At 39.6% G+C, this 227,965-nt stretch carries 239 protein-coding genes, 16 tRNA genes, 3 rRNA genes, 1 pseudogene, 1 riboswitch and 1 other annotated feature (2 of these 261 running past the window's edge); of the genes and pseudogenes, 179 read left to right on the forward strand and 80 right to left on the reverse strand.

Going from position 1 to position 227,965, the window contains the following annotated elements; genetic code table 11:
- Positions 1-195, reverse strand: partial view of an FUSC family protein gene (locus AC0VYO_RS02525; RefSeq protein ID WP_226616546.1) — the start only. 888 nt of this gene lie to the left of the window's left edge; the window shows 195 of its 1,083 coding nt (coding positions 1-195); the start codon lies at positions 193-195; the stop codon falls past the left edge of the window.
- 178 nt (positions 196-373) lie between these two features.
- Complete coding sequence (locus AC0VYO_RS02530; RefSeq protein WP_194220081.1) at positions 374-1,663, reverse strand: glutamate-1-semialdehyde 2,1-aminomutase; 1,290 nt, start codon at positions 1,661-1,663, stop codon at positions 374-376.
- A gap of 152 nt (positions 1,664-1,815) precedes the next feature.
- Between AC0VYO_RS02530 and AC0VYO_RS02535 the strand changes: the two genes are divergently transcribed.
- The 3 genes from AC0VYO_RS02535 to AC0VYO_RS02545 are packed head-to-tail and all read left to right on the forward strand — an operon-like array spanning position 1,816 to position 4,402.
- Complete coding sequence (locus AC0VYO_RS02535; protein ID WP_194220080.1) at positions 1,816-2,829, forward strand: ABC transporter ATP-binding protein; 1,014 nt, start codon at positions 1,816-1,818, stop codon at positions 2,827-2,829.
- Entirely contained in the window at positions 2,822-3,613 is a 792-nt protein-coding gene (locus AC0VYO_RS02540; RefSeq protein ID WP_194220079.1) for an ABC transporter permease, read from the forward strand. The genes AC0VYO_RS02535 and AC0VYO_RS02540 overlap by 8 nt, the downstream gene beginning before the upstream one ends.
- A 3-nt stretch (positions 3,614-3,616) precedes the next feature.
- Positions 3,617-4,402, forward strand: coding sequence for an ABC transporter permease (locus AC0VYO_RS02545; protein ID WP_194220078.1), 786 nt, complete (start codon positions 3,617-3,619; stop codon positions 4,400-4,402).
- A gap of 40 nt (positions 4,403-4,442) precedes the next feature.
- Here AC0VYO_RS02545 and AC0VYO_RS02550 read toward each other — a convergent pair whose 3' ends face one another.
- On the reverse strand, positions 4,443-4,988 hold the full coding sequence (locus tag AC0VYO_RS02550) for an RNA polymerase sigma factor (RefSeq protein WP_475368365.1): 546 nt from the start codon (positions 4,986-4,988) through the stop codon (positions 4,443-4,445).
- Between the two features lie 168 nt (positions 4,989-5,156).
- Between AC0VYO_RS02550 and AC0VYO_RS02555 the strand changes: the two genes are divergently transcribed.
- From AC0VYO_RS02555 to perR, 7 genes are all read left to right on the forward strand, one after another.
- Positions 5,157-5,963, forward strand: a complete 807-nt coding sequence (locus AC0VYO_RS02555) for a DUF4397 domain-containing protein (RefSeq protein ID WP_430241496.1) — start codon at positions 5,157-5,159, stop codon at positions 5,961-5,963.
- 24 nt (positions 5,964-5,987) lie between these two features.
- Positions 5,988-6,626: a class F sortase gene (locus AC0VYO_RS02560; RefSeq protein WP_475366470.1), complete on the forward strand. Its 639-nt coding sequence runs from the start codon at positions 5,988-5,990 to the stop codon at positions 6,624-6,626.
- 52 nt (positions 6,627-6,678) lie between these two features.
- A complete protein-coding gene (locus AC0VYO_RS02565; RefSeq protein WP_430241492.1) occupies positions 6,679-7,110 on the forward strand; it encodes an ion channel in 432 nt (143 codons plus the stop codon).
- Between the two features lie 53 nt (positions 7,111-7,163).
- Complete coding sequence (bcp, locus tag AC0VYO_RS02570) at positions 7,164-7,634, forward strand: thioredoxin-dependent thiol peroxidase (RefSeq protein ID WP_226616553.1); 471 nt, start codon at positions 7,164-7,166, stop codon at positions 7,632-7,634.
- Positions 7,635-7,837: 203 nt separating this feature from the next.
- Positions 7,838-8,788 (forward strand): D-2-hydroxyacid dehydrogenase, encoded by a 951-nt coding sequence (locus tag AC0VYO_RS02575; RefSeq protein WP_475368366.1) that lies wholly within the window; start codon positions 7,838-7,840, stop codon positions 8,786-8,788.
- A gap of 2 nt (positions 8,789-8,790) precedes the next feature.
- Positions 8,791-9,345, forward strand: coding sequence for a cob(I)yrinic acid a,c-diamide adenosyltransferase (locus AC0VYO_RS02580; RefSeq protein ID WP_283153066.1), 555 nt, complete (start codon positions 8,791-8,793; stop codon positions 9,343-9,345).
- 109 nt (positions 9,346-9,454) lie between these two features.
- A complete protein-coding gene (gene perR / locus AC0VYO_RS02585) occupies positions 9,455-9,889 on the forward strand; it encodes a peroxide-responsive transcriptional repressor PerR (RefSeq protein WP_194220070.1) in 435 nt (144 codons plus the stop codon).
- 45 nt (positions 9,890-9,934) lie between these two features.
- Here perR and AC0VYO_RS02590 read toward each other — a convergent pair whose 3' ends face one another.
- A complete protein-coding gene (locus AC0VYO_RS02590; protein ID WP_224598799.1) occupies positions 9,935-10,300 on the reverse strand; it encodes a YgzB family protein in 366 nt (121 codons plus the stop codon).
- Between the two features lie 253 nt (positions 10,301-10,553).
- Between AC0VYO_RS02590 and AC0VYO_RS02595 the strand changes: the two genes are divergently transcribed.
- The 22 genes from AC0VYO_RS02595 to AC0VYO_RS02700 all read left to right on the forward strand — a co-directional run bounded on the left by AC0VYO_RS02595 (position 10,554) and on the right by AC0VYO_RS02700 (position 19,340).
- Complete coding sequence (locus tag AC0VYO_RS02595; RefSeq protein ID WP_194220068.1) at positions 10,554-11,420, forward strand: nucleotidyltransferase-like protein; 867 nt, start codon at positions 10,554-10,556, stop codon at positions 11,418-11,420.
- A gap of 273 nt (positions 11,421-11,693) precedes the next feature.
- Positions 11,694-13,246: ribosomal RNA gene (locus AC0VYO_RS02600) — 16S ribosomal RNA — on the forward strand.
- A 2-nt stretch (positions 13,247-13,248) separates the two neighbouring features.
- The gene (locus AC0VYO_RS02605) at positions 13,249-13,392 is read left to right on the forward strand and encodes a hypothetical protein (protein WP_475368367.1); all 144 of its coding nucleotides are present in this window, start codon (positions 13,249-13,251) and stop codon (positions 13,390-13,392) included.
- 91 nt (positions 13,393-13,483) lie between these two features.
- Positions 13,484-16,413: ribosomal RNA gene (locus AC0VYO_RS02610) — 23S ribosomal RNA — on the forward strand.
- Positions 16,414-16,659: 246 nt separating this feature from the next.
- A 5S ribosomal RNA gene (gene rrf, locus AC0VYO_RS02615) occupies positions 16,660-16,776 on the forward strand.
- Together the 16S, 23S and 5S rRNA genes with 16 tRNA genes alongside form the textbook arrangement of a ribosomal RNA operon.
- A 9-nt stretch (positions 16,777-16,785) precedes the next feature.
- Positions 16,786-16,860 (forward strand) — tRNA-Asn (locus AC0VYO_RS02620).
- 1 nt (position 16,861) lies between these two features.
- Positions 16,862-16,953: transfer RNA gene (locus tag AC0VYO_RS02625), tRNA-Ser, on the forward strand.
- A gap of 23 nt (positions 16,954-16,976) precedes the next feature.
- Positions 16,977-17,051, forward strand: a tRNA-Glu gene (locus AC0VYO_RS02630).
- A gap of 22 nt (positions 17,052-17,073) precedes the next feature.
- Positions 17,074-17,149: transfer RNA gene (locus AC0VYO_RS02635), tRNA-Val, on the forward strand.
- Positions 17,150-17,157: 8 nt separating this feature from the next.
- Positions 17,158-17,233: transfer RNA gene (locus AC0VYO_RS02640), tRNA-Asp, on the forward strand.
- A 158-nt stretch (positions 17,234-17,391) separates the two neighbouring features.
- Positions 17,392-17,468: transfer RNA gene (locus tag AC0VYO_RS02645), tRNA-Met, on the forward strand.
- 16 nt (positions 17,469-17,484) lie between these two features.
- Positions 17,485-17,560: transfer RNA gene (locus AC0VYO_RS02650), tRNA-Phe, on the forward strand.
- Between the two features lie 4 nt (positions 17,561-17,564).
- Positions 17,565-17,640: transfer RNA gene (locus AC0VYO_RS02655), tRNA-Thr, on the forward strand.
- Positions 17,641-17,710: 70 nt separating this feature from the next.
- Positions 17,711-17,795 (forward strand) — tRNA-Tyr (locus AC0VYO_RS02660).
- Between the two features lie 7 nt (positions 17,796-17,802).
- Positions 17,803-17,876, forward strand: a tRNA-Trp gene (locus AC0VYO_RS02665).
- A gap of 16 nt (positions 17,877-17,892) precedes the next feature.
- Positions 17,893-17,968, forward strand: a tRNA-His gene (locus tag AC0VYO_RS02670).
- A 4-nt stretch (positions 17,969-17,972) separates the two neighbouring features.
- A tRNA-Gln gene (locus tag AC0VYO_RS02675) sits at positions 17,973-18,047 on the forward strand.
- Positions 18,048-18,056: 9 nt separating this feature from the next.
- A tRNA-Gly gene (locus tag AC0VYO_RS02680) sits at positions 18,057-18,131 on the forward strand.
- A 9-nt stretch (positions 18,132-18,140) separates the two neighbouring features.
- Positions 18,141-18,215: transfer RNA gene (locus tag AC0VYO_RS02685), tRNA-Cys, on the forward strand.
- A 27-nt stretch (positions 18,216-18,242) separates the two neighbouring features.
- A tRNA-Leu gene (locus AC0VYO_RS02690) sits at positions 18,243-18,332 on the forward strand.
- A 34-nt stretch (positions 18,333-18,366) separates the two neighbouring features.
- Positions 18,367-18,451 (forward strand) — tRNA-Leu (locus AC0VYO_RS02695).
- A gap of 187 nt (positions 18,452-18,638) precedes the next feature.
- Positions 18,639-19,340, forward strand: coding sequence for a DsbA family oxidoreductase (locus AC0VYO_RS02700; protein WP_475368368.1), 702 nt, complete (start codon positions 18,639-18,641; stop codon positions 19,338-19,340).
- A gap of 39 nt (positions 19,341-19,379) precedes the next feature.
- Here AC0VYO_RS02700 and yvfG read toward each other — a convergent pair whose 3' ends face one another.
- The gene (yvfG, locus tag AC0VYO_RS02705) at positions 19,380-19,601 is read right to left on the reverse strand and encodes a protein YvfG (protein WP_098446367.1); all 222 of its coding nucleotides are present in this window, start codon (positions 19,599-19,601) and stop codon (positions 19,380-19,382) included.
- A gap of 271 nt (positions 19,602-19,872) precedes the next feature.
- On the reverse strand, positions 19,873-20,541 hold the full coding sequence (locus AC0VYO_RS02710; RefSeq protein WP_475366491.1) for a B3/B4 domain-containing protein: 669 nt from the start codon (positions 20,539-20,541) through the stop codon (positions 19,873-19,875).
- Between the two features lie 83 nt (positions 20,542-20,624).
- Between AC0VYO_RS02710 and AC0VYO_RS02715 the strand changes: the two genes are divergently transcribed.
- The 15 genes from AC0VYO_RS02715 (at position 20,625) to AC0VYO_RS02785 (ending at position 37,141) form a co-directional block, all read left to right on the forward strand.
- Positions 20,625-22,319 (forward strand): ABC-ATPase domain-containing protein, encoded by a 1,695-nt coding sequence (locus tag AC0VYO_RS02715; protein ID WP_430243139.1) that lies wholly within the window; start codon positions 20,625-20,627, stop codon positions 22,317-22,319.
- A gap of 29 nt (positions 22,320-22,348) precedes the next feature.
- Positions 22,349-23,488, forward strand: coding sequence for a tRNA epoxyqueuosine(34) reductase QueG (gene queG, locus AC0VYO_RS02720; protein ID WP_475368369.1), 1,140 nt, complete (start codon positions 22,349-22,351; stop codon positions 23,486-23,488).
- Between the two features lie 66 nt (positions 23,489-23,554).
- Complete coding sequence (locus AC0VYO_RS02725; protein WP_430243141.1) at positions 23,555-24,091, forward strand: methylated-DNA--[protein]-cysteine S-methyltransferase; 537 nt, start codon at positions 23,555-23,557, stop codon at positions 24,089-24,091.
- A gap of 205 nt (positions 24,092-24,296) precedes the next feature.
- Entirely contained in the window at positions 24,297-24,926 is a 630-nt protein-coding gene (locus AC0VYO_RS02730; protein WP_430243143.1) for a YczE/YyaS/YitT family protein, read from the forward strand.
- A 55-nt stretch (positions 24,927-24,981) separates the two neighbouring features.
- Positions 24,982-25,869 (forward strand): amidase domain-containing protein, encoded by an 888-nt coding sequence (locus tag AC0VYO_RS02735; protein ID WP_430243145.1) that lies wholly within the window; start codon positions 24,982-24,984, stop codon positions 25,867-25,869.
- A 65-nt stretch (positions 25,870-25,934) separates the two neighbouring features.
- Positions 25,935-26,408 carry a tRNA (uridine(34)/cytosine(34)/5-carboxymethylaminomethyluridine(34)-2'-O)-methyltransferase TrmL gene (trmL, locus tag AC0VYO_RS02740; protein WP_194220053.1) on the forward strand — a complete coding sequence of 158 codons (474 nt, stop codon included), beginning with the start codon at positions 25,935-25,937 and terminating at the stop codon, positions 26,406-26,408.
- A 746-nt stretch (positions 26,409-27,154) separates the two neighbouring features.
- On the forward strand, positions 27,155-27,460 hold the full coding sequence (locus tag AC0VYO_RS02745) for an antibiotic biosynthesis monooxygenase family protein (RefSeq protein WP_194220052.1): 306 nt from the start codon (positions 27,155-27,157) through the stop codon (positions 27,458-27,460).
- 165 nt (positions 27,461-27,625) lie between these two features.
- On the forward strand, positions 27,626-29,521 hold the full coding sequence (locus AC0VYO_RS02750; RefSeq protein WP_226616162.1) for a PrkA family serine protein kinase: 1,896 nt from the start codon (positions 27,626-27,628) through the stop codon (positions 29,519-29,521).
- A 244-nt stretch (positions 29,522-29,765) separates the two neighbouring features.
- Positions 29,766-30,323 carry a signal peptidase I gene (lepB, locus tag AC0VYO_RS02755; RefSeq protein ID WP_194220050.1) on the forward strand — a complete coding sequence of 186 codons (558 nt, stop codon included), beginning with the start codon at positions 29,766-29,768 and terminating at the stop codon, positions 30,321-30,323.
- Between the two features lie 59 nt (positions 30,324-30,382).
- Entirely contained in the window at positions 30,383-30,550 is a 168-nt protein-coding gene (locus AC0VYO_RS02760; protein ID WP_194220049.1) for a hypothetical protein, read from the forward strand.
- A 285-nt stretch (positions 30,551-30,835) separates the two neighbouring features.
- Positions 30,836-32,002 carry a sporulation protein YhbH gene (gene yhbH / locus AC0VYO_RS02765; RefSeq protein ID WP_194220048.1) on the forward strand — a complete coding sequence of 389 codons (1,167 nt, stop codon included), beginning with the start codon at positions 30,836-30,838 and terminating at the stop codon, positions 32,000-32,002.
- Between the two features lie 167 nt (positions 32,003-32,169).
- Positions 32,170-33,039 carry a ComEC/Rec2 family competence protein gene (locus tag AC0VYO_RS02770; protein WP_475366496.1) on the forward strand — a complete coding sequence of 290 codons (870 nt, stop codon included), beginning with the start codon at positions 32,170-32,172 and terminating at the stop codon, positions 33,037-33,039.
- A gap of 107 nt (positions 33,040-33,146) precedes the next feature.
- Positions 33,147-33,554: a CBS domain-containing protein gene (locus tag AC0VYO_RS02775; protein ID WP_475368370.1), complete on the forward strand. Its 408-nt coding sequence runs from the start codon at positions 33,147-33,149 to the stop codon at positions 33,552-33,554.
- 120 nt (positions 33,555-33,674) lie between these two features.
- Positions 33,675-35,210, forward strand: a complete 1,536-nt coding sequence (locus tag AC0VYO_RS02780) for a bifunctional GNAT family N-acetyltransferase/carbon-nitrogen hydrolase family protein (RefSeq protein WP_194220046.1) — start codon at positions 33,675-33,677, stop codon at positions 35,208-35,210.
- Between the two features lie 191 nt (positions 35,211-35,401).
- Positions 35,402-37,141 (forward strand): phospho-sugar mutase, encoded by a 1,740-nt coding sequence (locus AC0VYO_RS02785; RefSeq protein WP_475368371.1) that lies wholly within the window; start codon positions 35,402-35,404, stop codon positions 37,139-37,141.
- Between the two features lie 137 nt (positions 37,142-37,278).
- On the opposite strand, the gene AC0VYO_RS02790 is transcribed toward AC0VYO_RS02785, so the two are convergent.
- Positions 37,279-37,467: a hypothetical protein gene (locus AC0VYO_RS02790; protein WP_194220044.1), complete on the reverse strand. Its 189-nt coding sequence runs from the start codon at positions 37,465-37,467 to the stop codon at positions 37,279-37,281.
- Positions 37,468-37,624: 157 nt separating this feature from the next.
- Between AC0VYO_RS02790 and AC0VYO_RS02795 the strand changes: the two genes are divergently transcribed.
- The 5 genes from AC0VYO_RS02795 to AC0VYO_RS02815 all read left to right on the forward strand — a co-directional run bounded on the left by AC0VYO_RS02795 (position 37,625) and on the right by AC0VYO_RS02815 (position 41,365).
- Positions 37,625-37,885 carry a metal-sensitive transcriptional regulator gene (locus tag AC0VYO_RS02795; RefSeq protein ID WP_194220043.1) on the forward strand — a complete coding sequence of 87 codons (261 nt, stop codon included), beginning with the start codon at positions 37,625-37,627 and terminating at the stop codon, positions 37,883-37,885.
- Between the two features lie 273 nt (positions 37,886-38,158).
- Positions 38,159-38,728, forward strand: a complete 570-nt coding sequence (locus AC0VYO_RS02800) for a TlpA family protein disulfide reductase (RefSeq protein WP_475368372.1) — start codon at positions 38,159-38,161, stop codon at positions 38,726-38,728.
- Between the two features lie 113 nt (positions 38,729-38,841).
- Positions 38,842-39,030: a hypothetical protein gene (locus tag AC0VYO_RS02805; RefSeq protein ID WP_194220041.1), complete on the forward strand. Its 189-nt coding sequence runs from the start codon at positions 38,842-38,844 to the stop codon at positions 39,028-39,030.
- Positions 39,031-39,316: 286 nt separating this feature from the next.
- A complete protein-coding gene (locus AC0VYO_RS02810; protein ID WP_475368373.1) occupies positions 39,317-40,204 on the forward strand; it encodes an EamA family transporter in 888 nt (295 codons plus the stop codon).
- Positions 40,205-40,285: 81 nt separating this feature from the next.
- Complete coding sequence (locus AC0VYO_RS02815) at positions 40,286-41,365, forward strand: mechanosensitive ion channel family protein (RefSeq protein ID WP_475366501.1); 1,080 nt, start codon at positions 40,286-40,288, stop codon at positions 41,363-41,365.
- Between the two features lie 38 nt (positions 41,366-41,403).
- Here the strand turns inward: AC0VYO_RS02815 and AC0VYO_RS02820 are convergent, their stop codons facing one another.
- The gene (locus AC0VYO_RS02820) at positions 41,404-42,369 is read right to left on the reverse strand and encodes a bile acid:sodium symporter family protein (RefSeq protein WP_475366502.1); all 966 of its coding nucleotides are present in this window, start codon (positions 42,367-42,369) and stop codon (positions 41,404-41,406) included.
- A 171-nt stretch (positions 42,370-42,540) separates the two neighbouring features.
- Here AC0VYO_RS02820 and AC0VYO_RS02825 point away from each other — a divergent pair, with 171 nt between their 5' ends.
- The 6 genes from AC0VYO_RS02825 (at position 42,541) to AC0VYO_RS02850 (ending at position 47,998) form a co-directional block, all read left to right on the forward strand.
- A complete protein-coding gene (locus tag AC0VYO_RS02825; RefSeq protein WP_475366503.1) occupies positions 42,541-43,944 on the forward strand; it encodes a SpoVR family protein in 1,404 nt (467 codons plus the stop codon).
- Positions 43,945-43,947: 3 nt separating this feature from the next.
- Entirely contained in the window at positions 43,948-44,520 is a 573-nt protein-coding gene (locus AC0VYO_RS02830; RefSeq protein WP_194220036.1) for a hypothetical protein, read from the forward strand.
- A gap of 75 nt (positions 44,521-44,595) precedes the next feature.
- The gene (locus tag AC0VYO_RS02835) at positions 44,596-45,300 is read left to right on the forward strand and encodes an alpha/beta fold hydrolase (protein WP_475366504.1); all 705 of its coding nucleotides are present in this window, start codon (positions 44,596-44,598) and stop codon (positions 45,298-45,300) included.
- 254 nt (positions 45,301-45,554) lie between these two features.
- Positions 45,555-46,916, forward strand: a complete 1,362-nt coding sequence (locus tag AC0VYO_RS02840; protein WP_430243169.1) for a TrkH family potassium uptake protein — start codon at positions 45,555-45,557, stop codon at positions 46,914-46,916.
- 541 nt (positions 46,917-47,457) lie between these two features.
- Positions 47,458-47,673 carry an alpha/beta-type small acid-soluble spore protein gene (locus AC0VYO_RS02845; protein ID WP_194220033.1) on the forward strand — a complete coding sequence of 72 codons (216 nt, stop codon included), beginning with the start codon at positions 47,458-47,460 and terminating at the stop codon, positions 47,671-47,673.
- Positions 47,674-47,749: 76 nt separating this feature from the next.
- Positions 47,750-47,998: a hypothetical protein gene (locus AC0VYO_RS02850; protein WP_194220032.1), complete on the forward strand. Its 249-nt coding sequence runs from the start codon at positions 47,750-47,752 to the stop codon at positions 47,996-47,998.
- 37 nt (positions 47,999-48,035) lie between these two features.
- Here the strand turns inward: AC0VYO_RS02850 and AC0VYO_RS02855 are convergent, their stop codons facing one another.
- From AC0VYO_RS02855 to AC0VYO_RS02905, 11 genes and pseudogenes are all read right to left on the reverse strand, one after another.
- A complete protein-coding gene (locus AC0VYO_RS02855; protein WP_194220031.1) occupies positions 48,036-48,695 on the reverse strand; it encodes an amino acid ABC transporter permease in 660 nt (219 codons plus the stop codon).
- Complete coding sequence (locus tag AC0VYO_RS02860; protein WP_430243172.1) at positions 48,688-49,479, reverse strand: transporter substrate-binding domain-containing protein; 792 nt, start codon at positions 49,477-49,479, stop codon at positions 48,688-48,690. Before AC0VYO_RS02860 ends, AC0VYO_RS02855 begins: the two co-directional genes overlap by 8 nt.
- A 175-nt stretch (positions 49,480-49,654) precedes the next feature.
- Positions 49,655-50,752 (reverse strand): ABC transporter ATP-binding protein, encoded by a 1,098-nt coding sequence (locus AC0VYO_RS02865; protein WP_430243174.1) that lies wholly within the window; start codon positions 50,750-50,752, stop codon positions 49,655-49,657.
- Positions 50,753-50,958: 206 nt separating this feature from the next.
- A pseudogene (locus AC0VYO_RS02870) lies at positions 50,959-52,184 on the reverse strand (ISL3 family transposase).
- 126 nt (positions 52,185-52,310) lie between these two features.
- Positions 52,311-53,201, reverse strand: a complete 891-nt coding sequence (locus AC0VYO_RS02875) for a PucR family transcriptional regulator (RefSeq protein ID WP_475368374.1) — start codon at positions 53,199-53,201, stop codon at positions 52,311-52,313.
- A 173-nt stretch (positions 53,202-53,374) separates the two neighbouring features.
- A complete protein-coding gene (locus AC0VYO_RS02880; protein ID WP_283153046.1) occupies positions 53,375-53,590 on the reverse strand; it encodes a hypothetical protein in 216 nt (71 codons plus the stop codon).
- A 57-nt stretch (positions 53,591-53,647) separates the two neighbouring features.
- Positions 53,648-53,869, reverse strand: coding sequence for a DUF5342 family protein (locus AC0VYO_RS02885; protein ID WP_194220027.1), 222 nt, complete (start codon positions 53,867-53,869; stop codon positions 53,648-53,650).
- 44 nt (positions 53,870-53,913) lie between these two features.
- On the reverse strand, positions 53,914-55,077 hold the full coding sequence (locus AC0VYO_RS02890; protein ID WP_475368375.1) for a YheC/YheD family endospore coat-associated protein: 1,164 nt from the start codon (positions 55,075-55,077) through the stop codon (positions 53,914-53,916).
- Positions 55,074-56,447, reverse strand: coding sequence for a YheC/YheD family endospore coat-associated protein (locus tag AC0VYO_RS02895; protein ID WP_430243179.1), 1,374 nt, complete (start codon positions 56,445-56,447; stop codon positions 55,074-55,076). The genes AC0VYO_RS02890 and AC0VYO_RS02895 overlap by 4 nt, the downstream gene beginning before the upstream one ends.
- Positions 56,444-57,505: a YheC/YheD family endospore coat-associated protein gene (locus AC0VYO_RS02900; RefSeq protein ID WP_430243180.1), complete on the reverse strand. Its 1,062-nt coding sequence runs from the start codon at positions 57,503-57,505 to the stop codon at positions 56,444-56,446. The genes AC0VYO_RS02895 and AC0VYO_RS02900 overlap by 4 nt, the downstream gene beginning before the upstream one ends.
- 12 nt (positions 57,506-57,517) lie before the next feature.
- Positions 57,518-58,876, reverse strand: a complete 1,359-nt coding sequence (locus AC0VYO_RS02905) for a YheC/YheD family endospore coat-associated protein (protein ID WP_475366506.1) — start codon at positions 58,874-58,876, stop codon at positions 57,518-57,520.
- Between the two features lie 127 nt (positions 58,877-59,003).
- On the opposite strand from AC0VYO_RS02905, the gene AC0VYO_RS02910 reads away from it, so the two are divergent.
- Together AC0VYO_RS02910 and AC0VYO_RS02915 are read left to right on the forward strand one after the other, a co-directional pair.
- Positions 59,004-60,146, forward strand: coding sequence for a DUF445 domain-containing protein (locus AC0VYO_RS02910; protein WP_475366507.1), 1,143 nt, complete (start codon positions 59,004-59,006; stop codon positions 60,144-60,146).
- Positions 60,147-60,229: 83 nt separating this feature from the next.
- Positions 60,230-60,598 (forward strand): YlbF/YmcA family competence regulator, encoded by a 369-nt coding sequence (locus tag AC0VYO_RS02915; protein ID WP_194220021.1) that lies wholly within the window; start codon positions 60,230-60,232, stop codon positions 60,596-60,598.
- A 191-nt stretch (positions 60,599-60,789) separates the two neighbouring features.
- Here the strand turns inward: AC0VYO_RS02915 and AC0VYO_RS02920 are convergent, their stop codons facing one another.
- A complete protein-coding gene (locus tag AC0VYO_RS02920) occupies positions 60,790-61,011 on the reverse strand; it encodes a hypothetical protein (protein WP_194220020.1) in 222 nt (73 codons plus the stop codon).
- Positions 61,012-61,206: 195 nt separating this feature from the next.
- Here AC0VYO_RS02920 and AC0VYO_RS02925 point away from each other — a divergent pair, with 195 nt between their 5' ends.
- On the forward strand, positions 61,207-62,058 hold the full coding sequence (locus AC0VYO_RS02925; RefSeq protein ID WP_404684046.1) for a Cof-type HAD-IIB family hydrolase: 852 nt from the start codon (positions 61,207-61,209) through the stop codon (positions 62,056-62,058).
- Positions 62,059-62,222: 164 nt separating this feature from the next.
- Positions 62,223-63,704, forward strand: a complete 1,482-nt coding sequence (locus tag AC0VYO_RS02930; RefSeq protein WP_475368376.1) for an aldehyde dehydrogenase family protein — start codon at positions 62,223-62,225, stop codon at positions 63,702-63,704.
- A gap of 122 nt (positions 63,705-63,826) precedes the next feature.
- On the opposite strand, the gene AC0VYO_RS02935 is transcribed toward AC0VYO_RS02930, so the two are convergent.
- Positions 63,827-64,012, reverse strand: a complete 186-nt coding sequence (locus AC0VYO_RS02935; protein ID WP_194220017.1) for a YhzD family protein — start codon at positions 64,010-64,012, stop codon at positions 63,827-63,829.
- Positions 64,013-64,158: 146 nt separating this feature from the next.
- Here AC0VYO_RS02935 and AC0VYO_RS02940 point away from each other — a divergent pair, with 146 nt between their 5' ends.
- The 9 genes from AC0VYO_RS02940 (at position 64,159) to AC0VYO_RS02980 (ending at position 75,363) form a co-directional block, all read left to right on the forward strand.
- Positions 64,159-65,055: an ABC transporter ATP-binding protein gene (locus AC0VYO_RS02940; RefSeq protein ID WP_475366508.1), complete on the forward strand. Its 897-nt coding sequence runs from the start codon at positions 64,159-64,161 to the stop codon at positions 65,053-65,055.
- Entirely contained in the window at positions 65,048-66,298 is a 1,251-nt protein-coding gene (locus tag AC0VYO_RS02945) for an ABC transporter permease (RefSeq protein ID WP_475366509.1), read from the forward strand. Before AC0VYO_RS02940 ends, AC0VYO_RS02945 begins: the two co-directional genes overlap by 8 nt.
- 179 nt (positions 66,299-66,477) lie before the next feature.
- Positions 66,478-67,719: a metallophosphoesterase family protein gene (locus AC0VYO_RS02950; protein WP_475368377.1), complete on the forward strand. Its 1,242-nt coding sequence runs from the start codon at positions 66,478-66,480 to the stop codon at positions 67,717-67,719.
- Positions 67,719-70,502, forward strand: a complete 2,784-nt coding sequence (locus AC0VYO_RS02955; protein WP_475368378.1) for an ATP-binding protein — start codon at positions 67,719-67,721, stop codon at positions 70,500-70,502. The genes AC0VYO_RS02950 and AC0VYO_RS02955 overlap by 1 nt, the downstream gene beginning before the upstream one ends.
- Positions 70,503-70,514: 12 nt before the next feature.
- Entirely contained in the window at positions 70,515-71,180 is a 666-nt protein-coding gene (locus AC0VYO_RS02960) for a response regulator transcription factor (RefSeq protein ID WP_430243196.1), read from the forward strand.
- Positions 71,177-72,544 carry a sensor histidine kinase gene (locus AC0VYO_RS02965; protein ID WP_194220011.1) on the forward strand — a complete coding sequence of 456 codons (1,368 nt, stop codon included), beginning with the start codon at positions 71,177-71,179 and terminating at the stop codon, positions 72,542-72,544. The genes AC0VYO_RS02960 and AC0VYO_RS02965 overlap by 4 nt, the downstream gene beginning before the upstream one ends.
- Before the next feature lie 57 nt (positions 72,545-72,601).
- Positions 72,602-73,570, forward strand: a complete 969-nt coding sequence (gene yhaM / locus AC0VYO_RS02970; RefSeq protein WP_430243198.1) for a 3'-5' exoribonuclease YhaM — start codon at positions 72,602-72,604, stop codon at positions 73,568-73,570.
- 147 nt (positions 73,571-73,717) lie between these two features.
- Positions 73,718-74,995, forward strand: a complete 1,278-nt coding sequence (locus AC0VYO_RS02975) for an MDR family MFS transporter (RefSeq protein ID WP_430243200.1) — start codon at positions 73,718-73,720, stop codon at positions 74,993-74,995.
- Between the two features lie 89 nt (positions 74,996-75,084).
- Complete coding sequence (locus AC0VYO_RS02980) at positions 75,085-75,363, forward strand: sporulation YhaL family protein (protein WP_283153030.1); 279 nt, start codon at positions 75,085-75,087, stop codon at positions 75,361-75,363.
- 45 nt (positions 75,364-75,408) lie between these two features.
- Here the strand turns inward: AC0VYO_RS02980 and AC0VYO_RS02985 are convergent, their stop codons facing one another.
- On the reverse strand, positions 75,409-76,335 hold the full coding sequence (locus tag AC0VYO_RS02985; protein ID WP_475366512.1) for a peptidylprolyl isomerase: 927 nt from the start codon (positions 76,333-76,335) through the stop codon (positions 75,409-75,411).
- A gap of 262 nt (positions 76,336-76,597) precedes the next feature.
- A complete protein-coding gene (locus AC0VYO_RS02990) occupies positions 76,598-76,780 on the reverse strand; it encodes a hypothetical protein (protein WP_194220063.1) in 183 nt (60 codons plus the stop codon).
- Between the two features lie 123 nt (positions 76,781-76,903).
- On the opposite strand from AC0VYO_RS02990, the gene AC0VYO_RS02995 reads away from it, so the two are divergent.
- A complete protein-coding gene (locus AC0VYO_RS02995) occupies positions 76,904-77,500 on the forward strand; it encodes a YpmS family protein (RefSeq protein WP_475366513.1) in 597 nt (198 codons plus the stop codon).
- A gap of 233 nt (positions 77,501-77,733) precedes the next feature.
- Here AC0VYO_RS02995 and AC0VYO_RS03000 read toward each other — a convergent pair whose 3' ends face one another.
- On the reverse strand, positions 77,734-78,279 hold the full coding sequence (locus tag AC0VYO_RS03000) for a DUF3267 domain-containing protein (protein ID WP_475366514.1): 546 nt from the start codon (positions 78,277-78,279) through the stop codon (positions 77,734-77,736).
- A gap of 235 nt (positions 78,280-78,514) precedes the next feature.
- Here AC0VYO_RS03000 and AC0VYO_RS03005 point away from each other — a divergent pair, with 235 nt between their 5' ends.
- A complete protein-coding gene (locus AC0VYO_RS03005; protein WP_430246908.1) occupies positions 78,515-78,856 on the forward strand; it encodes a DUF1878 family protein in 342 nt (113 codons plus the stop codon).
- Here AC0VYO_RS03005 and AC0VYO_RS03010 read toward each other — a convergent pair.
- Both AC0VYO_RS03010 and AC0VYO_RS03015 read right to left on the reverse strand, forming a co-directional pair.
- The gene (locus AC0VYO_RS03010; protein WP_430246907.1) at positions 78,853-79,425 is read right to left on the reverse strand and encodes an HTH-type transcriptional regulator Hpr; all 573 of its coding nucleotides are present in this window, start codon (positions 79,423-79,425) and stop codon (positions 78,853-78,855) included. The two genes, AC0VYO_RS03005 and AC0VYO_RS03010, sit on opposite strands and share 4 nt — an antisense overlap.
- A 71-nt stretch (positions 79,426-79,496) precedes the next feature.
- Positions 79,497-79,865 (reverse strand): YtxH domain-containing protein, encoded by a 369-nt coding sequence (locus AC0VYO_RS03015; RefSeq protein WP_430246905.1) that lies wholly within the window; start codon positions 79,863-79,865, stop codon positions 79,497-79,499.
- Positions 79,866-80,034: 169 nt separating this feature from the next.
- On the opposite strand from AC0VYO_RS03015, the gene AC0VYO_RS03020 reads away from it, so the two are divergent.
- Positions 80,035-80,232, forward strand: a complete 198-nt coding sequence (locus AC0VYO_RS03020) for a hypothetical protein (RefSeq protein WP_194220001.1) — start codon at positions 80,035-80,037, stop codon at positions 80,230-80,232.
- Positions 80,233-80,352: 120 nt separating this feature from the next.
- Entirely contained in the window at positions 80,353-80,751 is a 399-nt protein-coding gene (locus AC0VYO_RS03025) for a YkvA family protein (protein WP_475366515.1), read from the forward strand.
- A gap of 36 nt (positions 80,752-80,787) precedes the next feature.
- On the opposite strand, the gene AC0VYO_RS03030 is transcribed toward AC0VYO_RS03025, so the two are convergent.
- Positions 80,788-81,306 (reverse strand): tryptophan transporter, encoded by a 519-nt coding sequence (locus tag AC0VYO_RS03030; protein ID WP_430246902.1) that lies wholly within the window; start codon positions 81,304-81,306, stop codon positions 80,788-80,790.
- A gap of 130 nt (positions 81,307-81,436) precedes the next feature.
- The gene (gene serC / locus AC0VYO_RS03035) at positions 81,437-82,525 is read right to left on the reverse strand and encodes a 3-phosphoserine/phosphohydroxythreonine transaminase (protein ID WP_430246901.1); all 1,089 of its coding nucleotides are present in this window, start codon (positions 82,523-82,525) and stop codon (positions 81,437-81,439) included.
- A gap of 197 nt (positions 82,526-82,722) precedes the next feature.
- Between serC and AC0VYO_RS03040 the strand changes: the two genes are divergently transcribed.
- The gene (locus AC0VYO_RS03040; RefSeq protein ID WP_475366516.1) at positions 82,723-83,622 is read left to right on the forward strand and encodes a hypothetical protein; all 900 of its coding nucleotides are present in this window, start codon (positions 82,723-82,725) and stop codon (positions 83,620-83,622) included.
- A gap of 32 nt (positions 83,623-83,654) precedes the next feature.
- Here AC0VYO_RS03040 and AC0VYO_RS03045 read toward each other — a convergent pair whose 3' ends face one another.
- The gene (locus AC0VYO_RS03045) at positions 83,655-84,089 is read right to left on the reverse strand and encodes an HIT family protein (protein WP_475369035.1); all 435 of its coding nucleotides are present in this window, start codon (positions 84,087-84,089) and stop codon (positions 83,655-83,657) included.
- Between the two features lie 537 nt (positions 84,090-84,626).
- On the opposite strand from AC0VYO_RS03045, the gene AC0VYO_RS03050 reads away from it, so the two are divergent.
- From AC0VYO_RS03050 to AC0VYO_RS03060, 3 genes are read left to right on the forward strand one after another with little or no spacing between them, the layout of a single operon-like run.
- Positions 84,627-85,367 carry an ABC transporter ATP-binding protein gene (locus AC0VYO_RS03050; protein WP_226616110.1) on the forward strand — a complete coding sequence of 247 codons (741 nt, stop codon included), beginning with the start codon at positions 84,627-84,629 and terminating at the stop codon, positions 85,365-85,367.
- Positions 85,367-86,578 (forward strand): ABC transporter permease, encoded by a 1,212-nt coding sequence (locus AC0VYO_RS03055; protein WP_475368379.1) that lies wholly within the window; start codon positions 85,367-85,369, stop codon positions 86,576-86,578. The genes AC0VYO_RS03050 and AC0VYO_RS03055 overlap by 1 nt, the downstream gene beginning before the upstream one ends.
- Before the next feature lie 47 nt (positions 86,579-86,625).
- Entirely contained in the window at positions 86,626-87,366 is a 741-nt protein-coding gene (locus AC0VYO_RS03060) for an EcsC family protein (protein WP_475366518.1), read from the forward strand.
- A gap of 52 nt (positions 87,367-87,418) precedes the next feature.
- Here AC0VYO_RS03060 and AC0VYO_RS03065 read toward each other — a convergent pair whose 3' ends face one another.
- Positions 87,419-87,853, reverse strand: a complete 435-nt coding sequence (locus AC0VYO_RS03065) for a ferritin-like domain-containing protein (RefSeq protein ID WP_098446445.1) — start codon at positions 87,851-87,853, stop codon at positions 87,419-87,421.
- 182 nt (positions 87,854-88,035) lie between these two features.
- Between AC0VYO_RS03065 and AC0VYO_RS03070 the strand changes: the two genes are divergently transcribed.
- The 3 genes from AC0VYO_RS03070 (at position 88,036) to AC0VYO_RS03080 (ending at position 89,767) form a co-directional block, all read left to right on the forward strand.
- Positions 88,036-88,551, forward strand: coding sequence for a type 1 glutamine amidotransferase domain-containing protein (locus AC0VYO_RS03070; protein WP_475366519.1), 516 nt, complete (start codon positions 88,036-88,038; stop codon positions 88,549-88,551).
- A gap of 18 nt (positions 88,552-88,569) precedes the next feature.
- Complete coding sequence (locus AC0VYO_RS03075) at positions 88,570-88,917, forward strand: DUF3243 domain-containing protein (RefSeq protein WP_194219992.1); 348 nt, start codon at positions 88,570-88,572, stop codon at positions 88,915-88,917.
- A 103-nt stretch (positions 88,918-89,020) separates the two neighbouring features.
- Positions 89,021-89,767, forward strand: a complete 747-nt coding sequence (locus AC0VYO_RS03080) for a phosphatase PAP2 family protein (RefSeq protein WP_475366520.1) — start codon at positions 89,021-89,023, stop codon at positions 89,765-89,767.
- Here AC0VYO_RS03080 and AC0VYO_RS03085 read toward each other — a convergent pair.
- Positions 89,732-90,625 (reverse strand): diacylglycerol/lipid kinase family protein, encoded by an 894-nt coding sequence (locus AC0VYO_RS03085; RefSeq protein WP_430246892.1) that lies wholly within the window; start codon positions 90,623-90,625, stop codon positions 89,732-89,734. The genes AC0VYO_RS03080 and AC0VYO_RS03085 overlap by 36 nt on opposite strands.
- Before the next feature lie 245 nt (positions 90,626-90,870).
- On the opposite strand from AC0VYO_RS03085, the gene AC0VYO_RS03090 reads away from it, so the two are divergent.
- Positions 90,871-93,102, forward strand: coding sequence for a YhgE/Pip domain-containing protein (locus tag AC0VYO_RS03090; protein WP_475368380.1), 2,232 nt, complete (start codon positions 90,871-90,873; stop codon positions 93,100-93,102).
- A gap of 49 nt (positions 93,103-93,151) precedes the next feature.
- Here the strand turns inward: AC0VYO_RS03090 and AC0VYO_RS03095 are convergent, their stop codons facing one another.
- The 3 genes from AC0VYO_RS03095 to AC0VYO_RS03105 all read right to left on the reverse strand — a co-directional run bounded on the left by AC0VYO_RS03095 (position 93,152) and on the right by AC0VYO_RS03105 (position 95,532).
- Positions 93,152-94,015 carry a formate/nitrite transporter family protein gene (locus tag AC0VYO_RS03095; RefSeq protein ID WP_322098214.1) on the reverse strand — a complete coding sequence of 288 codons (864 nt, stop codon included), beginning with the start codon at positions 94,013-94,015 and terminating at the stop codon, positions 93,152-93,154.
- 188 nt (positions 94,016-94,203) lie between these two features.
- A complete protein-coding gene (locus tag AC0VYO_RS03100; protein ID WP_430246890.1) occupies positions 94,204-94,962 on the reverse strand; it encodes a PRC-barrel domain-containing protein in 759 nt (252 codons plus the stop codon).
- Between the two features lie 60 nt (positions 94,963-95,022).
- A complete protein-coding gene (locus AC0VYO_RS03105; RefSeq protein WP_430246889.1) occupies positions 95,023-95,532 on the reverse strand; it encodes an antibiotic biosynthesis monooxygenase family protein in 510 nt (169 codons plus the stop codon).
- Positions 95,533-95,691: 159 nt separating this feature from the next.
- On the opposite strand from AC0VYO_RS03105, the gene AC0VYO_RS03110 reads away from it, so the two are divergent.
- The 10 genes from AC0VYO_RS03110 (at position 95,692) to AC0VYO_RS03155 (ending at position 108,920) form a co-directional block, all read left to right on the forward strand.
- Positions 95,692-97,881: a transglycosylase domain-containing protein gene (locus tag AC0VYO_RS03110; RefSeq protein ID WP_475366521.1), complete on the forward strand. Its 2,190-nt coding sequence runs from the start codon at positions 95,692-95,694 to the stop codon at positions 97,879-97,881.
- A 180-nt stretch (positions 97,882-98,061) separates the two neighbouring features.
- On the forward strand, positions 98,062-99,105 hold the full coding sequence (gene hemE / locus AC0VYO_RS03115) for a uroporphyrinogen decarboxylase (protein WP_475366522.1): 1,044 nt from the start codon (positions 98,062-98,064) through the stop codon (positions 99,103-99,105).
- 21 nt (positions 99,106-99,126) lie between these two features.
- Positions 99,127-100,080 carry a ferrochelatase gene (gene hemH, locus AC0VYO_RS03120; RefSeq protein ID WP_194219984.1) on the forward strand — a complete coding sequence of 318 codons (954 nt, stop codon included), beginning with the start codon at positions 99,127-99,129 and terminating at the stop codon, positions 100,078-100,080.
- A complete protein-coding gene (hemY, locus tag AC0VYO_RS03125; protein WP_475366523.1) occupies positions 100,073-101,485 on the forward strand; it encodes a protoporphyrinogen oxidase in 1,413 nt (470 codons plus the stop codon). The genes hemH and hemY overlap by 8 nt, the downstream gene beginning before the upstream one ends.
- 153 nt (positions 101,486-101,638) lie before the next feature.
- Positions 101,639-102,922: an ATP-binding protein gene (locus tag AC0VYO_RS03130; RefSeq protein WP_475368381.1), complete on the forward strand. Its 1,284-nt coding sequence runs from the start codon at positions 101,639-101,641 to the stop codon at positions 102,920-102,922.
- Between the two features lie 10 nt (positions 102,923-102,932).
- Positions 102,933-103,508, forward strand: a complete 576-nt coding sequence (locus tag AC0VYO_RS03135; RefSeq protein WP_194219981.1) for a TetR/AcrR family transcriptional regulator — start codon at positions 102,933-102,935, stop codon at positions 103,506-103,508.
- Positions 103,509-103,696: 188 nt separating this feature from the next.
- Entirely contained in the window at positions 103,697-106,024 is a 2,328-nt protein-coding gene (locus AC0VYO_RS03140; protein WP_430246884.1) for a YhgE/Pip family protein, read from the forward strand.
- Between the two features lie 187 nt (positions 106,025-106,211).
- Complete coding sequence (locus tag AC0VYO_RS03145; RefSeq protein WP_475366526.1) at positions 106,212-107,351, forward strand: ABC transporter ATP-binding protein; 1,140 nt, start codon at positions 106,212-106,214, stop codon at positions 107,349-107,351.
- Positions 107,344-108,006 (forward strand): ABC transporter permease, encoded by a 663-nt coding sequence (locus AC0VYO_RS03150; RefSeq protein ID WP_194219978.1) that lies wholly within the window; start codon positions 107,344-107,346, stop codon positions 108,004-108,006. Before AC0VYO_RS03145 ends, AC0VYO_RS03150 begins: the two co-directional genes overlap by 8 nt.
- A 14-nt stretch (positions 108,007-108,020) precedes the next feature.
- Complete coding sequence (locus AC0VYO_RS03155) at positions 108,021-108,920, forward strand: glycine betaine ABC transporter substrate-binding protein (RefSeq protein ID WP_475366527.1); 900 nt, start codon at positions 108,021-108,023, stop codon at positions 108,918-108,920.
- Between the two features lie 47 nt (positions 108,921-108,967).
- On the opposite strand, the gene AC0VYO_RS03160 is transcribed toward AC0VYO_RS03155, so the two are convergent.
- From AC0VYO_RS03160 to AC0VYO_RS03170, 3 genes are read right to left on the reverse strand one after another with little or no spacing between them, the layout of a single operon-like run.
- A complete protein-coding gene (locus AC0VYO_RS03160) occupies positions 108,968-109,891 on the reverse strand; it encodes a glycine betaine ABC transporter substrate-binding protein (protein ID WP_475366528.1) in 924 nt (307 codons plus the stop codon).
- An 11-nt stretch (positions 109,892-109,902) separates the two neighbouring features.
- Positions 109,903-110,736: a choline ABC transporter permease subunit gene (gene choW / locus AC0VYO_RS03165; protein ID WP_194220255.1), complete on the reverse strand. Its 834-nt coding sequence runs from the start codon at positions 110,734-110,736 to the stop codon at positions 109,903-109,905.
- Complete coding sequence (locus AC0VYO_RS03170; protein ID WP_475366529.1) at positions 110,737-111,945, reverse strand: quaternary amine ABC transporter ATP-binding protein; 1,209 nt, start codon at positions 111,943-111,945, stop codon at positions 110,737-110,739.
- A 334-nt stretch (positions 111,946-112,279) separates the two neighbouring features.
- Here AC0VYO_RS03170 and AC0VYO_RS03175 point away from each other — a divergent pair, with 334 nt between their 5' ends.
- Positions 112,280-112,810 carry a GbsR/MarR family transcriptional regulator gene (locus AC0VYO_RS03175; RefSeq protein ID WP_430246878.1) on the forward strand — a complete coding sequence of 177 codons (531 nt, stop codon included), beginning with the start codon at positions 112,280-112,282 and terminating at the stop codon, positions 112,808-112,810.
- An 87-nt stretch (positions 112,811-112,897) separates the two neighbouring features.
- Here the strand turns inward: AC0VYO_RS03175 and AC0VYO_RS03180 are convergent, their stop codons facing one another.
- On the reverse strand, positions 112,898-113,626 hold the full coding sequence (locus tag AC0VYO_RS03180) for an amino acid ABC transporter ATP-binding protein (protein WP_475366530.1): 729 nt from the start codon (positions 113,624-113,626) through the stop codon (positions 112,898-112,900).
- A gap of 222 nt (positions 113,627-113,848) precedes the next feature.
- Here AC0VYO_RS03180 and AC0VYO_RS03185 point away from each other — a divergent pair, with 222 nt between their 5' ends.
- The 4 genes from AC0VYO_RS03185 to AC0VYO_RS03200 all read left to right on the forward strand — a co-directional run bounded on the left by AC0VYO_RS03185 (position 113,849) and on the right by AC0VYO_RS03200 (position 119,578).
- Complete coding sequence (locus tag AC0VYO_RS03185) at positions 113,849-115,522, forward strand: alpha-glucosidase (protein ID WP_475368382.1); 1,674 nt, start codon at positions 113,849-113,851, stop codon at positions 115,520-115,522.
- 249 nt (positions 115,523-115,771) lie between these two features.
- The gene (tkt, locus tag AC0VYO_RS03190) at positions 115,772-117,772 is read left to right on the forward strand and encodes a transketolase (RefSeq protein ID WP_430246876.1); all 2,001 of its coding nucleotides are present in this window, start codon (positions 115,772-115,774) and stop codon (positions 117,770-117,772) included.
- Positions 117,773-117,881: 109 nt separating this feature from the next.
- Positions 117,882-118,832 (forward strand): sugar-binding transcriptional regulator, encoded by a 951-nt coding sequence (locus tag AC0VYO_RS03195; RefSeq protein ID WP_430246875.1) that lies wholly within the window; start codon positions 117,882-117,884, stop codon positions 118,830-118,832.
- A 5-nt stretch (positions 118,833-118,837) separates the two neighbouring features.
- Positions 118,838-119,578 carry an MBL fold metallo-hydrolase gene (locus AC0VYO_RS03200; protein WP_475368383.1) on the forward strand — a complete coding sequence of 247 codons (741 nt, stop codon included), beginning with the start codon at positions 118,838-118,840 and terminating at the stop codon, positions 119,576-119,578.
- Between the two features lie 359 nt (positions 119,579-119,937).
- On the opposite strand, the gene AC0VYO_RS03205 is transcribed toward AC0VYO_RS03200, so the two are convergent.
- Complete coding sequence (locus tag AC0VYO_RS03205; protein WP_048313175.1) at positions 119,938-120,132, reverse strand: hypothetical protein; 195 nt, start codon at positions 120,130-120,132, stop codon at positions 119,938-119,940.
- 170 nt (positions 120,133-120,302) lie between these two features.
- On the opposite strand from AC0VYO_RS03205, the gene AC0VYO_RS03210 reads away from it, so the two are divergent.
- From AC0VYO_RS03210 to paaX, 10 genes are all read left to right on the forward strand, one after another.
- Complete coding sequence (locus AC0VYO_RS03210; RefSeq protein ID WP_475368384.1) at positions 120,303-121,292, forward strand: lipoate--protein ligase; 990 nt, start codon at positions 120,303-120,305, stop codon at positions 121,290-121,292.
- A 244-nt stretch (positions 121,293-121,536) separates the two neighbouring features.
- A complete protein-coding gene (locus AC0VYO_RS03215) occupies positions 121,537-123,063 on the forward strand; it encodes a fatty acid--CoA ligase family protein (protein ID WP_430246871.1) in 1,527 nt (508 codons plus the stop codon).
- A gap of 144 nt (positions 123,064-123,207) precedes the next feature.
- Positions 123,208-124,140: a 1,2-phenylacetyl-CoA epoxidase subunit PaaA gene (gene paaA, locus AC0VYO_RS03220; RefSeq protein WP_475367448.1), complete on the forward strand. Its 933-nt coding sequence runs from the start codon at positions 123,208-123,210 to the stop codon at positions 124,138-124,140.
- A 6-nt stretch (positions 124,141-124,146) separates the two neighbouring features.
- The gene (gene paaB, locus AC0VYO_RS03225; RefSeq protein ID WP_430246869.1) at positions 124,147-124,488 is read left to right on the forward strand and encodes a 1,2-phenylacetyl-CoA epoxidase subunit PaaB; all 342 of its coding nucleotides are present in this window, start codon (positions 124,147-124,149) and stop codon (positions 124,486-124,488) included.
- Positions 124,488-125,264, forward strand: coding sequence for a 1,2-phenylacetyl-CoA epoxidase subunit PaaC (gene paaC, locus AC0VYO_RS03230; protein ID WP_430246867.1), 777 nt, complete (start codon positions 124,488-124,490; stop codon positions 125,262-125,264). Before paaB ends, paaC begins: the two co-directional genes overlap by 1 nt.
- A 19-nt stretch (positions 125,265-125,283) precedes the next feature.
- Entirely contained in the window at positions 125,284-125,757 is a 474-nt protein-coding gene (gene paaD / locus AC0VYO_RS03235) for a 1,2-phenylacetyl-CoA epoxidase subunit PaaD (protein ID WP_194220244.1), read from the forward strand.
- Between the two features lie 25 nt (positions 125,758-125,782).
- Positions 125,783-126,103: an EthD family reductase gene (locus tag AC0VYO_RS03240; protein WP_194220243.1), complete on the forward strand. Its 321-nt coding sequence runs from the start codon at positions 125,783-125,785 to the stop codon at positions 126,101-126,103.
- 19 nt (positions 126,104-126,122) lie between these two features.
- Positions 126,123-126,896: an enoyl-CoA hydratase/isomerase family protein gene (locus AC0VYO_RS03245; RefSeq protein ID WP_430246864.1), complete on the forward strand. Its 774-nt coding sequence runs from the start codon at positions 126,123-126,125 to the stop codon at positions 126,894-126,896.
- Positions 126,897-127,034: 138 nt separating this feature from the next.
- Entirely contained in the window at positions 127,035-127,811 is a 777-nt protein-coding gene (locus AC0VYO_RS03250) for an enoyl-CoA hydratase-related protein (protein WP_430246862.1), read from the forward strand.
- A gap of 94 nt (positions 127,812-127,905) precedes the next feature.
- A complete protein-coding gene (gene paaX, locus AC0VYO_RS03255) occupies positions 127,906-128,799 on the forward strand; it encodes a phenylacetic acid degradation operon negative regulatory protein PaaX (RefSeq protein WP_475366536.1) in 894 nt (297 codons plus the stop codon).
- Positions 128,800-128,841: 42 nt separating this feature from the next.
- On the opposite strand, the gene AC0VYO_RS03260 is transcribed toward paaX, so the two are convergent.
- Entirely contained in the window at positions 128,842-129,366 is a 525-nt protein-coding gene (locus AC0VYO_RS03260; protein WP_430246858.1) for a gamma carbonic anhydrase family protein, read from the reverse strand.
- A gap of 170 nt (positions 129,367-129,536) precedes the next feature.
- On the opposite strand from AC0VYO_RS03260, the gene AC0VYO_RS03265 reads away from it, so the two are divergent.
- The 10 genes from AC0VYO_RS03265 to AC0VYO_RS03310 all read left to right on the forward strand — a co-directional run bounded on the left by AC0VYO_RS03265 (position 129,537) and on the right by AC0VYO_RS03310 (position 139,980).
- Complete coding sequence (locus AC0VYO_RS03265; protein WP_194220239.1) at positions 129,537-130,505, forward strand: NAD(P)H-dependent flavin oxidoreductase; 969 nt, start codon at positions 129,537-129,539, stop codon at positions 130,503-130,505.
- Between the two features lie 228 nt (positions 130,506-130,733).
- Positions 130,734-131,705, forward strand: coding sequence for an ABC transporter substrate-binding protein (locus tag AC0VYO_RS03270; protein ID WP_475367449.1), 972 nt, complete (start codon positions 130,734-130,736; stop codon positions 131,703-131,705).
- 102 nt (positions 131,706-131,807) lie between these two features.
- Positions 131,808-132,842, forward strand: a complete 1,035-nt coding sequence (locus tag AC0VYO_RS03275) for an ABC transporter permease (protein ID WP_475368385.1) — start codon at positions 131,808-131,810, stop codon at positions 132,840-132,842.
- Entirely contained in the window at positions 132,808-133,602 is a 795-nt protein-coding gene (locus AC0VYO_RS03280) for an ABC transporter ATP-binding protein (RefSeq protein ID WP_194220237.1), read from the forward strand. Before AC0VYO_RS03275 ends, AC0VYO_RS03280 begins: the two co-directional genes overlap by 35 nt.
- Positions 133,603-133,815: 213 nt before the next feature.
- Positions 133,816-134,211, forward strand: a complete 396-nt coding sequence (locus AC0VYO_RS03285) for a thioesterase family protein (RefSeq protein WP_475368386.1) — start codon at positions 133,816-133,818, stop codon at positions 134,209-134,211.
- Positions 134,212-134,230: 19 nt separating this feature from the next.
- Positions 134,231-135,337 (forward strand): Glu/Leu/Phe/Val dehydrogenase, encoded by a 1,107-nt coding sequence (locus AC0VYO_RS03290; RefSeq protein ID WP_194220260.1) that lies wholly within the window; start codon positions 134,231-134,233, stop codon positions 135,335-135,337.
- A 23-nt stretch (positions 135,338-135,360) separates the two neighbouring features.
- Positions 135,361-136,425, forward strand: a complete 1,065-nt coding sequence (gene pdhA / locus AC0VYO_RS03295; RefSeq protein ID WP_475368387.1) for a pyruvate dehydrogenase (acetyl-transferring) E1 component subunit alpha — start codon at positions 135,361-135,363, stop codon at positions 136,423-136,425.
- A complete protein-coding gene (locus tag AC0VYO_RS03300) occupies positions 136,422-137,417 on the forward strand; it encodes an alpha-ketoacid dehydrogenase subunit beta (RefSeq protein WP_475366541.1) in 996 nt (331 codons plus the stop codon). The genes pdhA and AC0VYO_RS03300 overlap by 4 nt, the downstream gene beginning before the upstream one ends.
- A 14-nt stretch (positions 137,418-137,431) precedes the next feature.
- Positions 137,432-138,583: a dihydrolipoamide acetyltransferase family protein gene (locus tag AC0VYO_RS03305; RefSeq protein WP_475368388.1), complete on the forward strand. Its 1,152-nt coding sequence runs from the start codon at positions 137,432-137,434 to the stop codon at positions 138,581-138,583.
- Positions 138,583-139,980, forward strand: coding sequence for a dihydrolipoyl dehydrogenase family protein (locus tag AC0VYO_RS03310; RefSeq protein ID WP_475368389.1), 1,398 nt, complete (start codon positions 138,583-138,585; stop codon positions 139,978-139,980). The genes AC0VYO_RS03305 and AC0VYO_RS03310 overlap by 1 nt, the downstream gene beginning before the upstream one ends.
- Positions 139,981-140,035: 55 nt before the next feature.
- Here the strand turns inward: AC0VYO_RS03310 and AC0VYO_RS03315 are convergent, their stop codons facing one another.
- Positions 140,036-140,209, reverse strand: a complete 174-nt coding sequence (locus tag AC0VYO_RS03315) for a hypothetical protein (protein WP_430246841.1) — start codon at positions 140,207-140,209, stop codon at positions 140,036-140,038.
- 69 nt (positions 140,210-140,278) lie between these two features.
- Entirely contained in the window at positions 140,279-140,848 is a 570-nt protein-coding gene (locus AC0VYO_RS03320) for a helix-turn-helix domain-containing protein (protein ID WP_475368390.1), read from the reverse strand.
- Positions 140,849-140,959: 111 nt separating this feature from the next.
- Here AC0VYO_RS03320 and AC0VYO_RS03325 point away from each other — a divergent pair, with 111 nt between their 5' ends.
- From AC0VYO_RS03325 to AC0VYO_RS03360, 8 genes are all read left to right on the forward strand, one after another.
- Entirely contained in the window at positions 140,960-141,664 is a 705-nt protein-coding gene (locus AC0VYO_RS03325; RefSeq protein WP_475368391.1) for an AzlC family ABC transporter permease, read from the forward strand.
- On the forward strand, positions 141,657-141,962 hold the full coding sequence (locus AC0VYO_RS03330) for an AzlD domain-containing protein (RefSeq protein ID WP_194220230.1): 306 nt from the start codon (positions 141,657-141,659) through the stop codon (positions 141,960-141,962). Before AC0VYO_RS03325 ends, AC0VYO_RS03330 begins: the two co-directional genes overlap by 8 nt.
- Positions 141,963-142,053: 91 nt before the next feature.
- Positions 142,054-142,176, forward strand: a complete 123-nt coding sequence (locus AC0VYO_RS03335) for a hypothetical protein (RefSeq protein ID WP_255622949.1) — start codon at positions 142,054-142,056, stop codon at positions 142,174-142,176.
- 203 nt (positions 142,177-142,379) lie between these two features.
- Complete coding sequence (locus AC0VYO_RS03340; protein WP_475368392.1) at positions 142,380-143,252, forward strand: Cof-type HAD-IIB family hydrolase; 873 nt, start codon at positions 142,380-142,382, stop codon at positions 143,250-143,252.
- A 132-nt stretch (positions 143,253-143,384) separates the two neighbouring features.
- Positions 143,385-143,636, forward strand: coding sequence for a hypothetical protein (locus AC0VYO_RS03345; RefSeq protein WP_194220228.1), 252 nt, complete (start codon positions 143,385-143,387; stop codon positions 143,634-143,636).
- A gap of 211 nt (positions 143,637-143,847) precedes the next feature.
- Positions 143,848-145,116 (forward strand): M48 family metallopeptidase, encoded by a 1,269-nt coding sequence (locus AC0VYO_RS03350; protein WP_475368393.1) that lies wholly within the window; start codon positions 143,848-143,850, stop codon positions 145,114-145,116.
- Between the two features lie 131 nt (positions 145,117-145,247).
- Positions 145,248-145,670 (forward strand): YueI family protein, encoded by a 423-nt coding sequence (locus AC0VYO_RS03355; RefSeq protein WP_404683982.1) that lies wholly within the window; start codon positions 145,248-145,250, stop codon positions 145,668-145,670.
- A gap of 3 nt (positions 145,671-145,673) precedes the next feature.
- On the forward strand, positions 145,674-146,210 hold the full coding sequence (locus AC0VYO_RS03360) for a redoxin domain-containing protein (protein ID WP_430246831.1): 537 nt from the start codon (positions 145,674-145,676) through the stop codon (positions 146,208-146,210).
- Between the two features lie 57 nt (positions 146,211-146,267).
- Here AC0VYO_RS03360 and AC0VYO_RS03365 read toward each other — a convergent pair whose 3' ends face one another.
- The gene (locus AC0VYO_RS03365; RefSeq protein ID WP_475368394.1) at positions 146,268-147,605 is read right to left on the reverse strand and encodes a DUF2254 domain-containing protein; all 1,338 of its coding nucleotides are present in this window, start codon (positions 147,603-147,605) and stop codon (positions 146,268-146,270) included.
- Between the two features lie 158 nt (positions 147,606-147,763).
- Here AC0VYO_RS03365 and AC0VYO_RS03370 point away from each other — a divergent pair, with 158 nt between their 5' ends.
- Positions 147,764-147,937 (forward strand): hypothetical protein, encoded by a 174-nt coding sequence (locus tag AC0VYO_RS03370; RefSeq protein WP_430246825.1) that lies wholly within the window; start codon positions 147,764-147,766, stop codon positions 147,935-147,937.
- Between the two features lie 97 nt (positions 147,938-148,034).
- Here the strand turns inward: AC0VYO_RS03370 and AC0VYO_RS03375 are convergent, their stop codons facing one another.
- Both AC0VYO_RS03375 and AC0VYO_RS03380 read right to left on the reverse strand, forming a co-directional pair.
- The gene (locus AC0VYO_RS03375; RefSeq protein ID WP_430246823.1) at positions 148,035-148,256 is read right to left on the reverse strand and encodes a hypothetical protein; all 222 of its coding nucleotides are present in this window, start codon (positions 148,254-148,256) and stop codon (positions 148,035-148,037) included.
- Positions 148,256-148,816 (reverse strand): histidine phosphatase family protein, encoded by a 561-nt coding sequence (locus AC0VYO_RS03380; protein WP_475366547.1) that lies wholly within the window; start codon positions 148,814-148,816, stop codon positions 148,256-148,258. Before AC0VYO_RS03380 ends, AC0VYO_RS03375 begins: the two co-directional genes overlap by 1 nt.
- Positions 148,817-149,061: 245 nt before the next feature.
- On the opposite strand from AC0VYO_RS03380, the gene AC0VYO_RS03385 reads away from it, so the two are divergent.
- Positions 149,062-149,622, forward strand: a complete 561-nt coding sequence (locus AC0VYO_RS03385; protein WP_430246821.1) for a GNAT family N-acetyltransferase — start codon at positions 149,062-149,064, stop codon at positions 149,620-149,622.
- A 63-nt stretch (positions 149,623-149,685) separates the two neighbouring features.
- Here the strand turns inward: AC0VYO_RS03385 and cls are convergent, their stop codons facing one another.
- Both cls and AC0VYO_RS03395 read right to left on the reverse strand, forming a co-directional pair.
- Positions 149,686-151,185, reverse strand: coding sequence for a cardiolipin synthase (gene cls / locus AC0VYO_RS03390; RefSeq protein ID WP_475366548.1), 1,500 nt, complete (start codon positions 151,183-151,185; stop codon positions 149,686-149,688).
- Between the two features lie 51 nt (positions 151,186-151,236).
- Entirely contained in the window at positions 151,237-151,644 is a 408-nt protein-coding gene (locus AC0VYO_RS03395; RefSeq protein WP_283152996.1) for a DUF948 domain-containing protein, read from the reverse strand.
- 217 nt (positions 151,645-151,861) lie between these two features.
- On the opposite strand from AC0VYO_RS03395, the gene AC0VYO_RS03400 reads away from it, so the two are divergent.
- From AC0VYO_RS03400 to AC0VYO_RS03415, 4 genes are all read left to right on the forward strand, one after another.
- Complete coding sequence (locus tag AC0VYO_RS03400; protein WP_283152995.1) at positions 151,862-152,560, forward strand: AIM24 family protein; 699 nt, start codon at positions 151,862-151,864, stop codon at positions 152,558-152,560.
- A 15-nt stretch (positions 152,561-152,575) separates the two neighbouring features.
- Positions 152,576-153,334: a GNAT family N-acetyltransferase gene (locus tag AC0VYO_RS03405; RefSeq protein ID WP_475368395.1), complete on the forward strand. Its 759-nt coding sequence runs from the start codon at positions 152,576-152,578 to the stop codon at positions 153,332-153,334.
- Between the two features lie 91 nt (positions 153,335-153,425).
- Positions 153,426-153,866 carry a macro domain-containing protein gene (locus tag AC0VYO_RS03410; RefSeq protein ID WP_194220215.1) on the forward strand — a complete coding sequence of 147 codons (441 nt, stop codon included), beginning with the start codon at positions 153,426-153,428 and terminating at the stop codon, positions 153,864-153,866.
- Between the two features lie 169 nt (positions 153,867-154,035).
- The gene (locus AC0VYO_RS03415) at positions 154,036-154,416 is read left to right on the forward strand and encodes a KGG domain-containing protein (protein WP_194220214.1); all 381 of its coding nucleotides are present in this window, start codon (positions 154,036-154,038) and stop codon (positions 154,414-154,416) included.
- Positions 154,417-154,523: 107 nt separating this feature from the next.
- On the opposite strand, the gene AC0VYO_RS03420 is transcribed toward AC0VYO_RS03415, so the two are convergent.
- The 3 genes from AC0VYO_RS03420 to ymzB form a co-directional block, all read right to left on the reverse strand.
- On the reverse strand, positions 154,524-154,721 hold the full coding sequence (locus tag AC0VYO_RS03420) for a DUF2188 domain-containing protein (RefSeq protein WP_194220213.1): 198 nt from the start codon (positions 154,719-154,721) through the stop codon (positions 154,524-154,526).
- A 308-nt stretch (positions 154,722-155,029) separates the two neighbouring features.
- Entirely contained in the window at positions 155,030-155,395 is a 366-nt protein-coding gene (locus AC0VYO_RS03425) for a DUF4870 domain-containing protein (protein ID WP_475368396.1), read from the reverse strand.
- Positions 155,396-155,502: 107 nt separating this feature from the next.
- Entirely contained in the window at positions 155,503-155,850 is a 348-nt protein-coding gene (gene ymzB, locus AC0VYO_RS03430) for a protein YmzB (protein WP_194220211.1), read from the reverse strand.
- 115 nt (positions 155,851-155,965) lie between these two features.
- Here ymzB and mnmH point away from each other — a divergent pair, with 115 nt between their 5' ends.
- Positions 155,966-157,027: a tRNA 2-selenouridine(34) synthase MnmH gene (mnmH, locus tag AC0VYO_RS03435; RefSeq protein WP_475368397.1), complete on the forward strand. Its 1,062-nt coding sequence runs from the start codon at positions 155,966-155,968 to the stop codon at positions 157,025-157,027.
- Here the strand turns inward: mnmH and AC0VYO_RS03440 are convergent.
- Positions 156,990-157,454, reverse strand: coding sequence for a hypothetical protein (locus tag AC0VYO_RS03440; RefSeq protein ID WP_194220209.1), 465 nt, complete (start codon positions 157,452-157,454; stop codon positions 156,990-156,992). The genes mnmH and AC0VYO_RS03440 overlap by 38 nt on opposite strands.
- Positions 157,455-157,802: 348 nt before the next feature.
- On the opposite strand from AC0VYO_RS03440, the gene AC0VYO_RS03445 reads away from it, so the two are divergent.
- The 5 genes from AC0VYO_RS03445 to AC0VYO_RS03465 all read left to right on the forward strand — a co-directional run bounded on the left by AC0VYO_RS03445 (position 157,803) and on the right by AC0VYO_RS03465 (position 165,018).
- Positions 157,803-159,935 carry an ATP-dependent Clp protease ATP-binding subunit gene (locus AC0VYO_RS03445; RefSeq protein ID WP_475366552.1) on the forward strand — a complete coding sequence of 711 codons (2,133 nt, stop codon included), beginning with the start codon at positions 157,803-157,805 and terminating at the stop codon, positions 159,933-159,935.
- Between the two features lie 359 nt (positions 159,936-160,294).
- Complete coding sequence (locus tag AC0VYO_RS03450; RefSeq protein ID WP_475366553.1) at positions 160,295-161,563, forward strand: ATP-grasp domain-containing protein; 1,269 nt, start codon at positions 160,295-160,297, stop codon at positions 161,561-161,563.
- Between the two features lie 32 nt (positions 161,564-161,595).
- Positions 161,596-163,566: a hypothetical protein gene (locus AC0VYO_RS03455; protein ID WP_430246802.1), complete on the forward strand. Its 1,971-nt coding sequence runs from the start codon at positions 161,596-161,598 to the stop codon at positions 163,564-163,566.
- 137 nt (positions 163,567-163,703) lie between these two features.
- Entirely contained in the window at positions 163,704-164,000 is a 297-nt protein-coding gene (locus AC0VYO_RS03460) for a Dabb family protein (RefSeq protein WP_303533015.1), read from the forward strand.
- A gap of 22 nt (positions 164,001-164,022) precedes the next feature.
- On the forward strand, positions 164,023-165,018 hold the full coding sequence (locus tag AC0VYO_RS03465) for a zinc-binding dehydrogenase (RefSeq protein ID WP_475366554.1): 996 nt from the start codon (positions 164,023-164,025) through the stop codon (positions 165,016-165,018).
- 52 nt (positions 165,019-165,070) lie between these two features.
- Here the strand turns inward: AC0VYO_RS03465 and AC0VYO_RS03470 are convergent, their stop codons facing one another.
- Positions 165,071-165,559: a hypothetical protein gene (locus AC0VYO_RS03470; protein WP_475366555.1), complete on the reverse strand. Its 489-nt coding sequence runs from the start codon at positions 165,557-165,559 to the stop codon at positions 165,071-165,073.
- 197 nt (positions 165,560-165,756) lie between these two features.
- Here AC0VYO_RS03470 and AC0VYO_RS03475 point away from each other — a divergent pair, with 197 nt between their 5' ends.
- A complete protein-coding gene (locus tag AC0VYO_RS03475; protein WP_475368398.1) occupies positions 165,757-166,395 on the forward strand; it encodes a DUF1836 domain-containing protein in 639 nt (212 codons plus the stop codon).
- Between the two features lie 64 nt (positions 166,396-166,459).
- Here the strand turns inward: AC0VYO_RS03475 and AC0VYO_RS03480 are convergent, their stop codons facing one another.
- Complete coding sequence (locus AC0VYO_RS03480) at positions 166,460-166,861, reverse strand: BsuPI-related putative proteinase inhibitor (protein ID WP_430246796.1); 402 nt, start codon at positions 166,859-166,861, stop codon at positions 166,460-166,462.
- A 237-nt stretch (positions 166,862-167,098) separates the two neighbouring features.
- Between AC0VYO_RS03480 and AC0VYO_RS03485 the strand changes: the two genes are divergently transcribed.
- The 3 genes from AC0VYO_RS03485 (at position 167,099) to AC0VYO_RS03495 (ending at position 168,704) form a co-directional block, all read left to right on the forward strand.
- On the forward strand, positions 167,099-167,725 hold the full coding sequence (locus tag AC0VYO_RS03485; RefSeq protein ID WP_430246794.1) for an NUDIX hydrolase: 627 nt from the start codon (positions 167,099-167,101) through the stop codon (positions 167,723-167,725).
- Between the two features lie 300 nt (positions 167,726-168,025).
- Positions 168,026-168,229 carry a hypothetical protein gene (locus AC0VYO_RS03490; protein WP_194220200.1) on the forward strand — a complete coding sequence of 68 codons (204 nt, stop codon included), beginning with the start codon at positions 168,026-168,028 and terminating at the stop codon, positions 168,227-168,229.
- Positions 168,222-168,704, forward strand: coding sequence for an endolytic transglycosylase MltG (locus AC0VYO_RS03495; RefSeq protein WP_430246792.1), 483 nt, complete (start codon positions 168,222-168,224; stop codon positions 168,702-168,704). The genes AC0VYO_RS03490 and AC0VYO_RS03495 overlap by 8 nt, the downstream gene beginning before the upstream one ends.
- Before the next feature lie 41 nt (positions 168,705-168,745).
- Here AC0VYO_RS03495 and AC0VYO_RS03500 read toward each other — a convergent pair whose 3' ends face one another.
- Together AC0VYO_RS03500 and AC0VYO_RS03505 are read right to left on the reverse strand one after the other, a co-directional pair.
- Positions 168,746-169,966 (reverse strand): hypothetical protein, encoded by a 1,221-nt coding sequence (locus tag AC0VYO_RS03500; protein ID WP_475366556.1) that lies wholly within the window; start codon positions 169,964-169,966, stop codon positions 168,746-168,748.
- Positions 169,966-170,499: an RNA polymerase sigma factor SigX gene (locus tag AC0VYO_RS03505; protein ID WP_475366557.1), complete on the reverse strand. Its 534-nt coding sequence runs from the start codon at positions 170,497-170,499 to the stop codon at positions 169,966-169,968. Before AC0VYO_RS03505 ends, AC0VYO_RS03500 begins: the two co-directional genes overlap by 1 nt.
- A 206-nt stretch (positions 170,500-170,705) precedes the next feature.
- Here AC0VYO_RS03505 and AC0VYO_RS03510 point away from each other — a divergent pair, with 206 nt between their 5' ends.
- A complete protein-coding gene (locus AC0VYO_RS03510) occupies positions 170,706-171,986 on the forward strand; it encodes an MFS transporter (RefSeq protein WP_430246786.1) in 1,281 nt (426 codons plus the stop codon).
- A gap of 91 nt (positions 171,987-172,077) precedes the next feature.
- On the opposite strand, the gene AC0VYO_RS03515 is transcribed toward AC0VYO_RS03510, so the two are convergent.
- The 3 genes from AC0VYO_RS03515 to AC0VYO_RS03525 form a co-directional block, all read right to left on the reverse strand.
- The gene (locus tag AC0VYO_RS03515) at positions 172,078-172,614 is read right to left on the reverse strand and encodes a GNAT family N-acetyltransferase (RefSeq protein WP_430246784.1); all 537 of its coding nucleotides are present in this window, start codon (positions 172,612-172,614) and stop codon (positions 172,078-172,080) included.
- Between the two features lie 84 nt (positions 172,615-172,698).
- On the reverse strand, positions 172,699-173,580 hold the full coding sequence (locus AC0VYO_RS03520) for a protein-glutamine gamma-glutamyltransferase (protein ID WP_430246782.1): 882 nt from the start codon (positions 173,578-173,580) through the stop codon (positions 172,699-172,701).
- Positions 173,561-174,502, reverse strand: coding sequence for a hypothetical protein (locus AC0VYO_RS03525; RefSeq protein WP_430246780.1), 942 nt, complete (start codon positions 174,500-174,502; stop codon positions 173,561-173,563). Before AC0VYO_RS03525 ends, AC0VYO_RS03520 begins: the two co-directional genes overlap by 20 nt.
- 205 nt (positions 174,503-174,707) lie before the next feature.
- Here AC0VYO_RS03525 and AC0VYO_RS03530 point away from each other — a divergent pair, with 205 nt between their 5' ends.
- Together AC0VYO_RS03530 and AC0VYO_RS03535 are read left to right on the forward strand one after the other, a co-directional pair.
- A complete protein-coding gene (locus tag AC0VYO_RS03530) occupies positions 174,708-175,565 on the forward strand; it encodes an ABC transporter permease subunit (protein ID WP_475366559.1) in 858 nt (285 codons plus the stop codon).
- Positions 175,566-175,586: 21 nt separating this feature from the next.
- Entirely contained in the window at positions 175,587-176,633 is a 1,047-nt protein-coding gene (locus AC0VYO_RS03535; protein WP_475366560.1) for an ABC transporter permease, read from the forward strand.
- Positions 176,634-176,728: 95 nt separating this feature from the next.
- Here the strand turns inward: AC0VYO_RS03535 and AC0VYO_RS03540 are convergent, their stop codons facing one another.
- Together AC0VYO_RS03540 and AC0VYO_RS03545 are read right to left on the reverse strand one after the other, a co-directional pair.
- Positions 176,729-177,358, reverse strand: a complete 630-nt coding sequence (locus AC0VYO_RS03540) for a hypothetical protein (protein ID WP_475366561.1) — start codon at positions 177,356-177,358, stop codon at positions 176,729-176,731.
- Between the two features lie 7 nt (positions 177,359-177,365).
- Positions 177,366-177,929, reverse strand: coding sequence for a sigma-70 family RNA polymerase sigma factor (locus AC0VYO_RS03545; RefSeq protein WP_430246772.1), 564 nt, complete (start codon positions 177,927-177,929; stop codon positions 177,366-177,368).
- 219 nt (positions 177,930-178,148) lie between these two features.
- Here AC0VYO_RS03545 and AC0VYO_RS03550 point away from each other — a divergent pair, with 219 nt between their 5' ends.
- A complete protein-coding gene (locus AC0VYO_RS03550; protein ID WP_430246770.1) occupies positions 178,149-178,799 on the forward strand; it encodes an N-acetylmuramoyl-L-alanine amidase in 651 nt (216 codons plus the stop codon).
- 59 nt (positions 178,800-178,858) lie between these two features.
- Here the strand turns inward: AC0VYO_RS03550 and AC0VYO_RS03555 are convergent, their stop codons facing one another.
- Positions 178,859-179,026, reverse strand: coding sequence for a YfhE family protein (locus AC0VYO_RS03555; protein WP_084006653.1), 168 nt, complete (start codon positions 179,024-179,026; stop codon positions 178,859-178,861).
- A 137-nt stretch (positions 179,027-179,163) separates the two neighbouring features.
- Here AC0VYO_RS03555 and AC0VYO_RS03560 point away from each other — a divergent pair, with 137 nt between their 5' ends.
- Positions 179,164-179,478, forward strand: a complete 315-nt coding sequence (locus AC0VYO_RS03560) for a hypothetical protein (RefSeq protein ID WP_283152975.1) — start codon at positions 179,164-179,166, stop codon at positions 179,476-179,478.
- 22 nt (positions 179,479-179,500) lie between these two features.
- Here AC0VYO_RS03560 and AC0VYO_RS03565 read toward each other — a convergent pair whose 3' ends face one another.
- The 3 genes from AC0VYO_RS03565 to AC0VYO_RS03575 are packed head-to-tail and all read right to left on the reverse strand — an operon-like array spanning position 179,501 to position 183,229.
- Positions 179,501-180,634, reverse strand: coding sequence for a Ger(x)C family spore germination protein (locus AC0VYO_RS03565; protein ID WP_475366562.1), 1,134 nt, complete (start codon positions 180,632-180,634; stop codon positions 179,501-179,503).
- Positions 180,631-181,719 (reverse strand): GerAB/ArcD/ProY family transporter, encoded by a 1,089-nt coding sequence (locus AC0VYO_RS03570; protein WP_475366563.1) that lies wholly within the window; start codon positions 181,717-181,719, stop codon positions 180,631-180,633. The genes AC0VYO_RS03565 and AC0VYO_RS03570 overlap by 4 nt, the downstream gene beginning before the upstream one ends.
- Positions 181,706-183,229, reverse strand: coding sequence for a spore germination protein (locus tag AC0VYO_RS03575; protein ID WP_475366564.1), 1,524 nt, complete (start codon positions 183,227-183,229; stop codon positions 181,706-181,708). The genes AC0VYO_RS03570 and AC0VYO_RS03575 overlap by 14 nt, the downstream gene beginning before the upstream one ends.
- 278 nt (positions 183,230-183,507) lie before the next feature.
- On the opposite strand from AC0VYO_RS03575, the gene AC0VYO_RS03580 reads away from it, so the two are divergent.
- Complete coding sequence (locus AC0VYO_RS03580; protein ID WP_430246761.1) at positions 183,508-183,708, forward strand: hypothetical protein; 201 nt, start codon at positions 183,508-183,510, stop codon at positions 183,706-183,708.
- Positions 183,709-183,752: 44 nt separating this feature from the next.
- Positions 183,753-183,967, forward strand: a binding site (T-box leader).
- A 54-nt stretch (positions 183,968-184,021) separates the two neighbouring features.
- Complete coding sequence (gene argS / locus AC0VYO_RS03585) at positions 184,022-185,707, forward strand: arginine--tRNA ligase (protein ID WP_475366565.1); 1,686 nt, start codon at positions 184,022-184,024, stop codon at positions 185,705-185,707.
- 30 nt (positions 185,708-185,737) lie between these two features.
- Here the strand turns inward: argS and AC0VYO_RS03590 are convergent, their stop codons facing one another.
- Positions 185,738-186,469, reverse strand: a complete 732-nt coding sequence (locus tag AC0VYO_RS03590) for a TraR/DksA C4-type zinc finger protein (RefSeq protein ID WP_475368399.1) — start codon at positions 186,467-186,469, stop codon at positions 185,738-185,740.
- Positions 186,470-186,619: 150 nt separating this feature from the next.
- Between AC0VYO_RS03590 and AC0VYO_RS03595 the strand changes: the two genes are divergently transcribed.
- Complete coding sequence (locus AC0VYO_RS03595) at positions 186,620-187,096, forward strand: hypothetical protein (RefSeq protein WP_283152968.1); 477 nt, start codon at positions 186,620-186,622, stop codon at positions 187,094-187,096.
- 108 nt (positions 187,097-187,204) lie between these two features.
- On the opposite strand, the gene ctaG is transcribed toward AC0VYO_RS03595, so the two are convergent.
- Positions 187,205-188,110, reverse strand: coding sequence for a cytochrome c oxidase assembly factor CtaG (gene ctaG / locus AC0VYO_RS03600; RefSeq protein WP_430246754.1), 906 nt, complete (start codon positions 188,108-188,110; stop codon positions 187,205-187,207).
- Between the two features lie 289 nt (positions 188,111-188,399).
- Between ctaG and AC0VYO_RS03605 the strand changes: the two genes are divergently transcribed.
- The 10 genes from AC0VYO_RS03605 to AC0VYO_RS03650 all read left to right on the forward strand — a co-directional run bounded on the left by AC0VYO_RS03605 (position 188,400) and on the right by AC0VYO_RS03650 (position 196,427).
- The gene (locus tag AC0VYO_RS03605) at positions 188,400-188,726 is read left to right on the forward strand and encodes an ArsR/SmtB family transcription factor (RefSeq protein WP_303532963.1); all 327 of its coding nucleotides are present in this window, start codon (positions 188,400-188,402) and stop codon (positions 188,724-188,726) included.
- A gap of 114 nt (positions 188,727-188,840) precedes the next feature.
- A complete protein-coding gene (locus tag AC0VYO_RS03610; protein WP_276511829.1) occupies positions 188,841-188,963 on the forward strand; it encodes a hypothetical protein in 123 nt (40 codons plus the stop codon).
- Between the two features lie 26 nt (positions 188,964-188,989).
- Positions 188,990-189,130, forward strand: a complete 141-nt coding sequence (locus tag AC0VYO_RS03615; protein WP_430246751.1) for a hypothetical protein — start codon at positions 188,990-188,992, stop codon at positions 189,128-189,130.
- 144 nt (positions 189,131-189,274) lie between these two features.
- Positions 189,275-189,724 carry an NUDIX hydrolase gene (locus tag AC0VYO_RS03620; RefSeq protein ID WP_475368400.1) on the forward strand — a complete coding sequence of 150 codons (450 nt, stop codon included), beginning with the start codon at positions 189,275-189,277 and terminating at the stop codon, positions 189,722-189,724.
- 92 nt (positions 189,725-189,816) lie between these two features.
- Positions 189,817-190,134, forward strand: coding sequence for an ArsR/SmtB family transcription factor (locus AC0VYO_RS03625; RefSeq protein WP_475368401.1), 318 nt, complete (start codon positions 189,817-189,819; stop codon positions 190,132-190,134).
- 193 nt (positions 190,135-190,327) lie between these two features.
- Positions 190,328-190,900, forward strand: a complete 573-nt coding sequence (locus AC0VYO_RS03630) for an SCO family protein (RefSeq protein WP_475368402.1) — start codon at positions 190,328-190,330, stop codon at positions 190,898-190,900.
- 267 nt (positions 190,901-191,167) lie between these two features.
- Positions 191,168-192,610, forward strand: a complete 1,443-nt coding sequence (locus AC0VYO_RS03635) for an NADP-dependent isocitrate dehydrogenase (RefSeq protein ID WP_430246745.1) — start codon at positions 191,168-191,170, stop codon at positions 192,608-192,610.
- A 129-nt stretch (positions 192,611-192,739) separates the two neighbouring features.
- Positions 192,740-194,230, forward strand: coding sequence for a spore germination protein (locus AC0VYO_RS03640; protein WP_475368403.1), 1,491 nt, complete (start codon positions 192,740-192,742; stop codon positions 194,228-194,230).
- Between the two features lie 23 nt (positions 194,231-194,253).
- Positions 194,254-195,348, forward strand: coding sequence for a GerAB/ArcD/ProY family transporter (locus AC0VYO_RS03645; RefSeq protein ID WP_475368404.1), 1,095 nt, complete (start codon positions 194,254-194,256; stop codon positions 195,346-195,348).
- On the forward strand, positions 195,345-196,427 hold the full coding sequence (locus tag AC0VYO_RS03650) for a Ger(x)C family spore germination protein (protein WP_475368405.1): 1,083 nt from the start codon (positions 195,345-195,347) through the stop codon (positions 196,425-196,427). The genes AC0VYO_RS03645 and AC0VYO_RS03650 overlap by 4 nt, the downstream gene beginning before the upstream one ends.
- Before the next feature lie 40 nt (positions 196,428-196,467).
- Here AC0VYO_RS03650 and AC0VYO_RS03655 read toward each other — a convergent pair whose 3' ends face one another.
- The 3 genes from AC0VYO_RS03655 to AC0VYO_RS03665 all read right to left on the reverse strand — a co-directional run bounded on the left by AC0VYO_RS03655 (position 196,468) and on the right by AC0VYO_RS03665 (position 199,404).
- On the reverse strand, positions 196,468-197,016 hold the full coding sequence (locus AC0VYO_RS03655) for an NADPH-dependent FMN reductase (RefSeq protein WP_194220170.1): 549 nt from the start codon (positions 197,014-197,016) through the stop codon (positions 196,468-196,470).
- Positions 197,017-197,151: 135 nt separating this feature from the next.
- Positions 197,152-197,799, reverse strand: a complete 648-nt coding sequence (locus AC0VYO_RS03660; RefSeq protein ID WP_475368406.1) for a response regulator — start codon at positions 197,797-197,799, stop codon at positions 197,152-197,154.
- Between the two features lie 12 nt (positions 197,800-197,811).
- A complete protein-coding gene (locus tag AC0VYO_RS03665; protein WP_475368407.1) occupies positions 197,812-199,404 on the reverse strand; it encodes a GAF domain-containing sensor histidine kinase in 1,593 nt (530 codons plus the stop codon).
- A gap of 138 nt (positions 199,405-199,542) precedes the next feature.
- Between AC0VYO_RS03665 and AC0VYO_RS03670 the strand changes: the two genes are divergently transcribed.
- The 4 genes from AC0VYO_RS03670 (at position 199,543) to AC0VYO_RS03685 (ending at position 202,295) form a co-directional block, all read left to right on the forward strand.
- Positions 199,543-200,892: a TrkH family potassium uptake protein gene (locus AC0VYO_RS03670; RefSeq protein ID WP_475368408.1), complete on the forward strand. Its 1,350-nt coding sequence runs from the start codon at positions 199,543-199,545 to the stop codon at positions 200,890-200,892.
- Between the two features lie 111 nt (positions 200,893-201,003).
- Positions 201,004-201,495: a universal stress protein gene (locus AC0VYO_RS03675; protein ID WP_430246737.1), complete on the forward strand. Its 492-nt coding sequence runs from the start codon at positions 201,004-201,006 to the stop codon at positions 201,493-201,495.
- Between the two features lie 126 nt (positions 201,496-201,621).
- Positions 201,622-201,831: a helix-turn-helix transcriptional regulator gene (locus AC0VYO_RS03680; RefSeq protein WP_430246735.1), complete on the forward strand. Its 210-nt coding sequence runs from the start codon at positions 201,622-201,624 to the stop codon at positions 201,829-201,831.
- Positions 201,828-202,295, forward strand: a complete 468-nt coding sequence (locus AC0VYO_RS03685) for a hypothetical protein (RefSeq protein ID WP_475368409.1) — start codon at positions 201,828-201,830, stop codon at positions 202,293-202,295. Before AC0VYO_RS03680 ends, AC0VYO_RS03685 begins: the two co-directional genes overlap by 4 nt.
- A 3-nt stretch (positions 202,296-202,298) precedes the next feature.
- On the opposite strand, the gene AC0VYO_RS03690 is transcribed toward AC0VYO_RS03685, so the two are convergent.
- On the reverse strand, positions 202,299-202,661 hold the full coding sequence (locus tag AC0VYO_RS03690) for a YuzC family spore coat inner layer protein (RefSeq protein WP_430246731.1): 363 nt from the start codon (positions 202,659-202,661) through the stop codon (positions 202,299-202,301).
- A gap of 136 nt (positions 202,662-202,797) precedes the next feature.
- Here AC0VYO_RS03690 and AC0VYO_RS03695 point away from each other — a divergent pair, with 136 nt between their 5' ends.
- The 6 genes from AC0VYO_RS03695 (at position 202,798) to AC0VYO_RS03720 (ending at position 207,289) form a co-directional block, all read left to right on the forward strand.
- Entirely contained in the window at positions 202,798-203,037 is a 240-nt protein-coding gene (locus AC0VYO_RS03695; protein ID WP_194219929.1) for a hypothetical protein, read from the forward strand.
- 126 nt (positions 203,038-203,163) lie between these two features.
- Positions 203,164-203,610 carry a GNAT family N-acetyltransferase gene (locus AC0VYO_RS03700; protein ID WP_475368410.1) on the forward strand — a complete coding sequence of 149 codons (447 nt, stop codon included), beginning with the start codon at positions 203,164-203,166 and terminating at the stop codon, positions 203,608-203,610.
- Positions 203,611-204,032: 422 nt separating this feature from the next.
- A complete protein-coding gene (locus AC0VYO_RS03705; RefSeq protein ID WP_475368411.1) occupies positions 204,033-205,211 on the forward strand; it encodes a thiolase family protein in 1,179 nt (392 codons plus the stop codon).
- 366 nt (positions 205,212-205,577) lie between these two features.
- On the forward strand, positions 205,578-206,576 hold the full coding sequence (rsgA, locus tag AC0VYO_RS03710) for a ribosome small subunit-dependent GTPase A (RefSeq protein ID WP_475369036.1): 999 nt from the start codon (positions 205,578-205,580) through the stop codon (positions 206,574-206,576).
- A gap of 29 nt (positions 206,577-206,605) precedes the next feature.
- Positions 206,606-207,103 carry a DinB family protein gene (locus AC0VYO_RS03715; RefSeq protein ID WP_430246725.1) on the forward strand — a complete coding sequence of 166 codons (498 nt, stop codon included), beginning with the start codon at positions 206,606-206,608 and terminating at the stop codon, positions 207,101-207,103.
- Between the two features lie 63 nt (positions 207,104-207,166).
- On the forward strand, positions 207,167-207,289 hold the full coding sequence (locus AC0VYO_RS03720) for a YuzL family protein (protein WP_194219936.1): 123 nt from the start codon (positions 207,167-207,169) through the stop codon (positions 207,287-207,289).
- Positions 207,290-207,409: 120 nt separating this feature from the next.
- Here the strand turns inward: AC0VYO_RS03720 and AC0VYO_RS03725 are convergent, their stop codons facing one another.
- Positions 207,410-208,828, reverse strand: coding sequence for an aminotransferase-like domain-containing protein (locus AC0VYO_RS03725; RefSeq protein ID WP_475368412.1), 1,419 nt, complete (start codon positions 208,826-208,828; stop codon positions 207,410-207,412).
- 394 nt (positions 208,829-209,222) lie between these two features.
- On the opposite strand from AC0VYO_RS03725, the gene AC0VYO_RS03730 reads away from it, so the two are divergent.
- The gene (locus AC0VYO_RS03730) at positions 209,223-210,923 is read left to right on the forward strand and encodes a peptide ABC transporter substrate-binding protein (RefSeq protein ID WP_194219938.1); all 1,701 of its coding nucleotides are present in this window, start codon (positions 209,223-209,225) and stop codon (positions 210,921-210,923) included.
- An 86-nt stretch (positions 210,924-211,009) separates the two neighbouring features.
- Here the strand turns inward: AC0VYO_RS03730 and AC0VYO_RS03735 are convergent, their stop codons facing one another.
- The 3 genes from AC0VYO_RS03735 to AC0VYO_RS03745 form a co-directional block, all read right to left on the reverse strand.
- On the reverse strand, positions 211,010-212,485 hold the full coding sequence (locus AC0VYO_RS03735) for an amidase family protein (protein WP_475368413.1): 1,476 nt from the start codon (positions 212,483-212,485) through the stop codon (positions 211,010-211,012).
- A gap of 141 nt (positions 212,486-212,626) precedes the next feature.
- The gene (locus tag AC0VYO_RS03740; protein ID WP_242057313.1) at positions 212,627-213,208 is read right to left on the reverse strand and encodes an ECF transporter S component; all 582 of its coding nucleotides are present in this window, start codon (positions 213,206-213,208) and stop codon (positions 212,627-212,629) included.
- Between the two features lie 144 nt (positions 213,209-213,352).
- Positions 213,353-213,490: riboswitch (FMN riboswitch) on the reverse strand.
- 170 nt (positions 213,491-213,660) lie between these two features.
- Positions 213,661-213,987: a c-type cytochrome gene (locus AC0VYO_RS03745; RefSeq protein ID WP_430246915.1), complete on the reverse strand. Its 327-nt coding sequence runs from the start codon at positions 213,985-213,987 to the stop codon at positions 213,661-213,663.
- A 232-nt stretch (positions 213,988-214,219) separates the two neighbouring features.
- Here AC0VYO_RS03745 and spoIIP point away from each other — a divergent pair, with 232 nt between their 5' ends.
- Complete coding sequence (spoIIP, locus tag AC0VYO_RS03750) at positions 214,220-215,392, forward strand: stage II sporulation protein P (protein WP_475368414.1); 1,173 nt, start codon at positions 214,220-214,222, stop codon at positions 215,390-215,392.
- 33 nt (positions 215,393-215,425) lie between these two features.
- Here the strand turns inward: spoIIP and AC0VYO_RS03755 are convergent, their stop codons facing one another.
- Positions 215,426-215,998, reverse strand: a complete 573-nt coding sequence (locus AC0VYO_RS03755) for a YitT family protein (protein ID WP_475368415.1) — start codon at positions 215,996-215,998, stop codon at positions 215,426-215,428.
- Between the two features lie 815 nt (positions 215,999-216,813).
- Between AC0VYO_RS03755 and AC0VYO_RS03760 the strand changes: the two genes are divergently transcribed.
- From AC0VYO_RS03760 to AC0VYO_RS03780, 5 genes are all read left to right on the forward strand, one after another.
- Positions 216,814-218,448, forward strand: coding sequence for a M4 family metallopeptidase (locus tag AC0VYO_RS03760; RefSeq protein ID WP_475366583.1), 1,635 nt, complete (start codon positions 216,814-216,816; stop codon positions 218,446-218,448).
- Between the two features lie 258 nt (positions 218,449-218,706).
- Positions 218,707-220,311 carry a cation:proton antiporter gene (locus AC0VYO_RS03765; RefSeq protein ID WP_475368416.1) on the forward strand — a complete coding sequence of 535 codons (1,605 nt, stop codon included), beginning with the start codon at positions 218,707-218,709 and terminating at the stop codon, positions 220,309-220,311.
- Between the two features lie 202 nt (positions 220,312-220,513).
- Positions 220,514-221,023, forward strand: a complete 510-nt coding sequence (locus AC0VYO_RS03770; RefSeq protein WP_430246709.1) for a GNAT family N-acetyltransferase — start codon at positions 220,514-220,516, stop codon at positions 221,021-221,023.
- Between the two features lie 181 nt (positions 221,024-221,204).
- On the forward strand, positions 221,205-222,512 hold the full coding sequence (locus AC0VYO_RS03775; RefSeq protein ID WP_475368417.1) for an ATP-binding protein: 1,308 nt from the start codon (positions 221,205-221,207) through the stop codon (positions 222,510-222,512).
- Positions 222,513-222,635: 123 nt separating this feature from the next.
- A complete protein-coding gene (locus AC0VYO_RS03780; protein WP_475366585.1) occupies positions 222,636-223,850 on the forward strand; it encodes a S1C family serine protease in 1,215 nt (404 codons plus the stop codon).
- A 20-nt stretch (positions 223,851-223,870) separates the two neighbouring features.
- On the opposite strand, the gene AC0VYO_RS03785 is transcribed toward AC0VYO_RS03780, so the two are convergent.
- Both AC0VYO_RS03785 and queF read right to left on the reverse strand, forming a co-directional pair.
- Positions 223,871-224,545 carry a queuosine precursor transporter gene (locus AC0VYO_RS03785; RefSeq protein ID WP_475368418.1) on the reverse strand — a complete coding sequence of 225 codons (675 nt, stop codon included), beginning with the start codon at positions 224,543-224,545 and terminating at the stop codon, positions 223,871-223,873.
- Positions 224,526-224,942, reverse strand: a complete 417-nt coding sequence (queF, locus tag AC0VYO_RS03790; protein ID WP_475368419.1) for a preQ(1) synthase — start codon at positions 224,940-224,942, stop codon at positions 224,526-224,528. The genes AC0VYO_RS03785 and queF overlap by 20 nt, the downstream gene beginning before the upstream one ends.
- A 192-nt stretch (positions 224,943-225,134) precedes the next feature.
- Here queF and AC0VYO_RS03795 point away from each other — a divergent pair, with 192 nt between their 5' ends.
- Positions 225,135-225,644, forward strand: a complete 510-nt coding sequence (locus AC0VYO_RS03795) for a YtxH domain-containing protein (protein ID WP_194219949.1) — start codon at positions 225,135-225,137, stop codon at positions 225,642-225,644.
- A gap of 90 nt (positions 225,645-225,734) precedes the next feature.
- Here AC0VYO_RS03795 and AC0VYO_RS03800 read toward each other — a convergent pair whose 3' ends face one another.
- Both AC0VYO_RS03800 and AC0VYO_RS03805 read right to left on the reverse strand, forming a co-directional pair.
- Positions 225,735-225,818, reverse strand: a complete 84-nt coding sequence (locus AC0VYO_RS03800) for a YjcZ family sporulation protein (protein WP_136948306.1) — start codon at positions 225,816-225,818, stop codon at positions 225,735-225,737.
- A gap of 96 nt (positions 225,819-225,914) precedes the next feature.
- Complete coding sequence (locus tag AC0VYO_RS03805; RefSeq protein ID WP_475366586.1) at positions 225,915-226,640, reverse strand: glycerophosphodiester phosphodiesterase; 726 nt, start codon at positions 226,638-226,640, stop codon at positions 225,915-225,917.
- A gap of 175 nt (positions 226,641-226,815) precedes the next feature.
- Here AC0VYO_RS03805 and AC0VYO_RS03810 point away from each other — a divergent pair, with 175 nt between their 5' ends.
- A complete protein-coding gene (locus AC0VYO_RS03810; protein WP_430246698.1) occupies positions 226,816-227,151 on the forward strand; it encodes a YmaF family protein in 336 nt (111 codons plus the stop codon).
- A gap of 95 nt (positions 227,152-227,246) precedes the next feature.
- Here AC0VYO_RS03810 and AC0VYO_RS03815 read toward each other — a convergent pair whose 3' ends face one another.
- On the reverse strand, positions 227,247-227,965 hold the 3' portion of the coding sequence (locus AC0VYO_RS03815) for an ABC transporter permease (protein ID WP_475369037.1). Its footprint extends 256 nt past the window's final position; the window shows 719 of its 975 coding nt (coding positions 257-975); the start codon falls outside the window, past its right edge — the gene reads right to left on this strand; the stop codon is at positions 227,247-227,249.

The raw sequence follows: 227,965 nt of genomic DNA on the forward strand, positions 1-227,965 counted from the left end.
TGCAAGCACGGCTCCAATAATATTGGATTGAAATTGATCAATAACGGTTTGATAAGATCTGTAAATCGACGGCTGAATGGCAAATAATGCAGCTACGCCAGCAAAGGTCGGAGGCTCGAGTCCAAGCCATGTTGCAATATAAAGTGCGAGAGTAATCGCTAGCCCTGTTTTAAAAATACGGGCACCAAACTTCATTCTATTGTAAGTCCTTTCGTCGAGTACTTTTAGTATAGAGAGTATCCTCTATTTCCTCTTTTAAACATATGAGACGTTCTAGTTATACATCGGAATGGTCAGGATAGCAAGCCCTATTTTCAATAATAACAAAGATAGTAGAAAAGACAGAATGAAGGAACTTCATTCTGTCTTTTCGCTAAGCCATTTGATGAAAGACGCGCTTTACTGCTTCAAGCGTATCATCGATATCTTTTTCTGTGTGTTCTGTTGTTAAGAACCATGCTTCATATTTAGAAGGGGCAAGGTTGATACCTTCATTGAGCATTAGTTTAAAGAAGCGGGCGAATTTCTCTCCATCGGAGTCTTCAGCTTGTTTGTAATTAATAACCTTCTCGTTATTAAAGTAGACAGTTAAAGCTCCTCGGAGACGATTGATTGTAATTTGGATACCAGCTTCCTGTGCATGAAGGAGGATTCCCTTCTCAAGACGTTCTCCAAGTTTGTCTAAATGATCATAGACGCCCTCTTCTTGAAGAACTTCAAGACACGCAATACCGGCTGAGATAGAGGCTGGATTACCTGCCATTGTCCCAGCTTGATAAGCTGGACCAAGTGGTGCAACGTGTTCCATAATCTCGCGTTTCCCACCGTATGCGCCGATTGGAAGGCCACCACCAATGATTTTTCCTAGTGCCGTCATATCCGGTTCAACATTAAGTAAGTTTTGGGCACCACCATACATAAAGCGGAATGCAGTGATAACTTCATCATAAATAACGAGCGCCCCATATTGATGTGTGATCTCATTTACTTTTTCAAGGAAACCTTCCTCAGGTTCAACAATTCCGAAATTCCCAACAATCGGTTCAACGAGAACTCCGGCTACTTCATCTCCCCATTTCTCCATTGCTTCTTTATAAGCTTCAATGTCATTAAATGGTACGGTGATAACTTCTCTAGCGATGCTTTTTGGGACACCCGCTGAGTCAGGACTTCCAAGGGTAGCGGGACCAGAACCGGCGGCAACTAGCACAAGATCAGAGTGTCCATGATAGCAGCCAGCAAATTTCACAATCTTGTTGCGACCTGTGTAGGCTCTAGCTACGCGTATCGTTGTCATTACTGCTTCCGTACCAGAGTTCACAAATCGAACGCGCTCTAGAGAAGGGATGGCTTCTTGAAGCATCGAACCGAATCGATTTTCTAAGACGGTTGGTGTACCGTATAACACGCCGTTCTCAGCTGCTGTTGTGATGGCCTTAGTAATATGTGGATGCGCATGACCAGTGATGATAGGGCCGTATGCTGCAAGGTAGTCTATGTATTTGTTACCATCGACATCCCAGAAATAAGGACCTTTAGCTGTTTCCATAAAGACAGGAGTGCCTCCTCCAACGCCTTTGTATGAGCGAGATGGACTGTTGACGCCACCTAGCATAATATCGAGTGATTCTTTATGATGTTGTTCTGATTTCGTGAAATTCATGTTGACCTCCTTGTAATGCTTGTTCATCAAACTCCATTGTAGCATGACTAGAGTGTAACGAAACACTCTTGCCGCTTAAGTGAAAGCTCAAATATTGTTTATTACAAGCTGCTCTTGTAAACTAAGTTGGTGTGTTAAAAGGAGGAAGACGTATGGAAAAAGTGATTGATGTACAGGAACTGCGTAAAGATTTTAAATCTCACTCGAGTCGTTCTGGTTTAAAAGGAGCATTTCGAGATCTTTTTACGCGTAATTATAAGGTTATCTCGGCTGTTAAAGATATTTCTTTTACCATTAATGAAGGTGAAATGGTAGGTTATATTGGAGAAAATGGAGCCGGGAAGTCGACGAGTATCAAAATGCTAACGGGTATTCTAACGCCCACTTCTGGAACTGTTCGTGTAAATGGAATGGATCCACATAAAGAACGAGAGAAGTTTGTTCGATCCATTGGAGTTGTATTTGGGCAACGATCTCAATTGTGGTGGGACATTGCCGTACAAGAATCATTTCGTTTGCTTAAAAAAGTCTATAACGTACCAGATGATGTTTATAACGAGCATATGAATCATGTAATTGAGTCTCTAGATATTGGTCCTTTACTTGATAAACCGGTTCGGAAATTATCGCTTGGCCAGCGTATGAGGTGTGAGTTAGCCGCAGCTCTTCTTCATAACCCTAAGCTTCTATTTCTAGATGAACCGACAATTGGACTTGATGTGCTAGTTAAATTAAAGATCCGTAATTTCTTAAAAGAGATTAATGAGAAGTATAAGACAACGATTTTACTTACGACTCATGATCTTACGGATATTGAAGCGTTATGTGATCGGGTTGTTATGCTAGATGAAGGCCAGATTATATATGATGGCAAGCTTGCAAAGCTTCGTTCTAATTGGGGAGAAGGGAAGCAAATTGAATTTCAATTTGGTGAACAGGTTAGTGGTGAACAACTTCAACCTTTATTGAAGGAACTTGAAGCAGAATGGACAAAAGGTGATCGCGAGAATGTGTGGATCGCGAATGTAGTGAATGAAGAGCATGTCATTTCCGAAGTAATTGGGAGAGTCGTAGCAGCAAACAGGATTACGGATATTAAGATTCATGAAATTTCGACTGAAGAGATTATTCGAAATATCTATGAAGAGGGCATGCGTAATGGGTAAGTACATTGAGATGATTCGCGTCCGCTTCTTAATGATGCTTGCCTATCGGACGAACTATTATAGCGGAATTTTAATTTACAGCATTAACATTGGCGCTTACTACTTTCTATGGAATGCGATTTACGGTGGAAAAGGGGAAATTGAAGGATTATCTGTTATTCAAATGACAACATATGTTGCTGTTGCATGGATGGCAAGAGCTTTCTATTTTAATAATATTGATCGAGAAATCGCTCAGGAGATTAAAGAGGGTAAGGTGGCAGTTGAATTTATACGCCCCTATCATTATTTAATAATGAAGACGATGCAGGGGCTTGGAGAAGGGATTTTTAGATTAAGCTTCTTCTCAATTCCAGGGATGATTATTGTTAGCCTCATTTTCCCGATTGAATTTTCGGCTGCTCTGTCGACATGGTTGTTCTTTATGGTAGCAATTATTCTAAGTTTTATTGTTAATACTCAAATTAATCTGCTGACAGGCGTTATGACCTTTTTCTTCTTTAACAACGATGGACTGATTCGAGCAAAGCGCGTTGTGATTGATTTGTTCTCAGGGTTATTACTTCCAATTAGTTTCTATCCAGGTTGGGCACAGAATGTCATGGACTTTCTACCGTTCCAAGCCATTAGCTATATTCCAAGTATGATTTTCACAGAAGGTTTTACTGGAAGTGCGGTTTGGGAAGCGATTCTTTTCCAGCTTGTCTGGGCGGTTATTTTGATTCTTCCAATTCAAGCGCTATGGGTAATTGCCAAAAAACGCTTGATTGTGCAGGGAGGGTGACAAATGAAGCATGCTAGTATTTTCTTTCTATATGTCTCGCAATATATGAAAACGAGATTAACTTATCGTGTAGATATGCTAATGGAAATTATGTCTGACTTATTGTTTCAGGCAGTTAATTTGATTTTTATACTTGTCGTGTTTGGGCATACAAATATGCTTAGCGGCTGGTCGAAGGATGAAATCATCTTTATCTATGGATTTTTCCTCGTTCCTTTTGCTATCTTCGGAGCATTTTTTAACATTTGGGACTTTAACGAGCGGTATATTGTTAAGGGTGAAATGGATCGGATTCTAACAAGACCCGTTCATAGTTTATTTCAGATTATTTTAGAACGAATGGAGCTTGAATCTTTATTTGGGGTTATCACAGGAATCGCTGTTATGGTTTATGCGGGGAGTCGACTTGATCTAAGTATGTCCTGGTACGATCCTATTGTATTTCTCTTTATGGTTTTAGGTGGGGCATTTGTGTATGCAGGTATTTTTATTCTACTAGCAAGCATTAGCTTTTGGTCTGATAGCAGAACAAGTATTATGCCAATGATGTACAATATCGGGAACTATGGGAGATACCCAGTGGATATTTATAATAAAGTGATTCGCTTTGTATTAACGTGGATCTTACCATTTGCTTTTGTAGGAGTGTATCCATCAGCTTATTTCTTAGGTCGTGAAGAATGGTATGGTTATGCCTTTCTTACACCTGTTATGGGAGTTGCGTTTTTTGGGTTCGCCATCTTTATGTGGAATATTGGCGTCACGAAATACAGGGGCGCAGGTAACTAAAAAGTCCAGAGGGATCTCCCTCTGGACTTTTTGTTTATGATTAGACAGGTTCTAATAATGATAAATCGATCGTTTCTTTTAATTTTTTCATACCAAGCCTAACGCGACTTTTCACTGTTCCAAGGGGAATCTTCTTTTTGGAAGCTACTTCTGCTTGACTATAACCCTCTAAGTAGATGAGTTTAAGAATTTCTTTTTGTTCTGTATTCAAAGTATTTAAGGCTCCATCTATCATATCTCTGTTTCCAAAGTCATCTTGAATATAAAGTTCTTTATCGACCAACTGGTGATCTTCAACGACTGTTTCTTTAAAATTACGCTGCTCTTTCTTAATCCGATCAATAGCTCGGTTTCGTGTGATCTGGTTAACCCATGAGGAGAGTTTGCCTTTATCAGGCTCGAATTGACTTCGCTTATTCCAAACTTCCAAATAAACATCCTGAACGATCTCTTCGGCAATTTGCTGGTCATTTACAATGCGACGGGCGATTCGTAAAAGAGTCTGGTGGTTTTCTACACAAAAAATTTTGAAATGATCTTCATTTCCACTTTCCCAGTAAGCAATCGCATAATTGCCTTTACTCATTAATAAGTTCCTCCTCCGAGCTTTGCTAGTAGCTTTATTCCCTTGAATTCGAAATAAAAACAATGAAAGTGTAAAAAAGTGATCCGATTGCAAATATTTTGTCGTATTAGTTAATGAACAAAGGTTATACAAAAGTATAACAAAAATTAAATAAAGGGAGCGGATTGAATGCTTAGGAAGTTTATGGCAGCCGCAGTTGCGATGGTTATGATGTTTGGGATTATTGGTGGTACGGCATTCGCAGATAATCATGAAGCAATGGTACGAGTGATTCATGCGTCTCCAGATGCACCTGCAGTTGATGTTTATGTAGATGGTGAGGCAGTTGTAGAAGGTGCTGAATATAAACAGGCGACAGAATACATGGCTCTTCCTGCAGGAGATCACGAAATTGAAGTATTCCCAGCTGGTGAGAATGGAGAAGGCGAGCCGGTTATCAGTCAGTCAGTGACGCTTGAAGAAGGCATGAAGTATTCTGCTGCTGCAGTAGGTACGCTAGATAGCATCTCCCTTTGGGCGCTAAGCGATGATATGGAAGCTTCTAAAGGAAAAGCAAAAGTAAGGGTTGTACATGCGTCTCCAGATGCACCTAATGTAGATGTAGCCGTTAAAGACGGAGACGTTCTATTCTCAGATGTAGCATTTAAATCAACGTCAGACTACGCTGAAGTTGATCCTATGACTGTTGATCTTGAAGTTCGACCAGCAGGTTCTGAAGACGTTGTTCTTGAGATTCCTGGTGTTGAATTAAAAGAAGGCTATGTTTACTCTGTTTATGCGGTAGGTCTTGTAGAAGGTGAACCAACTCTTGAAGCATGGCCGATGGTTGATGCGACAAATATGCCTTCAGACATGCCCCAAACAGGTATGGGTGGTACAGCTGATCAGTCTCATACAGTTGCATGGGCACTTCTTGGAGGAGCTATTCTAGCAGCAGGAACTGGAATTTATCTTCGTAAGAAGCAAACAGCTTAAATCAAGGTAGAAGGAGGAGCGCATATGCCGTTTAAAAAGCTTTTATTAAGTATGTTACTTTTAGGAGCAGCGGCAGGCTGCTCCTCTTCTTCTAATCAATCAGATGAAATGAAAGAAGTTTTACCTAATAATGAGGAAACACATCTGATCTCTGCTCCAGATTTAACAGCATCTTCTTCATCTAAGAGTAACGAATCCGTTGAACCTGCTTTAGTAGGAATCATTCCAGCCCAATTATCCATTCCAGCTATTAATGTAGACGCAAAAGTGGAGCATGTGGGCCAATTAACAGATGGGCAAATGGATGTGCCCAAAGATGAACGTAACGTTGGATGGTATCAGCCTGGAGCGAAACCTGGTGAAAGAGGAAATGCCGTCCTTGCCGGTCACGTTGATAACAAAACTGGACCATCGGTGTTCTTTCACCTTGGAGATTTAGAAGCTGGAGATCTCGTTACAGTTACGGATGAACATGGATTGGCGTATGATTTTGAGGTGCATGCTGTTGAGTCTTATCCTAGAAATAAAGCGCCACTCGAGAAAGTATTTGGAACAAGTTCTAAATCAAGCCTCAATTTAATTACTTGTACAGGGACATTTGATCGAGATGCAGGAACACACGAGGAGCGGATGGTTGTCTACACGACACTTGTTTCAGAATAGTTCGTCCTAAATTCAACGAACACCTCATAAACCTATTATGAGGTGTTTACTAATGCTCTTATTGATTACTTGTGCTATTATTCTTGCCCTTATTAGTGTTGGGAGAAGTATGGTAGCTCTTATGAAAAGAACGAGAGTGCCTGGTAGTCTCCTGTCTGTTTATAAGATGTTTCTACTGTTCCTTGTTTATTTAACGATGATTATCGCTTTTGGGAGTATGTATTTAAGCCTCATTATCCTTGATATTCCTGTACTTCAAGAAGGTCAAATGGATCTTGCGGATATGACATTAACACCGTTTACAAGAGTTCAATCTGTCCTTTATTTCAGTGCGGTTACGCTTCTATCGGTTGGCTATGGAGATCTTACTCCAATTGGAGTTGGAAGATGGATTGCGATTTTTGAGGCGTTAATCGGTTACTTAATGCCAGCCGCATTTTTTGTCACGACCATCGTTGACTATCGTGAAAGCCCCAAGTTGTAAGTTCGAATGAATTTCGTTACGCTTATCTTAAGAAGATTTAAGGAGGCGTAAAAATGAGTGTTGAAATTGGTCAAAAAGCTCCAGATTTTAAGTTAGAAGCAAGCACTGGTGAGACTGTGTCTCTTTCAGACTATAAAGGAAAAAATGTTGTGCTTTATTTTTATCCAAAAGATATGACGCCTGGCTGTACGACAGAGGCATGTGATTTTCGAGATCATATTGAAGGATTCGAAGAACTGGATACGGTTATCTTGGGAGTAAGTCCAGACCCAGTCGAGAAACACAAAAAATTTATTGATAAGTATGACCTTCCGTTCCTTCTCCTAGCAGATGAAGATCATTCTGCTGCAGAAGCATATGATGTATGGCAGTTAAAGAAGAACTTCGGCAAAGAATACATGGGGATTGTTCGTTCTACCTTTGTTATAGACAAAGAAGGAACCCTTGTAAAAGAGTGGCGGAAAGTTCGCGTTAAAGAGCATGTGGAATCTGCACTAGGTTACATTAAAGAAAACTTATCATAAGCCTTTGTCTGCGGGACAAAAGACTATACCATTAGATGTTTGCAACATAGAGTATAGTAGATCATATCTTCAGTTGAGAGCGCATTATGCGCTCTTTTTTTGTTAGCGATGTTTCGAAGAGGTTGTTTTGTTTAAGTCATATTGGTCATTCAGCTATACTTAATACATGAAGAAAGGTTAAATAAATGGAGAGTGGTGAAATAATGCAGGTACTATCAACGGGGAAACTGAAGACAAATATTAAAGAGCGCCTTAGAGAAACATATCCAGACGTAACGTTTCATTTTTATCAATCAATGCAAGAAGCGGAGCCTAAACTTGCTGATGCAGAAATTCTTCTTACATATGGAGAGGACCTGAACGCAGAGTTAATTCAGAAAGCTTCTCACCTTAAATGGATAATGGTCCTATCTGCTGGACTTGAAAGAATGCCATTTCAGGCTATTAAAGAAAGAGGTATTCTCGTAACAAATGCACGGGGCATCCATAGCATTCCGATGGCTGAATATACATTATCTGTTATGCTTCAAGTAGCGAGGGATACAAAACAAGTGCTAGCAAATGAATCCTCAAAGATCTGGAAGAAAAAAACGCCTATACGAGAAATTACTGGTAGCTCGATAGGGGTTGTTGGTACTGGTGCCATTGGCAGTGAGATTGCAAGAGTGGCGAAAGCATTTCGAATGAAAACGCTAGGAGTCAATCGATCTGGACATGAAGTAGACCATTTTGATGTGATATATAATAATGAAGAACTTTTATCAATGCTACCGAAATGTGACTACGTGGTAAGTGTGCTGCCTAGTACGAGTGAAACGGCAAATTATTTTACGAAAGAACAATTTGCAGCCATGAAAGAATCTGGGGTATTTATTAATATTGGCAGAGGAGATACTGTAGATGAGCAGTGTTTGATTGACGCACTAAATGAACATCAAATTGCCCATGCTGTATTGGATGTGTTTAAAGATGAACCACTTGATTCGTCACACCCATTTTGGGAGATGGAAAATGTAACGGTTACGCCGCACCATTCAGCTATCTCTGACAATTATCAACCTAGAGCGATTGAAATATTTGAGCATAACTTAATTCAATATCAAAAAGGAACGAATGACTTGAAGAATGTCATTGATCCGGATAGGGGGTATTAATAGTGAAAATTTATACGAAGACAGGCGATAAAGGAGAAACCTCTCTCGTTTATGGGCAACGGGTGTCTAAAAACGATATTCGAGTCGAGGCATACGGAACTTGTGATGAAGCCAATTCCCAGATCGGACTTGCTCTAAGTTATATTGGGGCTACGAACTTCGATGGTAAAGAAGAATGGGGGTCCATTTTTCATAAAATACAAACGTGGCTTTTCCATGTGGGAGCAGAGCTTGCTACACCTAAAGGGAAAAAAGTAGGATGGACTATTGAAGAATCGCATATTAATGAAATGGAAAACCAAATCGACAGCTGGGAGCAGCAGCTTGAACCTCTCAGGAACTTTGTATTGCCAGGTGGACACTCAGCAGGAGCTTGCTTACATGTGGCGCGTACGATTGTCCGTCGCGCGGAGCGTCTTACGACAATGGTAGAAGACGCAAATCCTCTTGTCCTTTCTTTCTTAAACCGTCTCTCTGACTTTTTATTTGTAGCAGCTCGTTTCATTAACTACCATATGGGGGAGAATGAGTCGATCCTTCATCAAGAGCACAAATAAGAAAGAGGCCTATAAGCTTGTCATTATTGACAAAACCCTCTTTCTCCATGTACACTAATTATAAACATTACAAAGTAAGAATGCTTGTTGAAAGCGAGGTGCATGACGAATGGCTGAAGAAAAACTGCATGAAGCAATTGATGCTATGAAAAATTCAGGAGTGCGTATTACCCCGCAGCGTCATGCCATTCTGGAGCATTTAATCCAGTCCATGTCACATCCTACAGCAGATGAGATCTATAAGTCTCTTGAAGGAAAATTTCCTAATATGAGTGTAGCTACAGTTTATAATAACTTGAGAGTATTTAAGGAAATTGGATTGGTGAAAGAATTAACGTACGGAGATGCTTCCAGCCGATTTGATTGTGTCACAACAGATCATTATCATATTATCTGTGATGATTGTGGTAAGATTGTAGACTTTCATTATCCGGGATTGGACGAAGTAGAAACGCTTGCGGAACAGGTAACAGGCTTCCGAGTCGGTGATCACAGAATGGAGATTTACGGAAAATGTCCAGATTGCCAGCAAAGCAAACACTAATTTAAAGAAGGCTTCCACCATTAATGGTGGAAGCCTTCTTATCTTTTACTGCGTTCTTTTTTGGGCTCTTTTCACATTGTATTTCTCATCAAATTCTTTGCCGTCCAAATTAGGGTCCATCGTTAGTGGTTGTTTGCAATGCATACAAGCATCTACACGTCCAAGAACTTTCGTTGGCTTTTCACAGTTTGGACAAACTACCTGGATTGCTCTTGTGGAGAGCATTCCGATCCAGAAGTACACAACCGCACTTGCGATCGTTGCAAGAAATCCAATCAGCATAAAGATGGTCATAAGCAAGACAGATGTCTTGAAGAATATTCCTATATACATAATCGCGATTCCAATAAACACTAGACTCAGTGCGAACGTACGAATTTTATTAATCTTATTAGTATACTTTAGTTGCATTGCAAGTCCCTCCTGCACACAATTATAGCATAACCATGAGGTGTAAGCACTTTCCTTATAAGGTGAATAACGTAATCTGCATTTCATATAGTTGGATATTTTCAAGTAGATAGTGGAAACTTCAAATTCAGGGATTGCTTATTTCATTACAGGATTTATAATATGGACTGTTGAATACTTAAGTTAACGTAGGAAAAGGGAAATTGAATATCGTAAGGAAACAAAAGTATAAGTACTTCTGGAGGATCGAATTATGGAAAACCTTTTAAGACCGATTTATCAAGAGAGAGCTAGTCATCCTGATACACTGGGTGTACTAGTTATTGAAAAGACAAAGCCATTTCACCCGCTTACTGATAATTTTGATGTTGTCCTACTAATCATCGTTCAAAATAACGAGAAACCATGGTTCGTCAAACATTATGATTTTGAAGGAAAGAAAGCTGCTATGCACGTTATAACAGAGCAGCAGGTTAACGAATGGCTAATCTCTGGTAGCCACCGTCGTCTTGTGGCATGGCTTGTTAATGGAAAGATCATTTTTGATCGGAACGAGTACATAGCGGGATTGAAAGAGAGAATTAGAGATTTTCCATATGAAGAGCGCACTCAAAAAATTGGAGTGGAGTTTGCAAGACTTATTCGAAGATATACAGATGGGAAAGAACTTTTCGCTTCTAAGCAATATATGGATGCGTATAACTTTATTCTTCATGCTTTGCACCATCTTGCTCGCTTATCTGTTATTGAGCATGGGTTCCATCCTGAAATTACTGTGTGGAATCAGGTTAAACATATTGAACCTGAAATTTTCAAGTTGTATACCGAGCTTTTATCTGGAGAAGATCCTCTTGATAAACGACTGGAGTTATTGCTATTGGCTAATGACTTTTCTTTATCTTCAAAATCAAAAAACGCAACCGTTCATATAAGGAACATCATGAATGAACGTGAAAGTTTATGGACATATCAAGAATTAATGGAAGAAGAACAGCTAAAGGAATACGGGATAGACCTTGGTGCGCTTCTAGAATATATGATTGAAAAAGGGCTTATCGAAGTTCACCGAAGCGAGACTAAAGGTTCTGGTATTTTCATTCGAGAATATAGCGCTGTATAGGTGATTTATAAAACGGAGAAAAAATATCAAGAAAAGGGTTGACCGTATTTTTTCTCCGTGGTATATTATTACTTGTCGCCGCGAGAGATTAACGCGACAACGAAAAAAACTTTTAAAAGTTGTTGACGTCGACCGAGTTAATGTGGTACATTAATAAAGTCGCTGAAAACGACGTTGAAAGAAACGAATTGATCTTTGAAAACTGAACGAAACGCCATGTAAGTAGTTGTTTCTACGGAAACAAAACATTGTTTTAAAGCTAGATTAAGCTTTCTATCGGAGAGTTTGATCCTGGCTCAGGACGAACGCTGGCGGCGTGCCTAATACATGCAAGTCGAGCGAAGAGATGGGAGCTTGCTCCCTGATCTTAGCGGCGGACGGGTGAGTAACACGTGGGCAACCTGCCCTGCAGACTGGGATAACTCCGGGAAACCGGAGCTAATACCGGGTAATACATCGCACCGCATGGTGCAATGTTGAAAGTTGGCTTTCTGAGCTAACACTGCAGGATGGGCCCGCGGCGCATTAGCTAGTTGGTAAGGTAATGGCTTACCAAGGCGACGATGCGTAGCCGACCTGAGAGGGTGATCGGCCACACTGGGACTGAGACACGGCCCAGACTCCTACGGGAGGCAGCAGTAGGGAATCTTCCGCAATGGACGAAAGTCTGACGGAGCAACGCCGCGTGAGTGACGAAGGCCTTCGGGTCGTAAAGCTCTGTTGTTAGGGAAGAACAAGTACCGTTCGAATAGGGCGGTACCTTGACGGTACCTAACCAGAAAGCCACGGCTAACTACGTGCCAGCAGCCGCGGTAATACGTAGGTGGCAAGCGTTGTCCGGAATTATTGGGCGTAAAGCGCGCGCAGGCGGTCTTTTAAGTCTGATGTGAAAGCCCACGGCTCAACCGTGGAGGGTCATTGGAAACTGGAGGACTTGAGTGCAGAAGAGGAGAGTGGAATTCCACGTGTAGCGGTGAAATGCGTAGATATGTGGAGGAACACCAGTGGCGAAGGCGGCTCTCTGGTCTGTAACTGACGCTGAGGCGCGAAAGCGTGGGGAGCAAACAGGATTAGATACCCTGGTAGTCCACGCCGTAAACGATGAGTGCTAGGTGTTGGGGGGTTCCACCCTCAGTGCTGAAGTTAACACATTAAGCACTCCGCCTGGGGAGTACGACCGCAAGGTTGAAACTCAAAGGAATTGACGGGGGCCCGCACAAGCAGTGGAGCATGTGGTTTAATTCGAAGCAACGCGAAGAACCTTACCAGGTCTTGACATCCTCTGACAATCCTGGAGACAGGACGTTCCCCTTCGGGGGACAGAGTGACAGGTGGTGCATGGTTGTCGTCAGCTCGTGTCGTGAGATGTTGGGTTAAGTCCCGCAACGAGCGCAACCCTTGATCTTAGTTGCCAGCATTTAGTTGGGCACTCTAAGGTGACTGCCGGTGACAAACCGGAGGAAGGTGGGGATGACGTCAAATCATCATGCCCCTTATGACCTGGGCTACACACGTGCTACAATGGACGGTACAAAGGGCAGCAACACCGCGAGGTGAAGCGAATCCCATAAAGCCGTTCTCAGTTCGGATTGCAGGCTGCAACTCGCCTGCATGAAGCCGGAATTGCTAGTAATCGCGGATCAGCATGCCGCGGTGAATACGTTCCCGGGCCTTGTACACACCGCCCGTCACACCACGAGAGTTTGTAACACCCGAAGTCGGTGGGGTAACCTTTATGGAGCCAGCCGCCGAAGGTGGGACAAATGATTGGGGTGAAGTCGTAACAAGGTAGCCGTATCGGAAGGTGCGGCTGGATCACCTCCTTTCTATGGAGAATTACGAAGGTAACTTACGTTACCAACCTTACATGAGCGTTTCGTTTAGTTTTGAAAGAATGATTTATTCTTTCAAACCAGGTGAAGTGATGAAGCTTAGGCGGATTCAAACAGTAGCCTTGTTCCTTGAAAACTAGATAGCACAAACAACGACATCCAATAATTATTTTTTATGCAATAACTTAGTAATAACTGATGCGTTATGGCAGCAATGCCTAACAAATCGAAGGTTAAGCTACTAAGGGCGCACGGTGGATGCCTTGGCACTAGAAGCCTAAGAAGGACGGGACGAACACCGATATGCTTCGGGGAGCTGTAAGTACGCTTTGATCCGGAGATTTCCGAATGGGGGAACCCACCATCTTTAATAGGATGGTATCCATTTCTGAATACATAGGGAATGGAAGGCAGACCCGGGGAACTGAAACATCTCATTACCCGGAGGAAGAGAAAGCAAACGCGATTTCCTGAGTAGCGGCGAGCGAAACGGAATCAGCCCAAACCAGAGGGCTTGCCCTCTGGGGTTGTAGGACGTCTCTTTGGAGTTACAAAGGCACGGATAGACGAAGCGACCTGGAAAGGTCCATCAGAGAAGGTAACAATCCTGTAGTCAAAATCCGATGCCCTCCGAGACGGATCCTGAGTACGGCGGGACACGTGAAACCCCGTCGGAATCCGGGAGGACCATCTCCCAAGGCTAAATACTCTCTAGTGACCGATAGTGAACCAGTACCGTGAGGGAAAGGTGAAAAGCACCCCGGAAGGGGAGTGAAAAAGAACCTGAAACCGTGTGCCTACAACTAGTTGGAGCCCGTTAATGGGTGACAGCGTGCCTTTTGTAGAATGAACCGGCGAGTTACGATCCCGTGCAAGGTTAAGCTGAGAAGGCGGAGCCGCAGCGAAAGCGAGTCTGAATAGGGCGAAATAGTACGTGGTCGTAGACCCGAAACCAGGTGATCTACCCATGTCCAGGGTGAAGTTCAGGTAACACTGAATGGAGGCCCGAACCCACGCATGTTGAAAAATGCGGGGATGAGGTGTGGGTAGCGGTGAAATGCCAATCGAACCTGGAGATAGCTGGTTCTCTCCGAAATAGCTTTAGGGCTAGCCTCGCGGCAAGAATCTTGGAGGTAGAGCACTGATTGGACTAGGGGTCCTTACCGGATTACCGAATCCAGTCAAACTCCGAATGCCAACGATTTATCCGCGGGAGTCAGACTGCGAGTGATAAGATCCGTAGTCGAGAGGGAAACAGCCCAGACCACCAGCTAAGGTCCCAAAGTATACGTTAAGTGGAAAAGGATGTGGCGTTGCTTAGACAACCAGGATGTTGGCTTAGAAGCAGCCATCATTTAAAGAGTGCGTAATAGCTCACTGGTCGAGTGACGCTGCGCCGAAAATGTACCGGGGCTAAACGTATCACCGAAGCTGTGGATTGTCTTACGACAATGGTAGGAGAGCGTTCTAAGGGCTGTGAAGTCAGACCGAAAGGACTGGTGGAGCGCTTAGAAGTGAGAATGCCGGTATGAGTAGCGAAAGACAAGTGAGAATCTTGTCCGTCGAAAGCCCAAGGTTTCCTGAGGAAGGCTCGTCCGCTCAGGGTTAGTCGGGACCTAAGCCGAGGCCGAAAGGCGTAGGCGATGGATAACAGGTTGATATTCCTGTACCACCTCCTTTCCGTTTGAACGACGGGGGGACGCAGAAAGATAGGGAGAGCGCGCTGCTGGAAATGCGCGTCCAAGCGATTAGGCTGGTGAATAGGCAAATCCGTTCACCGCGCAAGCTGAGTCGTGATGGCGAGGGAAATTTAGTACCGAAGTCCTTGATTCTACGCTGCCAAGAAAAGCCTCTAGTGAGGAAAAAGGTGCCCGTACCGCAAACCGACACAGGTAGGCGAGGAGAGAATCCTAAGACGATCGGGAGAACTCTCGTTAAGGAACTCGGCAAAATGACCCCGTAACTTCGGGAGAAGGGGTGCTTCCTCGGGTTTATAGCCCAGGGGAGCCGCAGTGAAAAGATCCAAGCGACTGTTTAGCAAAAACACAGGTCTCTGCAAAGCCGTAAGGCGAAGTATAGGGGCTGACACCTGCCCGGTGCTGGAAGGTTAAGAGGAGGGGTTATCCCTTACGGGAGAAGCTCTGAATCGAAGCCCCAGTAAACGGCGGCCGTAACTATAACGGTCCTAAGGTAGCGAAATTCCTTGTCGGGTAAGTTCCGACCCGCACGAAAGGTGCAACGACTTGGATACTGTCTCAACGAGAGACCCGGTGAAATTATAGTACCTGTGAAGATGCAGGTTACCCGCGACAGGACGGAAAGACCCCATGGAGCTTTACTGTAGCCTGATATTGGATTTTGGTACAGCTTGTACAGGATAGGTAGGAGCCATAGAAGTCGGACCGCCAGGTTCGATGGAGGCGTCGGTGGGATACTACCCTGGCTGTACTGACATTCTAACCCAGCACCGTGATCCGGTGCGGAGACAGTGTCAGGTGGGCAGTTTGACTGGGGCGGTCGCCTCCTAAAGTGTAACGGAGGCGCCCAAAGGTTCCCTCAGAATGGTTGGAAATCATTCGCAGAGTGTAAAGGCACAAGGGAGCTTGACTGCGAGACCTACAAGTCGAGCAGGGACGAAAGTCGGGCTTAGTGATCCGGTGGTTCCGCATGGAAGGGCCATCGCTCAACGGATAAAAGCTACCCTGGGGATAACAGGCTTATCTCCCCCAAGAGTCCACATCGACGGGGAGGTTTGGCACCTCGATGTCGGCTCATCGCATCCTGGGGCTGAAGTAGGTCCCAAGGGTTGGGCTGTTCGCCCATTAAAGCGGTACGCGAGCTGGGTTCAGAACGTCGTGAGACAGTTCGGTCCCTATCCGTCGCGGGCGCAGGAAATTTGAGAGGAGCTGTCCTTAGTACGAGAGGACCGGGATGGACACACCGCTGGTGTACCAGTTGTTCCGCCAGGAGCATAGCTGGGTAGCTACGTGTGGAAGGGATAAGTGCTGAAAGCATCTAAGCATGAAGCCCCCCTCGAGATGAGATTTCCCACAGCATGAAGCTGGTAAGATCCCTTAGAGATGATGAGGTAGATAGGTTCGGGGTGGAAGCGTGGCAACACGTGGAGCTGACGAATACTAATCGATCGAGGGCTTAACCTAAAAACGAAAAGCGAAGTAAGCCGTTTAAATCCGACAAGCGTTGGAGGCTTTTGAGTCAGACGCGCTTTATGCGTCAGAATTAAAAGGTGAAACGATCGAGGATTTGGCTTACGTAGCTGGACATATTGGAAAGTTGTGCGTGCTATCTAGTTTTCAGGGAATAAAATTTTCCTTGAAAAACATGATGGAATATAGTATGATATATTTTGTCGCTGGTAAATCACGAAAGTGAAATCCAGTCCTTAGTCTGGTAATGATGGCGAAGAGGTCACACCCGTTCCCATGCCGAACACGGAAGTTAAGCTCTTCAGCGCCGATGGTAGTTGGGGGATCTCCCCCTGCAAGAGTAGGACGTTGCCAGGCTGATATTATTCCACAGTAGCTCAGTGGTAGAGCTATCGGCTGTTAACCGATCGGTCGTAGGTTCGAATCCTACCTGTGGAGCCATGGAGAGCTGTCCGAGTGGCCGAAGGAGCACGATTGGAAATCGTGTAGACGGTCAAAGCCGTCTCGAGGGTTCGAATCCCTCGCTCTCCGCCACTAGCATACATAATAGCAGCAAGGGCCCGTTGGTCAAGCGGTTAAGACACCGCCCTTTCACGGCGGTAACACGGGTTCGAATCCCGTACGGGTCACCATTATATATCATTTCTACTTTGTGGAGGATTAGCTCAGCTGGGAGAGCATCTGCCTTACAAGCAGAGGGTCGGCGGTTCGAGCCCGTCATCCTCCACCATTATCTAAGGTCCCGTGGTGTAGCGGTTAACATGCCTGCCTGTCACGCAGGAGATCGCGAGTTCGATTCTCGTCGGGACCGCCATTTATATTTTAACATTATCGTGGGGTGGAGCAACAAGCGATACTTCCTTGAAACAGCAACGAGTTGTTTCTACGGATACGCTTCGAAGCATAACCTTGTAGAGAAAGAAACAGTGCACAGCGTAATGAGCAGGTGCAGCATAATTACATTCACATTATCGCGGGGTGGAGCAGTTCGGTAGCTCGTTGGGCTCATAACCCAAAGGTCGCAGGTTCAAATCCTGCCCCCGCAACCAATTATATTTTAAACATGGCTCTGTAGCTCAGTCGGTAGAGCAGTGGACTGAAAATCCACGTGTCGGCGGTTCGATTCCGTCCGGAGCCACCATGTTGCCGGTCTAGCTCAATTGGTAGAGCAACTGACTTGTAATCAGTAGGTTGGGGGTTCAAGTCCTCTGGCCGGCACCATTTTCTCGAAATGAGATCAAATTCCATTGCACTTTCATAAAATGTGTATTACAATGGTAATTGTCAATTTGGAGGGGTAGCGAAGTGGCTAAACGCGGCGGACTGTAAATCCGCTCCCTCAGGGTTCGGCGGTTCGAATCCGTCCCCCTCCACCATCTTGATAGGGGTATAGTTTAAAGGTAGAACAGAGGTCTCCAAAACCTCCGGTGTGGGTTCGAGTCCTACTACCCCTGCCAATTTTAAATCTTTATGGCGGTTGTGGCGAAGTGGTTAACGCACCGGATTGTGATTCCGGCATTCGTGGGTTCAATTCCCATCAGCCGCCCCATTTTTGGGCTATAGCCAAGCGGTAAGGCAACGGATTTTGATTCCGTCATGCGCTGGTTCGAATCCAGCTAGCCCAGCCATTTTTTGTTGCGGAAGTAGTTCAGTGGTAGAACATCACCTTGCCAAGGTGGGGGTCGCGGGTTCGAATCCCGTCTTCCGCTCCATTTTAAAAAGGCGGCATAGCCAAGTGGTAAGGCACGGGTCTGCAAAACCCTTACGCCCCGGTTCAAATCCGGGTGCCGCCTCCAATCTTAATATTTTTTCTTAAAAGTCCTGCCGGAGTGGCGGAATTGGCAGACGCACAGGACTTAAAATCCTGCGGAGGGTGTACCTCCGTGCCGGTTCGAGCCCGGCCTCCGGCACCACTTATTTTTCTGCCTGAATTGAATATGGTATTTTGCCGGTGTGGCGGAATTGGCAGACGCGCACGACTCAAAATCGTGTTCCGAGAGGAGTGTCGGTTCGAACCCGACCACCGGTACCATTACATACGTTATTACAAGACTTCAACGTTCTCGTTGAAGTCTTTTTTGTATTCTTTTTAATTCCTTCTCTTATTTGATATCACTAGTTTTCAATGACTCACTGAGCAAATTCCTGCTCATTTAAAAGTAGAGGTGATAAAATACAAGTATAAGATAGATAAAACAATTTACTGAAAGAGTGATTCGATGAGAATTGAAGTATGGTCCGATTTCGTTTGTCCATTTTGTTATATAGGAAAAAGACGTCTTGAAAGTGCGCTTCAGGCTTTTCCACAGCGTGATCAAGTAGAAGTTGTCTTTAAAAGCTTTGAACTTGATCCTAATGCGAAAGAATCGGATGGGGAAAGCATGGCTGAGCTTCTAGCAGGGAAATACAATGTCAGTCTAGAACAAGCTCAGGGTATGTGTGAGAATATGAGGCAGCAAGCTGCTGGAGAAAACCTAACGTATGATTTCGATAAAATGATTCCAACGAATTCATTTGATGCTCATCGTCTTGTTCACTATGCGACAGAGCATGGTAAAAGTAATGAAATGTCAGAACGTCTCTTTTATGCCTTCTTTACCGAATCGAAAAATATTGGTGATCATGAAACGCTTGCATCACTTGGTGAAGAACTTGGGCTAGACGCTGCGGATATAAAACGTATGCTAGGGACTGAAGAATTTACGAAAGAAGTTCGCAACGATGAAGCTATGGGAAGTCAGCTTGGCATTCAGGGCGTACCGTTCTTTGTATTTGACGGTAAATATGCCGTGTCAGGTGCTCAGCCTGTTGAAATGTTTGAACAGGCCGTTGAGAAGGCCTGGGGAGAAGGAAATAAGCTTGAAGTAGTTGGTGGCAATGCAGAAGCGTGTTCTGCTGACTCTTGTGATCTTCCTAAATAAAACGTAAGAAAGCTCTCTTATTGTAAAGAGAGCTTTTTCTTATGCGTCTGTATTTTCTTGTTTAATCGTTTTGTAAGCTGAATCAAGGTTGCGAATGCGACGAACTATTTCTGAGTTTTTGTTAAGGTTGTCATAGATCATTGATGAAACAACTGATCGATAATAGCTATTCATTGCTTCTAATTTTGAAAATACATCACGATTCTTTTGTATGTATTGGCGAAAATTTTCTTCGAAAAATGGTGTTGAGAATGGTTCCATATGATTTCTCCTTTCTGTCTGTCATTCTGATTATAGGGTGATCGTCATCAGGACGTCAAACGGATTATGAAGAGTAAAATTCTATTAGCTCTGTCGTGATGAGAGACGTTTGTAAAGAAAATATGAAAAATGTGTTGTTTCTTTCATATGTTCTGTGGTATTCTATCTACATCAGCGAGGATTGTAGAAATTCCTCGAATTTTCACCATTTACCCAACGCAGTGTTTCGTTAAAATTAACGAAGCGTTGCGTTTTTTTATGTTTGCTTTCTTTAACTTGAAACCCCGCTTAAGAAGTCTCCTCCGTGAATTTGATTAAACATTTCTGCTGAGGCAGTTACAAGCTTTTCACCTTCTGAAACAGGGAGCGAAGGTTGAAGATAGAAAAGTTGAATGGCATGCTTGGTTTCTTCCGTTATAGCTGTTCGCTTAGAATCAACGATAGGACTTCCGAACGCTCCTTTGTGATCAAGTGAGAGGATTTTGTTGTTGAAGCTTACCTCACGTCCATTTAAGCCCTCATATGCAGTCGTCTCACTACCAATGTCGATTGTAATATCTCCTTCAACTTGATCAAGATCATAGATACCAATTGGAATTTTGTATTGAAGCGACAGAAGATTGTTGATGTCTGCAGCAGAGTGAACGAGAGGTAGCGAAGACCCTTTCTTTAACCGGCGTAATAGGGCTTCTGAGGACGGTCGATATTTGGCGGGATCCGTCCCGAACTTTTTGAAAATGGAACGCCACTCTGAGATAGCAGGAAAAGTGAGCAGGTCTGTCTGCTCAAGATCCATCATCAATGTTTCCTGATAGAACTGAAAGCGACCGCGCACCATTTGCGGCGACTTTTCAACAACGATATTATGGTAAATAGCATAACCAATTTTAAAATCAGGATATGTCTTTTTAATAGATGGAGCGAGAATTATACTTGTCATCACACTTTTCTCCTAACATATAATTTTTCGTTCATTTTATCATATACCTAAATTTGAAGCTTATAAGGAGGCTTGCCTCATTTATGAATAAACTTAGAAAACAATTAGAGCGTATTGATGGAAAAGGATATAAAGCATATAAAGACATTAGTGGGCACTATGATTTTGCGGATTACACCCTTTACATCGATTATGTCCAGGGAGACCCTTTTGCTAGTCCTTCTCGGATAAGAATCATCATCCCACGTAAGAAAACGATCGTAGAGCCTGAGTGGTTCGATTCGGCTGTAAGAAGAGTTCGAACAGAAGATATGATTGCTAGAAAAGTAGGAGAGGCCATTAGAAGGACTGAGAGGCATGCGAAAGGCACTGGGAAAAGTGGATTGGTCTCAATCGATATACCTGGTCAAAAGGTTATTGAGAGGGCAGCAGTGAGCGTGACAGAGGAATCTATTACGATTTGTCTATCAATAGGATTACCTGCACAAGGCAGAAAAGTTCTTGGCAGACAGGCTATAAACTTGCTTCTGCATCAGCTGCCAGACATTGTGAAGAATTCTGTTTTTGCATTAAACAAACGAATAATCTTAGAGGCATTGCATTTAGCAGACCAACAAGAGGCCATTCGTGAACAACTTACCCAAAACGGATATGTCGGATTTGTAGCGAATGGATCTATATTACCCCGCGAGAGCGGGATAAGCGATCGTCCTATGAAAAATGAGGCAGTGCAATTCCAATCACCTAAAAGCATGGAAGTGTCTTTAACAATCCCACACCGTACTGAGCCATTACAAGGAATGGCTGTTAAGGAAGGTATTACATTAATTGTTGGCGGTGGTTATCATGGAAAGAGTACCCTCTTGCATGCAATGGAGCATGGCGTATATGATCATATTTTAGGGGATGGTAGAGAGTATGTTATTACAAACCACCAGGCAATGAAAATTCGCTCTGAAGATGGTCGAAAGGTAACTGGAGTAGACATCTCGCCATTTATAAACAATCTCCCATATGGAAAAGATACGCGGTCTTTCACATCTGAGAATGCCAGTGGAAGTACGTCCCAGGCAGCCAATATCATTGAGGCGATCGAAGCGGGTTCAGATACGTTATTAATTGATGAAGATACAAGCGCGACTAATTTTATGATTCGAGACTATCGAATGCAGCAGTTAGTTGCGAAAGAGAAAGAACCCATTACACCATTCATTGATCGTGTGAAGCAACTACGTACAGAACATCATATATCAACCGTACTTGTTATGGGCGGATCTGGAGACTACTTTGATGTAGCTGATCAGGTGATTTTAATGGAGAACTACCTTCCATACGACGTAACGGATCAAGCTCGATCAATCGTACAAGAATCGGCACGCAGACAAGAAGGTGGAGAAAAAATCGGAGAGGCAAGAAAGAGAGTACCTGAGCAGAATAGCTTAAACAGCCAAAAGGGAAAGAAATCGAAAGTGACTGCCCGCGGAGTGCATCATATTCAATTTGGTCATACAGATATTTCACTACTTCAAGTAGAACAGCTTGTAGATCCAAGTCAAACGCGTTTTGCCGCTGACGTCCTTCATTTTCTGGAAAGAAATCATAAGCTAGGAGATAAGTCGATTCCAGAACTTCTTGATTTCATTGATCAGAAAATAAACACAGAGGGACTTGGTTCTTTTTCACTATATAAGAATCAGCATCCAGGAGATATTGCTCGAATTAGGAGAACAGAAATGGCGGCCGTTTTAAATCGAATTCGAACGCTAAAAATTAAATAATACACTCCCAAATAGGAAGGGGGAAACTAATGACAAACGCACAATTAAAAGCTGATATTGTGGCATACAGTAAAACGATTGGGATTGATAAGATAGGCTTCGCGGCAGCAGATCCTTTTAAAACCCTTAAGCAACGCTTAAAGCGTCAGCAGGAGCTAGGTTATCAGTCAGGCTTCGAGGAATCTGATATAGAAAAGAGAACAGAACCTGAGCTATTGCTAAGCGGTGCAACAACGATTATATCAATTGCCATTGCGTATCCTTCGAGAATGAAAGATAGCCCTAGGAGTAAGAAGGGCGAACGAAGAGGACTTTTCTGTCGTGCTTCATGGGGAGTTGATTATCATCACCTCCTTAGAGAGAAACTCTTCCTTTTAGATGCATATATTAAATCAAAGGTTCCAGAGGCTAGAACGAGCTCGATGGTCGATACTGGCGAACTTTCTGATCGAGCTGTAGCTGAAAGAGCCGGCATTGGTTTTAGCGGTAAAAACACAATGACCATAACAGAAGAATTTGGTTCTTGGGTTTACCTTGGTGAAATGATCACCGATCTAAATATAGAACCTGATGAGCCTGTTGAGGAAGGGTGTGGTGACTGTAATATTTGTGTAGACGCGTGTCCGACTGGTGCCTTAATTGAAGGGGGGCAGCTAAACGCGAATAAATGCATCGCTTTTCTTACGCAAACGAAAGGTTTTTTACCTGATGAATACCGTACTAAATTAGGAAACCGATTATATGGGTGTGACACCTGCCAGCTCGTTTGCCCCAAAAACAAAGGAAAAGATTTTCATCATCATCCTGAACTCGAACCAGATCCAGAAATGGTAAAACCAAAACTCATACCACTTCTAACAATGTCCAATCGTGAATTTAAGTCTCAGTTTGGTCAAGCGGCTGGTTCGTGGAGAGGAAAGAAGCCTATTCAACGAAATGCTATTCTTGCTCTTGCTCATTATAAAGATGAAACAGCTATTGATACACTGGTTGAAGTGATGGAAAAAGATCCTCGTCCGGTGATCCGCGGCACTTCGGCCTGGGCGCTTGGGAAAATAGGTGGCGAGAAGGCCTTTAATGCCCTTATAAAGGAGCAATTGAGAGAAAATGACAAGGATGTGGCAGATGAGATCGCTAAAGGCTTGTCTATGCTTGAAAATAAGACTTAATGCTGATGGTCAAACGATTGAATGCGTTGTAAGATAGTGAAAAATGTATAATAAAGAAGGGATAGAATGGATAAACAAGTGATTCATTATGGGGAGTTTCTATCGCCTATAGGTGCAATAACATTGTTTGCTAGTCCTAATGGAGTTAGTAGGCTCGATTTTGGTTGCCCTGAGGATGTGCTGCCTGCTGCTGAAACATGGTATAAAAAACATCATGTCAAAGCGGACCTTGTTTTCAATTCTGATATAATCGAACCCATCGTCATGCAACTGGAAGAATACTTCAGTGGAAAAAGAAGGTTCTTTGATCTAAAGCTTGATAAGATAGGAACGATTTTTCAACAGAAAGTATGGAACAACCTTTCGGAAATTCCATATGGTGAAACCCGGTCTTATCGAGATGTAGCTGTTGGTATTTCGGCACCAAAGGCTGTTAGAGCCATAGGCTCAGCTAACAATCGAAATCCACTTCCAATCATTGTACCGTGTCACAGAGTAATAGGAAGCAATGGTGCTTTAGTTGGATATGGTGGCGGTGTAGATAAAAAAGAATATTTATTATCACTTGAACAGCAGCATTCGATGCATGCCGTTCTACCGTAACAATATATAGTGCCAGTTCGCTATCTTGATAGCGAACTGGCTTTTTTGATTTGTTAGACTTAGGCATAAAGTTATAAAAAGAACTTCGTTTCTTGTAAAATAGCAAATGCATTCAAAAAAAGAGATACTAAAATATCTAGGGCGAAGAATGAGAGCAATTTGATACAGCTTTTAGTTTCAAGCCCTCATATGAGGAGTGAACATTATGAACAGCTTTTTATCCAAAAGTTTGATCTACGTAGCGGGATTATTTACATTAGCCTTTGGTGTTGTCCTATTAATTAATGCCGATGTTGGAATTGCCCCATGGGATGCTCTCTACGTTGCGCTTTCTGACCAACTAGGGTTTACTGTTGGAACATGGGTGTTTATTGTTGGTGGTATTTTAATTTTTATCAATAGTCTTATTATGATGAGGAAACCAAACCTAGCTGGTTTTATTCCAATTATTCTTCTAGGATTGTTTGTTGACCTCTTGAATTTACAAATTCTCACTTTCATTGATGTTGATGGAATCGTTACCAGGTGGATCTTATTTCTGGTTGGATTAGTTATCATGGGTCTTGGAATTGCAGTATACTTATTTGCATCTCTTGCATCTATTCCAAACGATGAACTCATGCTTGCCCTAACAGAAAGAACGGGTTGGAGTATTGGTATTACTAAGACATTAACAGAAGCACTTGCGTTTGTTCTGGCATTCTTGTTAGGCGGGCCAATTGGTGCTGGTACCTTTGTAGAAGTGCTTCTGCTTGGTATTCTTGTTGGTTGGTTTGATAAATTACTCAAGAAAATAACACACCCTTCAGCAGAGCCAGCTGTAAACCATTCCTGATTCCAAGTCATGTGTTTGATTCCCCTGTCATAAAGTGCGATGAGGGGGGACGCATATGGTGTGGGGAGACCAGTTGAAATCTTTCTGGAAAGAACAAGCAACTTGCTTACTAAATGGAACGGATCACTCAAGAATAGGAACCAGGCCTTCAGAGGAAGAAGAAGCAGTCAACCGTTATCGTAAACAGAGCCAAAATAGAGGAGCATCTGTTATTCGTATAAAAAATAAAGGGATCCTCCTGGGAAAAAAGACAGTCTCGACGAGCCAACTTTATGAATATCTTCTTCATCAGCAGTTTCTTATTAAACAGGGAGAGAAACTATATCAGGAAGAACGACTTGAAAAGAGATTGGCAAAAATGGTGGAGGGTGAACTTATTCTTGATCGATCAGCTGAGATAGAGGGAGGAACACTTCAAGTAGCAGAAGGTAAAGACAGCGGTGATGCTCGTCTGAAAGGTTCCTATTATGATCGGTTATCAGCCCTGAAATATGCTGAGAGATGGTGGGATGATGCGAATCCGTCTTATCAGTCGTTTGATGTAGATTGTACAAATTATATTTCTCAGTGTCTTCATGCAGGAAAAGCCCCTATGCGTGGTTACCCAGATCGCACTAAGGGATGGTGGATGAAAGGAAATAACTGGAGCTATTCATGGACTGTAGCTCATGCGCTTAGGTGGCATTTAAGTAGCTCGAAGAGTGGTCTTCGAGCTCGTGAAGTAGCGAATCCTGATGATCTCATTCCTGGAGATATTATTTGTTATGACTTTGATGGAGATGGCCACTGGCAACATACTACTTTCGTCGTAGATAATGATGAGAAGGGGTATCCTCTTGTCAATGCTCATACAACAAATAGCAGGATGCGCTATTGGGCCTATGAAGATTCTACGGCATGGACGCCTGAAATTAAGTATAAGTTTTTTCATATTGAGGATTAGAGAATGATATCTCCCAATCTAAAACATGCTATAATAGTATTGTTTTGAAGTGGAGGTGAATGAATATGTCTTTAAATATTGTACTGTTTCAGCCTGAAATACCAGCGAATACAGGGAATATAGCTAGAACATGTGCAGCAACAAATACAAGTCTACATCTAATTCGCCCACTAGGGTTTTCGACAGACGATAAAATGTTGAAACGTGCGGGCTTGGATTACTGGCAATATGCTGATGTACATTATTATGATTCTCTAGAGGAGTTCTTTGAAAAGAACCAGGGTGGAGAATATTATTATATTACGAAATACGGTACCAATACACATACTGACTTTGATTACTCAGATGTGAATGAGAATACGTATTTTGTTTTTGGAAGAGAAACGAATGGTTTACCAGACGAGTTGATTGAAAATAACAAAGAGCGTTGTCTTCGTCTCCCGATGACAGATCATGTTCGTGCTCTCAACCTTTCAAATACTGCTGCTATTATGGTATATGAAGCACTAAGACAGCAAAGTTATCCAGGAATGAAATAAAAAAGAACGACTTTCAGCAAAGAGCTGAAAGTCGTTCTTTTTTTGATAGAAGTTTAAGCGCGTTTCAGAGTTCAAAAACTTTGTTTCTGAATGCTCGCCTTCGCTTTTCGTGTCTAGCTGCAGCGCCCAGCCTCTCGATCGCTTCACCCTTTAAACTGAACACAAAGACCGTGTTCTTTTTAAAGGGCTCCAGCGCTTGTCGAGGCTAAACGGGCGCTTTCGCTTTTCGTGTCTAGCTACGACTCGCAGAAACTGCGATATTTCACTCTTTCACCAGAACACAAAAGGCGTGTTCTGGTGAAAGAGTTCCAATATCTCCGTTTCTAAACGCTCGTCTTCGCTTTTCATGTCTAGCTGCAGTGGGCAGACACTCGGTCACTTCACCTTTTCAACTGAACACAAAAAACGTGTTCAAATGAAAAGGCTCCAGTGCCTGCCGTGTCTAACCGCCCACTTTCGCTTTTCGTGTTACCTACTACCTTTTTTGGTTTTGCTTGGTCGGTCGTTGTAGCCAGCTGTAAAGATGGCTGCTAGGAAAGCTAGGATTACTACTAAAATACCCAGGAAACTCATGGTCTCATCCTCCTCAGGTAAAATTGTGTCCAAATCTAACTCTCATTATAAACCATGTGCGGGAAGGTGTGAATGTTTTGAGGGGAATTCTTGTAGTGAGGAGTTGTTTGAATTGGAAAAAAACGTCGTTATTCGATAGGATAGAGAGAGAAACCTAAAGGAGGATTTATTTTATGTATGTTGTGATGAATGAATTGAAGGTCCCTGATGAAGCAAAAGACATGATGAAGCAGCGTTTTGGGAAAAGTGCTGATAGTATGAAGAACGTTGATGGTTGCTTAGAGTTTCTATTTCTTGAACAGTCGGCTGAAAACGGAAAGCTTATTGTATTTACGAAATGGGAAAGTGAAGAGGCTTATCAGAATTGGGTGCACTCCGATTCATTTAAGAACGCTCATAAAGAAAAGCGCGAATCCAAAGAGAAATCTCCAGCCACAGGAAATGAACTAAGCGAATTTACAGTAGTTTATCATACGTAAGGATGAGAGCCGGGCAACCGGTTCTTTTATTTTGTGCTTTTTCCATAACTGAGTAGAAACCCCCTAAATACTCGATTGAATCATTGGAAAGAAAGCCGAATGTTATTGGACATCCCCGCATAACATGTATTAAATCCGATGAACCAAACTTGGAGGGGGCTCTTAATGGATATCTTACGTAAAATCCAGCAGCATCGAGAAGAAGAGAGGCGGCTGAAGTGGGAAGGAACCTTCAGCGAGTATTTAGACATTATCCGGGAACGACCTGAAGTAGCGCAGTCAGCTCATTCACGTGTTTATAATATGATAAGAGATGCAGGGATTGATGAGGTTGATGGGAAAAGAAGTTATTCTTTCTTCTCTGAAGAGCTTTATGGACTTGAGGAAGCAATCGAACGTCTGGTAGAGGAATACTTTCACCCTGCTGCCAAAAGGTTAGATGTCAGAAAACGTATTCTCTTGTTGATGGGTCCAGTAAGTGGAGGTAAATCAACTCTTGTTACGGTGCTGAAAAGAGGATTGGAGAAATATTCTCATGAAGATTCTGGTGCTGTTTATGCAATTAAAGGTTGTCCTATGCATGAAGATCCACTGCACCTTATACCACATCATTTGAGAGATGAATTCCACGATGAATACGGGATCCGAATTGAAGGAAGTCTCTCCCCACTAAACGTAATGCGCCTTGAGCAAGAATATGGTGGTCGTATTGAAGATGTGATGGTAGAGCGTATCTTCTTTAACGAGGATAAGCGGACAGGTATTGGTACATTTAGTCCTTCAGATCCCAAGTCTCAAGATATTGCAGATTTAACAGGAAGTATTGATTTCTCAACGATAGCGGAATTTGGATCAGAGTCTGATCCGAGAGCTTATCGATTCGATGGAGAATTAAATAAAGCCAATCGTGGAATGATGGAATTTCAGGAGATGCTGAAATGTGATGAGAAATTTTTGTGGCACTTGCTTTCACTGACTCAAGAAGGAAACTTTAAGGCTGGGCGCTTTGCGCTAATTTCTGCTGATGAACTTGTTGTAGCGCATACGAACGAAGCAGAGTATCGCTCTTTTATATCAAATAAAAAGAATGAGGCTTTACACTCTCGTATTATCGTTATGCCGGTTCCATATAATTTAAAGGTGAGTCAGGAAGAGCGTATTTATGAGAAGATGATTCGTGAAAGTGATGTAGCCGATGTGCACATTGCCCCACATGCTCTTAGAGTAGCTGCTATTTTCTCTATCTTGACGAGGTTAAAAGATACGAATCGTCAGGGAGTGGACCTTGTTAAGAAAATGCGACTCTACGATGGAGAAATTGTAGAAGGCTTTAATCAGGTAGATGTGGATGAACTTCATAAAGAGCATTCGGATGAGGGAATGAGCGGGATTGATCCGCGTTATGTTATTAACCGAATTTCCTCTACGATTATTAGAAAAGAAGTACCGTCAATTAATGCCCTGGATGTTCTTCGTTCATTGAAAGATGGACTTGATCAACATGCTTCTATCTCAAAAGAAGATAAAGAGCGGTATATGAATTTCATCTCCATTGCGCGCAAAGAGTATGATGAAATTGCAAAGAAAGAAGTACAAAAAGCTTTTGTTTACTCTTATGAAGAGAGTGCAAAGACGCTAATGGATAATTATCTTGATAATGTTGAAGCGTATTGTAATAAAAATAAGCTCCGCGACCCTCTTACTGGAGAGGAAATGAGTCCGGATGATAAGCTTATGCGTTCAATTGAAGAACAGATTGGCATTTCAGAAAATGCGAAGAAAGCATTTAGAGAAGAAATTCTTATTCGTATCTCTGCTTATGCTAGAAAGGGTAAGAAGTTCGATTATAATTCCCATGAACGTTTAAGAGAAGCGATTCAGAAAAAATTGTTTGCTGATTTAAAAGATGTAGTCAAAATAACGACATCTTCCAAAACACCAAATGAAAATCAGCTCAAGAAAATCAATGAGGTTATCGCACGTCTCATCGATGAACATGGATATAATTCAATTTCAGCCAATGAACTCCTACGTTATGTAGGTAGTCTCCTAAATCGATAATTAGAAGAAGCATGCCTCTTTAGGTATGCTTCTTTTTATGCTGCTAAAAGGAGCGTTATTTATGAAATGGGTGAATATACTTAAAATAAGAAATTTTCTTGGTTCGTGGAATGGAAAGCTACTATAACGATGGAAGTGAATGGTGAGAATATGCAATGTAATCGCTGTCATATACGTGTGCGCTTGTGCCAGCTTATTATGAGTGATAGATTAGACGTAAAGACGTATTGAAAAGAGGTTTGAGATGAAGAAGGAACGCAATCCGCTTTGGGAGTGGATCAAGGCTTTTTCAATAGCTGTAGTCCTGGCGATTGTTATTCGTGAATTTCTCATAACGAACTATGTCGTTCATGGTGAATCAATGATGCCAACGATCCAAGATGGGAATCGTTTAATTATTAATAAAATTGGTTATGAAGTCTCAGAGCCTGATCGATTTGATCTTGTTGTATTTCATGCGAATGAAGAAGAAGACTATATTAAGAGAGTTATTGGTCTTCCAGGAGATACGATCGAATATAAAAATGATGTTTTATATGTGAATGGTGAGAAAATAAAAGAACCTTATCTTGAGCGTTATAAGAAAGATATTTTTAACGGGAACCTCACTGAGAATTTCCATCTTGAAGATAAAACTGGAAAATCAGAGGTGCCCGAGGGATATTTATTTCTCATGGGGGATAACCGAAGACATAGCTATGATAGCAGGCATATTGGTTTCGTACCAATGAATCAAGTAGTAGGGGAAGTAAATCTACGCTACTGGCCACTTGAGAAAATTGATTTCACTTTCCAAAAATAAACTAAATATGGTTATTAAGGAAGAGAATCGGGGTACTATTACTATTGAGGTGATTCAAGATGGCGGATCATAAAGAAAAACCTGAGAACAGTTCAATGGCGATGAATGAAAAAGAAATGGCCGAACTCGGTAAAGAGATGGAAGAGCTAGACACAAATGATGAGATTAAGAAAAAGGGTAAACGTCCAGATCCGATTCAACACAAAAAGGAAAATGAAACAGAGTAACTCCCAATAAGGGAGTTTTTTTTTTGAATATAAACTGAGAAGGATAAAACATAAGTATAAATGGATGAAAGTCGTCCAATTCGAGTAGTTAGAGCAATAAAAGCTGTATTTGTCAGAATTAATTGTCAATTATCGCTTGTATTTGCATAGGATAAAGTATACTATTCAACGCAGCCGAAGGAAGTCCACATTAGGGTTAAGTTTCTGAACTAACATCATGAGCGATCATCGATCATTGAATAAATTTTCGCTAGAAATTTAATTTTTTTAGGAGGGAAATAAGGCATGAAAGACAAGGACTCCAACAATTTCGTCGTCTCTCAGGAGAATTGGTCCCTCCACCGAAAAGGCTATCAGGATCAACAACGCCATGCCGAAAAAGTTCAAGATGCTATCCAAAACAATCTCCCGGATCTCATCAGTGAAGAGAACATTATTTTATCTAACGGTCGAGATGTCATTAAAATACCAATACGTTCACTTGATGAGTATAAAATTCGTTATAACTATGATAAGTCTAAGCATGTTGGGCAAGGTGAAGGCGATAGCCAGGTGGGAGACGTTGTGGCAAGAGATGGTTCAGGGGAAAAACAGCCTGGGGCCGGTAAAGGTGAAGGGGCTGGAGATCAGCCAGGAGAAGATTATTATGAAGCAGAAGTTTCTCTGGTAGAACTGCAGGATATTTTATTTAAAGAACTGGAACTGCCGAATTTACGTGAAAAAGAAACAGCCGACGTAGTGAAAAAGAAAGTAGAATTTAATGATATTCGAAAAACTGGACTTATGGGTAATATTGATAAGAAAAGAACAATTCTATCAGCGTATAAGAGAAATGCAATTAGTGGAACACCATCAATTGCACCGATTTATCAAGATGATCTACGCTTCAAAACATGGAATGAAGAAATTAAGCGCGAATCTAAAGCCGTCGTTTTAGCCATGATGGATACAAGTGGTTCGATGGGAAAATGGGAGAAATATATGGCAAGAAGCTTTTTCTTCTGGATGTCACGTTTCCTACGATCGAAATATGAAACAGTGGAGATTGAGTTTATTGCTCATCATACAGAAGCAAAAGTCGTCACTGAAGACGATTTTTTTTCAAAAGGAGAAAGCGGAGGAACAATTTGCTCATCAGCATATCGCAAAGCGCTTGAACTCATTGATGAGAAGTATTCTCCAGCACGTTACAACATTTACCCATTCCATTTCTCAGATGGCGATAACCTGACGTCAGACAATACAAGATGTGTGAAACTGGTCAATCAAATTATGAAGGTCTCGAACATGTTTGGATATGGAGAAGTTAATGCTTATAATCGCCATTCCACCCTGATGAGTGCCTACAAAAATATACATGATCCTAAATTTAGGCATTATATTCTGAAAGAAAAGAAAGACGTCTATCACGCAATGAAAAGTTTCTTCCGAAAAGAAGAAATTCATTCATAAGCTTCCCAAAATGGGGAGCTTTTTTCTTTCAGTTAGGCTATGCGATTAAACGCTGTTATTTTCACTCAGAAGATCCACAAATTGAGAAGTCATAATAAGTTAACATTGCTTTTAGATCAGATAGGAAGGTACATACTAATAACAAGTAAAGCGTTGGAGGAATCATTATGAAATTCATTAGGTTTCTTTTTCTTTCCCTTCTTATCTTATTATTGATGCCTTATGATGTGACAGCTCAATCAAATGTGGTTGAAGTTCACTTTATTGATGTGGGACAGGCTGATAGCATTTTAATCACGTATGGAGAAAAAGCTGTGCTAGTCGACGCAGGAGATAATGGTGATGGAGAAGCGGTTTCAAATTATATAAAGAAGCTAGGCATTAGCCAATTAGATTATATTGTGGCGACGCATCCCCATCACGATCATATTGGTGGGATGGATGATGTGATAGAAAATTTCGATGTAAAAAATGTGATGATGCCCGATGTTTCTTATCCAACAGTTCATTATAAGTCCCTCATAAAGGTATTGAAGAAAAAAGACATTACCTTAGAAAAGGCACGAAAAGGTATGAAAATAAAACTAGGACATCAGGTGAATATACAGGTCATTTCACCTTCCAAAGAAGCAGAGTACGAGGATTTTAATGATTATAGTGCCGTATTACGGCTGAGTCATAAAGAGAATAGCTTCCTGTTGATGGGTGACGCTGGGATAGAAGTAGAGAAGCAAATGCTAGAAAACGTTAAAAGGAAACAGCTTAAATCTGATGTTCTAAAAATGGGGCACCATGGTGCTAGTTCGGCTACATCAGAGACATTTCTTAAAGCTGTCACCCCAGAGACTGCTGTTATTTCAGTAGGTAAAAATAATCGTTATGATTTTCCAGATAAAAATGTGATTCAGAGATTAAATGAACATCATATTTCTGTTTTAAGAACAGATGAAATAGGGACGATTATTGCTACAAGTGATGGTGAGAACATTGTATTTCATACTGATAACAACCTAATTTCACATAAAAAGGATAAATAATAACTGGCGAAGGAGCTTACACTACATGTTGAAAGGCACCGCCTTTCTTGTCTGAACGATCATACACCTTGGGAGGAATGCTTGTGCATAACAATCTGCAAAACCTCATGTCTAAGAACATCGTATCCGTTACACCAGAGCAATCGATCCAGGAAGCAGCGGCTCTAATGAATCAGTATAATATTGGTTCATTACCTGTCATGAAAAATGGTCAGCTTTGCGGGATGGTCACAGATCGTGATATTACGACTCGTGCCACTGCAACTGGTGGAAATGCGGATTGTCAGGTGAGCCAATGTATGTCTAATAACATTGTCTCAGCTACATCTAACATGAGTGCAGAAGAAGCAGCGGCATTAATGGCTCAGAATCAGATCCGACGATTGCCTATTGTTGAAAACAATCAGGTAGTGGGAATGGTTTCGCTTGGAGATTTTGCGACGAAAACACCTGATCATCAAGAGGCCGCCACCGCACTATCAAGCATTTCTCAGAATGGAACAACACGAGGTTAAGAACAAAGAGACTGACAAATGTCAGTCTCTTCTATTTCGTTCATCCTATGATAAAATCAGGATAGAATCATGTGGAAATAGGGTACATAGTAATATAGATGGAATGTGGAGGGAAAGCATATGTCAGAATTAGATGTATCGAAATTCGAAAAAAAGATTGAGATTAGGCAAATTCATCACGAAGATATAGATGAAATCCTTTCATTACAGAAAAAATGTTTTCCTGGAATGGATCCCTGGAAAAGAGAGCATCTTGAGAGTCACCTGGAAATTTTCCCAGAAGGGCAATTTTGTGTAGAACTCGAAGGAGAAATCATAGGCTCCTGTTCAAGCTTAATGGTGAACTTTGATGAATATGATGATCAGCATACGTGGGATGACATTACGGATGAAGGATATATTACAAATCATAACCCCGATGGCTATAACCTTTATGGTATTGAAGTGATGGTGCATCCGGAATATAGAAGGATGAAAATCGGTAAGCGTCTTTATGAGGCACGAAAAGATCTTGCGCGAGAATTAAACGTCAAGAGTATTATCATCGGAGGGCGAATTCCGAATTACCATAAACACGCGAATGAAATGAAAGCATCAGAATACGTAGAAGAAGTGAAGTTCCAGAACATATATGATCCTGTTTTAACGTTCCAGCTCATGAATGGATTTAATGTAATGAGAATAAATCCGAACTATTTACCAGATGATAAAGCTTCAAAGCAATTCGCTACTTTAATGGAGTGGAATAACGTTGAATACAAAGCCGTGACAAGAAGACACTTTAGATCGTCATTCCCCGTTCGAATTTGTGCGATACAATATGCGATGAAGAAAATCTCTTCCTTTGAAGAATTTGCAAACCAAGTGGAATATTATGTTGATGTGGCAGCAGATTTTGGTTCTGATTTTGCTGTGTTTCCTGAGATTTTTACGACACAACTAATGTCGTTCATGGATGAAAAAATACCAAGTAAAGCTGTTCGTCGTTTAACAGAATATACAGAGCCGTATATCGAGCTTTTTACAGAATTAGCTGTAAAGTATAACGTTAATATTATTGGTGGTTCTCATTTCGTTTTAGAGGATGAAAAGATCTATAATATTGCTTATTTGTTTAGAAGAGACGGAACGATTGAAAAGCAATATAAAATTCATGTTACCCCAAATGAACGTCGCTGGTGGGGAATTCATGGTTCAGATGGTATTGAAGTTTTTGATACAGATTGTGGTAAAATTGCGATCCAAATCTGTTATGATATCGAATTCCCTGAGCTTGGAAGAATTGCGACGGATAAGGGCGCTAACATTCTATTTACACCTTTCTGTACCGATGATCGTCAAGGGTATTTACGCGTACGTTATTGTGCGCAGGCTAGAGCGGTTGAGAACCAAATCTATACAGTCATTGCCGGTACGATTGGTAACTTATCTCAAGTAGAGAATATGGATGTTCAGTATGCACAATCAGGGATTTTTACCCCTTCAGATTTTGCTTTTTCAAGAGATGGAATTGCTGGTGAATGTCACCCGAATATTGAAACTGTCGTGGTAGGCGATGTAGATCTTGAGATTCTTAGAAGACAACGTCAATCTGGTACGGTTCGCCAGTTGCGAGATCGCCGAAAAGATTTATATGAGATACATTACAAAAAGTAAGCAGCTTTGCGGCTTGCTTTTTTTGTCGAATTTAAGCGAATGGTGTTTTTTTCCTATATAGCATTGGCGTACGATTCAATTCATATTATGATAATTAGAGAAAAGGAGAAAATCTAGCCAAAATGCAGGATTTTAACAGGTTTTCTCGAATTGATAAAAATTAAAGAAGATTTACATAATAGGAGGCAATAATGGACTGGAAAAATGAATATAAAAGATGGGTATCAGCAACTTCCCTTGACGAAGAATTGAAAAAGGATCTTGAAGCATTAAAAGGACAAGACCAATCACTTGAAGATGCATTTTATAAAAATCTTGAATTTGGCACGGGTGGCATGAGGGGAGAAATAGGCCCTGGTACGAATCGAATGAATTTATATACGATTCGAAAAGCCTCTGAAGGTCTTGCGCAATACATAGATGCACATGGTGAAGCTTACAAGAAAAGAGGAGTAGCAATTGCTTACGATTCGCGTCACAAGTCTCCTGAGTTCGCTATGGAAGCTGCGAAGACCCTTTCGAGCCATGGCATTCAAACGTATGTTTTCGAAGAACTCCGCCCCACTCCAGAGCTCTCGTTCGCGGTTCGAACTTTAAATGCTTGCGCTGGAATCGTTATCACAGCGAGTCATAACCCACCAGAGTATAACGGTTATAAAGTTTACGGAGAAGATGGAGGTCAGCTACCACCTAAGGTTGCTTCAGAAGTGATTTCTTATGTAGACGGTGTTGAGAATGAGTTAGAAGTGAAGGTTACGTCCGAACAAGAACTGAAAGAAAAAGGACTTATTCAAATGGTTGGCGCAGAAATTGATCGCCAATATGTAGAACAATTAAAAACGCTTCGCGTAAATCAAGAATTACTTTCTAAAATGGGCGAGCAATTAAAAATCGTCTTCACGCCTTTGCACGGAACAGCGAATATTCCTGTTAGGGAAGGTTTGAAAGCTTATGGATTTTCAAATGTAACTGTTGTAAAAGAACAGGAGTTACCAGATCCTAATTTCTCTACAGTGTCTTCTCCAAACCCAGAAGAACATGCTGCGTTTGAATTAGCCATTCAATATGGGGAGCAGGAGGATGCTGATATACTTTTGGCTACAGATCCGGATGCAGACCGTGTTGGTGTAGCTGTGAAAAACAAAGAGGGTAAGTATGTGGTCCTGACTGGAAATCAAACAGGTGCACTATTGTTGAACTACATCATTACTCAGAAAAAAGAAAATGGAGAGCTGCCGGAAAATGGCGCAGTTCTTAAAACAATTGTTACTTCTGAAATTGGTCGTAAGATTGCGGAGGATAACGGTCTTACTTCATATGATACGCTTACAGGATTTAAATTTATTGGAGAAAAGATTAAAGAATTCGAAACAACTGGGGAGCATACTTTCCTATTTGGCTATGAAGAAAGCTATGGCTATCTTGTTGGTGACTTTGTTCGAGACAAAGATGCTGTTCAAGCATGCCTCGTAGCAGCTGAAGTTGCTGCTTTCTACAAGTCTAAAGGAATGACGCTTTATGAAGGTTTGCTCGAAGTATTTGAACAGTATGGATTTTATCAGGAAGGTCTTGAATCGTTAACACTGAAAGGAAAAGAAGGGGCAGAGAAGATCGTTTCTTTACTTGCGAAATTCCGTGAAGAGCCGCCTACTGAAGCAGCTGGATTACGAGTGCAAAGCGTAGAGGATTATGAGACAAGCAAAAGAACGTTTTTAGGTAGTGGTGAAAGTGAGCAAATTGAATTGCCTACTTCAAATGTATTGAAATATATTTTAGAAGATGGATCATGGTTCTGCCTTCGTCCTTCAGGGACTGAGCCGAAAGTGAAATTTTATTTTGGCGTAAATAGCGATAATCTTGAAAACAGTCAAAGCAAATTGGCTGAACTTAGATCGTCCGTTATGGGTAAGGTTCAAGAACGTTTGGGATAAAATAAAATAATGAAAAAGAAAACCAGGACAAATCTCTCGTCCTGGTTTTCTTGATGAGTTTCCTCTAAAAGCACAACATGTGTCTTATGCTAAACTAAGGCACGAAAAAAAATCGGCTAGTTTCGCCGATTTTTCTACTATTGGTGAAGTTGTTGTTTATTCAATTGATGTTCGTATTCAGCTTTGTTCATACGAATGAGATGAAATACTTTGTCTTTCGTTTCGCTATCTAGTTTCTCGAGAATTTTACCTGCTTTATACTCGTTTGAGGTAACAATCTTTCGATAAATTTTAGATAACCGTTTATCATCTTCGGATAAATCCAAAAGGCACTGCCTCCTTATAATGAACTAAACCTTTTTCCTATCCTTAAATTACGATTTATTTTACAATATATGAAGAGAAGTAGCAAGAAATTAATTTATTTATGACAGAATATTCTTATTCATAGAAACATAAATGAACACGAAAGGGAGTTATATCATGGAATATACAAATGAAATGAAAAACCGTTTAAAAAGAGTTGAAGGTCAAATTCGTGGTGTTCTTCGTATGCTTGAAGAAGAGAAAGATTGCAAAGATGTAATCACTCAGCTATCTGCTAGCAGAACGGCGATTGACCGTACGATAGGTTTAATAGTTGGTTCTAATCTAGAGGAGTGTATTCGTGAACAGCTTGATAAAGGCGAGTCTACAGAAGATGTTGTAAAGGAAGCTGTTCAACTTCTCGTTAAGAGCCGTTAAGGATTATTAGGATATTGAATAAAATATCATGAGAATTCTAGTACCTTTTTAAAATGGATACACGACTCAATAAATCATAACCCTCCTTCGTTTTCAAAAGTAAGATGGGAAATGTTCTGTGACAATAGCTGTCTTAAGTATTTGGTATAGTTCCACCTAAAATCGGTATGATAGTGAATAATGGATAAACTCTGCTATTTACAACTTTTGTACTTACGAAGCTATGTGTTAATTAGGCATTTAGTCAATGTTCTTTGGTAAAAGGAGGAGCTAATGAGAAATTTGATAATCGGGATCGTCGTCCTTAGTGGTTTTTTAGCTTTTGGTTTGCAAGTTTTTACGGATAATAAGAATGTTAACGTTATAAATCAAGCAGAACCAGCGAAGCAAGTGTCAGGAGCTGTTGAAGTAGGATTGCAAAAAGGAGATAAGGCACCTGATTTTACATTATATTCACTAGAAGGGGAAGAAGTGAGCCTCTCTGATTACAAAGGGAAGGTAACTTTTATTAATTTCTGGACGACCTGGTGCCCTCCTTGTAAAAAAGAAATGCCGGATATGCAGGAGTTTTATGAAGAAAAGGCAGAGGAATACGATGCAGAAATTCTTTCTATAAATATTACGACCAACGAATCTTCTTCTCAAGTTGTGGAAGATTTTGTGAAAGAATATGCTCTTACCTTTCCAGTATTATTGGATGAAAATGGTGATCAAACAAATACTTTCGCTACTATAACAATTCCAACGACGTATTTAGTTGACAAAAATGGTATAATAATGAAGAGGGTAATAGGTCCTATGAGTAAAGAACAAATGGTTGAGTTGGCCTCTTCAGTGGAATAAAAGAGGTATTGTTAGGAGAGGTATGAGCTTCCGTTCGCTCAATCGTTCTTTAAAAGAAACGATGTTTTAAAATTGCGAAGGACAAACAGTTGACGCATAAGGGGGAGTGAACTGTGACTAATTTAGGATTTGGTGTCATGTTGTTTTTGATGTTGGGATTTGTCCAGTATAGCTGGATTTATGAGCCAGTGAATGGGGTTGGGATTGAATTTAAATCAAAATGGTCCTACATTTCGATGTCGGTTTTTCTTGGTTTACTTGTGGGTTATCTCATTACGACGGGGATCTATCAGATTTATTAGAAGAATACGATTGATATAAATTATTTTCGCATCTCGTTCCTATGGTTCATTTGTAGTTTTACAGCTCTTATTGACGAGACGGGGATTAGGGCTTATGATTTAAATATACTAAAACTAGCCTCAGACAGGTTAGACGGCGATTTTTCTGAAAGAAAAACCTTTCATTTTCATCGCCCTTTGTCGATTGTTCGACAGGGGGCGATTTTTTTATTGTCTTATTTTTATACCATTTATTGAATTCCTTTAAAAAAGGTAAACATGAGATAAATGATGGGAGGATCATTGAATGTGGAAATATGTATTACTTGTTTTATTTGCAGGATGTAGTTTAGGTTCATTGTCTACAATTACGAAAATAGGGATTTCTAAAGGATTTTCAGTAGGAGAATTATTAGCTGGTCAATTCTTTATTGGATGGCTCGTTCTAATAGTTCTCGTTGTTCTTTCTAAGAAAAAACTAAAATTACAAGGCTTAAAATTTATTCTAATCGGTGGAGTGGCTATCGGTTGTGTTTCTATTTTCTATACGCTTGCTGTATCCAAACTGCCAGCTTCTATTGCGGTGCTTCTTCTCTTTCAATTCACTTGGATCGGCCTCCTACTTGATTCTCTCAGTCAAAAAAGATGGCCAGAACCTAAAACGTTCGTATCAGTTATTATTCTCCTCATAGGGACATTTCTAGCGAGTGGAGTAGTAGGAGCTAAGGAATTCATTTATGATCCGATCGGTATTTTACTGGGTCTTCTTGCAGCAATCTGTTTTGCCATCTATATTTTTATTATGAGTAAAACATCAGCAGAAGTTCCTGCTGTTCAAAAAAGCTTTTATATGGTTACAATAGCTGGTATTCTCGTCTTAACTATGTTCTCCCCTGAGTCACTTTTCCAAGGGGATATATCAGGTGAATGGTGGATGTTTGGTTTGTTTTTAGCGCTTCTCGGAAATATATTTCCGGTCTTATTTATGGCCATTGGTGTACCTAAAGTAGGTTCAAGTGTTGGAACGATTTTAAGTTCCTCAGAGCTTCCAGCGGCAGTGCTTTTATCGGCGATTTTTCTTCACGAAGCGGTTCATCTTGTTCAATGGGGAGGCGTTTTGTTGATTTTGATTGGCATTGTCATCTCCCAGTGGAATGTAAGCTATGACCAACAGTCAGAAAAAAAAGCAGCATAATTCTCTGTAACTGACAAATACAAGTTCTAGAAAACGAATGTATATCCTTATAACCTATTTTTGTAAAGGGGAAGTTGCGTAATGGAATTGTTACGTATTCAAGACACATGGATTGAACTTGGTATTGCACTCGGTATTTTCCTTCTTTTTCTAGTAATGAGGAAAATTTTCGCGAAATATATATTTAATGTTTTTCTTAAATTAAGTAGAAAGTCTTCTACAGAATTTTTCACACACCTCTTCCTTGCTTTTGAGAGGCCGTTACGAATGTTATTCGTAATAATTGGTTTGTATATTTCTGTACGTTATGTGTCATTCCTAGATCATCATAATGAATTTTATAAAGAGATTATGAGATCGTCGTTAATTTTTCTTACTGCATGGGGATTATATAACCTTTCCTCATCGTCATCACTGTTTTTCCAAACAGTTAACAGCAAATATAATCTAAAAATTGATCAGCTTCTTATTCCATTTCTATCAAAAACACTTCGTCTTTTAATTGTTGCTATGACGTTTAGTGTTATCGCAGGAGAATTCGGCTATGACGTTAACGGCTTCATTACTGGGCTTGGACTTGGAGGTTTAGCGTTTGCTCTTGCTGCAAAAGAGACGATTGAAAACTTCTTCGGTGGAATAGTGATCATTACTGAGAAGCCATTTTCGATCGGTGAATGGATTAAAACACCGAGTGTAGAAGGCGTGGTTGAGGATATTACGTTTAGAAGTACTAAAATTCGTACTTTTGCCCAGGCGCTGGTGACAGTTCCGAACGCGCGATTAGCGAATGAGAATATTACGAACTGGTCCAAAATGGGTAAGCGGCAAATTACCTTTCATTTAGGAGTAACGTATAATACACCATCAGAAAGACTTGAAACGTGTATTAATCGAATTGAGAAAATGCTTCGCGATCATGAAGAAATTCATCCCGAGACTATATTTGTGTCATTTGATGAGTTTAATCATAGCAGCCTTGATGTTTTTCTTTATTTCTTTACCAACACAACCACGTGGGGGGACTTTTTGAATGTAAAACAAGATGTGAATTTTAAAATTATGAAAATAATGGAAGAAGAACATGTTGCTTTTGCATTTCCTACACAAACTCTCCATGTGGAAACTACTCCATCACATGAAGAAGAGAAAATGTATAACTAAAAGAAAGGCAGGTCCTCCATGGAGAGACCTGCCTTTTCTTATGCGCTTTTTTTAGTAAGGGCTTTTTGCTCTTTAGTAGAAGGTTTTCTTTTGCTCCAAATGGTAGCTAGGATCGGACCAGAGATGTTATGCCATACACTAAAAATAGCGCTTGGTACTGCGGCGATGGGATTAAAATGAGCAGAAGCAAGTGCTGCGCCTAGACCAGAATTTTGCATCCCGACTTCAATCGAGATGGCGCGTTGATCGGGTTCAGGGAGTTGCATTAATTTGGCAAGAAAGTAGCCAACGACAAGGCCAAGTATATTATGAAGAATAACAATTGAGAAAATAATGAGTCCCGTTTCTGCAATCCGGTCTTTGCTTGCCCCAACGACTGCTGCAACAATAGCGACGATTGAGATAACTGAAACAAGTGGAAGGACTTTAATACTCTCAGCAACTTTTTCTTTAAAAATTAGTTTTACTACAAAGCCAAGTGTAATGGGAATAACGACCATTTGGAAGATGGAAAGGAAAAGATCACCTGCAGATACAGGTAGCCATTGACTCGCAAATAAGAGAACGAGAGCAGGTGTTACTAAAGGAGCCAGTAGTGTAGAAACGGCTGTGATCGCTACTGATAAAGCTGTGTTTCCTTTCGATAAGTAAGTGATGACGTTTGAAGCAGTCCCCCCAGGACAACATCCAACCAGAATTACACCGACAGCAATTTCAGCTGGTAATTGAAAAATAACGGCCAGACCGTAAGCGAGCAAAGGCATAACAATAAATTGTGCAGCTACACCGATAGCAACGCTTTTTGGTTGTTTCACTACTTCCTTGAAATCCTTTGCAGATAAGGTCATCCCCATGCCAAACATAATAACTCCGAGTAAGATCGTTATGTATGATGTAATCCATGTAAATCCATTAGGGAATATAAACCCGAGTACTGCAAAAAGAATGACCCAAATCGCAAAAGTATTCCCCGCAAAATGACTTGCCTTCTCAAGAGCTCTCATTTCATCACATCCTTAGAAAATTTAATCCTGATTATACGCCTATTCGTGCAATTTTCAATAGAATCTGACAATTTAATAAAACATTTTTGAATAACGATTTTTTCACGTTACTCATGAACCTACTTGTCCGGTCATACATATTAGTAAGCAATTCATTTAGGAGGGAATGACATGTCTACAGAGAAAGAAATCTTTTACGCTATAGAAGAGATTACAGAAATAGCAAAAGGGTTTGGGCTCGATTATTACCCTATGCGTTATGAGATATGTCCAGCAGACATTATTTACACGTTTGGAGCTTATGGAATGCCAACTCGCTTCTCACATTGGAGTTTTGGTAAGCAATTTCATAAGATGAAGCTACAATATGACCTGGGGCTAAGTAAAATCTATGAGCTTGTTATTAATTCTGACCCATGCTACGCCTTTCTGTTAGATACGAATAGTTTAATTCAGAATAAACTCATTATTGCTCATGTACTTGCTCACTGTGACTTCTTTAAGAATAATATTCGTTTTTCAAATACGCGAAGAGACATGGTTGAGAGTATGACAGCAACCGCTGAACGGATCGCTTATTATGAGCATCACTATGGAAAGGCTGAAGTGGAGAGCTTTCTTGACGCTGTTCTCTCCATACAAGAACATATTGATCCTTCGATAATGAGACCAAGATTGACGTATAATCTTCAAGATGAAACCCCGATTCCAGTGAAGCCTGATTCTCGATATAATGATTTGTGGTCAATCGATAAGGATGAGCTAGCGGACGAGCCAGCTCCGACGAAAAAGAAGAAGTTTCCACCGCAACCCGAAAAGGATCTTCTTCTCTTCATTCAGGAATATAGCGCGGAGCTTGAGGACTGGCAGCGAGATATTATGACGATGATGAGAGAGGAAATGCTGTATTTCTGGCCACAGCTTGAAACAAAGATCATGAATGAAGGATGGGCAAGTTATTGGCATCAGCGAATTCTTCGTGAAATGGATTTAACGACGGATGAAGCAATTGAATTCGCTTCACTCAATGCAAATGTTGTGCAACCTTCACGAACACGCATTAATCCTTATTACCTCGGTCTTAAAATCTTTGAGCATATTGAGGAAGTGTATGATCATCCTACAGAGGAAATGAAGCAGCGCGGATTCGAAGTAGGTAAAGGAAGAGAGAAGATGTTTGAAGTTCGTGAAGTGGAAGCTGATATTTCATTTATTAGGAATTACCTTACAAAGGATCTTGTATATAAAGAAGATTTGTATTTGTTCCAAAAGAAGGGACGCGATTACAAAATAGTTGATAAAGAATGGGAGCATATTCGTGATCAGCTAGTGACAATGAGAGTAAATGGTGGATTCCCATATTTAACTGTAAGCGACGGGAACTACATGAAAGCTGGAGAAATGTACCTTCATCATTCTTTTGAAGATACAGAGCTTGATCTTCAATATTTAGAGCGAGTTCTACCGTATGTACATCAATTATGGGGGCGCCCGGTTCATATGGAAACGCGAGTGGAGGATAAGGAAGTTCTCTTTTCATATGATGGAAAGAAGTTGCATCGTAGGTACTTGTAGCAAATGGATTTCCTGAGTGACTTAAGCGATCATTTCTGGCTGTATCTACTCTCCATAACGCTAGCTGGTGCTTTAGGAGGGATTGGTAATATCCTGATCTCAGGTGAATTTCAACGGTTTCGAAAAGTAGTCAATCAACAAAATAATGCAGTCTATTATAATATTGGATCAATAAAAGAGCCACTAGTTGGTGGAATTGGTGGGATATTAACGACGTTATTATTTATTGAAACAGCTTCAGGTCAATACTTACTCTATTTAGCGCTACTTACAGGGTTCGGGAGCAGCGCTTTTCTAAAGCGTTATATCGAGCAAAAAACAGATCAAATTGTTGAACAAAATAACAACCGGCTTCAGAGTGAAAACATTCAAACGTATCACTACGAGAGCGAAACAAATGGCTCAGTTGTTAAAGGGATTATGAGTCCATCGCCAGTTTATTTAACTCAATCAGAGATAGAACGGCTTACAATCCTTCAAGCCAAGGTGGGAGAAGCAATAGGTCCAAAAGAAGCGAAGGTATATCAATGTGAAATTAATTCGCTTCTTAGCCTGGGAAAACAACGCTCATTTTAACCGATGCAACTATTGTGAAGGTATGAGATCTATCGTATTATATATGTGATAATGCACATATAAAGGGGATCTCAAATGAAGAAGTTCATGAAACGACTGTTAGTTATCGTTCCACTGATATTACTAGTTCTTGCGATCGTCTTCTTTTTCTGGGCAAAAGCGTCTTATGAACCAACACAGGAAGCTTTAGAGTACATGGAAGAGTCAAATGAAAGTGAATTAACATTTGGATCACAACATGCTGACAAGGGGATTATTTTCTATCAAGGCGGCAAGGTAGAGGAAGAGGCATATGCTTTTTTAGCTCACCAGCTTGCTGAGGAAGGTTATTTTGTAGTGATCCCTCGTCTGACGTTGAACCTGGCCATTTTAGATGGAGATAAAGCATCTGAAATGATAAGTAAATATGACGATGTAGGGGAATGGTACATTGGTGGTCATTCTCTCGGAGGCGCTGTGGCATCATCATTTGCTATCGAACATCCTGATGAAATCCAAGGGTTGTTTTTACTTGCAGCTTATCCAATTGAAGATATGTCTGAACTGTCTATATCGACGCTTACGATCTATGGTAAAGATGATGGAGTGGCAGTCCTATCTGATCAAAAAGAAAAAGAAGAGTTGCTCTCTTCTTCAGCAGAGATACACATTATTGAAGGGGGCAACCATGCCAACTACGGCATGTATGGCGAACAAAAAGGTGATAACCCAGGTTCCCTCACTTCTGATCAACAAATCAACGAGGCTGTTCGAACAATTACAACGTGGATAGAAGAATAAACCAAAATAAAGAGCCGTCTATGATGGTTCTTTATTTTGGTTTTATTTCTTTTGTCACGTTTTACTTTACTCAAGCGTGCCAATTATTTAGGGATTCTTTTTAAAGAAACGGGAATGAGGAATAATACGTAAGAAGATTCTCAATAATGGATGATATAGGAAAGAGATTGACAGAGAGCGTATATGGGTTAAGATAGGGAATGTGATGAACCAACCCTCAGAGGGGATGGAAGAATGTATTACGTGAAAAGGCTGTGGATGCTTTGTTAAGATCTCGTTTTCGACGGATACGGTTAACTTCTGTTCAGTTAATCGTTTTGTTTTATTTAATAGCGGTAACGGTTTCTACCTTTCTAATTGGTTTACCGATTGCCCATCAATCTGGCGTGCAGCTATCCTTTATTGATGCCTTATTCACAGCCGTGAGTGCGGTAAGCGTGACAGGTCTTTCTGTTGTGTCGATATCGGATACTTTTAGCGTTCCTGGAATCTTTATTCTTGCTGCTGTCCTTCAAATTGGCGGGATTGGTATTATGACGCTTGGTACGTTTGTCTGGCTTGTGATGGGCAAGAAGATCGGATTAAAAGAAAGACAGCTGATAATGACTGATCAAAACCAATCCACATTGTCTGGCTTAGTACAATTGATGAAGCAAATTCTTGGATTAATTTTCATAATTGAATTAGTTGGCGCTCTTGTCCTTGGTACTTATTACCTTCGCTTCTTTGAGACATGGCAGGAAGCTTACCTTCAGGGATTTTTTGCTGCAGTAAGTGCAACGACAAACGGCGGTTTTGATATTACGGGAAGTTCTCTTCAGCCATTTGCACATGACTATTTCGTTCAATTTATTCATATATTATTAATTATCACAGGAGCCATTGGTTTCCCTGTGTTAATTGAAGTTAAAAACTTTTTATTTGCTAGACAGAATAGCCATCGATATAAATTTTCTTTATTTACTAAATTAACAACAATGACTTTCTTTGTACTCGTTGTTTCAGGAGCTATCCTTATTTGGGCATTTGAAGCGAATTCATTCTTTGCCGGTAAGAATTGGCATGAATCGTTCTTCTATGCCATGTTCCAATCAGTGACAACGCGTAGTGGTGGCCTATCTACAATGGATGTAAATCAATTTCAAGAGCCTACACAGTTGTTGATGTCAGCCTTAATGTTTATTGGTGCTTCTCCAAGTAGCGTAGGTGGCGGTGTGCGTACAACTACATTTGCGATTGTGCTACTCGCTATTTTCTTCTTTGCAAAGGGTGGTACGTCAATTAAAGTGTTTGGACGAGAATTGCATCATGAGGATATTCATAAAGCCTTTGTTGTGTTTACCGTGGCGATTATCGTGTGGAGCTGTGGAATTATTATGCTTTCCTTCTCAGAACCATATCCAATCGTGGCTATTATTTTTGAAGTATCGTCAGCCTTTGGTACCACAGGTTTATCGATGGGCGTGACACCAGGTTTAAGTACTTTTGGCAAAATTGTTATCATGTGTTTGATGTTTATTGGTAGAATTGGAATTCTTTCGTTCCTCTTCCTTATTCGAGGAACAGTTCTTCGGGAAAGATACCATTATCCAACTGAACGAGTGATTATAGGTTAATTATAAAAAAGCAGGAGTATATGATCCTCTTGCTTTTTTTGTGTTTAATTCTTTAAGTTTTCTTTAGTTCTAATATCTTTGTTTCTAAAGGCTCGTCTCCGCTTTTCATGTCTAGCTGCAGTGGGCAGACACTCGGTCACTTCACCTTTTCATCCGAACACAAAGACCGTGTTCAAATGAAAAGGCTCCAGTGCCTGCCGTGTCTGAACGCCCACTTCCGCTTTTCGTGTCTAGCTGCGACTCGCAGAAACTGCGATATTTCACTCTTTCACCAGAACACAAAAGGCGTGTTCTAGTTCAAGAGTTCCAATATCTCCGTTTCTAAACGCTCGCCTCCGCTTTTCATGTCTAGCTACGCGGGCCAAATCCTCTGGCTGTTTCGCCCACTCGAATGAGACAAAAAGCGTCTCAATCTCATGGGCTCCAACATCCTGCGGATTTAAGCAGGCCCGCTCCGCTTTTCATGGTCATATTTACCAAAAAAAATTGGTATATAAATATCGGGAATTCACAAACTAGTTGTACAAAGGAGGTGATTGACATGGCTCAACAACAAAACAGACAAGGAAGCTCTAACAACCTTGTAGTACCTGGTGTAGCTCAAGCTATCGACCAGATGAAGTATGAAATCGCTACTGAATTCGGAGTGCAACTTGGTCCAGATTCAACTTCTCGCGCTAACGGATCTGTTGGTGGAGAAATCACAAAGCGTTTGGTTCAAATGGCTGAACAACAGCTTGGCGGTTACCAAAAATAATTTTATACCATGGCTGTAAGGGGTGGACTTGTCCATCCCTTCTTGCGTGATTCGATACATAGAAGGAGAGGGTAGCATGTCTTTTGAATGTCCACTCTGTAATAGCTTTGCTGCTATCCAGCTTGTTTGTCAGGTATGTGAAGATAAACTAACAGATAAGGGAAGAGAAGCAGAGTATTACGATGAGTACAGTGCCTATGAATCGATTGAGTCGACTAAAAAAATGGACGGATTCATAAGTAAAGCACATGAATGTCCTCATCTTCTATCATGTCCAACTTGTGGTTGGAATGATGTTTACTTAATTGAAGAATGGAGTACATAGCAAAGAGCTGCCTTGTCTGGCAGCTCTTTGTCTCCATTTAAGAAGAAGGGATATATAGTTTTTTCTCAAGAATGCTTTGAATGACATTGAGAATCGTTGTAAAGAACCAGTAGATGAAGGCTGCTGTTAATAAGATTGGTAAGACTTTAAAGTTTGATGCGGCAATTTGATCTGCGTTATAGGTTAATTCTGAAATCGTAAGTACTGAAGCAAGAGAAGAGGCTTTAACGATATCAATTAAAGAATTCCACACCGGTGGAATGGCTCTTCTCCATGCTTGAGGTAGGATAACCTCTTTGTAAATTAACGATTTTTTCATACCGAGTGACATTGCGGCTTCCCATTGTCCCTTTGATAGGGAGAGAATAGCTGCGCGAAATGACTCTGAAATATAAGCACCAAAATGTAAAATAAGTCCAGTGTAGGCGGCCTGCCAGGCTGTTAATTGAATATCCACTGAAACAAGACCATAATACAAAATAAATAATTGAATAAGAAGAGGTGTGCCTCTAAAGAACGAGACGTACAATTTCGCTATTCCAGATGCGATTTTGCTTTTTGAAAGACGTAACAAAGCGATGAATAAACCAACTAATAGGGCACCAAATATTGAAAAGAAACTAAGTAGAAGTGTATTCTTCGCCCCTTCCAGAAGAAAGGGCAAAGAATTTATTAACACATCAGTTGTCTCACTCACTTACATTTTCTCCATTAAAATATTCTTTAGAAATGTCTGCAAGCGTTCCATCTTCCTTCATTTCTTGTAGTGCACCGTTGATCTTTTCAATAAGCTCTTCGTTTCCTTTTGGTAGGGCAAAGGCCATTTCTGTTTTGTTGAATGTTTCTCCAACGCCTTTTACTTTATAATCCTGTTCAGGAAGCTCAGTTAAAATGAAGAGACGATCATTCATCGCTGCTTCAATGTTACGTTCGTTACTAAGATCTGTTAACACCTGGTTAGCGCCCTTGTAGATTTTCGTTTCAGCACCAGCTTCTTCAGCAGCCTGAGCATAGTTACTTCCCTGGGTAGTTCCTACGGTTTTTCCTTCAAGATCTTCTATACCTTTAATATCATCGTTATTCTCGTTAACGATCACTTGTCCACCTGAATAAGTGTATGGTTCTGTAAAATCAAATTGCTCTTTACGATCATCTGTGATCGTTACTTGATTGGCGACCATATCGATGCGTTCTGTTTCAAGTGAAGATAGAAGTCCTTTCCATTCAATCGCTTTAAATTCGGCTTTCATTCCGATACGATCGGCAACTTCACGTGCAACCTCGACATCGTAACCTGTAATTTCGTTATTATCATCTCGATAGCTGAATGGTGGATAAGTTGCTTCTGTTCCAATTAATAGGGTTTCTTGCTCTTTTGAACTGCCTTCTTCGTTATTTTCTGTATTATCATTGCTACCGCAGGCAGCAAGTACAGTAAGTGTTAATGCAAGCACCAACCCTAGCATCCATTTTTTATTCAAAATAACATCCTCCTTTTAATTCCTACAAAATTGATGTGAATTATAAATTTATTGTAGTTAGCATTTAACTTAAAGTCAATCAAGAAACATTATTGACGTTAATTTACCGCTTCATGCAAGAAGATAAATAAAAAAAGCTTCCTCGGTTTAAGAGGAAGCTTTCCCTATCATTTTATTAACGAATGCGCAGTTCTGATTCAGTATCAAAGAAGTGACATTTGTTCATATCAAAAGCAAGGCTGATGTTTTGACCATTTTGAATATCCGTACGAGAGTCAACACGAGCTACAAAATCTTGATCAGCTACTTTGGAATAAAGATATGTTTCAGCACCCATCAATTCGGCTACATCAATGACAGCACTTACTTTAGTATCCTGTGAAGATTCGATGAAGACAGGCTCATCATGGATATCTTCAGGACGAATACCAAGCATAACTTCTTTGTTCAAGTATCCTTGTTCACGAAGGGTTTTCATTTTTCCTTCAGGAACTTTCACTTGAATATCACCTAGCTTGAAATAGCCATCTTCTAATGTACCGCTGAAGAAGTTCATTGCAGGAGATCCAATAAAGCCACCAACGAAGACGTTGTCAGGTGCATCGTATACTTCTTTTGGTGAGCCTACTTGCTGGATAAGCCCATCTTTCATAATAACGATACGCGTTGCCATCGTCATCGCTTCAGTTTGGTCGTGAGTAACGTAGATAGTCGTTGTTTGTAGACGCTGATGAAGCTTAGAAATTTCAGCACGCATTTGAACACGAAGTTTTGCATCAAGGTTTGAAAGAGGCTCATCCATCAAGAACACTTGTGGATCACGAACAATCGCTCGTCCTAATGCTACACGCTGACGTTGACCACCAGAGAGTGCTTTAGGTTTACGATCTAATAGGCTTTCAAGCCCAAGAATACGAGCAGCGTCCGTTACGCGGCGCTCAATTTCTTTTTTGTCGAACTTGCGTAGTTTCAATCCGAATGCCATGTTATCGTATACGTTCATGTGAGGATACAGGGCATAGTTTTGGAATACCATTGCGATATCACGATCTTTTGGTGCAACGTCGTTGACGCGACGATCACCAATAACGAGGTCTCCATCTGAGATATCTTCAAGGCCGGCAATCATACGAAGCGTCGTTGATTTACCGCAACCAGAAGGACCTACGAAAACAATAAATTCCTTATCTTTAATATCCAGGTTAAAGTCTTTTACTGCCTCAAATTTGTTATCATATCTTTTGTAAATGTGATTGAGAGCGATCTCTGCCATGTTAATGCCTCCTAAGAAATGAACTCTTTTGCTAGTTCTAAGTCTACTCTATGAAAGCGCTATCGTAAATTGGGAGCGTGCACAAAAATACCATTAGGTTTTGTGCATTCTGTACGAAATGCCATTATTTATACGTAATATTGTTGAAAAAGGTAAAAAAACGGTTCTAAATCAAATGTTGGGGTAGGAGATTCATCTCCTACTCCTTATCCTAGTTGAAAATGACGAATTTTTTTGTACTGATGATGTAAAAGGATCTTTCTTCGTAAGCGGTCATATCGCTTAAAACCAAAGGCATTTCGCTTAATGACCTTCGTTTGATTGTTTAAACCCTCGATAAAACCATTATTATAGTTCAAGGCAAAAAACTATTCAGGACTTCTGGTTGCCAGTTCTTAAGTGTTTGAACGGCTTGTCTGAACTCCTTCATATTCGCTGCTTCAACCGTTTTGTAGTAATTATACAGAGACTGTTTAACTTGGTTAGGATTCTCTTGACCGATTCGTTTCGCTTCCTCAAACCAGCTTCGAAACGCTTCTTTTAACTCGTAAGCCTTTCGTAATTCCTCGGATAATCCAAGGTAACGGTCCAGATACCACTTTTGTTTCTCACTCAACTGCTCATATCGCTTGTAAAAAACATGCTTCATTCGCTTGCACTTTTTACGGTCATAATCATGGAAATTCTGTTGAACTCTTCTTCGTACACGCTCTAATGCCCAATAGATGTAGCGACAAAAATGAAAGCGATCAGCCACGATGATTGGCTTTCCTAGTGCCTTTTGAACAGCTGACTTGAAGGCATAGCTCATGTCCATGATCACCACTTCAACTCGCGACCCCTTCTTGCGAAGATAGTCCTTTACGGTCTCAATGGAGCGATTAGGAAGGATATCCAAAGGCTGCTTTGTATCTCCATCCGCAATGACAACTTGATATTTTCCTTCATCGGTATCTCCTTTATATTCATCAATAGCGATGACACGAGGAAGATCACTCACTTCTTGAAGCGTTGGTGCGGCGACTTCATCAAACCGCCTTATCGCAGTTGAATGCGACGTACGAAATTGGGCTGCGGTATCCTTGAAATTCTTCCCCTGTACCACGCGTAATCCCAGGGCCTGATTCCATTCCTTTAAGTGACGCTGATAGCGATTGACGATCGAATTCCTTTCAGCGAATCGTTTCCCACAAGCACACACATAACGGCGCTTGCGATAAAACAAAAAAGCCGTTCGCTCAAATACTTTAAGGTGTTGTACTTTCTGAGTCCGATAATCATGAACACGTACAGTCCATTCTTCACATTGGGGGCACTGGTGCGCCTTCTTTGGCACTTCAATATGAACATGATACTGGCCATTAATGGCTTCCATTTTCGATACCATCACTTCTTCTAATCCGGGTAAATTCATGTTAAAATGCACGTACACGCAACTCCAATCTTTTTCTTGTTTCTCGTCAATTCAAGTGTAAAAGATATAGGAGCTTGCGTGTATTTTTGTGCTTCATTTTCTTAAACCCCAACAAATATTATAGAGCCAAAAAAACTGCGTTTATTAACGCAGTTCCATCGCAAGAAGAGAAAGGTAAACCATCACAGCTCCTTGAAAACTTTTTACATCAATTCCTGTTTTCTCTATAAATTTATCCACACGATATTGAAGACTATTTCGATGTACATAAAGTTGTTTGGCTGCAAGAGTAATATTTAAGTTAGATTCTAAGTAGATGCGAATACTCTTCAAAAGCTCTGTGTCATGTTGTACGGGTTCGATAGCTTTAATTAAGTAATCAATCGATTCGTCACTTGCCTCGTGGAAGAGGACGGACGGGACCATATCCTGGTGCGTAAATACCATTTGTGATGGCATAAGATTTCGTCCTGTTGAGAACCATTTTTTTTCGGCTTTATAAATCCGTTTTAAATGGCTGTTATCATAATGTTGAATCGTTTGTCCGACAAAAAGAGACATGCCTGTGAAAAAGTCGGCAGTAAGTGCAGCAGCTGTTTGTTTAAGTTCATCTACCATCTGTTCGTCAAATTCATTTGTTTGAACGAGCAGACCTTCTTTGTCATTTTCAAATAGGAGTACAGTTTCTTCTGAAAATAAGCCGGTCATGGCTTCTGTGAAATCGGATAGATCTGATGGTGCATTTTTGAGGTTGAAATGTATGTATCGAATTGGGAGATCTATTGTAAGGTCAACGCTGAGATCGTCCTCAAAAAGAAGAGATGTCCATTTTTTTTGGGTAAGGGTCATGGACTCATTTTCCAGTCGGACAGTAGGGAAGAAGGCATTTAATAACTCATTTTCCTCGTTTGTTAGTCGCGTTTTACGTATGCCAAATCGTTCACCATCGGTTGTTCTATACCAGTGGAAAAGATCAGGTTGATCGGAGGTAACGACGAAATCATTTCCATATAGTTCAGCTAGTTTTGCATTCATAAGTGCCCCTCCTAAGTAACAGTTAACATATAGTATAACGTAATGATGAACACAAATTAATAATGAATCAAAGAAAAGAACCTCTATATGTGTAAGAGGTTCTTTTCTAAATTAGCAGTGATTGTCTTCGTTCAGTTTCAGTGAACGAATGAAAAGCATTTACTTTTATGTGATTATGAATAGTTTTGTTGATCATCATTTCTTCTTTGTTTACCTGAACGATGTGGTGGCTCCTGTTCCATGAGTGGAATAGCTTCCTCGATTTGAGCCTGCTTGTAACTTTGATGAACGGCACCGCCGGCCATTCCTTCATTAACCATACGGTCAATGTCCATATCGTATTTATCGCGACCTTCGTACTGAGAGTCTTCAGTTCTTTTGTTCGGCATCCTTTTTCATCTCCCTATTTCTTTGAATAGGGTTATTATGTGAAGAAATCAGGAGAATTATGAGTCCTGCTGTTCATAGACGTGAAAAAGCATGAGCTCATGAATTTGAGATTGCAGTTTGTTTTGCTCCGATTCAGGTGGAGCAGGTTGATACCATTCGAATTGGCCAGTATGGAGATAAAGAGTACGATAATATGTTCCCTGATAGAAAAAAGATACTTCCCATTTAGGTTTTCTTATTTTTGATCCAACTGATTTATATTGAAAGTGCGAAATCATGGTATTCCCCCAAATCACCTTTTTTATCATCATAACATAGGAAGCTAATACGCAGAATACGTTCGAAAAGAAGTGAGGAGAGAACGTATAAATGCTTGATGAATAAGTGGTTCATCAAAACGCATTGGTTTCGAATTCGCTTCAAAAATCCAGAAATGTCCTTCGCTATCTTTACCAATGTCCAAGGAGCATTCAAGCATCTTTTCTTTTTCTTCAAGTGATTCTGCAGTGCGAATAGCGAGCTCTCTTACCCGAATTTCATCGTCATTGTTGGCCACCTTATGAAAAGGGAGGATTTTTCCTCCTCTTGGAACATGAGTCGTCAGGCTGTTATTCTGTGCAGCTCTTATGCCGATACCTGTGACCTGCCAACTTTTTAATGGTTTTTGCAAAAGAATTCTAAAATCATAAGGATATTCATTATGAGTTGCGAGATCAATTTCACGTTGGATCAAATATTGCTCATGAATTAAGGGAGTGACGTGTTCTTTAACTAAGGCGAGATTTGGAAAGAAACGAGTGTTTTCGTGATCGGTGAATAGAAAACCGGACTTAACAGTTTTAACTTTAAATATTCCTCTACCTTTGCTTCCAGATGCAGGTTTGCAGAAAATAGATGAATATGTTTTTAGAAATGTATTAAGATTCGCATCTGTAAAGCAAGCTGTTTCTGGAATGTGATGCATTAATGCTTCATTCTCAGCTAAGTGATCGAGTATTTCATTTTTGAGGAAAAAAGATCGGTTAAAAAATGGAATGCCTTTTAACTTCAACAAGTTGAAAAAAGATCTCACTTTTGGAATGCGTTCTTCTGCCCTGTCAGGAATTCGATTGTACACAATATTAGGATATGGGAAGCGAAAACCTGTCCATTTTTGAGATGTAGCATCATAGAGATAGCCATTGATATATGAGGGATAAATGTCGTCAGGTGTAAAAACAAACGAAAGCCCTCCGGAATCAGTCAATTCCTTTTGAATGGATTTGAAGATCGCAGCATTGCCACTGAAATGGTGATGTAAGTTAGACCCTGCCAGTATGCCAACAAGAGGTCGAATGGTATCATGAGGAGTTTGAAGCTTTACAATAGAAGAAGAGAAAGCAGGAGAGGGAGAGAGCCTGGATGGCTCTTTCCCCCAATATACATATTGATAGCTACTTTTTTGATGCCACCGATTATTTTCTCTACTGTAAAATAATTCGATCATACTGGTGTAACCAGCTGTTTTTCAATGGTGGATCTTGCTAAAAAGATCGCGTATTCCATTGGTAATGTTCTCGTTTTGGCTTCTTCCGCTTTCAATCTCGGATGGGCAAAAATGCCTCTTCCAGGTTTTGAATTTGCTTCAAATAAATAAATGTCCCCTTCTTTTGTAATCCCGAGGTCAAATCCAATTTCGCCAATAAAGCCTGAAACTCTTTTATCGATGGCACGACTTAGTAGCAGGGAAGCTTCCATTAAATCTGTTTCAACTTGTTTTTTAATACCAAATTCAGAAGTGAGCTCTCCAATTGTTTTAACTGTTCCGTTAGAAGCCATGTGAGTGGTTAAACTTCCAGCTCCTGCAATCTTTGCAGCGATCGCACTAACTTCCCATTTCCCCTCTTTGTTTTTGTTTGTATGAACACGATAATCCATGGAACGCTGATTAATCCGATGTAAGTCAATTCCTTGTTGAGCAATTAAACCGTTCATGCCGTTTGGATATTGGGTTTTAAGAAGGCGTGCAAGAGAGGTATATCTTCTTAGACGATTTTCTTTGTCCGTTCTGAACCTGCAATAATAATACTTCTCATCGGCTGGCTTTAGAATTTGTTGAATCCCAAGCCCAAGACTACCGTTGGCAGGCTTAATAAAGATCTGTTCGTAATCCTTTAACATACGTGAGATTATGGCGCTCTTAGGACTTAATACAGTTTCAGGTAAATACGGCTTAACGATTGAGTCTTCACGTAGCTTTTCGAACATCGTCCATTTATCGAAAAATCCTGGGTTAAACCAGGGAGTGAAATATTGAGATTGAAGTTTCTCCATTGTAGTGCTTACTTGTTCGATGCTTGCTGAGCTTCGATTCGGTAGTCGATCGTATACAACATCAGGAATGGGAACAGTTACTCTGTACCATCCTCGCTTGTTATACATTAATCCTTTGATGCTTCCCGTTTTCCAATCAATATGATGAGCACCAAATGCAAAGCCAAAAGCACCACACTTAGAGGTAGCGGATAGTAGCTTGGCAAAATACATACTGCGCTCTCCGATAGGTCTCATACTATCCTTAGTAAATCCTGCAGTGAAAATACCTACTAAAGGTCCAATATGAAGAGAATTTCCTTTTTCGAAAAGGTGAACAGACATTTCTTCAGGAACACCTAATATTTTCCATAAGTCTTCTGAAATAAGGTATTCTTCTTTGTTACTAGGGTGAGGAGAAACCGTGCAGAATGAGCGTCTTGACCCAAAGCAAAGTTGATTCGGAAAAGAAACTTGGTCAACCCATTCCTTAAACTTTGTTGGAGGAACATAGAAATTCCCTTGAGAATTAATGTCCTTTTTTAATGGAAGAATCGTGTTCATGATTCGATAACCCCTTTCTTCTCATTCATGAGAGACCGGCAATATTGAAACGGTATAAAATGTAAAGAATCGTATGGTTGAATGGCTTTGTGTCCAGGTTTAGAGTTGGCTTCAAGTAACCAGACTTTACCACTTCGGTCAATTCCGAAATCAAGACCAAGTTCAAACAACGGAGGAAATGTACTCTCGAGGTTAGTAGCAATACAACGGGAGAGGAGATTAATCTTTTGATCTGCGGCTTGGAGAACAGTTTCGGGAATAGAGAGCTTGTGATCACTTTGAATAGAGCCACCACTATGCAAATTAGATACAAAAGAGTCAGAACTCCCTACGCGCGTAGCACGGCCAATCTCCTTCCAACTTTCGATCGACGTTTTCTTCATTACCACTCTTCGATCAAAAGGTCGGTTGTTTTGGTCAAGTAAAGAAAGCCATTCTTGGGCTATATAGTCACGCTGGTTTTGAATTCTCCTCATTATTTTGAGGAAAGAACTGGTTGTATCATAAGTATGATGAAGGACGTTCCCATTATGATTGATTTGAACATCAACTTGATTTTGATTTCGGGTAAGGAGCATTAACCCATTTCCTTGAGAACCTACCACTGGTTTTAGAACGACCTTCTCGTGCTTCGTTAATAAATCGGATATAACGCTAGCGCTAGTAGCAGGCTGAAGCTTAACTGTTTGTGGAAGGTGCCGATTTATAAATGGCTTTTGCTTTAATTGTTTGTATATCGCCCATTTTCCTGGTAACCCGTGTCCTAGAAATGTAGCGTTAGACTCGTTTTTTAACCACTTAATAAAGGAGGCTTCCATTTCTGTTATGAGACCATTATGGAAGCAGCGATCATAAATAAAATCAGGAATCGGAAAATTTGTTTCCAGCCATTTTTTTGTCTTTGGATCGTATTTCATTCCTAGAAGACTATTTCTAAAGTGCTGATCTGGAGAAAAACGATAGACGTTAAATCCAGAAGTGGATCCTGCTTCACCTAATTTAGAAAGGTAATCTCCTTCATGTTGGAGCGAACGTTGTAAAATACCAAGTGATGTCATACCTTGCTCCTTTTAAGATGACGTGTACCAGTTAATTAAGCGGATAAGTGCTTTAACCGATGGGCGATAGGTACTTGGTGTGATTCCTTCAGAAGTCTTGGAAGGTTTTGTGTTCACTTCAATGATCCAGGGGTGACCATTTTTATCAGAAGACATGTCGATTCCAAGCTCCGCAAATACTCCTTCACTTTCACGATCAATGATCTGTGAAATCTCACAGGCCAATTCGGGAAGGATTCGCTTCATTTGTCTTTTCATTGAATCCTCTAAGGGGGTGAGCCCCTCATCAAACTTTTTTAGTAACGCGCCGCGTGCAATATTGGATACGAACTGGTCATTTGTTCTAGAAACGCGCGAAACGGCTGAGACAACTGACCACTTGTCTCCAATACCTTTCAAGCATAAAATGCGGAAATCAACGGGGCATCCATTGACCTCAATTAGGGGAATGCCTTGTTGAATAAGATAAGGAATCGTTTTAGATCGTGAGCGAATGGTCGTATAAATGTTTTGAAGCGAATGTGACGTGAGCGTTTGATTGCCATTAAAGCTTGAGTAATCAAGGTAATAGAGATCATCTTTCTGAGTGATTCGAAAAATATGTTTTCCCTGACTTCCATTTAAAGGTTTCAAATAAAGGATAGGGTATTTATCGATCATGAAATGAATATCGTCGATTGTCTCTAACAAAACCGTTTCAGGAAGATAGGGTGCGACTTCATCGTAAGAAAGTAACTTCTGATGAACATCCCATTTATCAAGAAAGGATTCATTAAAATAGGGGATCTGTTGATCACGCCAATAGGTTTTTAATTGTTGAATGTAAACGGATTTCTCAAGCTTTCTCGAATGAATTCGATTATAGATGACAGAAGGGATGGGTAGCGTGGCTTCTACCCAGTCACGTTGGTTCCAAATCATACCCGAGACTTTAGTGTCACTCCACGGTTTTAGTGTGTAAACATAGAACAGAATATGATGCTCTTCGCAGTATTCTGCGACTTCTTTACAGAATTCCGTATAGGATCCGAATGGTGTTTCTTTCAGTCTAGAAATGTTAATCGCAAGACAGAAAATAGGACCGATTGAGAGCATTTGTTGCTGATGACTATAGGTAAGTGTAATCGGAAGAGATTGATTTGGAAGAGACAGAGAAGCTAGTAGTTCGGGTGAACAATATACGGTATGACTTGATGAAGTGCGATAGACCTTGACTGTTACAAATTCCTCAAGCACGCCACATCGAAGTCTAAGTGATGTATCTGAAAGCTTCCATTTTGAGGCGATGTTTTCTGGAATGGAAAGGGTATGATTAGATTGAGCTGAGGTTGAATTCTCTGGTTGTAAAATAATCTTTTCAGTATGTTTCATTCAAGACCCTCGTTCAACGTTTTTTCTTTTTTTACCTTCCTTTAACTGGATAGGCAATAGCGGATATCGTATACTATGAAGATGGAGTTTACTATGTGAACGTGAGAAATAGAAAGGTTGAGGTACGATGTCGTCCATTATCATAACGATCCTATTTATGATTGCCATTGGCGCTGTTATAGGTGGGTTTACAAATTCGTTAGCTATTAAAATGCTATTTAGGCCATATGAAGCTCGTTATATAGGGAAGTGGAAAGTTCCATTTACCCCAGGATTAATTCCAAAACGTAGAGATGAGCTGGCAGTCCAGCTAGGTAAAATGGTCGTTGAACATCTTCTAACGGCTGAGGGAATACAGCAAAAAATGAACGATCCAGTATTCAAGCGTACGATGATTGAATATGCGCAAAAAGAAGTTCTTAAACTTTTAGAGTCTGATGAGAAAATTGAAACACTTTTAAAGAAAGGACTTCATCTAGAGGATCCAGCCAAAGATATTAGAGCCAATGCAAGCTCCTACATCAATGGGAAAATTGAAAAGAAACTATTGGATTTGAAAAATAAAGAACTAGCTGAGATTCTTCCGGAAAAAATGCAAATGAGAATTGATAGCTCAATTGAACCAATTGCTGATCTCGTTTTAACAAAAATTAGTGATTACATTGCTTCTGCTGAGGGCAAGCATAAGCTTTCTGTTATGATCGACCGTTATCTTGCAGATCGAGGAACGCTTGGAAGCATGATTAACATGTTTTTTACAAACACAAGACTAGTAGATAAAGTACAGCCTGAGTTACTTCGTCTTCTTAAGCAAGACGATATTCAAAATGTTATCATAACGATGCTTGAGAAAGAGTGGAATTCGCTTAAAGAAACGAAATTTGCAGCGTTTGAAGATAAATTTAATTCAGAAGAACTTGTCAAAGAGGTAACAGATCTCATTGTGAATGAACTCCCAATTAATCACGTTCTGAATCTTAGTCTATCGGAAGCAGTTGATCCATATAAGGAGCGTATTGTTGAAGACATAGTTCCACGACTAGTAGATGCTGCTGGTCAGTATCTCAGTCAGAATCTCCAGCCACTCATGGAACAACTACACCTGGCAGACGTAGTGAAAAGTCAGGTGGAGACGTTCTCTGTTGGACGTCTTGAAGAGATGGTTCTTTCGATTTCACGTCGTGAATTTAAGATGATCACGTACCTTGGAGCTGTGCTCGGAGGAATGATTGGTTTAATTCAAGGAGTAATCATTACCCTTATTGGATGAATTTCGTGTCAGTCTTTGTTATAGTGGGGAAGTACAGGGTTATGAGAGCGAAATAATCCTCATTTACTAAGGAGGTATATACAATGGCAGAGAAAAATCTTTACGACGTAGCATACGAATTAGAAAGCGCAATGCGTGAGCACGAGGACTACACAAAGCTTAAAGAATTATATGATCAGGTAAACCAGGATGAAGTAGCAAAGAAACTTTTTGATAACTTCCGTAACATGCAAATGGAGCTTCAACAAAAGCAAATGAGTGGTCAACAGATCACAGAGGAAGAAGCTCAAACGGCTCAACAACAAGTTGAACTTGTTCAGCAGCATGAAGTGATTTCTCAGTTGATGCAACAAGAGCAGCGCATGAGCCAGGTTATTCAGGACATCAACAAAATCGTAACGAAGCCTCTAGAGGACCTTTACGGTAGCCCTGAAGAAGACGTTCAGCAATAATACAAAAAACGGTTCACCCAATTGGGTGAACCGTTTTTTGTATTCATAGTACCGATTACTTGTTCATAAGAAGTAAGTTAGCGTATAACCTTTGTTGCTGTGTGATTTTGGGTTTATTCGAGTGAAACAAATGCTTCAATCGAATAAGCACAAAATGAGAGAGCTGGTATTAAAATATAAAAAAATAAGGACTATGAAGCGTTTTCTATTACGCCAACAACTTCAAATTGAGTTGGTTGCGAAATGATCGTTTCTTCAATGGCGCACTCAGGACAATTTAATTGAAGTTCTCTTTTCTCATTTCCTCCAATAGTACCTCGAAATTCATGATCACATTCAGAGCATTTGTAAATGTGTGGTTCATTGAATTCTCCTGTGCAGTCAAACCTGATTCTCTCTTTTCCTTTGGTCATAAGTAAAACCCCTTTCGTTATTTGTAATCTATTTGTAATAAACTAGTTTCATATTAAAACTTCCCACGGTGTCCGTATTCTAAACGCCAAATTCATCCAAACATGTCATTATCATAAATTTAAGTGATAAGACAAGAATTACGAGTCATAGAGATAAGTGTTATAAGGACTACTTTTTACACAGGAGGGATCCGAATGGTCTATCAACTTCTTGCCTTAGATATTGATGGGACTTTGCTTAGATCCAATCATAAAATTGATAAGGAAACAAAGGACGCTATTAGCTATGTGAGAGAAAAGGGAGTTTACGTTACGCTAACGACTAGTCGCAACTTTGCATCTGCTAAGAAAATTGCAAAGGCGGTGAAGTTAGATGATGTGATGCTCGTTACTCATAGCGGCGCGTTTATTGCTGAAGAGGTTGAAGAACCGGTTTATGAAGAGAGAATACCCAATCAAGATGTTCGTGAGATTGTTAAGATCCTTGAAGGATTTGACTGCCATATTCGCATTATTCATGAACGATTAGCCGTTGGTAATCGCGTAAAGCATAATCATTACTTATCTGCTAAAATGACGCTCGGAATAGGAGATCCATTATTCTACCCCGTGAACTTTGTTGAAACCTTAAGTGAGTATCTCGAAAAGAAAGATTTATCCCCTCCGAAAATTGACGCTCATTTCTTTAATGAAGAAGAAAGAGAGGAAGCCCGTCTCCTGTTAGAAGAGCGAATTCCTTCTATTTCGGTTGTTCGATCGACAAAATGTAATTTTGGAATCATTCCAAAAGGCGTCTCAAAAGCAAAAGGATTGCGCATTTTAGGAGAGAAATTAGGAGTATCTGTCGATCAAATGGTGGTAATTGGCGATGCGGATTGTGATGCTGAAATGATTCGTCAAGCAGGCCTTGGTGTCGCGATGGGAAATGCTTCTTATGAGCTAAAACGACTTGCGGATTGGGTAACCCGCTCAAATGATCAACAGGGCGTATCCTACATGGTTAAAGAAGTTTTTAGAAGACAAATGCGAGTTCAATTAAAAAGGTAATGGTTAAAGAGAATATAGACGCCTTCATCGAACCCTGGCGATTTATGGGGAATGAAGGCGTTTTTTATGTTACTTTTGAATCATTTTAACAAAATGAAAAGGCTTTCACGAAAAAACCGCTAATATGTATAATGTTTGATAATTTTGAATTCTGGAGGGATAGTATGCAAAAATTACTCGACTTGAATCCAAAGGTGACTGAATTTCTGAAAGGAACGAAAAAACTTTATATTAATGGTCAATGGAAGGATTCGTTATCAGGAAGAACATTTGATACCCTAAACCCCTCAACTGGTGAAGTGCTTGCAACAGTTAGTGAAGCCGTGAAAGAAGATATTGATGAAGCCGTTATGGCAGCTCGTAAAGCTTTCGACAGTGGTCCGTGGTCGCGCATGTCTGCGTCAGCTAGAAGCCGATTAATTTATAAGCTTGCTGATTTAATGGAAGAAAATAAAGAAGAACTTGCCATGCTTGATACGCTTGATAACGGTAAGCCGATTCGTGAAACGCAGAATGCCGATGTACCACTAGCGATTGAGCACTTTAGATACTACGCTGGCTGGTCAACAAAAATTATGGGACAAACCATTCCCGTTAATGGACCATATTTTAATTACACACGTCATGAGGCCTTAGGGGTTGTTGGACAAATCATTCCATGGAATTTCCCTCTACTTATGGCGGCATGGAAGCTTGGAGCAGCTTTAGCGACGGGGTGTACCGTTGTTCTTAAACCTGCGGAGCAAACACCACTTTCAGCTCTATATCTAGCGCAGCTGATGGAGGAAGCTGGATTCCCTGAAGGCGTTGTGAACGTCGTACCAGGGTACGGTGAAACAGCAGGTGATGCACTAGTTAAGCATCCAAATGTAGATAAAATTGCATTTACAGGATCAACTGATGTAGGTAAGTATATTATGAACCAGGCTTCGAATGATTTGAAGCGAGTGACGCTTGAGCTGGGAGGTAAATCACCAAATATTATTTTACCAGATGCTGATATGACAAAAGCGATACCAGGCGCGTTAAGCGGTATTATGTTTAATCAAGGACAGGTTTGCTGTGCTGGATCAAGACTATTCGTACAAAAGAAAGCCTATGATAATGTGATGGCTGATATAGTGAGTCATAGTCAAAAGATCAAGCAGGGAGCAGGATTGGATCCTGAAACGCAAATGGGACCACTCGTATCCGCTGAGCAGCATGAACGCGTAATGAGCTATATTTCAAAAGGGCAGGATGAAGGTGCTGAGTTACTTACTGGAGGACAGGTTCCTTACGATAAGGGATATTATGTCCAACCTACGATTTTCTCTGATGTGGATGATAAAATGACCATTGCAAAAGAGGAAATCTTTGGACCAGTAGTAGCCGCAATGCCGTTTGAAGACCTTGATGAAGTAATCGAGCGAGCGAATGCTTCGAATTATGGACTAGCTGCTGGACTATGGACAGAGAACCTCAAGTCCGCACACTATGTTGCAAACAAAATTAAAGCTGGTACTGTTTGGGTGAATTGCTATAATGCATTTGATGCGGCTTCTCCATTTGGTGGCTATAAGCAATCTGGTATGGGAAGAGAAATGGGCTCCTATGCACTAAATAATTACACAGAAGTGAAGAGCGTTTGGATTAACTTAAAATAACAGAAGAAAACCGCTCGTCCTTTACGGACGGGCGGTTCTTTTTAATGTTCTATTCTTAGGTGAAGTACTTCCAAAGTTTCAATTCGATCAGCTAATCATCAGAAAATAAAAATATGATAGCGCTATCTTTTTAATACGATTAATTTACCAGCAGAGGATACAACTCGTGCCGTATGGTTTTCAAAACCTTTTTGCTTTAAGAGTTCTTCGCCAACTTTTTTTGCTTCTTTGTCATCCTGTGCATCAAAGCTTTCATCTAGAACAGTCTCTCCGCTTTTTTCGAATGCCGTGATAATGTACTTTTCCATATTATCGCCTCCTCCTTTTAGTTTACCGATGTAATAATTTCTTGTCACTTATTTTTGGAAAAAACGAATCTTTTGAGAAAACGAAACGTTATACTAGTTGGGAAGCTATTTTTCATGTAATGAATGTCAATATAAAGGGGGAAGCTATGCTCGAATTTCAGAATGTATCAAAAAGATTCGGACCTTTTACAGCAGTAGAAGGACTTAATTTATCAATTCCTGAGAATGAGATTTTTGGGTTACTTGGAGGTAACGGAGCGGGTAAGACAACAACATTTCGAATGCTATTACGCCTCATTGATCAAACAAATGGAACGATTAGCTGGAAGAAAGAAGAAATATCTTATGATTCAAGCCATTTAATTGGCTATTTACCTGAAGAACGCGGTCTTTATCCAAAGATGAAAGTGAAAGATCAATTAATTTATCTTGGCAAGTTACGTGGGATGAAGAAAGCTGATATTGAGAAAGAAATTGTTATATGGCTTGATCGTTTCAATGTGCCAGAATATCTTGATAAAAAGGTAGAAGAATTATCAAAAGGAAATCAGCAAAAAATACAATTTATTGCAGCAGTTATTCATAAGCCAGAGCTTCTCATTCTTGATGAGCCATTTAGCGGGCTGGATCCAGTAAATGTGGAAGTGTTGAAAGAAGCTGTTCTTGATTTAAAGAATGCAGGAACAACGATCTTGTTTTCTAGTCACCGAATGGAGCATGTGGAAGAACTTTGTGAGCATCTTTGTATACTACATAAAGGAAAAGCAGTTGTTTCTGGGAACTTAAAAGAAATCAAGCGTTCTTATGGTAAGAAAAACATTATCATTGACGTTGATTTTGATCTAACATTTCTAGAAAATATTGAAGGGGTTCATCACATAAAGCAAGGAATGAATTATAGCACTGTTCAAATAGCAAATGAGCAAGTTTCTCAGAAGGTTTTACACGAGTTGATGAACAAAGGGTTTGTTAGAAAGTTTGAACTAGAGGAGCCGTCATTAAACGATATCTTTATTGAGAAAGTGGGTGCGGCATATGAATAAATTTCTTATTGTCCTCTCCCAAACATATTTAAATCGACTGAAGTCCAAGGCATTTATTATTACAACGGTTATTACGCTACTTATGATCTTTCTCATTACAAATCTTTCGACCATTATAGATAATTTCGATTCGAGTGAAGCGGATCGAGTGGGAGTCATCGATACAGCTTCGTATTATACACAACTTGAAAACCAAATGAAGATGATGGAATCTGATATTGTATTAGAAAAATTCGATGGCTCTGAAGAAAAAGCCGAACAGGCTATTGAAGAGGGTGATCTCGATAGCTATTTGATTCTTAAAGAAAACGAAAATTCCGAACCGACGGCCCTTTATAAAGCGGAGACAGTAGCAGAACAAGTCACTCCACAAGTTCTTGAATCAGCACTTCAGCAATTGAAGAGTACAATTGCTGCTGAGAAAGCAGGGGTTACTCAGGAGCAGCTTAGTGAAATCGACCAACCTGTCCAGTTTCAAAAAGTTGCACTCGAAAAAGGAGCAAAGACAGAAGATGAATTAAATCAAGCAAGAGTGTTCGTTTATGTACTTCTATTCGTCATCTATTTTTCAGTGATTTTCTATGGAAATATGGTTGCTGTGGAAGTGGCGACAGAGAAATCATCGAGAGTAATGGAAATCTTAATTTCAAGCGTTTCGCCAGTCAAGCAAATGTTTGGGAAAATACTTGGAATTGCCTTACTCGGTTTAACACAATATGCGATCATTATTGCAAGTGGGTACCTCTTTATGCAAATGCAGGAAGATGAGCTCGCAGAAGCAGGTTTCCTATCCTTTCTTAATTTTAGTAACCTTTCAGCTTCACTCATCATTTATGCGATCGTATTCTTTATTCTTGGCTATTTACTGTATGCGACGATTCTTGCAATGGTAGGCTCACTCGTTAGTAGAGCAGAAGAAGTTCAGCAAATGATTATGCCAGTCCAGTTTCTCATTATCATCGCTTTCTTTATTGCGATGTTTGGACTAAGTACGCCGTCTTCTACATTTGTCACCATTTCGTCCTTCATTCCCTTCTTTACACCAGTAGTGATGTTCTTACGGGTAGGTATGCTCTCCATTCCATTCTGGGAAGTAGCCATTAGTCTTGCACTCCTAATTGGATCGATTGTGTTTTTTGCAATCATCGGGGCGAAAGTTTACAGAGGTGGTGTTCTCATGTATGGGAAATCATCTTCTTTAAAAGATATAGGCAAAGCGTTAAAGCTATCACGACGTGAGTAATAGCTTTCAACTAACAATCTAGAAAGTTCCGGAACTTTAGTTCCCGGGACTTTTCTTTTTTTTCTTGTCGCATGATGAGTATAAAATCATTGAATGAGAAAAAGCGGAATCGTGCGAACGTGCGCTCGTTTGATTATGGTAAAATGAGAGATAGAGAGCATTAGAAAGGGAGATGAGTGATGAAAGAAGTAACCTTTCTGCACTGCGCGGATCTTCATTTAGACAGACCATTTTCCGGTACAAATCAGTTACCTAAATCCATCCATGAGTTTGTTCGAGAAAGTGCCTATCGTTCATTACGAACAATCGTTGATATTGCTATTAATCAACGGGTAGATTTTGTGCTGTTTGCAGGAGATTTATTTGATAGTAGCTATCGTAGCTTGAAAGCACAGATGATTTTATTACAACAATTGAAAAGATTGGATGAGGCAGGCATTTATAGCTATCTTTCTCATGGAAATCACGATGCGCTAGATGGAGAATGGGTTGATTTAACGTGGCCAGATACAAGTTATTTTTTTGGAGCGGAAGTAGAATCGGTTTCGTATAACAGAGATCAGACACCAATCGCATATATTCATGGCTTTAGCTATCCCACGCGTCATGTGAATGAGAAAATGGTAAGTGCATATGAAAGGGTAGATGAAGAGAGTTTCCAGATCGGAATGCTTCATGGGAATTTAGAAGGACAAACAGAACATTCTTCCTATGCTCCATTCACAATAACTGAACTAATGAATAAGAAATTTGATTACTGGGCTCTTGGGCATATTCATCAGAGAGCAATACTATCAGAAGAGCCCTTTATTGTTTATCCCGGTAATATACAAGGAGCACACTCGAAAGAACGTGGTGAAAAAGGGTGTTATGTTGTAAAGTTAAGCGATTCTGAGCCATCGCTTGTTTTTCATCAAACCGCTGATGTAACCTGGCACAAGTCGATTATTGATATTGGACAGTGTGATACGATCCAAAATCTTTTAAATAACTGTGAAGAAATTTTGGATCAGGAAATTTTCTCTACAGGAGGCCATTTCATTAATTTTGAATTAGTTGGCAGTAGCCCGATACATGCAGAGTTAATACATGGGGATCATTTAGAAGATATATTGCAGACGCTACAACTTAATAGAGAAATGGAAGACGAAGGATTTGTTTGGCCATATAAATTCACTCTAAAATCAATGCCACTCTGGGATCGCGAGAATTTAAAACAGCAGAATGGATTTTTACAGGATATTTTATTTACCTCTGATCAGTACGAGCATTCCCAAATGAAAGAAGCGTTAGCTCCGCTATTTGAACATAGACGAGCTAGAAAAGCTCTCCATCCCATTGAAGACGAGCAACAATTAATAAAAGAAGCTGAAGAGCTATTACTTACATATCTCATTGAGTCAAAAGGTGGTGAGAGTTAATGAGGTTACTCGGTCTAACAATTTACGGGTTTGGTAAATTTGAGAATTATGAAATCGAAGACGTTTCAACTGAACTTCAGCTTATCTTTGGAGAGAATGAGGCAGGGAAATCTACACTTATCTCTTTTATTGAATATGTTTTATTCGGTTTTCCTAGCAGGCAGGAGAACTATTATGAAATGAATCATCTCTCGCGTTTTGGAGGTAGTCTCTTTGTAGAAGAAAGTGGTGAAGCATTTAGAATTGAACGGACGAGGGATAGGAATTCTGAAAATCTTTATATCTATTTTCGAGATGGTACTTCAGGAAATAGTGATGATTTAAAAAAGCTCTTAAAAGGAATGAATCGAGCTAGTTTTAGACAAATTTTCTTTTGTAACCTTACAACTTTAAATAATGATCATCATTATGATGAAGAAGCGTGGAATCAAGTCCTTTATGAAGCAGGAATGAGCGGTGGAGCTTCATTACTTGAAATTGAAAAGAATTTTGACAAGTGGCAGGGTGAAATTTTTAAGCCTGGAGGAAGAAAACCTCAACTCAATCAAGATGTGGAATCCTACGAATCTTTAAAGAAGAAAACAAACGAATGGGAAAAGAAAAATGAGAACTACAATGAACTTATCAAAAAGACAAAGGAGTTAGAAATAAAAGTTCAAGAAAATGCTGAGCGGTTGCAATTTATCCAAAATGAGCAGCGAAAGCTTGAGCGTGAGAAGCATATCATTCCTTTATTGAATGAGAAAAAAAGACTTGAAGAAGAGATCGAGAATCTTCCTGAGTTTCATCCTTTTCCTGAAGAAGGACTTATAAGAATGGATAAATGGAAAGAACAAGCTGTTCTTCTTTCTGGGGAATTAGAAGGGTTAAAGAAACGAAAAGAACGACTAGAAAATGATATTCATCACGCTCAGTTGCTTCCTGATTCGAATGCGTTCTTACAAGAGGTATCTTATTGGAATGAAGAAATGATTCTTTATCGTGGGAGAGCAGAAGAAAGAAGAAGACTGCAGAGTGAGATACGCTCACTTAATACAACTTTAGAATCAGAGCTAATGGAATTTGGTCAGACTGAAGAAGCTCTTAAGTCCATCCATCCGACCTTTACTGGACGTGAGAGTCTCAAACAATTGGTGGCGTCCTATCAGCTTTCTGATCAGAAATACCAGTATATTCAGGAAGCTTTTCTTTCTGCACGAGATGAACTGGAGAAAGAGGAGAATGAGTATGATCGTCTGAAAACACGCCTTCTTTCACCGAAAGATCGGGAAAGGTTAGAAAAAGAACAATCGTCTTCTACTAATCAGAAGTGGTCGTTTGGGATGATAGCTGTCGCGTTATTAGTCTTTATTATTCTTGGCATTTATGAAAGTTGGCTGCTTGGTTTTGTAGCAGCGGCTATAGTGGTGGGTGGTGCCATTTTAATGAGAATGACCTCTAAAAGTACTGAGACGAAGAGTGAAGATGAGGTGCTTATTCGCGATAGAGAGTTGAGGAGACAAGCTGAGTCATTAAAAGACCAGGTCGATCGCCTTAATCGAACCTATTTGAAAGCAGCTGAAAAAGTAGACTTGTGGGAAGCAGAAAGGTATCAACTTGATGATAAGTTGAAAGAGTGGAGAACGATTCATCCTTTTCCTGAGTACATTCCTACCGATTCATTGCTTGATGCTTTTGATAGGATTGGGTCAATTAAGAAGGTTCAGACGGAACGAAATCAAAAGCAGCAGCAAATAGAAGATCTTGACTACAGTTTAACGGTAGTTGAAGATAGAATAAAGAAACTATGCGAGCGTGCAATTGTTTCCTACCAGGAGCCTGATAAAGCGATACAGCTATTGCTGCAGAAGGCAGAGGAACAAAGAGAATTAATGAGAGACATAGACCTCGCAACAAACAAGCTTCAAGAACTTGAAGAGCAGCTTGGTGGGGGAACCGAAAAGTGGCAAAGCTGTAATGATGAAATGAACAAGCTGATGCGCTTAGCAGGTGAAGATAATGAGGAAGCGTTTCGTGTGAAGGGAAAGGCTCATAAAGAAGCACAAGAGCTTAAACGACAGCTCGCAACGATTACTTCCCAATTAAGTGATGAATCGTTCGTGGAGCATACTACGGTGGAAGAAATCGAATATCATCGTGAACAGCTGGAGCACGAAGAGACTTCTATTATGAAAAAGCAGCAAGGTCTTTATCAACAGATTGCAAGTGAAAACGAACAAATTCGTCTCTTAACAGAAGATGGAACTTACGAAGAACTTCTCTTACAGCGTCAGCAGAAGGAAGATGAGATTAATTCTCTTGCGTGGAAATGGTCTGTACTGAAGGTAGCATCTGATTTTCTAACGAGGGCGAAGGCAAGGTATCAGGAAGAACGTCTCCCCGCGGTCATAAAGAAAGCAGAGAGCTATTTCAACATAATCACAGAAGGTCGGTATACAGCTATTTATCCTCCTGTAGAAGGTAATAAATTTCGAGTGCTGAACGTGGACGGCCGAGCATACAAGCCGTCTGAGTTAAGTAGAGGCACGGCAGAGCAGTTATACCTTTGTATAAGACTTTCGCTTGCGTCTATTTCGACAGTTCAGATGCCTATTTTTCTCGATGACATCTTTGTGAACTTTGATGAAAAAAGAACTGATGTTGCGAAAGCATTTATTAAAAGATTTTCAAAAGACATTCAGGTTATTTTATTAACGTGTCATTCATCTACAACAGTTGGGATAGATGACAGGATTCACATACTTGATCCGTCGCCAGCTTCCACAAAAAAAGGGACAATCTAATGAGGTGATCTTATGGAAGAAGTTTATAAAATACATTTAGTTGAAGATGAAGAAAATCTAGTGCAAATCTTAAAAACGTATATGGAAAAAGAAGGGTTTCAAGTTAAAGCGTTTATGAGTGGTGAGGAAGCACTTGAGAGTATTCACGAATCTTGCCACCTGTGGATTCTAGATATCATGCTACCTGGGATAGATGGGTATGAGTTATTAAAGAAAATAAAAGCTGAAGACGACGTACCGGTTATTTTCATTTCTGCGAGAGATGAGGATCTAGATCGTATTGTAGGATTGGAATTAGGAAGCGATGACTATATTGCTAAACCATTTATGCCGAGAGAACTTATTATTCGCGCCAAAAAATTATTAAAGAGAGTGTACCAACAATCTTCCCAGAAAAGGTTTGAGATTGTGGAGTATGAAATAGATCCGGTATCGAGAAAAGTACTTGATCGAGGAGAGCCAGTTGAATTAACGACGAAGGAAATGGATTTAATTCTTTTCCTAGTCGAGCATGTGAATCAAACCTTATCCCGTGAACAAATTCTCGTTCAGGTATGGGGGGATGATTATGTGGGGTCAGATCGTGCTGTTGACGATGTGATTAGACGAGTAAGAAAGAAAATGCCACGCATGAACCTTGAAACGTCATACGGCCTTGGTTATCGGTTGATTACATGATTCGCTTAAATTTAACGAAACGAATCTGGCTCTCATTTATGATTCTTGTTCTGCTTGTTGGGGTAGTGATTGCGGTGATCTACCCTCTCTCCATTAAAGGCACGCTAACTGAAGAGACATATCAGATTATTGAAAGTGAGCAGCAGCGATATACGTTTCCGGATCAAGACGGGCCACTTCCTCCTCAAACGGATCAAGATTTTATTGAACGAAGAGACGCGGAGCGTTCGGTTGGCCATACGTTGATTACAAGACTTTATAGTGGACCATTGCAGGGAGACCCCATACCTGATGAAGTAATTATCGAAATGCGTAAAAACGCACTTGATCAGAAAGAAGAGAAGGGGCGCTATGAGTTAACGTATAATAATCAGGCATCCTTGTTTTATGTGATATCTAAAGTAGATGTTAACGGACAAGAAGCGTACTTTATCTCTTATATGTGGGACACGTATCGTAATCAAATGATTGATCGCCTCTGGTTTAGACTTATCATTATTTTGCTTTTTGCATTATTGCTTAGTCTTTTGCCTGCAGCGTGGATTGCAAGGTATTTACGGAGACCACTAACCGTTCTCGGAGAACGCTTCGATCAAATTGCTAACCGCAATTGGAAAGAACCTTTCAAGTGGGAAGGTGATGAAGAGTTCCAGAAGCTTTCCAATCAATTTGAATCAATGAGACAGAACTTAATGAGGTATGATAAGGCTCAGAAAACGTTTATACAGCATGCCTCTCATGAATTGAAAACACCAATTATGATCATTAAAAGTTATGCCCAATCCATTAAAGATGGCGTAATGCCAGATTCTCTTGATAATACAATGACAATTATCCTAAATGAGTCTGATCGGATGGATCAAAGGGTAAAAGGGATGCTTACTTATATTAAACTAGATTCCATTGATGAACCTGAGGGAAACTGGGAACCATTTCGATTTGGGGTTCTTGCTGAAGAGATTCGTGAACGATTCATGTACCAGCGTGAAGATGTGACGTTTACAATATCTGGTGAAAATGTTGAGTTGATGGCTGTTCACGAACAGATGTTAACTGCTATGGACAATCTTGTTCAAAATGCATTGCGGTATGCGAAAAGCGAAATTCACTTAAATGCAATCCAGAGGGATGAAACCATCATACTAGAAGTGTTTAATGATGGAGAAGAAATTTCGTTTCAAAAGGTAGAAAAAGAGCAGTTGTTTGAACCTTTCCAAAAAGGGGATAAAGGTCAATTTGGGATTGGTCTAGCTATTGTAAAGAAAATTGCTGAACGTCACTCAGGTAAAGCTGAAGTGGCGAACTTGGACCATGGTGTTGTTTTCTCAATTATATTGCCAAAAAAACGAAGCGAAAGGTCCTAATGATGTATTAGGGCTATGCTATACTAGGTAAATACATTTTGCCCCGGAGGTGGAAAGATGAAGGAATTCAAAGGAATCGGACATTATCGCGTAGGAGATCAAGTTGATCACTACTTATTAATTAAATCATCAGTAAAAGGTGTAGCAAGTAACGGAAAACCTTTCCTTACTTTAATTCTTCAAGATAAATCTGGAGATATTGAAGCAAAGCTCTGGGATGCTTCTCCAGACGATGAAGAAAGCTTTGATGCTCAGCAGATCATCAAGGTAAAAGGAGACGTGACAAGCTACCGTGGACGCAATCAGCTTAGAATTAAAGCGATACGTCTCGCAACAGACATGGATCAAGTCAAGGTGGGTGATTTCGTTGAAACGGCACCTCTTGAGATGAACGAAATCATGGAGAAAGTGACGCAATATGTATTTGAAATGCGTAATCCAAACATACAACGGATTACACGTCACCTTGTGAAAAAACACCAAAATGACTTTCTGACTTTTCCTGCAGCAACGAAAAATCACCATGAATTTGTGTCAGGCTTATCCTATCATGTTGTTTCGATGCTTGATATTGCCAAGTCGTTAGCGAATCTTTATCCTTCTCTAGATACGGATCTGCTATATGGTGGGATAATCCTCCATGATCTTGGAAAAGTAGTTGAACTGTCCGGATCCATTGCAGCAAGCTATACGAATGAAGGGAAATTACTTGGCCATATTTCCATCATGGTTAATGAAATCGGTCAGGCTGCAAAAGAATTAGAAATTGACGGTGAAGAAGTGATGCTTCTTCAACATCTTATCTTAAGTCATCATGGAAAAGCGGATTGGGGGAGTCCTAAACCTCCTATGATTCGTGAAGCAGAAATGCTGCATATGATTGATAACATTGATGCGAAAATGAATATGCTCGATAGAGCTCTTGATAAAGTAGAACCTGGCGAATTTACTGATCGAGTGTTTGCACTTGATAATCGTTCATTCTACAAGCCTAAAATGAGTACTATTGATAGCTCGAAAAAATAAAACAGGCAAATCCAAGAGAAATGTGCTCTATGAGCCGTTTCTCTTTTTTTATGGTCATGTTACGTTAATTGTAAGCGTATAAACAAGCCAAGTATCCATTCAATTTACTAACTTAGCCTTAGGATACATGCATAGTGGAGGAAGTACATGAGAATAAAAGATTGGGATCGGAATTTAAAGATACGGCTTTTGGGTGAAGGGATGATGAACATTCTTTTTTGGATGTTCTTCCCGTTTATGGCTATTTACTTTTCGGAGTCCTTTGGCAAAGGAATGGCCGGACTCTTACTTGTTTTATCACAGGTTGTTGCTGTTGTAGCTAACTTAGTAGGAGGATATTGTGCAGATCAGTATGGACGAAAGAAAATGATGTTTATCTCTGCAGTGGGTCAAGGACTCACCTTTGTCGTATTTGCTTTCGCAAACTCCCCATGGCTTGTTTCACCAATGCTAACGTTCATTAGCTTCTCCATTCTTGGGGTATTTGGGTCATTGTATTGGCCAGCTAGTCACGCAATGGTGGCAGATGTTGTGGCGGAAAAAGATCGTAATACGGTTTTTGCCGTTTTCTATACAGCTTTAAATATTTCTGTTGTTGTAGGGCCAATATTAGGCGGTCTTTTTTTCTTTCAACATCGATTCCCTTTACTTCTTATCGCTTCTATTGTCAGTTTCGCCGTCGCGGCATTGATTGCAATCTACGTTCGTGAAACAGCACCAGAGAAAAGAGAAAACAGTCTCGTTTCAGATTCATCTGTAAAATGGACAAGGTTTATTTGGGATCAGCTTCAAGATTATCGAATCATTGTTAAAGATAAGGTCTTTCTTTTATTTATACTTGCTGGAATACTAGTAGCACAAACGTTTATGCAGATGGACTTATTAATTGCCGTTTATTTGAGTGAAAAAGTACCTGACCAACCAGTGTTAACCTTCTTTAATACAGTCATTACTGCAGACGGAAATCGCATTTTTAGTTGGCTTATTTCAGAAAATGGGTTATTAGTTGCTCTATTAACAGTGTTTATGACGACTAAAATGAGTAAATTCAAAGAACGTAACGTCTTTATTTTCTCCTGCATGATTTATGCTGTCAGCATGATTTTATTTGGTCATGTAACGTCCGTTTGGCTACTTGCCATTGCGATGCTTGTATTTACGATGGGAGAACTGATGGTTGTGGGTATTCAAGAGGGTTTTGTATCACGCTTGGCACCGGAAAATATGCGCGGGCAGTATTTTGCGGCTGCAAGTCTTCGCTTTACAATTGGAAGAACTCTTGCACCAGCTGCCATCCCGCTCACAGCTCTCCTAGGGTTTCAATGGACTTTCTATCTCATTAGTTTCCTTGCGATCATTGCGGGAGTTATCTATTATGTAATGTTTGATATGCGAAGTAAACAGGGAGCGTACGGGCAATCATAATTCTTCTAGGAGGAATAAATCACGATCTTTGCTCATAAATTGTAGTAATTAATGGAGCTTGTACGAAAGAAGGAAAGGAAGTGCTTTAGGTGAGAAAGAGTGTTCTTATACTTCTTGGATTTCTATTGATTCTTAGTCTATTTCAGCTTACAGAAGTGTCTTCAACGTTATCGGGAGTATTCTCTTCATTTCCCTGGTGGCTCTATTTTGTACTAGCGGGGATTGTTTACAGCGGTTATAAAACGATGCAATTGACGGCTGAAGAGAAAAAAATCGATCAGATCCATATTGAAGAAGAAGGACGAGTATATGTGGAGAGAATGGAAGAAGAGCGGGAGCGGAGGAAACAGCGTATAACAGAACACTAAATAAAAAAAACGAAAGAGCTAATTTAGCTCTTTCGTTTTTTTTATTTATTCATTTGACTCTTTGGACTCTTCTTCAGTGTTAGCACTGTCATCAGCTGGTTCGTCAGCAGCTTCTTCGACTTTAAAGAGATCTTCAAACTGATCGTCTTTTACTTTAATATCAGACTCTTTAATAAGCTCATCGATTACAGTTGGAACATCTTTTGCGTTTTGTAACATATATTGTTCTTCAACTTGTTCTTTAGCATCTTCAAACGGCATCACCGTTTTCTTCTTTAGCTTAATAATGTGATACCCAAATTGTGATTGGACGATATCACTTACTTCGCCCTCTTTCAATGCAAAGGCTGCTTCTTCAAACTCAGCAACCATGTCGCCTTTTTTGAAGACGCCAAGATCGCCACCGTTTTCAGCAGATCCATCTTTAGAATACTCTTTGGCAAGCTCAGCGAAATCGCCGCCATCTTCCAATTTCTTTTGAACTTCTTTAGCAGTGTCTTCATCGTCAACTAAAATATGGCTCGCTTCTAGTTCAGTGAAAAGGTTTTTGTTTTCATCGTAGAATTCTTTTAGCTTCTCATCTGAAACTTCTACTCCCTCAGTTGCAGCTTTTTGAGCTAATAGCTGCTTACGTACATCAACTTTGAATTGTTCAAGGTCTTTGTAACCATTTGATTGAAGGGCTTGTTCAAGTTGTTCATCGGTTTCAAAGTTTTCTTTAATTTTATCAAGTTCTGCATCGACTTCTTTATCGGTTACATCATATTTATCTTCAAGAATTTTAGTTTGGACAAGGTCACTTAATACTGCTTCACCAGATTGATCTTTTAACGCTTGATAGAACTCTTCCTTTGTAACATCTCCAGCACTTGTTTCGACTACGGCTTCTGAATTATCCGCAGAGTCATTGCTACAAGCAGATATCGCGAGTAGGGCGATCAATGCAGAAAGCATTATGAACATTTTTTTCATCAAACATACACTCCTAAAGGGTTAGTTAAATTTAACAAAATTGTGATACAGTTAATACTATAGCATAGAAAGATAAGTGAAGTTAAATTCAATTGGAAATATGAGAAAAATTACACAAAACAGGCGAATTTTATGGGAAATTGATATAATAAAAGCGAGAATACAGTGTGATTCCCTAACCGGGTTAAAACCACTAAAAAAAGATGAGGCATTTGGCCTCATCTTTTTCAATCGTTCGTTAGGTAATAGGCTACCTAAGATTCTAAGTGAATAAAACTTCTACATATGAAGAAATGAGCAAAATAGTAATAAGAACGTTAATGGTTCTAAATACATTAGGCTGTTTTTCTTCAGGAATGTTTTTCTTCAAGCATAGTGCATTTGTCATTGAATTAAATGTGACTAGAATGAAAGTCGCAAATAGGATGAAGAATATTCCAATCATGGTCATTTCAGTACCTCCCAGAGTCCAATTCGATAATTCGAAGAAATATATAACGGTTTACTTTAACTTATCTTTCGATCCGTAGTATCATGGAAAATATTCGTCCCATAAGGAGCTGTTCAAATGTTTAAAAACCGATGGAAGGCGGCCTTTATCATTCTCTTCGCTGCCGTCATTCTCATCTTCGCAGGAATAGTAGGATTCTATCAATACTATTTTCCTGAAAGTGAAATTGCCAAACTCTCAAATGAGAAAAACACAGAAGAACCTTTTGAAACAACCTTTTCCATCCAGATGAAAAAAGATGAATTGAACGAGATCATCAATCGAGAACTTGAAAAGTATAGCGAGAAACAGGAGAACATCGGTTATAATGTAAACCTTGATGAACTTGCAACTTTCCAGGGGTATGTGACGATTTTTGATCGTAAAGTTGATTTTTTTCTTAAGTTTGAGCCACAGGTACAGCCAAATGGTGACCTTTTATTAAAAGAAAAATCTTTTCAAATTGGTTTGCTTGAACTCCCAAGTGATAAAGTTCTTTCTTTTATAAAAAAGCAGGCATCATTGCCGCCTGAAATAACAATTGATTCTGATGAAGGGACAATCTACATGGCTGTAAGCGAATTAGAATTGAAGAATGATATGAAACTAAGGGCTAAATCATTCGATCTTCCTAATGATGAAATTGTTTTCGATGCTTACTATCCTATTAATTAGTTCCTTGTCCTAATATTATTATGAAGGAAGTCTCATAAGAATTCAATACTGCTGACCTAGTGGCCAATCCAAAAGAACAGAGCGCTGAATTTCAGCGCTCTGTTTTTATTCTATTAGCTATGTTAATGAGCTCAAAATCGAGCAATTATTGTTGTATAGCTAATCTATTAGGGGCATCATATTTTATTCTTTCTCTCTGAAGTCTATTGTTTAATAGAGTGTCAGATTAGTTATTAAGAAGCCCGTTTAATAAGAATATGGAAACCTTCACTTCGATCCTCAACATAAGCATTCTTCGGTGCACGGAGCACCTGAGAAGCGTAAAGGAAGTCACTAAAGCTAAACCCAAGATTTATAGCTGCTAGGATCGAGAAGAACGATACATAAGCTGGCATATAAACTGACGCAATTATAGCTGCGGTCGTAATCGAAACCGCAGGTGCAAGTGCCGCAATTAAAAAGAGGTTACGTGAAATTGGGCTGCACGTTTCACAGCGCATCATCGGTACGATCACAAATCCTTTTTCTAATTTCATTGTTGCTTTTAATCCGGCTATTGTTAAAGGAAGCCAGTGTATTAGCTTATGAATAGGGAAAAGGACAGCTAAGGAACCGAGAAACGGTAAAATTGGTACGATCGCATGTTTTGTTGTCGGGTATAACATACTGAACACAAGATAAAACGCAATAAAGTATAATAAGGTTAACAGCATCGAGAAAATCGTTAATCGATGTGTACCGAATTCGCGATGTAGATAAATCGATTTCCAACAATTCATAAGAATCACCTGCTTTCGTAGCTTTCAATTTAGTTGATGTTTATTGAATACTCGTATACTGTACAGCGATTCTCGGAAGAAATCAACACGTTTTTTTAGAAAGAAATTAGTCAAAATTATTTTGACAAAATCAGCGGTTTTTCGCGCTGGATTAGTCTGGAAAATACATTTCAATTTAAAACCCGTTCCGTTAAACTATAAGTACTATTAATTGCACAGTAAGGAGTTAAGTCAGATGGAAGCTATCCACAAAAGATTAGATAAAATTGAATTTCATATGCGCCTACTTGCAAAGATGGAAGAGGAAGGAGACTATCCCTTTTACCGCCTTGTGATTGACAGAGGGCTGACAGAGTCAGAAGTGTCAGAAGTATATCAATTATGCGTAGAGGTGAACCAAAAAATGCATGAGCAGATCGAGGAGGGTCTCTTGAACCGTTCCACGTTGCTCACGCATTTCGTAGGGATGTTAAATATTAAATTGGAGCCCCTCTCAACCATTAAAGCACTGCAATCTCAAGAAGAGGTTTATAGAGAACTTATGGAGACGCTATTAAAAGTGTCGCCTTATCGTTAGAAAAGATTGGAGCGCTCTTTATCATCTTGTTCAGTGAGTTCTCTAGAGAATTCACTTTCAAGCTTGGTGAAAGATTTTTGGAAGATTTCCATGAAGTCTTCACCATATAGGCCTTTAATGACACACATCATCTCAGTAAATTCAGGGAATTTACCGTATAGTTCTCTAATCGGCATGGAAGCTTTCAAAACACTATCTCGACTTGGTGAATAATGTTTCCATGTTTCCTGAAGCAGCTTCTCTCCCTTTTCGGTAAGCTGTACATATGTATTTCGCTTATCATTCTCTTTTTTTGAGAATGTGAGGAGAGACCTAGATTCAAGTTTTTTTGAAAAGTTAAACGCTGTTGAGACGTGCATAACGCCAAACTTCGCAATATCTGATATTGAAGAGCCGTCAAGATGATAAGCAATTGAAAGAATATGGTGCTCATTAATATTGAGATCGAATGGCTTGAGCCAATCTTGCCAATCTCGCTCAACAGATTTCCAAAGTGCTTTGCTTAATTGGCCAATTCGATGGCTAAAAATCATTGCTTCTTGAATAGAAATTTCCTGTTCTTCTTTCATAAATGCCCTCCTTTACAACTAGATGATTCAAGCTATATTAGAATATTGTTGATCTTCGGTAAAAAAACCGGCTATTTTGAAGCCGGACTGTTTACTTCTTCTTTGACTGTTTCAATCGTCTTCTGCATTTCCTCGACATCTGCCTTTAGCCTAGTTAAATTCGGTTCAATATCCTGTTGAAATGAAGAGATGGATCGTTTAAGGTCAGCGGCTACTTCCTGAATAATTTCTTTGCCTTCTGAAGAAAGCTGTTTTACTTGAGCGGTCAGTTCGTTAAGATCACTTTTAAGCTTAGTAAACCCTTCCTTTATATCATCACTCTTCTCTTTAGCGTCAGTCATTAATTCTTTTCCGGATTTCGGAGTGGTTAAAAGTACAGAAGCAGCGGAAACTACCCCGCCTACTACAAATCCTGTTAATAATGTTTTTGCTTTTCCCATGATGTTCATCCTTTCCTATCCAAATCCTTATACTTCTACTTAAAGACATTAGTTCGCCATCCCAGTCAAGAATCCTGCTTTCTCCTTTCATTAATTCGTTGTGGTTATGAAAGCAGTGGGCATCACATATACCTTTTAGTATACGCTACGGTAAATGGAGGGGACGGGTATGGCTGGATTTATCTTTTTCCTTATTGCAGCTGGCAGTCTACTATTAACCGCAACAGTAAGCAGGCTGTTATTAATTAGAAAATATTCATTTCACAATGAACGAATGATCCGAAAGCAAAAAAGCGCCTACTTATTTGGTACGTTTGCGATTGTTTTCCTTGTGCTTGGGGTATCGATGGCCATGCTTATTTTCTAATGATGTCCTTTATTTTCCCCACGGCTTTCAACTTGCAAACATAAAAACGATATTAAAGGTTAGAATCACGCTCATTTGAGGTATCTTATAGAGAGAAGGGTATTTAAGGAGCGTGAAATAATGAATCGTATGATTAAAAGTGTTTTTAAGAGAATGACAAAGAAGGCAGTAATGGTTATGAAGGATAAAGACAAAATGAAGGATGTTTCAATCGAATCCTTGAAAAAAGGAGCCCTATACAATGGGCGTAAGGGCATGGATGAGATGTGGGTGGATGTGAAGACGTTCTCGAGACTTGTCCAGGAATTTCGTAAAGGAAGTTATCGCGATATTTCAAAAAAATCAGTCGTTATGATTGTAGGAGCATTACTTTATTTTATTAGTCCTATTGATGCGGTTCCTGATTTATTAGCGGGAGTCGGGCTTCTTGATGATGTAGCAGTAATAGGATTTGTTGCAAGTCAATTAAAGCATGAGTTAGAAAAGTTCCGAGAGTGGGAAACAGGAGTGAAAATATAAAAAAACGGCCAATTTGGCCGTTTTTTTTGTGTTTATTTAGAAAGCGAAGCTAGTACGTTTAAGGATTGATTGTACAACTGGAAAGATTAGTACCATTGCAATGGTATTTACTACGGCTGTTGGAAGAACAACGGTAACAAACAGTCCAGTGAATGCGGCGCCACCAGGAAGTCCTGCAAAGACAAGAGCAGCTCCAAGGAATATAGCCCCACTAATCATCGTGCCGATTGCTGTTAAAATTCCAACTGTTACTAATGATTGGCCAAACCGCTGAACGAGTAAATAAAGACCAAAGAAAGCAAAAGCTGTCACAGGTTTATCAATCATGTTAGCAAGTTGTCCACCAGGGAATGTTGTCGTTGCAGCAGAGATAACTCCTGTCGCAAGTCCGAGTACAAGAACGCTTTTGCGCTCAGGAAATAGTAATATTCCTAGAAACATCATTGTAAGAAGCATATCGTTCTTCATGCCAGAAATTAAGCCAGGTATAATTGCGTGTAGAATCGTTCCAATACCAAGTAGTAAAGCCATGAGTACTAAATTTTTTGTTTTCATAAAGAAATCTCTCCTCTTCTCATCTCATTCTCCGTCAAAAGACGGTGTTCTCTCCATCAGTGCGCTATGTGCCTGCTGCGAAAGAACTAATTTTTTATATCATAACAAACGAATGTCCTATTGAAAAGTGTTAAATATTGTGTTTGTGATGGAATGTCTGCATAAAGTCACTTAATGCACGAACTGATTCAAGGGGAACAGCGTTATAGATGGAAGCACGACATCCTCCAACAGAGCGATGGCCCTTTAACCCAACAAAACCTTCTTCTGCCGCCTCATGTAGGAACAGTTCTTCAAGCTCTTTTCCTGGTAAATTGAAAGTTACATTCATTGATGAGCGACTTGCTGTTTCAGCTGTTCCACTATAAAAACCTTTACTACTATCAATCGTGTCATAGAGTAGATTTGTTTTCTCAGCATTCATCTTTTCGATTTCCTTAATACCTCCCTTAGTCTTTGTCCATTCAAGAACAAGGGATAGCATATAGATCGCAAACGAAGGAGGGGTATTATAGAGCGACTTCTTATCAACGTGAGTACGATAGTCTAACATTGTTGGAAGTTGATCTGGGATGTTTTTGAGCATATCTTTCCTTAAGATGACTACAGTTACTCCTGCTGGACCAAGGTTTTTCTGAGCACCTGCATAAATAAGACCAAATTGGTCAATTGGAAGGGATCGACTTAATATATCGCTCGACATATCGGCAACGATAGGAGAATGGGTATGCTTGGGGAATTCCTTCCACTGGGTGCCATGTATTGTGTTGTTTGAAGTCAAGTGAACGTATGCATCTTTGTTACTGTATTGTAGCGTGTCGATCTCTGGTATACGTTTGAAATCATCTTGTTCACTACTTCCACCAACATACGTGTCTCCTAATTTCTGAGCTTCCTTTAATGCTTTTTGGGACCAGCTTCCTGTAAGGAAATAATTACCCTGCTGACCAGTTTGAAGAAAATTCATTGGGATCATTGAGAATTGTAAACTTGCTCCGCCTTGAAGAAAAAGAACTTCATAGTCATCAGGGATGTGAAGCAGTTCTCTTAAAAGCTCATTGGCTCCATCATGGATTTTCTGATATTCTTTGCTACGATGACTAAATTCCATAATGGACATACCTTGCTGTTGATAATTGAGAAGTTCTGCTTGAGCATGATTAAGTACATCTTGAGGTAAGGCGGACGGGCCAGCATTAAAATTATAACGACGTTCCACTAATAGACACTCCTTTAGTAATGTAATGCGATGCCTCGATTTAACTTGTACTCATCCTATCATTAAAGGATTCGGCGGTGCTATATTTTTTTCTAATCTTTTCGAATATTTCGTTCTATTGAAGCAGAAGCATTTGTTCTGCTTCATCATTTTGCTATTCTATATAGAAGTGAATGATAAGAAAGTGGTGTGAACTAATGTATCGAGAAAACAAACCAACTCATATCGGACCATACGATCATCCAGATATTTATCCTGGTCCACGACCAGCTTCATCTTTCCTATACCATAACGGGAAAGCACATCGAATTGATGAAGTTCAAAATACTCCAGTAGAGAAGCAAATTGTTCATTATGCAAGAGGGGAAGACGTGTCGGGTTCTCTTGCATTTGCAACGACAGAACAGTTTACAGTGGAAGAATTGCTGTTATCAGAAGGTTTATCTCCTATTGAAGAGCGAATCCCGCTTCTCGCATATGGATCGAATGTCTGTCTAGCACAGCTCAAATATAAGTTTAGTCTCAATCCTGATGTTAGTGATTTCATTCTCTATTATCGTGCAGAAATAAAGGATACAGACGTCATCGCAGGTTCCTTTCTAGCACCATATGGAGCACTTCCTGCTGTCATTGCTCCAGTTCAGGGAGCGAAGACAGAAGTGTGGGTTACATTTGTTGATCGTGAACAGCTAGAACTGTTAAATCGTACGGAAGGCGGTTATGTACTAAGAGAGCACCTTCATGGCAAGCTTACCCTTAAAACAGGGGAGAATTTCGAACGAGTTTACGCATACTATTATCCACACGGTTACATAAGAGAAGGTTCTTATGTACGATTTAAAGATATACCGGGGGAATCAAATCTCCCATCTATGTGGCAAGCAGATTTATTAAATGAGCTGAAGGCTATGGTCGGGTATGGAGGTCATAGAGAAGAGTTTATTCATGAATTAAGGTGGAATCCAGACTTACGAACAAAGATGTCAACGATGTTAAATGGATTAGATCAAACGTTTGATCATCCAGATTGGGTTGTTCCGAATGGCTTTTATACATTAAAAGAAATGAAACGAACCCAAATGAAAAGGAGACCGTAAATGGTCTCCTTTTATGTATCAAGACAATTTCGTTAAGAATTAATGTGCGAACGAATCCCTTCAGCAAGGCGCTGTAACTTCTCCGCATCATAGTCATTTTCGTGTGTTTTCCATACCGCTCCGAATCCGTCCCCTTTACCGTAGCGTGGAATAAGGTGTAGATGATAATGAAAAACAGATTGTCCAGCAATCGCTTCATTATTGTTTAGAAGATTCATGCCTTCAGGAGAAAAGTTCGCTTTTAAAGCATTTGCTATTTCAGGAACTGCAGCAAAGAGCTTTGAAGCTGTCTCGGGATCAAGCTCGTAGATGTTTTGCTGATGTTTTTTTGGAATGACGAGGGTATGTCCTTCTGTTACTTGTGTAAGGTCTAGAAAGGCTAGAACGTCTTCATTTTCGTAAACTTTCGCAGATGGAATATCTCCGTTAATAATCTTACAGAATATGCAATCGGGTGAATGGCTCATGTTCATCATCCTTTCAATCTTTTCATATATCGTACCATAATTTTCATTTTCGTTATGACCGCTTCTCCCTAATGTACTTACATATCTTGCAAACACAATCCAATGATTAAACGAAACTTCTATATGATCTAAGAAATATTTATTTTTAAGAATAATTGGATTGGAACAAGAAAAGGCTCTGCCGGGGGTGCAGAGCCCTGAGTGCAACTTGTTTTAAGGGAAGACGCCACACTCTCTATAAGGATGTTCTTAATACCATTGATCTATTCATGTATTTTGAGTTTTATTATCTCGATAACCGACAACTTCGAATGGGAACTATATCTACACTTAAATGAGTCAATAATAAAAGTTAAATAATATCAACGAGACTATAAAATGAAAAATGTCCTTTATGGAAAGTCTTCTGTGAAAAAGGTAAGATGTGGATAGGGGTAAGTGAGAAGGGTGCTGTACGAATCATTCAACTCATTGTTTCACGCTCCAATTGAAAGTTTGTTAAAATGTAAACAAATGACGCGAAATGAGAGGAACGCTATGACGAATTCTATTCTGGAAGTTAGCAATCTTACTGGTGGATACCAGGCGAATAAGCCTGTACTCCATGATCTTTCTCTTAATGTAAATTCAAATGAAATTGTTGGTCTCATTGGCCTTAATGGGGCTGGCAAAAGTACAACAATCAAACATATTCTTGGCTTACTTGACCCAATGAATGGTCGTATCCGCGTGGGTGGTACGAGCTTCTCTGAAAATAAAGATGGTTACCGTAAACAGTTTTCATATATACCTGAAACACCGTTGTTGTATGATGAGTTAACGCTTTGGGAGCATTTACAGCTGACAGCTCTAGCTTATGAATTAAGTGAAGAATGGAAAGAAAGAGCTGAAGCACTTCTTAAAGAGTTTCGGATGACTAATATGAAGAAGTGGTTTCCGGGTCATTTTTCTAAAGGGATGAGACAGAAGGTTATGATCATGTGTGCCTTTCTCGTAAAACCATCTCTTTATATCGTAGATGAGCCCTTTGTTGGTTTAGATCCTATTGGGATTCAGTCCTTCCTTGATATGATGCTGGAGATGAAAGAGGAAGGCGCAGGGGTATTAATGTCGACACATATTCTTTCAACAGCTGAAAGGTATTGCGATCGATTTATTATTCTGCACGATGGCCGAATTGTAATGTCAGGTACTATGGCAGAATTACGGCATCAAATCGGTAATAAAGCTGCTACGCTCGATGATATCTATATTGAAGCGACCAGGAGTGGCAAATGATGCAGCTTGAGACGCTATGGAAAGAAAGGGCAGGGGCCTTTTGGAAAATTGCCCTGCGTTACTTTAGACTAATTGGTAATAGCAGCTTTTTGTTCACGCTTGTTCTTACCCTCATATTCGGGGCGTATTATTACAGTGAATTATTGAAAGTACTTCCTGAAACATTTCCTGGATTAGCGGTCATTACAGTCATTGCTGCAGTGACTGTGGTTCGAACGCCATTAAGGTTCTTTTTGTCAGAAGCCGATCTAGTATTTATGCTACCAGCGGAAAACCGTTTACACGGCTACTTTCGTAAATCTCTATTGTATAGTTTCGGACTTCAAGTATTTATAACCGTTGTCGTTATGACGATTCTTGCACCTCTCTATCAGCACGAGATGTCTGCTGGAACGCCTTACTACGTGTTTGTGATTATTGTGCTGATTGCATTAAAGGGAGTTAACGTCATCATGAAGTGGATGGAACTCCACTTACCAGCTCACCAAACTTCCTGGCTTTATACAATGGTGCGTCTTTTTACTACAATGCTAGTAACATACTTATTACTGGCACAGGCATCATGGATTTTCGTAACGCTCGCATGTCTCATACTTGTAGCGATTCTTTTTCTATTCTTTCTTCCGCTTCAACGTAAATATGCAATCAAATGGGAGAAGCTACTTGTGCTAGATGAACAACAAAGTATGAAGTTCTATCGAACAGCTAATTTATTTACGGATGTCCCTAAATTAAAACAGTCTGTTAAACAAAGGCGTACATTAAGCTCAATTGCGGAGAAACTTCTCCCAACAAATACTGTCTATGAGACGCTCTATCAAAAAGCATTTATTAGGAGTAATGAATATTTAGGTATCTATTTTAGGTTATGGCTTTTAGGACTCGTAGTGATCGCTTTTGTTCCTGGAGTTACAGGTAAAGTGATTGGGACTGCGCTCATTATTTATTTAACAGCTGTTCAACTTCGAACATTGTTCCCTCACTACGAGGCACATGTGATGGTAAAACTTTATCCACTGTCAGATAAAGAACAAATAATGGCGTTTCGCGCCCTGCTAATTCGTTTACTAGGTGCACAAGCAGTTACTTTTGCTGTTATTTCTTTTGTTCTTTCTTTTGACATTGTGTCGGCTGGATTGATTCTTATTGTTGGGTCAGCGGCAGTTGCCGTAGCCACATCTCGAAACAGTAATCTGAAACAGAAGATTTAGTTGACTGGTTTGGTGTTAAAAGTCAGAGCCAAAGGATGTTTTGCAGCATGAGTTATTTAAGTGAGGTAGAAGAAGAGCTTGAATCTTGGGAACGAAAAATAAAGAAAAAATCTTCTATGGTTTCCCGTTCAGCAAAAAAAATACAAAGTCGGATTAACGATAAAATACCTGAACGTATCCATTCGATCGTCACAAATGGTATTAAAACAATGGTCCAAGGTGTTCTGGCTGGAAATACGTATACTGTTAAAGAACCAGATATCAATCAATCGCTTCAAGTGAGAGATGAAAAAGCAAGACGATTAATACTTAAGTATAAACGTATTGCTGCTACAGAAGGAGCAGGTACAGGCGCAGGTGGGATCCTTCTTGGTTTAGCTGATTTTCCTTTGCTTTTATCCATTAAGATGAAATTCCTTTTTGATCTTGCCAGTGTTTATGGATATGATGCTAAGAAATTCGAAGAAAGAGTGTTTATTCTTACGATTTTTCAACTCGCTTTTTCAGCAGATGAGGCGAGGAGGAGCAGTTACGAGCGCATCGCTAACTGGGATGATAACCTTAACCAGATGGAAATAAGAAATAAATACAATGATGAACATGATTGGAAGTCGTTTCAACTCGAGTATAGAGATTATATTGACCTTCCTAAATTACTTCAGATGATTCCTGGTTTTGGTGCAATAGTCGGGGCGTATGTGAATTATCACTTTCTTGACTGGCTAGGGGAAAATGCCATGAATGCTTACAGGAAGCGCATCATTGACGTAAAGGATGAAGAAGAATAGACAAAGAAAAGGCCAGCCGAATGTTCCGGCTGGCCTTTTTGTATCAATTATCTTATTCGAAGCGTGCATCGCTAAGAATGCGATCCATTTCTTCCATATGGTGTGTTTCATCAGCGATCATATCATCAAGCTTCACAACTAGTTCAGTAAATCCTAGTTCCTCTGCTTGCTTTTTACGTTTTTCATAACGATCGATGGTATCTTTTTCAGCCGTTCTAGCTTCAATAAGCATTTCTTTCACATCAGTAAGCTGTTTTACTTCAGCAGGAGCGGTTGTTGGTGTACCACCAAGCACTTTAATTTTCTCTGCAAGATAAAGAGCGTGTCCCTGTTCATCTGCAATTTCACTTTCAAAGAATGGTTTTAGTGTTTGACGATATAAACCAGATACAACAGCTGCATTGTAAGTGTACATAATGCTAGCAGCGTATTCATTTGCTAGATCCACATTAAGTCCATCAATTAGTTCTTGTTTTTTGTCGGCCATTCTAAACATCCTTTCTAAATCTGTTCTGTTTTGGTTCCATATTAATTTTACCCTTCCACTCCGTTAATAAAACATAAACATTGAAAAAGATAGGAACAATAGGATGGATGTTTGACTGATAGTAGGAGGGGTAATATTCAACTATGTAAATCACAATTAGTTAATCTATAGGAGGGCCTAAAGTGAGTAAAATTGCAGTACTTATGACAAGCATGTTTGAAGATGTAGAATATACAAAACCTGCTGAGCAGTTTAAGAATGCAAACCATTCTCTGACAGTAATTAGTACAGAAGCAGGTCAAGAATTAACAGGAAAACAAGGCGAGGCTAAAGTAATATCCGACAAAGGAATTGATGAGGTAAATGCGGAAGATTTTGACGTTCTTTTCATTCCGGGTGGCGTTTCACCTGATGAACTGCGCGCAGATGATCGATTTGTGGCATTTACGAAAAAAATGATGTTTCTAAATAAGAAAACGCTTGTGATCTGTCATGGTCCACAGCTGCTCATATCTGCTGAAGTATTAAATGGAAGAAACATTACAGGATTTAAATCCATTCAAACAGATCTAAAACATGCGGGTGCCAATGTGTTTGATGAAGAAGTGGTAGTTTGTGGTGGAAATTTAGTTAGTAGTAGAAATCCAGACGATATTCCGGCATTCATTGAAAAATCTCTGTCTGTTATGGACAACTGATAAAAAGGAGTGGAAGTAATGAGTGAAAAAAATCATTTAGTTGATAAAGATAGTCAGCTCGATGTAAATAAAGTTGATGATACACTAGATCGTATGAGCGATGACAAAATGGATGATATTCTCTCTAATTTTGAGGACTTTAAAAAATACCTTGCCACTAGAGTCGAAATCGGAGAAAAATTAGGACTTAGTGAAGAAGCGCTAGCTCAAGCTGCAGAAAAAGTAGCGGGTTATCTAGCGAAGAAGGAGGAGCCTAAGAATAGAGAAGAAAAGCTATTACAAGAGTTATGGCTTGTGGGAAGTAAAGAGCAACGTCATGAATTGGCCCATCTTCTTGTACGTATGGTTCTAACTAAAGATAAGTAAAGGCAAAGCCGCTGCTGATACAGCGGCTTTTTTAAAAAGAATTTTATGAGGTGAAGAACTTCACGGAGTTTGGAGAATTGAAAACGGTGAAAGGCGCGATATTATGAATAAAAATAATTTTTTTAGCTCCTTGCCAGGAGCGTTAAAGCAAAAAAAAGTGTGGTTTCCACTTGTACTAAATGCATTTGGACTATTCATCGCTGTTTTGGCAATCATGTTGTTTTCAGAGTTAGCAGAAGAAATATTAGAAAAAGAAACGCTACAATTTGATCAAGCGATTATTTCTGGCGTAGACGGCATTCGTTCCGATGGATTATTAAATGTGATGGAATTTATAACAGAACTTGGCTCTGTTTGGTGGATTTCAGTGGTTTCTGTTGCGACTGTAGCTTTTCTATGGTTTAAACTACGTGATGGTTGGAGCATTCTCTTTTTCGTTATAGCACAGGCTGCAGGCGGACTTTTAACGACAGAACTAAAACATTTTTTTGCTAGGTCAAGACCTTCCATCGATGCTGCTTATGATGCAGTGGGGTATAGTTTCCCTAGTGGACATGCGATGGGATCTTTTCTACTATATGGATTTATTGGTTACCTTATTGTAAGAAGCCAGAGGAGTAGAACGACAAAGTGGTTAAGTGGAACACTAGTATTCTTCTTCATCGTACTGATCGGATTTAGTCGAATCTATTTAGGTGTTCATTATCCAAGTGACGTTCTAGCAGGTTATGCAGCTGGTACACTCTGGCTATTTGTTTGCATTTTCTCTCTTGAATGGGTTCTTTGGATTAAGAGATCCTCGTTAACATTAGGTTCATTCAGAAAAATCTTCTCCAGTAAGAACAGTTAAGTATGCAGGCAATACTTCGAGCGTTGACGGAGTCGTATGATGACGTTCTCCGTCACAGTCGATATTTTGCTCTGGATCAGCTTCTATTTTTAAACGTTTTGTTTGGAAATGAATGATATCTTCGTTAAATCGCGACTGCTTGAAAACCTTTGATTGAAAAATGGACCAAAAAGTTGGAAGAGACGTTTCTTTAATGATTAAGACATCAAATTCACCATCTTGCAGGTTATTTTCAGGGAAGAAAGCTTGGATCCCGCCAGTAAATGGACCGTTCCCTACGATCATCATGACAGCTTCCCCTTCAAAATTCTGCCCATCGGCATCTACTTTAAGATGAAAAGGCTGTGGATTGTTGATCGTTTGTGCAGTACTAATGTAGTAAGAAAGCCTTCCGAAAACTTCTTTTGTATCAGGGTTAATGTTCTCAGAAGCCTGAGTGATTAAGCCGATTCCCCAGAAATTCAAGAAATACTCATCATTTGAGCGACCTACGTCAATATGGGAACGGTTATTTTCTAATAGCTGTTCAACAGCAAGGAGTGGATTCTGGTTGATGCCGATTGCTCTAGAGAAGTCATTGCAAGTTCCTCCAGGAATAATACCGAAAACAGGACGCTTCTCTCTTTGGCAAATTGCATTTGCTAATTCATTTATGGTTCCATCCCCACCAGCCCCAATGAGAATGTCTACTTCGTCGCCTAGTTCTGCGACTAATTCAGCACCGTGTCCTTTATATTCTGTTTTATAAAGGGAAACCTGATCATAGTTTTCTCGTAGTCTTTCTTGGATCGTATCAATTTGATTGACCATTTTAACATTTCCAGCTTTGGGATTTAAGATAATGGCTACACGTGTCAAGTTAATGACTCCTTTCGTATAATCTTCCTTTCTTATTCCCTTATATTCGGTGAAGTACACACGGATAGTAGAATTCGAAAAAAGTTGATTTCGAATTCAATTAGCTGAACACCTCCACATAGTAGCTATCGCAATTAGTTGTGAGATTGGACTGATTGACATTGGACTCATTTCTCATGACAATTCACTTCTTAGGGAATTATACTAGTTGGAGAATACATATTTTGACGAGTAGGAGCTTGTAAATGAAGAATATTTTAAGAATTTTCAAGAAAGATTGGAAGGGAATTGGAACGAATTGGGTAGCAGCGATTCTATTAGGTGGTCTCATTATTCTTCCTTCTCTTTATGCTTGGTTTAATATTGGAGCATCTTGGGATCCATATAGTCAAACGGATCAGCTTCCTGTTGGCATTGTCAATGAAGACAAGGGGGCAACCATTCGGGATAAGGAAATTGATGCAGGTGGAGAGTTAACGAAGGAATTGAAAGATAATGACAGTCTTGAGTGGCATTTCTCAAATCGAGAAGCTGCGATGGATAAGCTTGAGTATGGGGACTATTTTGCAGTGATCGTCATTCCAGAAGACTTTTCAGAGAAACTTGGGACAGTTATTAATGATGAACCCGAGAAAGCAGAGGTAGAGTACTATGTAAACGAAAAAGTAAATGCGATCGCACCAAAGATCACTGAAAAAGGTGCGAGTGTCATTGTTGATCAAATTACAAGTAACTTTGTATCGGTTGTGAATGGGACGATCTTTGAGGTATTTAATGATTTAGGAGTAGAATTTGAAAAGGATTTATCTGACATAAAACAGTTCGAGGAATATGTCTTCAAACTAGAAGAGAACCTTCCAGAGATCAATCGTTTGATTTCCGATGCCCTATCTGACTCGAGAGATGCTGAAGATGTGATAAATAAAGTTCAAGGACTTCTTCCGGAAGCTCAGCAAATTACGAGTGAAGGCATTAGTACGATTGATGAAACCACACAATTTTTAAACGAGTCAGAAGATCGCTTGAATAAGCTTGCACCGCAAGTAGAGGAAGATTTAACTAAAGCTCAACAAACAGCTGAGGATGTAAATAAGTTCTTATCGGATTTAAAATCGCCAGATATTGATTTATCCTCAGTAGAAGAAATAAGAAATCAGATAAATCAACAAGTAGATGAATCTGTTCAGCGTATTGATGATGTTGAAGTCGTATTGAAGCAAGTACAGGAAGCTAGCGATAATAACGAGAATGAGGAGTCGCAGGAAGAAGGAGAAGAATCTCCTCAAGAGCCGGTGCAGGATCCTGCCGCTAACTCGCAGCAGCAAGAGGTTATCGATGAGGCAATCGCTGATCTTGATCAAGTTAAAGAACAGTTACAGACCATTAAAGCAGATAGTGATGAAATTGGATCTACCTTAGCTGATAAGCAAGAAGAAATAGATGATATTTTAACAACTCTTCAGGAAAAATCCGGAGAAACAGCTGATCGAATCGATTCATTCTTAAAAGAGTACAAGGAAAACATTGAGCCTCGTGTTCTTGCTGAAGTGGCAAGTGCGAAAAAGACGTTATCGAATGCTCGATCGACATTAAAAGAGGCGCAAACCACCATCCCTGAAGTGGAACGAATTCTTTCAAGTACTGAAAAGAATATCGGCGAAGGTCAGGATATTTTAGCATACATGTTAAATGAATATCCTTACGTAAATGATAAAGTGAACCAGCTTGCGGATCGAATCAGAGAGATTCAAGGAGAAACAGATATTAACGAGATCATTGATTTACTGAAGAATGATCCTATGGCAGAGCAAAGCTTTTTCGCAGAACCTATAGTGTTAAGTAAAAATTCACTCTTCCCGATTCAAAATTACGGTACAGGTATGACACCGTTCTATACTGTTCTATCGTTATGGGTAGGGGCACTTCTTCTTGTTTCATTACTTACCACTGAAGCCACTGGTTTTGAAGAAGCGTCGAATCGCCAGGTGTATTTCGGAAAATTATTGACGTTTATTAGCATTGGTTTCCTTCAGACGCTTGTTGTAACATCAGGAGATCTCTTTATTTTAAATGTAGATATCGTAAATCCTGTTCTTTTTGTACTATTTGGCATCGTGATTAGCTTTGTGTTCATGTTAATGGTTTATACTCTAGTTGCTGTATTTGGGGATGTGGGTAAAGCGATGGCTATTGTCTTTCTTGTTCTTCAAATTGCTGGGTCAGGTGGAACGTATCCAGTTGCTTTGCTACCAGAGTTCTTTCAAGCAATCCATCCTTATTTACCATTTTCGTACGCAGTAGATTTAATGAGAGAAGCAGTAGGAGGAATTGTATGGGCACGAGCAAAAGAAGATTTATTCTTTTTGGGAATTTTTTCTGTTGTGTTCCTTCTCATAGGAGCGGTACTTAAGGAAGTTATCATTAAAAAGACGAAGTATTTAATGAAAAAGTCCAGAGAATCAGGGTTATTTCATTAATATCCTCTTTGAAGAAAAAGCAGCCTGTCAACTGACAGGCTGCTTTTTCTCACTCTGCTTCTTCTTTTGGAAGGCTTTCTTCGTTAATTTCTTCTTTAAACGCATACGTAAATGTTAGAGCAACGAGTACCCCACCGCCAATCAGGTTACCGATACTTGCTGGAACTAGATTAAAGAACAGGAATTCCATCCAAGAGTATTCAGAGCCATGAATAAAGGATGTGCTGAAATACCCCATGTTGGCTACACTATGCTGGAAGTTTCCGGCTACGAATATAATAACAGGAAGTGTAGTAGCAAGAACTTTACCTGTTAAATCACGAGCTGCAGTAGCAAGAAACGCAGCCATTCCAATAAGCCAGTTTGCAATAATACCTGAGAGAAGAATTTGAAACCACCCTACCGTTCCATGAGATAGAAATTTCATTTTGTGCTCTGTATATGTAGCTAATTCGCTATAGAATTCAGGGGATAATGATCCTGATGCAACGACAAGAGCACCTACCAGCAGGGCACCTAGTAAGTTACCAAAATAACAAACTATCCAAAACTTCATTATATTCTTAGGAACCCAAAATCTCCTTTGGAGGATGTACGTAGGAAGGAGTACGTTAACTTCAGTAAAGAGAATGGCTCCTGAAATAAAAACAATCGCGTATCCTGTTACAAATCCTATTCCTGAAAGAAGATTACTAACACCTTCCGTTTCAACTCCCATAGCAATTAGAACAGAGAAAATAGCTCCGAACGTAACAAATGCCCCAGCTAGGATCGATAAAATAAACTGCCGATTCAGTGGCCTGGCGCTATGAGACTCCCCTTTTGCGATAAATGTTTCAACAATTTGCGCTGGAAAATAAAATTGTCTTTCCGGATATTTTACTTGTTTGTCTTTTTTATTAGAATTCGCCACAATAAATCTCCTATCTCTCTTTTTCTATGATTTCCCTTTTTGTCTTTTGGAATAAACTGACGAATGTGCCTCTACTATGGTGTGAATATAGGAAAGAAAGCTAATTTGCTGTCAACAAGTTAGATTTCCTGGGAAATCAACTCAAAGTTTGTCTGAAATAAGCGAGGTGGAAGGCCACCTCGCTTTCATTAAAATTTCCAGTATCCCGTTTTACCATAGTGCGTATGAAGGTCTTCTTCGAAACGGCGAGTAATGGGTTCGTTTAGACGAAATTCTGGTGATTGACGAACTTCTTCTTTTTTTATATTGACAACTACCGATCGATCCTGCCAGTGAATGTCATGAATCCATTTTGTAGAAAGCAGTACTTCTTTTCCGGAAAACCAGTTTTTAGTATCAACAATGATATATCGAAGCTGCCATGATTCTTCATCAAAAATGAAATCTTTAACATGACCAATTTCACCGTCAGTCGCCTGAATGTGGTATCCAGCTACTTCATTAGTACTTCGCAAGTGATTTTCTTCGTCTTGGTTAGAATGATGCAAAGTTGAATCAACATCAGGTAAATCATCAGCCATAAACGGTCTTGGATACATCCCGTTTCCCCAAGCATTAGTTCCTACCCAATAATAAGGCCAGCTAAAATGGCGATTCAGTTCCATTTCGTGTTTTCTAGAAATAGGTTGATCGGTATCAATATCAGGGCTTTCACTTACTTCTTCAGATGTAAGCGAAACTGAAATAGCTTCATTCTCATGATTCAATTGCTCGATTGAAATCGGAGAAATCAATACCTTTCGACCAGGTAACCATTTGTGTGTATCAACAACAAGATACCGTATAGTCCAATGTTCATCGTCGAAATAGAGCTCTTTTAAGACGCCTTTTTGGCCATCTTTTGTATCGATCGTGTATTTATTCACTTCACTCTCGCTTACTAACATGAGGCTCACTCCTATATGAATAATTCACTTAAGCTAAAAACTACCCGACCACGTTAAGAATTAAACCGAATCTGTTTTTTCGATTTGATAAGTTTTAAGATATGGCTTTCCTGAAAAGATCGTTTTTGGAAGTCCTTTACTTGTGTTACGATTTTTGTGCGCTGTTTGATAAGCTTCAGAAGTTTGCCAATTCTTGAAGTCCTTCTCAGTATTCCAGAATGTGGCGACGATATATGGATCGTTATGAACTGGACGTAAAATTCGAATTCCTTGACACCCGGGTTCATTTTCCACTTTCCCAGCGCGGTTTTTAAACCTATCTTCAAATATCGCCCGTTCACTCTCCTCAACAGGTATATGGTTTAAAACAACAAAACCAGGATCAGTTACCTCGCCTTTTTCGTCCATTAATTCGTACTTCTTAGCGTTTTTGAAAAAAGTTTCGGAAGACGTTTCGTGATAAAGTGCAGCACCATCAGAATTAGAAAAAAGCTTTACATTTTCTCCATCATGATCTTCTTTTACCTTTGATAAATAGTCGTAAGTTCCATATGTAACGTAAACGTTCATCTTATTCATCCTTTCAATGAAGTGATCAGGGAGAATTGCCTGATACTTTACCCTTATTTGGCAAAAACTAAACAGAATCGTCATTGTATATAGTACAAATATAACATTATTTCATGTAAGCTTAGCTGTAATTAAGTTAATAAGGGAGTGCCTCATAGAATGAAAAAACTCGGCATAGGCTTAATCGCAACATTAGCTGTATTCCTCATTGGATTATTAGGGTATTTGGGGATATTACTGGCTGGAAACTATGTCATCGACGAAAAAAAGCTTGTGATGAATTCAGCTACCCAACTTGTTGATGAAGAGGGAGAAATTATAACTAAACTTTATTTTGAAAACCGTGAGCCGGTCTCAATAGATGATATTCCAGACCATGTTCAGGAAGCTTTCGTTGCAACAGAAGATAGCCGATTCTACGATCATCATGGTCTTGATGTAAAAGCAATTGGCCGAGCGCTTTATCGTGATATTCTTGCTGGAAAAAAAGTAGAAGGCGGAAGTACGATTACACAGCAATTAGCTAAGAACGTTTTTCTAACTAATGACAAATCTTGGTTGAGGAAAACGAAGGAAGCTGTTATCGCAATTAATTTAGAACGTAATTACAGTAAAAAGAAGATATTAGAAATGTATTTAAACCAGATTTATTTTGGACATGGTGCTTATGGCATACAGTCAGCTTCCATGTTGTTTTTTAATAAACCAGTCTCAGAGTTAAGTGTTGAAGAAGGTGCCATGTTAGCTGGGCTTCCGAAAGCACCTTCAAATTATTCACCAATTAATCATCCTGAAGAGAGTAAAGAGCGAAGAGATTTAGTGCTATCTTTAATGGAGAAACAGGATTATTTAACACCAAAAGAAGCGGTTCGACTTCAAGGAAAGACGCTATCTCTTGATGTGGCAGAAGTAACAAAGGAAGCAGCTTTTCTTACGTACATTGATATGACGCTTCAAGAAGCGAAGACTCGATTTAATCTTTCGAATGAAGAAGTATTACGTGGTGGTTATAAAATCGTAGTTCCAATGGATAAAGATTTGCAGAAAGCAGCTTATGAACAATTTCAAAACGGAAAGCTTTTCCCAGGAAGTGATCCTAACAATCCGCCTCAAGGGGCTCTGACAATGATGGATGCAAAGAGTGGTGGAGTAGTAGCGGTTCAGGGAGGTCGTGATTATGTTCAGAAGGGTCTTAATCACGTGACCTCAAAGAGGCAGCCTGGATCTGCATTCAAGCCTATAGCCGTATATGGGCCAGCAATTGAGAAAAAGGAATACAGTCCTTACACATTATTAAAGGACGAAAAGACTGACTACGAGGGGTATTCTCCATCTAACTATAATAACCAATACGCTGGTCAGCTCTCTCTTTATGATGCTGTCAGAGTATCTGCTAACGCACCTGCAGTTTGGTTATTAAATGAGATTGGAATTTCATATTCAAAATCTTTTCTTGAAAAAAGTGGCCTTACAATTGAAGATAATGATTTAAAAATCGCTCTTGGAGGGATTGATAAAGGCGTTTCTCCCTATGAGATGATGGAAGCCTATCGTCCGTTTGCTCAAGAAGGAAAGCATGTCGATCCCTATTTTATTAGTAAGTTATACAATAATGACGGCAAGTTAGTAGGTGAAGCAAAACAAGAGGAAGAGAAAGTGTACTCCAAACAAACGGCATGGTATATGACAAGAATACTCGAAGGTGTCGTTAAGAATGGTACCGCCACAAGTGGAGATGCAGATGTTGCTATCGCTGGTAAGACTGGAACAACTTCGTATGAGGGAGTATCGGGTGGTTCGCGTGATGCCTGGTTTGTCGGTTTTACACCAGATTTGGTGGGTGCAGTATGGATGGGGTATGACCGGACAACGGATTCACAGTATCTGACGGGTGGAAGTGAATATCCGGTTCAACTTTTTAAAAAGGTGGTAAATACTTCAATCGATGAGAATAGTACTAAGGAATTTAGTAAGCCTTCAGGATTGAAAGATATGGAAAAACCTATTACCCTTCCAAAAGTGAATGATTTGAAGGCAGATTTTGATTTCCTTTATGGTCTTCCAGCCGTCAAATTGAATTGGACAGCATCCTCTGATGATCGTATTGTTTATCATATCTATGAAATGAAAGATGGGGAGAGAAAAAAGATAGCTGAAGTTGAAGGAAAAGGGGAATATACAAGAAACTCGATCTCATTCTTTGGATCTGTATCTTATCAAGTAGTTCCTTATAATCCGTTAACAGAGCAAGAAGGAGAGGCATCTAATGAAGCTTCCGTCAGTTTGTTCGATAGGTTTAAAGGTAATGAAGAAGAGAAAGAAGATAAAAAGATAGAGGAAAACAGGTAAGTGAGTGAGGATTTTCACTTAAACGCTCGGTTACTTATGGTAAAGTAGACGATGTAAACGGCTTCAAAGTTGGACGATTTTATGACTTTTTTCTTCAATATCTGTACACTGAAGCTTACGATCGCTATAGTATGTAAGGATGTAAAAAAGTACGTTTTGCAATTAGAAAGGTGGACAAGCATGAATAAAGCATCATTTAATGATCAATTTCTTCGGGCATGCCGAGGAGAAGCGACAGATCATACACCTGTCTGGTATATGAGACAAGCAGGTCGATACCAGGCTGAATATAGAAAAATCAGAGAAAAATATTCATTTCATGAAATGAACCTAAACCCAGAAGTAGCGGCTGAAGTGACGCGATTTGCCGTTGAACAGCTTGGTGTTGATTCAGCGATACTATTTGCAGATATTATGACGCCACTTCCATCTATCGGGGTGGATGTTGAAATTAAATCAGGTGTAGGTCCTGTAATCGATAATCCCATTAAGAGTAGATCTGATATTGATCGACTAGGTGAACTTGATCCTCTGAAAGATATTCCTTATGTAATGGAAACTATTAAGATGCTACGTGAGCAATTGTCTGTTCCATTAATTGGATTTAGCGGAGCGCCGTTTACTGTTGCAAGCTATATGATTGAAGGTGGACCTTCTAAGAATTATCATAAGACTAAAGCATTCATGTATTCTGATCCAGAAGGCTGGTATCAGCTAATGAATAAGCTTGGGGATATGACAATTGCTTATCTTACAGCTCAAGTAAAAGCGGGTGCTCAAGCTATCCAGTTATTTGATTCATGGGTTGGTGCTTTAAATGATATGGATTATCAGACGTATATTGCTCCTGTTATGAATCGGATTTTCTCAGCTTTAAAAGAATTGAATGTCCCACTCTTAATGTTCGGCGTTGGAGCGAGTCACCTCATTCAGGAATGGAACAAGCTGCCTGTTGATGTAATTGGAATAGACTGGAGAATTTCAATTAAGAAAGCGAGAGAAGTTGAGGGGATTAAAAAGCCGCTCATGGGGAATCTCGAGCCTGCACTTCTACTTGCACCGTGGGAAGTTATTGAACAAAGAACAAAAGAAATTCTTGATCAGGGAATGGAGACGCCAGGATTTATCTTTAATCTAGGTCATGGGGTGTTCCCACAAGTTCAAGTTGAGACATTGCAGCGTTTAACGAATTTTGTACACGAATATACGCGTAAGAACAGATAATGGAAATGGGGGAGGTATGGCATGAAGCGAACCATTGGCCTATTAGTTATGGCTTACGGTACACCGCGAAGTGAAGCAGAAATTGAACCATACTACACACATATACGTCGGGGGAAGCGACCTACAGAAGAAATGTTGGAGGATTTGATTGAACGGTATGAAGCGATTGGTGGTATATCTCCCTTATCGGATATAACAACAAAACAGGCTCAGAAGCTAGAGGATCGTATGAATGAAGAATTTGGCGAAGAGGTAGAGTTTAAGAGCTATCTTGGCTTGAAGCATATTGAACCTTTTGTAGAAGATGCCGTTCGGAATATGCAGAAAGATGGGATTGAGGAAGCCGTTAGTCTTGTTCTTGCTCCGCATTACTCTACATTAAGTGTGAAAACCTATAATGAACGAGCGAGAGCTGAAGCAGATAAACGGGGCTTCCCCAATATCTATGCGATTGACCAGTGGTACAACGAGCCTAAGTTCATCCAATATTGGGTGAATCAATTACAATCGTGTTTAAGTCAGATTGATGCTAAGGAAAAAAAGAAAACCATTGTTATATTCTCAGCGCACAGTTTACCTGAGAGAATCTTGCAGAACGGGGATCCTTATCCTGGCCAGCTAGAAGAAACGGCAAAGCATATTGCTGAACGAGCTGGGATCGAACATTATGCTATTGGCTGGCAGAGCGAGGGCAATACGCCAGATCCGTGGATTGGGCCAGATATTCAAGATTTAACTCGAGACTTATTTGAGCAAGAAGGTTACACAGGATTTATTTACTGTCCTGTAGGATTTGTCGCTGATCATCTCGAGGTGCTATATGACAATGATTACGAATGTCAACAGATGACCAATGAGCTTGGTGCAGCCTATCATCGTCCGGAAATGCCCAATGCAACGGATGAATTTATAGAGATATTAGCCACAGTTGTGAAGCATGAACTAATAAAAAAGAAGATGATACAGTATGAGTAAACAAACAAAAAAAATCGTGATTATCGGAGGCGGGATTACTGGTTTAACCGCCGCCTATTACCTTCAAAAAGAGATGAGGAACGAAAATCAATCCTATGAAATCACGTTACTTGAAGGCAAAGATCGTTTAGGTGGAAAGATTCAAACGGATACGACAAATGGCTTTGTGATTGAACGTGGTCCTGACTCCTTTCTTGCTAGAAAGGAAAGCGCAGCACGTCTTGTGAATGAAGTGGGAATGGGAGATCAACTTGTTCCGAATTCCACTGGACAAGCCTTCGTATTAAATAATGACCAGCTCTATCCGATTCCAGGTGGAGCAGTAATGGGAATCCCAACGGAGCTTTCTCCATTTATCTCGACAAAGCTATTTAGCTTAAAAGGGAAAGCTAGAGCAGCAGGAGATTTAGTTCTTCCGAGGAGAGAACAGGGAGAGGGAGATCAGTCACTTGGATTATTCTTTCGAAGAAGACTTGGGAATGAGGTTGTTGAGAATTTAATAGAACCTTTACTGTCAGGTATTTATGCAGGAGATATCGATAAACTCAGCCTTATGTCAACTTTCCCTCAATTCTCAGAAGTGGAAAAAAAGTACCGTAGTTTAATTCTAGGGATGAAGAAGACGACACCACCTTCTCGCCGAAGCACTGGTAAGAAAAAGCCGGCTTTTCTTACGGTCAAATCAGGTTTACAGTCATTTGTTATGGGGATTGAAAGATGTTTAACAGACGTTAACATTAGAAAAAATGTTAAGGTGGATCAATTAAAGCAAAATGAGGTCGATGGATCTTACACGCTTAAGACAACAAACGGCGAGGAGTTATCAGCTGATTCTGTTATCATCACGACCCCGCATCAGCAGGTATATCATATGTTACGAGAACATCAGGAAGTAGCTCCGCTAAAGGAAATGCCTTCCACAACGGTTGCAACAGTTGCAATGGCTTTCCCTGAAGAAGCCATAAAAAAGGCAATGGACGGAACAGGATTTGTTGTATCTAGAAACGCTGATTATACGATTACCGCTTGTACCTGGACACATCGTAAGTGGCAACATTCTGCACCAAAAGGAAAAGTACTTCTTCGTTGTTATGTAGGTCGAGCAGGTAATGATGGTATTGTTGAGAAAAGTGATGAAGAAATCGTTCAGACAGTATTAAACGATCTGAATCAAATTATGGAAATTGAAGGACACCCTGAGTTTTATCGAATTACGAGATGGAGACAATCTATGCCGCAATATGAGGTTGGGCACCGTAATAGAATTCAGACCGTCATTTCAGGAATTGAAAAGAAAATGCCGGGCGTTTTTCTAGCTGGAGCTTCATACAATGGAGTAGGTCTCCCTGACTGTATTGATCAGGGTGAGGCAGCTGTAGCCTCAGTTCAAAATTTCTTCAAATAAAAAGAAGGTTCACCGAATGCGGTGAACCTTTTTTATATTTCTCTTCTCTATAGAATACTTAATGAAGTGTATTTTGTATAAATTAACAAATGTTATACTGGAACTATTATCTATTTTTGTTAGTGCAGAAGAAATTCTAATGGTAGAATGTATATGGCAACAATTAGTAATAAAGGAGTACGAATCATGTCGGAAATGGCAAGGCCCTTACTTATTAATATTTCAATGCTCTTTTCAGTTTTATTTCTCTGGAATATGGTCATGCCATTTACAAGAGCAAGCTCGATTAACCTGAAAGAGAAAATAATTTATGGAGTGATCAGTTCCTTGATGGCTCTGCTTTGTATGCTCTTTCCGTTAGAAAAATTCGGAGATACAGTATTTGATTTGAGAGTTGTTCCTCTTATTCTTGTAACATTATATGGTGGCAAACTGCCTGGTCTCATTTGCATGATCACCATTTCTGTAACACGAACTTGGATGGGGGGAGAAAATGCTTGGGTTGGAGTACTTATTGCGATTGTTGGGTTTCTCATTGCAATTGGATTTATGAACTACTTTCAAAGATCAATCCGAAAGTGGAAAGGGATTATTTTCACAGGAATTCTATTTATCATTTCGTATATTGCCATCATTCTTATTTTCTTAGAACCGTTAAAAACCTATTTTTATCCGATCTATTTCACGTCATTTGCAATCGCCTATTTCATTATTTTCTATTTAACTGAACGACTTGTATTAATAAATATTCAACTTCAAGAAACAGTTTATCTTGAGAAACTATCAGTTGCGGGAAAAATGGCTGCTGCTATCGCTCATGAAATACGGAATCCGCTTACGACTGTTAAAGGTCTTCTGCAGTTTATTTCAGCTGATACAGCGGACACCAAAGTTCAAAATTATGCCCCATTGATGCTTGAAGAAATCGAGCGGACGAATAAAATCATTACAGATTATTTGATGCTGATCAAACCTTCAAAAAGTGACTGTGAACAAGTAGATTTGAATAAAATTGTCAGAGATACAGTTGCATTAACGGAAGTATTAGCCTCGTATTACGCGGTTAAGATTCAATATGATGAAAAAGGCGAATTTCATATATGGGGTAATCCCCAAGAATTAAAACAATGTTTAATAAACGTTATAAAAAATGCAATTGAATCAATTGAAGGAGAAGGAATGATTCATGTTGCTTTGCAATACGGAACAAAAAGAGGTACGGTAGATATCGTTATTCGTGATAATGGAGCCGGGATGAGCAAGGAAGAGCTTGAAAAGATCGGTCTACCATTTTATACAACAAAATCGAAAGGAACTGGCTTAGGTACAATGATCACGAACCGGCTAATTCGAAATATTGGTGGAAGAGTGAATTACACAAGTATACTAGGCGAAGGAACGACGGTTACAATAACACTACCAATCACAAAGCAATAGGGGGATAATAATGACGTTCGATCGAAGAAAAAGCATTTTAGAAGCAGCAGAAAAATCTTTTTCCATGTTTGGTTATAAAGCAACGACAATGGATCAAGTCGCTAAAATTGCGAATGTAGGAAAAGGAACCATATATACCTTTTTCAAAAATAAAGAAGAGCTATTCAATGAAATTGTAAGAGGTATGGTGTTGGAGTTGAAGGGGCTTGCTCAAGATTCCATTCATAGAGAGGAGTCCTTTTTTGTCAATCTCCATCGTGCTCTTTATAGTGTGCTAGAACATCGGAAGGAGCACAAATTAGCTATAAAGCTATCTCAAGAAGTGCGTGAAATTGGAACGCCTGCAGCAATGGACGCCCTTGATCTTGTTGAGAAAGCCATTCTTTCTTTTCTGGAACAAGAAATCGAGAGAGGTATTTCTGATGGTGAAGTGAAGAAGTGTGATCCTTCACTTACAGCATTTCTTATGTTTAAAATGTATATTGCACTCATTTTTGACTGGGAAAAAACTCATTCTTCATTTACGAAAGAAGAAATTGCAAATCACCTGGAATTTTATATGATGAGCGGGATTAAATTGAAGTAGCAGTATCCAAAGAAAGTGGACTACTGCTATTGCTATTCTAATGAAACGGTGTTATATTACTTTTTGTAGCAAAAAATGACCATAATTAAAAATTGGTCAATCGAGGCTTTTATATAAAAAGAAAAATGCTTTTTTTTGATTTAAAATGACCAATTGAGAAATTTGGTCAAATAGACAGGAGGACAAAAATGAAAAAATCATCTCGGCTATTTCGGTCAGAATGGTCGTCATTGTTAAAAAATAAAAAAATCTTAATCCCCGTTATTGCGGTGTTGTTTATTCCAGTAATGTATAGTGGAATGTTTTTGTGGGCATTCTGGGATCCTTATGAAAATTTAGATCAAATTCCCGTAGCTGTTGTAAATAGTGACAGTGGGGCAGATTTCGAAGGGGAACATCTTGAAATCGGTAATGAATTAGTAGATAAACTGAAAGATGAACCGGAGTTCAAGTGGGATTTCGTAGATGAAGAAGAAGCAAACAAAGGGCTTGAAGATCAAACTTATTATATGAAAATCCAAATTCCCGAGAACTTCTCTCAGAAATCGACAACTGTTCTTGATGAACACCCGGATAAACTAAACCTTGAATATGTTCCCAATGAAAGCTTTAACTTTCTAGCTGGGCAGATCGGTGGAACGGCTGTTAGTGAAATTAAATCTCAAATTGCTGAGAACATCACTGAAAATTACAGTGAGCTTGTCTTTGATAAGTTCAGTGAAATAGCTGATGGTTTATCGGAAGCAACAGATGGTGCAGGTGAGCTTGCTGATGGCTCTTCCGAATTGAAAGACGGTACACAGCAGTTGAAAGACAACTTAGCCTCTCTCAATGAAGGGTCAATTGAGTTAACCAACGGCATTAGTAGTGCAGAAAACGGGTCCATTGATCTTGCAAATGGCATTAGTAAGGTAAATAAAGGTACAACCGATTTATTAAACGGTTTAAAAGAAAAACAACCAGAAGTTAGTGAGCTAGCTGATGGAGCTTCAAGAGTAAGTAATGGGCTTGGAGAACTTAGTACTAAAATGGGTGAATTTAAAGTTGGCCAAGAAGAACTTCTATCTGGTGTTAAAGAAAGCCGCGCTGGAACGAAGCAGTTAATGGCTGGATTAGATCAATCTGTTGCAGAATTAGAAAATAGTTCATTACCAGAAGTTGATACAGAAGGATTAAAACAGTCACTAACGAGTGGAGTAACGAATGCAACTGCGGTACCTAAAGAACTGCAAGGCGTAATTGAATCAATTCAAGCAAGTGATCAATATACGGATGAGCAGAAGCAGGCGCTAATTAGCCAGCTTCAACCGATTGCTGAGAAATCTGGTTCAGCGGCGAAGTCAGTTGGAGAAGTAGCAACGACATTTGCTAACGCTTCAGATAAACTTTCAGGTGTATCTTCTAAGATGAATGCTCTATTAGAAGGACAAAGGAAACTTGCTCAAGGTGCTAGTGGTCTTTATGAAGGACAAGGAAAACTAGAAGATGGACTCAGTGATCTTGGTGATGGCATTAATCAAGCAGAGTCTGGAATTGCTCAGCTTCAAGAAGGAGCAATGCGGGTTGCAGATGGTAACGATACTGTAGCGACTGGTTGGAACAGCATGATTGATAATGTTGGCACAATTAACTCAGGAATGAATGGACTATCAAGTGGTTCACAAGAGCTTGTGAGTGGACTATCAGAACTAGAAGGTGGTTCGTCTGATTTATCATCCGGTGCAGGTCAATTAGCGGATGGATCTAAAGATCTTGACAGCGGGGCACAGAAACTCACAGATGGTACAACAGAGCTTCGTGATAAACTTGGCGAAGCGGCTGAGGAAACTTCTAATACAAATGCTGATGATGAAACGTACAATATGTTTGCTGATCCAGTAAATGTAGATACAGAAGCCGTCTCATCTGTACCAAACTATGGAACAGGTTTTGCGCCATACTTCCTTTCACTTGGTCTATTTGTAGGAGCGCTACTTATGTCCATTGTGTTCCCACTTCGTGATCCGGCTGGAAGCCCACGTACAGCAATTGGATGGTTTATGAGCAAATATGGCATTCTACTATCTGTTGGAGTGATTCAGGCGCTTGTGTCGGATGCGCTTCTATTATACGGATTGCAAATAGAAGTACAGAGTATTCCATTATTCCTACTCTTCTCTATTGTATCCAGTCTCGCTTATATGGCGTTGATTCAGTTCTTTGTAACAACGTTAGGAGATCCAGGGCGATTTGTAGCGATCATTGTTTTGATTTTACAATTAACAACAAGTGCAGGAACATTCCCGCTTGAGTTAATTCCAGAAGGACTACAAATCTTTAACACATGGTTGCCAATGACGTATACAGTTTCTGGTTTGAAAGCCGTCATTTCAAGTGGTGATTTTGACTTCATGTGGCAAAATGTATATGTTCTCTTAGGATTTATTGCGATCTTTGCTATTGGAACCATTACCTTCTTCTTTGTAGAATTGAAAAAGCGTAAAAAGCATGGCTTGGAACCAGCTATGAATGAATAATGAAACAAGGAGGCTGTCTCTATCATTTGATAGAGACGGCCTCTTTTCTTTTGATAAATGAATGGAAAAACGATACAGTAATAGTAAGAAAGTTGTGATGAAGCGCCATTGAGGGTTTCATATTAGGTTATGGAAGGGTAAGTATTATGAAGTTATGGATTTTTCGGGAGGCAGGAGAGGCGATAGAATGATTACTTTCGAGCATATTAGTAAGAAATTTGCTGATGGTACTGAAGCACTAAAGGATATTAATTTACATATTGAAAAGGGCGAGTTATTAACGCTCATTGGGCCAAGCGGCTGTGGAAAAACGACTACTATGAAGATGATTAATCGATTAATAGAGCCAAGTGGTGGACAAATTTATATTGATGGAAAACCAATATCGGATCAGGACCCGGTTGAACTAAGAAGAAGCATTGGATATGTCATTCAACAAATTGGACTTTTGCCACATATGACAATTGCTGAAAATATTGCCTTAATTCCCAAACTGAAAAAATGGGACAAAGATAAAATAGATAAGCGCGTCGATGAAATGCTTAATCTTGTAGGGTTAGAACCTTCTATTTTTCGGTCTCGCTATCCACTAGAATTGAGTGGCGGTCAACAGCAAAGAGTTGGTGTCATTCGTGCACTTGCAGCAGAACCACCAATTATTTTGATGGACGAGCCATTTAGCGCATTAGATCCTATTAGTCGAGAACAGCTTCAGGACGAGCTTGTAAAGCTACAGAAAGAAATTCAGAAAACAATTGTTTTCGTTACGCACGACATGGATGAAGCTATGAAAATCGCCGATCGTATTGCCATTATGAAAGATGGCGAAATACTTCAGCTAGATACGCCGGATCGCTTGCTACGCCACCCTAAGAATGAATTTGTCCGCAATTTCATAGGTGATGAACGAATGGCTAAAGGGCAAGCTCCAACAGCTGTCGATTTAATGATTAGAAAAGTAGCAACTGTGAAAAAAAGTAGAGGTCTTGCAGAAGCATTCCGTCTAATGAAATCAGAGCGAGTCGATAGCCTGGTTGTAACAGGGCCAGAGCAGGAATATATCGGTGTCGTTACACTAGAACAAGTTCAAAACCATTATGGTGATGATGGGAAACGAATTGTGGATGTGATTGAAGTGATCGAGTCCATTAATGAGAGCACGCTCTACCCTGAAATAGCGAAACGATTTGCTGAAAATCAGCCGATCAGTATCCCTGTAGTTGAAGATAATAAGCTTACAGGATTAGTTACAAGAAGTAGTATGATGCGAGGGTTAGCAGGACTTGAACAATATGATCAAAGAGAGGAGGGAAGCCTGAATGAATGACGAGAATTTTTTCATTCTATTTATTGAGACGATGCAGAATCGTTGGGATGATATACTAGTAGCACTTCAGGAGCACCTTTTCCTTTCGTTCATCTCTATTGTGATTGCGATATTAATATCTGTTCCACTTGGTATTTTTATTTCACGGAGAAAGAAGCTAGCGGAGCCATTCATTGCGGTTGCAGCTATCTTTCAAACAGTACCAAGTTTAGCCCTGTTCGGGTTTCTTATTCCATTTCTAGGGATTGGAAACATAACTGCTATTATTGCTTTAACGGTTTACGCGCTTCTTCCAATCCTCAGAAATACGTACACTGGCATCACTTCCGTAGATCAATCTTCTATTGAAGCTGGAAGAGGGATGGGTATGACGAATATGCAAATTTTGATGAAGATTGAAGTGCCTCTTTCTCTACCGGTTATTATGGCTGGTGTCAGAACAGCTACTGTCCTAACAATCGGAGTTGCAACTCTCGCTACTTTTGTAGGTGCAGGAGGACTTGGCGATATTATATATCGTGGTCTTACCTCGAATAAAGATGAGCTCGTATTAGCTGGTGCACTTCCTGCAACTATTCTGGCTCTTGGGTTTGATTTAATTCTAAAATTATTAGAAAATGCGGCAACTCCTAAAGGAGTTAAAGCAAAAAAATAAAGGGAGAGATTCGTTTGAAGAGAATTACCTTACTTTTACTAGGAGTTGTCATGGTTCTTGCTGCATGTGGAGGAGATAGCGGAAGTGAAGAAAGTGATCCGATCGTTATTTCCGGTAAGCCCTGGACTGAGCAATATATCTTACCACACCTTCTTGCGGAGTACATAAAGGCTAACAGTGATTATGAAGTAGAGGTTGATGCAGGTGTTGGTGAAGTAAATATTCTACAACAGGCGCTTATCGATGGTGATATTGATATGTACGTGGAATATACAGGTACAGGTCTTGAAGCGGTACTTAAAGAAAGTGCTGAATCAGATGAGTCAGCTGATGAGATTTTTAAACGTGTGAAAAAAGGATACAAAGATGAATATAATCTTGTTTGGCTTGAACCACTTGGATTTGAGAATGGCTACACGCTTGCTATGACTCAAGAAACAAATAAAGAGGTAAATGCAAAAACGTTCTCGGACATTATCCCAGCTTCAGATGATATGGTATTTGGTGGACCACACACGTTCTACGAAAGAGAAGATGGTTACGATGCCCTAGTAGAAGCTTATGGTTTTAATTTCAAAGACGAAGTGAGTCTTGATCCGAATATCATGTACGATGCTTTAAATGAAGGTGAAGTCGATGTGATTCCTGCCTTTACAACTGATGGACGAATTGCTCGTTTTGATCTTGCAACAACTGAAGACGATAAGCAATTTTTCCCACCATATTATGCTGCGCCAATTGTTCGACAGGAAGTTCTTGATTCACATCCTGATCTTGAGAAGATTGTGAACGAATTTGCTGGAAGTATTTCAGAAGAAGAAATGTCTGAAATGAATGCAAAAGTGGATATGGATGGAGAAGAGCCTGAGGATGTTGCAATGGAATTCCTGAAAGAAAAAGGATTGATTGATTAATAAAAAAAGCGAGATGAGGAATTCCTCATCTCGCTTTTTCATTTATGTTATTCAGCTGGTTTTAAATCTTCAATCGATTCAGCTTCAACGTATGATGGAACAACAAGTCCTGTTTTCGCACCTTCAAGGTTTACTCCAAGACGGTCCATGTTGTCACCATATTCATCTAGAAGGTCAGCGTGTGTAATTGGAAGCCATCCAGCTACCATTGCGTCAGCATCACCTTCAGAAACAGCGATGAACATAGAAGCTGCATCAAGTTGAGTTAATTTAACCTCATAGCCTACGCTCTCAAGAACTTTAGCTACTACGTTCGTACTTGCGATTTCAGAATCCCATGCTACATATGCAAGTGAGATTTCTTCACCGTCTACTTCATCAGCACCTTTAGTCCATTCTTCTACCATGTCGGAATGTTCGTCTACCCAGTTTTGTGCTGCTTCTTCAGGCTTAGCACCTTCCTGTACTTCGACCATAACATCGCCCATGTCTTCTGGAGTCCAGTTGAACTGATCAAGAATTGTATGAGCAGAAGGCTGATCTTCTTTTAACCCCATACGTGCAAAAGTTTCGATGTTTTCTTCTTCTCCATAAAGACCTTGTGGATCTTCAAGGTATTTAAGGTCGTATTTCGCGAACATCCAATGTGGTGTCCAACCAGTAACGATAATCGGTTCTTCATCATCAATTGCTTTACCAAGTTCTGCAGCCATAGCAGCTGAAGAGGACTCGATTAATTCCCAACCCTTAAGGCTATCGTACTCTTCAAGTGCAGATGTCGTAGCTTTCATAATACCAGCGCCTGGTTCAATTCCTACGATTTCGTAATCTACTGCTTCTCCAACGTTAGTACCGCCTTCGCTGGAACCTTCACTGCTATCTCCGCCATTGTTACCGCCACAAGCAGCAAGAATCAATGTGAGTGACAAAAATAGTGCAAGTCCTGTTAACCCTTTTTTAAAGTTAAACATGTAATTCCCCCTTAATTTTTTGTTTTACCTATATTTTGAGAAATCCGGTCAAGCATAATCGCTAGAATAACAATTGCAAGACCAGCTTCAAAACCAATACCAACTTTGATCTGCGTTACAGCACGATATACGTCTGCTCCGAGACCTGGTGCACCTACTAGAGATGCAATAACGACCATTGATAGTGAAAGCATGATGCTTTGGTTAATTCCTGCCATGATCGTTGGAGTAGCAAGTGGGAGTTGTATTTTAAACAACTTTTGTTTTGTTGTAGATCCAAATGCATTAGATGCTTCGATTAAATCTTCAGGCACCTGACGAATGCCGAGATTTGTAAGACGAATCGTAGGAGGCATTGCAAAGATAACAGAAGCTATGATTCCGGGTACCATACCAATCCCAAAGAATAGAATAGCTGGGATGAGATATACGAATGCAGGCATTGTCTGCATGAAATCCAATATCGGTGTGATAATTCCTCTTACACGGTCACTTTGTGATGCCCAGATCCCAAGTGGTACACCGAGAATAATCGATATGATGACCGAAGTTAAAACAAGTGCTAGCGTTTGAATAGTTGGGTCCCAATAACCTAGATTATCGATTAACAGAAGTCCAAGTAACGTGAATACAGCTATTGGCCAGCGACTAGACCACCATGCCAGAATCGTAAAGATTGCAATGAGAACAAGAGCTGGCGGGAAACCTAGTATGGAAACGATCCCTTCTACGAACCAATCAATCCCAGATGTAATACTATCGAAAACTGGTTCAAGGTTATCGGTTAACGTATCAACAATACTATCAACCCAGTCAGCTAGTGGTATTTTAGGAAAAAGTTGCATTTAGTTCACCTCGCCTTTCGTGGATTCAGTTTCGTGGCCTGCGAGTGCCCCGATAACTGCTCCTCTTACAATGATGCCTTGAAATTTATCGGCTTCATCGACAACGGGGAGAGGAAGGGATGAGTCTGCCATTTTCACAAACATATCCGTTAGTAAAGTCTCTGGTGATACAGTAGGAAGGTCTGTAATCAAAATGTCATTTATATCTTTCTTTTCTTCAATAGCTTTTGCCGTAGCATCTGCTGTAATAGCGCCTAACAGCTTTTTCTTTTTATCAACAATATAAATACTGGATAATTTTTGTTCTCTCATAAGCTCCAGTGCAACACGTGGCCCACGATCAGCTCGTAGCGTTTCAGCACGTTTCATTACGTGTGAAGCTGTTAACACTTTTGAAAGATCCACATCTTCAACGAATCGTTCAACGTAGTCATTTGCAGGATTTGTCATGATTTCTTCTGGAGAACCAATTTGAACGATAGAACCGTCTTTCATTAATGCAATGCGATCTCCAATGCGAAGTGCTTCATCGAGGTCATGTGTAATAAAGACGATCGTTTTTTCCATTGATTCTTGAAGTTCAAGGAGCTCATCTTGCATGTCTTTACGAATAAGCGGATCTAGTGCACTAAATGCTTCATCCATTAATAGTACATCTGGATCGTTCGCAAGAGCACGAGCAAGACCAACACGCTGCTGCATACCACCACTTAATTCAGAAGGAAAACTATTTTCATATCCTTTCAAACCAACAAGTTCAAGTGATTCTTGCGCTTTTTTTGCTCGGTTTTCTTTGCCAATACTTTGTACCTCTAGTCCATATTCCGTGTTTTCAAGAACAGTACGATGTGGAAAAAGAGCAAAGCGTTGGAATACCATACTAAGCTTCTTTCTTCTCACTTCACGAAGCTGTTCAGGTTTCATCCTGACGATATCTTCATCATCAATGAGAACCTGACCTGAAGTTGGTTCAATTAATCGATTGAGTAGACGAACAAGCGTAGATTTACCACTACCTGATAGCCCCATGATGACAAAGATTTCACCGGGATATACATCGAAGCTTGCTCGATTTACACCCACAGTATTTCCAGTTTCTTTAAGTATTTCACTTTTTGATTTGCCCTGATCTAATAGCTTTATAGCTTGTTTGGGCGATTTGCCAAATACTTTTGTTACGTCTTTTACAGTAATTTTGGCTTTTTCCATAGTTTCACCTCTGCCTTTATTAATAAATTTCAACGGTTAAAGTTACAAAAATCACTGAAATATGTCGAAATTTACGATAATCAGTCATTTACTAGTCTTTTTTTACCGACCTATTAAGTATAGAGCGTAGGTACTTAATACTACAAACGTCGTGAGAGCTCAAAATCAGTTAATTCAGTACATACAGAAAAAACTGTACAAACTAAACAGGTAAATGCTTAAGTATCGTCAAGGATGCTAGTATATGCTACAAGGTTCACGTGTAAACTTTACAATAAGCGAGGTTAACACTAAACTATGAAATGACAAACGATTGGAAAAGTAGGTGCATAGTTTGCGAGATAATAGAGTAGAGAATGCGAGAGAACGTGTTATTGAATCCATCTCTAAAAATATGGATATATATAGCGTCACGCCTTCTGTGGGGCGACTATACGGAGCAATGTTCTTTGAGAAAGAGCCAATGACTCTTGATGAAATGAAGGATAAACTTCAAATGAGTAAGACAAGTATGTCTACCGGAGTAAGAACTTTAATCGACTTAAATATGGTTGATAAGGTATGGAGAAAGGGCGAGCGTAAAGATCTTTACGAGGTGAAGTCAGATTGGTATCAAACCTTTACAGATTTCTTTTGTATTCACTGGCGTAAAGGAATTGAAATGAATAGAGATGCTTGTAGAGAATCCATTTCTGAACTTATGGACGTACTGGAGAATGATATTTCTAACGAAGAAAAAATGACGGCAGAAGCAGATTTAGATAAAATGTCTTATGCGTTGGGATACTATGAGTGGTTGAATAAGGTAGTGGATTTATTTGAATCTAGAAAGATATTTGATGTTATTGATAATGAAGAAGAGTAGAGGGAATTAGCAAGATATTGCTTCATGAAAATTTTGAATACGTTCTACATAATAACAAAACGTGCAGGGTTTTCCCTGCACGTTTTGTTATAGGATTTTACTTAAGAAAGCTTTCGTCCGTTCGTTTTGAGGATTTGAGAACAGTTCATTTGGAACATTTTCTTCAACGATATATCCCCCGTCCATGAAAATCACACGATCGCCTACTTCACGAGCAAACCCCATTTCATGTGTGACAACAACCATCGTCATACCTTCTTTGGCAAGGTCTTTCATGACTTCTAGAACTTCACCAATCATTTCAGGGTCAAGTGCAGAGGTTGGTTCATCGAAAAGCATAACTTTTGGCTCCATAGCAAGAGCCCTTGCTATAGCGACACGCTGCTTTTGCCCCCCTGATAGTTCCCCTGGATAATTATTGGCTTTATCTTCAAGGCCAACTTTTGCGAGAAGCTCCTTCGCCTTTTGGGCTGAGTTTTGTTTGTTATCCCCTTTGACTTTAATTGGGGCTAATGTCACATTTTCAAGCACGGTTTTATGCGGGAAAAGGTTAAAATGTTGAAAAACCATTCCAACATCCTGTCGAACTTTGTTGATATTCGTCTTAGGGTCAGCTATGTTGTGGCCGTTTACGATCACACTACCACCAGTTATTTCTTCTAATTTATTTAAACACCGAAGAAAGGTACTTTTACCTGAGCCAGAAGGACCAACGACGCATACAACCTCTTTTTCTTTTACGTCTGTATTAATATTCTTAAGTACTTCTAAATCTCCGAACGATTTCTTTAGATCTTTTACTTGGATGATGCTCATTGTTGCTCCTATCTCCTCTCGTTCTACATTCTTCCTTCGTTTGGAAGGGTTTGCCGATAAATTCTATTATACCAATCCTTGATTCATTTATAAAAGAACTTGTCCTTATTGAGGGGAAACTAGGGATTGTTAGCTGTTGTACTATAACCAGCATTCTTTTATAATAGCTAGTGAAAACGTTTGCGCAAATTAAGAAATTATCTTTTTCTAGGAGGATGCAGCATGGCACAGCAGTGGTGGAAGGAAAGCGTCGTTTATCAAATATATCCTCGAAGTTTTAATGATAGCAACGGTGATGGCATTGGAGATATTAAGGGAATTACGGAAAAGCTCGATTATTTAAAAGAGTTAGGAATAGATGTCGTTTGGCTCTCACCAGTGTATCAGTCACCGAATGATGATAATGGATATGATATAAGTGATTATCGAAACATTATGGATGAGTTCGGTACGATAGAAGATTGGAATGAGATGTTAGAAGAGATGCACAATAGAGGGATTCGTCTAGTTATGGATCTCGTTGTTAATCATTCTTCTGATGAGCACAAATGGTTTTCTGAAGCGAGGAAATCGAAGGATAATCCATATCGTGATTACTATATATGGCGAGAAGGAAAAGGGGATCAGCCTCCTAACAATTGGGGCTCCTTTTTCGGTGGGTCTGCATGGCAGTACGATGAGGAGAGTCAGGAATATTCTCTTCATCTATTTTCAAAAAAGCAGCCTGATTTAAATTGGGAAAATGAAAAATTGAGAGAAGAAGTCTATGATCTGATGAAATTCTGGCTAGATAAAGGGGTGGATGGATTCAGAATGGATGTCATTAATTTGATTTCCAAAACCCCTGGTTTACCAGATGCCGAAGTAACAGCAGATTCTCCTTATCAATGGGGAGGAGAGCATTTTGTAAATGGACCTAAATTTATTGATTATATGAATGAAATGAATGAAAAGGTTCTGAAGAAATTCAATGCTATGACTGTTGGTGAAATGCCAATGGCGACACCTGAGGATGGAAAAAGGTACACAAATGAAGACACCGGTATTGTAAACATGCTCTTTCAATTCGAACATATGGATGTGACGAGTGGACCTGGTGGGAAGTGGGATCAGCAGCCATGGAAACTCACTGATTTAAAGCGGATTATTTCAAAATGGCAAACTGAGCTAAACGGAAATGGGTGGAACAGTCTTTACATGGAGAATCACGATCAACCTCGCTCAGTTTCCGTATTCGGTGATGACCAGGAATATCGAGTAACATCAGCAAAAATGCTTGCAGCCTGGCTTCATTTTCTTCAAGGTACGCCTTATATTTATCAAGGTCAGGAGCTTGGTATGACGAATGTCTACTTCAATTCAATTGAAGAATATGAAGATATAGAAACGCTTAATATGTATACAGAAGAAGTTATTGAAAAAGGAGAAACACCAGAGAAAGTTTTAGAGGCGATCCATAAAAAAGGTCGTGATAATGCGCGAACCCCTATGCAGTGGACTGAAGAGGAGAACGCTGGATTTACGACGGGTAATCCGTGGCTAAAAGTAAACGACAATTATCATGAGGTTAATGCGAGAAAGGCTTTAAGTAATGAAGATTCTACTTTTTACTTTTATAAGAATTTGATTCGACTTCGAAAAGAACTTCCAGTCATGATCCATGGTGATTATCAGCTGCATTTAGAAGAAGATGAGAATTTGTACGTGTATACAAGAAGCTATAATGGTAGAAGCTTACTTCTTGCAGCAAACTTCTCAAAAGAAACATGTGAGATGAAGCTGCCTCACACCCTAAGTGGTGGAGAGTTACTGGTTCATAATTACGAGGAAGTAAGTCATCTCTTGCAGAATGAGTCGATTATGAGACCGTATGAAGTGAAAGCATATTTACTATAGGAAGAAACGTGGGCATTCGCTCACGTATTCTTTTGTACAAGCTATCATAGGCTTATTTAGTTATCATTTTATTGGTTTTAAAAGGATTGAATTCTCTGTTTCGAGGGAAGCTAATTTTGGGAAAAAGAATTTACATGAAAAGTGATCGGTTTCCTTTTTCTTTTTGATTAAGTCATGTATAATAACAAATGTACATTTGTTCATGAGTGTGTTTACTAAATTTCAATATAAAAAAAGGAGTGTATACATATGACAACGACTCAAATGGATTCACTTGCTGTTAACACGATTCGTACGCTTGCAATCGATGCGGTTGAGAAAGCGAACTCGGGACACCCTGGGATGCCGATGGGTGCTGCACCAATGGCTTATACGCTATGGAGCCAATTTTTAAATCACAATCCTTCTAATCCAGAATGGTTTAACCGTGATCGCTTTGTTCTATCTGCAGGACATGGTTCTGCTCTTCTATACAGCATGCTACATTTATTTGGTTATGATGTTTCAATGGAAGACTTAAAATCATTCCGTCAATGGGGAAGCAATACACCAGGACACCCGGAATTTGGTGAGACACCTGGAGTTGACGCAACGACTGGTCCACTTGGACAGGGACTTGCTATGGCAACTGGTATGGCGATGGCTGAGCGTCACTTAGCAGCAACATATAACCGTGACGACTTCAATGTTGTGGATCATTACACATATAGCATCTGTGGTGATGGTGACTTAATGGAAGGTGTATCTTCAGAATCAGCTTCTCTAGCTGCTCACTTGAAATTAGGTCGTCTTATAGTAATGTATGATTCTAATGATATTTCTCTTGATGGTGATCTTGATCAGTCCTTCTCAGAGAACGTACAACAGCGTTATGAAGCATATGGCTGGCAAGTTATCCGTGTTGAAGATGGTAATGACATGGATACAATTGCAGACGCTCTTAAACAAGCGAAAAGCAATACTGAGCAACCAACACTAATTGAAGTGAAAACTACAATTGGTTATGGTTCACCAAACAAAGGCGGCAAAAATACTTCTCACGGTGCTCCTCTTGGTAAAGATGAAATTGCACTTGTAAAAGAGAACTATAAGTGGACGTTTGACGAAGACTTCTTTATTCCTGAAGAAGTGAAAGGTCAGTTTGCTGAACTTAAAGAAGCTGGCAGTAAGAAAGAACAGGAATGGAATGAATTGTTTGCACGCTATGAAGAACAATATCCTGAGCTTGCGAAGCAATTAACTGCTGCTCTAAATAATGAACTTCCTGAAGGATGGGATAGTGAAGTTCCTACTTATGAAAGAGGAACAAGTACAGCATCTCGTGCGGCATCTGGTGAAGTTCTAAACGCACTTGCTAAAAACAATGCGCAAATCTTCGGTGGATCAGCTGACCTTGCATCTTCTAACAAAACAATGTTAAAAGATGAGCAGGACTTTTCACCAGCGGATTATAGCGGACGCAACATCTGGTTCGGAGTACGTGAATTCGGCATGGCTGCGGCGATGAACGGAATCGCGCTTCATAAAGGTCTTCGCATCTTTGGAGCAACGTTCTTCGTATTCTCTGACTATCTTCGCCCTGCACTTCGTCTATCTGCATTGATGGGAGTACCGGTAACATACGTATTCACTCATGATAGCGTAGCGGTAGGAGAAGATGGTCCAACTCACGAACCTGTTGAGCAACTAGCTTCACTTCGAGCAATGCCAGGTCTTTCAGTTATTCGTCCTGCAGACGGTAACGAAACGGCTGCTGCTTGGAAGCTATCCGTTGAAGAAACAAATCACCCAACTGCTCTAGTGCTTTCTCGTCAGAATCTTCCAGTTGTGACAGATTCACATGATCAAGCATACGAAGGTGTTAAGCGTGGAGCTTACGTTGTAGCTGGTGGAGAAGACGCTGAAGCGATTCTTCTTGCATCTGGTTCTGAAGTAGGTCTAGCTGTTGAAGCTCAAGAACTATTAGCAAAAGAAGGTATTTCTGCATCAGTTGTCAGCATGCCAAGCTGGGATCGCTTTGATAAGCAGTCTGCTGATTATAAGCAAAGTGTACTACCTGACAATGTAACAGCACGTCTTGGTATCGAGATGGGCGTATCATTTGGCTGGGATAAGTATGTTGGCCAAAAAGGTGATATCCTTGCAATTGATCGCTTTGGAGCTTCTGCACCTGGCGATACGGTAATCAAAGAGTTTGGGTTCACGCCTGAAAATGTTGTAACTAAAGTTAAGACAATGCTCTCTAAATAATACAATAGGTTTTAGTTGAGAGTGAGAGGCTTTCAGAAGGCGAAAATGGTCTTTCTGAAAGCCTTTTTCTTACCAAAAGATAACCAATTTTGAATACACAGGTGTTGCTATGGAAAAGGATAAACTTACAAAGGTAGTAGAGGCCGCACGCTTATACTACCAATTAGACTATAGTCAACAGGAAATCGCTAAGAGACTTGAGGTTTCAAGGCCAACTGTTTCCCGTTTATTAAAGCAAGCGAAAAGAGAAGGAATTGTTGAAATCAAGATTCATGATCCTTCACAGGATGTGCATTTGCTTGCTACCGATCTTGCAGAAGCTTATGGACTTTTAGATGCCAGAGTCGCAATTGTTCCAGAATTTGAAGATCAACTTGTAAAAAAACATATCGGTAAAATTGCAGCTGATTATTTAAATGCAACTATTCAAGATAATGATTTAATAGGAGTTTCCTGGGGAACAACTCTGAATGAAATCGGTAAGAATCTTCGTCATCAATTACTTAAAAACGTTTCAGTTGTACAATTAAACGGAGGAATTAGCTATTCCGAAACTAACACATACGCTTACGAAGTCATTCAAATGATTGGTCGTGCCTTTCATGCTACAAGTCACTTCTTGCCTGTTCCGGCTATTGTAGATCACCTTCTTGTAAAGCAAACAATGGAAGAGGATAGGCACATTCGGCGTGTGCTTGATATGGGCCGAAATGCGAATATCGCTCTTTATAGTGTTGGAATTCCAACAAATGACTCTGTTATTGTTCAAGCTGATTATGTGTCAGAACAAGAGCTTGAAGCGATTCATTCAAAATCTGTAGGAGAAATTTGTTCACGCTTCTTTGATGAAAAGGGAATGCTTATTCATGAGGAGTTAAATGAACGAACAATCGGAATTGATCTTGAAGATCTTTCAAGGAAAGAGAAAGCAATATTAGCTGCAGGCGGTCCGAAGAAAGTTGAAGCGATTTACGGGGCGTTGCAAGGTGGCTACGCAAATGTTTTGGTAACGGATCATTATACGGCTCGTGCCTTATTAGAGAAAAAACAGGGGAGGTAAAAAGCATGAAAATCACTGTTTTAGGACCATGGGGGGGATACCCTAAGGCTGGAGAAGCGAGTGCAGGATATCTCATTCAGAGTGAAGGGTACAACCTGTTAATTGACTGTGGAAGCGGAGTTCTATCTCAACTCCAACATCATCTATCTGTAGAAGAGCTTGATAGTGTAATCATTAGTCATTATCATCCGGACCACATTGCAGATACAGGGGTTCTTTACCATGGTCGCTTAATTCAATCAAAAATCAAATCTGAGCTTCCTGTGTTGCCAATCTATGGTCATCCATATGATGAGGCTGGATTTAATAGCTTGGATCATAAGCCTTATACAGAAGCAAGGGAATATAGAGAAGAAGATACTTTGGAACTTGGTCCTTTCTCTATTGCTTTTCAAAAAACAAAGCACCCGGTTATTTGTTACGCAATAAGGATAACAGATGGAGAGCATAGCATGGTGTTTACTGCAGATTCTAGCTATATGAAAGAATTTGAAACGTTCTCTGCTGGAGCTGACTTACTCATTTCAGAATGTAATCTATACAGTGATATGGATGGCTCTCAGATGGGGCACATGAATAGTACGGATGCTGCTAAAATTGCAAAAGAAGCGGATGTATCTACACTGATGCTGACACACCTTCCGCACTTTGGTGATTTATCAGAACTTGAGAAGGATGCTAAACAACATTTTGATGGTGAAGTGATGCTTGCATCTACGGGGCTCGTGTGGAATTCCGAGAAATAGTTATAATGAAAAACCAGAACGATGTTACCGTTCTGGTTTTTTTAATGTGAGGTATGCAGCGGGCAGGGTCTCGATCGCTTCAGCGCTTGTCGAGGCTAAACGGGCGCTTCCGCTTTTCGTGATCTAGCTGCGCGGGCCAAATCCTCCGGCTGTTTCGCCCAATCGAATGAGACAAAAAGCGTCTCATTCGATTGGGCTCCAACATCCTGCGGATTTAAGCAGGCCCGTTCCGCTTTTCATGATCTAGCTGCAGTGGGCAGACACTCGGTCACTTCACCTTTTCATTCGAACACAAAGAGCGTGTTCAAGTTATAGGGCTCCAGTGCCTGCCGTGTCTAAACGGAGGCTTCCGCTTTTCTTTATTCCCCTAATGTTGAGTCTAGTTTTCCGTTCATGTCCATTAGGAAGCCGATTTCTCGGCCGAGTAGTCTGGCTAGTTCTTTGGATTTTTTTTCGCCTTCGGATTTGATTTGTTCGATGGTTAGGCTTGAGTTTAGGTTTGATGCCCCTACGATGACGGGGATTTCACCTTTTTCGTAATAAACGATTTTCATATTGCTCCTCCTCATAGTACGTTTGTTTACAATATTCGTAGAGCGAGAGCGGGGAAAGGGTAGTGTAGGTGGGGTTTTTCGTTCTTTTGTCAGGGGGTCATAAGTATCAGGTTTTGATTCCTTACTGATATTTCATTAGAATAGAAGAAGAATAAACAGGAGGTAAGGCTATGCTTTATATAGATAATGAAAACATCATGGATGCGGGGCTTAATCTGGCAATAGAGGAATACATTTTGAAGGAGCTTGATCCTGAGGAAACGTACTTGTTGTTTTACTCGATGAATCCGACAGTGATTGTAGGAAAAAACCAGAATACGATTGAGCAGATTGATACGAGTTATATACGCGAAAATAACGTGGATGTGATCCGTCGTCTTTCTGGTGGTGGAGCCGTCTATAACGATCAAGGTAATTTAAGCTTTAGTATTATTACAAAGGATGATGGAAACAGCTTTCATAACTATAAGAAATTTACGGATCCGGTTGTGAGGGCTCTTGGTAAGCTCGGTGTCGACGCAGAGCTAAGTGGACGAAATGATTTGCTCGTGAATGGCAAGAAAATTTCAGGCAATGCTCAGTTTTCGACAAAAGGTAGAATGTATAGTCATGGTACGCTTATGTTTAATGTCAACTTAGAGAATGTCGTAAAAGCACTTAAAGTAAACAAAGAAAAAATCGAGTCGAAAGGGATTAAATCAATTCGAAGTCGTGTTACGAATATTAGTGAGCATATGGATCAGGAGATGACGCGAGAAGAGTTTAAACAAACGCTACTTCAGTATATTTTCGAAGAGAAAGAGGAGATCCCATCTTATAAACTGAAGGAAAAGGATTGGGAGGCGATTCACAAAATTGCTGAAGAGCGCTATAAAAACTGGGATTGGAATTATGGTCGTTCACCGAAGTTTAATGTTCAGCATTCCAAACGCTTTCCGATTGGTTCGATTGATGTTCGACTTGAAGTTAAAAAAGGATACATCGAACAGGCTACCATTTTTGGAGATTTCTTTGGTGTTGGTGATGTAAAAGAACTTGAAAACAAATTAGTTGGTGTTCGTTATGAACCTGGTTCATTGGAAGAAGCACTTCAAAATTTAGATGTTTCTCATTATTTTGGGAAAATAACAAAAGAAGAGTTTATCGATCTTCTTTATTAAATGAAAGAAGCTGGGAGGCCAGCTTCTTAATTTTTTTATTTCATGTGAGATTGGCTTTCTAACTAGCTTACTAAAACGAGGGAGAATTGCTTTTTAACACGATTATCACTAAAAAATACTTTTGCTGTTTTGATTTAAATTATGAACTTTGCTCTGTTCCCCTTGCTACTGAAATTTTCTTCCAATATAATATATTTAGAAAATTAAAAATGAATGATTACTCATTCACATAGGAGGAGAGCGAATGAATTTATCTCAGCAATTAACAGAGACAGCTGCCACTTATCCTGAGAAACAGGCATACATTTATCAAGATAATGCTGTATCTTACAAAGAGTTTGAGCATAAGGTTTCTATGTTTGCTGCGAATTTATGGGCAGAAGGAGTAAAGAAAGACGATCATATAGCCCTTATTTTAGGAAACTCGCCGGAATTTCTAATTAGTTATTACGGTGCATTAAGAGCGGGTGCAGTCATCATTCCAATCAATCCTATCTATACCCCTGATGAAATCGGCTATCTCCTTCATAATGGAGATGTGAAAGCAATCGTGACGTTAGAGCAGGCACTACCTCTCGTTGAAAAAATGGCCGACCAACTTTATGGTGTAGGTCTTGTTGTTTATACAGGAGAGGGAACAGAAAGTAGAATGATTTCAAACATCAAATTGAAAACGTTTACAAATATGATTGAAGATCAAGGTAGGTCACTACCGGAAATAACCATTAATGAAGATGATCTTGCTGTTATTCTTTATACATCCGGTACTACCGGAAAACCAAAAGGTGCAATGCTTACCCATAGGAATATATTTAGCAATGCATCAGATACAGGATCATATCTCCAAATCTCCTCACAGGATGTGGTGATTACAGCCCTTCCGATGTTTCATGTATTCTGCATGACTGTTTCAATGAATGCACCGCTTATATCAGGCGGAACCATTGTCATCCTTCCTAAGTTCAGTCCTCAAGAAGTTTTTCGTGTTGCTGAGAAATACAAAGCAACAATTTTCGCAGGTGTACCAACAATGTATAATTTCCTCTATCAATATCCTGAAGGCCGTGCTGAATATTTTCAACATATGCGTATTTGTATTTCTGGTGGGTCTTCCTTGCCTGTCGCCCTTCTTCACCGTTTTGAAGAAAAGTTTAATGTCCGCATTTCTGAGGGATATGGGTTATCAGAAGCGGCTCCCGTTACGTGCTTCAATCCATTAGACCGACCTAGGAAAGCTGGTTCAATTGGTCGTAACATTACTAATGTCGAAAACAAAGTAGTTGATGAACTTGGGCAAGAGCTTTCGGTAGGGATGGTTGGTGAACTGGCAGTTAAGGGACCTAATGTGATGAAGGGGTATTATAAAATGCCGGAGGATACAGCCGTTACCCTTAAAGAAGGTTGGCTCTTTACAGGCGATTTAGCAAGAATGGATGAAGAGGGATACTTCTATATAGTGGATCGCAAAAAAGATATGGTAATCGTCGGAGGTTATAACGTTTATCCAAGAGAAGTAGAGGAGGTTCTTTACAAGCACCCAGAAATTGTAGAGGCTGCAGTTGTCGGGATACCTGATCCGAATTTTGGGGAAGCAGTGCAGGCTTTTGTTGTAACGAAGCAAAAGATTTCAGAAGAAGAAGTTATGAGCTTTTGCAAAGAACATTTAGCGAAATATAAGTGTCCCACGACAATCGAATTCATTGAAGAACTTCCGAAAAATACGACTGGGAAAATTCTGAGAAAAGCTCTTAGAAAACAAATGAACGTCTAAACCAAAAAGCTGATCCTAGTGGGATCAGCTTTTTATTATGAATAATCAGAAAACGATTGATATTTGTATGACAATAAAATATAATGACGTTAAATAAACGTTATATAGGTGGTGTGTGGAATAGTGGTAACTTCAGAACATCAAATGGCTCAGTTTATGGATCGTATTGATAATGGAGAAAAGATTGAAGCGGATGATTGGATGCCAGATGATTATCGAGAAGCCTTGATTAGGTTAATTTCAATGCATGGAATTAGTGAAATCATGGGGGCGTTACCAGAGAAAGAATGGGTTCCTAAAGCCCCTACCCTTTATAGAAAGCTTGCGATTATGGCTAAAGTACAGGATGAAATGGGGCATGGACAGTTACTGCTCCGTGTAGCTGAGGATTTAATGGAACCACTAGGAAAAGGTCGCGATGACATTATGCAGGACCTTTTTTCTGGAAGGTTGAAATTTCATAATGTTTTTCATATGGAGGCACCGACTTGGGGAGATGCTGGAGTGATTGCTTGGTTAGTAGATGGAGCGGCAATTATTTCGCAAACGATGATGTTAGGAACTTCTTATGGACCGTATGGCCGTGCTCTGAAACGCATCTGTGCGGAAGAGGTGTTTCATGCTCAGCATGGGGAAAGCATCATTATGGCTCTAGCGGAAGGAACAAAGGAGCAGCGTACCTTATTACAAGATTCTATTAATAATTGGTGGCCATCTCTGCTCATGTTTTTTGGACCGAAATCAAAAGCGGATACTGGTCATACGAATCAGGATAAGAATATGCGCTATAAGCTCCGAACGAAAACAAATGAACAGCTGAGACAGGAATTTCTTACGAAGTATGTTCCAAGAGTTTGGGCCTTGGGCTTAACCATACCAGATGAGACGTTAACGTATGATGAAGCAACTGCTGAATGGACGTATCAGCAGCCGGATTGGCAAGAATTTAAGCAAATTGTTAGTGGAAATGGACCTAAATCGAAAGAGCGATTAGCACTTCGCGTTCGTTCATATGAGATGAATAGCTGGGTAAGAGATGCACTCGGTTCAAGCGTAAAAACGAATTTAGTGAGGTGATAGGGTGTGAGTGAAGAAAATAATCAGTTTTATGAAGTTTATGAGGTTTTTAGTAAGAAGTCGGATACCGCATCACTACAGCATCAGTTTAGTCTTCTGGCACCTAATCGTGAGCTCGCTTTTATTATGGCGAAAGAAAATTTTTTTAGGAGAGAGCAGGTAGCTGATATTTGGGTAGTGAAACGTGATCATATTAAACGGATGAGTCAAGAGGAACGAGAGGCAATGAAGCATCTGGAGAAGAATTATCGTGAGACTAAGGGATACGGATATTTAAGGAAAAAGTGGCGTCAGTATGAGCAAGAACAGCTCACTGAAAAAGACATTATGGGAGGAGGCGAGGGGTAATGAAATCTGAGGAATATCAACAATGCTTAATTGAACTAATCTATCAATTAGCAGATGATGACTTTATTCTAGCTTATCGAGGTTCAGAATGGCTCGGCCTCGCTCCTCATATCGAAGAAGATGTGGCGTTTGCATCGATTAGCCAGGATTTAATGGGGCATGCAGCACTTTATTATTCATTGTTAGAAGAGCTTGGTGAAGGCGAGACTGATGTTTTAACACATCAACGATCAAATGAGCATTTTCGTAATTCTGTGCTTGTGGAGTTACCGAATGGAACGGGGACCTATTTAGAAAATCCATCGTATGATTGGGCTTTTACTGTTGTCCGAAATTACTTTTATACTCTCGCAAAAAAAATCCGGCTTGATTCTATTAAACAAGAATCCTATGAGCCTCTTCAACACATTGTTCAAAAAATCTCTATTGAAATGAGCTACCATATGATGCACTGGGAAGTGTGGTATGAACAGCTAATGAATAGCACTTCTGAAGCGAGAATCAGAATGGAGAAGGCGATCAGCATCGTACTTGAAGATCTAAGTGGCGTTTTTTCATATGGTCGTTTAGGAGATCAAATGGTGCGCCTCTCGCTTATTGAAGGCGAGGAAATTCTTAAGCAACGTTTTATCGAATACTTAAATAAAAAAGAGTCTACTTTTACAATGGGCATGAAGCAAGGAGATGGACGAAACGGGATTCATACAACGCATTTAATGACAGCATTGCTTACTCTTTCAGAAGTCTATCAATCTGTGCCTGCAGCTGAGTGGTAAGGAGGGGGGACAACATAGAATGTTTCTTAAAGAAAGAGTCATGGAGGTTCTTGAAACTGTAAAGGATCCTGAAATTCCAGTTGTAAGCGTTGTTGATCTTGGGATAATACACGAAGTTCACACCTCCAATCACCGAGTGACAATTGAAGCCATGCCGACATTCTCTGGCTGCCCTGCCCTAGATATGATCAAAAGGAATATTGAGTTGGCTGTAGAAAGTATTCCTGAAGTGGATTTTGTAACTGTCACTTTCATTCGGTATCCGATCTGGACAACGGACCTTGTTTCTACAAAAGGAAGAGAAGCGTTGAAAAAGTTTGGCATTGCTCCCCCAGAAGAACACGATGGGAAGGAATGGAGAGTACCCTGTCCTTATTGTGAATCAGTTTATACAACGATGGACAATATTTTTGGGCCAGCTGCTTGTCGAAGTATATTGTATTGCAGGTCGTGTAAGAATCCATTTGAAGCGATGAAGCCTGTGTCGATTTAATTAAAATGAGAGAGGTTGATGAAGAATGGTCAAATTAATCGCATTGTACAAACAACCGGAAAATGCTCAAAAGTTCGATGAACACTACTTTAATACACATGCTCCGATTACATCAAAAATTCCCGGTCTTAAAAAAATGGAAGTAACTAAAATAGTTGGTTCACCAATGGGGAAAAGTGACTACTATCTTATGTGTGAAATGTATTATGAAGATCACGAAGCGATGAAAGCTGGCATGAAGTCGCAAGAAGGAAAAGCCTCAGGGAAAGATTTGATGGGGTTTGCGGGAGATCTTGTCACACTAATGGTTGGCGAAGAAGTTGGAGAGACAGCAGATACAAAGTAGAAGAGGCGGTGTTAATAAGATGTTCGAAACGATTGAGTATGAAGTGAAAGATCGTGTGAGTTGGATTCGTCTAAATCGACCGAATAAATTGAATGCGTTTACATCTTTGATGAACAAAGAAGTAGCGAAAGCGGTCAATCAAGCAACAAACGATCAAGAGGTTCGCTGCATTGTTATTACAGGTAATGGAAGAGCTTTCTGTTCTGGTCAAGATTTAAGTAGCGTTGAAGAAGGTGTGGATCACGCGGAAATGCTCAGATCTACTTATAACCCAATGGTGAAAGAAATAACGTCATCAAGTAAGCCGGTGATCGCTGCTGTGAATGGAGTAGCGGCGGGTGCTGGAATGAGTCTTGCTCTAGCGTGTGATTTTCGGTTAGCTCATGAGCGTGCAAGCTTTATTGAGGCTTTTGTTCATGTTGGGCTTGTTCCTGATTCTGGGAGCACTTACTTTCTACCGCGATTACTTGGTCATGCGAAAGCACTGGAGCTTGCTATGCTTGGAGAGAAAGTAAGTGCTGCAGATGCCAAAGAGCTTGGTCTTGTGACAGACATGTTCTCAAATGAGTATTGGGAGCAAGGAATGAATCAGTTTGCCAATCGCTTAGCTAGTCTTCCTCCTAAAGCGGTGCAGCACATTAAGCAAAACTTTCAAAGAAGTTGGGAAAGTAATCTTGATGAAGTACTTGAGATGGAAGCTGTGACTCAAGGAGAAGCCGGAAAAACGAACGATCATCTTGAAGGCATTCAAGCTTTTACCGAGAAACGTAAACCAGTTTTTCACGGCAGTTAAGTTATGAGAGAAAAAAGCAGGAAAATGGGGGTAAATCAAGAATAGATGCTATAGAGTGAAAGTAGCCGTGGTGGTTGATTGCGCAATCAGCTCCCCCGGCTCTTTCCTATGCTTACAAACATAGAGGAGGTTTTTTTAATGGCTGTCGTTACATATGAAATGAAAAACCATGTGGCATACGTAATGTTAAATCGTCCAGATGTATTAAACTGTTTTAATTATGAAACACTCTCAGTTCTTCAAGGCATTGTTGATGATATTTACTCGGATCGAGAGGTGCGAGCCGTTATTTTTATGGGAGCTGGTGAAAGGGCTTTCAGTGCAGGGGCGGACTTAAAAGAAAGGCGAACACTTTCTGAGAGTGAGGTGCGGCGAAATGTGAAGAAGATTCGTGAGGTTTTCTCCTCTGTTGAATCGCTTCCCCAGCCAACGATCGCTGCGCTGAATGGTTTTGCTTTTGGGGGAGGGTTTGAGCTCGCTCTTGCATGTGATTTTCGATTTGCCGTCGAAGGAACAAAAATGGGCTTAACTGAAACGAGTCTTGGCATCATACCTGGTGCGGGAGGAACGCAACGGTTACCTCGTTTGATTGGAACAGCGAAAGCAATGGAATTAGTTTTAACTGCTCGCAAACTATCATCTGTAGAAGCCTACGACTACGGAATTTTAAACGGTGTTACGACTCGTGAGAATTTACTAGGTACGTGTGAAGAGCTAGCGAGAGAGATCTGTCAAAATGCTCCTATTGCGGTACAGCAGGCGAAATTTTCCGTTCGTGAAGGTATGAATGTAGACCGTCATACTGGTATGGCTATTGAATCTAAAGCATATGAAGTAACGATTCCAACAGAGGATCGTCTCGAAGCGTTAGATGCTTTTGCAGAGAAAAGAAAACCAGTGTTTAAAGGAAAGTAAAAGTTGCTTTGGACCAATGGCTCTGGTAGTATAACATCATATTTAAGCGACGTATTCATAACGGAATGAAGTTATGACGAGCGGGGGTATGATGATGAGTGAAGGTTTAAATACAAGATCAATGATTTTTACACTGTATGGAGAATATATCAGACATTATGGAAATGAAATTTGGATCGGAAGCCTGATTCGTCTTTTGAAAGAGTTTGGTCATAACGATCAATCTGTTCGAGCGGCCATTTCAAGAATGAGTAAACAAGGTTGGGTGGAATCCAGGAAAGAAGGTAACAAAAGTTTTTATTACTTAACAGACCGCGGTGTTAGAAGGATGGATGAGGCTGCGCGAAGAATATTTAAGCTTCAACCTTCAGAGTGGGACGGAAGATGGCGAATGTTGCTTTATAACATTCCTGAAGAGAAACGTCATATTCGCGATGAGCTGCGTAAAGAGTTAGTGTGGAGCGGTTTTGGAAGTTCTTCTGCTAGTTTATGGCTATCTCCCAACCATCTTGAAGAACAGGTGAATTTGCTAATTGAGCAGTATGATATTCGTGATTATATCCATTTCTTCATAGCCGATTACAAAGGACCGCACGAGAGCATGGCTCTTGTAGAGGAATGCTGGGATTTGAATGAAATTAGTAATAAATATCGTGAATTCATCCAAATGTATAGTGAGCGCTATGTGATTGATCGAAGTAAAATTGAAAAAGGTAAGATGAGTGATGGGGAATGCTTTGTTGAACGGGCAAAGCTGGTTCATGAATATAGAAAATTTCTCTTCGTTGATCCAGGACTTCCCTCAGAACTATTACCTGAAGAGTGGCCGGGTGAGCATGCGGCTACGTTATTTAGTGACTATTACAGAACACTTGCCCAGCCGGCTTCTCGCTTCTTTGAAGAAATCTTTAAAGAAGGAAATGAGTTAACAAACAAAGATAACGGTTATGATGCATTACAGCATCCTCTCTTAACGGATCGCCTATAAAAAGAAGGAACGGAGGATTAACCTCCAGTTCCTTCTTTTTTTCTATTCTTTTATTTCGCACGAGCTTTCTTTAAATTCTTTCCCTTTTGTTTTATAAGTTTCAATGGTTAGCTTAATCAGTTCTCTATCTTTATCTGTTAGTTCACGAATTACTTTACCTGGTGAGCCAAGCACCATGCTGTTTGGCGGGATTTTTTTACCTGATGGAATGAGTGTATGTGCCCCAATTAAAGAACCTTCTCCAATATCAGCTCCATCAAGAATGATCGCCCCCATCCCGACTAGAGCACCTTTTCGAATGGTGCAACCATGAAGAATGGCGTTATGACCAACTGATACCTCATCCTCAAGAACGAGAGGATACCCTTCAAATAGATGACAGGTGCAATTGTCCTGAATGTTGCATCCTTTCCCGATACTAATCGGTGCTTCATCACCTCTTAAAACAGCGTTAAACCAAACTGTAGAGTCCTCTCCGATTGAGACATCTCCGATGATTTTTGCGCCGGGTGCGACAAAAACATTTGGAGCGAGAGTAGGTGCTATACGATTATACGAAAATAACATAGTTGCTCTCCCTTCTTTTTTAGCTTGCAAACTATTTTTTCATTGTTTCAAAATAGAAGTTTCATATTAAGCAGGAATTATGTTGATCTTCTTTGAATGTTATTAATAAGTATAACACGAATGTTTTGTTTCGTATCATTATCGTTATATGAATGAAAGGAGGGATATAAATGAAAAGAGTCTGTCAGCTATTTTCCATTCGTTATCCAATTATACAGGGGGGAATGGGGAATATTTCGAGTCCGATTCTTGCATCGGCGGTATCTGAAGCAGGAGGACTAGGAACGATTGGAACTGGAACGCTTAGTCTTGAAGAAGTGGAGAGCCTCCTTCTTGATATGAAACAGCGAACAGCTAAACCATTTGCTCTCAACATACCAATTACTGTTACAACAGATTTAAAGGGGATGTGTGAACTTGCAGTAAAACATGCTGTTCCTATTGTTTCTCTTTCCGCAGGAAATCCTGCACCTTATGTTCCCTTTCTTAAAGAGTGCGGTATAAAAGTTATTTGTGTAACAGCTAGTGTCAAACAAGCGAAAAAAGCAGAAGAATCCGGTGCAGATTTAATCGTAGGAGAAGGGTATGAAGCAGCTGGAATTAATTCTCCACTAGAGATTACTACGATGACCCTGATTCCTCAGCTCGTCGCAAGTGTGCAAATACCAGTTATTGCAGCAGGTGGGATTGGAGATGCTAGAGGGTTTGCTGCAGCCTTAGCTCTTGGGGCAGAAGGAGTACAGATGGGTACACGATTAATTGCGACAGAAGAATCGCCATATCATGAGCGATATCTAACAAAGCTTCTAGAAGCTAACGATACTGAAACAGTTATCGTTGGGAGATCTGTTGGAAAAGTGAGAAGGGTTTTGAGAACTGAATACGCAGATCAGTTATTAAAAGCTGAATTAAGTGGAGTAAAGCCTGAAGACTTTGCGGCGATGACTGATGAAGAGAAACATCGGATAGGAGCAGTAGAAGGACGACTTGGAGATGGATTTATTAATGGAGGACAAATAAGTGGGATAGTCAAATCTATTCCTTCTGTCCAGAAACTATTTGAAGACATGGTTGAAGGAGCATTACTAATTTATAAAAATAAACTGGAAGAGTTTGAGAAAATATCTATGAAGAAGTAGTCATATATCAAGTGTTATTTTTAAAATATATTAAATAATTCAAATTGTTTGAATACTCGTTGACAAGCTAGAATAGCAAGTGTACCATAACGATACGATATCCCGGTTTAGTCAAGAATTTTCAGTGGATAAAGAATATAACAACAATAAGTTTAGAAAACTTATTTGGGGGAGGACAGGCGTTAGAGATCCTGGAAAAAATGGTTAGGTATTTCTCTAGTTAGTGTGATGGCTCTTACGGGTTGCGGAACGAACAATTCCTCATCAAACACGGATTCTAGTAGTGGAGAAGCAGAGGATAAGGAGTCTTATACAATTGGCGTGACTCAAATTGTTGAACATCCTTCTCTAGATGCTGCTTATGAAGGATTTAAAATGGCGCTTGAAGAGAATGGATTTAAAGAAGGCGAGAACATTTCCTACGATGTTCAAAATGCGCAGAACGATATGAACAATAGCAATACGATTGCACAAAATCTAGTTGGAGATGAAGTGGACCTAATCTTTGCTAATTCAACACCAAGTGCACAATCTGCATTAAATGCGACCTCAGATATTCCAATTCTTTTCACATCCGTGACTGATCCAGTCGGTGCAAAGCTTGTTGAAGATTTTGATAAGCCAGGAGAGAACATTACGGGAACGACTGATACACATCCAGAAGCCATTCCGAAAACAATTGAATTTATAGCAAGTGAATTTGACGCAAAAAATGTAGGACTCATCTACAATGCTGGTGAACAAAATTCTGTTGCGCAAGTGGACATTGTAAAAGAAGCGATGGAAGGTACAGATATGAAGGCTGTTGAGAAAAGTGTCTCTACTTCAGCTGAAGTTAAACAGGCTGCAGAAGCACTTGTTGGTAAGGTGGACGTGATCTACATTGTAACTGACAATACTGTCGTATCAGCACTTGAGTCGGTAATCAGCGTAGCGAATGATAAAGATATTCCGATGTTCGCAGGAGAATTCGATTCTGTTAGCCGAGGAGCATTTGCAGCATATGGCTTTGATTATAAAGATATTGGATATGAAGCTGGCCTGATGGCTGCGAAAATTTTGAAGGGGGAAGAGACGACGGCAGATATCCCCGTTCAATACCCTCAGAATTTAAAACTTAAAATGAATCAAACAGCGGCAGAAGAAATGGGCATCGAAGTGAAGACAGAATGGGAAGAGATGGGGGAATATATCGAGTAGATCATTAGGTTCGAAAAAGAGAGAGCTTCTTTTTCGAACCTATTTTTATCAGATGGACTATGAACGTGCTTTCAAATGATAGGGAAGAGGAGGGCGCTTAAGATGGGCTCAGCAATGTTTGGGGCAATAGAATCTGGCATTATATATGCCATTATGGCACTTGGAGTGTATTTATCATTTCGAATTCTTGATTTTCCAGACTTAACTGTTGATGGAAGTTTCGTAACAGGGGCAGCCATTGCTGCTATTCTGATTGTAAACGGGACTAATCCCTTTTTTGCTACGCTTGTAGCCATTGGAGCAGGTTTCTTAGCGGGTTGTGTGACGGGTCTTCTACATACTAAGGGGAAGATTAATCCTCTTCTTGCGGGAATCTTAATGATGATTGCTCTTTACTCAATCAATTTAAGAATAATGGGGAGATCGAACGTTCCGCTCTTAAATGAAGAATCCATTTTCACAAAGATAGAAAGTTTTTTTGAGACATCGGGACTTGATTCGGTTTTAAATAATATGGCATCAGGTATTGGCTTAGGAAATCTCACTTCAACATGGGCTATATTAATAAGCATGCTTGTTGTTACGACAGTGATTAAAATTTTGACTGATCTTTTCTTACGTACTCAAATTGGTCTTGCCCTCAGAGCGACAGGTGACAATAAACGAATGATTCGGAGTTTCTCAGCAAATACGGATAGGCTAACGATTATTGGACTTGGACTTTCAAATGCACTTGTTGCGTTAGCAGGAGCGTTAATTGCTCAGTATAGTTCATTTGCAGATGTGGGTATGGGAATCGGAATGATCATTATTGGTCTTGCGTCGGTTATTATTGGGGAGGCTATCTTTGGAACAAGGACGATAGCTGTGACCACATTCGCAGTTATAGGTGGCGCAATTGTCTATCGTATTGTTGTGAGTCTTGCCCTCCGAGTGGATTTTCTTGAAACAGGTGACATGAAATTAATTACGGCAATTATCGTTATTGCTGCACTTGTTCTTCCACAATTAATTGATGGTCAGAAAGAGCGAAACCGTAAAAAGCGAAAACGCCTCCAGCAAGAAGTGAAATTGAAAGAAATGAAGGGGGGGGACGAAGGGTATGCTTCAACTAAATCAAATTCACAAAGTATTTAACGAAGGGACTCTGGATGAAAAAGTAGCGTTAGAAGACATTAACCTAACCCTTAAAACCGGCGATTTTGTAACCGTTATTGGAAGTAACGGGGCTGGTAAATCGACTTTAATGAATATGGTATCTGGCGTCTTAACACCTGACGTTGGGGACATATTCATTGATGAAAAAAAGATTACAAGTTTACCAGAATATAAGCGGTCAAAATTGATCGGGCGCGTTTTTCAGGATCCGATGGCTGGAACAGCGCCATCGATGACGATACAAGAAAATTTAGCATTAGCTTATAATCGAAATCGGAGACGAACGTTAATGAAGGGCGTGACGAAGAAACTGAAAACAACTTTTCAGGAAGCGCTCGAAACACTTCACCTCGGCCTTGAAGATCGCTTATCCGCAAAAGTTGGTTTGCTTTCAGGAGGAGAAAGACAAGCGCTCTCCTTATTAATGGCGACCTTTACAGAACCAAAAATGCTTTTATTAGATGAACATACTGCAGCACTTGACCCAGCAAGAGCAGCCCTAATCACTAAACTAACCGGAGAAATTGTGGAGCGAACGAACTTAACGACACTCATGGTTACTCATAATATGCAACAAGCCTTAGATTTAGGGAACCGTTTAATTATGATGGATAGCGGTAAAATTATCTTAGAAGTAGAAGGAGAGGATAAACAGAACTTAACGATTGAAGCGTTACTTCATGAATTCCAGCGAATAAAAGGGGCCAAAATGACAAATGATCGCGCCCTGTTAGGATAGTGAAGTTAGATAATAAGAGTAAGAGCCCCCACTTAGCGAAATATGAAGTGGGGGATTTGTTCCTATAATAGCTCTTCAATTGACTCATAATCTTGAAGTTCACTTAATTGTTTTGATTTTTTTGACAATTTATTGACGGTTAATATACGCAATGTTATTATATCGTTAAATAAACGTCATATATTATAGTGTGATGTTAAAGGGGTGAAGCAGGTGAAGAGTGGTATTACGATCGGCCAAAGTGCTCTTATTCAAATAGAGGTAACCCCTGACATGTATGCAAAATTTGAAGGAAAAGTAGTCCACAAGGCATATTCAACTGTTTCGATGGTTTACCATATGGAATGGGCAGCAAGACAGCTTATTCTTCCTTTTCTTGAAGAAGAAGAGGAAGGCATTGGTGGGGGGATTGAAGTAAAACATCTAGGGCCAGCTTGCGAAGGACAAATGGTCGAGATCTTTGCCGTTATCATTTCGCTAACACACAAATCTGTCATTAGTCGAGTAGACGTGAAAAGAGGATCAGAACTTATCGGGACAGGGAAAGTGATTCAGTTCATTCTTCCTAAGAACGTTATCGATGAAAAATTAGCAAGCACTAAAATGTAAGCGATTTCATAAAGGGGTGATAATCGTGTTTGATCGAATCATAGAGCATGAACAGTTACTTTTTTGTAATGATGTCGATACAGGTCTAAAAGCCATCATTGCCATACATAACACAACACTTGGTCCGGCGCTTGGAGGCTGTAGAATGAGACCTTATGAAACGGTCGATGATGCGATAGAAGATGTGTTAAGGCTGTCAAAAGGGATGACATATAAATGCGCTGCAGCAGATGTTGACTTTGGTGGTGGAAAAGCAGTCATCATCGGGGATCCGCTAAGAGATCGAACTCCAGAGCTTTTTCGCGCATTTGGCCAGTTTGTCGAATCGTTGAACGGGCGGTTTTACACTGGTACAGATATGGGAACGACTCCTGATAATTTCGTTCATTCATTAAGAGAAAGCAGCTGCATTGTCGGTGTTCCGGAAGAGTATGGCGGAAGTGGAGATTCGTCTGTTCCAACCGCTAACGGTGTGGTCTATGGAATACAGGCTACAAACAAAACTGTGTTTGGTTCAGAAGAGCTAGGAGGGCGCACTTACGCTATTCAAGGGCTTGGGAAAGTTGGGTATAAAGTAGCTGAACTGCTTCTAGAGCAAGGTGCAGATTTAATTGTTTCAGATATTAATCAGCATGCGATTGACCGTTTGATTCAAAGAGCTATTGACCTAAACCGTGGAGTGAAGGTTGTTTCTGGAGACGAAATCTATGAAGCGAATGCTGATGTATTTGTTCCTTGCGCCCTTGGAGGAATAATTAATGACCAAACGATTCATAAGCTTAAAGTACGGGCAGTTGTTGGATCTGCTAACAATCAGCTTTTAACAAATGAGCATGGTGATTTGTTAAATGAACGCGGCATACTTTATGCTCCTGATTATATAGTAAATAGCGGCGGTTTGATTCAAGTATCTGATGAGCTTTATACGCCAAATCCAAAACGAGTATTGCAAAAAACCAAAGCCATTTATGACACCTTGCTATCTATTTTTGAGCAAGCAGAGACGCATTCTTTTTCTACGATAAAAGCAGCGAATCTTTTTTGCGAAAAGCGTTTGGAAAGTAGGAAACGAAGAAATAGTTTTTTTGCACATAAGAAACCTGGAAAATGGACAGTTCGCTCTTAAAATAGAATGAAAGGTGGATGTCAATGGATCTAGCTGAGCAGTTTCCGTTGAGACAACTCGTTAATGGGGAAGGTAGGCAATTGGAAGAAAGTGAATATGTCACAGTAGAGAACGCCAGGCGCTTTTATGAGCAAATGACGTTCTCACGCATGTTTGACCGAAAAGCAGTCAATCTTCAGCGTCAGGGACGAATTGGTACGTATGCTCCATTCGAGGGTCAGGAAGCTTCTCAAATCGGAAGTGCGCTTGCTTTAGAAGATGGAGACTGGATGTTTCCAACGTATCGCGATCATGCTGCAACAGCTGCTTTCGGACATTCCCTCGTTAATATTTTTCTATATTGGAAAGGTTGTATTGAGGGGTGTGCCCCACCAAAGGGTAAACATATTTTTCCGCCATCTGTACCTATCGCATCGCAAATTCTTCATGCTACAGGTACAGCGTGGGCGGAGAGGAAAAAAGGAAGCGATCGAGTTTCTATAGTGTATTTCGGTGACGGGGCAACATCTGAAGGGGATTTTCATGAAGGGCTAAACTTTGCAAGTGTGTTTCAAATCCCAGTTGTATTCTTTAACCAAAACAACGGGTATGCGATCAGCGTTCCTCTTGAAAGACAAATGAACTCTAAGACGATAGCTCAGAAATCACTTGGTTATGATATGCCAGGCGTACGAGTGGACGGCAATGATGTCTTTGCTGTTTATAGTGAAACATTGAAAGCCGTAGAGCGAGCGAGGAAGGGCGAAGGGCCAACGTTAATTGAGGCCGTTACGTGGCGCTATGGGGCACACACGACGACAGATGAGCCTTCGAAATATCGCGATCAGGGGGAAAGTGAACGGAGAAGACAGGTGGAAGATCCAATTAAGAGAGTGGAGGAATATCTTAAAGCTCGAAATGCTTGGGAATCTGATTGGGTGGAACAGCTCAAGAACGAAGCAGAAGATCGATTAAATACTGCTGTCTCGGAAATGGAAAAGACAAAGAAATCAGATGAAGCTCTTATGTTTGATCATGTGTTCGGCACTAGCGTTTGGCCAGTACAGGAACAAAAAGAGCGCTTTTTTCACAAGGAGAGTGAAAAATGAGTATAGCGGTGAATATGAAAAAGCTAACGATGGTGCAGGCCATTACGGAAGCTTTAAAGGTGATGCTTGAAGAAGATGAGTCCGTTCTTGTACTAGGGGAAGATGTTGGGAGAAATGGCGGTGTTTTCAGAGCCACAGATGGGCTTTATGAACTTTTTGGTGATGACAGAATCATAGACACGCCGCTTGCAGAGTCAGGCTTAATAGGAACTTCGATAGGACTTGCGATGAATGGTTTTATACCAGTTGTGGAGATTCAGTTTCTTGGCTTTATTTATCCAGGATTTAATCAAATTATGACACATGCGACGAGAATTCGAACGAGAACACAAAGTCGTTATACAGTACCACTGACGATTCGAGTGCCTTATGGAGCCGGTGTAAGAGCACCAGAAATTCATAGCGATAGTACAGAAGCGCTATTTGCTCACATACCAGGGTTGAAAGTTGTCGTGCCATCAACGCCACATGACGCAAAAGGGCTCCTTATTAGCAGTATAAAAGATCCTGATCCAGTCCTGTTTCTTGAGCCTATGAGGATGTATCGCACAGGCAAAGGTGATGTACCGACGGGAAGTTATACGATACCACTAGGCAAAGGGTACAGACGGCGTAATGGTAGTGATGTTTCTCTTTTTGCTTGGGGAGCTATGATGAAAGTGGCTGAGCAAGCTGCTGAAAAAGCAGCTTCCAATGGGATTGAGTGTGATGTGATTGACCTCAGGTGTCTCTATCCTCTTGATAAAGAATTGATCTCTGATTCAGTCCAAAAGACTGGGAGAGCGGTTATCATTCATGAAGCTGCATCATCTGGAGGAGTAGGAAGTGAAGTTATCTCAATCATTAACGATACTTCGTTTCTCTATATGAAGTCACCGATAAAAAAAGTAACGGGCTACGATGCGCCAGTGCCGTTATTTACGCTTGAAGATGATTATCTACCTGATGCTAGTAAAGTTCTGCAGGCGATTGAAGAAACAGTTCGCTTCTAAAGGAGGGATCGTATATGGACGTGAAATTGCATGACATTGGAGAAGGAATGTCAGAAGGTGAAATTGTACAGCTTCTTGTTAAACCAGGTGATCAAGTCATAATTGATCAGCCGTTGGTCGAAGTGCAGACTGATAAAGTAACCGCTGAGCTTCCATCTCCGCTAGCGGGGAAAGTAGAAAGAATTCATGTAGCAGCAGGTGAAGTAGTTGAAGTGGGGGGTACGTTATTAACCATCTCTCCAATCTCTCAACACGTGGAGCAAACGCTTATTCCAAACCGAACGAAGCGAATTTTAGCTGCCCCATTCACGAGGAAAATAGCGCGAGAAAATGACGTTGATATCGAGAGGGTAACAGGTACCGGGCCAGGGGGACGCATTACAGACGAAGATGTTTTAAGACATATTGTCACGTTACAAAGTCCTCGAGAGCCTCAAGAGCAAGAAAAAGCAAACGAAACGAATCTATTACAAACTGATACCATTCCATTTTCAGCGAGACGGAAACAAATCGCAGCAAAAATGAAAAAATCCACTCTCACAATTCCTCATGTTACACATTTTGACGAAGTAGATGTGACGAATGTATTAGAGATGAAAAAGACTCTTCAAGAAAAAAGTGGCGTATCTATTTCTGTTGCTGCCTTTTATATTAAAGCAGTATGCCTTGCACTTAAGGAATTTCCCATTTTCAATTCGGAATTAAAAGAAGAGGAAGGTCTCATTTATTTAAACCCTGATATCCATATTGGTTTAGCAACGGATACGGAGGAAGGGCTCATTGTGCCTGTTATTCACGACTGTGACAGACTTTCAATTAAAGGCATTCACACTAAGATGAAAAACCTCCATCAATCTGCTATGAGTAATCAGCTCAAGAGCAAAGACCTTTCATCTGGTACATTTACGATTAGTAACGCAGGACCGCTTGGTAGCACTGGGGCTACGCCGATTATTAATTATCCACAAGCGGCTTTACTTGCTTTTCATAAAACAAAAAAAATGCCAGTTGTTACGGAAAAAGACGAAATCATTATTCGCTCAATAATGTCGATATCAATGACGTTTGATCATCGTATCGCAGATGGAGGGACATCTATGCGCTTTACGAATCGCTTTATTGAATTGATCGAACAACCTTCTCTATTTATAACGGAGCTTGTCTAATGGTTGTAGGTGAGATCATTCATGAAAAAGATGTTGTCGTGATTGGCGCAGGGCCAGCTGGTTATGAAGCCGCTCTTCGACTTGCGAAGCATGGAAGAGATGTTACTATGGTAGATCGATCTCGATCAGGTGGGGAATGTCTTCATAGAGGATGTATACCATCAAAACTACTGGCATCTTCAGCGAGAAAAATGAAGGAAACGGCTCCAGGGGTAACGATAGCGTCATCGTTTTCTATGGAAAAATGGCATAGCGAGAAAAATAGCATGATCGATTCCATGGAAAAAGGTCTTGAGATGCGCTTTAAGTCAAATAACATTGACTGTGTAAAGGGACATGCAGCGTTTTTATCTTCTGAGCGAATTGGTGTAGAACAAGGGGAGAAATTTGAAGTTTGGTCATTTAACGATGCGATTATTGCAACAGGGAGTCGACCCAAAACCCCATCCTTCATTTCAATCGGAAAAGAAAACATTTTTCCTGTAGAACAGCTCTATGCATTATCCTCCTTGCCTAATCGACTTGTTATTTTTGGAGCAGATTATCTTACGGTAGAGGCGGCGAGTACGTTTCGCTCGCTAGGTGTAGACGTAACGATTGTGACAGATCAAGAAGCGATTCTTTCTGAATGGGATGAAAGCATTCAACGTGAATGCAAAAGGCAATTTAAAAAGCAAAAGGTTCAGGTGTTCAGAGAAGTATCTGATTGCAGTGTAAAGGACGATGGTCTTGGATTGATATTCCGTAACCAAAACGGAGAAAACGTTGAATTAGAAACAGAAATAATTGCCTATTCGATTGGAAGGATTCATAATAGTGATTCGCTTGGATTGGATCAAGCGGGAATAGACTTACAAGAAGATGGATATATTCACATTTCTGAGGGATGTGAAACGTCATACCCAATGATCTATGCCTGTGGTGATGTAACTGTGGGACCCTCGCTTGCTGCGAAGGGAATTAAGCAGGCGAAGACGGCGGCGGATCGTTGCTGCGGTATAAAAGCCGCATTTACGCTCGATTGTCTTCCGCAAGTCATCCAAACTCAAATTCCGGTAGCATCTGTAGGTTTAACTGAGAAAGAAGCGAAAGAAGCAGGGTATGAGTTTATGACGGCAAGTTCTTCTATGCAAGCAAATGGTTATGCAACAGTCATGGGCCATACAGAAGGTCGGATCAAAGTCATTCGAGATCGACAGAGTCATGTGCTTTTAGGATTTCATGCTGTGGGTGCTGGTGCTGTTGAACTGATCGAAAAAGCAACGCTAGCTCTTGAGATGGGGGCAAGAGACGAAGATTTTATCTATCCTTATTCCCCGCATCCAGGATATGGTGAAGCCTGGACAGAAGCGGTTGAAATGACTGTTGAATCAGTAGTGAAAACAAAAGTTAGATGATAAAAGACCAGGCGAGCGAAAATATTTGCTCGCCTGGTCTTTTACATGGGGTAATTCAATGTTTTTTAATACTAGTCGTTCGGTTCCTTGTAAAAATAGCTAGTAAGAGTATAGCAACTAATCCTGTCATGTTGATGATTGTTTGTAGGGAACTGTTTTCGATAAAAAGGTTGATGGAGAAAGAAGCTACTACAATCAGTAGAGTCACTATAAATAAAGCTTTCCTCATCACAAAGACCTCCTAAAGAACTTTCTGAACTAAATGGGGAGAACTATATCTTCCGTATAACTCTCTGTCTTAACGTATAGAACTCGGATAGTGAATGATCATCATAGCTTTACATGATTCACTGTAAGGATTTCGATAATAATGTGGATAATTTGCAGTGAATCTTAAACTTTCTCCACTAGAAATGATGTATGACTGCGTATCAACCTCAAGGGTCATACTGCCTTCTTCAATAAATAAATATTCTTCAACACCACCAGGATGTGGATTAGAATGATAGTCACATCCTGGTTCAAGTTCAATATAAAACGTTTCAAACGATTTTCCTGGTTCCATCGGAAAGAGCGGGACCACCTTCATTTTTCCGCTTTCTTCAATTAATGGTTCGATTTCAGATCGATTGACTTTCTTGATAACAGGCTGTTCTTCATCGATGAATGCCGTGAAAGACACGCCAAGTCCATTTGCAATTTTCCATAGTGTATTAACGGTTGGGTTTGAAGCACCTCGTTCGATTTGAGCAAGCATTGGCTTGCTTACTGAGCATCGAGCGGATAGTTGATCGAGACTTAATTTATTTTCAAGACGAAGCTTTTTTAGTTTTTCGCCAATTTGTTTTGTTAGGGATTGGTTTTCCATTGAATACTCCTCTTTTAGTGTTACATATTTATCCTTATATTGAAAATTTGTTTAATATAACATACAATAAGTTTAATATATTGAACAATTTGTAGCAATAGGAGGGATAAAGTGGAGGCTATCGTAACAAAGAGTCATTCTGATTTTGTAGATGGATTAAAAGCAGGTGTAAGCATAGCGGTCGGATATATGCCGGTAGCTCTCACATTTGGCTTACTTGCAAGAACAACAGGACTAACGCTTTATGAAGCGGTCCTTATGAGTATTCTCGTCTTTGCAGGGGCTGCTCAATACATTACGCTTAGCTTAATTGCCATTGGGACAGGTGCCTTTGAAATTATTTTTACAATCTTTATTGTTAATATTCGCCACCTATTGATGAGTGCCTCTATAAATGAAAAAGTAGAGGCAGATACTCCATGGAAGAAAGCCGTTTACGCCTTCGGAATTACTGATGAAACGTTTACCATTTCCGCAACAAAAAAAGGTGCTCTCACGACAGGTTATATGTTTGGATTATGTCTGATTTCCTACTCGAGTTGGGTCATCTTTACAGGGGGAGGATACATTGCTGGGGCAAATCTACCTGAAGTGATTCAGCAGGGTATGAGTGTTGCGCTTTATGCCATGTTTGTAGGGTTACTTATTCCGTCTGCTAAAAAAAGTCGGAAGGTGCTTTTTCTTGCAGGGTTAGCTGCAATATTTAATAGCATTCTTACGTTGGCTCAGTTTCCAACAGGTTGGGCTATCGTGATTGCCACTCTGCTGTCATCCATAATTGTTGAATGGTTTATAGGGAGGGGAACGAATGAGTAATTCTATGATCTGGCTTATTGTCGGACTTGCAGTTGTCACTTATATTCCAAGAATGATTCCACTCGTATTCTTTAATTCTGATAAAATACCGCCTGTTATTCAAAATGTACTAAAGAACGTTCCCTTCGCGATTTTGGGTGCGCTCATCTTTCCGGGTATTTTAACAATCAATGATGATATGATGTTTGGTGTTATTGGGGCAGTGGCAGCAATCGTTGCAGCATACCTTGGGGCGAATTTAATTGTTGTTGTTATGTTTGCTGTTGCAGTGCTCAGTACGTATGCCTATTTTATTTAGCAAATGTGAAATTAATTGATTTGAATTTTTTGATTTTTGTGATATAAATAAATCAAACCTAATATCGAGAGTTAAAGAGGAGGAATGAAACATGCATTTGTTTCGTATTTTGATGGTTGGGTTTTTCTCAATGACCGCTGTGTCACTCGTCTGGTTCCAATCTGTCGAAGTAATATCCTCATTCATTGACTTTTTCTTTCAAAATAAAAAGTAACGTTTTGTTAAGAGCTTTCTTGAAAGCTCTTTTTTATTTGTTTAGAGCTATATTCGATTTTCGGTTCATTCGATCGTTCGTCACAGGGGTTAAATGAGCCAAATATCAACATCGTTTATTTTTTTATACAAGCATTACGTTTGCTATACTATTTAAGAAGTTTGAAAGAAGGATTGGACCAAATAGAAAAGGATGTTGCCCTAATGAGATGTATCTCAATTGATATGGATGGAACACTTTTAACGAATGAACAAACAGTCAGCTTTGAGAATGTTAATGCGATTAGAGAGGCACAGAGTCAGGGGATAACAGTTGTTCTTAACACTGGTCGGGCCTATGATGGTGCGATGAAGCCACTTGAAGGAAGTGGATTGGAAGTTCCTGTTATTTGTTATAACGGCGCAGAGATTCGCTCTGTTGAAGGAGAGATCTTGCACGCCATTTACCTTGATCGTCAGCAAGTCCAATCGATTAAACAAATACTTGATAGTGAAGAGATTTATTATCAGCTATTTACAAATAAAGGTGTTTTCACGCACGATTATGAAGGAACGATTGATTTAATCATGGATATGATGAAGAGTTCGAATCCCGCCCTAACTCCAGAAGAATTGAAGATTGGAGCAAAGCGTCAGTTCGAAAGCTTATCACTTAAAGCCATTAATGATTTTGATGAACTACTAGAAGATGAAAGCCTACATGTGTATAAATTCCTTAGTTTCTGTTTGGATGAAAGTCGATTAGGGCGAGCGGCATCTGCAGCTGAAAATGTACAAAAAACTGTGGTTACTTCTTCGGGTAAAGAAAACTTGGAAATTAATCATGAAGATGCTCAGAAGGGACTTGCGCTTGAAACATTTGTAGCGCAAATGGAGCTGGATATGAAGCAAACCGCCGCAATTGGCGATAACTATAATGACGTTTCGATGTTCAATAAAGCCTTCTATCCTATTGCAATGGGAAATGCGGACGAGCAAATAAAAAAACAGGCTTCATTTGTTACAAAAACCAATGAGCATGATGGTGTTGCTCATGCCATATATAAATTAATGGACGAAGACTTACTGTCTAATTAACCTTGTGAAAGATGTTTGATTTTTTTCACAACGGGAACCCTCTTTACAGGAAGGGATTCCCAGTTTTATTGGAGGTTTTCCGGGCCTTGTTTCTGCAGTCTTTGAATTACTCTGCTAAAGGAGCTGGAAAAAATGACATTAAAGCCAACCGAAATTGAAGAAAAAGCAACGTGTCGAATGTGTGAGACTGAGTATACGTGGTTTATTCCAATTGCAAAAGAACATGTATCTATGGAAGAACGGGTTGAGGCAACTGGAATTACGACGAAAAGTAGTCAGGCGCCAATTGTTGAACTGCAAGTTCTTGCAGAGTGTCCCGTTTGTGGGATTCTCAATCGATTTGATCACAGCTATGATAGAACGAACGCGTACGCGGAAAGTTAATAAAAGATTTAGAAAGCCGACAGGTCACTCTGTCGGCTTTCTATATGGAAAGAGTGAAAGAAGGATTTGGTTAGGCTTGAAAGAGAATGGCATGTTTTGTAGAAACTACATAGAAGAGTAGTTAGTATTCGCAATCGTTAAGGGGAAAGGTTCTAAAAAGTTGTTTTGCTCGTACTATTGATAATGAGATCGTATCGGGAGGAGAATGAAGATGAAGAAACGCATAACCTGGCTCATTCTGGGATTCTCCATTTACGCCCTGATCCTGGGACTCTATTTATTTAATTGGGCGGACTTCGGGGTACCTGAAGCATACAAGGGAACAGCGGCAGATCCAGCAACATTTATGACAGACAGGCAGTTAGAATTATCGGAGGAATATTCACGCTACAGAAGCTTTCTCTCGTTTATTGCGATTCCATATGAGTGGCTCATCTATCTTGGCGTTCTCTGGTTTGGATTATCAAAGCTCTTTAAACAATTCGGTGAAGGTATTTCAAAAAAACGGATAGTCGTTGTTCCGTTGTATATCATTTTATTAACAGCTTTTACATGGTTACTAACATTTCCACTGCACTATTGGGCGAGGTCTTTATCCGTTAAATATGGGATTAACACGCAATCCTTTTCGGGTTGGATGAAGGATGAAATGATCTCATTCTGGATTGATATTTTGCTTACCTCCCTTATTATCGGTGTCCTTTATGCACTAATGAATCGTTTTAAGAAAAAGTGGTGGCTCATTGCATGGGGATTAATGGTTCCGTACCTTGCTTTTATGATGTATATTCAGCCGGTCGTAATTGATCCTTTATACAACGACTTTACATCATTAACAGACAAAGAATTAGAAGAAGAAATACTCAGTATGGCTGATACGGCTCATATTCCTGCAGACCGTGTTTTTGAAGTGAATATGTCAGAAAAAACGAATGCAATGAATGCTTATGTATCTGGTATTGGCGACAATTTACGAATTGTTCTTTGGGACACGACCTTAAATAAGCTTGATGATGACGAAGTACTTTTTATTATGGCACACGAAATGGGTCATTATGTTATGAATCATCTATATGGAAATTTAGTTGGCGCTCTAGCAACGAGTTTTATAGGGTTATACCTGGCATATCGGCTTCTCGGGAAGATGATTCGAAAATGGGGCGACTCATGGGGCATTCACTCAGAATCAGATCTTGCATCTTTACCAGCATTATTGCTTCTTTTCTCGATCATGTCTTTTATTGCGAGTCCGGTAGAACTTGCGGTTTCTCGGCATGCTGAGATGGAGGCAGATGAATATGCCATTGAAATGACCAGTGATGTGGATGCAGCGATTGGTTCCTTTCAAACGCTGACGGTTAATAGTTTAAATGAAGTAAATCCGCCTTTCATTGTGAAATATTTTAAATATGGTCATCCAACGATGATGGAACGGTTGATTATGTTGAATGACTATGAAGAAGATGCCCCCACGGAATGATGGGGCATCTTTTTGCATTGAATCATCTTTAGTTTGAGAGGGAATCCTGTTTCAAGATACATGCCTTCATTTTTAACAGAACCTTCACTTTAAGAATGAGTGGAGATAGTATAGGATGAAGGTAGAAGTCAATGAAGCAAAGCAATTTACATGATGAGGTGGCAAACGTGAACGAAGATATTAAGAGAGTACTTGATGCTGGAATCTATGGTGCGCCAGAATTAAAACCGGCAGAAAAAGCGTTGTTCTTATCAACTTTTAGAGAGCGTGTATATGTTGCTCTTACAAAAAGGCAGGTTGCACAAAACAACGTATATCAAGAAGTGATTAATGAAATGAAGCGTATTCGGAATGGCATTCTATATTTAAATGGGGATTTATCTTACTCTATGCTTTCAAAATATATTAAAGAAGCGAGCAAAGCTTCCCTATCATTCACGATTGTGAATGATAAAGAAACAGATACTCCACTTGGACTTGTCCTAGCCTCAAAGCAGGATGCGATTGAACGAGAAGAGATCTTTGTTCGTGATGATCGCTTTTCGTTGGACTAGAGTATGAATAAAAAAGATCGAATGAAAATGATTAAGAAGTTTGTGCTAATCGTTCTCGCGATTGCTCTTCTATGGGGGATTTATAATACAGTTATCGCCGATCGAAGTGTAGGAACGGAAGTTGGCGATAAGGCAGCAGATTTTAACTTAGAAACCCTAGATGGAGAAGAAGTGAGTCTTTCAGATTATGAAGGGGAACCCGTTTTTCTTAATTTCTGGGCGACATGGTGTCCACCCTGTGAAGAAGAAATGCCGGATATCCAAAAATTTGCTGATGTTCATGGTGAGGAAGTAACAGTTCTATCCGTTAATTTCACTAAATACGAGCCAAAGAAAGAAGCGATTCCAAAATTTGTTGAATCACATGAGCTTCGCTTCCCAGTTCTTATGGATCGAGAAGGTAACGTAGGTGAGAATCTCTACCAGGTTATTTCTATGCCAACTTCGTTTATGATTGATGAAGAAGGAATTATTCGTGAGAAACGAGTGGGGCCTCTTACGCTGAAAGATATGGAAACATGGCTTGATCAAGTAAAATAATAGCAAAAAACGGTCTCTCTGGTGAGACCGTTTTTCTTATGGAGATTTCTAACGGGGCTATTCATGTGAGATCGGATGAAAAGCATCTTGAAAACCAGTTGCGTTCGCGAGTCGTTCAAGCTTTTCATTTATATAGCGATGATCGAACTTATCGAGCACTTTTGGATCAAAACCTCTAATTACAAACTGACCAAACTCCCATATAGTTTCGTGCGTATCATATTTATTTCCGTCTGCTGCTAATTCTAAAGAATGAAGAATCGAGCCAAGAACGGATACATCCTCTTTGGCATAATGCCTAATTTGATAGAAACTTTTATAGAGGTACGTATCATACGTAATAGGTTTTGTGATCACCCGTAAGTTTTTCTTTTCATCATGATACAGGGGGTGTGGGATGTGTTTTTGGCCAAGACGTGATAAAACTCTCCCAAGACGGTTGATGCAATTAATGGCTGTATTGGGATCATTAATCCCAGGTGAGATCGCTCTTAATGCAATTTCAACTAATTTTTGGATGCCATATTCTATGTCTTGATCAGTTGTTCGTTCTGTTCCAAGAGATAACGTATTAAGAAGGATATGAGAATCAGGAGAAGAATCCATTGATGCCCAATAAGAAAAAATCACCGTACCTTCATCAATATATTCTCCGATATCTCTCTCGAGGCGAATGATAAAATCTTTGTTTGTAGCAACCGAAATCAAATCAGGTAAATCAATATTTTGTAGGTACCCTGATTTAGTGGATCGAATGGCAATAGGTTTTTTCATCTTAATTTCATCCAATTCCCAAGAATCCCATGAGGCGATATCACCATGATTGGCTTCTTCAAAATCTAAAAAAGTACGGTCGATTGTTGTTAACGTATTAGTAGTGATATGTTGTATCAAATTGCCAACGAGAATCCAATTCGATACGTGATGGATAAAGAAAACGAAATAGGCGACACAGACAATGGCATAGATCACAGCGAAAACAGGTGCAAGATAGACAACATCTTCTTGACTGCTTTGTTCAATTAGGAGAAGAAGAATAATAAAGTAAATAATTCCTCCAACAAAAATTCCAAGCACTCTTTTCGTAATACGATCGGTAATGAAATTCTGCAATGTTCGTGGTGAGAAGTTCGATAAATACGTTGTTAAGACAACCATAATCGTCGAAAACGTAATGGTAGTCATTGTTAACATGGAAGATACGAGCGTGCTTAAAATAGTGACGCTTGTTTCATAGGAAGCAAAGAAAAAATAAGGAAGAACCATCGCGCTACCTTGGATGATCGTTCGGTCTATAATGAGCGTGATAATAGCTGCGAGAAAAGCGCCAACACCATAAAAAGTTGGAATAAACCAGAAGCTTGATCGGATTCGCTTGAATTTATTGTGCTCCATACCCCTTTTCCTCCAAAAAAGAATGATTTTGGATAGTATGTGAAGAAGGGGCAGTGTTTCATGCATTATCATTCTAAACGTGATAAAAGTAAAATAGGTAATTAGGCATTATTTAATTAGGGTATAGTCATAGAAAGGATACTAAGGAGGAAAAGCAGATGAAGATTGATCGGACGGGCATCGTTGAAAATTTCTCCGAAAAGAGATATGAGTACTGGGTAGTTGAGAATAAAGAAGTGAAGGTAATGGCTTCATGGATTAGCTGGAGCCTTCCTCAAGAACAAATAAATAAATGGATGGAAGAGATGCAGCTATCAGGTACCTCTTCTTGAACGAATGACTCACACTGATGAGAATAGTGACTCGTTAGTTAATGCGGTCTAGAAACCTCCTCTTAGGGGAGGCATCTTTTTATGTTTTTTGATAACTTCACTCAGTTTTCTTAGAAGAAGGATCATCCACCTTTTCTAGTGATTTCTCTTTCTCCATTTTTTTCTTAACAACTTCTTTTGGTTCCCAACAGTTAAACTGGTAGGTAGGCTTCGTTTCAAAGCCGAGTCTTGCGCATCGATAGCTTGTTGTTTCTGCTTTCACCACTTCAAAATGAATGCAAGTAGCGCAACAGTGGAAACGAGAATAGAGTTGAGACATTACAATGGTTCCCCCGATAACTTAACGTTTTGAATGGATTCGATCGTATTATTATGAAAAGTAAGGCAGAAGACGTCTGGATTCCGAAGTTTCTTCCATGTGTTGAACTGATAATCTGTATTAAAATGATGCAGTATTAAGGTTAATAAATTCCCATGTGTCATGACAAGACAATATTCTTTCGTATAGAGAAGGGCGTCATTTAAAACCGCAATACTCCTAGAAATGGCTTGCTGGCTTGATTCTCCGCCTTCAATGGTGTAAGACAGATCCACAAATGTTTGCTCAAGTTCTTCTAACCAGTTTTCAATAGGAACAGCAGATAACTTTCTCTCTTCTAGCCGATCATCAATAGTAATTGGTTTATCTAATTGAAGAGCGAGTGGCTCAATCGATTGAAGGGCACGTCTAAAAGGTGAACTATATAATTTATCAAATGGAATATGTCCAAGAGATTGTGCTAATTGAGTCGCTTGATTGCGTCCTTCTGCCGTTAAGGAAGCAGTAGATTCTTGTCCTGAGGCGCTACAATGTCTGACCAAGTATATTTTTTTCTTCAATGTGATCACTCCTAGAATCGTTTGAGCGTGCTTATAATCTATTTTACCATTCAGGTAGAGTGAAGAAAATTATTCATAGAATATTGAAACTTTTAATAGCGCTTATTCGTTATAAGATAGACCCCTTTTTTAAGAGATGTTTTACCCCTTGTTTGCTTAAAGAATGCCAGCCATTCTTTAAGCATTTTTTTATATGAAGTGTTATTGGGTGTAAATAATTCAAATGAGATATAGGAGTGGATGGCATGGAGATGGAGAGTTTTCCAGAACTAACTACAAATCGATTAAGATTAAGAGAATTAAGAGAAGATGATGCTCCTGTGTTATTGTCGATATTTTCGAATCCTCACACGATGAAATATTACGGAAGTGAGCAAATGAGCGGTCTTGAAGAAGTAGAAGGAATGTTAATGAGCTTTAAGAAAGGGTTTGAGCAACGGCAGGCGATGCGATTTGGAATAGAGGTTAGAGAGAGGGGAGAATTGATTGGTACTTGTGGCTTTCATAATTGGGCCAAGCGAGTCAATCGCATTGAAATAGGATATGAATTAAAACAAACTGAAGAAGGAAAGGGGTATATGACGGAAGCTTTATCAGCCATCATTCCCTTTGCCTTTCAGCAGTTAGATATGAATCGTATTGGTGCATTGATTCATCCAAACAATGCATCTTCGAGGAAACTTATAACCAAACTGGAATTCCAACAAGAAGGACTATTGCGTGATTATGTTCTCGCTGGTGGAGAGTATATGAATCTAATCATGTATTCTTTATTAAAAAGTGAATGGGAATCTTCTCGTCCATAATATCTGATTAAAATCATGCAGCTTCATAGTAATCAAATACCTCACGTTGATAGTACCTTCTCGTTATAATACCGGTGAAAACAGTCGGGCGAAAGATTCTTTTGTGCGGTGCTTAAGTCCACGCTTACTATAAGAGTCTTTTGTCACGCTTACTGAATCATTCAAATCATTTTGATAAGCTGCTACAAGGTCATGAACCGTTTTGGATTGAAAAAGAAACATATTTACTTCGAAATTTAAATTCAATGAACGCATATCCATATTTGCTGTGCCGATTGTGGCCAGATCATCATCAACAATCATAATTTTTTGATGGAGAAATCCTTTTCGATACATATAAATTTCTACCCCATAATCAAGAAGCTCTGAGAAGTAGGATCTTGTTCCGTATTGGGTAAGAAAGCCGTCACTTACTTCAGGAACAATGAGTCTCACTTCAATACCTCTCATAGAAGCCATGGCTAGAGCGGTACGGATGGCTTTGTTTGGAACAAAGTAAGGAGTAGCAATCCAAACTCTTTTTTTTGCAGAAGTTATCAAACTGAAATATAGATCGGACATAGCTCCTCGTTTTGTATCTGGCCCACTAGCCACAAGCTGAGAACCACCATCACCTTCGACATCATATGTTTCGAGGTACTTGCCATTTAGGAGTTCCTCACCACACATATAGGACCAATCCATTAAGAAAACGCCATGGAGGGCAGAAAGCACCTCTCCTTTAACAAGTAGGTGAGAATCACGCCAGAACCCCATTTGATTCATATCTCCAGCATACTCGTCACCGATATTTAAGCCACCTACAAAACCGACTTTACCATCAATGACAATGATCTTACGATGATTTCGAAAATTTATGGTTTGATTGACGAATCCATATTTAATTGGGAGAAATTGCTGTACACTTGCACCAGCTTCCCTTAGGGCTGTTTTAGAAGCTCTTGAAAGGTTATGGCTTCCGATTGAATCATAAAGAACCCTTACCTCCACACCTTCTTTGGCTTTATTAACGAGTAGGTCAATGATCGAGAGTCCGAGTTCATCCGAACGAAACGTATAATATTCCATATGTATGTACGTTTCAGCTTTTTGAATTTCATTTTTAATCGCCGTAAACGTCTCTCTACCGTTTAGCAAGAGGTCCGTTGTGGATCTCATACTAATAGGACTTGCAACCATCGTGGCAATAAGGTTTGAGAAATTTTGGTTTCGCTCACTTAGGTCATGCCATTTTTCAGAAGCTGGAAAGTTTACGTACTTCTTGAAAAATTCAAGGCCGTTCGTACGTTTCTCTTTAAATAAATGTCCCTTTACTTCTAGTTGACCAGAAAATAAAAAGAAAACATAACCTACAATGGGAAAGAAGATTAATACGTATATCCATAAAAGCGATTTGTATGGAGATCTACCTTCTAGTAAAAGTACGAATAAAATAGAAACTAGAATGGCTACATAAAGAATACCTGCAGCCCATTTCCATGATGGTGATAGTGATGTGAACAAGATGATCGAAAGTGAAGTTGTCATTAGAAGAAAGAAAATGATTTGTCTTGCTTGTTTCATAATATAGCCCACCTCATTTGAATTTGACCAAAAAAAGTAAGGGCATAGCCCTTACTCCGCATGTTTTGATTTCCGTTTTAGACGATATCTTCCCCATAAGTCAACAAGTTGATCACCAATTTCAGTTAACTGTGAATCTCTAGCTTCACGCTGCGGATTTGGCGTGTTTTTAATTGATGAAACAAGGTTTTTAAAGGGTTCAGGTGTGCCTTTGGCAACTTGAATTACGCCTTGAACGGTTTCTTTTTTCGATTGGATGCCTTCAGAAATGGTTGTAGTGGTCGCTGTTAATTGATTTGTTTCCTCAGTGATTTTATCTACTTTTTCTTGAAACCTCGCTGCGGTCTCAGATAAATCATTTAAAGATTTTTTGGTTTCTTTGAAATTTTGAAGGGCTATGTATCCCAGGTAAATAAGTGAAAGAACTACGATTGCAATACTAATGTAAACGATAACCATATGATAACCTCCTACTTGCGATTATAGTTAATGTTACCTTACCCTTAACATGATATGTGCAAACAATTTGATGAAAAAGAGATGAGTATAAGCAGAATTTATTTATTAAATACAAATAAATGAGTAGTAAGAGTTCGTATTTAACTGAAAATTAAGTAGAAAATTGAAACGTTTTGCAGTAGCTATTCGTAATAGTTAATTAGAAGGAGAGATGAAAATGAATCGATATTCAATAGAAGAATTTATTCAATCAACAGAACAAAAAGATAAAGGAGAAGGATTTTTCGAGTTAGAAACGCCAAGGATGTTAGAAGTTAATCTCGCAGGGCGTGTGTGGGCGAAATCTGGTGCTATGATTACTTACAACGGTCAGATTAAATTCGAGAGAGAGGGAATTCTTGAACACGGCCTCGGGAAGATGTTTAAAAAAGCCCTTACAGGTGAGGGAGCTTCATTAATGAAAGCTGAGGGAAATGGCAAGTTATATCTGGCGGATTCTGGGAAGAAGATTTCCATCCTACATTTGCAACATGGTGAATCAATTAGCGTAAATGGAAACGATTTACTCGCATTTGAAGATGGCATCCAGTGGGATATCAAAATGATGAAACGGATTACTGGAATGATGGCAGGTGGATTATTTAATGTCACTTGTCAGGGTCCGGGAATGGTTGCCATTACAAGCCACTATGAACCACTAACAATTCGAGTAACTCCGGGAAAACCAGTCATTACAGATCCTAATGCAACGGTTGCCTGGTCAGGTCAATTGCAGCCGAATTTTCAAACAGATGTGTCGCTGAAGTCCTTCTTTGGAAGAGGCAGTGGTGAATCGGTTCAAATGAGATTTGAAGGAGAAGGGTTTGTTGTCGTTCAACCATTTGAAGAAGTATATATGCAAAATAATCAGGGGTAACGTATGGTTTTCTCATTGAATGAACATGAAAAACAGCTAGGTGTCAAATTACTTGATGGAAGACCTTACTACCTTTCAATCGAAGGTGTAGATAAACTCAAGAGTAGTCCTGAATTTGATTTGTTACTTGATCGGTTGAATGTTGCTCTAGAATCAAAAGAGGTTCTTCACTGTACGGTAACGGTAGAAGCATGCTCCGAATTAAAAATACAGGTGCTAGAAAATAATTTTTTTGCTTTAAAGTCTGAGTCCATCGACTATTATAAAAGTTTTCAAATGGAAAAAATGCATTCTAATCACAATAGTAGTATTACTTATAAGCTAGTTGATGAGAGGGATATCAAACTCTTTCTTGAATTGTGGCAAGCCTGTTCAGAGGGATCACTTAATGCTCCTTCCGCTCACCCTATCGAAATGCAGTATGAAGCGATGAAGCAAGAAATTGGTGAGCAGTACAAATCTAGCTGCTATTCTGTTTATTGGAATAAATACCTCTTAGGCGTAGTTATTCCAATTATCGAACCGGGCACGGAAGAAGAAGGTAGACTATTTTACATGGGTGTATTGCCCCAGCAGCGTGGGAAAGGATTCGGAAAGCTATTACATCAGCTGGGTTTGTTTCTTTTGCAAGAAAAAGGCGCCACTTATTATATAGGTAGTACAGGTATAGAAAACAAACCAATGCAACAAATATTTCAATATAATGACTGTCATCCAGTTTTTCATACAGTTACGTATACAAAAGCGAGTTCAGAAGTGCGAAACTTATCATAATATGCTGAAGGAAGTAAAATATTCCTATTGAAATTAATAGAATTTTCATTATAATCATACAAAAGGGTTCTTTACGAAGGAGAGTGCATGTATGATTCGTTTTGAAAAAGGCAACCTTCTTAAAAGTGACTGTACTGTAATTGCACATCAATGCGACTGTTTTAATGCAATGGATGTTGGCATTGCGAAATCAGTAAAAGAAACGTACCCTGAAGCCGCTAAAGCAGATGAAGACTTTCCGTTTTCTCCGAAGAAGAAGTTAGGTAAATGCTCGTTTGCTTTAAGTCGAGATAATAAGCGTATTATTGCTAATCTGTATGGACAGTATAAGCCAGCTGGACTTCAAACCAATTATCCCGCCTGGTTGAAATCATTTGAACATATGATAAAGGAACTGAAACCGTTCGAGGAAAAAGGGTTTAAAATCAAAATCGGCTGTGGCATTGATAAAGACGATTTGATCAATGTCAAAAAGTCTCTTGAGAAACTTTCTAAGAAATATGAGAAACCAATCCATGTTTACTATTCTTAATTTAAACGCTCCCAATGTTGGGAGCGTTTTTTGTCGGATAAGAACTAGTATTAGTAAGATAGAATCAAAAATGTAAAAAGAAACCATTTTCCCGTTTATCAATTGAGTAAGGTGGAATACAACAAGTGTAGCGCAAGATGTAAAAAAATTACTAGAGGAGGTTTTTTAAATGGCTAACAATAGTAATGACAAAATGAGCAGAGAAGAAGCAGGACGTAAAGGTGGCAAAAAAACATCAAGAGAACATAACAAAGAGTTTTATCAGGATATTGGAGAAAAAGGTGGAGAAAAAACAGCAAAAGAGCATGATCAAGAGTTCTATCAAGAGATAGGAGAAAAGGGCGGTAATAAAACGGCTCAAGAGCATGATAAAGAATTCTTCGAGGAAATTGGAGAAAAGGGTGGTAAGAAAACCGCTCGAGAACACGATAAAGAGTTTTATCAAGAAATTGGAGAAAAAGGTGGAAACCAAACATCCAAAAATCAAGATAAAGAATTCTATGAGGAAATTGGGAAAAAGGGTGGAAAAAAGAGCGGCGGAAACAAATAGAAACAGTAAAGAGCGAAGGGATTTCCCTTCGTTCTTTTTAATGAAATCCTATTTGAAATAAAAATAAAGAAGCCCTCCGTAAGCTACGGAGGGCTTCTTTATGTAGATTAAAATGAGCGTTCTTCTTCAACTTCATGCTGTTCATTTAAAATCAATAGGCGACTTGGAGAATCTCCTTTAGCCATTTCCTCTGCTTTTTCAATAGCTGTTGAGCGCATATCGTAGAGGTCTGTTGGAGCGACGTCCTCAATTTTAACGTACCAACCTGTTACATCTTTATTTGGTGCTACTGTAAATTCCTTCATGAATAAATCCTCCTTTAAGCTGTGTATAAGGAACAATTCCCATCATATGTAGTGATGAAACCTGCTTTTAAGAGAATTAAAAAAACCAGCGCATTGACGCTGGTTTTACTGTGGACGTGAAATTATGTAGAAACCAATAACAAAAGCAATAGGAACGATCCAAACCATAAAGGCAAGTGCCCATACAGTAAAACGGTTCCATTCTTTTTCCTTAACAGCCAAGAGCAGACCCTCCACATCATAAGTTTAGTTTCATTATAACATGGACATACCTAAATTATGTGTAAACGCTTGAAATTCTTGAAAATTCAAGATACAAATCGAATGGTTAAGGGGTAGCGATATAAAGTGCCCTGATTCGACTTGACCGATGCAATCACAATAAAGATAAGGTGCATGACAAGTAGAATAGGGAGAAGGATAAGCCCTATAAGGACTAGACTTAAGATCCCAGCAATGACTAGATAGAGTGTCATACTTATTTGGAAGTTAATGGATTCTTTTCCTTGATCATCGATAAACGGTTCATCTTCTCTTTTAATTGACCAGAGGATGATTGGACCAATAATATGTCCCAGAGGAATTAAATAACCACTCAATGCAGAGAGATGAACATACATAGCCCATTGTCTTATTGTTTGATCAGGAACCGTTGTTACGTCTTTATTATCCATCTCAATACCTCCCTATATAGCTCATCTATGATCAGCATATTACTCATTATTTTAAGATATGCCTTTAATAAAGTAGGCAACAAAAAAAGGAACCACCTTTGGTTCCTTTAATTGGAATTGTAGTTGATGTGATAAGACGCGCGTTCTGTAAGTACGATCAGCTCGTCTGAATGCTTTTTAACATCGTTTATATCTTCTAAAGGAATTTCAAAAGTGGAGTGTGGAAGAGGGGCTGTAGCTTCGTCTGAAATGACTTTGCCCTCGCCTTTAAGTTGAAGGAGTGTCGAAGCCGTGTAATCATCGACGGTCTCCCCTCTGTGTTGAAATACAAAATCTTCGAGTTTCATGATGGTTTTATCGAGATCGTCTTGTTCTTTTTTCTCAATGATAAGATGTCCGCCTACCCATTCAGTAAGCGTGTTACGAACTTCTGTTAGCATAGTTGACGCATTCATTTTATCACCTCACTATCAAATTTCCCCATTTATACATTGGATAAACAGTACAAATGAACTTGGCAAAGAGATGATGATATACTTGTGCTATGTAAATATATAAAGGATGAATGTCATGAAAACAATAACAATCGATGAAGTTTTGGAAAGCAAGATGCTCTTATTGGATGTTCGTACACCGGCAGAATATGAAAAGTTTCATATCCCAGGTGCTGTGAACCTACCTATTTTCTCTAATGAAGAAAGAGAAATTGTCGGAACAACATATAAGAAAAAAGGAACTGAAGCAGCGAAGGAATTAGGGATTTCTCTTGTTTCGCCCTTACTTCCTGAGTTTTATAAACGAGCGAAGGAAATAACAAAAGGTAAAGAATTTGCTATTTACTGCTGGCGAGGCGGAATGAGAAGTAAAAGTTTGACAGTTATTTTTGACATGATGGGACTGCCATGCCGACAGCTAGAAGGAGGTATTCGTTCCTACAGACAAAAAGTGACGGCTGGTTTAGAATACTTAGCGAATCAGACGACACCCTATCTTGTTTTGGAAGGACTAACCGGTACATCTAAAACTGAAATACTGAATGATTTAGAAGAGAAGGGCTATCCTGTTCTTGATCTTGAGGGACTTGCAGCTCATCGAGGTTCTGTATTTGGAAGAGTTGATTTGCCTGAAAGAAGTCAAAAAGAATTTGAAGCCATGCTATACCATAGACTAGGAGAAATTGGAGAAACGTCTTATTACATCATTGAATCTGAAAGTAAGCGACTTGGAAATATTATCATTCCAGAGTTTATTTTAGAAGGCAAACAAAAAGGGACGCGTATACAAGTCCACGCCCCGCTTTCTTATCGAATTCGTACGATCTTAAATACGTATCATCCTGAACATCATCACGAAGAAATCACAGGAGCTATTAACAAAATTGAGAAGCGATTTTCGAATGAAGATAAAGAAGTAATTGCCGATGCTCTTGCTGAGAATGACTATGCCTTGATTGTTGAACGGCTCCTGATTTATTATTATGATCCTCGTTATGAATACAAAGCATATGAGAACGAAGGTAACATTATTAACCTAACGTATGATTCACTTGAGGAAGGAACTAAACTTGTCCAGAATGAAGTAGATCGCTTCGAGATTAAGCTTCGATCAGAAGGCGAGAAAGTTTCGCTTTAATGGATTTTCTTTCTTCAGGAAGCTGTTCATTGTTATACCGTTCAATAAGGTCATCAATGCGTTTAAAATACAAGTGACTTACCCATGCGACATAGCTTCTGTAAACGGGCGACTTTAGAAAATGAATCAACATATTGTCGTCGGGGCCAAAGTAGTATGTTTTATCATCAAAGAAGGTAGAAAAGCGTCTGAAGGATAATTTGGTGAATGAGTTGTCCAATTCAAATCGAAATTTGTTGAGGGCATCCGGAATTAAACGAATTGTGAACACATCATCATTATCAAACATTTCCTTAGGCGTGGGTAAGATTAAATATGGATATTCCCGATCATCAAGGGCAATGAAGAAATCCTCAGGCGTCTCGTGACAGCTAGGCACTCGTTTGACGGTTGTTTCAACAATCAATTGATAGACTGAATCATTCATAAGATATCCTCCCTTTGTAATCTATCATCATTGTTACCGTACTAGTAAACTTGTATACCCCTTTGTCGAAAAGTAGTTATTACAATCTATTATCCAACCTCTGAAAAAATTCCTCTATTTCAAATATTACAAATATTTTTAAGGACCATATATGAATGATATTTTCCTGAGTCGTTAATCAGTTAGAAAAAAATAAAATTTGGATGAGCAAAAGACTTGAAAGTCAAAGATAGTCAAATTATAATATGGTTACAAGGTCAAAGATAGTCAAAGTCAAAGCGAGTATCTTTCACCTTTTATCTTAATTTCATAAAATGTACGTTATATATATTATAAGGAGGCCATCATATGCTTTGTGATCATTGTCAACAAAATCAAGCATCGGTTCAACTTAATGTCCAGATGAATCAGAATAAGAAACAAGTACACCTTTGTAGTACGTGTTACGCAAAAGTGATGAATGGTCAAACTGCATCATCACCAAAAGGTCAAATGGATGAGTTCTTTCAATCCTTTATGAACCAATCAGGTCAACATGGATTTAACGCACAACAGGAGGGGCCGCAAACCGAGTTTGGAAATGGAAAAGGTGGCTTACTTGATGACTTGGGACGAAATCTTTCTGACGCCGCAAAAGCTGGATTAATTGATCCGGTTATCGGGAGAGAGAATGAAGTATCAAGAGTGATTGAGACGTTAAACCGCCGAAATAAAAACAACCCTGTCTTGATTGGGGAAGCTGGTGTCGGGAAGACAGCCATAGCGGAAGGCCTTGCTCTTCGGATAACAGAGGGCAATGTCCCTTCTAAGCTAAAAAACAAAGAAATTTATTTACTTGATGTAGCTTCACTCGTTTCAAACACAGGTGTTCGTGGTCAATTTGAAGAGCGGATGAAACAGTTAATTTCTGAGCTTCAAAGTAGAAAGAATGTTATTTTGTTCGTGGATGAACTACATCAAATCGTTGGAGCTGGATCTGCTGAAGGCTCAATGGATGCAGGTAACATTTTGAAACCAGCGTTAGCTAGAGGTGAACTTCAGTTAATTGGGGCAACCACTCTCAAAGAGTATCGCCAGATTGAGAAAGACGCAGCGCTTGAGCGTCGCTTCCAACCAGTTATGGTTAATGAGCCAACGGTAGATGAAGCCATTGAAATATTGAAAGGTTTGCAGTCTAAGTATGAAGACTATCATGAAGTCAAGTACACAGATGAAGCCATTAAAGCATGTGTAACATTGTCTAATCGTTTCATTCAAGACCGCTTCTTGCCAGATAAAGCGATCGATTTAATGGATGAAGCAGGGGCGAAATTGAACTTAACGTTTGCAGAGTCTAGCCACGATGAAATTCAGCAACGTCTAACAGAAATAGCTGCTGAAAAAAATAAAGCAGCCGAAGCAGAAGATTATGAGCGTGCTGCCAAGTTAAGAACTGAAGAATTACAGCTTGAGGAGCAGCTTGAGCAATCGCTGAAAAATAAATCAAGTGTGAATCATTTAGTGTCTCTTGAAGAGATTCAACACATTATAGAAGGAAAAACAGGTATTCCAGTACGTAAACTTCGCGAAGATGAACAAACGAAAATGAAAAATCTTGCGGATCGACTTAATGCGAAAGTAATTGGTCAGGAAGATGCCGTAAATAGAGTCGCTAAAGCGATTCGCAGAAGTCGTGCCGGATTGAAACGTCAAAATCGTCCAATAGGTTCCTTCCTATTCGTTGGACCAACAGGAGTCGGTAAAACAGAGCTATCCCGATCACTTGCAGAAGAAATGTTTGGTGATCGTGAAGCCATGATCCGTCTTGATATGAGTGAGTATATGGAGAAACACTCTGTATCTAAGTTAATCGGCTCGCCTCCTGGTTATGTTGGTCATGAAGAAGCTGGGCAATTAACCGAGCGAGTAAGACGTAAGCCATATAGCATCATATTAATTGATGAAGTTGAAAAAGCTCATCCTGATGTTCAAAATATGTTCTTACAAATTCTTGATGATGGACGATTAACTGATAGTCAAGGTAGAACTGTTAGCTTTAAAGATACGGTTATTATTATGACAAGTAATGCTGGAACGTCAGAGCGCAGAATTACAGTTGGTTTTGAATCAGCTGAAAGCTACACGGATGTGATGGAGAGTCTTGGTGGTTACTTTAGACCCGAGTTCTTGAATCGCTTTGATGGAATTATTCCATTTAAATCACTCGAACAATCCAGTCTCGTTACAATCGTTGATTTAATGATTGAAGATTTGGATGAGAGTCTCGAGGAACAGAATATTTCTCTTACAATTAGCGATGAAGCGAAAGAGAAGTTAGCTTCACTTGGCTATAATCCGCAGTTTGGTGCGCGACCACTTCGCAGAGTGATCGAAGAACATGTTGAAGATGGTATTGCCGATATACTAGTGGATGAAGGAGACCTTCAGTCAGTTACAGTTGAAGTTGTAGAAGATAAACTCGTCGTATCAAAAGAAAAATAAGTCACATTCTTGAAAGTCGTTCCAATGGAGCGCCTTTCTTTTTTATTAGCTATAGTAGCTTATATTATTGATATCTCGTTTTTTGGCTCATTCGCGAGTGAATTCAAAAAAAGAAAAGAAAAAACTTTGTTTCCATGGTTTTTTTTGTTACTTTTTTACAAAAAGAGGGAAGGTATAATTATGGTATCCTGACTGTACTTTTTCTATAGCGTTGTCGAATGGTAAAGTATTGTGACTTGTTTTGTATTTATAGGTCGAAAAGTCAGAATATTAGTTAAAATTAGTCTTCAAATCTGCTACGTTAGATAAGGAAGGTCAGGAAAGACTTCTCTACTATTTCATAAAGGAGCGAGAACAAAATGGAACTGGATCAACTAGAAATGAACCAGACGTTACAAGAAAGTCAGCCAGAAGGAAAGACAATTCCATATTTAACAGCATTGATTGGATGGAGTCTTCCCGCAATTGAGGCCTGTGACAAGTTGAATCGGCCTTTTGTAGTGGTTGGTCCTCCTGATTTTAAGGATTATGCCGAGAAGCATGACATCACTTTCGTAGGTTGGGAGTTTGATAGATTGAATGAAGGATCAGACAAACTCTATAAGCAACTTAAAGCTTTAGGCGCAGAGGTTGCTGTCCCCCTTTATGAAGAGTGTGTGGAATGGGCAGGAGCTCTGAATTCTCGCTTTAGAGAAGAGCCTAGATTATTTAACCGTTCTTTATTGTTAAGAGATAAAGGAATGATGAAACGAAAGGCACAGATGGCTGGTATTAAAGTAGGTGTTTTCGAAGAAGCAAGAGACAAGGAAGATGTAAAGCGCTTTCTTAAAAGGGTCAACGATGCTCTTTTGAAAGTGGATGGAGATAAATACGAGCCGATTCATTGTAAGCCTTTAGATAAGGCTGGTTCAGTAGGACATCGAGCCATCGATGATCCTGCAGATATTGATGCATTAACAGATACTGATTTTCCTTTATTAATGGAAAGTCATTTGGATGGGCAGGAATTCTCATGTGAGGTTTTTGTACATGATGGGAAAATTCAATTTCTTAATATAACAGAATACGTAAAACTTGGGTACTCAAACTTTGTTCCACCTTCTCCTTCTCTTGAAGAGAAGCGTCCCGTTATCCGGAAAGCGATTGAACAATTAATCGAAGCGTTCGAAGTGGAGAACGGCGTGATTCATCCTGAGTATTTCATTATGCCTGATGGCACACTTCACTTCGGAGAAGTAGCTGCTAGAGTACCAGGTGGCCATATTTTTGATCTAATTGAACGCGCTTACGGTTTTAGTGCTTATGAAGCTCAAATTCTATGTAGTGATCCAAATACGACTGAAGAAGAGTTAAGAAAATTCTTTCCTGGCGAAGATGAAGCTATGGGATATGCGGGTTGTTTAATGGTACATCCACATGTGAATTACATTGAGGAATTAAATATTCCTGAAGAGCTTGAGGAACATCAATTCTTTGAGAAGCATGATATGTTTACTCCTCCGCAGGGGAAAGTAGCTGAGCGGGTCGGTTTCGGTAATCATTATGGGACCATTTTCTTCTTCGGAGATGACAGTGCGGAGATGACGCGGTTACTTGTAGACTACGAAAAATATGATTTCTATCTGTAGATAATTATTTTTACCATAAAGGAGAATTTAGCATGCCATCTGAAGTAACAGAAGGAAAGATTGCAAGGTTTTCCAGATCACTCACTCGTCTTGAAGAAGCACCATCCTATGCGAAATCTCGCTATCAGACAGACGTTTTCCAGGAAGCGAATCGGCTTTTGGAAACCGATGAAGGTCTTGAGTTTCTATATCAATACGCTCAACGTTTTGATGAAGCGGGAGTATTCCAGGATGGTCCATGGGAAGATCCCTCAAAGCTCCAGCCGCCTCTTGTTGCAGGATCGCTTCAAGCAAAGGGTCTTCCTTACGTGATCGAAATGCTTAGCGATCTGCGTATGCTTGCGATTGCGGAAGGAAAGGGAAGTCATCCAAAGGTCTCACAAGAAATGGCGATGGACTTTTTAAACGAAGTTATGGCGTTAAATCTAGATATCCTTTTCCCAAATGCTTCAGAAGCTTCCCGAATCGAGGAGAAGGAGAATACGATTGAAACACAGAGGCTGTTTCAATTTATATCACAGTATCTCTCTTCAAGTGCTTTATCAGAAACACTGATCTATGAGATTGAACGTTTAACCGCTCAACGACCAATTACGGTTAAAAGAACAGTGTCCATGATTAAAATGGCTAAGGAAATGTTGAGGTCAGAAACCAGTGAAGAGCAGCGGTCTACTCTTGAAGGATACGTGGCTTCGATTGAAGGCCCTTCTGAATTAAGTCACACTTATCAGTTGCCGAATGAATACCGTAAACAACTGATGGGACTATCAACAGAAGAGCTTCGAAGAGAAAGTGAGTTACTCGGTCTTTCTATGAGAAAAACCGGTCTTTGTTCTCCACACCATAGTGTGCTTGCTCGCTTCTTAAGTCGAAAATCACCTCACCTTCTACCTGTATTACTTCAATTAACTGGGAAGGGGAAGGCGAATCTTGAAGAACATGGGGAGCTTATTTATCAGCTCATTAAAGTTGCGCTTTTTCCGTCTACTTGCCAATCCGTCTATGGATTAGCATTGTTATTAGAGAGAGGGGTGCTTTCGGCTTCTCCAGTTATGCCTGGATTAAGACGTATGATTGAGCTAGATATACGTCCAGAAGTTCGAAGCGCATTATTCAATACAGTTGGAGAAGGTGAAGGGTTAACGGCTAATAGCATTTTGCTTGCAGGTGTCATTAGCGTCCTTGGACAGCCGCTCGGTGTTGGTCAAGGACTTAATCCAACATGTCAAGCGGCAAGAGGAATAAGCCTATGGGCTCAGCATGCTCCTGGCTATCTACTTGAGATCATTCCAAGAGCTGCAAGAGATGGTGACATTGATATGGTGTTTGAAGGTGTTCAAATTCATTCGAAAGATCTTCAAGGTGGTCTCGCTCCTGATCTTCACCCAGAGCTTGACCCGGTGTCGCTTGTACTCGTTCCACATCTCGATCGAATATACAGTGAGATGATGAGCAGAGTAGCGCTAAGAGGAGAAGATGGACATCGCTGGGTCAACCCTGCTTTTTATGGAAATTGGGTTCAAAAAGGCTTTAGTACCGTTATCGAGCCGATTACTGGCAGCGTAACAGACTATCCTGGTTTCGTCAGATTGTTTTATGCGACGCATCATCCTGAATACAACGATGAATACGAATTAATTTATCCGAATCCAGTTGGGATCTTCATTACGAATGTTCATGGAAAAATGCTTGGGTTCCATGCTGTTTCCATCCAAAGAATCGCAAAGAGTCCTGATGGAGAGTATCGCGTTTATTTTTATAATCCTAATAATGATGGTTCCCAGAATTGGGGTCAGGGAATTGAATCCACTGTTATGGGAAAAGGGGAGCTTTCAGGAGAAAGCTCGCTACCATTTGAAGAATTTACATCGCGTTTATATGCGTTTCATTATAATCCTTATGAACAAGGAGATGCGTATGCGGTTGAAGCCGAGCACATCTCAATTGTGAAATCACTCGCAATAGATAGCTGGGGACACGAGTATACCTGGCTAAGTAAATAAGAGGTTATAAATCACGGTTTTTGGGGAAATATATAAGCAGAGGTGCCAGGGATATCATTTGTTTCCTGGCGCTTTTTTTGATTAACTTAACTTGTCATATTGAATTGACAGGCTTGATATAAGAAGGAGGAAATAGAGTGATTGAACACGTTGTTTTATTTAAATTCAGTGAAGAAACGACCATGGATCAGAAAGAAGAGGGCATGAGAAGATTAATTCAAGTTAAGGAGAAAATTCCTGGAATTATTGATATTCAAGCAGGAAATAACTTCACTGATCGTAGTCAGGGCTTCGAAAGTGCTCTAACGGTTCGGTTTGAATCAAAAGAAGCGCTAGAAGCATATGGTCCACACCCGGCGCACCAAGAAGTAGTCGCATACTTGAAAGAGGTTGGAATGAGAGATGTCCTTGCACTAGATTTCGAATGTCTATAAATATGGAAAGGAGCTTTTACATATGAAAGGATTTGTTCATGGCAATGAAGCAGGTCATAAAGGGCTATCGCTTAAAGATCATATTGTCGAGTCGGAGCCTCGCAAAGGTGAAGTGAAGATTAAACTAAAGGCAGTGGGGTTAAATCACAGAGATCTATTTATACCAGATCGTCACGATCCGAAAGATCCAGACGTTATTCTTGGTTCAGACGGTGCTGGTGTTGTCGTTGCAGTTGGTGAAGGCGTTGATGAGATTCATGAAGGTGATGAAGTGATCATTAACCCCGGTCTTGGTTGGGAAAAGAATTCTCCTGTTCCTCCAGCTGGATTTCAAATTGTAGGCTTTCCAGGTGATGGTACATTTGCTGAAACGATCGTTGTTCCAGCTGAAAATGCTGTGAAAAAGCCAGAAAACCTTACCTTTGAAGAAGCATCTGTCATAGGTTTGGCCGGATTAACGGCGTATCGTTCATTATTTACAAGAGGGCAACTTCGAAGAGGACAAACTGTTTTTATTCCTGGAATTGGTGGAGGCGTAGCAACGTTCTTGCTTAAGTTTGCGAAAGCGGCTGGTGCGAGAGTGATTGTTAGTTCCAGAAGTGAATCTAAGCGAAAGGCCGCTCTTCGACTTGGTGCAGATCGAGCTCTTGCCGATGAAGAGGATTGGACTGAAGCAGCTGAGGGTGAAAACGTTGATTTGGTTATTGAAAGTGTCGGTGCAGCTACGTTCAATCGATCTCTCGGAGTACTGAAAAAGGGTGGAACCATTGTTATTTTCGGCTCTTCAACAGGGGATGCAATTGAATTTGACTTGCGCTCATTTTTTTACGGCCAATATAACTTGCTTGGCTCAACGATGGGAAGCGCTGAGGAATTTCTAGAGATGGTATCTTTCGTAAATGAACATTCTATCAGGCCAATTATGGATGAAGTCTATTCTTTTGACGATATTCAAAAGGCTTTTGCTCATTTGAGTGATAGTTCCCAATTTGGGAAAATTTCATTAAGTATGAGGTAGTGTTTTTTGAAATATTCATAGAAAAAAGGAAGCCGTTTGGCTTCCTTTTTTCTTAATAGTAATATGGCGGATAGCCGTAGGGATAATAGGGGCGATAGTAAGGAATGAGACTAAGAGCTGCAATTCCAGCTAAAGGAAAGAAAAAGCGCCCGAATCTGCGATAGCGATAGCGGCCATATTGTCTATCCGTATCTTGACCTTCGCTTTCTTCTACTTCTTGAGGGATCATCATACCCATGTGCTCATCATCTGAGTCCATAATAATTCCTTCATACTCCATCCCATCCTGCATTCTTACTTTAGCATGATAGGTGTTATACCTTTTGCATAACTGTTTCATATCACCCATAAGCTGTTTTTCTTCTCCAAACATTGCCCCTTGAACGGCGTTGTTTTGCATATTCGGCCCCTGCATGGCCCCTTGCACTGCCTGGTGAGGCATTTGATTACCCTGCATGGCTCCTTGAACTGCCTGATTCGGAGAATGTCCCTGCATCGCACCTAGAACGTTCTGATTCATTTGGTTCCCGTACATGTTCATAAGCGATTCCTCCTTTACACAACACAGGATATTCACCTAGATATGAATCAGTTACTAACACAAGTGCAATTTTGAGCCCAAATATCTCATTTATGTGTGCCCTTCTTGAAATTTCCATAAAGAAACTATACGATAAGTTCAAATGACCTTAAATGTAGAGGTGGAAGATGAGAGACTTTTATTTAACTAGAACTGAAATGGGAAATTTTCTTCAGACGATTCGCGCAGAGGAAAAGCCAGATGAAATTTTATTGAGAGCGATGAAAAGGTCCGGAAAAGGAAGAACAGAAATACCAGCTATTTTTGATAAGTTATTGAAAGTGACTGAAGGTGCTTTCGGCTTATCTATTAATGAAATTGTAACGCTTGGTAATCAGCTAGAGTATGCAAGTTTCCGATCCACTGCTGTTCAAAATTGGGTGAAAAGAGATATTAAAGAGTGGATTGGTCCACCACAATTAGGTAAGAAATACGCAATAGAACAAGCGGCAATTTTATTTATTGTAGAAGACTTGAAGAATACGCACGATTTCGAAAGCATCCGCCTTCTATTGAAATTTGCTTTTAATAACCCGGCGGATCGAAATGATGACTTAATCGATCCATTAACCTTTTATACTGCGTACTCGCAGCTTTTTGAAGTGATTCATACGAAAATAAAACCTTCAAAGGAAGAGTTTAAAAAGAAGTCAATTGAGTTGTCTAATGTTTTCCATGAAGTAACGGAAAATCAAAAAAAAGATATTGAGAAACTACTTATTTCTGCCGCACTCTCTGTTCAAGCTGCTTACTATCAAACGTTATCGAAGCAATACCTTGATGATGTTTGGAAATAAGAACTGATGAATGAGGAAGAAAGAACGAGCTGGAACCTCATAAAAGGCGCCAGCTCATTTTGTTTTAATCGATTGTAAAATCAATGGATTGTTTGAACTGGCCTTCTCCATCTGTTGCTAGCCAAACTTCTAGTGTATAGGATCCTGGTGTAAGTTCATCTACAATAATGGAGTACTCGAGTGATTCAGCTTGTTTTAATGTAACGTTCTCTTCTTCTTTCAAAAAGCTTTTGGTAGCGGAATAGGTTTTAATTACTTCTCCTTGCTCATTCGAAAGTGTATAGTCATACTTTTGACTACTTGGAAAGTGGATAGATTGGACTCTCTCTGTTTGGTTTTGAATACGATATAAGAAAGTTGCCGCTCCGCTTTCCGTTGTTTCAAGCTGCAGGGTAGGTTCAAGAGATCCAGCTACTATGCCAGAAGAACCAGATACTTGCTCACTTGTATTGTTGTTTGTATTCATAGTTGCGTTCTCCTCTCCACATCCGGTCAAAGTAAGGAGTACCATTGTTCCTATCATCACATATTTAAGCATCCCATCACTCCTTTGTTTATTAGACGAGGTGACATCCTAGAAAGTTACAATTCAAAGGAATGAACTTAAAACCTTATTTCAATCTTCAAAGACAAAGTGGAGGATATACCGTTATAAATGCCATATAATAGAGTGAGATAAGTTCTACAGAAGGAGTTCGATAGAATGAAGCCATCGTTAGTAGATATTCAAGCTAGGATAAATGGCAGAAGTGCAGAAGTCCTTGGAAATGAGCGCTTTTATAAATTTGCCGTTCTCTTGCCTTTAATAGAACGGAATGGAGAGCTACATGTATTATTTGAAGTTCGAGCACGGTCGTTAAGAAGACAGCCGGGAGAGGTTTGTTTTCCGGGTGGTAAAGTAGATCAGCACGACAAAAACCCGAAAAATGCAGCAGTAAGAGAAACTTGTGAAGAGCTCGGTGTTTTAGAAAGAGAAGTTACTGTAATGGGGGAACTTGATTTCCTAGTTACATCATTCCAATCTATCGTATACCCGTTTGCGGGGATGATCCAATCAGACTCTGAATTATCACCTAATCCAGATGAAGTAGAGGAAGTGTTTACAGTTCCTTTATCTCATTTTAAGAATCACCCACCAGAGCGACATGATATACGTGTACATGTACAGCCAGATGAAGGATTCCCGTTTCATCTTATTCCGAATGGTGAAGAATATAATTGGTCATCCTCAAGTATGCCGGAGTTCTTTTACTATTATCGTGACTATGTCATCTGGGGGATGACGGCAAGAATACTGTATCATTTCATTCAATTGGTGAATGAAGAATAAGAGAAGAAGCGTTTTTCCATTAAAGGACTATTGTCAATTGAAGCAAATATAGGTAAACTAGAAAAGGTCGATTTATGTCGGTTTTTTCTAGTTTTTTTGTGATTTCCTTTTTCGGAATGTTGAAACTTTGATGAGTTTACTAGGTTATATATTTATTAGGTAACTTAACTTATTTACTATAGGTGATAAGTTTAAATTAAAAACGACAAAAACCTACAGATCGACGCGAAAGAATTTAGTTGGATTATAATAAGTGCAATACATAGAGAGAATGCCAAACATTTAATAGGGGGAAAAGCAATGTTAACGATTATTTTTGTTTTACTTGCCGCTTCACTTGGTTTCTTTATTTACTCGTATTTTGTTAAGGACTACGCTAAAGAAGTGAAAGGTCAGGTTGATGACGTTTATATCAACTTAATGAAAGAGTTGAAAACGGTTAAGAAACGTACTGAAATGCTAGAAAGCAAAACAAAATCTGTAAGTGGTGGTCCTAATGAGTAAGCAAGAAGCAAAAGGAATTGGGGCTGGTCTTTTATTCGCTGCGCTTTTGTTAACGGCCTATTACTTTTTGTTTTCTCCAGCAAAAGCAGAGGATGGCAATAAGTTAACAGAAGCTGCCGTTGAACAGCATTTAGAAGAAAAAGGCATGGTTATGGTTAAAAAGGAAGAGTATGATTCTTTGAAAGAAAAAGAAGTGACTCAGAATCAACAAGTGAGCGAAAATCAGGCTCCAAAAGAAAAGGCAGAGAAAGAAAAAGTCTCTGATCAACCTGAGAAAATCACCTTTACTATTAAGGAAGGAATGACTAGTCAGGAAGTTGCTCAAAGTCTAGAAGACAAGAAGCTAGTAAAGAAATCGGATGATTTTATTAAATCGCTTCGAGACATGGACAAAGAAATGGCAGTTCAGCCAGGTGAATATGAACTTCAAACGGATATGTCTTCTGCAGATATAGTGGAAGAGATTACTAGATAAACGAAACACCCGGCATAAATTGCCGGGTGTTTTGTTTATTTTCATCTCGAAATAGCGTTGGGAGAAGAAGGAATGGTTAGGGATTGATCGAGTGAATATCCACCGATTTGATCAAAGCCAGTGTTCTCAAAACGAATCGTCTGATAGTTATATTGAGAAGCAGTAAGCATTATGGCTTCGATTGTTTGCATCGCTTCCTCTTCTGATTGAAATTCACTTTCTTCCGTAAAGGTAATTGTTGCTTCAGCACCGTCTCCGTCGAATGAATAGATGTCTACGTTAGGAGGGATCGCTGGCATATAATAGGGCACGTTAGGATCGCCTTCTTTCATAAGCGAGAGAGCGACATCGAGTTCAGCACCTTCTTCACCTGAAAGGGATGGTCCTTTTACGAGAAAACGTAATTCAGAACTTGATTCATATAGGTAATATGGAGAAGGTTTTTGATTCACTGTCGTGTCAGCTGAACCGAAATTTCCGAGAGTGTAGCCTTCCTCTCCATTCGTTTGCCAATTGATTTGATCGGCACCGAGACTTTTCGCTAACTGTTGAACACTATCGTTTATCATAATTGATTCCGTCGATGAAAGGCTATCACCAGACTCTTTGAAGCTAACTATGAGTGTTTTAATTCCATCAGTATCAATCAAATCTAGAGTTGTATCAACTAGTGGTGAGCGTTCAAGACCAAATTCCGAAACATCAAAAGTAGATAAAATTTCTTCTAAGTTTTCTTGTATGCTTTTGTTTTCATCTAAAGTAAATGAAAGCGGAATGAGAAGTAAGCTTTCAGGATCTGGGAAAGAAACGACAACGTTTGCTCCTTCAGACTGCTGAAATGCTGGAATGTAGCTGTCAAAAGTAGTCGGTTCTCTTGTGAGTGTTGGCGGCTCTTCCTTAACAGTATCACTCGTTTGATCTGATTTCTCATCTGTAGGTGCTAATGTTGTGCTTTCAGATTTTGAATCATCTCCTGAGGCTGAAGAGTTTGCTGTATCTGAATTGTTTGAGTCTGATTGTGTAATGGCCATATTAGAAGAGTTATCATTTTGATTGAAGAGACCAGGCGTAATTAGAACGGCCAGGAATAGGACCACAATAGCGGCAATACTAGGAATAATCCATGGCGTTTTCTTCTTTGTTCGATGTCTTTGTGATTGTTCATTCTTTTTTTTCTCGATGTTGTGATAGATCGATTCTTTGCTTCTATGATCTTTGACTTCAGGTAGTTGAGAAAGAAGGGATTTTGTTCGATCACTCATCATAAGACCCCCTTTAGTTGGTTTTTGGATGGATCATCTACTAGCTCGCGGAGCGCTTTAATAGCCCGATGCTGAGTTGTTTTCACTTTACTAACACTCCAATTTAATATTTCGGCTGTTTCGTTTATCGACAGCTCTTGAATGTAGCGAAGAATTAGCACCTGTTGCTGATCAAGTGTGCATTCTCTTAAACATTTATAAATGGCTTGGACTTCTTCTTTTTGAAGTAGGATTTCTTCCGGAAGTGGAGATTCATCAGTTGGCTGCTGCTTGTTAAAATCGAACTTACTAAGCCACCTTGAGGTTCTTCGATTGTGTGTACGTAAATAATCAATGGCTATATTTCTCGCAATGGCAAACAACCATGTCTTCTCATTGCTGCGTTCTTCATACTTGTCATAAGAACGTAGCACGTTAATATAAACCTCTTGCACTAACTCTTCCGCAATTGCTCTATTTTTTACCATATAGAATAAAAATTGAAATAAGTTCGTGTGGTAGCGATCATATAAACGTTCAAATGTCTTATCCATTCTTCAGCCCTCCTTCTTCTATTTATTAAAACGATATATCTACTTAAAAGGTTACAGCAAGATTACAAAAAGAAATAGAACAATCTATTTTGAGGTTGTAGGAATGAATGAAAATAACGATATATGGATGACAAAGCAAAGTGTTTTAGTATTTAGCTTTTCTTCGATAGAATGTTATTTAATGACAGCTTGAGAGGAGTTATTGGATGCAGTTATTTTCGAAGCAGCAAAACTCATCCTTTTTTTATGGATGGTATATTGTGATGGCAGCAGCCATTGGCGTCTTTTTTTCAGGACCAGGTCAAACTTACGCCGTATCTGTGTTCATTGACTATTACATTCAAGATTTTGGCTGGGGACGATCGCTTGTATCAGGCATTTATTCTTCTGCTACGCTGGCGGCTGGACTATTGTTATTTGTTGTAGGGAGATTAGTAGATAAACATGGACAGCGGCGAATGATGCTCATAATGGGGGCTTTGCTAGCAGTCGCATGTTTTTGGAATAGCTTTGTTATTGGACCTGTCATGCTATTTATTGGTTTTTTTATGCTTCGTTTATTCGGACAAGGTTCAATGACGTTAATTCCGAATACACTTGTGCCTCAGTGGTTTGTAGTAAAGCGTGGGCGAGCACTTAGCTTTATGGCTATTGGTGGTTTTTTAAGCTCAGCTTCTTTTCCTCCACTTAATACATGGCTAATTACAACGTTTGGATGGGAAAGTGCCTGGAGAATACTTGGACTCGCACTCATTGTTATTTTTCTACCTGTTGTGTTTTTTATTGTTAAAAATAAACCTGAAGACATCGGACTTCTTCCTGATAATGCTATTTCGAAGAAAAGACTTGCACAACGTCGAGAAGAGAAAATGGAAGAAGAGGAGCAAGAAGAGGGCTTCGAAACGAATTGGACTGTGAAAGAAGCGATGAGAACGAGAGCATTTTGGTTTATTCTTTTTTGCGTTAGTATTCCTGCACTTGTCAATACCGGTTTAACTTTTCACTTATTTTCTATTCTAGGTGAGCAAGGTGTACCAGGAAGTACAGCTGCCATCATATTGAGTATCATGGCGATTGTTGGCTTCCCTGTCACAATGGCTTCTGGATTTATTCTCGAGCGCGTGAACGTTCATATTGTTCTTGGTTTATCGTTTATTGGCCAAATGGTATTTATCTTATTGTTAACTCAGGTGCATACTTATTTACTTGCTATTGTGTTTGCCGTTCTTTGGGGAATGATTGGAGGTATTGAACGGATTACATTAAACATTATATGGCCGAATTATTTTGGTAGGGAACATCTAGGGAGTATTAAAGGAATTGCGACAACGACGATGGTCATAGGCTCTGCTTTTGGACCACTTCCATTTGGTATTGCTTTTGACGTTTTTGGAGGGTATACAGAAATATTATTGATTATACTTATCTTTCCAATTCTCGGTACAATTGCTGCATTTATGTCTCCACCGCCTAGTAAACAAGTATAAAGAAACGCTTCTTCAGGTATTATCTGAAGAAGCGTTTTTTTTTGCACATTTAAGGAGTGTGAGCGGAAGTAAGGAAATTACCTATTAGATTTTATTGGAATAGAGAATAAACGAGCACATGATAATACTGATTTCTTAAATAGACGTGATCTATAAAGCGTCCTTCTTCATGAAAGCCAAGCTCATCTAAACGCTTAACAGCGGCACGGTTGTCTTCTATTGTTTGCGCATAAATTTTGTGAAGTTTCATTTGTTCAAAACCGTATTCTATAACGGCTTTTGCTGCTTCGGCTCCATAACCACCGCTCCAGTAATTTCGAGACAGAATGGCACCAATTTCTGCTTTAGAAGAGGTGCGATCCCAGTTTTGGAAACCTGCCGTACCAATTAATTTGTTTGAGGTCTTCAATCGGACACCCCAACGTATTGTATTGGTCAAAGATATCGATGTGGTATCTTTGAAAGCACGTATATAGTGAAGGGCCTGTGTAGAGGTTTTCATAACTTTTCCACCATCATAATAGGTGACAAGTGGATCTGCGAATATGGAAAAAAGTGAACTACGATCTTCTTCTTTAAGTGCTGTTAAAACAAGGCGTTCAGTTTGAATTTCAGGGAATTCTTTCAATGCGTTCACCACCCGTTACTTTACCATATGCATATGTGAAAACGGGGTGGAGGGCTTATGACCCGGGAGTTAGCCTGATTTTATTCAAGAGCTATTTCCAATTCGTATCGTTATGAAGTTTTTTAGAAGTTCTTCATGCTTTTCTTCATATTCATCAATTGACATTGTTGATCGCTGTAAGGTGTCATCGAACAACATAATAGGCGTTGTTCCTTCTTTTCTATTGGATGAGAATTGATACAAGTAGGAAAACCCAGGTCTAGTAGCAGGAAGCATTAAATAAGGCATCCGCGTCGCACCCGGCCGTCTTCTTAATGCAAGGGCTTCAATCATACCTTCAACGGTTCGAAAGCCTAAACCGTGTCCAAAAAAAGTACCGTCCCCTAAATCTACAACATTCTCACCTTGCCATTCTGGCGTAAGAGGATTCACGTCAGGATTTTTTACATATCGAATATCCCCAGGAAGGTAGTCAGGAGGAATGTTATGAACGATTTGCAAATCTTGATCGTATTTCCATCCCCAAAGCCGTATGTTTGAAAAAAGTCGATTAAACTGTGCGGGAGGGAGCATTTTGACTGCTGCGTGATAGAGAATAATAATCATAGCGGTGGCGCATTCAAACGCATATAGTCTCCCATTTCGGTAAATATCGAGTATTGCTTCAGATGCCGGAACGCCCATTTTTAATTGAAAGGCGCCATCTGGGAGGAGGTTCCAGAACATAGGGTTACATCGCGATCGATAAAAGTCTGCAAATTGAACACCGCTATAGTAAAGTTCACGTGAACTGTCTGTGATGGCTACTCTAAATCGAATTTCAAATAATAAGGCATCCATCGAGCGATAGGAATACGTATAGGGACTTGCATACATGACATGAAGTATCGTTTGTTCAAGAGGTCGTACGATACCAGCGTTTATCGCATCGTCTTTATTTAAACTATTACCTCCTATAGTAATCATGATGAACCTCCTCAATGAGCGTCAATTGGGCATCGAGAGGTCGATTGATCCACTCCTTCCATTTGTTTCGAGATCTTTTTCTCATTTGATAGGAGAAGTTGGCAAGATCTTCTTTTTCATCTTCGGTTAACGTATGAAATCCTTTATCTCGATGGTATTCCGATGAAGTGTTTGAATGATGTTCACGGTATTTTGTGTAGTGATCGATAATATAAGGTGAAAGTTCAGCTGTTAATTCATAGCTATTTTCATTATGAAGAAGGTATGGGAGGTTCTCTTCATACCAACCCCTAAAATAGGCATACTGATCAGAGCTTTCTTCTAAACCGGAAATGAAATGAAGCAGTTCTCTTGCAAACTCAACTTCTTCTTCATGAGAAGATAATAGTTTTTCACCAATAGGGAGGAGACTAGACATGTTTCGTGAAGAAAAATAAGACCATGTTAAGTAATGTGTAGAGTGGCCCTCGCTGTTTCTCTTGAATAATAGTTCTGAAACAAGGGAGAGGTCTTCCGGGTTTTGATAGATGGTTGTCAATAGCCCAGCAGCGCGGTCAATAACAAGTCGATAACGAGCATTCAGTTTATCCTCTTTCCCAGTTTCGACCATCCATCTGAGTACAGAGTGAATGAACTGTGGAAGATCGCAGACTGAATATGGAAAAGGAGTTGCTGGTGTACGTTCTGTAGCAAGGATATCTCTTTGGATGGACAAAGCTACTTTATTCCGATCTGATAAGTTCTTTGTGAGACTGTGTTCGCGAATAACCTTTGATAAGACATAGAGAGTGGGATAAGTGAGGTCCTCGTCATTGATGCGTGAAATGGCTAATTTTGCATCATGCTGAATCAACTCTCTTATATACAGATCAAGACGTTTAATGCCTTCTGTTTTCCGGATTATCTCAAGTGAGGTAGACATGTTTAAGGGAGGCCTCCTTTCGAAAGTGCGCTGTTAACAGCGTATTCGGCAGGGGGGAGTTTCATCACATGTAATAAAAAATGATTCTTTATGCTCTATCTGAAACTTTTACTTATTTGCTCCGTCTTTAAGATAGACTAAGTTAAATCAAGAAACCTACACGATCAGCTATGAAGGAAAATTGAATTCATTAGGGGGATACCGTATGGAGAATAAGGCTGTTCGAACTAGTCTTAAGTTTATTACTGCATTTATTGGTGTGCTGTTACTAGGGGCGTTACCGGGGTTATTCAATGGCATGAAGCTTGATTTTTCTGGATATTTGAAGAGATTAGTTAAGACATTAGAGGAGTTGATCCACTATCAAGATATAACGTTTCGCTCTGGGAATGCGAATTATCAATTGTTCCCAGAGGTCTTTGATTATGCGACATATTCCATAGTCATTTTATTCAGTGCCTTATTTCTTTCGTTTGTTGTAGGATTTGTTTTTACATACGTTACCTACAGATTTACGCCTCCTATGCGAAAATGGTTTAAACGATTTGCGTTTCTAACTGAATCTTTTCCAGATGTATTTATTCTCGTAATTGTTCAAATTGGAATCATCTGGTTTTATAAAAAAACCGATATTTTGTTAATGGATATTGCAGTATATGAACGAATTTATACGATGCCTATATTAGTGCTATCTATATTACCAGCTTTCCTATTCTACCGAATTATGATGCAAGTTTTCGAAGAGGAATTTGAAAAGCCTTATGTTGAGCTTGCGCGAACGAAAGGCGTGCAATCAACAGTCATTTTCCTTGTCCATGTTTTTCGGAATGCGATTTTATCGATTTACTTCCATTCGCGCTCCATTGTCTGGTTTACGTTATCTAATTTATTTATTATGGAATTCGTCTTCAATTTGAACGGATTAATCCGCTTTATGTATGAACATCCTACGCCAGAAATTTTCACGGTAGGCGCTTTATGTCTTTTTATCCCTATCTTCTTGGCGTTGACACTTTACCAGTTTGTAGCGGAGCAAGTTTCAAAAGAAGAAGCGTTACTATAGTTCGGAAGTGAGGGAAGAAGGATGTTGAAAAGTGCGTTGCGAAATCCAATGTTTATGTTCGGAATGATCATTATCGTTCTCTTACTAGGTAGCAGTATTTTTTATTCGCTCGTTTACCATGATGACATTCCTCAAACGTTTATGCTTTATGACGACGATGGAAATTTAATTGACCGATCGCCTCTTTCACCTGTACAAGTTCTTCCATTTGGTACAGATAAGTTCGGCTACCATTTGTTTGAGCAAATTATCATTGGTGCGAAATATACAATTGGAATTGCCTTTCTTGTTGCTTCAATGAGAATGGCGTTATCGTTTGTTGCAGGTGTAATTGGAGGGACTTATTTTCGCCGAACGCTTAGAAGCACAGCTGGAGTGGTGGATGCGATGCAGTATATCCCTATTTCGTTATTATGTTACTTTATTCTCCATGGAGTATTAATGGAAAACGGGATGGAAGGAACGTTTTCATACTCTTTCACTGAACGCATGGTTTTTGAAGTGATTATCTTGACAGCGGTCGCTATTCCTACAACGACGATTCTTATTTCAAATGAAACGAACGCCATTTGGGGTAGAGAATTTATTGAAGGAGCACGAACGTTAGGAGGCTCTAGAAGACATATTCTTTCAAAGCATGTACTACCACACTTAGGACCACGAATGATGATTATTTTTCTTCAGCAAATTGTTAACGTTCTGATTCTTTTGCTACATCTTGGATTGTTGAAGTTGTTTTTTGGTGGAACGTTCTTTAATCCAGACCCTATGTTAGGTGATGAATATCGCTCGGTTTCTGGAGAATGGTCAGGGTTAATTGGATCCACCTTTAGATTCCTTTCATATGAAACATGGATTCCGTTGATTCCCATCCTATGTTTTGTTCTTGTCATACTGGCACTGAATTTTGTTTTAGAAGGCTTCAAGCAAGTGTTAGATAAGCAGTCGTATAGTAGAAGGATGAAGAATGTTGAACTTCCTGAAACAAAGACAGAGATCGATTCAAGTTCCTTTTCTTTTGTTCATAATCATGGCGAAATGATGGAGAGGAAAACGGCAAGTAGATAAGAAAAAGCACAATTCAAGATTGTGCTTTTTCTTTTATGATTGTTTACAACGTTACTATGATCTACGAGTAGCGGATAAAAATTCATACAGGTTAGTTAATTAGATGGAGAGGACCAACTCATACTTGCTTCCTTTATCCTCTTAGAACCTTTAAGAAAAAAGGTACTATCTTCTTCATCCATAAAGGCTAAAGAAGGGTAATCGCTGTTTGGTTTAATCGTAATTTCTAAATGATAATAATCCCATATTTCCCCCAGTTGATCATTTTTCAATTGATATAAATGAGATAACACCTCCAAATATTGTATTGTTAGTTCCTTCATTTTTTTATTTGAAAAACTGTCTGACACCATGATATCCAGATAGATCGTTTTATCCATTGAGAAATAGGTTACATCGAGAATATCTAGGTCACGTTGAGCAATTTCTGATGCCCGCTTCATATAAGCTGCACTTACGTATGGGGCCTCTTGTAGTTTGTTAGAAGCTTCATGTTTTATAGGAGGATCCAAATCAATATCAATGACTGTGAGAGTGACTGTCATAAGTAGTGCCAAACAGACCGCAAATCCAACCAATGCTAGAAAGGTGCTTCGTTTCTTCTTATGGTCAGCGTAATGAGCAATAAGGATATTTTCCATAATTCTTTCTTTTTTTCTTTCTGTTAAATGCTCTTTAATGAATAAAGATTCTTTCACTTTTTCTTTTAATCTATTTTGGTTCATTTTTCATTCACTCACTTTCATTATTCAGTCTTGATTCAAGAAGGCGACGAGCCCTGTGCAATCTGGATTTTATAGTTGCCTCTTTTGTGTCAAGGAGTGAACTAATGTCCCTAATGGATAAATCTTCATGATAGTAGAGAATAAATGCTTCACGATATTTTAATGGAAGTTGTAAAATCGTTTGGCGTAACATATAAGATTCTTCTTTTGTTATCGCAATAAGTTCTGGGGAAGGCTGATGATTCTTAGAGAAATTTAAGATCATGTTACTTGGAATGATGTTTTTAAAAGACCAGCTTCGTACATAGTCATGACAACGGTTAATCGCAATGCGATAAAGCCAGTTCTTTAGAGAAGCTTCTCCTCGAAAGGTATTTATCTTTAAAAAGCAAGTCAGAAAAACCTCCTGTATGATATCTTCTGCTTTACCCCAGTCCTTTACATAAGTATAAGCCAGTCTTAGCAGAGCTTCGCCGTATTGATCCATTAATTCTTCGACTAACTCTGTTTTTTGCAGTGTTGTATAGGTAGAGAAATCTGCATTAAGTTTAAGAGGGGAATTATCGTTCATATCATCATCCTTCGAAGGTCATTTAGGGTTGGCACTGAATAGCAATTGAAACTAAGACCTTTCCTATTAAGACGAAGGATCAAAAGAAAGGTTGCAGAATTTGTAAAAATTATCTGTTAATGCCCCTTTTATCTTTTTCAATTCGATATATAGCATAAGGAGGCAGCGATTGGTATCGAGAATAATCGATACGAAAAAGGAATAGAGGGGGAATGAAAAGTGATTATCATTGATGCAGGACATGGCGGGAATGATCCAGGAGCGGTGGCGAATGGCGTGAAAGAGAAGGATTGGACTATGGAAGTAGCGCTTCATCAATATGAGTTTTTGAAGAATCTTGGCATACCGTGTGCGATCACAAGAACGACAGATATTGATCTATCTTCTGAAAAGCGTTCTGCACTTGTGAAAGGGTCAGGTGCTTCGATTTGTTTGAGTAACCATTATAATGCGGGAGGAGGAAGTGGGGCTGAAGTTATTCATTCAATTTACGCAAAGAGTGATTTGGCAGGCAGTATAGCAGAAGGTTTGAAAAAAGCCGGGATGGGATTGCGAAGGGTATTCTCTAGAGAAGGAGCGGATAGAAAAGATTACTACTACATGCATCGATTGACTGGAGATGTAGAGACAGTAATAATTGAATACGGCTTTTTGGATTCTTCGTCGGATGTAAAAAAATTAAAGGCTCGTTCCTATCGCCTTCAGCTCGCTGAGGAAGCTGTACTTGCGGCCGTGCGGTATTTAAAAGGTGCGCTTCCACAGTCACTGTATTACGTCCAGGCCGGCGCTTATAAGGAGAAGGCTAGCGCTGATCAATTATGCCAGAAATTGAAAAAGAATGGGTACGACGCATTTGTGAAAAAGGTTTGATGAAGTCTAAGTACTGCATAAATAAGGAGCCATGCAATCAGCATGGCTCCTTAGAGTCATTATTTAAGTAGATCAGGATTTTCGCTCTTTGCCCTTTTCACTTTAGGCTTACGAATTCCGCCTGCAATATCTGCTTTCTTAAATTCTTTCGCATAAGCTACTTCTTGAGCATCACTTAGTGAGAAACCACTCTCATGAATTGGTTGGTATTGAGAATTCTTAGCCATTTGTAATTCCTCCTTGTATCGTCTCTTATAATAAATGGTACCCGTGTGAAAAAATCATTAAACATCCTAATCTAACTTTGTTAAAATACTAATGTTTGTGGTAACTTAATACTAAACATGTTCAATACGGAGGCACTATGAATAGAAAGAGAGCATTAAATATATCGATTGCAAGTATCGTCGTACTTGTCAGCCTTTTTTTAATTGGAAAGTATACCTATGTTCATGAAAAACATATTGAACATGGTGAAGTGATTAAGAAGGAAAGCACAGATCATCATTTCTATGTTTTTGTTCAGCCTGAAGGAGAAGGAGAGGCCATTGAACTTTTGGTTGAAGATGAAATGGCCTGGAACCTTGTGGATGAAGGGGAATATTATGAAGTCGCCTATTCTTGGTATGGTGCAAAAGAACCGGCGATTGAAGAGATGAAGCAAATAGAAAGAGAGTAAGCGTTGTGCGCTTACTCTCTTTCTATTTAATTATTCCTGTTTCAGCGATCTTTACCTTTACGTTTGCCTGAAGATCTAGTTTTGGATAGTCATTATCCCACTGTTTTTCATTCCATGCTTTGTGGTGATAAGCATTTAAATCACGACCAATACCTAGGAAGTCACAGTTGGCTTCTTGAAGTTTATGAAGAATATCATTCGCTCTTTTTGTTAACCGTGTGGATAATTCATCTGCAATATCATGTACCATTCCTTCTTTAAACAGATGGTTTTGAGGATATTCTTCTACATTTCCTCTTATTTCAAGATTGATAACGCCTTTATTTAATTGTTGATCTTGAAAAGAATATTCATTAGATGCTTTGGCATTTCGGACGTTTATAGTAACGGTTTTGGTGAGAAAACCTTCATTGTGTTCTTCACCAATATTTTCTGTAATACTTGCTTTTTTACTTTTCCTATCAGCCATAAGGAGTAGTAAGGTTGCGTCTATTGGAGGAAGAACAACTCCTGTATAGTTGGCGTGATGAAATAAAGCAATTCCGTTTATTTCAGGTGCGCCCACATCCTTGTTGAAACTAATATATGGAAGGGCGTAATCTTGTCCAACATCTTTAGAATAACGAAATGTTTTTTCGATCGTCATTCGCGGGGCTTCTGTTTTATTTTCAGCACCTTTAATAAGATCTGACATAAATTCTGTAATGAGAGTATCGCCAATATGGTCTAAATTTAACATGTCTTCGGCTCGTCCATCGACAACTCCGACTCTAGCGTCTAGTGGACCTTTTGGATCTCTGTACAGGACATCAAAAATGTGGTCAATGTCTTTTTTGGCTATCTCTTTCCCTAAGAGAATGAGCTGATTTTTTGAAGCTGTTACTTGCTTTGATAAAACTCGATCCACTTTAATTCGCGTATCTCTGGGTGAAGACCCTGAAACGGAAAGAATGCGATTAGAGTATACGCCCCCTTGACTAACTGGAATACCAAGGTTCCGAACGGCGAACGTTGTGCGAATTTCATTTTCATTCTCATAATCCAATCCAGCCCCATAAATCAGCTTCGATTCTTTTAAAAGTTCCTGATCCCAGCAAGAGGTCAGAAATAACAGGCTGAGCGAAAAAATGATGGAAAGATGTTTTAGTTTTTTCATCGTGACTCCTCTTTCTTCTTAAATAAAAGACTAATGAGCAAAAGCAGGAGAGGGAAGCCAAGGGCAAAAAAATAACTTGCTTTCGCATGATAACTAGAAATCATTTCCACAGTATATCGATCATGTGAAAACATTGAGAAAAACAGTGCAATAAAGGCGGCAGTCAAAATGGGACCAGTTGTTTTTTTTCTTTTTGTTAAATATTGAATGCCTCTTCCTGCAATATATATATACGATACATAGGAAGTCATAACAGAAACGATCCAGATCGAAAGAAAAAGGAGATCCACTCTATCCACAATTACAAAGGATACACCTTTTAACATATACACGAGGGGTTCAGGAATCATTTCAAGCTGAGAAGGGCTAAAAAAGACGTACGTTGCAAATGTTAAAAAGCTATATAATAATGTTACTGCTATATTAGCCAGTGTTAAGCTTTTTAGTGCTGCTTTCCCTTTTGTTTGAACGTAAGGGTAAATGAATAATACGATTTCAAAACCCAGCATGGATACTATCCCTTGCTGTGTTGCTTTTAGGATTGTTCCTACGCCATTTTGACCAATTGGCAAGATATAACGAATATCCGCGTCCTTTAAAGTATAGGCGGCCATAATGATCAGAGGAATAATTAGAACTGAAACAAACTGATAAAATCTCCCCATTACTTTGATTCTGCCAATAGCAAGGTAAGTGCCACTAATAGTTAGCAATAAAAAGATGACAATCATGGGTGTTCGAAATAAGATCCAAGTTTTTATTGTGGTTTCAAACAATTCCAATACAATGACCGCTGTTGAAATAGCGAATAGTGTGTAAAGAAGTGAGACGACGAATGCTACATATTTGCCAATGATTTTAGGCCCATATTCAAAAAGCGTTAATGATGGGAAACGGTTGCTCAAAAAGTAAAGTATAAAAATAATTAGTTGGATAGCAACACCAGTAACAAGAAGAGTAATCCAGCCATCAGTTCCAGCTCCTGCATATAAGGAAGAGGGAAGAGAGAGTACGCCTACGCCAACTTGTGTTTGGAATATGATGAAAAAAAGCTGCGCCGAATTAATTTTGCTACTCGTCTTCATTTTGTTTCCACCTTCTTGAGACCCACTCCTGTGTTCCATGCTGTGCACGAACGTCTGACGGTCGCCTACCGAGTAACCATCTTGGAAGGCGAATAACAGAATCTTTTAGTTCGTTGAAACGAAATGGTGCAAGCGGGGAGAAATAAGGTGTGCCGAAAGTTTCTAAACCACATAAGTGGATTAAAATGATGGATAATCCGAAGACAAGCCCAATAAATCCAAATGCTGCAGAAAGGAGCATGAGTGGAAAACCAAGCAGCCTGATTGACATACTCATTTCATACGATGGAACTGCAAAGGATGATATAGCCGTCAGTGCGACGACAATAATCATCATATTCGATACAAGGTTAGCTTCTACAATCGCAGTCCCAATAACTAAACCCCCAACAATACCAATTGTTTGTGCAATAGGACCTGGTAGTCGTATAGCAGCTTCTCTCAATAATTCAAGAATAATTTGCATAATTAAAGCTTCTAGTAATGGTGGGAATGGAACGTTTTCAAGCGAGCTTTTAATATTTAAGATTAACTCGGCAGGTAGTACCTCTGGGTGAAAAGATACGGTGGCGATATATAATGAAGGCAACCCTAATGCAAAAATAAAGCTGGCTACTCTTATGAGTCTTAAGATAGATCCAATATACCATCTGCTGTTGTAGTCTTCAGGCGATTGATAAAAGGCAAAAAAAGTTACTGGAAAAATTAAAGTTGCAGGGCTTCCTTCCATTAGGAGACCGACTCTTCCTTCCATGAGGTGAGCAGTCATTCTATCAGGTCGTTCCGTACTTAGCATTTGGGGGAATGGAGAGAATGGTGCATCCTCAATAAACTCTTCTACATAGCCAGGCGTTTGAATGGAATCCGTTTTAATAGATGTGATTCTTTTTTCTATTTCTGCGATAAGATCAGGGTTTGTAAGGTGCTGTAAGTAAATAACAGCTATTTTCGTGTCTGTTGTTTTACCAATTTTAAAGAACCTAATCACAAGGTTAGGATTCTCAATTCTTCTGCGAAGCATTTGTAGGTTTTGCATAATATTTTCGACAAAACCTTCATGTGAACCGCGAACGACTTGCTCATTAATTGGCTCAGATATTGCTCTAGAATTTCCTGAGAAAGCTTCTAGTAAATAAAAATGTACTTGTCCATTTATTAGTAGAACGACAAATCCTTTTGTTAATCCTGTAATAGCTTCATTTAAATTTTTTGATCGCCGGTATTCCTTTGATGTGACTGTATCCTCGATGTTTAACTGATTTGTCTCAAATAATGGTTTCATAATCGTTCTTTGTAGCTTCTCTTCATCAACTAAAGGATCTAAATAAGCAAGTAGGCATTTCACATCCTGAACCGTAATATTTCTGAATTTGATATCTTCTGTATTATGAAATTTTGCTTTTATATATTCTTTGTTCTCTTCAAGAGAATAGTATGCATCATGTGATTCAGTAGCAGTTGGAATTTGGTAGGACTCATTTCGAATTGATTTTCGTTTGCTTCGTCTCACAATGCACCCTCCTCAATAAAATTAGATAGGTATAGGTTGTTATAATAATTGAGAAGTTATGTATACGAATTGAAATGAATCATTCATAAATGATTTAAAAGAGTTATAAATGCCTTGTGATAGGTCTATAGTCTTTGTTATCCCGTGATTGTTCTCGTCGTTTACTGGTCTTTTGTAGGGTTTTAACATAATTCAAATCGAGTCTTGTCGAATGAGTGCAAATACATTGTTAAGGTGGTGTATAATACGGATAACTTATCCGGAAGGTGGTTCTAACGATGACGATTAAAAATGTTCAAAAGGAAAAATTGGCAGTTGATCGGTGTATGAAGCATTTAGAGGTCGTGAACGTAGAGCCAAAAGTAAGACAGCTGATTTCCATGTACTTAACATCCATTTATCGAGAAGGGTATCAGGAAGGTTTTGCTGATGGTGAAAAAAATGGATATTCTGAATCGGAAAAAGGACTTATAAAATAAGTGGTTGAATTTATATGGAAGTCGGCTATAATAAGACTAATATTGTATCGTCAATGCGAAAGAGAGTAGTGTTTGTATACGGATAAAGCGATCCGGGGATGGTGAGAGCTCGGAACCTTAGCAGGCATGAACCGGACTTTCAAGACACTGTTTTGAATTAAGTAGAAGCAGTCGGACTCCCCGTTATAGAGTGAAGTAGGCTCAAATCGTTTTATTGAGCAATCAGAGTGGTACCGCGGAATTCATCTCCGTCTCTTTTATAGAGACGGAGATTTTTTTATAGGCAAATGGATATACAAATAGGAGGGAATGTATGAATTACAAAGAATTATTTGCACAACAACTTTATCAAGCATGTGAAGAAGAAGTGAGCTTTCTTAATATTCTGCAGCGAATTGAACTGCCTAAGCATGACTCTTTAGGTGACTATGCCTTCCCATGCTTTGATCTTGCCAAAGTGAAACGAATGGCTCCTCATCAAATTGCGAAGGAGCTTGTTACTGACATTCATGAGTCAGCCTTTGAAAAAGTAGAAGCTGTTGGGCCTTATGTTAATGTGTTTCTTAATAAAAAAATGGTTAGTACTGAGGTAATAAGTCGCATTGTACGTGAGGGAAGTGAGTACGGTGCTTCTAATGTAGGAAAGGGAGGTGCCGTGACGATTGATCTTTCCTCACCTAATATAGCGAAGCCCTTCTCAATGGGCCATTTACGCTCAACCGTTATTGGAAATTCATTAGCGCTAATTGTTGAAAAAGTCGGCTATCGCCCCATTCGCATTAATCATCTTGGGGACTGGGGAACTCAGTTCGGCAAATTGATAACGGCCTACCGAAAGTGGGGGGAGGAGCAAAAGGTTCGTGAGCAAACGATTAAAGAACTCCTTAAGCTCTATATTACATTTCATGAAAAAGCGGAATCAGATAATGGTCTTGAAGATGAAGGACGTAAGGCATTTAAAGAATTAGAAGAAGGTAACCCAGAAGCCGTTTCATTATGGAAATGGTTCCGTGAAGAATCTCTTAAAGAGTTTGATCGAATTTATGAGCTTATGGGGATTACCTTTGATTCAACAAATGGGGAAGCATTTTATAATGATAAAATGCAGAGTGTCATTGATCTACTTGAAGAAAAAAATCTCTTAGTTGAATCTCGTGGCGCCATGGTAGTAGAACTTGGAGAGAGCTTACCACCATGTCTAATTAAGAAGAAAGATGGTGCCACACTTTATGCAACCCGTGATCTCGCTGCAGCCATTTATCGCTATGAAACATATGGATTTAGTAAGGCTCTCTATGTCGTAGGAAATGAACAGAGTCTACATTTCAAACAATTATTTGAAGTATTAAAGAAAATGGGATTCGATTGGGCAGATCAAATGCACCATATTAACTTCGGAATGATGTTAAAAGATGGAAAGAAAATGTCGACAAGAAAAGGGAAAGTAGTATTGCTAGAAGAAGTGTTGACTGAAGCAATCGAGCTTGCAAAAGTAAATATTGAAACCAAAAATCCTAGTTTAGAAAATAAAAACGCGATTGCTGAACAAATTGGGGTAGGGGCCGTTTTGTTTCATGACTTAAAGAATGATCGTCGAAATGATATAGAGTTTTCACTTGAAGACATGCTACGTGTTGAGGGTGAAACTGGTCCGTACGTGCAATATACTCATGCGCGTGCTTGTTCTATTCTACGCAAAGGGGATTTTCATTCCAATGATCATATAAAAGGTCTCGAAGATGAAGAAGCCTGGTCAGTTGTGACAAAGCTGCTTAGTTTTCCAAATGTAATTGAAAGAGCAGCAGCTGAATACGACCCTTCTCAAATCGCAAAGTTTGTCCTTGACCTTTCACGTTCTTTTAATAAATACTATGGACAGATTCGTATCTTAGATGACCCATCCTGTAAACAAGCGAGATTGCAGCTGGTGTCAGCTGTCTCCATTGTTTTACAAGAAGGCTTGCGATTGTTAGGACTACATGCACCAGAAGAAATGTAATAAGACAGCCCGTTTTTAGGGCTGTCTTATTTAGATGAGGTCACTATCTTCGATTGTACCCTGACTTGCCTTCTGGTCATGATCATCCAGTAAGTCTTCATAACGTTCATGACGTTGATTTGGAATCACTCCAGATGGTTTGCCATCTAGATCGGCTGATAAAAATGATTCGATTTCCTCGACATACCCGACAGGCTCATTGGAATCAATATACATTTTGTCATAGTTCATTTCCTGAGCGTTAAAGTCTGAAGGTGTTTCGGATGTTCCATACTTCGCAGCTCGTTGCCATGAATCTTCAGCGTCAAAAAAGGTAGCATCGTTAGTGTCGTTTACATGTTCCTCGAAGGAATTGCCAAGTACACCTTCTTCTGCTGGTCTTCTGTCTGATGTCTTTTGTGATGGACTATGTTCTACACATGTGGAAGCTGTTGGAAGGGCAGCGAGTCTTTCTGTTGAAATATCATTTCCACAAACTTCACATATGCCATATTTTCCATTTCCAATTCGTTCAAGGGCCTTTGTCAGTTCTGCTAATTCTGTTTTTGCATGTTCATTTAGTGATAGATCTTTCTCGCGTTCATATAATTCTGTCGCCGTATCGCCAGGGTGATTATCGTAATTGGATAGTTCACCTGTAGAATGTTGAGCAAAAGACTGAGAAACACCAAATTCATCGTTTTCATCTAATTCATCACTAAGAGCCAGGATGCGTTCTTGAATCATTTTCTTATATGAACGAAGTTGGTTCGTTGTTAACATAGTCAATTCTCCTTTCTTTTTCTTATATCCGTAGTATGGATCAAAAAGAAGGGTGCTACTTCTGAAAATAATTCCATGAGAGTTGGATGAAATACCAGTAATATGGAAAAGGTAAAAATGTAGCTGAGACAATAAGAAGCTGGTGATGGGATGAACAGAAAAGTAAATCCAATTGAAGTTCTCTTGTGGAGTATTGCCTTTCCCGGGTTTGGACAAATCATTAATAAGAATTACATAAGAGGTGCTTTTTTTATTGGGCTTGAGTTTTTGATCAATGTGAATGCAAATCTTAATATGAATATTCTCTATAGTTTTCAAGGTAAGTCCGTCCAGGCAATTTCAGTTACAAATTATGAATGGGCTATGTTTTATCCTTGTGTTTACATGTTTGCGATTTATGAAAGCTATCTAGGTGCTATTGAAAAAGCAGGGAAACTACCAGGTGATTACCTGTCTTTACCCTTTGTATGTGGAGCGTATTTTTCTACGGTGGCTGTGATTGTATCGAATTTAAGAACAGAGCCTTTTGTTATTCCACCGACCTTTGTTGCTATTATAGGTATTGTTATTGGGGTAGTAATTGGGGGCGGATTACGACAATTGTTAAGACGGAAGGGTATGCAATAACAAAAGCCATGAAGCAAAGTGCTTCATGGCTTTTTGAACGGGACGGTTTTGGTTTTCGGTGTCTAGCTACAGTGACCGAGTGTCTAACCGCCCACTTCCGCTTTTCGTTTAAATCTCACTGATTCGGAATTCTGGTGATTGTAGTTCTTCGGCGTCTTTTTCTCGTTCTCTTCTTGCCCATTGGAAGAAGATGTAGCCTAGTGCGGTGCCGTATGAGAGTTCTTGGATGATTTTCATGATGATGCCGCCTAGCTGTTGGTCTTCCATGATGCCTAGTGGCTTGAATTGGTCAAATAGTTCAGGTGAAACGGTCGTGCCGGTTGGTACGCAATATCCCATAGCATTTGCCCAAATCGTTGGATCTGTATATGTAGCGTATAATGGAGTAGTTGCGAAAATAATGAGAGCACATGCTGGTGTGAGTAGGACACCATCTGCGAAGATGTATCCAAGTTTTTTAACACCTGATAACGTATCGTATTCTGGTATTGGACAAACAAGTGGCCACCACATAGCAAAGGCAGTCAGGATAAGAGCGGCTTTATAGAAATTCTGAGCCGTATAGTGCACCATTAAGTAATCAAAGATTTCTGGGATATGATAGAAAGAAAATAACCCGTTAAATAAAAGCAGTGAAATAATAGGGAATGTGAAAAATTTAAAGATTTTGCGAATCACTTTGATATTTAGCAGTGGACGGAGCAACCATGCTGGGGTGCCTACTATCATGAGTGGTGGAGCGACTAAATAAACGAGCGCCATCTCAGTCATATGTATGCTGAGTAATAAATGCCCCATAAGTGATAGTGGACCGCCAAGTCCGAGATAAAATAAGAAAACCCCGATTAAGAAAAAGATCTTTTTGTAAAGGGGGATCGGTGCTGAGTCTTTAAAGCTATTTTTCCAAGGTCCTGTTAGAAGTAAGTAGAATCCAGCAATAACGATTGCAGCTACCATAATTCCAGGACTCCATAAAGCACTAAACGAAAATGTGCTTGTTAATTGTTCCCACATTAGGAACACCTCCATCTATGATCATAATGCCTGACAGTAAATGTTGACCGTTTTCATCATACCATATCATCTTCTTGCATCCTATCTAACGATAAGAAAGCCTTTACTTTTTCTTCTTACTCTATTGTAAAAAGGATTTACCATTAACTCAAGGCGGGTTCTACATTTTGTGTGAAGGAATCGTGACAGGCTTCCCCATCTAAGTTGACAATAGTGAAAGGTCTTTCATACAATGGCAACAGAATGGTATATGAATATTTGTTCATGTAATGAGGGAGAGGGGATCGTTTTGGATAATCAAGGACAGGATGTGGCAAAAGAACAATTAGATCTAGATGAAGAAACACTTTTTATTGTTTCGCAAACTTTTAAAGCTCTAGGAGATCCAACGAGGATTCGGATATTAAATTTATTGGCAGATCGGGAGTGTGCTGTAAGTGAAATAGCGGATGCTCTGCATCTTTCTCAATCGACTGTTTCTCATCAGCTTCGCTTTTTGAAGAACTTACGCTTAGTAAAGTTTAGAAGAGCCGGCACAAGTATTTTTTATTCTCCTGATGATCAGCATGTGATGGCACTGCTTCACCAGGCGATCCACCATGCCTGTCACGATTAATCGCTCTGTATGGTAGAATTGTACGGAAACGTTCAAGAAAAATGGACGGTAATGAAGTGAAGTTTCGTTATACTATTATTTGAGTGATTGATAAAGTGAAAGGAGAATGGCTTCTTGTTATCTAAAATTAAACAGCATAAAACAGAATCCGCTGTTATTTTCCTGGCCTTTGTTCTGCCTTTTATAACGATGATGGTCATTGGAGTATTATCCATCTATTTATCATACAGCGGGTAGTACGGAATTAGAAAGGTGGACAAAATATGGAAATAGGGTCGATTCTAGTTTATATGTCAACAGGGCTATTTTTTGTAGTATTTGGTTTATTTGGGTTTTTCTTGTATATGTTAAAGAGAAAAGAAAAAACGGTAGAACATGGGGAGATGGACAACCATGAGAAATAAAAATATTCGCCTTCTTATTATTTTATTAGTTCTTTGTGCTATCTGGGGTGTAGCCTTCTGGGTTTGGGCGTTTGCCACCGCATAAAAGGCCTTTTCGAGAGATCGAGAGGCTTTTTGTTTGATTTCAATTCTTTAGGAGGTACTATGGACTATATTCAACAAATAAGAGCGTTAGTTGGGAGTCGGCCATTAATTCTACCTGGTGTTGCGATTTTATTATTTGATCATACGAAGAGCAGGCTACTGTTACAGAAGAGAACAGATAATAAGCTATGGGGATTAACAGGTGGATTTATGGAGCCTGGAGAATCTTTTGAAGAGACGGCTGTACGTGAAACGTTTGAGGAAATAGGAGTAGGTACTAAGGAGTTAACGTTTGTTTCTCTTTTCTCTGGTGAAGAGTTATATTACCGATATCCAAATGGAGATGAGGTTTATAGTGTTATTGCTGTTTATAAGGGACAATGTGAGAGCGAAGCTTTTAAATTAGATGGAAATGAAGTGTCAGAAGTGAAATATTTTCCACTAAACGAGTTACCTAAAGAAATGAACCCAAATCATCAGTTAGTCTTGAAAAAGTTAGGTTATTCATAACAGAAACCGTTTATTGACAGGATAGAAGGATTACTATATGCTGAAATCAGGTTATATGTTTAAACACTTAAACAAATAGGAGGCTTTCTGCTATGAATCAGAAAAATGACCATCAGGAAGCGATCCAACTTTTTCGCAAAAGCACACCAATCTTCCAGGCGCTTGGTGATCCCTATAGACAGGATATTATTATGCTACTTAGTGAACACGATCCATTAAGTGTGAATGAGATTACGGAGCGATCGACTTTATCACGTCCTGCTATTTCTCATCATCTGAAAATTTTGCGTGAAGTTGGGCTTGTTTCTGTTGAGCAGAAAGGCACAACGAGATTCTATTCTCTTCAATTAGAGGATAGTGTCACGACGTTAAAAATGCTGTTAGCAAAAGTAGAAGAGACCTGTTATTAGTCCTTCTACTCTTTTTAAATACTTATAGTTCAAAAGTTTAAACTTTTGAACATAAAAAGAGACTTTTTTTGATTGATACATTATTTTGTTCATGAAATTCTCAAAACCGATATTTACGTCGTATAGCATCTTTCCTTATTTTGAGATAAGGTAAAGAGAGCGCTTAATTTTATTTTTATTGGAGGTTACCCTAATGAAGAATCGACTGTTATTAGTAACAGTAATAACTCTACTTGTCGTACTAGCTGCATGTGGAAAAGATGTTCCTGACGATCTCGATTGGGAAGTACAAGATTTTACATATACAGACCATACAAACAGTGAGTTTGGATTAAATGATTTAGAAGGAAAAGTGTGGATAGCTGATTTTATTTTTACAAATTGTGAGACGGTGTGTCCCCCAATGACAGCGAATATGTCACAGCTTCAGGATAAGCTAAGTGAAGCGGATGTAGATGTAGAACTCGTTTCATTTTCAGTAGATCCTGAACGGGATACTCCTGAACAGCTTGTGACATTCTCTGAAAAATTTGATGCTGATCTATCTAACTGGCACTTCTTGACTGGATACACGGAAGACGAAATAAAAGGTTTTGCGGAAAGTACTTTTAAAACGGCTGTAGATGCTGACCCAAGTTCAGATCAATTCATTCATGGTACTAATTTCTACCTTGTGAATAAAAAAGGGATTGCCGTTAAGAAGTATTCTGGCTATTCTAACGTTCCATTTGAAGAGATCGTGGACGACGTCAAAGCGCTTCAATAATGATCAACCAGTCCTCTTCCTTTAGAGGCTGGTTTTTTTGAAGCGGCGATGACAGAAACTCTGTAAAATTGACAAAAAAGCACATGATTTCTATAATAACCTTGGAAAGCGATAACAAAATGTTGGTTTATTCCATGATTCAAGTCCAGAATTGAACGATCTTGAGAAATGGATATTTCACTGTATCTGGAAGATCCGGTGTTCTCTAATTGAGCCTACCGGGTTTTTCAATGTGTATTGATAGACCAGAGAGAAGGAGAGAAGATCATGGCAGAAAAGCGCCCAATTACGGTAGCAACAGGAGACGGCATTGGTCCAGAAATTATGGAAGCAACCTTGCACATCTTAGAACAAGCTGGGGCTGAAATTGAGCCTGAATTTATTGACGTTGGAGAGAAAGTATACCTTTCTGGAAATTCAACGGGAATTCCTCAGGAAGCATGGGATTCGTTGCGTCGAACTAAAGTACTTCTCAAAGCACCGATTACAACACCACAGGGTGGAGGATATAAGAGTTTAAATGTAACCATTCGTACCGCTATGGGTCTATATGCAAACGTTCGCCCTTGCGTTTCTTATAACCCTGTTGTAGAAAATAAGCATCCTGACATGGATCTTGTCATTGTTCGAGAAAATGAGGAAGACCTCTATTCAGGAATTGAGCATCAGCAAACACCGGACGTTGTACAAAGCTTGAAGCTTATTTCACGCCCGGGATCTGAGCGTATCATTCGGCACGCATTTGAATATGCTCGTAAAAACAATCGTAAGAAAGTAACATGCCTCGTGAAAGATAACATCATGAAATTAAGTGATGGTCTTTTCCATCAGGTTTTCAAAGAGATTGCGGCTGAATATCCTGAAATTGAATCTAATAGTTATATTGTTGACATTGGTATGGCGCGCTTAGCTGATTCGCCTGAAGAATTTGATGTAATCGTTACATTGAATTTATACGGTGATATCGCTTCTGATATTGCCGCTCAAATTGCTGGAAGTGTAGGTTTGGCGGGATCTGCCAATATCGGGGATCAAATTGCGATGTTTGAAGCTATTCACGGAAGCGCTCCTGATATTGCAGGTAAAGGTATTGCAAACCCATCAGGTCTTCTGCACGGTGCGATTATGATGCTTGTTCATATTGGACAGCCTGAAGCTGCAGAGAAAATTCACAATGCATGGTTGAAAACAATTGAGGATGGCGTACTAACAGGCGATATTGCAAAAGGGAAAAATGCTGTTGGAACGAAAGAATTCTCTCATGCAGTAGTTGAACGTCTTGGTCAATCTCCTTCAGTACTCGAACCGGTCGTATATCGTAAAGAAGTATTGGAAGAGAAAGAAGAAACGAATCGTCCCAATTATGTTCCTGAACGCGAGCTTGACGGAACAGATGTATTCTTATTTAACAACACCCTAACAATTGATGAAATTGCAGAGAAGCTAACGCGTGCAGCGGCAGAAAGCAATCATGAATTTGTGATGATGACAAATCGTGGTGTGAAAGTATATCCCAATGGATTCTCTGAAACCTTCTTATCTGATCATTGGCGCTGCAGATTCCAGCCAGTTGAAGGTAAAAAAGAAACTCAGGGAGCTATCCGTGATCTACTAACAAAAATTGAATCCGAAGAGTTAGATTGGATTAAGATCGAGAACTTATATCGTTTTGACGGTAAGATTGCATACTCACTAGCACAAGGACAATAAAGGGAAAAGCGTGTCGTAATGACACGCTTTTTTATTTGGTTTGATTTCATTGATGAAGCCTGGAGGTGGATAAATTGATGTGACTTGTAGAAACTACAAGGAGAACATGAGAATGTGTGGTGACTGAAAGTGCTTCGATGGTTTAAAAAAAGTCGATCTCCCGATAAGTTGAAAAACTTGCCTGAGCTAATTAAAAGCTTAAAAGACTCCGATGATTTTTTGCATTTTGAAAATAAGCAGGATAACAGCTCTTTCTTCTTATATTATTTTAAAACGCTTATTCATGAGAATGAATTCAACGACCACATTTTACCCTATCTCGTGAGAGAACCATTGAAGTCACTTGATGAGGTGAAGAAAAGGGTGCCCGTGCCAGGCGTCATCATTTCAGAAGACCTTAAGGTGATTTGTGAAAAAGTGATGATGGGTTTTATTATCATTCGCTTGAGTGAGTCTGCAACGAAATGTGCCATGATACCTTGCCAGGTCAAAAAAGCCCGAGCGATCACACAACCTGAAGTCGAGTTTACAGTTGTCGGCTCAAAGGAAGCATTTGTAGAAGCACTAGATACCAATATCCATTTAATCCGAAAACGATTACCTGTGCATGAATTAAAAGCATATGAGTTAACGATCGGTAAGCTGACAAAAACGAAAGTAGTTATTCTCTACCTGGAGGGAATCGCGAACGAAGAAAATGTAAACACTGTTAAACAGCGTCTTAAAGACCTTAAAGTAGATCAGGTTGTCGATAGTTCAGTTCTTATGCAACTGATCTCCGATAATAGAAATTCTCCTTTTCCGCAACTGATTGATACCGAAAGACCTGACCGGGCAACATCTGTGTTATGCGAAGGGAAAGTAGTGATTCTTTCAGATGGATCACCTCAGGCTTTGATTGGGCCAACGACGCTTGTCGAATTCTTTTCAGCATTTGAAGACTATTTTGTGAATTGGATCGTCGCCTCAAGTGCTCGCTTGATCCGTATTTTTGCGATTTTATTTTCAATACTTGTGACACCCGTTTATGTAGCAACATTAACCTATCATTATGAACTGATACCGAAAGATCTACTCGGCACCCTCGTTAGCTCCAGGCAACGTATACCGCTACCTCCCATTCTAGAAGCCATATTTTTGGAGTTAGCCATTGAGTTGCTAAGAGAAGCTGGAGCACGATTGCCGACAAAAGTCGGTCAAACGATCGGTATTGTAGGCGGTATTGTTATTGGGACTGCTTCAGTTGAAGCAGGATTAACAAGCAACGTCCTATTAATTATCGTGGCACTTTCTGCCCTTGCCTCCTTTACAACTCCTGTCTATCGAATGAGCAACACTATTCGCTTAACAAGGTTTCCTTTCCTGTTTTTCGCTCATCTGTGGGGGCTCCTTGGTGTAACAATTTGCTTTAGTTTTTTAATAGCTCACCTTCTCAAATTAAAATCGTTAGGTAGACCATTCCTAGAGCCAATCTACCCATTACGTGTTCAGGATTTAAAGGATGCTCTTATTAGGCTTCCGTTGAAATTTCAAAATAAGCGACCTATTCAATTACAAACAGAGGATACAGTACGTTTTAATCCAGTAACGAAGAAAGAGAAAAATGATTTCCATGAGTAAACGTAGAAAGGAGATGCTTTTATATGGCTGGACCAGAAGTGAAAGATGAGTATAAAGTATCTCCATTTCTAGTGTTTTACCTTGTTCACTCCGTTCAAGTTGGGGTAGGAGTTATGGGGTTTCAAAGAATCAGCGCAAAGTATGCAGGAAATGATGCTTGGATTTCGGTACTAGTTGCTGGCCTTAGTCTAAATGTGATTATTTTTTTGATATATAAAATCATGCTAAAGGAAAAAGGGGATCTCATTTCGTTACATCAAAATCTTTTTGGGAAATGGTTAGGAGGATTATTAAGCTGGATTGCTATTGTTTATTTCATTGCGATGAGTGTGACTATTCTACGTACATATATCGAAGTAGTTCAAGTATGGATGTTTCCAGACTTAAATAAATGGATCTTCGGTTCTGTGTTTCTACTTTTAGTCTATTACTGTTTATCTGGCGGGTTTAGGGTAGTTGCCGGTATAGCTTTCTTTGGTGTTGTTTTGCCATTTTATCTTATTCTAACGATGATCTTTCCGATGTTTTATGGACACTTCCGAGACCTTCTGCCGATATTCAACCACTCTATAATCGAAATGTATGAGGGAGTTAAGGGGGCTTCCTTATCTTATTTAGGTTTTACAACGCTTTTTATGTATCTCCCATTTGTGAAAGACCCCGAAAAATCTCATCGATGGGCGCAGGCAGGGAACTTATTTACGGTTTTTATTTATACAACAGTCACGATCACAACGATCGCCTTCTTTAGTACCGAACAGTTACAAAAGACCATTTGGGCGACGCTAACAACATGGAAAATTGCAGAAATGCCTTTTGTTCAGCGTTTTGAGTACATTGGTATTACCTCGTGGGCACTTGTGATTCTTCCAAACCTTTGTATTACGATATGGGCTGGAGGTAGAGCAATTAGGAGGTTATCAAATATCAGTCAACGAAATGTGACGATCCCTCTTCTTTTTGTCATTTTACTGGCTAGCAGTGCCTTTGCTAGGAGAGAGAGCATTGATTTACTAAATCAGTATACGAGTCAAATGGGGTTCTACTTTGTCTATCTCTATGTACCATTCTTATTCGTAGCTCAGTATATCAAAAGTAAGGTGGGGAGGTCAGAATGAGACTGATCCTGGTATTCGTAATATGCAGTGTCCTACTTACAGGGTGTGTGGAAAGTAGTATTCTGGATGATATTCAAATGGTGACGATTATCGGTTATGATCTTCCTGATGATGACAATGAAGAAAGTTTTATTAAAGGAATTGCAGTAGCTCCCCAATATCAAGCTAATGGTAGGGTTGATAATAGCATCTTTATCCAGACAGCTGAAATTAGTAAAGAAATACGCAGTCAATATAATTCCGAGTCATCAAAATCATTTGTAAGTGGAAAACTGGAGGTTGCTCTCTTTAGCAGGGAAATGGCAGAATCAGAAGGTATTATTGAATTGGTTGATACACTCCAAAGAGATCCGGCGATCGGTTCAAGAGTGTTCTTGGGCATTTCTAACAGTGACATGGAAACATTATTAAGTACCAATTATGGGAACGTGGATACCGGTACATTTATCCATGACACTTTAAGTCATAATACTAAGCACGGCATGCTGCCACAAACGAGTTTGCATAACTTTCTGTACCATTATTACTCAGAAGGAAATGACCCGATTCTTCCGTTGGTTGAACAAGATGGAGATAAGGTGAAGATTATCGGTATTGCTTTATTTAATGGAGATAAGATGGTTACTACCATTGACTCACAAAGTTTGTTTACATTCAAAATTCTGTATGAGAAGTTTTCTAGTAATGATTCATTTACTGTGAGACTTAATGAGGAGGAGCATGCCGCTATTTATAATATTGCTTCTAAAAGAAATCTTAATTTTAAGAAGGCTGGACGCAATAAAGTTGAAGTTCATGGTAAGATTTTAGGAGTAATCAAGGAGTATTCTGGAAAGAAGTTAACTCCTCTAAAGCTTAAAGAAATTGAGAAAACGATGGAGAAGGAAATTGAGAACAGAGGAAATGAGATGATTCAAGAATTTCAACGGCTAAAGATCGATCCTCTTGGACTTGGGAATGCGACTCGTAGTGTGACTCGTGGTGATTTCAGTCATGAGGATTGGATGGACCGCTATCCTGATATGGATATCGAATTTCATATAGATGTGAAAGTAACAGAGTCGGGAGTCATAGAATAGGCGAAAAGAACCCGATAGAGAAATGCTATCGGGCTCTTTCTTACTGTACTTCTATTTTATTTTCTATCGTTTGGGAGAGGGAAACTAGTTCATCTATAACGATTGTCAGACGTTCTTTCGCTTTTGTTTCCACCATGTAACCTTTCTCATCAAAGCATGTGGGATCTGCGCAGAATTGATCAGGGAGGACGAGAGCATATAACCCTCTCATAACTGTTCTCATATTGTTCAATGCGTTAATACCGCCTTTTCCACCACCGCCAACAGAAGCAAGAACAGTTGGCTTATGTTTGAAATGAGAACCACCTAAAAAATCGAGTGCGTTTTTTAAAGCTCCGCTCATGCCATTGTGGTATTCAGGAGAGCAAATTACAAATGCATCAGCTTTTGTTGCATGGTTTATGAGGCGCTGCACCTCTGGATGATCAAGATCTTCTTTTCTTCCTTTAAATAAAGGGAGGTCGTGGAATCCTGCGTCGAATGTGAGCACTTCAATTCCCTTTTCGTCTAATTGATCGGTAACTGTATTTGTTAAGTTCCTCGTCATAGATTTGTCTCTTGGACTACCGTTCATCACCATTACTTTCATAGGAAAGCTCCTTTCTCATACCTCTATATTCTTTTATTACCTCAATTGTGAGTGTTTCAATCTAAGTGTATTTTAAATTCTTGTATCGGGCATCGGAGGGAAGAAGGAATTCAGTCTCAGCCTTTAGTTGTAGATTTAATTTTCAAACCAGTTCTGCTTTGTCGCGAAGAGAGCAGCCTGTGTCCGATCGTGGAAATTTAATTTGGAAAGAATACTACTTACATGAGTTTTTACTGTTTTTTCAGTAATATATAAAGCGGCAGCAACCTCTTTGTTGCTCTTCCCAAGAGTGATTTCTCTTAATACCTCTTTCTCCCTTGGTGTAAGGTTTGTGATTCTGCGTTCATCATCGACTTGATCTTTCTTAGTCATATGAGACATCAGCTGATTTGTAGCGAGTGGATGAAGGTGGCGTTTACCGCTAAATGCTGCGCGTATTGTATAAACTAACTCATCAGGGTCAATGTCTTTTAATTGATACCCTTCAGCACCAGCGCTAATGGCTGGAAGAACATGATCCTGATCTGAAAAACTTGTTAAGATAATAATTTTGATGTGTGGTGCGTTTTTTTTCAACTGTTTAGTTGCTTCAATTCCATCCATTTCGGGCATAACTAGATCCATTAAAATAACGTCAGGACTAAGCTCATAAGCAAGCTTCACGGCTTCAACTCCATTTACTGCTTCCCCAATAATGTCAATATCCTCCTGTGTTTGTAAGAATAAGCGAAGTCCTTTTCGGACCATAAGATGGTCATCAGCAAGAAGTAATTTAATTTTCATCATATCCTCCTCTCATATCGGCAGTATAACTTGTACTGTTGTTCCGTAGTTTCTTGTACTTGTGATGGATAAATGGCCACCGAGTATAGCCGCACGTTCCTTCATTCCTCTAAGACCAAGTGTGCAATCCCCAACAGTCGTTTGATCAAAGCCAACACCGTGATCCACAATTGTTAAGCTAGCATCGGTTTCAGAAAATGCCAGCTGAAGTGATACTTCATTTACAGCAGCATGCTTATGTATATTATTGAGCGCTTCTTGACCAATCCGGAAAAGCGCCTCTTCTATTGGTGTAGGGAGGAGTTTAAGACCTGAAACGTCATAAACGGCTTGAAGACCTAGTCCTAGTGCATAAGTTTTAAGGGATGTCATCACACCGGCTTCAATTCCCATAGGTCGAAGCTGCCAGATTAATGTTTTCATTTCTTGCATTGCTTGCTGAGATAGCTGTTGAATATCGACTAATGCCTCATTAAGAACTAGAGGGTTGTCTTGAATACTCTGTGCACCACGTGCTGTCATTGATAATGAGAACAGTTTTTGGCTAACGGAATCATGCAAGTCTCTTGCAAGTCTGTTTCGTTCTTCAGAGAGAATTAGCTCCTGTCTCTTTTCATTTACTCGTGATTGCTCAATCGCAAGAGCCGTGTGATCAGCAACAGCTTGTAAAATTTCTTCATCTATTTTTGAGAGCCTTACATCCTTGTGACTAAGAGCAAATAGAATACCTATTTGATCATTTCGAATCGTAACCGCTCGGGCATGAATTTCAGTGATTTCCGCATCAATTGGAAGATGAAACGTGTGAGGTGTAACTGGAATTTCTTTATCCACTGCTTCTATAAGTTCTTTTAGTGTATCATCAGAATAAGGCATGTTCAGTACGTTTAATTTGTTTTGATCGTACAAAGAGTGGAGAAGATGCTGGTGACCGCTATTATGGAAATAACCGACGATAGGCCAGTTAAAAGATTGAGCGGTTTGCCGTACAATCCCGTTAATGATCTCCTCAGTATGTTCGCACTTCCATAATTCTCTTGTAAGTGATTCAAGTTTCGAATAGTTTTCTGCACGTTTTTGCTCATCTTGATATAATCGTACTCGTTTAATAGCTGTTCCAATTTGAAAAGCAACCGATTCAAGTAGAGTAAGTTCTTCCTCAGAAAACTTTTCTTTACCAGGTGAACCAACATTTAAAATACCAAATGATTCCCCGGCGGCTGTTAATGGAACGGTCGCATGATGAGTCAACCCTTCTGTGTCACCGGTTTTGTGATGAATGGCATCTTCAATTCGTTTGCATTCAATGATGTTAACTGCTTCGGTCAGTCGTCCATCCCAAAATTTATTTAAGCACCAGCAAGTTCCTTTACACATTGGTTCCTTTCTTCTTAATGCAAGAGCTTCAGGAAGTCTTGCATCGGCTGTACAAGTAAACTGCTTCTTATAGTTTGATAAGAAAATCCATCCTGTTTTCAGCCCGGTGACGTTCAAAAGCTCTTCAAGAACAGATTGAAGCATTGTTTTCAGGTCGGTTGAACGATTTAATGTTTCGGCAATGGTTTTCATGGTGAGTAATTCACGCTCGTATCGTTGATCATCCACAGTAGTTCCCCCAATATTTAAACAATTGACATTTTTTATTATACTATTAACAGGGTTATTATCTAAACAGTGAGATTTACAAGAACACGATGTCAGAAATAATCCAGTCATAGATCAGAAAGGCTGAGGAGGAATAATATGAAAATCAAAGAAAAAGCAACAGAACTTTCTTCCGTCCAGCTGATTGTTCTTTTCTATTTTGCGGCTGTAGCATTATCGACGGTTCTCTTAAGTCTTCCGGTTGCCCACCAAGCTAGTGTTGAATGGAGCTTTATAGATGCTTTATTTACAGCTGTAAGTGCAATTAGTGTTACAGGATTAACAGTCGTTTCTACTGCTGATACGTTTAGTACAACCGGAACATACATCCTTGCTTTCGTACTTCAATTCGGTGGAATTGGGATTATGACCCTTGGAACTTTTATTTGGTTATTAGTGGGGAAGAAAATAGGGATGAAAGAACGTCAGCTTATTAGTACAGATCAAAATCGTGGTACGTTAGCTGGTCTTGTAAGTCTAATGAGACAAATCCTCGGGCTTATTCTCTTATTTGAAGCGATAGGGACAATTATTCTTGGGATCTATTTGTTAAAGTATTATGATGCGTGGCAAGATGCTTTTTTGCAAGGTTTTTTTGCGTCAGTAAGTGCTACAACAAATGCAGGATTTGATATTACTGGGAGCTCACTTATCCCATATGCAAATGATTATTTTGTGCAATCCATTAACATGATTCTGCTTATATTAGGTGCAATAGGGTTCCCTGTTCTTATCGAACTGAAAGAATACTTATTCCAAAAGAAAGAAACGGTAGCGTACCGCTTTACGTTGTTTACAAAGGTTACGACGGTTACTTTCTTTGCTCTAATCTTAATCGGTACCGCCCTTATCTGGATTTTAGAAGCAGGAAATTTCTTGGCTGATAAGTCATGGGATCAATCGCTATTCTATTCATTGTTTCAATCTGTTACAACGAGAAATGGTGGTCTCGCAACTATGGACGTGAGTGAATTCACTCTGTCTACGCAGTTAGTGTTAAGTTTACTTATGTTTATTGGCGCATCTCCAAGCAGTGTTGGCGGAGGGATTCGAACGACTACTTTTGCTGTTGCTGTATTAACAGTCGTTCACTTCGCAAGAGGTCGAAAAAGTGTCAAAGTTTTTGGGAGAGAGCTTTTACATGATGATATTATCAAATCGTTCATCGTCATTTTTACAGCGACTGGTCTTTGTGGTTTGGCAGTCGTTATTCTTTCAGCAACAGAACCATTCTCATTAACTGCCATTGTATTTGAAGTGACCTCAGCCTTTGGTACAACGGGTTTATCCCTTGGCATCACTCCTGAACTAAGTACTGCGGGTAAATGGGTTATTATCTTTCTCATGTTTGTTGGAAGAATTGGGATTATATCGTTTCTATTGATGATGCGAGGAAACGCTCCTCTCGAACGTTACCATTACCCAAAAGAACCTATTATTACCGGATAATGAGGCTAGTGTAACAAATATATCTATATGAATACGTTTTCAATAATGGCGTTATTTTCCTCTCAGTAGGGGTATATCCATACTACTTCAAATACTGAGGAGGAAGGTATCATGTATTCGAAAATTGTAGTAGCTTATGATCGTTCTGAGGATAGTGAAAAAGCGCTCCACCAGGCAGTTAAATTAGCAGAACTAAGCAAAGCTTCTATTCATTTAGTGCATGTTGCGAAAGAATCACATAAACTTTCAGCTCAACCAGCGACGAGAATTCCTTATGGCACTGGAAGTATCGGTAATGAAGGACATGCTGGTGTCCCCACACCGATTCCTGAAGAGCAAAGTGGCGTAACGGTCGAACGAAGTGATGGAGAAGCAATGCTTCGAGAAGTGAAAGAAACGCTGCATCATATGGGTGTGAATGTTCATTCTGATGTAAGAAGTGGCGATCCGGCGAAAGAAATCGTGGATCTAGCCGTTATGACAGAAGCAGATTTAATCGTTATCGGGAGTCGAGGGTTGAGTGGGATTAAAAAATGGATGCTTGGAAGCGTAAGTGAGAAGGTTGCTCAACAATCGCCATGTCCTGTCCTAATTGTAAAATAGAAAGCCTGGGAAACCAGGCTTTTTTCTTTGGTCAAAAAGTTAATTATTATTAACTTTAAGTTAGGTTTACTTAACATTTTGTTTGTTGTAGAATACATATAAAGGAAATGTGAGAGAGGGGTTCAGGTGACATTACAAAATCGAATTAGAGAACTAAGAGCTCGTTTTCAGTTAACGCAGCAGCAGCTTGCTTCAAAAGTAGGGGTAACGAGACAAACGATCGCAGCTGTGGAAAAGGGTGAGTATGTTCCGTCATTATTACTAGCTATGAATATTTGTAGAGAATTTGACATGTCGGTGGAGGAAGTATTTCAACTACAGGGGGAATCGGAGTGAAATTATCTTTCGTTTATTTAATGAACTTGGTTATACTTGGTCTGTTTGGTTGGGCAATGGTTACTTATTTCGATGCAGCTTCGCAATTTCAAACTATAATAAGTGGAGACGGAAGTGAAGTTACGATTAACCTACTCCCTATTCTTATGACTATTTTGATTACGGGTATTATTGGCTTTATATTCACTCGTAGTAAGAGAAGAAAGAATAAGGGTTGGAAAGAAGCGCTTTTGCTTCCTTCCGAACTGTGTGAAGATGATGAACGGGAAAAAGCTTTAACCGCCCATGCGTGTCGCAATGCTTATATTGCGATGATGTTTGTCACGCCTTTTTTAATTGCTGCAATGACTTTTCAACCGTTTATATCTCATTATTTCTCAGCCTATCCGATTCTAATATTGCTACTACTGCCGTTCGTTCAGGTTAGTGTTTTTTATTTTTCTCTTCGAAGGAAGTTAAAGTAACGGTTACCAGCAGAGCTTTAGCGTTAATTCACTGCAATTATCTTGATTTCCTGCTGTGAGATCTACGCGAATGGCGTCTGGCGTATAAGCTATGTGAAAGGGAGAAGTCACGCCAGCACGTTGAATCAGCATATGAACATGGGAATGATCATTTTTCTGAGCCGCGTCTTTTAATTCATGAGCAAATTGCGCGTCGTTTTCCACTTTATTAAGCAGCTTCTCTCCATCTGTCATTAGCTTTGAACACGTCTCGGCTGATTTTTGGAAACGAGTCACTTCAATTGGAGGGAAAGGGCGATAATAAGAGGGATAACAAGGTGAATACGGATTAGGCCATTCGTTGTATCTGTAATGTTTAAATGACATCATAGGCCTCCTGAATATGTGATGCTATTACCCTATGGTTTTATAAAAAAAGGTGTGCATCTTTCTTTAATTTGTGAAATTTGATTACAACAGGTTACAATAATTCAGAAGACGTTTGGAGAAGGAGCATGGTGTTTTGAAGAAATACGTTATTTTTACGATCAGTCTTATTAGTTTCTATTTCATTTTGAATTTAATCATTGGTTCGATTGTTAATGCTATATTTCAACCAGATTGGTTGATGGCCTGGGCTAAGGGGCAACAGGTGACAGGCACCGTTACGTTTGGCCTTCTATATAATCCTATTGATCTTATAAGTTTGATTTTGTCGCTAGTGATCAGTGTTATCATTACATCTAAAGTCAAACCTTCTTAAATCGTGCCGAGGCACGATTTTTTATTTTTATGGTGTTTGAAGGCATTGTTCATAAAAGAATAGAATGATTAACTTGTGAAAAAGAACAAAGGTAGGATGAAAATGACTGAGTAAGGAGGTTTTTTGATGAAGATAATGCAAATAAAAAAGGGTTTTCCTTATGATCTTCTACTTAATGCTGATCCATCTCTCGATCATATTGAACGTTATTTAAAAGTTGGGAGCTGTTATGTTGCGGTTGAAGAGCAAGAAGTGATGGGAGTCTATGTTCTAGTAAAAAAAGAAAAGGAAATAATGGAGATCATGAATATAGCAGTAAGGGAGGATAGAAGGGGAAAGGGAATAGGAAAAAAGCTTATTCACGATGCTATCCAAAGATCAGAGGCGCTTGGAGCCACCAAGATTGAGATTGGCACGGGTAATTCAAGTCTGGATCAATTAGCTCTCTATCAAAAATGTCACTTTCGAATAACGGATATTATTGAAGGTTTTTTTGATAGCTATCCTGAGACGATTATAGAAAACGGTATTCCTTGTCGGGATATGATTCGGTTAAGCTATAGCAAAATATAAATTGACTTTTCCATTGTCTAATCGGAGTAAATGGAGTTTTCTGTAAGTTTTCTCGTCACTTAAATAGAAGAATGACTTTAAATCAATGGGCAGATGTTTGTTCCGGAGGAGTTGAGATAACAAGTGATTATAGCGAACAACTAGAAAGGCTATCAGAAGCAAAAAACAAAAATATCTTAAAACACTGTCTCACAAGGGTAGTCTTTTTTACTGAGGTAAAGCAAAGGTTTATTTACAAGAAGATAACTAGTTTTTTTGCGACAAGGCAAAAGGAATTACAGGTCAGGCAGTGGTCATTGATGGAGGATACACGGCACAATAATGGATTCAATTAGTGAAAGAGAGTTAAATCTTTTCTCTCTAAAAAAACTTGTAAACGCTTTCCTTTTGTTTGTAAAATAGAGAAGAATGGAGGGGAGAACATGAAAGATGTTTTTATTTTGGAGGGTGCCAGAACGCCATTTGGAACGTTTGGAGGTTCACTTAAAGATATTAGTCCAACTGACTTAGGAATTACGGCAAGCAAGGAAGCGCTAGTAAAAAGCGGGATAGAGGCTAGTGAAATTGATCTTTCTGTTATTGGGAATGTGATTCATTCAACATCAAATGCTTCTTATCTCGCACGTCATATTGCTCTTGGAACAGGAATACCGATCGAGAGCCCTTCACTAACAGTGAATCGTTTATGCGGTTCTGGAATGCAGGCCGTCATATCAGCTGCTCAATCTATTATGATGGGAGACGGTCAAACGGCCCTTGCCGGCGGAGCGGAGAATATGAGCTTATCGCCTTATACGTTAAGAGGAAATCGTTTTGGAGCTAAAATGGGTGCTCCTAAAATGGATGATATGCTGTTGGCTACGTTAACAGATGAGTATACTGGAACAGGAATGGGGATAACGGGAGAGAATCTTGCACTAAAGTATGGGATTTCTAGAGAAGATCAAGATGAGTATGCAACCCGAAGTCAGCAAAAAGCAGCCGAAGCAAGAGAGAAAGGCATTTTTGTGGAGGAAATCGCCCCTGTTGAGATAAAAGGGAAGAAGGGGGTTGAAAGCTTTGCGATTGATGAGCATATTCGAGAAGGTACTACAGAAGATAAGCTAGCTAGTTTAAAGCCAGCTTTCAAAAAAGATGGAACTGTCACTGGTGGAAATGCAAGTGGAATTAATGATGGGGCAGCTTCGGTCGTATTAGCAGGAACAGATTACGTTACGTCTAAAAATCTCAAGCCTCTTGCTCGAATCGTTTCTTGGGGAATAGCGGGAGTAGATCCTTCAATCATGGGGATTGGTCCTGTTCCTGCCATTCGACAGGCACTAGATAAAGCAGGTATGACATTGCAAAATATGGACTTGATTGAAGTAAATGAAGCTTTCGCAGTTCAGTATCTGGCTGTTGAAAAGGAGCTAGAGCTTGATCGCTCACGAGTGAATGTAAACGGGGGTGCCATCGCGTTAGGACACCCAGTTGGAGCAAGTGGGACACGTGTTCTTTATACTCTCATAAAAGAATTAAAGCGCAGAAATGGAAGATATGGTGTTGCCTCCCTGTGTATTGGCGGAGGACAAGGTATTGCCGTAGTAATCGAAATTAGTTAATTTGTCAGAAAAGATTGCCAATTCACACGATGTTGCGTATACTAAAAGTATTAACTAACGGAAAGGGGCTGTGCATTATGGTAAATAACAAAAAGAATTCATCCTTAATTGCATATTGTGCACAGTCCCATTGGTAGGGTAGGAACCTTTTCTTACTTCTGATTAATAAGATCAAAAACCATGGGCTGTGCGACTGTGTCTATGGTTTTTTATACTTTATCAGCTAATTACTTACGCTGATTGTATGATAAAAGCCGACATCATTGTACGGCTTTTTGTCATATTTACACTTATTAATCAGGAGGCTTTCAATTGAAACGAATAAAATTAGGATGGAATTCATATTTTGAAGAAAATTATCAAGCTATGACAGAAGATGGACTTATACCAGCTCGAGTTAAAATGGAACATCGTGGAGGTTACAGCGTTTCAACAGGAGAAAGTTCTTATGCAGCAGAACTTTCAGGTAAGTTCCGATTTGAAGTAACACAACGTGATGCTTTGCCGGCGGTTGGTGACTGGGTACTGATTACTCCAAAATCAGAGAATAAAGCGATCATTCATCAGTTGCTCCCAAGAAAAAGTAAGTTCTCTCGAAAAATTGCTGGAACGACGACAGAAGAGCAAATTATCGTAGCGAATGTCGATACGGTTTTTCTTGTAAACGCATTAAATCAGGATTTTAATCCAAGTCGAATTGAGCGATACCTTTTGATGGCATGGGAAAGCGGGGCAAACCCCGTTATTGTTCTAAGTAAAGCAGATCTTTGCGATAACGTCATGGAGAAAGTGAATGCATTAACTGGGGTCGCAGTTGGAGTACCAATTCATGTGGTTAGTTCAGCGACTGAGATTGGGATTGATGAATTAACTCCTTATTTAATTGAGGGAACGACAACCGCTCTTCTTGGTTCGTCAGGAGCTGGAAAGTCCACGCTTATAAATAAGTTATACGGACAAGATATTCAAGTTGTCCAAGACATTCGTGAAGAAGACGGTAAGGGTAAACATACGACGACAAGTCGAGAACTGATTTCTCTTCATACCGGAGGCGTACTGATTGATACGCCAGGTATGAGAGAACTTCAATTGTGGGAAACGAATAACCTGTCTCAGAGTTTTCCTGATATAGAAAGCCTTGCGGAACAATGTTATTTCAGGGATTGCAAGCACGAAGGTGAACCAAAATGTGCTGTAAGAAATGCTATTTCTGATGGAACGCTAGAACAAAGAAGGTTTGAGAATTATAGAAAGTTCAACCGAGAGCTTGCTTTTCTTGAACGTCAAACGAATAAGAAGGCTCAGCTCGAGGAAAAGAAAAAGTGGAAAAAAATCGCTGGAGATCGAACTAGAAAGCATCGCTAGGCTCTTTAATTTAGGAAGGAGTAGATGAGATGACGGATGAGCGTTCAATTTTAAACGAATATGCTTCATTGACGAACTGGTTAGAAACGACGGCGATGGAGATGAGTGAGGAAGTGTTTTTTAAGCCTATTAAATCAGGTAAATGGTCTCCAGCTGAAATTCTCTCTCACATCATGAAATGGGATGATTATCTATTAGAAGAGCGAATTCCATACATGAAGAGTGAAGCGATTTTGCCAAAGCTTGAAAAGGTAGAAGCAGTGAACAATCGTGCAGCCAAATTTGCTAGATCTGGGGTTACCCAAAAGGAATTAGTGAAGGAAACGATAAAATCAAGAAAACGAGTAGTCGAGAGACTTCTAGAATGGCGCCCATTCGAATGGGAAAACACGTTTTATATTGATAAGTATCCTCTCTGTCTAACAAGTTATATTAAAGGATTAATTGAACACGATGAGCATCACAAACTTCAAATAGAAGTTTTTATGAATGAACAGGGAATACCTCACTCTCTTTTCTTAACATAGTTGTGAAAGGTATCGGATAATAAAAAGAGGCACGGGAGAGTCTAAAAGGTGGAGGTGAGAAAAATGGCAAAACATAAAGCAAACCCCACTACAAATGGACTTGCTTCATCTCAGCCAGAAGGACAAGGAACTGGTATTGAAGTTGGAACAGCCCGTGATTCTCAAAGAAAAAAGAAAAAGAAGTAACCAAAAAACGCTGCCTCGCACGAGGTAGCGTTTTTTTTTGATTATTTGTCTTTATCTGTCCAACGAAGAATTATTCCCCGGGAGGATCGGTGTTTGAATGGAAATCATTATCGCCAACTATTAGTAAATTGCTGCGAATTGTCTCACGTGTAATGTATTCAAGACACTGATTAGGCGACTTGTCCCTTCTAAGAGCTGCTCTTTTGTTACATAAGAAAGCGGTAGTCTCATTCTTACAGCATGCTCTTGCTTATGTGGCACAAGCAGGACGTTTGATTCTAGTAGCGTATCAAATAATTCCTGGCGATTAAGTGATGGCTTGAAATCAAACCAAATAGAGGTAGGGTCTTCTATTTGAAGTATCGTTATGTGATCTTTAAGAGTATTAAGCTTATGCAGGACTTTCTGCTTTCGTACATACAGTTGGTCTTGGATCGTATCAATATGATCATGAAGTTCATCAGAATTTAAAATGTTATCAACGATTTCGAGCAATACCGGAGGAGGAGTCATGCAAAGTTGCATTTGTACCTCTTGTATTCGGTTTACTACATGCTCTGGCCCAAGAACCCATCCTAAACTTAGGCCGGGGGCTATGCCTGTGACGTGGCCAATCTGAACAACAAATTCACGATTCGATCCTAATTCAAAAAAAGAAGGGAGAACGTTTCCTACAGAATTAGTAAGTAAAGATGTTTCAACAATTTCGAGAATAGGAATGCCTACTTTCTCACATTGAGAAAGCAGTTTTTTTCTTTGTTGTAGAATAGTTGAATGACTTAAGGAATGATCGTAAATGTTGTTGGAGTTGGCAATTACAAGTTTAATGCTTTCTTTTTGAAACATGTTTTGTGTTAATGGCTTGTCTGTTGAATACTTAATAACTCGGATCCCTGAGACAATTAGGATATTTAAGTGTGAGTAATTCACAGGTTCTTCCATAGCTATCGCATCCCCAGGGTTTAGAAAACATTTAACTGATAAGAGCATCGCTTGTTCAAGGCTTGATGTGAGGACCATGTGTTCACTTAGAGATGATTGTTTCATAAACCGACAGATCGAGTGAGTGACGCGCTCTTTCGTTGGTGGAGCATTATCAAGCTTAGTTGTAAAAGGTGTTAATTCATGAGCAGATTTTGCCAGGCATAAATCTTCCGCTATTGATCCTGATATTAGATTTATTAATGATGGGTCTTTTAAATACTCGTAATGTTTTCCATACAAAGAAGAGTCTTCAGCTAAATGTTGATTTCGTAGTTTATTCCATGTCATTGAATGATCAGGAATTAAATCTGCAGCCTCAGAACTTACGCGTGTGCCACTTCCTTGTCTGGATGTTACATAGCCATTTGCACGTAATTCGGCGTATGCTGTCGTAACGGTGCTCCGATTCACACCTAGTTGGACAGCCAGGTCACGCTCAGCTGGAAGGGCATTACCAGTTTGAAGAGATCCATTTATAATCGAATTCTCATAGTAATCAACGATTTGTTTGTACAACGGTTTGCTGCTCTCTGGATTGAGTATAAATCTCGCCATTGTCCACCACCTCACTCCTATTATAGTGAATTTTAGATAAAATTGTATAAAATTTTCAAAAAAATTAACAATTAAATATTCTCTATAAACACAGGTTTTAAGCCATTTGACGGATATTTTTGTAGGAAAAGACAAATTGGATGGTATACTTTTGGCTAAATTGGATGGTTACAGAAAGTTTTTTGAAATTTAAAATAAATTTAATCATTCAGTTAATTGTTAATATTCAAACGAATAGTCGGCATTGGTTTACATAGGTTGAGTGATATGACCTCCCTGTTATAGATCTCACAACGTTTTCCGTCGAATGTATTCGTTTGAATGATTAACTGTGAAGAGTCTACATTGTGCTAGATCTTCAACTGAATGGTACAAACAAATAGGGGGTAACACAATGAAGAAAAAGTTTTCGCTTCTGCTTTCGGTCATCTTGTTGTTAAGCCTTTTCCTTGCAGCGTGTTCTGGTAACTCAAACACGTCTAGTAACTCGAACAGTGAGGGAGAAGCAACCAGCGGAGACAGCGATAGCTCTGAGGGATCAGCTGAACAGGTGCTAAATTTAACGGATACACAGGATATACCGACTATGGATTCAACACAGGCTACAGATACAGTAGCATTTAACGCAATGAACCAGGTATTTGAAGGGCTGTATCGTCTAGATAAAGACAATAAGCCAGTTCTAGGTATGGCAGCTGAAGAGCCACAAGTTGAAGAAAAAGACGGAGAAACTGTTTATACTTTCAAGATTCGTGATGATGCGAATTGGTCTGATGGTACTCCAGTTAAAGCAGATGATTTCGTTTATGCATGGCACAAAATTATTCACCCAGATACTATGGGCGGATATGCATCAATGATGGGTGCTGCAGGAATTAAGAATGGTAACGAAATTATCACTGAAGGCGATCCTTTATACGGTAAGGTAGAAGAGCTTGGTGTTAAAGCAGTAGATGAGAAAACACTTGAAGTAGTAGTGACTCAAGAGGTTCCTTACTTCTTCGACCTTTTAACATTTGCATCTTTCTATCCACAGCCAAAAGACTTTGCTGAAGAGCAAGGCGAAAACTATTCTCTTGAATCTGATACAATGCTTTACAACGGTCCATTTACACTAGCTGAATGGAATCATGGCGACGGTTGGAAGCTTGCTAAAAATGATGGGTACTGGGATGCAGATACAGTACAACTTAAAGAAGCGAATTACAAGATCGTAAAAGACGAAGCAACTCGAGTTAACCTTTATGAAACTGGAAAAATTGATCGTGCTGGTCTTAGTGCAGATTTCGTTGATCAGTTTAAAGATCGCGAAGATTTCACAACAATTCTTGATACAACTATTTACTTCCTTCGTATGAACCAGAAGAACGAAGCACTTGCGAACAACGACATTCGTAAAGCGCTATACCTTTCTTATGATCGCGACGGTCTAGTAAATGTATTGCTTAACAATGGTTCAGTAGCTGCTCGCTATCTTGTACCAAAAGAATTCCTATTCTTTAACGATGAAGATTTCCGTGCACCAGCTCCAGACGGCTATCTTGCAGATCAAACAGCAGACGATGCTGCTGAGTACTGGAAGAAGGGGCTAGAAGCTCTAGGTACTGACAAAGTTGAACTTGAATTCCTTACAACTGATAGTGACCTTGCATCCAAAATTGCAGAGTATGCGAAAGATCAGTTTGAGTCTAAGTTAGACGGTCTTACAATTACAATTAACAAACAGCCTTGGAAGCAGTTCCTTGATCTTGAAGATGCAGGAGACTTTGATATCTCAACTGGTGGTTGGGGACCAGACTATCCAGATCCAATGACTTACATTTACATGTTTGAAACAGACGGCGCTTATAACCGCATGGATTATTCTAACGAAGAGTATGACAAGCTAGTTTCAGATGCAAAAACTGAAACGGATGAGCAGAAGCGCTGGGAAATGATGCAAGAAGCTGAGCGTATTCTAATCGAAGAAGATACAGCGATCTTACCAACTTATCAAGGTGGTTCCGCTATTATCATGAAAGACTACGTGAAAAACTACCACATCCACAAGTTTGGTGCTGATTCTTCTCTTAAATGGGTAACAATCGAGAAGTAATCCTAAAAAGCGCGAGCCGAGAGGCTCACGCTTTTTATTTGGTGTGAAAAGGAAAAGTTTGATCATGGCTCTTTAATAAATGATAGTCATCTTGTCTCATGTGTCGTCTGGTTATTGATAAACAAATGCGGCAATCTTCGATGATGTGTATGCTGTTCGAAGACGTAAGCAAGTTTAATAAGCTGTGGTTCACTAAATGCTTTACCAGTCAGAGTGATGCCAAAAGGTTTGTTATTAGAAGTGAAACCAGCTGGTACGGTTATAGAAGGGTAACCTGCTTTTGCGGGAAGTGTTGAACCGTAAGAGCCTGCGAATAGTAATAAATCTAGATCTTCTCTTTCCATAAGTTGATCAATACCTTCATCCTTTGCGTATTTCAAATCTTGGAGTCGACTTTTAAGATAGGATGGATCAAATAATGTTCCTTGCGTTTGGTTTGATTCGATAAGAAGCGATTGACCAAATGGCAGAGAAGTCGACTGATTTTGGTTATAGTAATCAATAATTGTTGATAGATCTAGTGGAACAGAAGAGGTTGTTTCCTTAGCAAGGTAGCTGTTCACCCCTGATTTGAATTCGTGGAGAAGGACCTGGTAGTCTCTCTCTAACGCTTCCTGATATGGACTTATTTCTTTCACTTCTACAATAGAGCAACCTATCGTTTTAAGATCTTCCATGGCTTTAGCCAATTGTTCTTGTTCTTCCTGATGCATCGCATCATAATAGCCTTTTTTAACGACACCTATTCTTAAATTCTCAAGTAATGTAGGGAAGAGATATGGCGTATAATCATGGTACTCAGGTACAAAATGCGTCGCTTGATCTTGTGAATCCTTTCCTGATAACACACCGAGAAGGATTGCAGCATCAGTGACATTGCGTGTCATTGGGCCAGCGGTATCCTGTGAATAAGAAATAGGAATAATTCCAGTCCGGCTAATAGATCCCACGGTTGGTTTTATACCAACACCAGCATTAGAGCTTGATGGGCTAAGAATAGAGCCATTTGTTTCTGTTCCTACAGCAGCCGTAGCGAAATGACAGGCAACAGCTACAGCAGAACCAGAGCTCGATCCTCCGACGTCAAGTGTTCCAGGCCCATAGGGATTAAAGACTTGACCGCCTCTTGAACTAAATCCATTAGGCATTGTTTCACTCATGAAATTAGCCCATTCGGTCATATTGGTTTTCCCGAGAATCACAGCACCAGCGTGGCGAAGATTTTTTACTAGAAAAGCGTCATTTTTGCCATAAGAAGAAGCTAATGCCATAGAACCTGCACTTGTATGCATGTGGTCATCGGTGTTGATGTTATCTTTGAGCAGGATTGGGATTCCGTGTAATGGACTTCTGGGTCCATTTTGTTTGCGTTCACGATCAAGAGATTCTGCAATAAAAAGGGCGTCAGGATTGATTTCTAGTATAGCGTTTACTCGTGGATTATAATTTGCGATTTGTTCAAGATAGTACTGTACGAGCTGGAGAGAAGTAAGGTTGTCTTCTAACATTGCTTGCTGAAGATCAAGGATCGTTGATTTTTCTAACCATTCTAATGACAGCATATAGTATCCCCCATGAGAATCCTTTTTGTAACTATTTCAACAAAAATTGGTAAAATCCTTTTGCAATAGTCAGTTCTTGAGCGTTCGTTTTCAATTCACATAAAAAACCCGAATCTCTTTGTAAGATTCGGGTTTTGATATTTATGCAACTCTCGTTTGACGAGCAAACCAAGGTTTTAATTTTATAAAGAAGGCAACGAATATACTTGCTATAATAGCGCCTTTTACAAGGTTGAATGGTGTAATTCCTGTTAATACGAGAGCCTGACGAGCTGATGAAGACATTTCTTCAAAGCCCATAAACCACGTATATGCTGGAAGAATAATTAAATAGTTCAACAGTCCCATCACTGCCGACATTAGAATCGTTCCGAGCGTCAATCCCAGTGCTAACCCTTTCTGAGTTTGATTAAATTTACGGAAGATTAAAGAAGTTGGTACGATCAAGAAAACTCCTGCAATGAAGTTTGATATTTGACCAATTGGTACTCCGGTGAAGCTTCCTTGAATTCCAAAGTGAATGAAATTCTTAATCGCTTCTACAAGTATCCCAGCAACTGGACCATACAGAATGGCAACAAATAGTGCTGGAATTTCACTGAAGTCTATTTGTAGAAAAACAGGAAATCCAGGCAGTGGAAAATCTAAAAGCATTAACAAGTAAGAAATACTGCTGAACATCGCAACGACAATCATACGTTGCGTTTTTGAAACACTTTTCATTTTGACATTGCTCCCTTTTTTTCGAACCACCGAAAAAGGAGATGTGGCCCCAGTGCACACAAAAAACCATGAGTATGGGGCTCATGGTTACGGCATGGGGAAATAAGCAAGCTTCTGTTATAATTCAAAGAAAGCTTACTACTCCACCATCTTCTCCCATCCAGACTATACTGTCGGCTCTGGAATCACACCAGATCCTGCCCAAATTACAGGCTCGCGGGCTTGAGGAATTACTTATCCTTCACCGCCGGTCGGGAATTACACCCTGCCCCGAAGATAGTTCGTTATAATATTTACAAGTTCATTATACAGCGAAAGTAGCGATATCTCAATGAAAACATCTTGAACATATGCTATTTTGTGATAACGCTTTCTTTTTAGGGGGGGCTAGCAGAGACATAAACTTAAAAGCTCTCCATCTTTGAAGAGGGAGAGCTTAAAATAAAGCGCTATTATTTTTTCTCAGAGAGCCACGTTGCGACCTTTTCAGCGTCTCCACCTTGGATGACACCAGCAGGCATACCGCCGCCTTTACCATTCTTAATTATTTCTAGAATTTCATCTTTTGAATACTTGCCACCTACTGCTTCAAGAGCAGGACCAGCACCGCCTCCAAGGTTTTCACCATGACATGACGCGCAGTTTTGAGAGAAGATTTTCTCGGCTTCTCCTCCAGCTGAATCTCCACCGCCTTCTTCAGACTGTTCACTATGGCCGGCTTCATTTCCACCAGCATGTTCTTCGGTTGTGGATAGCCAGTATGTAAAGCCTACAACCATAACTAGGAACAAAATTATTGCAGTAATATATGCGGATGATTTTCCCATTCTGTTCACCTCCTGTATCCTCATCTTTATCATACTTTTCAAACATTCAATTATCAAATATATTTTGCTTATTTCTTCCTGAATTATGTATGCGTTTCTATGATCACTAGTGAAAAAATCTTCTATTTTGGGGTGCGGATTCATAGACATAGAGTATGACGTTTAAGGAGCGGGGGGACAGGAAATGAAGAGCAGCTCACGCATGCTGTTTAGTGATACAAGCAGTAGACAAATTAGGTTTGTTTCTTTCTTTTCAATTGTAGGACTTATTCTCCTGTTTATTGTAGCAGGAATGATTTCCTCATCAGAAACGAAGTATCAACTCTCCTCTTCTGTGTTACATGATTGGATTACAAGTTTCTCGACTGAAGCTCTCGTTTATGGAATGGGGACGGAAAACCATTACTTGACTCAAGTACTACCAGAGGAAAGTGAGCCGCCAGCGCTGTCCTTAGTTGCCTTTCAGTTTATTACGAGTGTGAAACCCGGGGATATACGTAGTCTTTTGGGTGGGGAGCTACCAGGGTTTGCATTATATGATGCTAAAATCCACGTAGCCGGTGAAGGGACGAATTTCACTAATCTCCCTATTGAATCAACTCCTGCATTAGATGAATTGTTAAAAGAACGTGAAGTTCCAACTGAAAAATTACAGATAAATGATTCCAAGGATCAAGTAACACCTCCTCTTCAAACAACAAATGGCCGAAAAGTAGCTTTTATTTATCACTCTCATAGTTATGAATCATATCTGCCATTACTAGGACTTGAAGGTAACAAAAATGCTAATCTTGCAAACGATGGAAAAACGAACATTACGTTAGTAGGTAAGATGCTTGGAGAAGAACTGGCTGAGAGAGGGATTGGAGCAAAAGTAGATGACTCAAATATAGGCGTGCTTTTAAATGAAAAAGGTTGGGAACACGGTAAAGCATATGATGTGTCCAGAACAATCGTACAATCGGCTGTGGCAGGAAATGATGATTTTAATTTGTTTATTGATATTCATCGAGACTCCTTAAGAGAAAAAGATACGACAGTGACAATTAACAATGAGGAATATGCTCGTACGGTCTTTGTTATTGGAGAAGAGAATCCAAATTACGAGAAAAATTTAGCACTTGCAAAAGACTTACATGAAGAGTTAAAGGTCAAATATCCTGGGCTTAGCAGGGGAGTTATTGGTAAAAAAGGCCAGGGGGTAGACGGTATCTACAACCAGGACATATCTCCTAACGCTATGTTAATTGAAATAGGAGGCGTAGATAATAACCTCGAACAGCTGAGTCGAACAGTTAAAGCGATTGCGGATGTCGTTAGTGAACACTACTGGAATACCCAAAAAGTAAATAATTAAAAAGAAGAGCGCTGGGAACATTCCCAGCGCTCTTTACACGGTCTCTTTGTTTAGTGTTAATATGCTCGTCGCAATTCCAACTGCAAATATAGTGATAGCTGAATAAAGCGTAGCATTCCATCCAATCGTCTTTGAACCGATAATAATAACAATCCCATCGATGAGAAAGATAATGATACCAATATTCAATGACAGGACACGGGAGATGAATTGAGCAAGCAGATCTGTTCCACCGGTGCTTGTATCATATCTCAACATAATACCAATGCCTGATCCAACAAAAAAGCCGCCAAGGACAGCGCTAGTAAGGATAGGAAATGTAAACGTATATCGAAGGGGGGAGAGAATATCAATAAAAAAGGAAGAAAGTAATAAACCGTGAAGGCTATTGTAGAAGTAAGGCCGAAAGTATAGAAACGCAATAATATAGAGAGGTACACTTAAACAAATAATGGTAAATCCTGTTTGATAGCCCCAAATGTACTTGATAATGAGGCCAATTCCGATCATTCCTCCATCGATGAGATGGTTCGGTACAAGAAAAGCGTTAATACCTGCACCAACTAGGATGCTTCCAGATATTACTGCGGCGATTTTTTGATACATATCATACTCACCTGCTTGGATGTGGTTGTACCATATTTATGTATGAATGAATGACTTCATAACGGATTTCTCTTAAATGATATGAAAACTTGTTTCTTCGGAGAGACATAGATGAAAGTTGGAGGATTTTATGAAAAGGTAAAGATCGAGAAATTGAATAAGCTTCCGATTAATCCTCGTCTAATTATTCGTGGCATTAAGAAGTACTAAGGAAACCTTGCTATTATGACAACAATTATTTCAATGGCTCACTATCTGTGACTAGAAGCATTTGCTCAAGGGGTAGAAACGGAAACGCAGCTACGTACTTTGCAGGATTTAAATTGTTATGAAGTATAAAGGTATGACTATTTAAACCTCTCTCGGTGGAGGGGGAGAAGAGTATATAAAAAGTTAAATTAAGTAAGTTTTTTCTTTTTCTACATTCATAAAGGTGGAAACTAGTTCGAAATTTTTTACAAGTAGATAGAATTAAGTACAAAAAGTAGGGTAGAAATGCTAACATCGGAGAAATGTTGTTTTAATCAAATATAGTACCATTGGTAGATAAATAATAAATCATCACTTGCTAGACAGGCCATTGGTCTGTCTTATTTTCATTTCACAACCCATTTATGTAATATATTTACAATTCGTAATGAGCACAAGAAAATTATACCACGTAGATTACGAAGTTGTTATTGGGAAATTCAAAGTGAAATAACAACGTATAAACTCATGTTTTCCTCTATATTTCCCAATACAAACATTAAGAATTCTGTGATAATCTACAAATGTACCAAAAATTCTCACTATTCTGAAACGGAGGAAATGAAATGAAAAAAGGAATTGCCGTTGTACTTGCGACAGGTCTTGCGTTTGGTTCTGCTCTCCCGTCTGCTTCTGCTGCTTCTTCTAACAACTTAAATGCGGAGCAGAAACAAGCCTTAGAAAAAATGGAAATTGTAAAACAGGATTGGGAAAATGATCGTAAGGTTCCTTCATTCCTTTCTGGTAAACTATCAGAAAAGAATGTGAAAACAGAGAAAGCTGTGAAATCATATCTTAAGTCAAACGAATCTCTCTTCAAAGTGAAAACGAAAGATTTGAAACTAGTGAATGAAACGACAGATGAGCTTGGAATGACACACTATGAATATGTTCAAACAGTAAAGGGTGTTCAGATCGACGGAGCAAAATTCATCGTACATACGGATGAAAAAGGCGAAGTTACAGCAGTAAATGGAGACCTTCATCCAGAAGCATCTAAGAATTATAAAGGAAGTTCAGATGTAAAGCTCTCTGATAAAGAAGCACTTAAAAAAGCATGGGATCACATTGATGTAAAGCCACAGAACGTTGTGAGTGATGAACCAAGCTTTGTAAGAAAATCTGATGCTTTTGATATGGTAGAAAAAAGTGAGAAAGTTGTATATGAGAAAGATAACAAGTACTACCTAACTTATAAAGTACAGCTTCAATTCATCGATCCGTATCCTGCAAACTGGCAAGTTTATGTGGATGCTCGCGATGGATCGATCGTAGATGCATATAATGCAGTGGCTGATGGAGCAGAAACAGGATACGGGTATGGCATCCTTGGCAACTATAAGTCCCTCAACACGTATTATTCAAATGGCACATACTACCTTTATGACACGACGAAGGCAATGAGCGGTGTGATTGAAACAAGAACAGCTAATAACGGAACATCCCTTCCAGGAAGCTATGCGGTAGATAGCAACAATGCGTTTACGTCTAGTTCTCAAGGTGCAGAAGTGGATGCTCATTACAATGCTGGTGTTGTGTATGACTACTACAAGAATACCCATAACCGCAATAGCTTTAATAACAATGGAGCCACGATCCGTTCAACTGTTCACTATGGATCAAATTACAACAATGCGTTCTGGAATGGCTCACAAATGGTTTACGGTGATGGAGATGGATCAGTATTCGCTCCGCTATCAGGTGCACTTGATGTAGTGGCACATGAAATTACTCACGCCGTTACGGAAAGAACAGCTGGACTTCAATATCAGAACCAATCAGGGGCTCTTAATGAATCTATGTCGGACGTATTTGGCTACTTCGTTGAGCCAGGAGACTTCCTAATGGGTGAAGATGTCTATACACCTAACAAGGCAGGAGATGCGTTAAGAAGCTTATCTAACCCTGAAGCGTATGGACAACCATCTCATATGGATGACTATTATTATACGTCTTCTGATAATGGAGGAGTTCATACGAACAGTGGAATTCCTAACAAAGCTGCATACTTAACAATTCAAAGCATTGGCAAAGCCAAGGCTGAGAAAGTTTACTATCGCGCACTAAGTGTCTATTTAACGCCTACAAGCAACTTTAGTTCAGCCCGTTCAGCGCTACTTCAAGCGACATCAGATCTATATGGTACAGGTACAACATACAATGCTGTTGCAAGCGCCTGGAATCAAGTTGGCGTAAATTAAAGTTAGAGAAGGAAGAGTTCAAACATTGAACTCTTCCTTTTTTTGTTACGTTCAAGCCAACGAACATGAGCACTTTAGGCAACAGTGAATTTTCGAGCATGATTCATAAAGTGGAGGAGATAGTAAAGAAGGTAGAGATCAGGTATGCTTTTGCATTGTTTTGATCACCGCATGTTTATGAAACAGAAGTAAAAGGAATTTTCCAATACTGTGGGATATTGGTTATAATGAGAAGATACTTACGATCGGAGGCTCTATATGGAACATTTAGATATGCATCATATTTTTGAACTTGGACTTATCCTTACTATGATTGCAGCGGGTATTACAGCGATAGCTAAGAAACTGAAGCAGCCTTATCCGATTGCCCTTGTGATTATTGGCACATTAATCGGCTTGTTTAACATTCCCGTACTTGAACCGCTTAAAATGTTCATTACGGAGGGTGACGTTTTTAATTTTGTTATTTTAACGATTTTCCTTCCTGCGCTTCTAGGTGAAGCTGCGCTAAAATTGCCTTTCTCCCATTTAAATCAAAACAAAAAGCCGATCATCGCCCTGGCTTTTGGGGGAACCTTCCTTTCCTTTCTAGTGATTGGGTTCTCAACACACTTTCTTCTTGGATTATCAATTCCAGTGTCGTTCGTCTTTGCTGCATTAATGAGTGCAACAGACCCTGTTAGTGTATTATCGATTTTTAAAAGTATGGGGGTAAACCACAAACTCTCTACAGTAATTGAGGGAGAGAGCCTATTTAATGACGGGCTTGCAGTTGTTTTATTTAAAATATCAGCTTTCTCACTTTTAGCTTATCTTGATATGGGCTGGGGAGGCTTAACGAGCGGTGCGTTTGAATTCATAAAAGTTGTTGCTGGTGGATTGCTTGTCGGTGGAGGATTAGGATATGCGATTTCAATCCTTACAAAGTACTTTGATGATTATCCACTTGAAATTATTTTTAGTATCCTCCTTTTCTATGGATCCTATTTAACTGCAGAAAGTATCCATGTTTCCGGGGTTATTGCAGTAGTTGTAGCAGCTTTAACGTTTGGTAATTTTGGTTCGAAAGTTGGAATGAGTCCAACAACAAGATTAAACATTAACAACTTTTGGGATGTTGCCGCTTTATTAGCAAATTCCATTGTTTTCTTAATGGTTGGTCTTGAAATTACTCGAATTAATTTCGCTGATCAGTGGGGTACGATAGGACTTGCGCTCTTAATTGTTCTAATAGGTAGAAGTATTGCAGTCTATGGAAGCACCTTACTTGTTAAAGGACTTCCATGGTCATGGAGACATGTCCTTAATTGGGGCGGTCTAAAAGGATCGTTATCGATAGCACTAGTCCTTAGTCTTCCGGGAGATTTTGCAGGACGAGACACCGTCTTGATCCTTACATTTAGTATTGTTTTATTTTCATTAGTCGTACAAGGTCTAACGATTAAACCACTAATTAGCTACTTCGGTTTAAGAGCGAAGCATAGTGGGTCGAAAGAGTATGAAGACATCGTCGCGAATTTGCATCGTCATGAAGCTGGGGTAGCAGAAATAAAAAAACTGAAGACACAGCTATTCGTTCCCGAACCAGTTTTTTCTGAGTTGCTGACAAGTTACCAGGATGAAATTGATAACAGTCACCGCGAACTTGATGCTTTATTAGATCAATATCCTGAACTTAAAAAAAGTCAGTTAATTACGTTACGAAAGCACTCATTATATGCTCAGTACGATAAAATTAACGAGTTAGAACAGGAAGAAATCATTTCAGGTGAAATAGCTGGAAAGTATAAAGAACTATTAAATAATGGGCTGGCGGATTTTGAAGAAGAAGAAGTTGTGAAAGATTCGAAAAGAAAACATTAAGCTGCTACATTTGTAGCAGCTTTTTCCTTTGGCTTGCATATCCTAGTAAAGAAAGGGACAAAGCACGTGCAATGATGGGAATATTCCGTTTATTATTAAATGATCGGGGTATTGTTTACAGTAAGTAAAGCAATAAGGTATAGTGTAAAAAGTCATTTTCAACCACAAGAAAATAACTCACAAGGAGGACTTTTGAGAGAAAATGCCTTATCTTCAGACCGATCGTCTGACCATTATTCCTTTCTCATTTGATTTAATTAAAGCTATGACTGATAAGAAAGAATTAGAGAAGCTGTTACATGTTGAAGTACCTGAAGAGTTTAAAAATGTGCAGTTTGAAGAATTCCTACCTTTTCATCTAAATGACTCTGCTATTTCAAGAGTGAGTCACAAGTGGGAAGGCATATTGATTCATACTTCTGATGAAAAAGTAATTGGCACGATGGGATATAAAAATATGGAAGCGTCAAGTAATCTTGAAGTTGGGTATCATCTGATACCTGAGTATCGTAACAAGGGTTACGCCATTGAAATGGCCAGCGCCCTCGTTCACTGGGCATTTCCAGACGAAAAAGTGAACAGTAAAGTATCTTCAGAAGAAGTAAACATCGTCATGGAACGAATTGGATTATCAAAACTAACGGTTGAACCACCTGTTGTTAAAAACAAAATAGATGAAGAAAAATTCATGAAGGAAAATGAATATATGTAAAACCCTACAAAAAAACTGTAGGGTTTTTTTATGTGAATTTCGCGTGACAATCATTAGAATCGATACCTTCAGTGATACTGACAAAAATAGAGGAATTTGGAGATTTTTGTCGAATATTTTATGGTATAATCATCATTGCTTTGGAAAATATGTAACTGCATGAGCGGGGTAAGGAGCTAATATGCCTTCAGCTATACGTAATGAAATCAAGATTGAGGAAGAAAGACGGGCAAATAAGTTATTTATCTTTCTGTTTTTTGTATCCGTTATTTTATATGATGTGTATCGGTTTATTATTAGTCCTTTAATCGATCCCGATACGACTATGATCTTGCTAAATGAATCGAAAGAACTCATTCCACTAATGATGATCTATGCCATCGAATTTTCATTAATTCCTATTTCCAAGTGGTTTTCAAATAGGGACCAGCCTTTTGCTACAAAATATCTCTTTTTTGTAGTATTCATGACGACTGCCCTCATTACAGAGATTTTTCGCTACATTGGAACAGACGAGATGTATGCTAGCGGAAGCCCGGTGGAATTATTCTTTGTCTTGTTCTCTCCTTTGTTCGTGAACAAACGGTTTTATATCACTGTTGTGGCTGGAATAACAGGAAAGTATGCCGTAATGGGCTTTCTTACGATGTCCCCAGTCGTTGTATTTCCGATTCTTATACTTCTTTTATTTTCGGGAATTACGTTTATTATTTTAAATCGCTTCCAATCTTATTTAAACACAATTGTGAAATCGTATGAGCAAGCTGCGCATAATGAGAAGTTAGCTTTTATTGGAAGGATTGCGACTGGAGTCACTCACGAAATTAAGAATCCTTTAACTTCTCTTAAAGGATTTGTACAGCTGCAAGAATCGGAGCAAACCTACAACCCGAAATATTCTAAGATTATGCTACAGGAGTTAGAACGATTAACGATAATCGTTAATGATTTAATGGTGATTGGCAAGCCACAATCAATTAATTTGAAACCGATTAACTTAACGGACTGTCTCGAATACGTTGTTAGTTTATTGCAGCAGGAAGCAGAACATAAGCAAATCACGATTTATACTAACTTTCCAGAAGAGCAAGTTCAGATCATGGGGGAAGACGTTAGGTTGAAACAAGTTATACTTAACTTGGTGAAAAATGCAATGGAAGCGATGCCTGATGGAGGAGAAATTCGCTTGAAGCTTGTTAATGATGGTGATTGGACAACTATTCATATCATGGATAGAGGAGTTGGAATTGCCGAAGAAGACATTCCGCATTTAGATCAAGCTTTTTATACAACGAAAGAAAATGGGACTGGGCTTGGTTTAATGGTCAGCTATAAAATTGTAGAGGATCACCATGGTAAAATTGACGTACATAGTGAAGTGAATCACGGGACAACTTTTTCAATTAGCTTTCCCATACTGTCACATTCCTTAGATAACACAGTAGTTAATTTGGCGTCATACCAGGGGGATAACGGACATACCCTGTAGAAAAAATGAAATGACGTTAAATATCAAACAATATCAAAAATATCACATATTTAGGAAACGACCGTCATCTCTCGTTACAATAGAACTATAAACAAATCAAAAGGGAGAAAGGGTGACCGGGGAATGGGTTACTATGACGATAATCAATCAAGAGCGAAACAGACAAAAAGAGGGATGAATTGGTTTTTACCGAGTACGTTCGGCGCAATTGTCGGAGCATCCGTTATGCTTGTTGCGGCGCCGCTCGTCTCGAATGTAGAACAGTCTTCAACAAATCAAGCGGCGGTAACCACTACTGCAAGTGGGGGTGTTGAAACTTCCAATGTAGCATACAATGTCTCATCTGATATAACAACGGCTGTTCAAAAAGCACAGGACGCTGTCGTAAGTATTACAAGCTATCAAAACCAGGGGAGTGGATTTTCTTTAGAAGATCCATCCGGTCAATCGGGACAGGCTGCTGCATCAGGGTCTGGTGTTATTTACAAGAATGAGGGCGGAAAAGCCTATGTAGTGACGAATAACCACGTAGTTGAAGGTGCGTCTTCAGTAGATGTAACGTTAAGCAATGAGAAAAAAGCAGAGGCGAAGGTACTTGGTACGGATGCGTTAATGGACTTAGCTGTGTTAGAAATTGATGCGAAGGATGTTGAAGCAGTTGCCGAACTTGGTTCTTCTTCTAGTCTACAAACAGGGGAACCTGCTATTGCGGTTGGGAATCCATTAGGCTTCCTTCAAGGATCTGTGACGCAGGGAATTATTAGTAACCCAAGTCGTACGATTCCTGTTGATCTTGACCAGAATGGACAGCCTGATTATGAGGCGGATGTTATTCAAACTGATGCATCGATTAATCCCGGTAATAGTGGTGGTGCATTAATTAATATTAAAGGTCAATTAATTGGTATTAACTCATCCAAAATTGCAGAAGAAACAGTTGAAGGCATCGGATTTGCGATTCCGATTGACGATGCGCAACCGATCATTGAGCAGCTTGAAATGACAGGTGAAGTAAAGCGTCCAGTAATGGGAGTTACACCTGCCTCGTTAGCTGAAGTTCCAACGCAATATTGGACTGGTACGCTTAATTTACCTGAAGGTGTAGAGAGCGGAGTAGTTCTAATGGGCATTGCTCCTAATTCTCCAGCTTCAGACGCAGGGTTGAAAGAAAGAGATGTCGTCGTTAAGCTTGATGATACGGAAGTAAAGGATTCAGCCGCACTTCGTAAGTACTTGTATTCCAATAAAAAAGTTGGAGATAAAATGGATGTAACGTTCTATCGTGACGGAAAACAACAGACTGTTTCAATGACTCTAGCTAATCAGAATGGACTTTAAATATCAAAAAACCCTCTGGATCATGCATCCAGAGGGTTTTCGTTATGAATGGGCTTTTTAGCACCATTGATTTTTGTGAGAAAATAGAAGACAGGCGTATCTAAAAGAGCAAGCGCCATTTTAACCACAAATTGTGAAAGAATCATGATCCATATGTTAGGGACCGTTCCGATAAACGCAATTGTGATGAAAATGGTTGTATCAAGTAGCTGAGATGTCAGTGTACTCACGTTATTCCGAAGCCACTTATGACGGTCAGCTGTACGTTTCTTAATCGCAGAGAAAATATAAACGTCTACGTGTTGCGAAACGAGATAGGCTGCAAGGCTGGCAAGAACAAATCGATAATTCTGACCTAGGAGAATTTCGTATGCCGCCTGCGTATCAGTTGCAAAAGGTGCTACAGGTAAAAGCATACCAAGATAAATCATAATACTAGCAAAAATTTGCGCAATAAATCCATACTGAACGGTTCGTTTTGCTTCTTCTTTCCCGTAGTTCTCGTGAATGATATCTGTGAATAGAAACGAAAAGGCGTACATCACAACGGCCGCGGGAATCACGAAACTTCCGATCATCACCACTTTTCCTGCTAGTACGTTTGCGATCACAATGGAAGTCGCAAATAACACGTTAAACAGGACAAGTTGACGGTCGATGTATTGATTCGTCATATTATGATGCTGCTTTCTCACGAACAGCTGTTGTTTTTAGCTCGATACCGCCTCGTGCTGATTGATAAACTGTAATTGTAACTTTCAAAGGGTCGATTGCGTAGACAACATCATCTGCGATGCGGGCAGCTAGTGTCTCGCAGAAGCTTCCTTCGTCACGGTAAGACCAGAGGTAAAATTTCAGTGATTTTGACTCGATGCATTTTTCATCGGGTACATATGAAATTTCAACTCGTCCAAAATCAGGCTGTCCTGTTTTGGGACAAACTGCTGTGAATTCGAGTGCATTAAACGTGATTTCCTGAACGTTCGGTGCATCAAATGCTTCGTTTTTTATTAATTCTCGTGCTTGTTCTACGCTTTCCGGGCGAGGCATTGGTCCGGAAGAAGGTAGCCATGCTTTATCCATGCTATTCATTCTAATTCCTCCTTTAGTTTTGATGAAGCAGGAAGGTTACGAACTGCTGTCATACAACGTTGTCTATTATAACAGAGCAGCATTCTGATGCGAAGAAAGAAGTTCATGTCAAATTTTTTAGTTTAGCTTTTAACATAAAGGGAAAGAAAAAACTAGCTAAGTAAACTAAGAAAGACAATAGGAGGAATCGTCATGCAAACGACAACGACAGTAAACGAAGAAAAGAACGGAAAGCTTGTTAAAGGTATTTTGGTAGGCGCGATTGTAGGTGGCGCTGTAGCTATGCTTGATTCAACAACTCGAAACAAAGTACGCTCAACAGCAGGAAACGTAAAAGATTCTTCAAGAGGTTTCTATACGCGTGTGAAGGAAAACCCTGGCGAAGTGAAGGACGACTGGATGGATCGTATTCAATCAGCATCTTCAGTACTAAAGGAAGCAATGAATGATGCACAATCACTTTATGAAAAAGTAAATGATGAAGTGGTTGATCAGGTGAATCAGGTAAAAGAAGATTCAACAGAAGTGATTTCAACAGCGAAAGAAGCTGGAGAAGACCTGCATGAAATTGGAAGTAAAGTAAAAGAAGCAGGTCAGGAAGTATCTGATTCTAGTGAAAATCAATATGAGCCAACAAATATTCCAGGAAGCGAAACGCGTACACCTGGAAATACATCTTCCAATCCGAATACGAGCTTGTAATTGAACGAACATCACCATATAAAAGATTAATGAAGGATTAACAAAGAAGGCTTCCGCTTATAAAGAGCGGAAGCCTTCTTTTTAATTTAGTTACGAAATGTAAGATGCACCAATGATTATTAAAAGAATAAACAAAACAACGATTAACGCAAAACCTTGACCGTAACCACTCATGATTGTTCCTCCCGTCAATATGTGTCGCTTCTTTACTAACGTATGTTGGGAGGTGGAAATGTGGACGTAGGCATTAGCCCTTTTTGGGTGGGCAGGCTATATCGTTTGGATAGCAGAAGCAGGGTAGTCCGTAAATATCGCTGAACAACCGAGTTTTTGGAGGTTGGATACTTGTAGAGGATCATTTACTGTGAAAGCTCGCACAGGAATTCCGCGCTTCTGGGTGTTTTTCATTAAATGTTCATCCACTGCCTGCCATTCTATGTGAAGACTTTGAGCTCCAACGCGTTGAAGGTAGTCCCATGGATCAATGATTTTTTCCATTAAAAGAACAGCTGTTTCAATTTTATCGTTTTTTTGTGCAAGTTTCTGAATACTATAATGATTGAAGGATGACAGAATGGTTCGGTCGCAAAGCTTATAGTAAGTAAGAAGATCCAGGACGCGATCTTCTAGACTATTATACGGAAAAACGCCATTCTTCAGTTCAATGTTTAAGAGTAAAGAAGTGGAAGACACCCATTCCAACACGTCTTTTAATGAAGGGATCGACGTTCCCTGAAAGCGGTTGGAGAATGTTTGGCCAGCGTCTAATCGGATAAGATCTTCGTAAAGAAAGTCTTTTACAAAACCGATGCCATTCGTTGTTCGCTCAACTCGTTCATCATGAATAACAACAGGGACAAGATCTTTAGTTAATTGAACGTCGAGTTCGATTCCGTGAGCACCAGCTCTATGAGCAGCCTGGAATGAAAGGAGTGTATTCTCAGGGTGCGTACCTGATGAACCGCGGTGTCCATAAATTTGAAATGAAGAAGCCATAGGTCACCTCTTTCTGATTTGGATTTAGAAATCCATCTATGTAATGTATTCGCTCATAGATTCATTTTTCCTTTGATTTCATATATCAAGTTCATGCTAAAGGAGAGTTTGAATCAATTTGAATGGATTATGATAAAGGTGTGTTATGCCTGTTATAAGGAAGGGAGAGAATAGTGTGTCTAAAGGAGTTGCTTTACCTGAAGCTCACTCTCATTATTTTCGTGGGAGCATCGAAAAGCGATACAATCATCACCATTTAAGTATGATAGGTTTTAGTTTGCCTGTAAATGGGACTTCGTTTGATCAACATGTTCACCGTATTGAAGGGATTACGGTAATGGATCAGGGTCACCAACACCGTTATAGCGTTCGATCTAGTCCGCCGATTACATTACCTGGTGGTGGTCATTATCATACGTTTAGCGGTGAAACGATATCAAAAGAAAAGCATGAGCATTATTTCTCTGGTCAAACGAGTCCTCCTATAGGAAATCCTCCCGCGGATTGGTAGATCAGTTAAATGGGGTGTTTTCCTTCAATGAATTGAAACCTAAGCCTCATGATTGGCAGTTATTAAAAAAGGCGATGCACATGGCATCGCTTTTTTTACATTTTAATTTCTCGTTTGTTTTGATAAAACGTGAATGCTAGAGCACCAATCAGAATCGTGCCTTTAATAATATCTTGAGCATAATAAGGAACATTCAACATTGTTAGCCCATTTAATAGAATTCCAATTAAGACAGCTCCAATGAACGTACCGAATGCATTTGGTTTTCCGGAACCAAGTACAGAATAACCAATCAATGCTGCGGCAACGCCGTCCATAAGTAAAGGTGCACCGGCAGAAACCTGACCAGTTCCAATTTTTGAAGCAAGAACAATTCCAGCAATTCCGGCAAACAGTCCGCTAAGTACGTAGGCGAGCGTACGATATCGTTGAACCGCAACACCTGATAATCTTGCAGCTTCTCGATTACTGCCTGTCATGTAGAGTAATCTTCCCGCTCGTGTATAAGTGAGAAAAAGGTGAACGAGAATGACGCAAACAATCATAAAAATCGCTGGAAAAGGAACGCCCGCGATTTCACCCTGGCCAATAAAAAGAAAAGATGGAATGAATTTGCCTGGGGCGGTTGTCCCGTCACTCATAGGCATATTGTTGTAAATGGAAAAACCTTTCGTATAAGTTAGTTGAATCCCATTCACGATATACATAACGGATAGCGTTGCAAGAAGATCAGGGATTCTGATTTTAATTGTTATGAAGGCATTTATTAAGCCAATCACTATCCCGATCACAATAGGAATGAGTAGAGCGACGA

This window comes from Anaerobacillus sp. 63XJN7_4_ISO-PGPR-S23-413 (assembly GCF_056173725.1).

Excerpts from the sequence above, each read along its gene's own strand:
- AC0VYO_RS02530 (WP_194220081.1), bottom strand. The coding sequence starts at position 1,663 with ATGAATTTCACGAAATCAGAACAACATCATAAAGAATCACTCGATATT.
- AC0VYO_RS02535 (WP_194220080.1), top strand. The coding sequence starts at position 1,816 with ATGGAAAAAGTGATTGATGTACAGGAACTGCGTAAAGATTTTAAATCT.
- AC0VYO_RS02540 (WP_194220079.1), top strand. The coding sequence starts at position 2,822 with ATGGGTAAGTACATTGAGATGATTCGCGTCCGCTTCTTAATGATGCTT.
- AC0VYO_RS02545 (WP_194220078.1), top strand. The coding sequence starts at position 3,617 with ATGAAGCATGCTAGTATTTTCTTTCTATATGTCTCGCAATATATGAAA.
- AC0VYO_RS02550 (WP_475368365.1), bottom strand. The coding sequence starts at position 4,988 with ATGAGTAAAGGCAATTATGCGATTGCTTACTGGGAAAGTGGAAATGAA.
- AC0VYO_RS02555 (WP_430241496.1), top strand. The coding sequence starts at position 5,157 with ATGCTTAGGAAGTTTATGGCAGCCGCAGTTGCGATGGTTATGATGTTT.
- AC0VYO_RS02560 (WP_475366470.1), top strand. The coding sequence starts at position 5,988 with ATGCCGTTTAAAAAGCTTTTATTAAGTATGTTACTTTTAGGAGCAGCG.
- AC0VYO_RS02565 (WP_430241492.1), top strand. The coding sequence starts at position 6,679 with ATGCTCTTATTGATTACTTGTGCTATTATTCTTGCCCTTATTAGTGTT.
- bcp (WP_226616553.1), top strand. The coding sequence starts at position 7,164 with ATGAGTGTTGAAATTGGTCAAAAAGCTCCAGATTTTAAGTTAGAAGCA.
- AC0VYO_RS02575 (WP_475368366.1), top strand. The coding sequence starts at position 7,838 with ATGCAGGTACTATCAACGGGGAAACTGAAGACAAATATTAAAGAGCGC.
- perR (WP_194220070.1), top strand. The coding sequence starts at position 9,455 with ATGGCTGAAGAAAAACTGCATGAAGCAATTGATGCTATGAAAAATTCA.
- AC0VYO_RS02590 (WP_224598799.1), bottom strand. The coding sequence starts at position 10,300 with ATGCAACTAAAGTATACTAATAAGATTAATAAAATTCGTACGTTCGCA.
- AC0VYO_RS02595 (WP_194220068.1), top strand. The coding sequence starts at position 10,554 with ATGGAAAACCTTTTAAGACCGATTTATCAAGAGAGAGCTAGTCATCCT.
- AC0VYO_RS02605 (WP_475368367.1), top strand. The coding sequence starts at position 13,249 with ATGGAGAATTACGAAGGTAACTTACGTTACCAACCTTACATGAGCGTT.
- AC0VYO_RS02700 (WP_475368368.1), top strand. The coding sequence starts at position 18,639 with ATGAGAATTGAAGTATGGTCCGATTTCGTTTGTCCATTTTGTTATATA.
- yvfG (WP_098446367.1), bottom strand. The coding sequence starts at position 19,601 with ATGGAACCATTCTCAACACCATTTTTCGAAGAAAATTTTCGCCAATAC.
- AC0VYO_RS02710 (WP_475366491.1), bottom strand. The coding sequence starts at position 20,541 with ATGACAAGTATAATTCTCGCTCCATCTATTAAAAAGACATATCCTGAT.
- AC0VYO_RS02715 (WP_430243139.1), top strand. The coding sequence starts at position 20,625 with ATGAATAAACTTAGAAAACAATTAGAGCGTATTGATGGAAAAGGATAT.
- queG (WP_475368369.1), top strand. The coding sequence starts at position 22,349 with ATGACAAACGCACAATTAAAAGCTGATATTGTGGCATACAGTAAAACG.
- AC0VYO_RS02725 (WP_430243141.1), top strand. The coding sequence starts at position 23,555 with ATGGATAAACAAGTGATTCATTATGGGGAGTTTCTATCGCCTATAGGT.
- AC0VYO_RS02730 (WP_430243143.1), top strand. The coding sequence starts at position 24,297 with ATGAACAGCTTTTTATCCAAAAGTTTGATCTACGTAGCGGGATTATTT.
- AC0VYO_RS02735 (WP_430243145.1), top strand. The coding sequence starts at position 24,982 with ATGGTGTGGGGAGACCAGTTGAAATCTTTCTGGAAAGAACAAGCAACT.
- trmL (WP_194220053.1), top strand. The coding sequence starts at position 25,935 with ATGTCTTTAAATATTGTACTGTTTCAGCCTGAAATACCAGCGAATACA.
- AC0VYO_RS02745 (WP_194220052.1), top strand. The coding sequence starts at position 27,155 with ATGTATGTTGTGATGAATGAATTGAAGGTCCCTGATGAAGCAAAAGAC.
- AC0VYO_RS02750 (WP_226616162.1), top strand. The coding sequence starts at position 27,626 with ATGGATATCTTACGTAAAATCCAGCAGCATCGAGAAGAAGAGAGGCGG.
- lepB (WP_194220050.1), top strand. The coding sequence starts at position 29,766 with ATGAAGAAGGAACGCAATCCGCTTTGGGAGTGGATCAAGGCTTTTTCA.
- AC0VYO_RS02760 (WP_194220049.1), top strand. The coding sequence starts at position 30,383 with ATGGCGGATCATAAAGAAAAACCTGAGAACAGTTCAATGGCGATGAAT.
- yhbH (WP_194220048.1), top strand. The coding sequence starts at position 30,836 with ATGAAAGACAAGGACTCCAACAATTTCGTCGTCTCTCAGGAGAATTGG.
- AC0VYO_RS02770 (WP_475366496.1), top strand. The coding sequence starts at position 32,170 with ATGAAATTCATTAGGTTTCTTTTTCTTTCCCTTCTTATCTTATTATTG.
- AC0VYO_RS02775 (WP_475368370.1), top strand. The coding sequence starts at position 33,147 with ATGTCTAAGAACATCGTATCCGTTACACCAGAGCAATCGATCCAGGAA.
- AC0VYO_RS02780 (WP_194220046.1), top strand. The coding sequence starts at position 33,675 with ATGTCAGAATTAGATGTATCGAAATTCGAAAAAAAGATTGAGATTAGG.
- AC0VYO_RS02785 (WP_475368371.1), top strand. The coding sequence starts at position 35,402 with ATGGACTGGAAAAATGAATATAAAAGATGGGTATCAGCAACTTCCCTT.
- AC0VYO_RS02795 (WP_194220043.1), top strand. The coding sequence starts at position 37,625 with ATGGAATATACAAATGAAATGAAAAACCGTTTAAAAAGAGTTGAAGGT.
- AC0VYO_RS02800 (WP_475368372.1), top strand. The coding sequence starts at position 38,159 with ATGAGAAATTTGATAATCGGGATCGTCGTCCTTAGTGGTTTTTTAGCT.
- AC0VYO_RS02810 (WP_475368373.1), top strand. The coding sequence starts at position 39,317 with ATGTGGAAATATGTATTACTTGTTTTATTTGCAGGATGTAGTTTAGGT.
- AC0VYO_RS02815 (WP_475366501.1), top strand. The coding sequence starts at position 40,286 with ATGGAATTGTTACGTATTCAAGACACATGGATTGAACTTGGTATTGCA.
- AC0VYO_RS02820 (WP_475366502.1), bottom strand. The coding sequence starts at position 42,369 with ATGAGAGCTCTTGAGAAGGCAAGTCATTTTGCGGGGAATACTTTTGCG.
- AC0VYO_RS02825 (WP_475366503.1), top strand. The coding sequence starts at position 42,541 with ATGTCTACAGAGAAAGAAATCTTTTACGCTATAGAAGAGATTACAGAA.
- AC0VYO_RS02830 (WP_194220036.1), top strand. The coding sequence starts at position 43,948 with ATGGATTTCCTGAGTGACTTAAGCGATCATTTCTGGCTGTATCTACTC.
- AC0VYO_RS02835 (WP_475366504.1), top strand. The coding sequence starts at position 44,596 with ATGAAGAAGTTCATGAAACGACTGTTAGTTATCGTTCCACTGATATTA.
- AC0VYO_RS02845 (WP_194220033.1), top strand. The coding sequence starts at position 47,458 with ATGGCTCAACAACAAAACAGACAAGGAAGCTCTAACAACCTTGTAGTA.
- AC0VYO_RS02850 (WP_194220032.1), top strand. The coding sequence starts at position 47,750 with ATGTCTTTTGAATGTCCACTCTGTAATAGCTTTGCTGCTATCCAGCTT.
- AC0VYO_RS02865 (WP_430243174.1), bottom strand. The coding sequence starts at position 50,752 with ATGGCAGAGATCGCTCTCAATCACATTTACAAAAGATATGATAACAAA.
- AC0VYO_RS02875 (WP_475368374.1), bottom strand. The coding sequence starts at position 53,201 with ATGAATGCAAAACTAGCTGAACTATATGGAAATGATTTCGTCGTTACC.
- AC0VYO_RS02880 (WP_283153046.1), bottom strand. The coding sequence starts at position 53,590 with ATGCCGAACAAAAGAACTGAAGACTCTCAGTACGAAGGTCGCGATAAA.
- AC0VYO_RS02885 (WP_194220027.1), bottom strand. The coding sequence starts at position 53,869 with ATGATTTCGCACTTTCAATATAAATCAGTTGGATCAAAAATAAGAAAA.
- AC0VYO_RS02890 (WP_475368375.1), bottom strand. The coding sequence starts at position 55,077 with ATGATCGAATTATTTTACAGTAGAGAAAATAATCGGTGGCATCAAAAA.
- AC0VYO_RS02895 (WP_430243179.1), bottom strand. The coding sequence starts at position 56,447 with ATGAACACGATTCTTCCATTAAAAAAGGACATTAATTCTCAAGGGAAT.
- AC0VYO_RS02900 (WP_430243180.1), bottom strand. The coding sequence starts at position 57,505 with ATGACATCACTTGGTATTTTACAACGTTCGCTCCAACATGAAGGAGAT.
- AC0VYO_RS02905 (WP_475366506.1), bottom strand. The coding sequence starts at position 58,876 with ATGAAACATACTGAAAAGATTATTTTACAACCAGAGAATTCAACCTCA.
- AC0VYO_RS02910 (WP_475366507.1), top strand. The coding sequence starts at position 59,004 with ATGTCGTCCATTATCATAACGATCCTATTTATGATTGCCATTGGCGCT.
- AC0VYO_RS02915 (WP_194220021.1), top strand. The coding sequence starts at position 60,230 with ATGGCAGAGAAAAATCTTTACGACGTAGCATACGAATTAGAAAGCGCA.
- AC0VYO_RS02920 (WP_194220020.1), bottom strand. The coding sequence starts at position 61,011 with ATGACCAAAGGAAAAGAGAGAATCAGGTTTGACTGCACAGGAGAATTC.
- AC0VYO_RS02925 (WP_404684046.1), top strand. The coding sequence starts at position 61,207 with ATGGTCTATCAACTTCTTGCCTTAGATATTGATGGGACTTTGCTTAGA.
- AC0VYO_RS02930 (WP_475368376.1), top strand. The coding sequence starts at position 62,223 with ATGCAAAAATTACTCGACTTGAATCCAAAGGTGACTGAATTTCTGAAA.
- AC0VYO_RS02935 (WP_194220017.1), bottom strand. The coding sequence starts at position 64,012 with ATGGAAAAGTACATTATCACGGCATTCGAAAAAAGCGGAGAGACTGTT.
- AC0VYO_RS02940 (WP_475366508.1), top strand. The coding sequence starts at position 64,159 with ATGCTCGAATTTCAGAATGTATCAAAAAGATTCGGACCTTTTACAGCA.
- AC0VYO_RS02945 (WP_475366509.1), top strand. The coding sequence starts at position 65,048 with ATGAATAAATTTCTTATTGTCCTCTCCCAAACATATTTAAATCGACTG.
- AC0VYO_RS02950 (WP_475368377.1), top strand. The coding sequence starts at position 66,478 with ATGAAAGAAGTAACCTTTCTGCACTGCGCGGATCTTCATTTAGACAGA.
- AC0VYO_RS02955 (WP_475368378.1), top strand. The coding sequence starts at position 67,719 with ATGAGGTTACTCGGTCTAACAATTTACGGGTTTGGTAAATTTGAGAAT.
- AC0VYO_RS02960 (WP_430243196.1), top strand. The coding sequence starts at position 70,515 with ATGGAAGAAGTTTATAAAATACATTTAGTTGAAGATGAAGAAAATCTA.
- AC0VYO_RS02965 (WP_194220011.1), top strand. The coding sequence starts at position 71,177 with ATGATTCGCTTAAATTTAACGAAACGAATCTGGCTCTCATTTATGATT.
- yhaM (WP_430243198.1), top strand. The coding sequence starts at position 72,602 with ATGAAGGAATTCAAAGGAATCGGACATTATCGCGTAGGAGATCAAGTT.
- AC0VYO_RS02975 (WP_430243200.1), top strand. The coding sequence starts at position 73,718 with ATGAGAATAAAAGATTGGGATCGGAATTTAAAGATACGGCTTTTGGGT.
- AC0VYO_RS02985 (WP_475366512.1), bottom strand. The coding sequence starts at position 76,335 with ATGAAAAAAATGTTCATAATGCTTTCTGCATTGATCGCCCTACTCGCG.
- AC0VYO_RS02990 (WP_194220063.1), bottom strand. The coding sequence starts at position 76,780 with ATGATTGGAATATTCTTCATCCTATTTGCGACTTTCATTCTAGTCACA.
- AC0VYO_RS02995 (WP_475366513.1), top strand. The coding sequence starts at position 76,904 with ATGTTTAAAAACCGATGGAAGGCGGCCTTTATCATTCTCTTCGCTGCC.
- AC0VYO_RS03000 (WP_475366514.1), bottom strand. The coding sequence starts at position 78,279 with ATGAATTGTTGGAAATCGATTTATCTACATCGCGAATTCGGTACACAT.
- AC0VYO_RS03005 (WP_430246908.1), top strand. The coding sequence starts at position 78,515 with ATGGAAGCTATCCACAAAAGATTAGATAAAATTGAATTTCATATGCGC.
- AC0VYO_RS03010 (WP_430246907.1), bottom strand. The coding sequence starts at position 79,425 with ATGAAAGAAGAACAGGAAATTTCTATTCAAGAAGCAATGATTTTTAGC.
- AC0VYO_RS03015 (WP_430246905.1), bottom strand. The coding sequence starts at position 79,865 with ATGGGAAAAGCAAAAACATTATTAACAGGATTTGTAGTAGGCGGGGTA.
- AC0VYO_RS03020 (WP_194220001.1), top strand. The coding sequence starts at position 80,035 with ATGGCTGGATTTATCTTTTTCCTTATTGCAGCTGGCAGTCTACTATTA.
- AC0VYO_RS03025 (WP_475366515.1), top strand. The coding sequence starts at position 80,353 with ATGAATCGTATGATTAAAAGTGTTTTTAAGAGAATGACAAAGAAGGCA.
- AC0VYO_RS03030 (WP_430246902.1), bottom strand. The coding sequence starts at position 81,306 with ATGAAAACAAAAAATTTAGTACTCATGGCTTTACTACTTGGTATTGGA.
- AC0VYO_RS03040 (WP_475366516.1), top strand. The coding sequence starts at position 82,723 with ATGTATCGAGAAAACAAACCAACTCATATCGGACCATACGATCATCCA.
- AC0VYO_RS03045 (WP_475369035.1), bottom strand. The coding sequence starts at position 84,089 with ATGAGCCATTCACCCGATTGCATATTCTGTAAGATTATTAACGGAGAT.
- AC0VYO_RS03050 (WP_226616110.1), top strand. The coding sequence starts at position 84,627 with ATGACGAATTCTATTCTGGAAGTTAGCAATCTTACTGGTGGATACCAG.
- AC0VYO_RS03055 (WP_475368379.1), top strand. The coding sequence starts at position 85,367 with ATGCAGCTTGAGACGCTATGGAAAGAAAGGGCAGGGGCCTTTTGGAAA.
- AC0VYO_RS03060 (WP_475366518.1), top strand. The coding sequence starts at position 86,626 with ATGAGTTATTTAAGTGAGGTAGAAGAAGAGCTTGAATCTTGGGAACGA.
- AC0VYO_RS03065 (WP_098446445.1), bottom strand. The coding sequence starts at position 87,853 with ATGGCCGACAAAAAACAAGAACTAATTGATGGACTTAATGTGGATCTA.
- AC0VYO_RS03075 (WP_194219992.1), top strand. The coding sequence starts at position 88,570 with ATGAGTGAAAAAAATCATTTAGTTGATAAAGATAGTCAGCTCGATGTA.
- AC0VYO_RS03080 (WP_475366520.1), top strand. The coding sequence starts at position 89,021 with ATGAATAAAAATAATTTTTTTAGCTCCTTGCCAGGAGCGTTAAAGCAA.
- AC0VYO_RS03090 (WP_475368380.1), top strand. The coding sequence starts at position 90,871 with ATGAAGAATATTTTAAGAATTTTCAAGAAAGATTGGAAGGGAATTGGA.
- AC0VYO_RS03100 (WP_430246890.1), bottom strand. The coding sequence starts at position 94,962 with ATGTTAGTAAGCGAGAGTGAAGTGAATAAATACACGATCGATACAAAA.
- AC0VYO_RS03105 (WP_430246889.1), bottom strand. The coding sequence starts at position 95,532 with ATGAACGTTTACGTTACATATGGAACTTACGACTATTTATCAAAGGTA.
- AC0VYO_RS03110 (WP_475366521.1), top strand. The coding sequence starts at position 95,692 with ATGAAAAAACTCGGCATAGGCTTAATCGCAACATTAGCTGTATTCCTC.
- hemE (WP_475366522.1), top strand. The coding sequence starts at position 98,062 with ATGAATAAAGCATCATTTAATGATCAATTTCTTCGGGCATGCCGAGGA.
- hemH (WP_194219984.1), top strand. The coding sequence starts at position 99,127 with ATGAAGCGAACCATTGGCCTATTAGTTATGGCTTACGGTACACCGCGA.
- hemY (WP_475366523.1), top strand. The coding sequence starts at position 100,073 with ATGAGTAAACAAACAAAAAAAATCGTGATTATCGGAGGCGGGATTACT.
- AC0VYO_RS03130 (WP_475368381.1), top strand. The coding sequence starts at position 101,639 with ATGGCAACAATTAGTAATAAAGGAGTACGAATCATGTCGGAAATGGCA.
- AC0VYO_RS03135 (WP_194219981.1), top strand. The coding sequence starts at position 102,933 with ATGACGTTCGATCGAAGAAAAAGCATTTTAGAAGCAGCAGAAAAATCT.
- AC0VYO_RS03140 (WP_430246884.1), top strand. The coding sequence starts at position 103,697 with ATGAAAAAATCATCTCGGCTATTTCGGTCAGAATGGTCGTCATTGTTA.
- AC0VYO_RS03145 (WP_475366526.1), top strand. The coding sequence starts at position 106,212 with ATGATTACTTTCGAGCATATTAGTAAGAAATTTGCTGATGGTACTGAA.
- AC0VYO_RS03150 (WP_194219978.1), top strand. The coding sequence starts at position 107,344 with ATGAATGACGAGAATTTTTTCATTCTATTTATTGAGACGATGCAGAAT.
- AC0VYO_RS03160 (WP_475366528.1), bottom strand. The coding sequence starts at position 109,891 with ATGTTTAACTTTAAAAAAGGGTTAACAGGACTTGCACTATTTTTGTCA.
- choW (WP_194220255.1), bottom strand. The coding sequence starts at position 110,736 with ATGCAACTTTTTCCTAAAATACCACTAGCTGACTGGGTTGATAGTATT.
- AC0VYO_RS03170 (WP_475366529.1), bottom strand. The coding sequence starts at position 111,945 with ATGGAAAAAGCCAAAATTACTGTAAAAGACGTAACAAAAGTATTTGGC.
- AC0VYO_RS03180 (WP_475366530.1), bottom strand. The coding sequence starts at position 113,626 with ATGAGCATCATCCAAGTAAAAGATCTAAAGAAATCGTTCGGAGATTTA.
- AC0VYO_RS03185 (WP_475368382.1), top strand. The coding sequence starts at position 113,849 with ATGGCACAGCAGTGGTGGAAGGAAAGCGTCGTTTATCAAATATATCCT.
- tkt (WP_430246876.1), top strand. The coding sequence starts at position 115,772 with ATGACAACGACTCAAATGGATTCACTTGCTGTTAACACGATTCGTACG.
- AC0VYO_RS03195 (WP_430246875.1), top strand. The coding sequence starts at position 117,882 with ATGGAAAAGGATAAACTTACAAAGGTAGTAGAGGCCGCACGCTTATAC.
- AC0VYO_RS03200 (WP_475368383.1), top strand. The coding sequence starts at position 118,838 with ATGAAAATCACTGTTTTAGGACCATGGGGGGGATACCCTAAGGCTGGA.
- AC0VYO_RS03205 (WP_048313175.1), bottom strand. The coding sequence starts at position 120,132 with ATGAAAATCGTTTATTACGAAAAAGGTGAAATCCCCGTCATCGTAGGG.
- AC0VYO_RS03210 (WP_475368384.1), top strand. The coding sequence starts at position 120,303 with ATGCTTTATATAGATAATGAAAACATCATGGATGCGGGGCTTAATCTG.
- AC0VYO_RS03215 (WP_430246871.1), top strand. The coding sequence starts at position 121,537 with ATGAATTTATCTCAGCAATTAACAGAGACAGCTGCCACTTATCCTGAG.
- paaA (WP_475367448.1), top strand. The coding sequence starts at position 123,208 with ATGGCTCAGTTTATGGATCGTATTGATAATGGAGAAAAGATTGAAGCG.
- paaC (WP_430246867.1), top strand. The coding sequence starts at position 124,488 with ATGAAATCTGAGGAATATCAACAATGCTTAATTGAACTAATCTATCAA.
- paaD (WP_194220244.1), top strand. The coding sequence starts at position 125,284 with ATGTTTCTTAAAGAAAGAGTCATGGAGGTTCTTGAAACTGTAAAGGAT.
- AC0VYO_RS03240 (WP_194220243.1), top strand. The coding sequence starts at position 125,783 with ATGGTCAAATTAATCGCATTGTACAAACAACCGGAAAATGCTCAAAAG.
- AC0VYO_RS03245 (WP_430246864.1), top strand. The coding sequence starts at position 126,123 with ATGTTCGAAACGATTGAGTATGAAGTGAAAGATCGTGTGAGTTGGATT.
- AC0VYO_RS03250 (WP_430246862.1), top strand. The coding sequence starts at position 127,035 with ATGGCTGTCGTTACATATGAAATGAAAAACCATGTGGCATACGTAATG.
- paaX (WP_475366536.1), top strand. The coding sequence starts at position 127,906 with ATGAGTGAAGGTTTAAATACAAGATCAATGATTTTTACACTGTATGGA.
- AC0VYO_RS03260 (WP_430246858.1), bottom strand. The coding sequence starts at position 129,366 with ATGTTATTTTCGTATAATCGTATAGCACCTACTCTCGCTCCAAATGTT.
- AC0VYO_RS03265 (WP_194220239.1), top strand. The coding sequence starts at position 129,537 with ATGAAAAGAGTCTGTCAGCTATTTTCCATTCGTTATCCAATTATACAG.
- AC0VYO_RS03270 (WP_475367449.1), top strand. The coding sequence starts at position 130,734 with ATGGCTCTTACGGGTTGCGGAACGAACAATTCCTCATCAAACACGGAT.
- AC0VYO_RS03275 (WP_475368385.1), top strand. The coding sequence starts at position 131,808 with ATGGGCTCAGCAATGTTTGGGGCAATAGAATCTGGCATTATATATGCC.
- AC0VYO_RS03280 (WP_194220237.1), top strand. The coding sequence starts at position 132,808 with ATGCTTCAACTAAATCAAATTCACAAAGTATTTAACGAAGGGACTCTG.
- pdhA (WP_475368387.1), top strand. The coding sequence starts at position 135,361 with ATGGATCTAGCTGAGCAGTTTCCGTTGAGACAACTCGTTAATGGGGAA.
- AC0VYO_RS03300 (WP_475366541.1), top strand. The coding sequence starts at position 136,422 with ATGAGTATAGCGGTGAATATGAAAAAGCTAACGATGGTGCAGGCCATT.
- AC0VYO_RS03305 (WP_475368388.1), top strand. The coding sequence starts at position 137,432 with ATGGACGTGAAATTGCATGACATTGGAGAAGGAATGTCAGAAGGTGAA.
- AC0VYO_RS03310 (WP_475368389.1), top strand. The coding sequence starts at position 138,583 with ATGGTTGTAGGTGAGATCATTCATGAAAAAGATGTTGTCGTGATTGGC.
- AC0VYO_RS03315 (WP_430246841.1), bottom strand. The coding sequence starts at position 140,209 with ATGAGGAAAGCTTTATTTATAGTGACTCTACTGATTGTAGTAGCTTCT.
- AC0VYO_RS03320 (WP_475368390.1), bottom strand. The coding sequence starts at position 140,848 with ATGGAAAACCAATCCCTAACAAAACAAATTGGCGAAAAACTAAAAAAG.
- AC0VYO_RS03330 (WP_194220230.1), top strand. The coding sequence starts at position 141,657 with ATGAGTAATTCTATGATCTGGCTTATTGTCGGACTTGCAGTTGTCACT.
- AC0VYO_RS03335 (WP_255622949.1), top strand. The coding sequence starts at position 142,054 with ATGCATTTGTTTCGTATTTTGATGGTTGGGTTTTTCTCAATGACCGCT.
- AC0VYO_RS03340 (WP_475368392.1), top strand. The coding sequence starts at position 142,380 with ATGAGATGTATCTCAATTGATATGGATGGAACACTTTTAACGAATGAA.
- AC0VYO_RS03345 (WP_194220228.1), top strand. The coding sequence starts at position 143,385 with ATGACATTAAAGCCAACCGAAATTGAAGAAAAAGCAACGTGTCGAATG.
- AC0VYO_RS03350 (WP_475368393.1), top strand. The coding sequence starts at position 143,848 with ATGAAGAAACGCATAACCTGGCTCATTCTGGGATTCTCCATTTACGCC.
- AC0VYO_RS03355 (WP_404683982.1), top strand. The coding sequence starts at position 145,248 with ATGAAGCAAAGCAATTTACATGATGAGGTGGCAAACGTGAACGAAGAT.
- AC0VYO_RS03360 (WP_430246831.1), top strand. The coding sequence starts at position 145,674 with ATGAATAAAAAAGATCGAATGAAAATGATTAAGAAGTTTGTGCTAATC.
- AC0VYO_RS03365 (WP_475368394.1), bottom strand. The coding sequence starts at position 147,605 with ATGGAGCACAATAAATTCAAGCGAATCCGATCAAGCTTCTGGTTTATT.
- AC0VYO_RS03370 (WP_430246825.1), top strand. The coding sequence starts at position 147,764 with ATGAAGATTGATCGGACGGGCATCGTTGAAAATTTCTCCGAAAAGAGA.
- AC0VYO_RS03375 (WP_430246823.1), bottom strand. The coding sequence starts at position 148,256 with ATGTCTCAACTCTATTCTCGTTTCCACTGTTGCGCTACTTGCATTCAT.
- AC0VYO_RS03385 (WP_430246821.1), top strand. The coding sequence starts at position 149,062 with ATGGAGATGGAGAGTTTTCCAGAACTAACTACAAATCGATTAAGATTA.
- cls (WP_475366548.1), bottom strand. The coding sequence starts at position 151,185 with ATGAAACAAGCAAGACAAATCATTTTCTTTCTTCTAATGACAACTTCA.
- AC0VYO_RS03395 (WP_283152996.1), bottom strand. The coding sequence starts at position 151,644 with ATGGTTATCGTTTACATTAGTATTGCAATCGTAGTTCTTTCACTTATT.
- AC0VYO_RS03400 (WP_283152995.1), top strand. The coding sequence starts at position 151,862 with ATGAATCGATATTCAATAGAAGAATTTATTCAATCAACAGAACAAAAA.
- AC0VYO_RS03410 (WP_194220215.1), top strand. The coding sequence starts at position 153,426 with ATGATTCGTTTTGAAAAAGGCAACCTTCTTAAAAGTGACTGTACTGTA.
- AC0VYO_RS03415 (WP_194220214.1), top strand. The coding sequence starts at position 154,036 with ATGGCTAACAATAGTAATGACAAAATGAGCAGAGAAGAAGCAGGACGT.
- AC0VYO_RS03420 (WP_194220213.1), bottom strand. The coding sequence starts at position 154,721 with ATGAAGGAATTTACAGTAGCACCAAATAAAGATGTAACAGGTTGGTAC.
- AC0VYO_RS03425 (WP_475368396.1), bottom strand. The coding sequence starts at position 155,395 with ATGGATAATAAAGACGTAACAACGGTTCCTGATCAAACAATAAGACAA.
- ymzB (WP_194220211.1), bottom strand. The coding sequence starts at position 155,850 with ATGAATGCGTCAACTATGCTAACAGAAGTTCGTAACACGCTTACTGAA.
- mnmH (WP_475368397.1), top strand. The coding sequence starts at position 155,966 with ATGAAAACAATAACAATCGATGAAGTTTTGGAAAGCAAGATGCTCTTA.
- AC0VYO_RS03440 (WP_194220209.1), bottom strand. The coding sequence starts at position 157,454 with ATGAATGATTCAGTCTATCAATTGATTGTTGAAACAACCGTCAAACGA.
- AC0VYO_RS03445 (WP_475366552.1), top strand. The coding sequence starts at position 157,803 with ATGCTTTGTGATCATTGTCAACAAAATCAAGCATCGGTTCAACTTAAT.
- AC0VYO_RS03450 (WP_475366553.1), top strand. The coding sequence starts at position 160,295 with ATGGAACTGGATCAACTAGAAATGAACCAGACGTTACAAGAAAGTCAG.
- AC0VYO_RS03455 (WP_430246802.1), top strand. The coding sequence starts at position 161,596 with ATGCCATCTGAAGTAACAGAAGGAAAGATTGCAAGGTTTTCCAGATCA.
- AC0VYO_RS03465 (WP_475366554.1), top strand. The coding sequence starts at position 164,023 with ATGAAAGGATTTGTTCATGGCAATGAAGCAGGTCATAAAGGGCTATCG.
- AC0VYO_RS03470 (WP_475366555.1), bottom strand. The coding sequence starts at position 165,559 with ATGAACATGTACGGGAACCAAATGAATCAGAACGTTCTAGGTGCGATG.
- AC0VYO_RS03475 (WP_475368398.1), top strand. The coding sequence starts at position 165,757 with ATGGGAAATTTTCTTCAGACGATTCGCGCAGAGGAAAAGCCAGATGAA.
- AC0VYO_RS03480 (WP_430246796.1), bottom strand. The coding sequence starts at position 166,861 with ATGAATACAAACAACAATACAAGTGAGCAAGTATCTGGTTCTTCTGGC.
- AC0VYO_RS03485 (WP_430246794.1), top strand. The coding sequence starts at position 167,099 with ATGAAGCCATCGTTAGTAGATATTCAAGCTAGGATAAATGGCAGAAGT.
- AC0VYO_RS03490 (WP_194220200.1), top strand. The coding sequence starts at position 168,026 with ATGTTAACGATTATTTTTGTTTTACTTGCCGCTTCACTTGGTTTCTTT.
- AC0VYO_RS03495 (WP_430246792.1), top strand. The coding sequence starts at position 168,222 with ATGAGTAAGCAAGAAGCAAAAGGAATTGGGGCTGGTCTTTTATTCGCT.
- AC0VYO_RS03500 (WP_475366556.1), bottom strand. The coding sequence starts at position 169,966 with ATGAGTGATCGAACAAAATCCCTTCTTTCTCAACTACCTGAAGTCAAA.
- AC0VYO_RS03505 (WP_475366557.1), bottom strand. The coding sequence starts at position 170,499 with ATGGATAAGACATTTGAACGTTTATATGATCGCTACCACACGAACTTA.
- AC0VYO_RS03510 (WP_430246786.1), top strand. The coding sequence starts at position 170,706 with ATGCAGTTATTTTCGAAGCAGCAAAACTCATCCTTTTTTTATGGATGG.
- AC0VYO_RS03520 (WP_430246782.1), bottom strand. The coding sequence starts at position 173,580 with ATGATTACTATAGGAGGTAATAGTTTAAATAAAGACGATGCGATAAAC.
- AC0VYO_RS03525 (WP_430246780.1), bottom strand. The coding sequence starts at position 174,502 with ATGTCTACCTCACTTGAGATAATCCGGAAAACAGAAGGCATTAAACGT.
- AC0VYO_RS03530 (WP_475366559.1), top strand. The coding sequence starts at position 174,708 with ATGGAGAATAAGGCTGTTCGAACTAGTCTTAAGTTTATTACTGCATTT.
- AC0VYO_RS03535 (WP_475366560.1), top strand. The coding sequence starts at position 175,587 with ATGTTGAAAAGTGCGTTGCGAAATCCAATGTTTATGTTCGGAATGATC.
- AC0VYO_RS03540 (WP_475366561.1), bottom strand. The coding sequence starts at position 177,358 with ATGAACCAAAATAGATTAAAAGAAAAAGTGAAAGAATCTTTATTCATT.
- AC0VYO_RS03545 (WP_430246772.1), bottom strand. The coding sequence starts at position 177,929 with ATGAACGATAATTCCCCTCTTAAACTTAATGCAGATTTCTCTACCTAT.
- AC0VYO_RS03555 (WP_084006653.1), bottom strand. The coding sequence starts at position 179,026 with ATGGCTAAGAATTCTCAATACCAACCAATTCATGAGAGTGGTTTCTCA.
- AC0VYO_RS03560 (WP_283152975.1), top strand. The coding sequence starts at position 179,164 with ATGAATAGAAAGAGAGCATTAAATATATCGATTGCAAGTATCGTCGTA.
- AC0VYO_RS03565 (WP_475366562.1), bottom strand. The coding sequence starts at position 180,634 with ATGAAAAAACTAAAACATCTTTCCATCATTTTTTCGCTCAGCCTGTTA.
- AC0VYO_RS03570 (WP_475366563.1), bottom strand. The coding sequence starts at position 181,719 with ATGAAGACGAGTAGCAAAATTAATTCGGCGCAGCTTTTTTTCATCATA.
- AC0VYO_RS03580 (WP_430246761.1), top strand. The coding sequence starts at position 183,508 with ATGACGATTAAAAATGTTCAAAAGGAAAAATTGGCAGTTGATCGGTGT.
- argS (WP_475366565.1), top strand. The coding sequence starts at position 184,022 with ATGAATTACAAAGAATTATTTGCACAACAACTTTATCAAGCATGTGAA.
- AC0VYO_RS03590 (WP_475368399.1), bottom strand. The coding sequence starts at position 186,469 with ATGTTAACAACGAACCAACTTCGTTCATATAAGAAAATGATTCAAGAA.
- AC0VYO_RS03595 (WP_283152968.1), top strand. The coding sequence starts at position 186,620 with ATGAACAGAAAAGTAAATCCAATTGAAGTTCTCTTGTGGAGTATTGCC.
- ctaG (WP_430246754.1), bottom strand. The coding sequence starts at position 188,110 with ATGTGGGAACAATTAACAAGCACATTTTCGTTTAGTGCTTTATGGAGT.
- AC0VYO_RS03615 (WP_430246751.1), top strand. The coding sequence starts at position 188,990 with ATGGAAATAGGGTCGATTCTAGTTTATATGTCAACAGGGCTATTTTTT.
- AC0VYO_RS03620 (WP_475368400.1), top strand. The coding sequence starts at position 189,275 with ATGGACTATATTCAACAAATAAGAGCGTTAGTTGGGAGTCGGCCATTA.
- AC0VYO_RS03625 (WP_475368401.1), top strand. The coding sequence starts at position 189,817 with ATGAATCAGAAAAATGACCATCAGGAAGCGATCCAACTTTTTCGCAAA.
- AC0VYO_RS03630 (WP_475368402.1), top strand. The coding sequence starts at position 190,328 with ATGAAGAATCGACTGTTATTAGTAACAGTAATAACTCTACTTGTCGTA.
- AC0VYO_RS03635 (WP_430246745.1), top strand. The coding sequence starts at position 191,168 with ATGGCAGAAAAGCGCCCAATTACGGTAGCAACAGGAGACGGCATTGGT.
- AC0VYO_RS03645 (WP_475368404.1), top strand. The coding sequence starts at position 194,254 with ATGGCTGGACCAGAAGTGAAAGATGAGTATAAAGTATCTCCATTTCTA.
- AC0VYO_RS03650 (WP_475368405.1), top strand. The coding sequence starts at position 195,345 with ATGAGACTGATCCTGGTATTCGTAATATGCAGTGTCCTACTTACAGGG.
- AC0VYO_RS03655 (WP_194220170.1), bottom strand. The coding sequence starts at position 197,016 with ATGAAAGTAATGGTGATGAACGGTAGTCCAAGAGACAAATCTATGACG.
- AC0VYO_RS03660 (WP_475368406.1), bottom strand. The coding sequence starts at position 197,799 with ATGAAAATTAAATTACTTCTTGCTGATGACCATCTTATGGTCCGAAAA.
- AC0VYO_RS03670 (WP_475368408.1), top strand. The coding sequence starts at position 199,543 with ATGAAAATCAAAGAAAAAGCAACAGAACTTTCTTCCGTCCAGCTGATT.
- AC0VYO_RS03675 (WP_430246737.1), top strand. The coding sequence starts at position 201,004 with ATGTATTCGAAAATTGTAGTAGCTTATGATCGTTCTGAGGATAGTGAA.
- AC0VYO_RS03690 (WP_430246731.1), bottom strand. The coding sequence starts at position 202,661 with ATGTCATTTAAACATTACAGATACAACGAATGGCCTAATCCGTATTCA.
- AC0VYO_RS03700 (WP_475368410.1), top strand. The coding sequence starts at position 203,164 with ATGAAGATAATGCAAATAAAAAAGGGTTTTCCTTATGATCTTCTACTT.
- AC0VYO_RS03705 (WP_475368411.1), top strand. The coding sequence starts at position 204,033 with ATGAAAGATGTTTTTATTTTGGAGGGTGCCAGAACGCCATTTGGAACG.
- rsgA (WP_475369036.1), top strand. The coding sequence starts at position 205,578 with ATGACAGAAGATGGACTTATACCAGCTCGAGTTAAAATGGAACATCGT.
- AC0VYO_RS03715 (WP_430246725.1), top strand. The coding sequence starts at position 206,606 with ATGACGGATGAGCGTTCAATTTTAAACGAATATGCTTCATTGACGAAC.
- AC0VYO_RS03720 (WP_194219936.1), top strand. The coding sequence starts at position 207,167 with ATGGCAAAACATAAAGCAAACCCCACTACAAATGGACTTGCTTCATCT.
- AC0VYO_RS03725 (WP_475368412.1), bottom strand. The coding sequence starts at position 208,828 with ATGGCGAGATTTATACTCAATCCAGAGAGCAGCAAACCGTTGTACAAA.
- AC0VYO_RS03730 (WP_194219938.1), top strand. The coding sequence starts at position 209,223 with ATGAAGAAAAAGTTTTCGCTTCTGCTTTCGGTCATCTTGTTGTTAAGC.
- AC0VYO_RS03735 (WP_475368413.1), bottom strand. The coding sequence starts at position 212,485 with ATGCTGTCATTAGAATGGTTAGAAAAATCAACGATCCTTGATCTTCAG.
- AC0VYO_RS03740 (WP_242057313.1), bottom strand. The coding sequence starts at position 213,208 with ATGAAAAGTGTTTCAAAAACGCAACGTATGATTGTCGTTGCGATGTTC.
- AC0VYO_RS03745 (WP_430246915.1), bottom strand. The coding sequence starts at position 213,987 with ATGGTTGTAGGCTTTACATACTGGCTATCCACAACCGAAGAACATGCT.
- spoIIP (WP_475368414.1), top strand. The coding sequence starts at position 214,220 with ATGAAGAGCAGCTCACGCATGCTGTTTAGTGATACAAGCAGTAGACAA.
- AC0VYO_RS03755 (WP_475368415.1), bottom strand. The coding sequence starts at position 215,998 with ATGTATCAAAAAATCGCCGCAGTAATATCTGGAAGCATCCTAGTTGGT.
- AC0VYO_RS03760 (WP_475366583.1), top strand. The coding sequence starts at position 216,814 with ATGAAAAAAGGAATTGCCGTTGTACTTGCGACAGGTCTTGCGTTTGGT.
- AC0VYO_RS03765 (WP_475368416.1), top strand. The coding sequence starts at position 218,707 with ATGGAACATTTAGATATGCATCATATTTTTGAACTTGGACTTATCCTT.
- AC0VYO_RS03770 (WP_430246709.1), top strand. The coding sequence starts at position 220,514 with ATGCCTTATCTTCAGACCGATCGTCTGACCATTATTCCTTTCTCATTT.
- AC0VYO_RS03775 (WP_475368417.1), top strand. The coding sequence starts at position 221,205 with ATGCCTTCAGCTATACGTAATGAAATCAAGATTGAGGAAGAAAGACGG.
- AC0VYO_RS03780 (WP_475366585.1), top strand. The coding sequence starts at position 222,636 with ATGGGTTACTATGACGATAATCAATCAAGAGCGAAACAGACAAAAAGA.
- queF (WP_475368419.1), bottom strand. The coding sequence starts at position 224,942 with ATGAATAGCATGGATAAAGCATGGCTACCTTCTTCCGGACCAATGCCT.
- AC0VYO_RS03795 (WP_194219949.1), top strand. The coding sequence starts at position 225,135 with ATGCAAACGACAACGACAGTAAACGAAGAAAAGAACGGAAAGCTTGTT.
- AC0VYO_RS03800 (WP_136948306.1), bottom strand. The coding sequence starts at position 225,818 with ATGAGTGGTTACGGTCAAGGTTTTGCGTTAATCGTTGTTTTGTTTATT.
- AC0VYO_RS03805 (WP_475366586.1), bottom strand. The coding sequence starts at position 226,640 with ATGGCTTCTTCATTTCAAATTTATGGACACCGCGGTTCATCAGGTACG.